General features: G+C 75.3%; 163 protein-coding genes, 1 pseudogene and 1 riboswitch (1 of these 165 only partly in view). Of the genes and pseudogenes, 72 read left to right on the forward strand and 92 right to left on the reverse strand.

From position 1 onward, the window contains the following. Together ACIRS1_RS01655 and ACIRS1_RS01660 are read right to left on the reverse strand one after the other, a co-directional pair. Positions 1–340, reverse strand: partial view of an ADP-ribosylation/crystallin J1 gene (locus ACIRS1_RS01655; protein WP_402835988.1) — the 5' portion only. Its footprint begins 41 nt before the window's first position; only the first 340 of its 381 coding nucleotides appear in the window; it begins with the start codon at positions 338–340; its stop codon lies beyond the left edge, outside the window. A 181-nt stretch (positions 341–521) separates the two neighbouring features. Further along, positions 522–1,700 (reverse strand): acyl-CoA dehydrogenase family protein, encoded by a 1,179-nt coding sequence (locus tag ACIRS1_RS01660; RefSeq protein ID WP_387896882.1) that lies wholly within the window; start codon positions 1,698–1,700, stop codon positions 522–524. 89 nt (positions 1,701–1,789) lie between these two features. On the opposite strand from ACIRS1_RS01660, the gene ACIRS1_RS01665 reads away from it, so the two are divergent. Further along, the gene (locus ACIRS1_RS01665; protein WP_402835990.1) at positions 1,790–2,440 is read left to right on the forward strand and encodes a GNAT family N-acetyltransferase; all 651 of its coding nucleotides are present in this window, start codon (positions 1,790–1,792) and stop codon (positions 2,438–2,440) included. Between the two features lie 170 nt (positions 2,441–2,610). Here the strand turns inward: ACIRS1_RS01665 and ACIRS1_RS01670 are convergent, their stop codons facing one another. Further along, a complete protein-coding gene (locus tag ACIRS1_RS01670; RefSeq protein ID WP_402836301.1) occupies positions 2,611–2,919 on the reverse strand; it encodes an AzlD domain-containing protein in 309 nt (102 codons plus the stop codon). After that, positions 2,919–3,737 carry an AzlC family ABC transporter permease gene (locus tag ACIRS1_RS01675; protein WP_402835992.1) on the reverse strand — a complete coding sequence of 273 codons (819 nt, stop codon included), beginning with the start codon at positions 3,735–3,737 and terminating at the stop codon, positions 2,919–2,921. The genes ACIRS1_RS01670 and ACIRS1_RS01675 overlap by 1 nt, the downstream gene beginning before the upstream one ends. A gap of 160 nt (positions 3,738–3,897) precedes the next feature. On the opposite strand from ACIRS1_RS01675, the gene ACIRS1_RS01680 reads away from it, so the two are divergent. Further along, on the forward strand, positions 3,898–4,479 hold the full coding sequence (locus tag ACIRS1_RS01680) for an XRE family transcriptional regulator (RefSeq protein WP_360205464.1): 582 nt from the start codon (positions 3,898–3,900) through the stop codon (positions 4,477–4,479). A 118-nt stretch (positions 4,480–4,597) separates the two neighbouring features. Here the strand turns inward: ACIRS1_RS01680 and ACIRS1_RS01685 are convergent, their stop codons facing one another. Next, a complete protein-coding gene (locus ACIRS1_RS01685) occupies positions 4,598–6,589 on the reverse strand; it encodes a cholesterol oxidase substrate-binding domain-containing protein (RefSeq protein ID WP_402835994.1) in 1,992 nt (663 codons plus the stop codon). A gap of 395 nt (positions 6,590–6,984) precedes the next feature. On the opposite strand from ACIRS1_RS01685, the gene ACIRS1_RS01690 reads away from it, so the two are divergent. Next, complete coding sequence (locus ACIRS1_RS01690) at positions 6,985–8,415, forward strand: class II fumarate hydratase (protein ID WP_402835996.1); 1,431 nt, start codon at positions 6,985–6,987, stop codon at positions 8,413–8,415. 105 nt (positions 8,416–8,520) lie between these two features. On the opposite strand, the gene ACIRS1_RS01695 is transcribed toward ACIRS1_RS01690, so the two are convergent. Then, positions 8,521–8,991 carry an SPW repeat protein gene (locus ACIRS1_RS01695; RefSeq protein WP_360205264.1) on the reverse strand — a complete coding sequence of 157 codons (471 nt, stop codon included), beginning with the start codon at positions 8,989–8,991 and terminating at the stop codon, positions 8,521–8,523. A 185-nt stretch (positions 8,992–9,176) separates the two neighbouring features. On the opposite strand from ACIRS1_RS01695, the gene ACIRS1_RS01700 reads away from it, so the two are divergent. Beyond that, a complete protein-coding gene (locus ACIRS1_RS01700; protein ID WP_360205261.1) occupies positions 9,177–9,731 on the forward strand; it encodes a PadR family transcriptional regulator in 555 nt (184 codons plus the stop codon). Between the two features lie 305 nt (positions 9,732–10,036). Continuing rightward, positions 10,037–11,737 (forward strand): acyl-CoA dehydrogenase family protein, encoded by a 1,701-nt coding sequence (locus tag ACIRS1_RS01705; RefSeq protein ID WP_402835998.1) that lies wholly within the window; start codon positions 10,037–10,039, stop codon positions 11,735–11,737. Positions 11,738–11,873: 136 nt separating this feature from the next. Here the strand turns inward: ACIRS1_RS01705 and ACIRS1_RS01710 are convergent, their stop codons facing one another. Then, on the reverse strand, positions 11,874–12,569 hold the full coding sequence (locus tag ACIRS1_RS01710) for a response regulator transcription factor (protein ID WP_360205255.1): 696 nt from the start codon (positions 12,567–12,569) through the stop codon (positions 11,874–11,876). Between the two features lie 254 nt (positions 12,570–12,823). Between ACIRS1_RS01710 and ACIRS1_RS01715 the strand changes: the two genes are divergently transcribed. Beyond that, positions 12,824–15,130 carry an ATP-binding protein gene (locus tag ACIRS1_RS01715; RefSeq protein WP_402836001.1) on the forward strand — a complete coding sequence of 769 codons (2,307 nt, stop codon included), beginning with the start codon at positions 12,824–12,826 and terminating at the stop codon, positions 15,128–15,130. A gap of 157 nt (positions 15,131–15,287) precedes the next feature. Here ACIRS1_RS01715 and ACIRS1_RS01720 read toward each other — a convergent pair whose 3' ends face one another. From ACIRS1_RS01720 to ACIRS1_RS01735, 4 genes are all read right to left on the reverse strand, one after another. Continuing rightward, a complete protein-coding gene (locus ACIRS1_RS01720) occupies positions 15,288–15,473 on the reverse strand; it encodes a hypothetical protein (RefSeq protein ID WP_360205249.1) in 186 nt (61 codons plus the stop codon). A 206-nt stretch (positions 15,474–15,679) separates the two neighbouring features. Next, positions 15,680–16,330, reverse strand: a complete 651-nt coding sequence (locus ACIRS1_RS01725; RefSeq protein WP_402836003.1) for a hypothetical protein — start codon at positions 16,328–16,330, stop codon at positions 15,680–15,682. Positions 16,331–16,353: 23 nt separating this feature from the next. Beyond that, positions 16,354–16,764: a hypothetical protein gene (locus ACIRS1_RS01730; RefSeq protein WP_360205245.1), complete on the reverse strand. Its 411-nt coding sequence runs from the start codon at positions 16,762–16,764 to the stop codon at positions 16,354–16,356. Then, complete coding sequence (locus ACIRS1_RS01735) at positions 16,761–17,270, reverse strand: hypothetical protein (protein WP_402836005.1); 510 nt, start codon at positions 17,268–17,270, stop codon at positions 16,761–16,763. The genes ACIRS1_RS01730 and ACIRS1_RS01735 overlap by 4 nt, the downstream gene beginning before the upstream one ends. A gap of 369 nt (positions 17,271–17,639) precedes the next feature. Between ACIRS1_RS01735 and ACIRS1_RS01740 the strand changes: the two genes are divergently transcribed. The 7 genes from ACIRS1_RS01740 to ACIRS1_RS01770 all read left to right on the forward strand — a co-directional run bounded on the left by ACIRS1_RS01740 (position 17,640) and on the right by ACIRS1_RS01770 (position 26,096). After that, complete coding sequence (locus ACIRS1_RS01740) at positions 17,640–18,983, forward strand: phosphoribosyltransferase family protein (RefSeq protein ID WP_402836007.1); 1,344 nt, start codon at positions 17,640–17,642, stop codon at positions 18,981–18,983. Positions 18,984–19,191: 208 nt separating this feature from the next. Beyond that, a complete protein-coding gene (gene hppD / locus ACIRS1_RS01745) occupies positions 19,192–20,406 on the forward strand; it encodes a 4-hydroxyphenylpyruvate dioxygenase (protein WP_360205237.1) in 1,215 nt (404 codons plus the stop codon). Positions 20,407–20,477: 71 nt separating this feature from the next. Further along, on the forward strand, positions 20,478–21,680 hold the full coding sequence (locus ACIRS1_RS01750) for a homogentisate 1,2-dioxygenase (RefSeq protein ID WP_402836010.1): 1,203 nt from the start codon (positions 20,478–20,480) through the stop codon (positions 21,678–21,680). After that, on the forward strand, positions 21,677–22,549 hold the full coding sequence (locus tag ACIRS1_RS01755) for a hypothetical protein (protein WP_402836012.1): 873 nt from the start codon (positions 21,677–21,679) through the stop codon (positions 22,547–22,549). The genes ACIRS1_RS01750 and ACIRS1_RS01755 overlap by 4 nt, the downstream gene beginning before the upstream one ends. Next, the gene (gene fahA / locus ACIRS1_RS01760; protein WP_387896865.1) at positions 22,546–23,766 is read left to right on the forward strand and encodes a fumarylacetoacetase; all 1,221 of its coding nucleotides are present in this window, start codon (positions 22,546–22,548) and stop codon (positions 23,764–23,766) included. Before ACIRS1_RS01755 ends, fahA begins: the two co-directional genes overlap by 4 nt. A gap of 313 nt (positions 23,767–24,079) precedes the next feature. After that, the gene (locus tag ACIRS1_RS01765) at positions 24,080–25,114 is read left to right on the forward strand and encodes an enoyl-CoA hydratase/isomerase family protein (protein WP_402836303.1); all 1,035 of its coding nucleotides are present in this window, start codon (positions 24,080–24,082) and stop codon (positions 25,112–25,114) included. A gap of 202 nt (positions 25,115–25,316) precedes the next feature. Beyond that, on the forward strand, positions 25,317–26,096 hold the full coding sequence (locus ACIRS1_RS01770; RefSeq protein WP_360205227.1) for an enoyl-CoA hydratase: 780 nt from the start codon (positions 25,317–25,319) through the stop codon (positions 26,094–26,096). 180 nt (positions 26,097–26,276) lie between these two features. On the opposite strand, the gene ACIRS1_RS01775 is transcribed toward ACIRS1_RS01770, so the two are convergent. Beyond that, positions 26,277–28,091 carry an NAD-binding protein gene (locus ACIRS1_RS01775; RefSeq protein WP_402836015.1) on the reverse strand — a complete coding sequence of 605 codons (1,815 nt, stop codon included), beginning with the start codon at positions 28,089–28,091 and terminating at the stop codon, positions 26,277–26,279. Between the two features lie 187 nt (positions 28,092–28,278). Here ACIRS1_RS01775 and ACIRS1_RS01780 point away from each other — a divergent pair, with 187 nt between their 5' ends. Next, positions 28,279–28,878, forward strand: a complete 600-nt coding sequence (locus ACIRS1_RS01780; RefSeq protein ID WP_360205222.1) for a DUF308 domain-containing protein — start codon at positions 28,279–28,281, stop codon at positions 28,876–28,878. A gap of 93 nt (positions 28,879–28,971) precedes the next feature. Here ACIRS1_RS01780 and ACIRS1_RS01785 read toward each other — a convergent pair whose 3' ends face one another. Together ACIRS1_RS01785 and ACIRS1_RS01790 are read right to left on the reverse strand one after the other, a co-directional pair. Then, complete coding sequence (locus ACIRS1_RS01785; protein WP_402836016.1) at positions 28,972–29,607, reverse strand: DUF6461 domain-containing protein; 636 nt, start codon at positions 29,605–29,607, stop codon at positions 28,972–28,974. 134 nt (positions 29,608–29,741) lie between these two features. After that, complete coding sequence (locus tag ACIRS1_RS01790; RefSeq protein ID WP_402836017.1) at positions 29,742–31,265, reverse strand: CoA transferase; 1,524 nt, start codon at positions 31,263–31,265, stop codon at positions 29,742–29,744. 313 nt (positions 31,266–31,578) lie between these two features. On the opposite strand from ACIRS1_RS01790, the gene ACIRS1_RS01795 reads away from it, so the two are divergent. Then, positions 31,579–31,920: a DUF5713 family protein gene (locus ACIRS1_RS01795; protein ID WP_360205213.1), complete on the forward strand. Its 342-nt coding sequence runs from the start codon at positions 31,579–31,581 to the stop codon at positions 31,918–31,920. A 22-nt stretch (positions 31,921–31,942) separates the two neighbouring features. On the opposite strand, the gene ACIRS1_RS01800 is transcribed toward ACIRS1_RS01795, so the two are convergent. Further along, positions 31,943–33,202: a cytochrome P450 gene (locus ACIRS1_RS01800; protein ID WP_360205211.1), complete on the reverse strand. Its 1,260-nt coding sequence runs from the start codon at positions 33,200–33,202 to the stop codon at positions 31,943–31,945. 321 nt (positions 33,203–33,523) lie between these two features. Here ACIRS1_RS01800 and ACIRS1_RS01805 point away from each other — a divergent pair, with 321 nt between their 5' ends. Beyond that, positions 33,524–34,396 carry a hypothetical protein gene (locus ACIRS1_RS01805; RefSeq protein ID WP_402836019.1) on the forward strand — a complete coding sequence of 291 codons (873 nt, stop codon included), beginning with the start codon at positions 33,524–33,526 and terminating at the stop codon, positions 34,394–34,396. A 268-nt stretch (positions 34,397–34,664) separates the two neighbouring features. On the opposite strand, the gene ACIRS1_RS01810 is transcribed toward ACIRS1_RS01805, so the two are convergent. After that, entirely contained in the window at positions 34,665–34,934 is a 270-nt protein-coding gene (locus tag ACIRS1_RS01810) for a zf-HC2 domain-containing protein (protein ID WP_402836021.1), read from the reverse strand. 55 nt (positions 34,935–34,989) lie between these two features. On the opposite strand from ACIRS1_RS01810, the gene ACIRS1_RS01815 reads away from it, so the two are divergent. From ACIRS1_RS01815 to ACIRS1_RS01825, 3 genes are all read left to right on the forward strand, one after another. Next, positions 34,990–35,553 (forward strand): sigma-70 family RNA polymerase sigma factor, encoded by a 564-nt coding sequence (locus tag ACIRS1_RS01815; protein ID WP_402836023.1) that lies wholly within the window; start codon positions 34,990–34,992, stop codon positions 35,551–35,553. Positions 35,554–35,703: 150 nt separating this feature from the next. Further along, on the forward strand, positions 35,704–36,513 hold the full coding sequence (locus ACIRS1_RS01820; RefSeq protein ID WP_402836025.1) for a helical backbone metal receptor: 810 nt from the start codon (positions 35,704–35,706) through the stop codon (positions 36,511–36,513). Positions 36,514–36,562: 49 nt separating this feature from the next. After that, positions 36,563–37,615: a transglycosylase SLT domain-containing protein gene (locus tag ACIRS1_RS01825; protein WP_402836027.1), complete on the forward strand. Its 1,053-nt coding sequence runs from the start codon at positions 36,563–36,565 to the stop codon at positions 37,613–37,615. Positions 37,616–37,708: 93 nt separating this feature from the next. Here the strand turns inward: ACIRS1_RS01825 and ACIRS1_RS01830 are convergent, their stop codons facing one another. From ACIRS1_RS01830 to ACIRS1_RS01840, 3 genes are all read right to left on the reverse strand, one after another. Beyond that, positions 37,709–40,024 carry a hypothetical protein gene (locus ACIRS1_RS01830; RefSeq protein WP_402836029.1) on the reverse strand — a complete coding sequence of 772 codons (2,316 nt, stop codon included), beginning with the start codon at positions 40,022–40,024 and terminating at the stop codon, positions 37,709–37,711. 204 nt (positions 40,025–40,228) lie between these two features. Beyond that, positions 40,229–41,818, reverse strand: coding sequence for a lipase maturation factor family protein (locus ACIRS1_RS01835; RefSeq protein WP_402836031.1), 1,590 nt, complete (start codon positions 41,816–41,818; stop codon positions 40,229–40,231). 406 nt (positions 41,819–42,224) lie between these two features. Then, positions 42,225–43,298: a GAF domain-containing protein gene (locus ACIRS1_RS01840; RefSeq protein ID WP_402836033.1), complete on the reverse strand. Its 1,074-nt coding sequence runs from the start codon at positions 43,296–43,298 to the stop codon at positions 42,225–42,227. Positions 43,299–43,722: 424 nt separating this feature from the next. Between ACIRS1_RS01840 and ACIRS1_RS01845 the strand changes: the two genes are divergently transcribed. The 5 genes from ACIRS1_RS01845 (at position 43,723) to ACIRS1_RS01865 (ending at position 49,145) form a co-directional block, all read left to right on the forward strand. Next, a complete protein-coding gene (locus tag ACIRS1_RS01845) occupies positions 43,723–44,991 on the forward strand; it encodes an acyl-CoA dehydrogenase family protein (protein ID WP_360205457.1) in 1,269 nt (422 codons plus the stop codon). A 453-nt stretch (positions 44,992–45,444) separates the two neighbouring features. Then, positions 45,445–47,655, forward strand: coding sequence for an ATP-binding protein (locus ACIRS1_RS01850; RefSeq protein WP_402836035.1), 2,211 nt, complete (start codon positions 45,445–45,447; stop codon positions 47,653–47,655). Continuing rightward, positions 47,655–48,086 carry a roadblock/LC7 domain-containing protein gene (locus ACIRS1_RS01855; RefSeq protein ID WP_360205186.1) on the forward strand — a complete coding sequence of 144 codons (432 nt, stop codon included), beginning with the start codon at positions 47,655–47,657 and terminating at the stop codon, positions 48,084–48,086. Before ACIRS1_RS01850 ends, ACIRS1_RS01855 begins: the two co-directional genes overlap by 1 nt. Continuing rightward, the gene (locus tag ACIRS1_RS01860) at positions 48,083–48,463 is read left to right on the forward strand and encodes a DUF742 domain-containing protein (protein ID WP_360205183.1); all 381 of its coding nucleotides are present in this window, start codon (positions 48,083–48,085) and stop codon (positions 48,461–48,463) included. The genes ACIRS1_RS01855 and ACIRS1_RS01860 overlap by 4 nt, the downstream gene beginning before the upstream one ends. A 106-nt stretch (positions 48,464–48,569) precedes the next feature. Further along, positions 48,570–49,145 (forward strand): ATP/GTP-binding protein, encoded by a 576-nt coding sequence (locus ACIRS1_RS01865; RefSeq protein WP_360205180.1) that lies wholly within the window; start codon positions 48,570–48,572, stop codon positions 49,143–49,145. A gap of 82 nt (positions 49,146–49,227) precedes the next feature. Here ACIRS1_RS01865 and ACIRS1_RS01870 read toward each other — a convergent pair whose 3' ends face one another. The 9 genes from ACIRS1_RS01870 to ACIRS1_RS01910 all read right to left on the reverse strand — a co-directional run bounded on the left by ACIRS1_RS01870 (position 49,228) and on the right by ACIRS1_RS01910 (position 66,251). Beyond that, positions 49,228–49,716, reverse strand: coding sequence for a MarR family winged helix-turn-helix transcriptional regulator (locus tag ACIRS1_RS01870; protein WP_402836038.1), 489 nt, complete (start codon positions 49,714–49,716; stop codon positions 49,228–49,230). A 97-nt stretch (positions 49,717–49,813) separates the two neighbouring features. Beyond that, positions 49,814–51,907 carry a hypothetical protein gene (locus ACIRS1_RS01875; protein ID WP_402836040.1) on the reverse strand — a complete coding sequence of 698 codons (2,094 nt, stop codon included), beginning with the start codon at positions 51,905–51,907 and terminating at the stop codon, positions 49,814–49,816. Beyond that, positions 51,904–55,692 carry a DUF5682 family protein gene (locus ACIRS1_RS01880; protein ID WP_402836042.1) on the reverse strand — a complete coding sequence of 1,263 codons (3,789 nt, stop codon included), beginning with the start codon at positions 55,690–55,692 and terminating at the stop codon, positions 51,904–51,906. The genes ACIRS1_RS01875 and ACIRS1_RS01880 overlap by 4 nt, the downstream gene beginning before the upstream one ends. A 4-nt stretch (positions 55,693–55,696) precedes the next feature. Then, complete coding sequence (locus ACIRS1_RS01885; RefSeq protein WP_402836044.1) at positions 55,697–56,866, reverse strand: AAA family ATPase; 1,170 nt, start codon at positions 56,864–56,866, stop codon at positions 55,697–55,699. Further along, the gene (locus tag ACIRS1_RS01890) at positions 56,863–61,935 is read right to left on the reverse strand and encodes a hypothetical protein (RefSeq protein WP_402836045.1); all 5,073 of its coding nucleotides are present in this window, start codon (positions 61,933–61,935) and stop codon (positions 56,863–56,865) included. The genes ACIRS1_RS01885 and ACIRS1_RS01890 overlap by 4 nt, the downstream gene beginning before the upstream one ends. Next, positions 61,932–62,789, reverse strand: coding sequence for a DUF4132 domain-containing protein (locus tag ACIRS1_RS01895; RefSeq protein WP_402836047.1), 858 nt, complete (start codon positions 62,787–62,789; stop codon positions 61,932–61,934). The genes ACIRS1_RS01890 and ACIRS1_RS01895 overlap by 4 nt, the downstream gene beginning before the upstream one ends. Before the next feature lie 245 nt (positions 62,790–63,034). Next, a complete protein-coding gene (locus tag ACIRS1_RS01900) occupies positions 63,035–64,129 on the reverse strand; it encodes a PQQ-dependent sugar dehydrogenase (protein ID WP_402836049.1) in 1,095 nt (364 codons plus the stop codon). A 154-nt stretch (positions 64,130–64,283) separates the two neighbouring features. Further along, positions 64,284–65,087 (reverse strand): ABC transporter ATP-binding protein, encoded by an 804-nt coding sequence (locus tag ACIRS1_RS01905; protein ID WP_360205162.1) that lies wholly within the window; start codon positions 65,085–65,087, stop codon positions 64,284–64,286. 147 nt (positions 65,088–65,234) lie between these two features. Next, positions 65,235–66,251, reverse strand: a complete 1,017-nt coding sequence (locus ACIRS1_RS01910; protein ID WP_402836051.1) for an ABC transporter substrate-binding protein — start codon at positions 66,249–66,251, stop codon at positions 65,235–65,237. 117 nt (positions 66,252–66,368) lie between these two features. On the opposite strand from ACIRS1_RS01910, the gene fhuB reads away from it, so the two are divergent. The 3 genes from fhuB (at position 66,369) to ACIRS1_RS01925 (ending at position 70,910) form a co-directional block, all read left to right on the forward strand. Continuing rightward, positions 66,369–68,555 (forward strand): Fe(3+)-hydroxamate ABC transporter permease FhuB, encoded by a 2,187-nt coding sequence (gene fhuB / locus ACIRS1_RS01915; protein WP_402836053.1) that lies wholly within the window; start codon positions 66,369–66,371, stop codon positions 68,553–68,555. Between the two features lie 132 nt (positions 68,556–68,687). Then, on the forward strand, positions 68,688–69,806 hold the full coding sequence (gene fes, locus ACIRS1_RS01920; RefSeq protein WP_402836055.1) for an enterochelin esterase: 1,119 nt from the start codon (positions 68,688–68,690) through the stop codon (positions 69,804–69,806). A 172-nt stretch (positions 69,807–69,978) separates the two neighbouring features. Further along, a riboswitch (guanidine-III (ykkC-III) riboswitch) is annotated at positions 69,979–70,046 on the forward strand. A 12-nt stretch (positions 70,047–70,058) separates the two neighbouring features. After that, entirely contained in the window at positions 70,059–70,910 is an 852-nt protein-coding gene (locus ACIRS1_RS01925; RefSeq protein ID WP_402836057.1) for an MBL fold metallo-hydrolase, read from the forward strand. Positions 70,911–70,974: 64 nt separating this feature from the next. Here ACIRS1_RS01925 and ACIRS1_RS01930 read toward each other — a convergent pair whose 3' ends face one another. Genes ACIRS1_RS01930 through ACIRS1_RS01940 form a run of 3 tightly spaced genes read right to left on the reverse strand, consistent with a single transcriptional unit; the run spans position 70,975 to position 79,791 of the window. Then, positions 70,975–72,375, reverse strand: a complete 1,401-nt coding sequence (locus tag ACIRS1_RS01930) for a DHA2 family efflux MFS transporter permease subunit (protein ID WP_402836059.1) — start codon at positions 72,373–72,375, stop codon at positions 70,975–70,977. After that, the gene (locus tag ACIRS1_RS01935; protein WP_360205147.1) at positions 72,372–72,557 is read right to left on the reverse strand and encodes an MbtH family protein; all 186 of its coding nucleotides are present in this window, start codon (positions 72,555–72,557) and stop codon (positions 72,372–72,374) included. The genes ACIRS1_RS01930 and ACIRS1_RS01935 overlap by 4 nt, the downstream gene beginning before the upstream one ends. Further along, positions 72,550–79,791: an amino acid adenylation domain-containing protein gene (locus tag ACIRS1_RS01940; RefSeq protein ID WP_402836061.1), complete on the reverse strand. Its 7,242-nt coding sequence runs from the start codon at positions 79,789–79,791 to the stop codon at positions 72,550–72,552. Before ACIRS1_RS01940 ends, ACIRS1_RS01935 begins: the two co-directional genes overlap by 8 nt. Positions 79,792–79,916: 125 nt before the next feature. Here ACIRS1_RS01940 and ACIRS1_RS01945 point away from each other — a divergent pair, with 125 nt between their 5' ends. Beyond that, entirely contained in the window at positions 79,917–81,068 is a 1,152-nt protein-coding gene (locus tag ACIRS1_RS01945; RefSeq protein ID WP_402836063.1) for an amidohydrolase, read from the forward strand. A gap of 125 nt (positions 81,069–81,193) precedes the next feature. Here the strand turns inward: ACIRS1_RS01945 and ACIRS1_RS01950 are convergent, their stop codons facing one another. The 6 genes from ACIRS1_RS01950 to ACIRS1_RS01975 form a co-directional block, all read right to left on the reverse strand. Beyond that, a complete protein-coding gene (locus ACIRS1_RS01950; protein ID WP_402836065.1) occupies positions 81,194–81,973 on the reverse strand; it encodes an AMP-binding protein in 780 nt (259 codons plus the stop codon). Positions 81,974–82,068: 95 nt separating this feature from the next. After that, positions 82,069–82,293, reverse strand: a complete 225-nt coding sequence (locus tag ACIRS1_RS01955; RefSeq protein ID WP_360205138.1) for a phosphopantetheine-binding protein — start codon at positions 82,291–82,293, stop codon at positions 82,069–82,071. Positions 82,294–82,298: 5 nt separating this feature from the next. Beyond that, complete coding sequence (locus ACIRS1_RS01960; RefSeq protein ID WP_402836067.1) at positions 82,299–82,940, reverse strand: isochorismatase family protein; 642 nt, start codon at positions 82,938–82,940, stop codon at positions 82,299–82,301. Positions 82,941–82,952: 12 nt separating this feature from the next. Next, the gene (locus tag ACIRS1_RS01965) at positions 82,953–84,635 is read right to left on the reverse strand and encodes a (2,3-dihydroxybenzoyl)adenylate synthase (protein ID WP_402836069.1); all 1,683 of its coding nucleotides are present in this window, start codon (positions 84,633–84,635) and stop codon (positions 82,953–82,955) included. Next, entirely contained in the window at positions 84,632–85,786 is a 1,155-nt protein-coding gene (gene dhbC / locus ACIRS1_RS01970; RefSeq protein ID WP_402836310.1) for an isochorismate synthase DhbC, read from the reverse strand. Before dhbC ends, ACIRS1_RS01965 begins: the two co-directional genes overlap by 4 nt. Positions 85,787–86,092: 306 nt before the next feature. After that, positions 86,093–86,839, reverse strand: coding sequence for a 2,3-dihydro-2,3-dihydroxybenzoate dehydrogenase (locus ACIRS1_RS01975; RefSeq protein ID WP_402836312.1), 747 nt, complete (start codon positions 86,837–86,839; stop codon positions 86,093–86,095). A 264-nt stretch (positions 86,840–87,103) separates the two neighbouring features. Between ACIRS1_RS01975 and ACIRS1_RS01980 the strand changes: the two genes are divergently transcribed. Genes ACIRS1_RS01980 through ACIRS1_RS01990 form a run of 3 tightly spaced genes read left to right on the forward strand, consistent with a single transcriptional unit; the run spans position 87,104 to position 89,847 of the window. After that, positions 87,104–88,465, forward strand: a complete 1,362-nt coding sequence (locus ACIRS1_RS01980; protein WP_402836070.1) for an MFS transporter — start codon at positions 87,104–87,106, stop codon at positions 88,463–88,465. Then, positions 88,462–89,085, forward strand: a complete 624-nt coding sequence (locus ACIRS1_RS01985; protein WP_402836072.1) for a TetR/AcrR family transcriptional regulator — start codon at positions 88,462–88,464, stop codon at positions 89,083–89,085. The genes ACIRS1_RS01980 and ACIRS1_RS01985 overlap by 4 nt, the downstream gene beginning before the upstream one ends. 54 nt (positions 89,086–89,139) lie before the next feature. Beyond that, on the forward strand, positions 89,140–89,847 hold the full coding sequence (locus tag ACIRS1_RS01990; RefSeq protein ID WP_360205122.1) for a siderophore-interacting protein: 708 nt from the start codon (positions 89,140–89,142) through the stop codon (positions 89,845–89,847). Positions 89,848–89,951: 104 nt separating this feature from the next. On the opposite strand, the gene ACIRS1_RS01995 is transcribed toward ACIRS1_RS01990, so the two are convergent. Continuing rightward, entirely contained in the window at positions 89,952–91,223 is a 1,272-nt protein-coding gene (locus tag ACIRS1_RS01995) for a CapA family protein (RefSeq protein WP_402836074.1), read from the reverse strand. A 253-nt stretch (positions 91,224–91,476) separates the two neighbouring features. On the opposite strand from ACIRS1_RS01995, the gene ACIRS1_RS02000 reads away from it, so the two are divergent. The 4 genes from ACIRS1_RS02000 (at position 91,477) to ACIRS1_RS02015 (ending at position 95,437) form a co-directional block, all read left to right on the forward strand. Further along, the gene (locus tag ACIRS1_RS02000; protein WP_402836076.1) at positions 91,477–92,289 is read left to right on the forward strand and encodes a universal stress protein; all 813 of its coding nucleotides are present in this window, start codon (positions 91,477–91,479) and stop codon (positions 92,287–92,289) included. Between the two features lie 177 nt (positions 92,290–92,466). Then, positions 92,467–93,729: a M48 family metalloprotease gene (locus ACIRS1_RS02005; protein ID WP_402836078.1), complete on the forward strand. Its 1,263-nt coding sequence runs from the start codon at positions 92,467–92,469 to the stop codon at positions 93,727–93,729. 30 nt (positions 93,730–93,759) lie between these two features. Continuing rightward, complete coding sequence (locus ACIRS1_RS02010) at positions 93,760–94,182, forward strand: MarR family transcriptional regulator (RefSeq protein WP_360205111.1); 423 nt, start codon at positions 93,760–93,762, stop codon at positions 94,180–94,182. Between the two features lie 163 nt (positions 94,183–94,345). Beyond that, on the forward strand, positions 94,346–95,437 hold the full coding sequence (locus ACIRS1_RS02015; RefSeq protein ID WP_402836080.1) for a PP2C family protein-serine/threonine phosphatase: 1,092 nt from the start codon (positions 94,346–94,348) through the stop codon (positions 95,435–95,437). Between the two features lie 83 nt (positions 95,438–95,520). Here ACIRS1_RS02015 and ACIRS1_RS02020 read toward each other — a convergent pair whose 3' ends face one another. Both ACIRS1_RS02020 and ACIRS1_RS02025 read right to left on the reverse strand, forming a co-directional pair. Then, complete coding sequence (locus ACIRS1_RS02020) at positions 95,521–96,954, reverse strand: ABC transporter substrate-binding protein (protein ID WP_402836082.1); 1,434 nt, start codon at positions 96,952–96,954, stop codon at positions 95,521–95,523. Next, on the reverse strand, positions 96,945–97,526 hold the full coding sequence (locus ACIRS1_RS02025) for a hypothetical protein (protein ID WP_402836084.1): 582 nt from the start codon (positions 97,524–97,526) through the stop codon (positions 96,945–96,947). The genes ACIRS1_RS02020 and ACIRS1_RS02025 overlap by 10 nt, the downstream gene beginning before the upstream one ends. Before the next feature lie 104 nt (positions 97,527–97,630). Between ACIRS1_RS02025 and ACIRS1_RS02030 the strand changes: the two genes are divergently transcribed. From ACIRS1_RS02030 to ACIRS1_RS02045, 4 genes are read left to right on the forward strand one after another with little or no spacing between them, the layout of a single operon-like run. Continuing rightward, positions 97,631–98,206, forward strand: coding sequence for a hypothetical protein (locus ACIRS1_RS02030; protein WP_402836086.1), 576 nt, complete (start codon positions 97,631–97,633; stop codon positions 98,204–98,206). 4 nt (positions 98,207–98,210) lie between these two features. Then, on the forward strand, positions 98,211–100,229 hold the full coding sequence (locus tag ACIRS1_RS02035; protein ID WP_402836087.1) for an ABC transporter permease: 2,019 nt from the start codon (positions 98,211–98,213) through the stop codon (positions 100,227–100,229). Continuing rightward, positions 100,226–100,969 (forward strand): ABC transporter ATP-binding protein, encoded by a 744-nt coding sequence (locus tag ACIRS1_RS02040; RefSeq protein WP_402836089.1) that lies wholly within the window; start codon positions 100,226–100,228, stop codon positions 100,967–100,969. Before ACIRS1_RS02035 ends, ACIRS1_RS02040 begins: the two co-directional genes overlap by 4 nt. Before the next feature lie 43 nt (positions 100,970–101,012). Next, entirely contained in the window at positions 101,013–101,681 is a 669-nt protein-coding gene (locus ACIRS1_RS02045) for an ATP-binding cassette domain-containing protein (RefSeq protein WP_402836091.1), read from the forward strand. An 80-nt stretch (positions 101,682–101,761) separates the two neighbouring features. On the opposite strand, the gene ACIRS1_RS02050 is transcribed toward ACIRS1_RS02045, so the two are convergent. Next, on the reverse strand, positions 101,762–102,550 hold the full coding sequence (locus ACIRS1_RS02050) for an SDR family NAD(P)-dependent oxidoreductase (RefSeq protein ID WP_402836092.1): 789 nt from the start codon (positions 102,548–102,550) through the stop codon (positions 101,762–101,764). Positions 102,551–102,654: 104 nt separating this feature from the next. Then, positions 102,655–102,738, reverse strand: a complete 84-nt coding sequence (locus tag ACIRS1_RS02055; protein WP_402836314.1) for a zinc-binding dehydrogenase — start codon at positions 102,736–102,738, stop codon at positions 102,655–102,657. Positions 102,739–102,787: 49 nt separating this feature from the next. Between ACIRS1_RS02055 and ACIRS1_RS02060 the strand changes: the two are divergent. Both ACIRS1_RS02060 and ACIRS1_RS02065 read left to right on the forward strand, forming a co-directional pair. Further along, positions 102,788–102,903, forward strand: a pseudogene (locus ACIRS1_RS02060) (protein phosphatase); the annotation flags it as partial. A gap of 26 nt (positions 102,904–102,929) precedes the next feature. Then, a complete protein-coding gene (locus tag ACIRS1_RS02065) occupies positions 102,930–106,403 on the forward strand; it encodes a HEAT repeat domain-containing protein (protein ID WP_402836094.1) in 3,474 nt (1,157 codons plus the stop codon). Here the strand turns inward: ACIRS1_RS02065 and ACIRS1_RS02070 are convergent. Together ACIRS1_RS02070 and ACIRS1_RS02075 are read right to left on the reverse strand one after the other, a co-directional pair. Beyond that, complete coding sequence (locus tag ACIRS1_RS02070) at positions 106,387–106,749, reverse strand: hypothetical protein (protein WP_402836096.1); 363 nt, start codon at positions 106,747–106,749, stop codon at positions 106,387–106,389. The genes ACIRS1_RS02065 and ACIRS1_RS02070 overlap by 17 nt on opposite strands. A 27-nt stretch (positions 106,750–106,776) precedes the next feature. Continuing rightward, positions 106,777–107,373, reverse strand: coding sequence for a DUF2867 domain-containing protein (locus ACIRS1_RS02075; RefSeq protein WP_387896786.1), 597 nt, complete (start codon positions 107,371–107,373; stop codon positions 106,777–106,779). A gap of 95 nt (positions 107,374–107,468) precedes the next feature. On the opposite strand from ACIRS1_RS02075, the gene ACIRS1_RS02080 reads away from it, so the two are divergent. Further along, the gene (locus ACIRS1_RS02080; protein WP_360205069.1) at positions 107,469–108,053 is read left to right on the forward strand and encodes a TetR/AcrR family transcriptional regulator; all 585 of its coding nucleotides are present in this window, start codon (positions 107,469–107,471) and stop codon (positions 108,051–108,053) included. 4 nt (positions 108,054–108,057) lie between these two features. Here the strand turns inward: ACIRS1_RS02080 and ACIRS1_RS02085 are convergent, their stop codons facing one another. Beyond that, complete coding sequence (locus tag ACIRS1_RS02085) at positions 108,058–108,942, reverse strand: NmrA family NAD(P)-binding protein (protein WP_402836099.1); 885 nt, start codon at positions 108,940–108,942, stop codon at positions 108,058–108,060. Between the two features lie 68 nt (positions 108,943–109,010). On the opposite strand from ACIRS1_RS02085, the gene ACIRS1_RS02090 reads away from it, so the two are divergent. Further along, positions 109,011–109,484, forward strand: coding sequence for a MarR family winged helix-turn-helix transcriptional regulator (locus tag ACIRS1_RS02090; RefSeq protein WP_360205064.1), 474 nt, complete (start codon positions 109,011–109,013; stop codon positions 109,482–109,484). 27 nt (positions 109,485–109,511) lie between these two features. Here the strand turns inward: ACIRS1_RS02090 and ACIRS1_RS02095 are convergent, their stop codons facing one another. The 8 genes from ACIRS1_RS02095 to ACIRS1_RS02130 all read right to left on the reverse strand — a co-directional run bounded on the left by ACIRS1_RS02095 (position 109,512) and on the right by ACIRS1_RS02130 (position 116,579). Continuing rightward, complete coding sequence (locus ACIRS1_RS02095; RefSeq protein WP_402836101.1) at positions 109,512–110,600, reverse strand: urease accessory protein UreD; 1,089 nt, start codon at positions 110,598–110,600, stop codon at positions 109,512–109,514. Further along, positions 110,597–111,217 (reverse strand): urease accessory protein UreG, encoded by a 621-nt coding sequence (ureG, locus tag ACIRS1_RS02100; RefSeq protein ID WP_360205059.1) that lies wholly within the window; start codon positions 111,215–111,217, stop codon positions 110,597–110,599. Before ureG ends, ACIRS1_RS02095 begins: the two co-directional genes overlap by 4 nt. 92 nt (positions 111,218–111,309) lie before the next feature. Continuing rightward, positions 111,310–112,023: an urease accessory protein UreF gene (locus tag ACIRS1_RS02105; RefSeq protein ID WP_402836103.1), complete on the reverse strand. Its 714-nt coding sequence runs from the start codon at positions 112,021–112,023 to the stop codon at positions 111,310–111,312. After that, the gene (gene ureC / locus ACIRS1_RS02110) at positions 112,020–113,744 is read right to left on the reverse strand and encodes an urease subunit alpha (protein WP_360205054.1); all 1,725 of its coding nucleotides are present in this window, start codon (positions 113,742–113,744) and stop codon (positions 112,020–112,022) included. The genes ACIRS1_RS02105 and ureC overlap by 4 nt, the downstream gene beginning before the upstream one ends. Further along, a complete protein-coding gene (locus ACIRS1_RS02115) occupies positions 113,744–114,142 on the reverse strand; it encodes an urease subunit beta (protein ID WP_402836105.1) in 399 nt (132 codons plus the stop codon). Before ACIRS1_RS02115 ends, ureC begins: the two co-directional genes overlap by 1 nt. A gap of 24 nt (positions 114,143–114,166) precedes the next feature. Then, positions 114,167–115,123: a cobalamin biosynthesis protein CbiX gene (locus tag ACIRS1_RS02120; protein WP_402836107.1), complete on the reverse strand. Its 957-nt coding sequence runs from the start codon at positions 115,121–115,123 to the stop codon at positions 114,167–114,169. Between the two features lie 3 nt (positions 115,124–115,126). Next, positions 115,127–115,432, reverse strand: a complete 306-nt coding sequence (locus ACIRS1_RS02125; protein ID WP_360205047.1) for an urease subunit gamma — start codon at positions 115,430–115,432, stop codon at positions 115,127–115,129. A gap of 175 nt (positions 115,433–115,607) precedes the next feature. Continuing rightward, on the reverse strand, positions 115,608–116,579 hold the full coding sequence (locus ACIRS1_RS02130; RefSeq protein ID WP_402836109.1) for an urea transporter: 972 nt from the start codon (positions 116,577–116,579) through the stop codon (positions 115,608–115,610). A 582-nt stretch (positions 116,580–117,161) separates the two neighbouring features. On the opposite strand from ACIRS1_RS02130, the gene ACIRS1_RS02135 reads away from it, so the two are divergent. Together ACIRS1_RS02135 and ACIRS1_RS02140 are read left to right on the forward strand one after the other, a co-directional pair. After that, a complete protein-coding gene (locus ACIRS1_RS02135; protein WP_360205041.1) occupies positions 117,162–117,695 on the forward strand; it encodes a SigE family RNA polymerase sigma factor in 534 nt (177 codons plus the stop codon). Further along, positions 117,692–118,633 carry a hypothetical protein gene (locus ACIRS1_RS02140; protein WP_402836111.1) on the forward strand — a complete coding sequence of 314 codons (942 nt, stop codon included), beginning with the start codon at positions 117,692–117,694 and terminating at the stop codon, positions 118,631–118,633. Before ACIRS1_RS02135 ends, ACIRS1_RS02140 begins: the two co-directional genes overlap by 4 nt. 56 nt (positions 118,634–118,689) lie before the next feature. Here ACIRS1_RS02140 and ACIRS1_RS02145 read toward each other — a convergent pair whose 3' ends face one another. Beyond that, positions 118,690–119,904 carry a glycosyltransferase gene (locus ACIRS1_RS02145; protein ID WP_402836112.1) on the reverse strand — a complete coding sequence of 405 codons (1,215 nt, stop codon included), beginning with the start codon at positions 119,902–119,904 and terminating at the stop codon, positions 118,690–118,692. A 176-nt stretch (positions 119,905–120,080) separates the two neighbouring features. Beyond that, positions 120,081–120,380 (reverse strand): hypothetical protein, encoded by a 300-nt coding sequence (locus ACIRS1_RS02150; protein ID WP_402836114.1) that lies wholly within the window; start codon positions 120,378–120,380, stop codon positions 120,081–120,083. A 422-nt stretch (positions 120,381–120,802) separates the two neighbouring features. On the opposite strand from ACIRS1_RS02150, the gene ACIRS1_RS02155 reads away from it, so the two are divergent. From ACIRS1_RS02155 to ACIRS1_RS02175, 5 genes are all read left to right on the forward strand, one after another. Then, positions 120,803–123,952 (forward strand): nitrate- and nitrite sensing domain-containing protein, encoded by a 3,150-nt coding sequence (locus tag ACIRS1_RS02155; RefSeq protein WP_402836116.1) that lies wholly within the window; start codon positions 120,803–120,805, stop codon positions 123,950–123,952. Then, entirely contained in the window at positions 123,949–124,404 is a 456-nt protein-coding gene (locus ACIRS1_RS02160) for a roadblock/LC7 domain-containing protein (RefSeq protein ID WP_402836118.1), read from the forward strand. The genes ACIRS1_RS02155 and ACIRS1_RS02160 overlap by 4 nt, the downstream gene beginning before the upstream one ends. Positions 124,405–124,502: 98 nt before the next feature. Next, positions 124,503–124,868: a DUF742 domain-containing protein gene (locus tag ACIRS1_RS02165; RefSeq protein ID WP_360205450.1), complete on the forward strand. Its 366-nt coding sequence runs from the start codon at positions 124,503–124,505 to the stop codon at positions 124,866–124,868. Between the two features lie 3 nt (positions 124,869–124,871). Next, positions 124,872–125,459, forward strand: a complete 588-nt coding sequence (locus ACIRS1_RS02170) for an ATP/GTP-binding protein (RefSeq protein ID WP_360205026.1) — start codon at positions 124,872–124,874, stop codon at positions 125,457–125,459. 23 nt (positions 125,460–125,482) lie between these two features. Next, on the forward strand, positions 125,483–126,616 hold the full coding sequence (locus ACIRS1_RS02175; RefSeq protein ID WP_402836120.1) for an FAD-dependent monooxygenase: 1,134 nt from the start codon (positions 125,483–125,485) through the stop codon (positions 126,614–126,616). Positions 126,617–126,668: 52 nt separating this feature from the next. Here the strand turns inward: ACIRS1_RS02175 and ACIRS1_RS02180 are convergent, their stop codons facing one another. From ACIRS1_RS02180 to ACIRS1_RS02195, 4 genes are all read right to left on the reverse strand, one after another. Then, positions 126,669–127,457 (reverse strand): serine hydrolase, encoded by a 789-nt coding sequence (locus ACIRS1_RS02180; protein ID WP_360205022.1) that lies wholly within the window; start codon positions 127,455–127,457, stop codon positions 126,669–126,671. A gap of 181 nt (positions 127,458–127,638) precedes the next feature. Then, positions 127,639–129,180, reverse strand: coding sequence for a hypothetical protein (locus ACIRS1_RS02185; RefSeq protein ID WP_402836122.1), 1,542 nt, complete (start codon positions 129,178–129,180; stop codon positions 127,639–127,641). 140 nt (positions 129,181–129,320) lie between these two features. Further along, positions 129,321–130,100, reverse strand: coding sequence for a leucyl/phenylalanyl-tRNA--protein transferase (locus ACIRS1_RS02190; RefSeq protein WP_402836124.1), 780 nt, complete (start codon positions 130,098–130,100; stop codon positions 129,321–129,323). Beyond that, positions 130,097–133,657, reverse strand: coding sequence for a thioester reductase domain-containing protein (locus ACIRS1_RS02195; protein WP_402836126.1), 3,561 nt, complete (start codon positions 133,655–133,657; stop codon positions 130,097–130,099). The genes ACIRS1_RS02190 and ACIRS1_RS02195 overlap by 4 nt, the downstream gene beginning before the upstream one ends. Before the next feature lie 160 nt (positions 133,658–133,817). Between ACIRS1_RS02195 and ACIRS1_RS02200 the strand changes: the two genes are divergently transcribed. From ACIRS1_RS02200 to ACIRS1_RS02220, 5 genes are all read left to right on the forward strand, one after another. After that, positions 133,818–137,012, forward strand: a complete 3,195-nt coding sequence (locus ACIRS1_RS02200; RefSeq protein ID WP_402836128.1) for a putative bifunctional diguanylate cyclase/phosphodiesterase — start codon at positions 133,818–133,820, stop codon at positions 137,010–137,012. 283 nt (positions 137,013–137,295) lie between these two features. Further along, on the forward strand, positions 137,296–145,890 hold the full coding sequence (locus ACIRS1_RS02205; RefSeq protein ID WP_402836130.1) for a ricin-type beta-trefoil lectin domain protein: 8,595 nt from the start codon (positions 137,296–137,298) through the stop codon (positions 145,888–145,890). A 32-nt stretch (positions 145,891–145,922) separates the two neighbouring features. Further along, positions 145,923–146,252, forward strand: a complete 330-nt coding sequence (locus ACIRS1_RS02210; RefSeq protein ID WP_360204999.1) for a hypothetical protein — start codon at positions 145,923–145,925, stop codon at positions 146,250–146,252. A 64-nt stretch (positions 146,253–146,316) separates the two neighbouring features. Further along, complete coding sequence (locus ACIRS1_RS02215; protein WP_402836132.1) at positions 146,317–146,775, forward strand: hypothetical protein; 459 nt, start codon at positions 146,317–146,319, stop codon at positions 146,773–146,775. Between the two features lie 118 nt (positions 146,776–146,893). Then, a complete protein-coding gene (locus ACIRS1_RS02220) occupies positions 146,894–147,265 on the forward strand; it encodes a hypothetical protein (protein ID WP_402836134.1) in 372 nt (123 codons plus the stop codon). Positions 147,266–147,317: 52 nt separating this feature from the next. On the opposite strand, the gene ACIRS1_RS02225 is transcribed toward ACIRS1_RS02220, so the two are convergent. Both ACIRS1_RS02225 and ACIRS1_RS02230 read right to left on the reverse strand, forming a co-directional pair. Further along, the gene (locus ACIRS1_RS02225) at positions 147,318–147,677 is read right to left on the reverse strand and encodes a DoxX family protein (protein WP_402836136.1); all 360 of its coding nucleotides are present in this window, start codon (positions 147,675–147,677) and stop codon (positions 147,318–147,320) included. A gap of 47 nt (positions 147,678–147,724) precedes the next feature. Further along, positions 147,725–148,219 (reverse strand): cupin domain-containing protein, encoded by a 495-nt coding sequence (locus ACIRS1_RS02230; RefSeq protein WP_402836138.1) that lies wholly within the window; start codon positions 148,217–148,219, stop codon positions 147,725–147,727. Positions 148,220–148,300: 81 nt separating this feature from the next. On the opposite strand from ACIRS1_RS02230, the gene ACIRS1_RS02235 reads away from it, so the two are divergent. The 3 genes from ACIRS1_RS02235 to ACIRS1_RS02245 all read left to right on the forward strand — a co-directional run bounded on the left by ACIRS1_RS02235 (position 148,301) and on the right by ACIRS1_RS02245 (position 150,241). Continuing rightward, entirely contained in the window at positions 148,301–149,152 is an 852-nt protein-coding gene (locus ACIRS1_RS02235; protein WP_402836140.1) for a LysR family transcriptional regulator, read from the forward strand. Positions 149,153–149,215: 63 nt separating this feature from the next. Beyond that, positions 149,216–149,590 (forward strand): hypothetical protein, encoded by a 375-nt coding sequence (locus ACIRS1_RS02240; RefSeq protein WP_402836142.1) that lies wholly within the window; start codon positions 149,216–149,218, stop codon positions 149,588–149,590. A gap of 213 nt (positions 149,591–149,803) precedes the next feature. After that, positions 149,804–150,241: a hypothetical protein gene (locus tag ACIRS1_RS02245; protein WP_402836143.1), complete on the forward strand. Its 438-nt coding sequence runs from the start codon at positions 149,804–149,806 to the stop codon at positions 150,239–150,241. A gap of 78 nt (positions 150,242–150,319) precedes the next feature. On the opposite strand, the gene ACIRS1_RS02250 is transcribed toward ACIRS1_RS02245, so the two are convergent. From ACIRS1_RS02250 to ACIRS1_RS02275, 6 genes are all read right to left on the reverse strand, one after another. Next, a complete protein-coding gene (locus tag ACIRS1_RS02250; RefSeq protein WP_387896756.1) occupies positions 150,320–150,565 on the reverse strand; it encodes a multiprotein-bridging factor 1 family protein in 246 nt (81 codons plus the stop codon). Between the two features lie 218 nt (positions 150,566–150,783). After that, a complete protein-coding gene (locus ACIRS1_RS02255) occupies positions 150,784–151,164 on the reverse strand; it encodes a VOC family protein (RefSeq protein ID WP_402836146.1) in 381 nt (126 codons plus the stop codon). Between the two features lie 116 nt (positions 151,165–151,280). Further along, the gene (locus tag ACIRS1_RS02260; protein WP_402836148.1) at positions 151,281–151,715 is read right to left on the reverse strand and encodes a VOC family protein; all 435 of its coding nucleotides are present in this window, start codon (positions 151,713–151,715) and stop codon (positions 151,281–151,283) included. A 132-nt stretch (positions 151,716–151,847) separates the two neighbouring features. Beyond that, entirely contained in the window at positions 151,848–152,819 is a 972-nt protein-coding gene (locus tag ACIRS1_RS02265) for a DUF4331 family protein (RefSeq protein WP_402836150.1), read from the reverse strand. A gap of 164 nt (positions 152,820–152,983) precedes the next feature. Next, positions 152,984–153,172, reverse strand: a complete 189-nt coding sequence (locus ACIRS1_RS02270) for a DUF397 domain-containing protein (protein ID WP_402836152.1) — start codon at positions 153,170–153,172, stop codon at positions 152,984–152,986. After that, entirely contained in the window at positions 153,169–154,050 is an 882-nt protein-coding gene (locus ACIRS1_RS02275) for a Scr1 family TA system antitoxin-like transcriptional regulator (protein WP_402836154.1), read from the reverse strand. The genes ACIRS1_RS02270 and ACIRS1_RS02275 overlap by 4 nt, the downstream gene beginning before the upstream one ends. A 120-nt stretch (positions 154,051–154,170) precedes the next feature. On the opposite strand from ACIRS1_RS02275, the gene ACIRS1_RS02280 reads away from it, so the two are divergent. Together ACIRS1_RS02280 and ACIRS1_RS02285 are read left to right on the forward strand one after the other, a co-directional pair. Beyond that, positions 154,171–154,683, forward strand: a complete 513-nt coding sequence (locus ACIRS1_RS02280) for an ATP-binding protein (protein ID WP_402836156.1) — start codon at positions 154,171–154,173, stop codon at positions 154,681–154,683. Next, positions 154,673–154,834, forward strand: a complete 162-nt coding sequence (locus ACIRS1_RS02285) for a hypothetical protein (protein WP_402836157.1) — start codon at positions 154,673–154,675, stop codon at positions 154,832–154,834. The genes ACIRS1_RS02280 and ACIRS1_RS02285 overlap by 11 nt, the downstream gene beginning before the upstream one ends. A gap of 50 nt (positions 154,835–154,884) precedes the next feature. Here the strand turns inward: ACIRS1_RS02285 and ACIRS1_RS02290 are convergent, their stop codons facing one another. Then, positions 154,885–155,271, reverse strand: a complete 387-nt coding sequence (locus ACIRS1_RS02290) for a hypothetical protein (protein ID WP_402836159.1) — start codon at positions 155,269–155,271, stop codon at positions 154,885–154,887. A gap of 111 nt (positions 155,272–155,382) precedes the next feature. Then, on the reverse strand, positions 155,383–155,868 hold the full coding sequence (locus ACIRS1_RS02295; RefSeq protein ID WP_402836160.1) for a MarR family transcriptional regulator: 486 nt from the start codon (positions 155,866–155,868) through the stop codon (positions 155,383–155,385). A 94-nt stretch (positions 155,869–155,962) separates the two neighbouring features. Here ACIRS1_RS02295 and ACIRS1_RS02300 point away from each other — a divergent pair, with 94 nt between their 5' ends. Next, positions 155,963–156,367, forward strand: coding sequence for an HGxxPAAW family protein (locus ACIRS1_RS02300; RefSeq protein WP_402836162.1), 405 nt, complete (start codon positions 155,963–155,965; stop codon positions 156,365–156,367). Here the strand turns inward: ACIRS1_RS02300 and ACIRS1_RS02305 are convergent. Together ACIRS1_RS02305 and ACIRS1_RS02310 are read right to left on the reverse strand one after the other, a co-directional pair. Then, on the reverse strand, positions 156,364–156,762 hold the full coding sequence (locus tag ACIRS1_RS02305) for an SgcJ/EcaC family oxidoreductase (RefSeq protein WP_402836164.1): 399 nt from the start codon (positions 156,760–156,762) through the stop codon (positions 156,364–156,366). The genes ACIRS1_RS02300 and ACIRS1_RS02305 overlap by 4 nt on opposite strands. 34 nt (positions 156,763–156,796) lie before the next feature. Beyond that, complete coding sequence (locus tag ACIRS1_RS02310) at positions 156,797–157,201, reverse strand: winged helix-turn-helix transcriptional regulator (RefSeq protein ID WP_402836166.1); 405 nt, start codon at positions 157,199–157,201, stop codon at positions 156,797–156,799. A 24-nt stretch (positions 157,202–157,225) separates the two neighbouring features. Here ACIRS1_RS02310 and ACIRS1_RS02315 point away from each other — a divergent pair, with 24 nt between their 5' ends. Both ACIRS1_RS02315 and ACIRS1_RS02320 read left to right on the forward strand, forming a co-directional pair. Then, complete coding sequence (locus ACIRS1_RS02315) at positions 157,226–157,618, forward strand: YybH family protein (protein ID WP_402836168.1); 393 nt, start codon at positions 157,226–157,228, stop codon at positions 157,616–157,618. Next, positions 157,615–157,812, forward strand: a complete 198-nt coding sequence (locus ACIRS1_RS02320) for a CocE/NonD family hydrolase C-terminal non-catalytic domain-containing protein (protein ID WP_402836170.1) — start codon at positions 157,615–157,617, stop codon at positions 157,810–157,812. The genes ACIRS1_RS02315 and ACIRS1_RS02320 overlap by 4 nt, the downstream gene beginning before the upstream one ends. 82 nt (positions 157,813–157,894) lie before the next feature. Here ACIRS1_RS02320 and ACIRS1_RS02325 read toward each other — a convergent pair whose 3' ends face one another. The 3 genes from ACIRS1_RS02325 to ACIRS1_RS02335 form a co-directional block, all read right to left on the reverse strand. After that, the gene (locus tag ACIRS1_RS02325; RefSeq protein ID WP_402836171.1) at positions 157,895–158,671 is read right to left on the reverse strand and encodes a hypothetical protein; all 777 of its coding nucleotides are present in this window, start codon (positions 158,669–158,671) and stop codon (positions 157,895–157,897) included. Between the two features lie 90 nt (positions 158,672–158,761). Further along, positions 158,762–159,370, reverse strand: coding sequence for a PadR family transcriptional regulator (locus ACIRS1_RS02330; protein ID WP_402836173.1), 609 nt, complete (start codon positions 159,368–159,370; stop codon positions 158,762–158,764). 196 nt (positions 159,371–159,566) lie between these two features. Continuing rightward, positions 159,567–161,633 (reverse strand): FAD-dependent oxidoreductase, encoded by a 2,067-nt coding sequence (locus ACIRS1_RS02335; protein WP_402836175.1) that lies wholly within the window; start codon positions 161,631–161,633, stop codon positions 159,567–159,569. A 201-nt stretch (positions 161,634–161,834) separates the two neighbouring features. Between ACIRS1_RS02335 and ACIRS1_RS02340 the strand changes: the two genes are divergently transcribed. After that, positions 161,835–163,112 carry a monooxygenase gene (locus tag ACIRS1_RS02340; protein ID WP_402836177.1) on the forward strand — a complete coding sequence of 426 codons (1,278 nt, stop codon included), beginning with the start codon at positions 161,835–161,837 and terminating at the stop codon, positions 163,110–163,112. Positions 163,113–163,210: 98 nt separating this feature from the next. On the opposite strand, the gene ACIRS1_RS02345 is transcribed toward ACIRS1_RS02340, so the two are convergent. Then, complete coding sequence (locus ACIRS1_RS02345) at positions 163,211–163,786, reverse strand: TerD family protein (protein WP_360204928.1); 576 nt, start codon at positions 163,784–163,786, stop codon at positions 163,211–163,213. A gap of 237 nt (positions 163,787–164,023) precedes the next feature. Here ACIRS1_RS02345 and ACIRS1_RS02350 point away from each other — a divergent pair, with 237 nt between their 5' ends. Beyond that, a complete protein-coding gene (locus tag ACIRS1_RS02350) occupies positions 164,024–164,317 on the forward strand; it encodes a hypothetical protein (RefSeq protein WP_402836178.1) in 294 nt (97 codons plus the stop codon). 49 nt (positions 164,318–164,366) lie between these two features. Here the strand turns inward: ACIRS1_RS02350 and ACIRS1_RS02355 are convergent, their stop codons facing one another. After that, on the reverse strand, positions 164,367–165,923 hold the full coding sequence (locus ACIRS1_RS02355; protein ID WP_387896740.1) for a glycerol-3-phosphate dehydrogenase/oxidase: 1,557 nt from the start codon (positions 165,921–165,923) through the stop codon (positions 164,367–164,369). Further along, a complete protein-coding gene (locus tag ACIRS1_RS02360) occupies positions 165,920–166,606 on the reverse strand; it encodes a TetR/AcrR family transcriptional regulator (protein ID WP_402836181.1) in 687 nt (228 codons plus the stop codon). Before ACIRS1_RS02360 ends, ACIRS1_RS02355 begins: the two co-directional genes overlap by 4 nt. 74 nt (positions 166,607–166,680) lie before the next feature. Here ACIRS1_RS02360 and ACIRS1_RS02365 point away from each other — a divergent pair, with 74 nt between their 5' ends. Continuing rightward, positions 166,681–168,249: an FAD-binding oxidoreductase gene (locus tag ACIRS1_RS02365; RefSeq protein WP_360204919.1), complete on the forward strand. Its 1,569-nt coding sequence runs from the start codon at positions 166,681–166,683 to the stop codon at positions 168,247–168,249. Continuing rightward, positions 168,246–169,154, forward strand: coding sequence for a diacylglycerol kinase (locus ACIRS1_RS02370; RefSeq protein WP_360204916.1), 909 nt, complete (start codon positions 168,246–168,248; stop codon positions 169,152–169,154). The genes ACIRS1_RS02365 and ACIRS1_RS02370 overlap by 4 nt, the downstream gene beginning before the upstream one ends. An 85-nt stretch (positions 169,155–169,239) precedes the next feature. On the opposite strand, the gene ACIRS1_RS02375 is transcribed toward ACIRS1_RS02370, so the two are convergent. Together ACIRS1_RS02375 and ACIRS1_RS02380 are read right to left on the reverse strand one after the other, a co-directional pair. Next, entirely contained in the window at positions 169,240–170,160 is a 921-nt protein-coding gene (locus ACIRS1_RS02375; RefSeq protein ID WP_360204913.1) for a DUF6891 domain-containing protein, read from the reverse strand. Between the two features lie 112 nt (positions 170,161–170,272). Next, on the reverse strand, positions 170,273–170,827 hold the full coding sequence (locus tag ACIRS1_RS02380; protein WP_402836184.1) for a GNAT family N-acetyltransferase: 555 nt from the start codon (positions 170,825–170,827) through the stop codon (positions 170,273–170,275). A gap of 187 nt (positions 170,828–171,014) precedes the next feature. On the opposite strand from ACIRS1_RS02380, the gene ACIRS1_RS02385 reads away from it, so the two are divergent. After that, the gene (locus ACIRS1_RS02385; protein WP_402836186.1) at positions 171,015–171,434 is read left to right on the forward strand and encodes a hypothetical protein; all 420 of its coding nucleotides are present in this window, start codon (positions 171,015–171,017) and stop codon (positions 171,432–171,434) included. Here the strand turns inward: ACIRS1_RS02385 and ACIRS1_RS02390 are convergent. Beyond that, positions 171,403–172,155 (reverse strand): helix-turn-helix transcriptional regulator, encoded by a 753-nt coding sequence (locus ACIRS1_RS02390; protein ID WP_360204904.1) that lies wholly within the window; start codon positions 172,153–172,155, stop codon positions 171,403–171,405. The genes ACIRS1_RS02385 and ACIRS1_RS02390 overlap by 32 nt on opposite strands. Positions 172,156–172,240: 85 nt before the next feature. Here ACIRS1_RS02390 and ACIRS1_RS02395 point away from each other — a divergent pair, with 85 nt between their 5' ends. Further along, positions 172,241–173,182: an LLM class flavin-dependent oxidoreductase gene (locus tag ACIRS1_RS02395; RefSeq protein ID WP_402836188.1), complete on the forward strand. Its 942-nt coding sequence runs from the start codon at positions 172,241–172,243 to the stop codon at positions 173,180–173,182. A gap of 173 nt (positions 173,183–173,355) precedes the next feature. On the opposite strand, the gene ACIRS1_RS02400 is transcribed toward ACIRS1_RS02395, so the two are convergent. From ACIRS1_RS02400 to ACIRS1_RS02425, 6 genes are all read right to left on the reverse strand, one after another. Further along, positions 173,356–174,714 carry a DUF2252 domain-containing protein gene (locus ACIRS1_RS02400; protein WP_360204899.1) on the reverse strand — a complete coding sequence of 453 codons (1,359 nt, stop codon included), beginning with the start codon at positions 174,712–174,714 and terminating at the stop codon, positions 173,356–173,358. 119 nt (positions 174,715–174,833) lie between these two features. Then, positions 174,834–176,411 carry a multicopper oxidase family protein gene (locus tag ACIRS1_RS02405; protein ID WP_402836190.1) on the reverse strand — a complete coding sequence of 526 codons (1,578 nt, stop codon included), beginning with the start codon at positions 176,409–176,411 and terminating at the stop codon, positions 174,834–174,836. Further along, entirely contained in the window at positions 176,408–176,878 is a 471-nt protein-coding gene (locus ACIRS1_RS02410) for a hypothetical protein (RefSeq protein WP_360204894.1), read from the reverse strand. The genes ACIRS1_RS02405 and ACIRS1_RS02410 overlap by 4 nt, the downstream gene beginning before the upstream one ends. 208 nt (positions 176,879–177,086) lie before the next feature. Continuing rightward, on the reverse strand, positions 177,087–177,878 hold the full coding sequence (locus ACIRS1_RS02415; protein ID WP_387896728.1) for an aminotransferase class IV: 792 nt from the start codon (positions 177,876–177,878) through the stop codon (positions 177,087–177,089). Further along, positions 177,871–178,806: a GNAT family N-acetyltransferase gene (locus ACIRS1_RS02420; RefSeq protein ID WP_402836193.1), complete on the reverse strand. Its 936-nt coding sequence runs from the start codon at positions 178,804–178,806 to the stop codon at positions 177,871–177,873. Before ACIRS1_RS02420 ends, ACIRS1_RS02415 begins: the two co-directional genes overlap by 8 nt. 250 nt (positions 178,807–179,056) lie before the next feature. Continuing rightward, positions 179,057–179,983, reverse strand: coding sequence for a DMT family transporter (locus ACIRS1_RS02425; RefSeq protein ID WP_402836195.1), 927 nt, complete (start codon positions 179,981–179,983; stop codon positions 179,057–179,059). 108 nt (positions 179,984–180,091) lie between these two features. Between ACIRS1_RS02425 and ACIRS1_RS02430 the strand changes: the two genes are divergently transcribed. Both ACIRS1_RS02430 and ACIRS1_RS02435 read left to right on the forward strand, forming a co-directional pair. Further along, the gene (locus ACIRS1_RS02430) at positions 180,092–180,988 is read left to right on the forward strand and encodes a LysR family transcriptional regulator (protein ID WP_402836197.1); all 897 of its coding nucleotides are present in this window, start codon (positions 180,092–180,094) and stop codon (positions 180,986–180,988) included. A gap of 257 nt (positions 180,989–181,245) precedes the next feature. Beyond that, positions 181,246–182,538, forward strand: coding sequence for a carbohydrate-binding protein (locus ACIRS1_RS02435; protein WP_402836199.1), 1,293 nt, complete (start codon positions 181,246–181,248; stop codon positions 182,536–182,538). Positions 182,539–182,701: 163 nt separating this feature from the next. Here the strand turns inward: ACIRS1_RS02435 and ACIRS1_RS02440 are convergent, their stop codons facing one another. The 4 genes from ACIRS1_RS02440 to ACIRS1_RS02455 form a co-directional block, all read right to left on the reverse strand. After that, positions 182,702–185,611, reverse strand: coding sequence for a hypothetical protein (locus tag ACIRS1_RS02440; RefSeq protein ID WP_402836201.1), 2,910 nt, complete (start codon positions 185,609–185,611; stop codon positions 182,702–182,704). Continuing rightward, positions 185,611–187,497, reverse strand: a complete 1,887-nt coding sequence (locus tag ACIRS1_RS02445; RefSeq protein WP_402836203.1) for an HSP90 family protein — start codon at positions 187,495–187,497, stop codon at positions 185,611–185,613. The genes ACIRS1_RS02440 and ACIRS1_RS02445 overlap by 1 nt, the downstream gene beginning before the upstream one ends. A gap of 52 nt (positions 187,498–187,549) precedes the next feature. Beyond that, positions 187,550–188,563, reverse strand: a complete 1,014-nt coding sequence (locus tag ACIRS1_RS02450; RefSeq protein WP_360222040.1) for a hypothetical protein — start codon at positions 188,561–188,563, stop codon at positions 187,550–187,552. 228 nt (positions 188,564–188,791) lie between these two features. Next, positions 188,792–189,640 carry a hypothetical protein gene (locus tag ACIRS1_RS02455; protein ID WP_402836205.1) on the reverse strand — a complete coding sequence of 283 codons (849 nt, stop codon included), beginning with the start codon at positions 189,638–189,640 and terminating at the stop codon, positions 188,792–188,794. 130 nt (positions 189,641–189,770) lie between these two features. Here ACIRS1_RS02455 and ACIRS1_RS02460 point away from each other — a divergent pair, with 130 nt between their 5' ends. Beyond that, entirely contained in the window at positions 189,771–190,349 is a 579-nt protein-coding gene (locus tag ACIRS1_RS02460; RefSeq protein ID WP_360222046.1) for an XRE family transcriptional regulator, read from the forward strand. Positions 190,350–190,386: 37 nt separating this feature from the next. Here the strand turns inward: ACIRS1_RS02460 and ACIRS1_RS02465 are convergent, their stop codons facing one another. Both ACIRS1_RS02465 and ACIRS1_RS02470 read right to left on the reverse strand, forming a co-directional pair. Beyond that, the gene (locus ACIRS1_RS02465; protein WP_402836207.1) at positions 190,387–191,289 is read right to left on the reverse strand and encodes a dihydrodipicolinate synthase family protein; all 903 of its coding nucleotides are present in this window, start codon (positions 191,287–191,289) and stop codon (positions 190,387–190,389) included. A gap of 1 nt (position 191,290) precedes the next feature. After that, the gene (locus tag ACIRS1_RS02470; RefSeq protein WP_402836209.1) at positions 191,291–192,097 is read right to left on the reverse strand and encodes an aldolase; all 807 of its coding nucleotides are present in this window, start codon (positions 192,095–192,097) and stop codon (positions 191,291–191,293) included. Between the last annotated feature and the right edge of the window lie 251 nt (positions 192,098–192,348).

Raw genomic sequence — 192,348 nt, forward strand, 5'->3', positions numbered from 1 at the left:
CGACGATGTTCCGGTTGAACTCGGCCAACTCCTCGGCCGGCACCCAGAGTTCCAGGATCGTCCGGCCGCCCGCCTGCTGCACGGGGTAGCGGGCGAGGAAGGCGGTGTCGACCTCGAAGCGGGTCACGTAGCCGACGCCGGAGGCCGGGACGTTCCAGTCGCGGGCGATGCGGATCGCGTAGTCCTCGTTGAGGACGGGGTAGAAGATCGGCTGCTCGGGCAGCCGGGGCGGCCAGGCACGCCGGCCGGACGCCTCGACCAGGGCCAGTTCCTCGGGGCCGGTCGGGCGCCAGAGGGTGGTGGTCGGGGCGGTGCCGCTCGTGGTGGGCCGGTTCTCCATGGCCGGGACGGTAGCCGGGCCACGGCGGACCCGGCCACCGGATTTCCCGGCGACCGGGTTCCCAGCGGCCGGGTTCCCCAGCGGCCTGGGCGGACCGCGGACGCCGAGGCGCGCCCCGAAGGCGTACCAGAGGCGCACCGGGCGCCGGAGTACCCCGGCACCCGGGACGGCCGGCGCCGGGTCAGCGGTACGCGGACTCGCCGGTGATGGTCTCGCCCAGCACCAGGGTGTGGATCTCGCTGGTGCCCTCGTAGGTGAGCACCGACTCCAGGTTGTTGGCGTGCCGGAGGACCGGGTACTCGGTGGTGATGCCGTTGGCTCCGAGGACCGTCCGGGCGCTGCGGGCGATCTCCAGCGCGGTGCGGACGTTGTTCAGCTTGCCGAAGCTGATGTGCGGCGGGCGGGCGGCGCCCTCCTCCTTGAGCCGGCCGATCCGCAGGGCGACCAGGTAGGCCTTCTCGACCTCCAGCATCATCTCGACGAGCTTCTGCTGGGTGAGCTGGAAGCCGGCGATCGGGCGGTCGAACTGGATCCGGGACTTCGCGTAGTCGAGGGCCGCGGTGTAGCAGTCGCGGGCGGCGCCGACGGTGCCCCAGAGGATGCCGTAGCGGGCCTCGTTGAGGGAGGAGAGCGGCCCGCGCAGACCGGTGACGCCGGGCAGGACGGCGTCGGCCGGCAGGACCACCTCGTCGAAGGCGAGTTCGCTGGTCACCGAGGCGCGCAGGGAGAGCTTGCCGTGCACGTCGGTGGCGGTCAGACCACGGGCTCCGCGCTCGACCAGGAAGCCCCGCACACCCTCCTCGGTCTGCGCCCAGACGACGGCGACGTCGGAGATGCTGCCGTTGGTGATCCACATCTTGCTGCCCGACAGCACCCAGTCGCCGCCCTTGCGCACCGCCCGGGTGCGCATGTTGGCCGGGTCCGACCCGAAGTCGGGCTCGGTGAGGCCGAAGCAGCCGATCAGCTCACCGGCGGCCATCCCGGGCAGCCACCGCTGCTTCTGCTCCTCGGAGCCGAACGCGTGGATCGACCGCATCGCGAGCGAGCCCTGGACGGAGACGAAGCTGCGCAGCCCCGAGTCCGCGGCCTCCAGCTCCATACAGGCGACCCCGTACGCGACCGCCCCGGCGCCGGCGCAGCCGTAACCGTCGAGGTGCATCCCGAGCACGCCGAGGGCGCCGAGCTCGGGGGCCAGCTCGCGGGCCGGGAAGACGCCGCGCTCGAACCAGTCGCCGATGTGCGGGCGGATCCGTTCCTCGGTGAACCGGCGGACGGTGTCGCGGATCAGCCGCTCCTCGTCGGAGAGGAGGTCGCCGACGGCGAGCAGGTCGGACGGGTCGATCCGGGTCGGCTTCGTCATTGAAGCTCCTTGTAGTCTCGGCGGAGTACCGGCGAGTATTCCGCACCCGGGAGGGCGGCGGGCGGGCGCGAACGAGTGAGGAAAGCGACATGGACGGCGGCAGGCCCGCGGGCGCGGAACACGGCCGGCGGGGCGGCCCCGTCGGTGGCACCGCGGGCGGCGACGGCAACGGTTCCGCCGGCGGGGTGGGCGGCGTGCGGTACGCGGTCGGCCGGGTGACGGCGGAGGAACTGCCCGGTGCGGCGGAGGAGCTGGCCGCGCTGCTGGCGGACACCGTCCGCGGCGGCGCCTCGCTCGGGTTCCTCGCACCGCTGGGGCAGGCCGAGGCCGTCGCGTGGTGGCGGGCGCTCGCCCCGGACCTCGAGACCGGACGGCTGCTGCTGTGGACGGTCCGGGCGGTGGACGGCGGGCGGCTCGCCGGGACGGTCCAGCTGCGGCCCGCGGCGACGGCGAACGGCCGGCACCGCGGCGAGGTCGCCAAGCTGATGGTGCATCCGGAGCACCGCGGGCAACGGCTCGCCGGGCGGCTGCTGGCGGCCCTGGAGGAGCAGGCGGGCGAGTTGGGGCTGCGACTGCTGGTGCTGGACACCGAGACGGGCAGCCCGGCGGAGCGGATGTACGAGGCGGGCGGCTGGACCAGGGTCGGCTCGGTACCGGACTACGCGACCGATCCCGCCGGCGTCCCGCATCCGACGACGATCTTCTTCAAAGCCCTGGGCGGTGGTCCCGCGGTCAGCTGACGGATGACGGATGACGGCGAACGGATGACGGCGAACAGATGACAGATTTCAGATTTCGAAATCTGTCATCTGTCATCTGTTCGCTGTTCGCCGTCATCCGTTCGCTGTCGGGCTCGTCGAAGCCCGCCCGGGCGCGTGCGACCGTCACGCCTCCCGGTCCGCGCAGTCCGTCACGCGACCCCGCACAGCCGGAGCAGCGCCGTCGTCGCCGCCCCCGCGACGACCACCAGCGGAAACGGAGCCCGGCGAAGCGCGAGCACTCCGGCGACCAGCACACCGGCCGGACGGGCCACGCCCGCGAAGCCGTGCCCCTGCGTCAGGGCCCCGGTCGCCACCAGAGCGACCAAGAGGACGGCCGCCGCCACGGCGAGCAGGTGCCGCAGACGCTCCGAGAGTGCGAGCCGGTGGCCGAGGAGCGGCCCGGCCAGACGGAAGGCGTACGTCCCGACGGCCAACAGCAGGACGGCGTACAGCGGCATCATCGGACTTCCTCCTTCTCGGCCGCGCCGACGTTCGCCGCCACCGCCGGCACCCCGCCTGACGCCCCACCCGAGGCCCCGCCCGGCGCCGTCGGCACCACCGACTCCGACGCACCGGCCTCCGACCCCCCGACCTCCGACACACCGGGGGCTCCGGGCCCTCCGGCGAACAGCAGCCCCACCAGGGCGAGCAGGACGGGCAGCCCCGCCGGGACGAACGGCGTGGCGGCGACGGCCACGACGGCGCCCACGACGGCCGCGGTGCGGGTGCGGCGGTCGGCGAGCGAGGGCAGGACGAGTGCGAGCAGGACGGCAGGGAAGGCCGCGTCGAGTCCCAGCGCGTCCGTGTCGCCGATCAGCCCGCCGGCGAGGGCCCCGAGCAGCACCGAGACGTTCCACACCAGGTACAGCGCGACGCCACAGAGCCAGAACGCGGCCCGGCGCCGGCGCCCGTCGCCCTGGCGCAGGACGAAGGCGGCACTCTCGTCGGTGATCAGCTGGGCCCCGAACAGCCGCCGCCACAGGGGGCCTTCGAGCGCGTCGGCCACGGTGAAGCCGAAGGGCAGGAGCCGGGCGTTGAGCACCAGCCCGGTGGCGACCGCGGCGAGCGCGCCGCCGCCGGAGAGCACCACACCGACGGCCGCGAACTGGGATCCGCCGGCGAAGACGAGGACGGAGAGGGCGATCGGCACCCACAGGGGCAGGCCGCCGGAGACGCTGATCGCGCCGAAGGAGGCGCCGACGAGGGCGTCGGCCAGGCAGACCAGAGCGATGTCACGGAGGGTGGCATGCTCCAGTGTTCGGAGGAGCGAACGCATGTCCATCAGAGTGAACCCACCCGGCCGGGTTCGTCAAGCCGAACGAATGAACCGACAGAGCGAACGCAGGTGCCGGAGGCAGCCGCCGTCGACAGTGGCAGCATGAACGGCACCAGCCGGAGCGGCAGAAGGAGCCAGGGAGAATGCGCGAGTGGCAAGCATGAGTGACCGGACCGCCCCGCCCGCGGGCTCGGGCGTGGAGCTGATCAGCCTGATCGCCGCGTCGATCCGGCGCGAACGCGAGCGCAGCGGGCTGTCGATGGCCGAGCTGGCGCGGCGTGCGGGCATCGCCAAGTCGACGCTCTCGCAGCTGGAGTCGGGCGCCGGAAATCCGAGCGTGGAGACGCTCTGGGCGCTCGGCGTCGCCCTGAACGTCCCGTTCAGCCGCCTGGTCGATCCGCCCCGGCCGGCGGTCAAGGTGATCCGGGCCGGCGAGGGTCCGGTGACGCACTCCGAGCGCGCCGACTACGCAGCCACCGTGTTGTCCTCGTGCCCGCCGAACGCCCGCCGCGACATCTACCGGATCGAGGCCCAGCCGGGCGAGACCCGGGCCTCCGACCCGCACATGCCCGGCACCGTCGAACACGTGATGATCGGCTCCGGCCGGGCGCTGGTCGGCCCGACCGAGGCACCCGTCGAACTGGGCCCGGGCGACTACGTGAGCTACCCGGGCGACGCCCCGCACGTCTTCCGCGCACTGGCACCGGACACCCTCGCGGTGATCGTGATGGAGCACATCTGACGATTCGCCACCACTGCCCGTCCGGCAGGGATCCTCGGGAGGAGCCCTTGCGAGGCCCGCCCGCACCGGCCGACCAGCCGTCCGACCACCCAGCCGGCCAGCCGGCCGGCCGGCCAGGTCACTTCAACAGGCCGTCCAGGAACGGGTTCCCGAACACCCGGTGCGGGTCGTGGCGGTCCAGGACGGCGACCGCCTCGTCCCAGCCGGGCCCACCGCCGTCGCGCAGGCTGGCGGGGATGACCCGGCCGAGCACGTCCGGATCGGACCAGGCCGCCCCGGCCGTGTAGGCCCAGCCCTTGGACCACTCGACCCGCAGGCCCGCCCGGGTGCCGTCGAAGGTGCGCAGCAGCCACTGCTCCAGGTCCCGGGCGAAGCGCTCCAGGCCGGGAGTGCCGGGGAAGGCGAGGACGTCGAGCCAGACGGCGGTGTCCCACTCCGGCCGGTCCGGCCGCGGGCGCAGCGCGGACAGCAGCGGCGGGCGCGCCCCCGGCACCCCGACCGCGCCTGGGTCGTCCAGGCCGGTGGCCCGGATCTCCACCGCGCCGTTCACCGGGAACTCGCCGCGGGACTGGTACTCGGCGAGCAACTGCCGGTAGTAGGAGGCGAATTCGCTGACAACCCACTGCAGGTCGGCGCGCCGCGCGAGGACGGCGTACCCGTTCGCGGTGACCCGCAGGGTGGTGGGGCGGACGTACTGCAGCAGGGTGCGCGAAGGACCCCAGAGGTCGGACCGCAGGCCGCCGGCGAGCAGGTGGGTGAGCAGGTCGCCGGAGAACAGGTCCCGCAGGACTCCGCCGGAGAGCAGGACGTCGGTGAGGTCGCCGGTGAGCGCCACCTTGGCGATCAGGTACTGGAGTTGGCCGAAGAGCGGGGCCGATCCCCAGGCGCCGGCGACGATCTGGCCGGCCAGCCGCGCCACGGGCTCCGGAACGATGTCCGAGAAGGGGTAGTTGTAGGGCTCGTCGACGGCTCGGGAGGCGAGCGGCTTGGCGGGGGTGACGCTCCAGGTCTTGAGCCACGGGTAGTCGGTGTAGGCGAACCAGATCGCCTCGGCGCGGCCGTCGCGTTCGACGAACTCGGCGAAGGTGCGGGGCCCGCCGCCTTCGCCGAGGAGGCCGCCGAGGACACCGCCGAGCAGTCCGCCGCCACTCCCGGAACCGGAGCCGGACCCGCCACCGGCACCGGCACCGGCACCACCGGCACCACCGGCGGTTCCGGGTCGGGCGAAGAGTTCGCTCGCCGGGATGTCGAGGCGGCTGACGCAGCGCAGCGGGCGGTCGGCGCCGGCCCGCAGCACGACTTCGGTGAGGAAGGCCCGGCCCAGGTGCACCAGGAAGGCGGCCGTGTCGGCCTCGGCACGGTCGAAGGTGCGCAGCGCGTAGCGGCCGGCGGCCGGGTCGAGGACGACGGCGGTGAGCCGGACGACCTGGTTGCTGACCGATCCGTAACCCTGCCCGTCCGGCCGGAGTTCGCCGGTGGCGGGGACGGCGGTGCCGTGGCCGCCGATGGCGAGCACGCCGCCGACGGTGAGTTCGCCGGGGGCCGGGCAGGCGGTCAGGCCGAGTCCACGGCCGGCCAGGTGGGCCAGCAGGTCCTCCATGGTGGCGCCGGTCTGGGCGCGCACGGTGGTCGGCGAGTCGGCGGTGATCGCGGTGAGGTGGCGGCTGGTGTCCAGCAGCAGGACACGGGCGCTTCCGGGCGTGCCGTCGGCGACGGTGAGCGGCGCCCAGGTGTGCCGGTAGCCGGTGGCGCGCAGCCGCCAGCCGTTGGCGTGAGCCCAGTCCGCCAGGGCCGGGACCTCCTCGGGGGTGCGCGGCGCGCAGGTCCACAGCTGGTCGGTGCGGATCTCCCCGGACCAGTTCTGGAACACCCGCTGGTACAGCTCGGTGCCGGCGGGCAGTCCGGGCGGTGCCGGGGTCGAGGCCCCGGCGCTGTCCGGGCCGACGGTGCCGCGCAGCAGCCAGGCCGCGCCGCCGAGGGCGGCGGAGGCGCCGAGCAGCTGCCGCCGGGTGAGGCCGGCTCCCCCACCGGCCGCCCGGGCCGCGCCCCGCGCGTCGGCCCGACCCCGGCGGGCCGCGTCCGCGCTCGGGTCCGCGGTCTCCGCGCTCAAGCCCGGGTTCACGCCCGTGCCCGGGTTCACGCCCGCGTTCACGCCTCCGCACGAATCGGCGTTCGCGCCCCCACCCGCGTTCGCCCCCGCAGCCCCGTCGCGCCCCGTCGTCGTCATCCGTCCGCCCCCCTCGTCATGGCCAACCGTGTCGCGGTGGCCCGGCAGGAGCGTACGAAGCGGCGCACGGCCGTTTGAAGCGCTCCACGCGAGTATTCATCCGTTCGAGTGATCATGACCCTGCCGGACGACGGCGGGGCCCCCGGGGCGCGCCCTGGCGGATTCGGCCGCCCGGACGGTCCCGGGCACCGTCGGAAATACCCGGGGCCCGCGCGCGGCTGTGGTGATCGAAGACAGCCCGGGGGCCGGACCGGCCCGTTCAGGAGGTGCAGCGCGCGATGGGTGACGAGCAGGTGGAGCGGCAGGACGACCGCCGGCAGGGCGGGTCCGCGTTCCGGATCGAGCACGACTCGATGGGCGAGGTGCGGGTGCCGGCCGCCGCGAAGTGGCAGGCGCAGACCCAGCGGGCCGTGGAGAACTTCCCGGTGTCCGGTCAGCGGCTGGAACGTGCGCACATCGCGGCCCTGGCCCGGATCAAGGCGGCGGCGGCCCGGGTGAACGCCCGCCTCGGCGTCCTCGACGAGGAGACCGCGGCGGCGATCGCGGCGGCGGCCGAGGAGGTCGCCGAGGGGCGCTGGGACGGCGAGTTCCCGGTGGACGTGTTCCAGACCGGGTCGGGCACCTCGTCCAACATGAACACCAACGAGGTGATCGCGACCCTGGCGACGGAGCGGCTGGGCCGGCCGGTCCACCCGAACGACCACGTCAACGCCAGTCAGTCGTCCAACGACGTGTTCCCGTCGTCGATCCACATCGCCGCGACCGCCGCCGTCACCCACGACCTGATCCCGGCACTGGAGCACCTGGCGGAGGCCCTGGAGCGCAAGGCCGCCGAGTTCGCTCAGGTGGTCAAGTCCGGCCGGACGCACCTGATGGACGCCACGCCCGTCACCCTCGGCCAGGAGTTCGGCGGCTACGCGGCCCAGGTGCGGCACGGCCGCGAGCGGCTGCTGGCCACGCTCCCCCGGGTGGCCGAACTCCCGCTCGGCGGCACGGCGGTGGGCACGGGCATCAACACCCCGCCCGGTTTCCCGGCCGCGGTCATCGAGGAGGTGGCCCGCGCCACGGAGCTGCCGCTGACCGAGGCCAGGGACCACTTCGAGGCGCAGGGCGCGCGCGACGCCCTGGTCGAGCTGAGCGGCCAACTGCGCACGGTGGCGGTCGGGTTCACGAAGATCGCGAACGACCTGCGGTGGATGGGCTCCGGGCCGCGCACCGGCCTCGGCGAGATCAACCTGCCTGATCTGCAGCCCGGTTCGTCGATCATGCCGGGCAAGGTGAACCCGGTGCTGCCCGAGGTGGTGCTGATGGTCGCCGCGCAGGTGGTCGGCAACGACGCGACGGTGACGTTGGCCGGCGCGAGCGGCAACTTCGAGCTGAACGTGATGCTCCCGGTGATCGCCCGCAACGTACTGGAGTCGGTGCGACTACTGGCCAACAGCGCCCGGCTGCTGGCGGACCGGACGGTGGACGGCATCACCGCCAACGTCGAACGGGCCCGCGAGTACGCGGAGTCCTCGCCCTCGGTGGTGACGCCGCTGAACCGGTACATCGGGTACGAGGAGGCCGCCAAGGTCGCCAAGCAGGCCCTCGCGGAGCGCAAGACGATCCGCCAGGTCGTCCTGGAACGCGGCTACCTGGAGCGGGGCGCGCTCACCGCGGAGCAGCTCGACGAGGCCCTGGACGTGCTGCGGATGACCCGCCCCTGACCCGCCCCCGACGCGGCGCGCCGCCCGCCGGTGCGGCGGGCGGCGCATGCCGGGGCGCGGAGGTCGGTTCCGTCCTCCGCGCCCCGGACCCCGACGAGGGGAGGATCAGTCCTTCGCTCGGCCGGCCCGGCCGAGCCGCATCGCAGCTCCGTTCGACGTGATCGTGGCCATCGAGATCGCCGCGAGTCCGAGCAGGAACATCACGGCGCCGACGATGACGCAGGTGACGATGTTCTTGCCGTGCGCGACCGACCCGGAGACGACCCAGGGGGAGATGATCGTCCACGCGCCGAGCGCGGTGGCCGCCCAGGCCCTCGCGTGCGTGCGCTCGTAGGCCGATCCGTAGCCCGCCATCAGCAGGCAGTAGGCCAGGCCGACGATCAGACAGGTGACGGTCAGGGTGCTGAACGCGGTGAAGCCGACGATCCACGGCGACGCGGCCAGGAAGAGACCGGCCAGTACGGCCAGGGCCTCCACGCCCTGGGCCCGGGGGGTCGAGGTGACCCGCTCGTAGTGTTCCCGGAGTTCCACGATGTCCGGGTGGTGTTCCATGCCCATCGGGATCTGGGTAGACACCGATACCACCTCCTACGGTTCGGAACATGGAAGGCGCTTGCCCCGTACCCATTCTGGCTCTTATCTAACGCTTTGTACCTGATTGTCCGAAATGATCGATAACCATCCGATCACGCCGGTGACCTGCGTCTCACCGGCCCGAGGCCCCATTGCCTATGCAACTCGTTGCATAGCAGGATGCGGGCATGGCACTGGAGCACGCGATCCTCGTATCCCTCCTGGAGCAGCCCGGCTCCGGCTACGAGCTGGCCCGGCGGTTCGACCGCTCCATCGGCCGTTTCTGGACCGCCACCCACCAGCAGATCTACCGGGTGCTGCGACGCATGGAGGCCGACGGCTGGGTCGCCGCCGAGGAGGTCGCCCAGGACGGCAGACCGGACAAGAAGGTCTACTCGGCCGCCGAGCCCGGCCGGGCCGCACTGGCCGGCTGGCTGCGCGAACCGGTCGAACCGGAGACCGTCCGCCACGAGCTCGCGGTCAAGATCCGCGCCGCCGCCTTCGACGACCCGGCCGCCCTGATCTCCGAGGTCGAACGGCACCGCGAGGGACACGCCGCCCTGCTCGCCCGCTACCTGCACGGCGAACAGCGCGACTTCCCCGACCTCACCTCGCTCGACACCCGCCAGGAGCTCCAGCACGTGGTGCTGCGCGGCGGCATCGAGTACGAGCGGATGACCCTCGCCTGGCTCGACGACGTGCTCGAAACGCTCCACCGCCTCGCCGCCGACCGGCAGTCCTGACGACTTCGCCCGGCGCCCCGCCACCGCATCCGACGATCGAACAGCGGACGGCGCACGACGCACGGCGGGGAACCCGGGCCGGAGGACCGATCGACGAAGGGCGCCGGGCGGACGGCCGAAGGCGGCGCCGGACACCGGACGCCCGCCGACGGATGACGAATGACAGATGACAGATGACAGATGACAGATGATGAAATCTGTCACCTGTCATCTGAAACCCGTGATCCGCCATTCGCCCCGCCCGGCCGACAGCAGCCCGACCGACCCACACCCCCCGACACACCCTCGACCCCCGGGAGCCCGTGATGCTCTTCAACCCGCGTACGTACGACCCCGCGCAGTTCGACGAGCCGACCCGCCGGCTGCTGCGCGCGACCGTGGACTGGTTCGAGTCCCGCGGCAAGAAGGCGCTGATCGACACCTACATCGACCGCAGCTGGTACGGCGACTTCCTCGAGTTCGCCGCCAAGGAGGGCCTGTTCGCGGAGTTCCTGACGCCGTCCTCGGCCGACGCCGACAAGCGCTGGGACACCGCCCGGATCGCCGAGCTGAACGAGATCCTCGGCTTCTACGGCCTCGGCTACTGGTACACCTGGCAGGTCACCATCCTCGGCCTCGGCCCGGTCTGGCAGAGCGGCAACGAGGCCGTCCGGGCCCGTGCCGCCGAGCTCCTGACGGAGGGTCACGTGATGGCGTTCGGGCTCTCCGAGCGCACCCACGGCGCCGACATCTACTCCACGGACATGATCCTCACCCCCGACGGCGAGGGCGGCTTCACCGCGACCGGCTCCAAGTACTACATCGGCAACGGCAACGTGGCCGGCCTGGTCTCGGTCTTCGGCCGCCGCTCGGACGTCGAGGGCCCGGAGGGCTACGTCTTCTTCGCCGCCGACAGCCGCCACGAGGCGTACCACCTGGTCAAGAACGTGGTGAACGCCCAGATGTACGTCAGCGAGTTCCGGCTCGAGGACTACCCGGTGCGCGCCGAGGACGTGCTGCACACCGGCCAGGCCGCCTTCGACGCGGCGCTGAACACCGTCAACGTCGGCAAGTTCAACCTCTGCACGGCCTCCGTCGGCATCTGCGAGCACGCGATGTACGAGGCCGTCACGCACGCCCACAACCGCGTGCTCTACGGCCGCAAGGTCACCGACTTCCCGCACGTGCGCCGCGAGTTGACCGACGCGTACGCCCGTCTGGTGGCGATGAAGCTGTTCAGCGCGCGGGCCGTGGACTACTTCCGCACCGCCTCCCCCGAGGACCGCCGCTACCTGCTCTTCAACCCGATGACCAAGATGAAGGTCACCACCGAGGGCGAGAAGGTCATCGATCTGATGTGGGACGTCATCGCGGCCAAGGGCTTCGAGGCGGACACCTACTTCGACAAGGCGGCGAAGGACATCCGCGGCCTGCCGAAGCTGGAGGGCACCGTCCACGTCAACCTGGCGCTGATCCTCAAGTTCATGGGCAACTACCTGTTCGCCCCGACCGAGTACGCGCCGGTGCCGAGCCGCCTGGACGCCGCCGACGACGCCTTCCTGTTCCGCCAGGGCGCGGCCCGCGGCCTGGGCGCGATCCGCTTCCACGACTGGCGCACGGCCTACGACCGCCACGCGCAGGTCCCGAACGTCGCCCGCTTCCGCGAGCAGGCCGACGGCTTCTGCGAGCTGCTGCTCAGCCACGCGCCGAGCAAGGAGCAGCAGGCCGACCTGGACTTCCTGCTGGAGATCGGCCAGCTCTTCGCGCTGATCGTCTACGGCCAGCTGGTGCTGGAGCAGGCCGAGCTGACCGGCCTGGACGAGGACGTGCTGGACCAGATCTTCGACGCGCTGGTCCGCGACTTCTCCGCGCACGCCACCGAGCTGCACGGCAAGTCCTCGACCACCGAGGAGCAGGCCGCCTGGGCGCTGGCGAACGTGCGCCGGCCGGTCGCCAACGCGGTGCGCGCCGACGCGGTGTGGGCGATGGTCGAGGGGCTGTCGGGCGCGTACGAGATGCAGCCGTAGGCACCCGTCGGGGAAAACCACGGAGGGACCCCCGGGGGTGCCGGTCGGCGGACCGGCACCCCCGGTTCCGTCCTGCGGCACCCCCGGCACCCCGGCGCGCCCAGGACCCCGGCACCCCCCGGCACCCCGGCCCCGTTCAGCCGTCGCCGAGGCCCATGTCCCGGGCCCGGGCGACGGCCTCGGCCCGGGTGGCGACGTGCAGCTTCTCGAAGATGTGGGTGACGTGGTTGCGGACGGTCTTCTCCGCGACCACCAGCTCCCGGGCGATCCGCCGGTTGTCCAGGCCGCGCGCGACCAGGTCCAGCACCTCGGCCTCCCGCGCGGTGAGCTCCGGGAAGAGCTGTTCCGCCTCGCGCATCCGGGCGCCGGCGAGCAGGGCGGTGATCCGCCCGGCGACCTCGCCGCCGAAGACGGCGCCGCCCGCCGCGACGGTGCGCACCGCGTGCAGCACCTCCTCCCGCCCGGCGCCCTTGACCAGGTAGCCGCGCGCACCGGCCTGGAGGGCGGCGAGCAGGTTGCCGTCGTCGTCGGACATCGTCAACATCAGCACCGGCGGCGCCTGTTCCTGCGCCGAGAGCCGCCGGACGGCTTCCAGGCCCGAGCCGTCGGGCAGCGAGAGGTCCATGATCACGACGTTGGGACGGTGCCGTTCGACGGCTCCGGACACGTCCGCGACCCGCTCGGCCTCGGCCACCACCACGACGCCCTCGGCGCTCTCCAGCGCCACCTTGAGCCCCTCCCGGAAGAGGGGGTGGTCGTCGACGATCAGTACACGGACGGGCGGGGCGTCGGGCGCCCGCCCCGGGGGTGCCACCGGCGGCTGTTCATCCACCCGGCCGACACTACCAGCGATGATCTCGTGACTTTCCGTGACATGCTCGGAGTCGCCCCTCCCCGGGGTGCTCCCGGGCGCGGCGGCCCGCCGGCCCCGACCCGTCCCGGCCGGAAAGCGGGACCGCTGCCCCACGCGCCCGGGACACCGGGCAGCCGAGACTGGACCGTGTGCCGGCCGACCAGTACCGGCGCACCACATTCCGGCCGGTGGACCACACCCCCAGTCCATTTCGAGGCGGTTCCATGATCACGGTGACCTCTCCCCGGTCCGGCCGCGCGCCCTCCCGGCGCAGTTCCGGACCGTCCCCCGCCCGACGGCAGCTAGCCGCGGCGGCCACCGTCACCTCGGTCTGCCTGGTCGTGTCGATGCTCTGGACCTGCTACGTGCTCGTCCATCTCGGCGACCCCGCCATCACCTACCCGCGCAACGAACTCGGCACCCTGATCTACGCGCTGCCCACCGCCGGTGCCGGGATGCTGCTGCACGCCCACCGCCCGGGCAGCCCGCTGGGCTGGGTGATGCTCTGCTACGCGCTCGCCCTGATCCTGCCCAACGCGGCCTCCGCCCCGGTGTGGGTGGAGGTCTCCGACCCGGGCATCGTCGGCGCGGCGGTGGCGCTGCGCGCGGTGTGCGACGTGGTCAGCGCGACGCTGTTCTACGTGCTGCCGCTCTGGCTCCCCTCCGGACGGCTGACCAGCCGCCACTGGTGGTGGTACATCGGGGCGGTCGCGCTGTGGCAGCTGCCGGCCAACCTCTGGTTCCTGCACCGCACCAACGCCTTCGGCCACCCCAACCCGCTGGCCGACACCGCCCCCGCCACGCTCTTCGGACACCTCTCCAACCGGCTCCTCGACCTCTACCAGCCCGTCAACTACCTGCTCATCGGCTTCGCCGCACTCGTCCTGCTGGTACGCCTGGTCCGGCCCGCGCGGCCGCCGGCGCCGGACCCCCGGAAGGACTGGGCGCTGCGGCACCGGGCGCACGTGGCGGGGCTGCTGGCCGCGTACCTGCTCCTCGCCGGCATGCAGGACTTCTACACGCACAACTACCAGGAGCACTACTGGCTCAGCTACACCGTCTTCGCCGTCGCCGGGGCCGTCTGGGCCGTCGCCATCGGCTACCTGGTGATCCGCGACGGCGGCTGGCGGCTCGACCGGGCGGCCCGCAGCGTGCTGACCGGGCTGCTGCTGGCCACCGGGTTGCTGACGCTGTTCGTGGTGCTGGCGGCCGTGCTGTCGAGCTGGCTGGTGCCCGGGCGGGGCGGGGCCGCGCTGCTGCTGATCGGGCTGGTCTTCGCGCTCGGTGCGGGCCTGCCCCGGGCCACCCGCCGGGCGGTCTCCCTGATCGACCACCTGTACTACGGCGAACGCGCCCACCCCTACCAGGTGTTGCGAACCCTGGCCGGGCGGGTGCGGCAGGTCGGCGAGCCGGAACGGCTGCCGGACGCGCTGTGCGCCGCCGTCGCGGAGCAGCTGCGGCTGCCCGGCGTCGCCCTGACCGTCGCCACCCGTGCCGGGCAGCGCCGGCTGGCCGCCGTCGGCCGCCTGGACGGGCGGAGGCAGGCCTTCCCGCTGGTCCACCGCGGCGCGCCGATCGGCGAGTTGACCGTCGGCCTGCGCGAGGGCGAGCAGGAGCTGGACGCCAGCGACATCGACATCCTGCGCTCGCTGTCCGACCAGGCCTCGCCCGCCGTGGCGTCCCTGCAGCTCCTGGAGGACCTGCAGGCCAGCCGGGAGCAGATCGTCGCCGCGCGCGAGGAGGAGCGGCGCTGGCTGCGCCGGGACATCCACGACGGCCTCGGGCCCGCGCTGGCGGGGCTGCGGCTGAGAGTGGACAACGCCGCCGCCGGTGGTGGCGGGGAGGACCGCCTGGGCGGGACGCTGCACGGCATCTCGGACGGCCTCGCGATGGCGATCAGGGAGGTCCGGCGGATCACCGACCGGCTGGGTCCCGCCCCGCTCGGCGAGTTCGGGCTGGCCCGGGCGATCCGGCAGCTGGCCGCCGGCTTCGACACCGCCGAGCTCACCGTCACGGCCGACCTGCGCCCGGACCCGTTGCCCGAGCTGCCGGCCGCGGTGGAGGTGGCGACCTACCGGATCGTCGCCGAGGCGCTGAACAACGTGCTGCGGCACGCCCGGGCCCGCACCGCCGAGGTGACGGTGCGGGTCGACGACGCGGCGCTCACCCTGACCGTCCGGGACGACGGGGTCGGGGTCGGGACGGGGACCGGGGCCCGGGGCGGGGACGGCGGCGGGGCCGGGACCGGGCTCGGGGGCGGTGCGGCCGACGGAAGCGGGCTGGAGCCGCGGTCGCCGCAGGAGCCGTACGGGGACGGGCCGGGCGGGGTGGGGCTTCGCTCGATGGCGGACCGCGCCGCGGAGATCGGCGGGCACTGCACCGTGGAGTCGCTGCCGGGCACTCCCGGCACCCGGGTGGTGGCGGTGCTGCCGCGCTCGGCGGCGGCCGGTGCACCGGGCGCCGCCGGTGCTGCTGGTACTGCCGGTGCGGCGGGTGCCACCGGCGCGACGGACGCCCCGGGCGGGACGGGGGCGGGTTAGCCCGTTCGGGTGCCGGAGCCGTGCCCGGGACGGCGGGCGCAGGAGCCGGAGGCGACACGGGAAGGGCTCTGGGCACGGGGAGGCCCCCGGCACTGGTGGTGCCGGGGGCCCGGACGGGACGGGTGGCGGGTGCACCGCCACGGTCGTCACACCGGAGTCAGGAGGGGTTGCAGTCGCCCTGCCCGAGGGTGCAGATGTCCGCGGGCGGAGGGGTCGTGTTCGGCTTGCTGGGCTTGGCCGGCGCGGCGACGGCGCAGGCGTTCCTGAACGCGATGGCTGAGGCGATCGCTCCGGCCAGGGCCGAGGCCAGGCAGAGCGCCTTGGTCGCGGTGTTCGTAGCCATGGGGTGGTTCTCCTCAATGTTCCGAGCAACCGTTCGGTCGATCGCTCTTGTCTCCACTGTGCGGAGCGCGACGCCCCGGTCGCATGGGCTCGCCGTCCCATTCCGGTCCCGGAATCCGACGGCGGCCGGAGCCGTCGGGGTACCGGAACGGCCGTCGGCCGCGACCCCGGGCGGGGGCCGCGGCCGACGGGCCGGAGGGTGCGGGGTCAGGGGAGCGACCGGGCCCGCTCCTCCCGGCGCTCGGCCCGGAGACCGGGGGCGAGCTCCCCGGCACGCCCCAGCACGGCCGTGAGGGGCCCGCGCGGGCCGGCCCGGAGGCCGCAGCGCTCCCCCGCCCGCAGGTAGAGCAGGTCGCCGGGGTACAGCGACGCCCCTCCGGCGGTGTCGAGGAAGCCGCCGGTGCCCGAGAGGACCAGCAGGAAGGCGTCCGCCTCCGGGCCGGCCGACACGCCGTGGACCTCGCCCGGGGCGAGTTCCACGGTCTCCACGGTGACCCGCCGGCGGTCGTCGGCGGGGTGTGAGCTCGAGCGCTGGGACGGGATGGCGGCCTCGGACGCGACCGGGCGGACGGTGAGCAGCACGGTCGGCGCGCCGCGGACGGCGGTGAACCGGCAGGCCCGGCCCGACCGGTGGTGCAGGACCTCGCCGGGCGACAGGATCCGGTCCGCCGCGATCAGCCGGCCGGCGAGCACCACGGTGGCCGACTCGGGCCCGGTGCAGGGGAGTTGCTCGACGTGGACACCGGGGGGCAGGGCCTCGACGGTCAGTCCGGCGAGGACCGCCGGGCGCTGTGCGGGATCGATCAGCCGCCGGAGGGCGGGCGCGGTACGGGGGACGGCGGCGGGGACGAGGATCACGACGGCCTCCTCGGGCGGTGCGGTCAGGGGCGGGCGCGGCGGTCGGCGCGGCGCCGGGCCAGGGCGGCCCGGGTGCCGGCGGCGTGCCGGGGGACGGCGAGGGTGAGGCAGAGCAGTTCCACACCGAGCGGTCCGGCTTCGAGGTGGAGCGCGTTGCCGCGCGGGGCCAGCAGCAGGTCGCCGTCCGAGGCCAGGTGGTCGGTCCCGTCGGGGAGCCGGCCGACGACGGCGGCCCCGCGCAGGACGTGCAGCACGGTCTCGGCGTCCGGGCGGCCCGGGAGCACGTGGTGGGCGCCGGGGCTCAGCCGCAGGTGGTCGAAGGACTCGCAGGCGCTGGTGAGCATCGCGCGGCGGGCGAGCGGGCGGACCCGTACGCGTTCGCCGTCCGGGCCGAGGAGGACCATGGCGGTGCCGGTGTCGGTGGTGACGATCACCTGGGTTCACCTTCGTTCGGGGTGTCGGGGCTGTCGGGAGCGTCGACGTCGTCGGCGGCGTCGACGTCGTCGGGGGCGCCGGGAGCGTCGGGGGCGTCAGGGATGTCGTCGGAGGTGTCGTCCGCGCCAGCGGTTCCGTCCGCGGAGAAGGGGTCGGCGGCGGCCGTGCTGCCCGCCGGGACGGCGAGGACGGCGTGGAAGAACTCGAGCCCGGCGGTGCCGGCGGTGAGGACGGTCCGGGAGCCGAGCGGGAGGACGACCGAGGTGCCCTCCACCAGCGGGACGCCCGCACCGGCCTCCTCCTCCCGGAGGGCCCCCGCGGGAACGGAGGCCAGACCGGAGCCGGCGGTGACGTAGCACGCGTGCTCGACTTCGTCGGCGGCCAGTTCGGTGCTGTGGCCCGGGTCGAGCCACTGGAGTCCGACGCCGCACAGGGGACCCGACAGCAGGCGGCCGGGGTCGACCGCGCCGCGGCGGCGCAGATCGGTGATGACGGTGCCCGGCATTTCGGGGCTCCTTCCGATCGCGGGCGGGCCCGGCGGTCCGCCTCTGTGACCAACCGTGCGCCGCCCGTTGTCCCGGCTACACGGGGGTGTCGTCCCGTCCCGTTCCCGTGCACCGCCCGGGCCCGGCCCGGCGCGCACCCGGGCCCGGCCCGGGTGCGCGCCGGGTCCGCCCAACCGCCCGTCCCGGAAGCGCCCGGCTCCGGCCCGGCCCACCCCGGGTCCGTCCAGGTCCGTGCCCGGGGCGCCGCCCGCACGCCCGGGGCGCCGGAACCCTCCCGCACGCCCGCGTGTGCGCCCCTCCCCGCGCGGGTCCGCCCGCCCCCTCCACCGGCCACCGCCCGGCGTACGGTGGAACACGGAGGCCGTGTCATGCACGTCACCGGGACGCACTTCACCGACCGCACGGACGCGGGCCGGCGGCTGGCCGCCCGTCTGGGCCACCTGGGCGGCCCCGGCACCGTGGTGGTCGCGCTGCCCAGGGGCGGGGTGCCGGTGGCCGCCGAGGTGGCCCGGGCGCTCGGCGCACCGCTGGACATCTGCGTGATCCGCAAGCTCGGGGCGCCCCGGCAGCCCGAGCTCGGCATGGGGGCGATCGGCGAGGACGGCGTCCGGGTGCTCAACCAGCAGGTCATCCGCCTCGCCGGGGCCGGTGAGGCGGAGCTCGCCGAGGTGGAGCGGCGCGAGCGCGCCGAGCTGGAGCGCCGGGCGCGCCGCTACCGGGGCGACCGCCCGCCCGCGGACCTGCGCGGACGCACGGTGGTCGTGGTGGACGACGGCGTCGCCACCGGCTCCACCGCCCGGGCCGCCTGCCGGATCGTCCGGGCCCGGGGAGCGGCCCGGGTGGTGCTCGCCGTGCCGGTGGCCCCCGTGGACTGGACGGAGCGCCTGGCGGACGTCGCCGACGAGCTGGTCTGCGTGGGCACGCCGTCCCCGTTCTTCGCGATCGGCGAGTTCTACCGCGACTTCTCGCAGACCGGCGACGAGGAGGTGCTGCGGCTGCTGGCCGAGGCCCGGGCCGCGCCGGCAACGGCCGACGGGCCCTTGGACCGCGAACTCGTGCTGCCGGCCGCCGGGGTCCGGCTGACCGGCCGGCTGACCGTCCCGGCCGGGGCCCGCGGCATCGTGGTGTTCGCGCACGGCAGCGGCAGCGGCCGGCGCAGCCCGCGCAACCGCCACGTCGCCGGGCACCTGAACCGCTCCGGGCTGGCGACCCTGCTCTTCGACCTGCTCACCGAGGACGAGGAGGCGGACCGCCGCAACGTCTTCGACGTGGGGCTGCTGGGAGCCCGGCTGACCGCCGTCGCGGGACGGCTGGCCGCCCGGCCGGAGACCCGCGGTCTGCCGCTCGGCCTGTTCGGCGCCAGCACGGGGGCGGCCGCCGCGCTGCACACCGCCGCCGCGCTCGGGCCGGCCGTGGGCGCGGTCGTCTCGCGCGGCGGGCGCCCGGACCTGGCCGGGCCGCTCGTCCTGGGCCGGGTGAGCGCCCCGACGCTGCTCCTGGTCGGCGCCCTGGACGGGATGGTGATCGACCTGAACCGACGGGCCAGGGCCGGGCTGCACTGCGAGAGTGAACTGACGGTGGTGCCGCGCGCGGGCCACCTGTTCGAGGAGCCGGGCACGCTGGACCTGGTCGCCGAGCTCGCCGGGGACTGGTTCCTGCGCCACCTGACGGCCTCGGACGCCGCTACGGGGCCGGTGCGGCAGACCCCGTGAATCACCCCCGATCGACAGCACATATTGCGCAGCCGGAGACCGGAATTCCTGATCAGCTTGTACACATTGAACAGTGAAATCCCCACCTGTTGCCCAGCCACCCGGACAGGAGCAAGCTCTCCGCCAACCGCACCGCCCACCCGTTCACGGCGCGGCCGCGATCCAAGCGGAAGCCTCAGAGCCGAGGCCCAAAGTGGAGGAACGACCGATGACCCCGCAGTCCCACGCCCTTGAGCTGACCCCCGAGGAGCGCGAGGCCGGCCTCGACGCCGAGCAGCTGCGCCGCCTCGTCGGCCTCGTCGAGCACGACCCGGCCACCGACCCGTTCCCCGTCACGGCCCAGGACGCGGTCGTCTTCGTGGTCGGCAACGCCACCCAGACGGCCCAGTTCTACCAGGCCGTGTTCGGCATGGAGCTGGTCGCCTACTCCGGCCCCGAGACCGGCCGCCGCGACCGCAAGGCCTTCGTGCTCCGCTCCGGCTCCTGCCGCTTCGTGATCAAGGGCGGCGTGCTGCCGGACAGCCCGCTGCTGGACCACCACCGCCGCCACGGCGACGGCGTCGTCGACCTGGCCCTCGAGGTCCCGGACGTCGACAAGTGCATCGAGCACGCCCGCGCGTCCGGCGCCACCGTCCTGGAGGAGCCGAACGACGTCTCGGACGAGAACGGCACCGTGCGCCGCGCGGCCATCGCCACCTACGGCGAGACCCGCCACACCCTGATCGACCGCTCCCGCTACAAGGGCCCCTACCTGCCCGGCTACATCGCCGCCGAGAGCAAGGTCCGCCACCCGGAGGGCTCGCCCAAGCGCCTGTTCCAGGCCCTGGACCACGCCGTCGGCAACGTCGAGCTCGGCAAGATGGACGAGTGGGTCTCGTTCTACAACCGGGTCATGGGCTTCGTGAACATGGCCGAGTTCGTCGGCGACGACATCGCCACCGACTACTCCGCGCTGATGTCCAAGGTCGTCGCCAGCGGCAACCACCGGGTGAAGTTCCCGCTCAACGAGCCGGCCGTCGCCAAGAAGCGCTCGCAGATCGACGAGTACCTCGAGTTCTACACCGGCCCCGGCTGTCAGCACATGGCGCTCGCCACCAACGACATCCTCACCACCGTCGACGTGCTGCGCTCGCGCGGCGTCGAGTTCCTCAACACCCCGGACTCGTACTACGACGACCCGGAGCTGCGCGCCCGGATCGGCAACGTCCGGGTGGACATCGACGAGCTGAAGTCCCGCGGCATCCTCGTCGACCGCGACGAGGACGGCTACCTGCTGCAGATCTTCACCAAGCCGATCGGCGACCGCCCGACCGTCTTCTACGAGTTCATCGAGCGCCACGGTTCGCTGGGCTTCGGCAAGGGCAACTTCAAGGCGCTGTTCGAGGCGATCGAGCGCGAGCAGGACGCGCGCGGCAACCTGTGAGCGGTCGGGGCAACCCGAGCACGGTCGACCGACGCGCGACCGGCTGAGCACGGTCGAGGAGGAGCAGGGAGATGGCGTACTACCGGCAGCTGGGCAGTATCCCGCCCAAGCGGCACACGCAGCACCGCACACCCGAAGGCGGGCTGTACTACGAGGAGTTGATGGGCGAGGAGGGGTTCTCCTCGGACTCCTCGCTGCTCTACCACCGGGGCATCCCCTCCGCCGTGGTGAACGCGGTGCCGTGGGAGCTGCCCGACCAGTCCACGGTGCCCAACCATCCCCTGCTCCCCCGCCACCTCAAGCTGCACGAGCTCTTCGCCGGCCAGGAGTGGAAGTCGGCGGACGTCGTGGGCAGCCGCCGGCTCGTCCTCGGCAACGCCGACGTGCGGATCTCCTACGTCGCCGCCGGGGCCCCGAGCGAGCTCTACCGCAACGGGCTCGGCGACGAGTGCGTGTACGTGGAGTCCGGCTCCGGCACGGTCGAGACGGTCTTCGGCTCGATCGAGGTCGGCCAGGGCGACTACGTGATCATCCCCCGCGCCACCACCCACCGCTGGGTGCCGGCCGGGGACGAACCGCTGCGCGCCTACTGCATCGAGGCGAACAGCCACATCACCCCGGTCAAGCGCTACCTGTCCAAGTACGGGCAGCTGCTGGAGCACGCGCCGTACTGCGAGCGCGACTTCCGCGGACCGGTCGGCCCGCTCGTGGTCGACGCCCCCGGGGACGTCGACGTGCTGGTCAAGCACCGCGGCCCGAACGGGGTCGCGGGCACCCGCTACACCGTGCCGCACCACCCGTTCGACGTGGTCGGCTGGGACGGCTGCCTGTACCCGTACGCCTTCAACATCGCCGACTTCGAGCCGATCACCGGCCGGATCCACCAGCCGCCGCCGGCCCACCAGGTCTTCGAGGGCAACAACTTCGTGATCTGCAACTTCGTGCCGCGCAAGGTGGACTACCACCCGCTGTCGATCCCGGTGCCGTACTACCACGCCAACGTGGACAGCGACGAGGTCATGTTCTACTGCGGCGGCGACTACGCGGCCCGCAAGGGCTCGGGCATCGGCCAGGGCTCGATCTCGCTGCACCCCGGCGGACACACCCACGGGCCGCAGCCGGGCGCCTACGAGCGAAGCATCGGCGCGGAGTTCTTCGACGAGCTCGCCGTCATGGTGGACACCTTCCGCCCGCTCGAACTGGGCGAGGGCGGCCGGGCCAGCGAGGACGGCAACTACGCCTGGACCTGGGCCGGTCGGGGGCCCGGGCGATGAGCAGCACCACCGGCCCGATCCCCGAACTGTTCCACGGGCTCTTCGACGACGCGGCGGTGTTCCCGCCCGGGAACCTGCCGGTCGCCGAGGCGGTGCCCGCCCACCGGGCCCACCGCGCGGCCTGGTACGCCGAGGCCGTCGGTCCGCTGCTGTGCGGGGCCAGCCGGCTGGGCGAGCTGGCCGCCGCGGTGGCGGGCGGCGCTGCGACGGCCGGAGACCCGCCGCTCGGGGTCGGGCTCGTACTGCCGGGGGGCAGTGCCGAACTCGGCCCGGCGCTCGCCGCCGCCGCTCCCTTCCGGGTGGCCGGCGTCGAGCTGGCCACCCGGGACGCCGCCGAGGCCGTCGCCGAACTCGACCGTCTGCTGCCCCCGGACGTCCCGGCCGCCGTCGAGCTGCCGCGCGAACTCCTGCGCGGCGACGGCCTGGACGAGGTCCTGGACGTGCTGGTCGACAGCCCCTACCGGGCGAAGTTCCGCACCGGTGGGGTCGTCCCGGAGGCCTTCCCGGACGAGGCCGAGCTGGCCGCCTTCCTCACCGGCTGTGCCCGGCGCGGGCTGCCGTACAAGTGCACCGCCGGACTCCACCACGCCGTCCGGCACACCGACCCGGCCACCGGGTTCGAGCACCACGGCTTCCTGAACGTGCTGCTGGCCGCCCAGGAGACCGACCCGGCGGCCGCCGCGGCGGTGCTGGCGGAACGCGACGGCGCGGTGCTGGCGAAGACCGTGCGCGAACTGACCGATCGTCAGGTTACGGTGATCCGCAACTCGTTCACCGCGTTCGGCACCTGCAGCATCGCCGAACCCCTGGACGACCTGGCCGCGCTCGGCCTGCTGTCGCCCAGTCCACTGCCCCAGGAGGACCGTTGAGCACCCCCCGCAGCTGGCTCGCCAGCGCCCAGGACTCGCCGTACGGCGTGCACAACCTGCCGTACGGCGTCTTCACCGCCGCCGACCGGCCCGGACGGCGCCGGATCGGTGTGCGGGTCGGGGACTTCGTGCTGGACGCCGGGGCGGCCGCCCGCGCGGTCGGGGCGCCGTCCGCGCTGCTGGACGCCGACTCGCTCAACCCGCTGATGGCGGCCGGCCGGCCGGTGTGGACGCAGGTCCGCGCCGACCTCACCCGGTGGCTGACCGACGAGTCGCACCGCGAGGCGTTGTCGCCGGCGCTGCTGCCGGCCGGCGAGGTCGAACTCCACCTGCCGTTCGAGGTCGCCGACTACGTCGACTTCTACGCCTCCGAGCACCACGCCACCAACCTGGGCCGGATCTTCCGCCCGGGCTCGGAGCCGCTCACCCCCAACTGGAAGCACCTGCCGATCGGTTACCACGGGCGGGCCGGCACGGTCGTCGTCTCCGGCACCCCGGTGGTACGGCCGCACGGGCAGCGCAAGGCGCCCGCCGACCCCGCGCCGACCTTCGGGGCGACCCGCCGGCTGGACATCGAGGCCGAGGTCGGCTTCGTCGTCGGCACCCCCTCGCAGCTCGGCCGGCCGGTGGCCCTGGCGGACTTCCGCGAGCACGTGTTCGGCGTCTGCCTGCTCAACGACTGGTCCGCGCGCGACATCCAGGCCTGGGAGTACGTGCCGCTCGGCCCGTTCCTCGGCAAGTCCTTCGCGACCTCGGTCTCGCCGTGGATCGTGCCGCTGGACGCCCTGCAGGACGCCCGGGTCACGCCGCCGGCGCGCGACGTCGAGCCGCTGGCCTACCTGGACGACCGCGGCGGCGAGCCGTGGGGCCTGGACCTCGCGATGGAGGTCCGGCTGAACGGGCACCTGGTGTCCCGCCCGCCGTTCGCGTCGATGTACTGGACGGCGCAGCAGCAGCTCACCCACATGACGGTCAACGGCGCCTCGCTGCGGACCGGCGACCTGTTCGCCTCGGGCACCGTCAGCGGGCCGGAGCCGGACACCCGCGGCGCGCTGATCGAGCTGACCTGGAACGGCGAGGAGCCGCTGAAGCTCCCGGACGGCACCACCCGGACCTTCCTGGAGGACGGCGACGAGGTGGTCATCACCGCCACCGCCCCGGGGCCGGACGGCACCGTCGTCGGGTTCGGCGAGGTCGCGGGGCGGGTGCAGCCGTAACGGGCCGGACGAAGGACGGCTGACAGGTGACAGCTGACAGATTTCAGATGACAGATTTCGTCGTCTGAAATCTGTCGGCTGTCATCTGTCGTTCCCGCTGGCCGCGGCCCGGCACCGCTGACGTACCGGCAGCAGCGGGGAGCCGGGCCGCCGAACCCGCCCTGCGGGCCCGGCCGCAGCCGGCACCCGGGCGGCGCCCCGGGCGGGCCCCGCCTCGTGATCACCGCGCCGGACCGCCCCGGTACGGTGGACGGCAGGAGTCGTCGACACCGAGGAACGACCGAGGACGGGAGCGGGCCCGATGAGCGCAGAGGTGGCGGAGGTCCAGGTCCTCCTGGACGGCGGGGTCGGACGGATCGTGCTCAACCGGCCGCGCGCCCTCAACTCGCTGACCCACGGCATGATCCGCACCGTCCACGCGACGCTGTCCGACTGGGCCGCCGACGACCGGGTGCGCACCGTCGTGCTGACCGGCGCCGGCGAACGCGGCCTCTGCGCGGGGGCCGACATCCGCGCGCTGCACGACGACGCCAAGGCCGGCGGGGCCGGCGCACGCGCCTTCTTCCGCGACGAGTACCGGCTGAACGCCCTGATCGCCCGCTACCCGAAGCCCTACGTCGCGGTGATGGACGGCATCACCATGGGCGGCGGCGTCGGCCTGTCCGCCCACGGCGCGATCCGGATCGTCACCGAGCGCTCCACCGTCGCGATGCCCGAGACCCGGATCGGACTCGTCCCGGACGTCGGCGGCAGCCGCCTGCTCGCCCTCGCCCCCGGCCAGACCGGTACCCATCTGGGGCTCACGTCGGCCTCGATGGGCCCCGGTGACGCCCTGCTGTGCGGCTTCGCGGACCACTTCGTCCCGTCCGCGGCCGTCCCGGCGCTGCTCGACGCGCTGGCCGGCGGCACCGACCCGGCCGGCGCCGTCGCCGCACACGCCGAGCCCGCGCCGCCCGCCCCGCTCGCCCGGCAGCGCGAGTGGATCGACGCCTGCTACGCGGCCGACACCGTCGAGGAGATCGTCGACCGGCTGGTGAACTCCGGTGTGCCGGAGGCGAAGGAGGCCGCCGGACTGATCCTCGGCAACTCCCCCACGGCCGTCAAGGTGACGCTGGCCGCGCTGCGGCGGGCCCGCACCCTGCCCTCCCTGGAGGCCGTGCTCGACCAGGAGTACCGCGTCTCCTGCGCCGCGCTGGCGGGGCACGACCTGGTCGAGGGCATCCGGGCGCAGGTGATCGACAAGGACCGCACCCCGCGCTGGTCCCCGGCCGCCCTCGCCGGGGTGACGGTCGCGGACGTCGAGCGCTTCCTCGCCGTGCGCGAGGGGGACGAGTTGGGCCTGGCCTGAGCGCACCCGCGCACGCGCACGCCGCACCGGCGCCCGGGCCCGGGTCCACGCCGGTGCCCGCGGCCGGGCCCGGTGCCCGTGCCCGTGCCCGTGACGACCGTCTCGCATGCCAAGACTGGCGCGAGCCCGGGCGCGTCGTAGATCGTTGGGTGGTCAGGGCGCGCCCCAGCGGCGCCGAGCAGCGGAATGGGAGTCAACGGCGATGACCGAGACCTACGAGACGATCCTGGTCGAGCGCAAGGGGCGGGTCGGGCTGATCACGCTCAACCGGCCGAAGGCGCTCAACGCGCTGAACACCCAGCTGATGAACGAGGTGGTCGCGGCCGCCACCGCCTTCGACCGGGACCCGGAGATCGGCTGTCTGGTGATCACCGGCTCGGAGAAGGCCTTCGCGGCCGGCGCCGACATCAAGGAGATGCAGGGAAACCGGTTCCCGGACGTCTACCTGGACGACTGGCTGGGCCCGTGGGACCGCCTCGGTGCGCTGCGCAAGCCGGTCGTGGCGGCGGTGGCCGGGTTCGCGCTGGGCGGCGGCTGCGAGCTGGCGATGCTCTGCGACATCCTGCTGGCGGCCGACACCGCGAAGTTCGGGCAGCCGGAGATCAAGCTCGGGGTGATCCCGGGCATCGGCGGCTCGCAGCGGCTCACCCGGGCCGTCGGCAAGGCCAAGGCGATGGAGCTGTGCCTGACCGGCCGGATGATGGGCGCCGAGGAGGCCGAGCGGGCCGGCCTGGTCTCCCGGATCGTCCCCGCGGACCAGCTGCTGGCCGAGGCCCTCGCCACCGCCGAGACGGTCGCCGCGATGTCCGCCCCCGCGGCGGTCATGATGAAGGAGAGCGTCAACCGCGCCTTCGAGACCACCCTGGCGGAGGGCGTGCGCTTCGAGCGCCGGATGTTCCACGCGGCGTTCGCCACCGCCGACCAGAAGGAGGGCATGGCCGCCTTCGCCGAGAAGCGCCCGCCGTCCTTCACCAACCGCTGACAGCCGACGGCGAACAGATCACAGCTGACAGATTTCGTCATCTGAAATCTGTCAGCTGACATCTGTCACCTGTCATCTGTCGGGTGTCACCCGTCAGGTGCCATCCGCCGGTCGTCTGACGCCGGCCCGCTCGGACCGCCCCGGACGCCGCCCGGGCACCCGCCCGGGCGGCGCTGCCCCTCACCCCTCCTCCACCAGTGCGGTGTTGAGGCGGGCGAGCCCGCTGCGGGTGGCGGCGACGACGATCCGGTCGCCCGGGGCGAGGCGGCGGGTGCGGTCCGGGAAGTTCCACTGGAGCTGCGCGCTGCGGGCGAGCCGGACGGCGATCACCCGGACGCCCCCCGGGTCCTCCAGGTCGTGCCGGTTCATCCCGATCAGCCCGCTGCCGTCCTCGACCGTCAGCTCGGCGATCAGCAGCACGTGCCGGAACACCGACAGCATCCCGCGCACCTCGCGCCCCATCAGGGCCGCCGCGAAGGCGGGCGCGGCCAGGTAGGAGACCGACCGCGAGGCCGCGTTGTCCAGCGTGGCGTAGAAGTGCCCGGCGAAGTCGTCGTCGAACAGCCGCACCACCACCCGGACTTCGGGGTTCCCGTGGCGCGCCTCCAGGGCCGCCTCCAGGTTGGTGGCGTCGTCGCCGCTGACCGCGACCAGCGCCCGGCTGTGCTTCAACCGGGCCCGGCGCAGCTGCTCCTCGAACGGCCCGTCGCCCAGCACCACCGGGATGCCGAGGGCCCGGACGGCGGCGATCCCGCGCGCCTGCGGGTCGCGCTCCATGCAGACCACCGGTACGCCCAGCTCGTGGAGTTGGGCCGCGACGCGGGTGCCGACGTTGCCGAGACCGACGACGATCACGTGGTCCCGGGTGCCTGCGCCGGGGTTGCGGGGCTGCCCGCGGCGCCCGGAGCCGAGCACCTCGACCGCGATGGCGGTGGCGACCGGCGCGAAGGTGATCCCGCAGATGGTGATCACCACCTGGGCGATCCGCTGCCAGAGGCCGCCCGTCCCCGTCCCGGCGGCGAGGTCGGCGGGCTGGTCGGGCTGGGCGGCGCCCGCGAGGTCGAGCAGCGAGACGTAGACCGTCCAGCCGAAGTCCCGGTTGAGGTACCAGAGGACCCCGAAGGCCATCAGCACCGCGGCGAGGGCGGTGAGCAGCACCAGCCGCATCCGGGCGCTGGTGAAGAAGCGCATCGTGTCGAGGAGCCGCCAGCGCAGCCGCCGTGCCCAGCCGATCGGCTCCCGGGGTTCGATGCGCAGCGCCTGGAGGGCGGCCACGCCGCCCGGTTCCTCCTCCGCGCCGGTCCCCGGCTCAGGTTCGCGGCGGACGCCGCCGGGGCGGACGGGTCCGTCGTCGCCGAACTCCGTGGCGAGGCGGACGAAGTCGGCGGAGTCGCCGCGCTGTTCGGGCAGCAGCCGGATCCTGCCGAGGTCCTGGCGGTCGATGTGGTCGGCCACCACGCAGATCCGGTCGGAGGTGACGGCGTCGTCGAAGGCGATGTGCAGGAAGCGTCCGCCGACCTCGACCGAGTGGGGCCGGCCGAGCGCCGCCGCGGCGAAGGCGGGTGCGGCGGTGGCGGAGCCCGAGAGCGCGGCGCCGTTCCTGAGCAGCCGTTCGATGTTCTCGCCGAGGCGCTGGTTGAACATCCGCAGGACGATCCGGATGTCCGGGTTGTGGCCCTGGGCGCTGAGCGCGGCGTGGATGTTGTCCTGGTCGCTGCCCTCGACGAGGGCGAGGCCGCGGGCCGTCTCGACGGACACCGCGCGCAGCGCCTCGTCGGTGATGCCGGCGAACTCGACGACGGCCGCGACGCCGGGCACCTCCTCGATCTGCGGTGCGTGGTCACGGGTCCGGTCGGCGACCAGCACCACGACCGGGACCTCGTAGTGCTCGACGAGCTCCAGGACCAGCCGGTGCGCCAGCGCATTGCCCCCGCAGACGATGTAGTGCTGGTTGATCGGCTCGACCGGAGGGGTCCCCCACCCTTCAGAAGTCATACCGCAGGACGATATCGACGGCGGGTGTCCGGAGGGTTTCGTTCCGGCGACCGGAGGACCATCAGTCGAACATCCGTACCGACCCGGGGTCGTCGCCCGGACGGCCGCACCCGGCGCGCCGTGCTCCGGCGACCGGGCCACGCTGGGCTTCGTCCCCTGCCCGTTCCCGGCCCGAGGAGTCGCCACCGTGGTCCCCCCGATCATCACCCCCGAAGGTTCCCCGGTCCAGGGACCGCTCGGCCTGCTCGCCAAGGCCGCCTGGCAGGTCCTGCTGGTCGCCGGGCTCGTCTCGCTCGGCCTCGGGGTCATCGTCTTCGCCTGGCCGGAACAGACCCTGCGGGTGGTGGGCGTGCTGTTCGGCCTCTACCTGCTGGTCATCGGCATCGTGCAGCTGGTCGCCGCGTTCGGCACCCACGCGACCACCGCGATGCGGGTGCTGGCCTTCATCAGCGGGGCGATCTGCGTCCTGCTGGGGTTGCTCTGCTTCCGCAGCGCGGCGGAGTCGCTGCTGCTGCTGGCGCTCTGGATCGGCATCGGCTGGCTGTTCCGGGGCATCACCCAGCTGTTCGCGGCGATCTCCGACCCGCTGATGCCGGCCCGTGGCTGGCAGGCCTTCGCGGGCGTGGCCAACACCGTGGCCGGCGTGCTGCTGATGGTCTGGCCGGTGGGCTCGATCACCGCGCTGACCGTGCTGGCGGGTTGCTGGCTGCTGATCCTGGGGCTGATCGAGATCGTGACGGCCGTGCGGGTGCGCGGTCAGGCCAAGCAGATCCCCGCCGGGGTCTGACGGGCTCACCGGCCCGGCCGCGGGGCCCCGGGGTGCCCCGCGCACCGTCGGGCGCCCCGGGCCCCGGGTTGGCGGCCGACGCTACCGCTACGGCTAAGGCCGCGGGGCGTAGCCGATCCGGAACGTCGCGGCCTCCAGCCGCTCCGGGCCGAGCCGGACGTCCGTCAGCCGTTCGGCCAGCGCGAAGGCGGCCTCGGTGTGCAGGTCGTACCGCTCCCCGTCGAGCTGGAAGCCGCAGGCGGTCAGCAGGTCGGGGACGCCGGGGGCCTCCGCGTCCGAGCCGTGCCGCTGCGTCGGGAACAGCGGTTCGAACTGGAGGCGGCAGCCACCGCGCTCCCACCAGTTGAAGTGATCCACCGCGTTGACGTTGCGGAAGTGCGAGACCAGCCGGGTGCCGTCGGCGAGCCGGGGGATGACCTCGTGCAGGCTGCCCAGGTACCCGTAGACCTCGACCGCGAGGGCCCAGCCGTCGAGGTCGGTGACGGCGACGAGCAGCCGGTCCTCGTCCTCGTCGAACAGGGCGCCGGCCTCCTCGTCCTCCCCGTCGTCGAAGACCTCCCAGGCGGCGACCACCGCGTCCAGCCCGGTGACCTCCCGGCCGGGCAGGGCGTCGAAGCGGCGCAGCAGTTCGTCGGCGGTGATCCCCTCGACCTGGGTCAGGCAGTAGGCCTCACCGAGGACGGGGTACCGCTGGTCGAACCAGGTGTAGTCGGTGGCGTGTGCGGTCATGCCCGGCATGCTGCCAGACGGCGGTGACAGCCGGGACACCCGGTCGTGGGCCCGGCCGGGGCCACCCCGGCCGGGCAACGGGCGCGCCCGGGTGGCCAGGGAGGGCGCGGCGCACCCGGGGCCACCCGGTGGCGTCAGAGCCAGACCGGCTCGTCCGTCCCCCAGCGCCCCGGCGGGCGGGACCAGTCGGTGGGCGCGCCCTCGTAGGCGACCGGCGGCAGGGCGTGGCGCAGCCGTCCGTAGGCGGAGTCCGTCTCGGCGAGCCAGCGGGCCGGGTCGTACGGCGGCGGGGCGGCACTTCCGGCAGCGGCTCCGACCGCGGTTCCGACCGCCGGAGCGGCCACCGGTCCGGCCGCGGCGCCGTCCGCCTCGGGTGCGATGCCGTGGAGCAGCCAGGAGGCGGTGCCGGCGAGGGAGTAGCGCAGGTGGCGGCCGCCGGGCCGGCCGGTGCGCTGGTCGGTGAGGGCGCGCAGGACCCCGGCGGCGATGAGGTAGCCGGTCCCGTGGTCGAGGGCCTGGGCCGGCAGGACACCGGGGTGCCCACCGGGGCCGGCCTCGTGGGCGGCGATGCCGACACCGGCCTGGACGAGGCTGTCGAAGCCCCGGCGGCCGGACCACGGGCCGGTCCAGCCCCAGGCGCAGAGCTGGGCGAGGACCAGGCCGGGGTGGCGCTGCGCCACGGCTTCGGCGGCGAGGCCGTGTGCGTCCAGGGCGCCCGGCCGGTAGGCGGTGACCAGGACGTCCGCGTCCGCGAGCAGGCCGTCGAAGACCGCGCGGTCGGCACGGTCCGCGAGGTCGAGACGGGTCGAGCGCTTGCCGAAGCCGGTGTCGGCGTGGGCGTCGTCGGCCTCGGGGATCCCGGGCGGGTCGACCCGCAGGACGTCGGCGCCGAGCAGGGCGAGCGTGCGGGTCGCGACCGGTCCGGCGATGACCCGGGTGAGGTCGAGGACGCGGATCCCGGCGGCAGGCCGGGACACGTCGGCGTCTCCCAGCGGTCGGGGCGGTGCGGAGCCGACCACCCGGTGCTCCACGAGGGGAAGCTTGGCGTCCCGGACCGGCGCGACGGCCACGGCGAGCGCCCCCGCCGCATAGGCCCGCTCCTGGATCCGCTCGGCCGGCAGCCCGCCCAGCACGGCGGCGAGCTGCATGGGCCCCGCGTCGGCGGGCAGGTCGAGCGCGGCGAGCAGCCGGGCGCGGTGGTGCGGGTAGTTGGCGTGGGTGCGGACCCAGCCGTCGGCGGTGCGCCAGAAACCGGAGTGCGGGGCGAAGCTGACGGGCGTACGGCCGTCGACCGTCAGGTGGCGCTCGCTGACGAAGGCGGTCGCGACGGCGCCCTCGTCCACCCGGACGGCCGGGACGGGGCCGCCGCCGCGGTGGGCGGCGAGTTCGGCGGCGGCCAGCGAGCAGGCGGCCACGGTGGCCCGGGCGAGCCGGCGCACCGGCAGGCCGGAGGGCAGCAGGTCGTCGGGGCCGTGGAAGGAGACCCGCTCGAGCAGGTCGGCCGCACCGCCGAGGGCGGCCCAGGCCTCGGCGGTGGGCCGGTCCGCGGACCCGGCCGGGGCCGGACGGGGTGCGGCCGCGGCCCGGGCGGGTTCGGCGGGCTGCGCGTCGGGCCGCGCGGCGGCCCCGCTTCCTGGGGAGGTCGGACGCTCTGTCATGTCCCGCATTGTGCTCCCCGACCGCGCCCCGCGCCGTGACGCCCGCCACCGCCGTCGGTACCGTCATCGACACCCACCGGGCCTGCGCCGACCGGCGGGTGGGGCCACCCGGACGTCGACCACTGCGGCGGCAACCCGCTGCCGACCGGGACCCCGGTGCTGGTGCAGGCCGCCGAGCCGGCCACCGCCCGGCGCGGCGGCCACACCACCGACGCCCCGGAGCGACCGTGCCGGACCGGGGCGTCGGTGGCGTGGTGCACGATCGGCCCGACGGCCCGCACCCGACCGGGCCCTTACGGGAAGGGGAGGCGCCGTGGCGATCACGCACCCGCAGGTGGCGGAGCACGGGTTCCTTCGACAGCTGTACGCGGACGACTACTACCCCGACCACGTCCTCGACCGGGGCAGGGCGGTCCTGCTGCGGCTCTGCGAGCGGATCGAGGCCGAACGGCCGTCCGGCCTGGCGGAGCTGTACGTGCTGACGCAGGCCGCGACCGAGGAGTTCAACCGGCTGGAGGCGGAGTTCGAGGCGGCCGGGAGCGAGATCGAGACGGTCGCCCGGGAGGAGATCGCCGAGGACTTCTGGTTCGTCGCCTCGTCCTACGGCTTCGCGGACGCGGACGTGGAGGAGCTGATCGCCACCCGGGAGTGGTGAGCGGCGGCCCGGGCGGCCGACGTCAGTAGGTGAAGCGCAGCGACCGGACGCGGTGGTCGAAGCTGGACGGGACGAGCTCCGGTTCGCCCACCGAGCGCAGCTCGGGCAGGCGGGTGAACAGCTCGCGGAACAGTGCCTTCATCTCCTGCCGGGCCAGGTGCGCGCCGAGGCAGTAGTGCGGCCCGCCGCCGCCGAACCCCAGGTGCGGGTTGGGCGTGCGGGTGATGTCGAAGACCTCCGGGTCGGGGAAGACCGTCTCGTCCCGGTTGGCCGAGCCGAAGAACAGCGCGACCTTCTCCCCCGCCCGCAGCAGCGGCCCGCCGGGGCCGCCGAGCTCGTGGTCGACGGCGAGCGTCCGGCGGAACTGGACGATCGGCGTCGCGTACCGGACCATCTCGTCGACCGCGCCGCCCAGCCGCCCGTCCAGGTCGGCGAGGAGCAGGGCGCGCTGCTCCGGGTGGACGGTCAGCAGGTGCAGGCCGTGTGCGAGGGCGTTGCGGGTGGTCTCCACCCCGGCGACCAGCAGCAGGGAGAAGAAGGCCCCGAGTTCGCGGCCGGAGAGCCGGCGGCCGTCCACGTCCGCGGTGACCAGCGCCGAGATGAGGTCCTCGGTGGGCCGGCGGCGGCGCTCGCGGCCGATGCCGGCGACCATGCCCTGCATCCGGGCCAGCGCCATCAGCCCGCGCCCCGGCACCCGGATCCGGCGGCGCAGCGGGCGGGCCACCCCCGCGTGCTCGGACGCGTGGTTGACCTGGTCGAGGATCGCCCGGCGCGGCCGCTCCGGGATGCCCATCATGGTGCAGATCACCTGGAAGGGGAGTTCGGCCGCCACCGAGGTGACGAAGTCGCCCGGTTCCTCGGGGCGCCGCCGCTCCAGGTCGTCGACCAGTCGGGCGGCGACCCGGCGGATGTCCTCCTCGACCTGGCCGAGCAGCCGGGGGGTGAAGGCCCGCGAGATGATCCGGCGCAGCTGGGCGTGCCGGGGGTCGTCGAGGTTGACCATCGAGTCGCCGAACAGCACCCGTACCCAGCGGACCGGCTCGGGGATGGTGACGCCCGGACCGCTGAGGAAGACGGCGGGGGTGCGGCTGGCCTCGACGACGTCGGCGTGGCGGACCAGCGCGTGGAAGCCCCGACCGGTGGCCGGATCGGCGAAGCGGACGGGGGCCGGGCGTCGGCGCAGTTCGGCGAAGGCGGCCGAGCGGGCGGGGGCCGGCAGCTGCCAGAAGCGGGGGTCGGCGAGGTCGACGGCCGGGGCCGCCGAGCCGGTCGAGGTCGCCATGGCCGGGCCTCCTGCTCGTGTGGTGTCGGGTGTCCTTGCGCCGCCCGGGCGCCCACCGGTGGACACCCTCTGCGCCTGCGTGTGCACATTTAGTGAGCAACCGGGGGGAGATGTCAAACCGCGCTGGTAGTCGTACCGGGGGCCGCCAGTCCGGGGCGGGCCGCGGTGTACCGACAGGGCGGACGGGGCGGGGGGTGGGGCCGACGGGGCGGGGGACGGGGCACATGGCTCCGACTGGGTCGACGGCCGGGCATGCTCTCACGGGGCGGAACCGGCCAATACCGGAGGGTGCGGTACGGACCGGGCCCGGCGAATGCGACGATGAGTGCCATCGTGATGACCGACCGGATCCGCCTGCTGCGCGCCGCGGTCTTCGCCGCGCTCTGCGTGGCGCTGGCCGCCGCGGCACACGTCGCCATGGCCGGGGCCGGAGTCTCGCCCCCGGTGCTGGCCGGCGCGTTCGCGGCCGTCCTCGGTCTGACCTGGCTGCTCGCCGGCGAGCGGCGCGGGCTCGGGGCGATCAGCGCGTGGATGGTCGCGGCACAGAGCGCGCTGCACCTGGTGTTCGAGCAGGCCGGGGCGCTCGGCGGCGGGCACGCCGGTCTCGGCCGGCTCGCCTCGACGGACTGGGCCGCCCTGCTGCTCTGCAACCCGGAACGGATCCCCGCCGGGCTCTCCCCCGCCGAGCTGGCCCGGATGGCGGGCCTCGATCCGGACGCACCGCCCGCCGCCGGGCTGCACCCGATGACCGGCATGCACCACGCGGCCGGTTCGCTCCCGGCCTCGGCCGCGGCTCCCGCCGCGACCGACGGCATGGCGATGGACATGGCCGGGATGGCGGGCATGCCGGGCCCGTCCGGGGTCTCCCCGGCGCACGGGATGGCGCACGGCATGGCCCACGGGATGTCCCTCGGGATGATCGCCGCCCACGCCCTCGCCGCCCTGGCCTGCGCCCTGCTGCTGTGGCGCGGAGACGCCGCGCTGGTGCGGCTCTTCGACCTGCTCGGCGCGCTCGGGTCGGTCGTCGCGGGCGTCCTGCTGTTCGCACTGCCGGCGATCTTCGCGCGGCCCTTCGGCTACCGGCCGCCGGCCGCGCCCCGGCCTTCTCACGACCGGGCCCGCCCGCCGAGGTCGGTGCTCCTCACGCACGCCGTGGTGCGGCGCGGCCCGCCGGCCACCGCCCTCGCCTGCTGACGCGCCCGCCGCACTCCTCTCCGCTACGAGGTCTCCGCGACGGGCAGGTCGCCCTGCCGTCCGGTCGCGCCGTCGGCCGCCGCACCGCCAGGGCCCGGGCCCGCGCCCGTCGTGCCGCCCGCCTCCCCGACCGGGGTACGGCGCGCCGCGCGGTCGCCCACGGACACCGACGGCACCGCCCAGGGGCGGCCGCCGTTCCCAGCCCTCCCCTCAGGACCTCTCCATGCCCGACCACGACGGCGCACCGGCCTGCCCCGGCGCCACCGTCCTAGCGCTCCGCGGCCTCCGGCCCGTCCGGAGCCTGACCGCCCACCGCCTCCACCGGCCCGAGCCCGCCCAGCAGCCGGGCCGTCCACTCCTGCGACGGACCGTCGGCGGCGCCCGTGCGCACCAGCCCGTGCAGCCGCTCGGCCTGCTCCAGCCACTGCCGGCACCCGGCGCAGCGCGCGACGTGCTTGTCCAGCCGGCCGCCCGGCAGGCTGGTCGGCTCGCCGTCGAGCCGGGCCGACAGAGCGGTACGGAACTGCGCGCATCTCATACGACCATCGTCCCGCACGGCGGGGACGGCGCGGCCGACCGGGTCGGAGGACGCCGTGGATGACGACCAGCTCACCGCCCTCGCCCTGACCGCGCGCGCGGGCCGGGCACCCGACGTCGAGGCCTTCGTCCGCGCCACCCAGCGGGACGTCTGGCGGTTCGTCGCCCACCTCACCGACGTGCAGTCCGCCGACGACCTCGCCCAGGAGACCTTCCTGCGCGCGCTGCGCAGCCTGCCCGGGTTCGCCGGCCGCTCCTCGGCCCGCACCTGGTTGCTGTCCATCGCCCGGCGCACGGTCATCGACCGGTACCGGACGGCCGCGGCCCGGCCGCGCTGCGCCGCCCTGCCGGACTGGCAGGAGGCCGCGGAACGACAGGGAGTCGACCGGGCGGGCGGGTTCGAGGACGGCGTGGCGCTCGGCGACCTGCTCGACCGTGTGCCCGCCCAGCGGCGGGAGGCGTTCGTGCTCACCCAGGTGGTCGGCCTGAGCTACGCCGAGGCGGCGGAGGTCGCCGGGTGCCCGATCGGCACCGTCCGCTCCAGGGTCGCCCGCGCCCGGGAGGAGCTGATAGCCCGGCTCCGGGCCGCCGAGAGCGGGGAGCTCGCGGCTGCCTGCTGAGGCAGGGGGCAGGGACGTGTGGGCGGCCGCGCACCGACGCACGGGCGACGGGTAACAGATGACAGCAGACAGATAACAGATTTCGAAAGCTGTCATCTGTTATCTGTCATCTGTCATCCGAGTCGCCGCCCTCGGGCATAGGGTGACGGGATGGCCGACCCCACCGTCCCGCGGGACGACCTCGACCTGCCCGTCCGGCTCGGCCCCCGCCCGCCGCGCCGGGTGGTGTCCCTGGTGCCGTCGCTCACCGAGGCGGTCGCCGCCACCGCCCCCGGGCTGCTGGTCGGCGCCACCGACTGGTGCAGCCACCCGGCCGACCTGGCCGTCACCCGGATCGGCGGCACCAAGAACCCGGACGTCCCGGGCGTCCTCGGCCTCGCCCCGGACCTCGTGCTGGCCAACGACGAGGAGAACCGGCGCACCGACCTGGACGCGCTGCGGGCCGCCGGGGTCCCGGTGTGGGTCACCGACGTCCGTACCCTGGACGACGCCTTCCGCTCGCTCGACCGGATGCTCACCACCGCCTGCGGGCTCCCCCGTCCGGCCTGGCTGGACGAGGCCGAAGCGGCCTGGGCCGCCCCGCTGCGGCGTGCACCCGGCGGCCCGCGGGCGGTCGTACCGATCTGGCGCCGCCCGTGGATGGTGCTCGGCCGCGACACCTTCGCCGGGGACCTGCTGCACCGCCTCGGCGTCCGGCTCGTCCACGCCGAGCACCCCGAGCGCTACCCGGCCGTACCGCTGCCGGAACTCCTCGCCTGCAGGCCCGACTTGGTCGTCCTGCCGGACGAGCCGTACCGCTTCACTGCGGACGACGGCCCGGAGTCGTTCCCCGGCGTCCCGGCGGCACTGGTCAGCGGGCGTCACCTGACCTGGTACGGACCGTCCCTGATGACGGCCCCTGCAGTCCTCGCGCGGGCATTGGACCACCCGTTCGTCCGGGGCACGGACGGCCCATCGTAGGATGACCGCCACTCGCCGGGACCGCCGGTGACAAGTGGGGGAACCTCAGATGACAGTCAGCACGTCCCGGCGCGCGCTGGTGATGGTGTCGGCAGCGGCCGTCTCCACCGCCGTGCTGGCCGGCTGCGGCAGCAAGCACGCCGACGACCACCAGAACGCCGCGGCCGGCACCACGGCCGTGGCGGCGACGACCACGCCGACCGAGACGCCGAGCACCAGTCCGTCCGCGACCGCCACCACGAGCGCGAGCGCGACGCCGACCGCGTCGCCCACGGCGAGCCCCAGCGCCTCGCGCAGCGCGAGCCCGTCCGCGAGCAGGTCGGCCAAGCCCGGCACCACCAGCGCGGCCCCGAGCAGCGCCGCCCCCGGCCAGTCCGCCGCGGCCGCCGCACCCGCCGCGCCCACCACGCAGCCCCCGGTCGCCAAGCCCGTCGTCGCCGCCCCCGTACCGACCGCCAAGCCGGGCCCGGTCGCACCCCCGCCGCCGCCCGCGCCGGCCACGCCGCACGTCCCGCCGCTGCAGAGCGGCTGCCAGCCCTCCAAGCCCCAGCCGGACGAGCCCAAGGACGCCGTGGGCGCCGCCCTGGTCGCCGCGGCCGGGCAGAGCCGCACGCTCAACCTCAGCAGCGGAGGCACCGACAAGCTCCCGCCGCTGCCCGTCGCGCTGGTCAAGGCGATCGCCTGGCAGGAGAGCGGCTGGCAGTCCGGCATCCTCGCCTGCGACGGCGGGATCGGCACCATGCAGATCATGCCGAACACCGTCAGCTGGATGAACAGCAAGTTCGGCACCACGTCCGACCCGAAGACCCTCGCCGGGAACGTCCAGCTCGGCACCCAGCTGCTCGACTGGCTGGTCGCCTACTACGGCGACTCGTCCTTCGGCGGCAAGTACGACCTGTCCCCGGACCCGGCCACCGGCAAGACGCCGCTGCTCGACCTGGTCATCTCCGCGTACAACGCCGGTGCGGGCAACGTGCACTACAACACCGTCACCGACCCGACCACCAACCAGGTGGTCGGCAGTCTGGCCATCCCCAACCCGAGCTACGTGTCCAACGTCAAGGCACTGATGTCCGGGCAGCCGTGGAACAAGGCGGGCTGACCCCCACGGACGACGGAAGGGCCCGGGACGCGACATCCGCGTCCCGGGCCCTTCGTCACGCACCGTCCGAGGCGCGCCGTCCGCTCTCCGGGGTCAGCCCCGAGCGGCGGTGACGGCGGCGCCCAGCGCCTCCTTGATCCGCGGACCGAGGCGGGCGAAGCCCAGCTCCTTCATCGCCGCGCGCAGCAGTTCCTCCTCCGACCGCGTCTCGCCGTCGCCGTCCACCCACCGGACGACGGCGAGCAGCTCGTCGGCCGAGTAGGCGGTCACGGGCCGACCGGGCGTGAAGTCGGGCTTCGCGGGACGGCCGGCGGCGACGGGCGCGGGCTCCAGCTCAGGTTCCGGCTCCTTCACCGGCTCAGCGGCCTGCTCCTGGACCGCCGGCTCCTCCAGGGCGACGGGCTCGGCGGCCTCCTCGACCACGGCAGCGGGGGTCTCGGTCTCGGTCTCGACCTCGACGACCTCGACCTCGGGCTCCTCCACGGCGACCGGCTCGACGGTCTCGTCGACGACCTCGACCTCCGCGACGACCTCGGCCTCGGTGACAACCTCGGCGACGATCTCGGCCTCGACGGTCTCGACGACGACGGGCTCCGCGGCGACCTCGGCCTCCGGCTCCTCCACGGCGACCGGCTCGACGGTCTCGTCGACGACCTCGGTCTCAGTGGCAACCTCGGCAACGACCTCGGCCTCGACGGTCTCGACGACGACGGGCTGCTCGGTCACCTCCGCCTCGGCCGCAGGCTCCTCGACCGCGACCTCGACGGCGGCCTCGGCCTCGGGCGCCTCGGCAACCTCCGCCTCGGCTTCGGCAATCGGGGCGGCTTCCTCGACGGGGTCGACGGTCTCCTCGACCGCCTCCGGCTCGGCAACCGCCTCGGCCTCGACGGCCGGCTCGCTCGCGACGACGGCCGGCTCCTCGACGGCGGGAGCCTCGGCGACGGCCTCGACCTCCGGTGCCTCCTCGACCGCTTCCTCCACGGGCTCGTCCGTCGCCACCGGCTCCGCGGTCTCCGGCTCCTCCAGCGCCTCCGGGACGTCAGGGGCCTCCGCGAGCGAGGCGGTCGCGGCGGCCACCAGGTCGTCGGCAGCCGGGGACGGCGCCGGAAGGGTGACCACGACGGGCTGGGCCTCCACCGTCACCTCCTCCGCGGCGACCGCCTCGTGGACGTCCGTCTCCTCGGAGGGCTCGGCCTCGACGGCCACCGTCTCCGCAGCCACCTCGGCCTCGGTCTCGATCTCGGCGTCGGCTTCGGTCGCGACCTCGGCGACGACGTCGGTCGAGGGCTCCTCGACCGACACCGGAGCCGTGGAGGACTCAGCGGACTCCGGCTCAGCGGACTCGACCGATTCGACGACCTCCGACCCGACGACCTCCGACCCGACGACCTCCGACCCGGCGGTGTCCGACTCGACGGTGTCCGACTCGACGGTCCCCGCGGCGGTGCCCCCCGCGAGGCCGTCGCGCTGGCCGCCGGCCAGGGCCTGACGGGCGGCGTAGGCGGCCTCGGCGGCGTAGCGGTCGGCGCGGGTGGCGGCGAGCTCGGAGAGGAGGTCGGCGAGGCCGGCGTCCTCGAGGGTGGCGCGCAGCCCGCGGATGGTGGGCAGGCGGTAGAGCGTGCCCTCGTCGGCGGCGAGGCGGTCGACGAGGTCGATCAGCTCGGCGAAGGCAAGCCCGTCGAGGTCGTGGCCGGGCAGCAGCCGGGCGAGCTCGCGCAGGCCGGCGTTGATGGACTCGAAGGTCTGGGCGGTCCGGTCGACGAGCGCGCCGTCGGCGGGTGCGGCCGGGAGGGTGCCGGAGGGGGCGAGGGCGGCCCAGGCGCGGCGCTCGATCTCGGCGGAGGTGAGCGCCTCGTGCAGGTCCTCGCGGCGGACGCGGCGGTCGGTGGCGAGGGCAGTGGCCTGCTTGCGCAGGGAGCGGGCGCGCAGCCACGACAGCTTGACGCCGTTCTCGCGGCGCCAGGCACCGTCGGCGGTGGCGGCGGCGAGGGCGCCGAGGTCGGCGTCGTAGGCGGCCCGGTGGAGGGTGGCGGCGGTCCGGTGCACGCGCTGGAGGAGTTCGACGAGCAGCACGGTCTTGGCGACGGTGTCGGGCTCGTCGAGCTTGGCCTCGGAGGCGAGGGCGGTGACGTCGTCCCAGGTCTGCTGGAGGTCGTGGCCGCGCAGCTCGGCGAGGGCCGTGGAGCCGGCGCGGGCGTCCTCGGGCGTGGCGACGGTGTCGACGGCCGCGTACCAGGCGTGGGTGTCGGCGGTGAGGGTGAAGGCTCCGAGTTCGGCGTAGCGGCCGAGGTCCTCGCGGAGGTCGGGCTCCGCCGTGGTGGCCTTGGCGTCCTGGGGGTCCTTGACGTCTGCGGCGGCGACGTCCGCCGGGTCGGCTGCGTCGGCGTTGCGCGAGTGAAGCACTGTCATGTGAGGTCCGGTTCTGGGCGGCGGCGGCGGGGCTGGCGGCGAGGGGGCGGCGGACCGGTTGCGCGGGGTGCCCCGGGGCGGGGGCGGGGGGCGCGCGTGCGGGCCGCCGGTTGTGGACGCCCAGAATACGGGTGCCCGTTCGAGCCTTGCACGCACCCACCGCCCGACGGGTCGGTGTCGTATGCCGCACCGCCCGCCTGGCCGCTACCGGGGAGGGCCGCCCGGGTGGCGGGGCGTGGGGCCGGACGGGTGGTCGGGGCCCGGGTGTGCGGTGCCGCCGGAGGGGTCGGCGGGCCGCCGGGCCGGGCGGCGCAGCCGGTCCAGGGGGACGGTTCGGGTCCGTCGGCCGAGTGGCGGGCGGTGGCCGGCGCGGCTGAGGGCGGCGAGGTCGACCGGCGCGAGGTACTCGTGGAGGGCGGTCCGGTGCCACCAGGCGCCGGTGCGCCGCAGTTCGCGCCAATCGGTGAACCGGTAGAGGTGGAGGGTCGCCCGGACGTGGGTCGGCGGGGCGTCGGGGAAGGGGTTGTGGCGCAGCAGGCGCAGGGTGGCCGGGTCGCCGGCGAGCAGGCGGGCGACGAAGGGCAGGAACCAGGGGCGGGCGTAGGCGGGCGAGATGGCGGCGAACCACATCAGCCAGTCGAGCCGCAGGTGGTAGGGGGCGTACTGGCGCGGAAGGCGGTGCACGTCACCGGGTTTGCCCTTGAAGCCGTACTCGCGCCACACGGTGCGGGGGGTGGGGTGCGGCTCGTCGGTGCCCTCGATGACGATCTCCTGGCGGATCCGGTTGATGCTGCCGAAGGCGCCGTAGGAGTTGACGAGGTGCAGGCGGTTGAAGGAACGGTTCATGACCTGGCGGCGGGAGATCAGGTTGCGGACCGGCCAGTAGCTGAGGACGGCGACGGCGACGGTCAGCGCGACCACCAGGGCCTCGAACCAGAGCGGGGCGGCGGGGCGGGGGTGGGTCCCGGCGGGCAGGCCGAGTCGGGCGGGCTCGACGGCGGCGAGGGCGAGCGCGATGGTCAGCCAGTTGAGCCAGGCGAAGTTGCCGGAGGCGATCAGCCACAGCTGGGTGGCGACGACGGCGCAGGCGGCGTAGGTCGCGACCGGTTGCGGGAGGAGGAGGCAGAGCGGGACGAGGAGTTGGACGACGTGGTTGGCGCCCGCCTCGATCCGGTGCAGCGGGTCGGGCAGGTGGTGGAAGAACCAGCTGAGCGGTCCGGGCATGGGCTGGGTCTCGTGGTGGTAGCGCAGGCAGGTGAGGTCGCGCCAGCAGCTGTCGCCGCGCAGTTTGATCAGTCCGGCACCGAACTCGACGCGGAGGACCAGCCAGCGCATCAGCCAGAGCACCAGGGTGGGCGGGGCGGTGTCGGCGTTGCCGAGGAAGGCGGCGAGGAAGCCGGCCTCGAGCAGCAGCGATTCCCAGCCGAAGGAGTACCAGGTCTGTCCGACGTTGACGATGGAGAGGTAGAGGGACCACAGCACCGCCCACAGCAGGACGGAGGCCCAGAGCGGGACGGCGTCACCGAGTCCGGCGGTGACGGCGGCGGCGAGTGCGGCTCCGCCGAGGGCGACGGCGGCGAAGAAGCGGTCGCTGTAGTGGAGGTGGAAGATCCCGGGCGCGTGGCGGAAGGGGACGCGGGCGGTGAACCGGGGCACCGGCAGCATGCCGTCGGTGCCGATGAGGGGGCGGAACTGGGCGGCGGCGGCGAGGAACCCGGTCAGGTAGAGGGCGGCGATCAGCCGCTGGACGAGCAGTCGGCTGAGCCAGTAGTCGGGGGCCGCGAACCAGTCCATGCGGCCCATGCCTACCACCGGCGGCCGTCGGGCGGGCGTCGGCCGGGGGCGGGCGGTGGGCGGTTCACCCGCTCGGGCCCGGCATCGGGGGCCGCGGCGCGGGCCGGCGCGGGCGCGGGGCCCGGTGGCCCACGGCAGGTGGCCCGAGGCGGGCGGCCCCGGCTCGGCGGCCGGAGCCCGTCCGGCCGTCGGGTGGTGCGCGAACTCCGGAGCGCCGGGGGCGGGGTGTCCGCAACGGCACCGTGGCGGGGAGCCTCTCCTCGGGGGTGAGAGGCGCCCCGCCACGGTGGTGGACGGTGCCCGCCGGCGCGGTGCGCCGTGCGCCGGGCGGTCTGCGGTGGTGACGGTGCGGATGCGGGCGGCTGCGTCGCCGCCGGATTCCGGGTCGACGGGTCGGATCGGCGGCTCAGCCCGGCAGGACGAGGCCGGACTCCCCGGCGATGCCCGGGCGGCCGGCGGGGGCGGCGCCGTTCTGCTGGAGCCGGTCGACGAGCAGGGCGGCCAGCGTGCCGAGCTCCTCCTCGGTGCGGGACTGCGCGGTGACGTCCATGCCGACGGTGAGGACGCCGTTGACCTGGCCGGTGCGCGCGACCCGCAGCGGAGTGCAGGTGAAGCTGAAGATCTGCTGGCCGCGCTGGGCGTCGGGCCGGCTCGACTGGATCCGGACGTCGTTGAGGACGGTGCTGCGCCCGGTGTGGTAGGCCTCGGCGACGGCCTGCTGGAGACCGGCCGCGCCGAGCTGCGGGTAGGCGACGCCGATCGCGCCGTAGGCCACCGGAGCGCCGAAGGTGTCGGCGTGCTGGGCGTTGGCGTAGCGGATCTCCTGGCCGGGGCCGTCGGTGAGCATGATGGGGAACGGGGAGCCGTCGAAGGCGGCGAACATCTCCTGCTGCTGGGCGAGCAGGTTGTCGCGCAGCCGGATCTCGGAGAGCAGGGCCTCGGCGAGGTGCTGGATGTCGCGCAGCCGTTCGCGTCCCCACTGCCGGGGTTCCCGGTCGAGGACGCAGACGGTACCGATGACGGTGTTGGTGTCGTCGACGAGCGGTGCGCCGAGGTAGGCGCGCACGCCCAGTTCGTCGACGACCGGGTTCCCGGAGAACCGGGGGTAGGCGAGGATGTCGTCGAGCGCGAGGGGGGAGCGCTGGGCGACGACGTGCGGGCAGAAGCCGTGACTCAGCGGCATCTGACGGGTGGGAAGGTCGAAGGCGATGCCCCGATCGGCCCACGAGGCGCCTTCTTCGACCGCGGCGTCGTTGGAGTTTGGCGGAATGTAGAGCCCCCGGAACATCTGGCGCTCGTCGTTGATGAAGTTGACCATCGCGATGGGAGCGCGGGTGATGCTGGCGGCCAGGTGGGCGAAGCGGTCGAAGGCCTCGTCCGCGGACGGTTCGTTGAGACCGAGGCTGCGCAGCCTGCGGGTCCGCTCGGACTCCCCGGGGGCACCCGGGAACTGGCCTTGAGTGCTCATCACATCAGTCATGGCGCACATGTAATCAGACATCCGGGCGCTGCGGTGCTCCCGGTCCGGTTCGCCACCCCTGCTGATGAACAGTCAAAGCCGCACGTGAACGGACGCTCAGTAGGCGGCGGCAGCGGGGGAAGATCACTTCCCACTTGGCGTCACGACAAAACACCCCAGAGTAAGGATGAACCGAATCCCGCCAATCCAAGATCGACTCTGGGTCGGCACAGGAGGCCCATATGACAATGAGCCCTGCCGAAGACACGGACGGTATTCCCAACCCTGGGAAGCCCGCCCCGAGTTCCGCACGCACCGATGGCAAGGGGCAGTCGGCCGCCACCACCTCCACACACCCCACCTGTTCCCGGGGGCGGCCGGAGCGGCTTCGACGGCACGGACGGAGGCACGACACACCCGCTGAACGAGAGGACCCAGCATGGCGATGGACTACTTCACCGACGAGCGACACGAGAGTCTCCGGGTCGAGGTCCGGGAGTTCGCGGAGAAGGAGATACGCCCGCACGTGGCCAGAATGGAGGCCGATCGAACGGTCGAGTTCGAGCTCGCACGGGAGATCGCCCGCCGGGGCTGGATCGGTGTGACGATTCCGCGCGAGTACGGCGGACTCGGGCTCGGGCACCTCGCCAAGACCGTGATCGTGGAGGAGCTGGCCCGGGTCAGCGGCGCCATGGGCGCGATGGCCCAGGCCTCCCAGCTCGGCGTCGCCAAGGTCATCCACTTCGGCTCGCCCGCCCAGCGGCGCGCCTGGCTGCCGCGGTTCGCCTCCGGACGGTCCCTGCCGACCATCGCCGTCACCGAACCGGAGTCCGGCGGCCACGTGCTGGGCATGGCCGGCACCGCCCGCCGCGAGGGTGACGAGTACGTGCTCAACGGCCGCAAGTGGTTCGTCGGCAACTCCCACATCGGCGACGTGCACGGCGTGGTCCTGCGCACCGACGAGGGAAGCCGGGGCCTGTCCGCGTTCCTGGTGGAGAGCGACCGCCCCGGCTTCCGCACCGGGGAACTCGGCTCGCAGAGCGGTCTGCACGGCTTCAGCTTCGGCGAGATCGTCTTCGAGGACTGCCGCATCCCGGTCGGCAACCGGCTGGGCCGCGAGGGGCAGGGCCTGGACGTCGCCTACTCCTCCTCGACCCTGTACGGACGGCTCAACCTCGCCGCCGTCGCCCTCGGCATCCACGTCGCGATCGTCGAGGACACCGCACGCTTCGCCGAGGAGCGGGTGCTGTACGGCAAGCCGCTCAACCAGCTGCCCAACATCGCGCTCAAGCTCGGCGAGATGCAGTCCCGGCTGATGACCGCCAAGTTGGCCGCGTACCACGCCTCGCACCTGCTCGACCACGGCAAGGCCTGCGACGCCGAGCTGATGAACGCCAAGCTCATCAACACCGAGTACGCGCTGGACTCCGCGCGCAACGCCATGGAGATCCACGCGGCCCGGGGCCTGCAGACGGAGTTCGGCATCGAGCGCTACCTGCGCGACGCCACCCACGTCTACCCGCCGGCCGGCACCTCGGACGTCCAGCGGCTGCGGCTCGGCCAGGTCGCCTGCGGCACCTACGGCAAGCAGTGGTCGGCGGAGCTGTCCGGCCTGGCGAGCTGGGCGTGGACCGAACTGTCCCAGCACGAGGCCGCGGTGGAGGAGCAGGCCTTCCGCGGCGCGCAGATCGTGCCGATACCGCTGGCGGGCTGACCGGCGGCCGCCGTCCGGCCGGGCCGCGGTGCGCGCCCGCGTGCGGCGGCGGGTGTTCGTGTGCGGCGGCAGCGGAGGAGGGCGAACGTTCAGCATAGCGGCGGATTGACCTGTTCCTGACGGCTCTCCGGGAGGCTCCCCTGGCCCCCCGGAGAGCCGTACTCTCTCCCCCGGAACCGAGTTGAGCTGCGATGATGCGTCGGCGAACGCTTCGACCGGAATTGTGCGGCGACGCCAGAAGCCGTTCACATATCGTCAGTTGATGTTGCGATGAGGGCACCTGGGACTGGTAGCGTTCCTGCCGTCGGCGGCCGTGCTGCACCCCGTCCGGACGATGACACCGCGTCAACCCGTCCGGCCACCCCGGCCGTGGCGCCCTGAAGCCCCGGCCGAACCGCGCACGGGCCGACCCGCCGTTCGGCCCAGCGACCCGGCCCTGCAACAAGGAATCAGATGCCAGGCATATCGGCCCCCCGCACGGGCCACCGCGCCGGCCGGTCCGGCTCGCTCCGCAGCTCCCTCCTCGCCCTCGTGCTGGTCCCCAGCCTGGGCCTCGCCGCCGCCTGGGGCTACGCCGCCTACCTGCTGCGCGACGCCGAGCACCGCACCGCGCTGGTCGTCGGCAGCGCCGTCGTCGCGCTGGTCCTGCTGGTCAGCCTGGTCCGCGGCGTCCGGGCCGCCCGGGCGCTGTCCGCCCGCCTGTCCGGACTGCGCTCCGACACCCTCGCGCTCGCCCAGCAGGAGATCCCCGAGGTCGTCGACCGGCTGCGCGCCGGCGAGCCGGTGCCCACCCCGCCCGCCTGGTCGCCCTCCCGCCGCGCCGGCGACGAGGTCCAGCAGACCACCGACGGCCTCGCCGCCGTGCGCCAGGCCGCCGTCGCCGCCATCGTGCACCAGGCCCAGGGCCGCGAGGGCACCAAGAAGGTCTTCCTCAACATCGCTCGGCGCACCCAGATCCTGATCCACCGCCAGATCAGCATGCTCGACGCCCTGGAGCGCGAGCACGAGGAACCCGAGCTGCTGCGCGAACTGTTCGCCGTCGACCACCTCGCCACCCGGATGCGGCGCAACGCCGAGAACCTCGTCATCCTCGGCGGCGCCCTGCCCGCCCGGCGCTGGCGCAACGCCGTGCCGATGGTCAACGTGCTGCGCAGCGCCGTCTCCGAGACGGAGAACTACGCCCGCGTCGTCGTCCAGGGCGTGCCGCGCGCCTCGCTCAGCGGGCAGGCCGTCGCCGACGTCATCCACCTCATCGCGGAACTGATCGAGAACGGCACCACCTTCTCCCCGCCGTACACCCAGGTGCAGGTCTCCGCGCAGGAGGTCACCAAGGGCCTCGCCGTCGAGGTCGAGGACCGCGGCCTCGGCATGGGCGAGGAGGAGTACGAGCGGCTCAACGACTACCTGGCCAACCCGCCCGAGCTGGACGTCTCCGCCCTCGGCGACGACCTGCGCCTGGGCCTGTTCGTCGTCGCCCGGCTCGCCGCCCGGCACGACATCCAGGTGACCCTGCGGCCCTCGCCGTACGGCGGCACCCGGGCCGTGGTGCTGGTGCCGTCGGTGCTGCTGGAGCAGGCCGAGCAGCCGGCCTCGGTGCCCGGGCTGCCCTCCGGCGCCCGGGTCACCCGGACCCCGGTGCCCGAGGCGCCGGCGTCGGCGGACGACGCCGCGGCCGCGGAGCTGTCGGGCGCGCTGGCCGGGGTGCTCGGCGGGCTGCTGGGCGGGGAGCCCGGCGCGGCTCCCGGGGGCACGGGCGCGCCGGGCCTGGACGGCGGGTCCGACTCTGCCGGTCCGGCTGGCGCGGCCGGTGCGCCCGGGCTCCCCGGGGGGGCCGACGCCGCAGTGGTCACCGGAGCGCCGGATGCGCCGGGGGTTCCCCGTGTGCCGGGTCTGCCGGGTGTGCCGGGCGGTCCCGACGGGCCGGGCCTGCCTGGTCTGCCCGGCCTGCCGGGTGGTCCCGGGATCCTCGGCGAGGGCAGCAGCGGTGTGATCATCGGTGAACTGCTCGCCCAGTACCCCGTGGACCCCGGGCCCGAGGACGGCACCGCCCAGGCCCCGGCCAACGGCGGGCTGCCGGTCGGCGCCGAGATCCCCGGCCTGCCCGGTGCGGTGGTCGTCCCCCGGCCCGCCATGCCGCGGCCGTACGACCTCCCGGGCGGCGAGCCGGCCACCGGACCGGACACCGTGGTCGAACCCGCCGGGCCGCCCTTCGACGGCGTCGGCGCCGGCCGTGGCACGCCCACCCACGAGCGGGCCGAGGAGGCCCCCTTGGAGCACGGGCCCGACGGCGAGCTGCGCACCCCGCGGATCCTGCCGCAGCGGGTCCGCAACGCCAGCCTCGCCGAGCAGCTCCGCGAGGCCAACGCGCCCGGCGCCATGATGCCCCCGGCGGCCGGTCTCCCGGCCCAGGCGGGCCCGGCGAACGCCCCGCGGACCGGCCCCCGGCACCTCGGCGCGGAGATCGACGACCCGTCACCGCAGCGCTCGCGCGCCACCATGGCCGCCATCCAGCGCGGCACCCGGACCGCCCGCGCGGCCGACCACGAACCGGACGGGCCCGCCACGCCCGCCGCCCCCCAGGCGCCGGCCGCGCCGCACGCCCCGGCCGCACCCGCCGCCGCCCAGGAAGCCTCCGCCGTTCAGGAAGCCAAGGATCAGCAGTGATGACGCAGCACACCGACACCCAGCGCGACCTCAACTGGCTGCTGGACCAGCTGGTGGCGCGGGTCCCCGAGACCCGCCACGCCATCGTCCTCTCCGAGGACGGCCTGCTGGTCGGCATGTCGCAGGGCCTCGACCGGGCCGACGCCGAGCACCTGTCGGCCGTCGCCTCCGGCCTGCAGAGCCTCGCCCGCGGCGCCGGGCACCGGTTCAACGGGGGCCGGGTCCGGCAGACCGTGGTCGAGATGGACCAGCTGTTCCTCTTCGTCACCACCGCCGGCCAGGGCGCCCGGCTCGCCGTCCTCACCAGCGAGCAGGTGGACGCCGGACTGATGGCCTACGAGATCAACATGCTGGTCAAGCAGGTCGGCCAGTACCTCACCGCGGCGCCGCGCAGCGACGCCGGCCAGGCCGGCGCGGGTGGCGGTGCGTGACCGCCGACGCCGACGAGGCCTGGTTCTACGACAAGGACGCAGGCCATCTGGTCCGCCCCTACGCCATCACCAACGGGCGTACCGGTCCGGTCCGTGACGGCTTCGCGCTGATCACCCTGGTGGTCACCGCGGACCCGCGCACCGACACCAGCCGGCTCACCCCCGAGCCGGCCGCGATCATCGACCTGTGCCGCGAACGCCCGCTGGCCGTGGCCGAGATCGCGGCCACGCTCGACCTGCCGGTGAGCGTGGTCAAGGTGCTGCTGGACGACCTGGCCGAGGCCCGGCTGATCCTCACCCGTGCCCCGGTGGCGCTCGCCGAGGCACCGGACATCGCGCTGATCCAGGCCGTGATCGAAGGCGTCCGCCGGCTCTGACCGGGCGGCTGCCGACCGTTCCCCGCAGCTCTCCCCAGCTCCGCCCAGTCCTCCCCAGTCCTCCCCAGCTCTCCGCACACTCCAGCAGCACTCCAGGAGACCCGAATTGACGACCCAGAGCCTGGTGCCGGGCGCGGTCAAGATCCTCGTCGCCGGTGGCTTCGGCGTCGGCAAGACCACCATGGTCGGATCGGTCAGCGAGATCGAACCGCTCCAGACCGAGGAGCGGATGACCCGCGCCAGCATCGGGATCGACAACCTCGACGGTGTCCAGGGAAAGTCCACCACCACCGTGGCGATGGACTTCGGGCGGATCACCGTCCGCGAGGACCTGGTGCTCTACCTGTTCGGCACCCCCGGCCAGTTCCGGTTCTGGTTCATGTGGGACGACCTCGCCCTCGGCGCGCTCGGGGCGATCATCCTCGCCGACACCCGGCGGCTCGAGTCCAGCTTCGCCGCCGTGGACTTCTTCGAGCAGCGGGGCATCCCGTTCGCGATCGGCGTCAACTGCTTCCACGGCCGCCGCGACGCCAGCCCCGAGGACGTCCGCCGCGCCCTCGACCTCGGCCCCGAAGTCCCGATCGTGCTCTGCGACGTCCGGGAGCGCTCGTCCAGCAAGGAACTGCTGCTCGCCCTGCTCGACCGGGTCCGCCAGGACGCCTTGGCCGCCGGTCGACGCTGAGCACCCGCCGGCCTTCGGGGCCATCGGGGCCGGCAGACCCGGCAGACCCTCGCGGCCCGGCCGCGGTCGGCCCGGGCGGCGGTCAGGCCCGGGCGGCGGTCAGCCCGGGGCCGGCCTCCGCGGTGGCCTCGTCGTCGAGCTCGGCCAGGCCGCGCACCAGCGGGGCCAGTTCGGGGAGTTCGGCGGCCTGCGCCAGGGTCGCCTCCAGGGCCGCGTCGTGCACCGGACGGGCGGCCTCCAGCAGGGTGCGGCCCTCGGGAGTCAGCTCGGTGTAGATGCCGCGCCGGTCGTCGGCGCAGAGGTAGCGGGCGAGCAGCCCGCGGTCCTCGAGCCGGGTGACCAGCCGGGTGGTCGCGCTGCTGCTCAGCGCCGCAGCGCGGGCCAGCTGCTGCATCCGCATGTGCCACCCGTCCTGGCGCGACAGCGCGTCCAGCACGGTGTACTCGACCACCGAGAGCCGGTGCTCCGACTGGAGCGCCTTCTCCAGGGCGGTCTCGATCAGGCCGTGCAGCGCGGCGAGCGTCCGCCAGCCACGGGCCCGGACCTCGGCCGCGTCGTCACGGATCCCCATCGCCCGCCGTCCCTTCCGTCCTCCGGTGCCGCCGTGCACCCACAACGCTCCGGCTGCGACCAGTATGCCAGCCGACGCCGATTACCTGTCCGTGCAATTAGCTCCCTGCGGGCATCTCCTCCGGCCTCCCCTCCGGTCTCCCCTCCGCGGCCGGAACCCGGTCCGCCTCCCCCGACCAGCCGGCGGCGCAGAGCGCGGTGGCCACCGCCTCGGTGTAGCAGGCCGCCGCCAACCATGCTCCGGCGAAGGCCTCGTGGTCGTCCGCGACCACCCGGCCGAACACGTCGCGCCGCTGGTCGGCCGCCGCCGACCGCAGGACGTCGAGCAGCTCGGCGGCCGTGCCGAGCCCGGCGGCGCGCAGCAGCTCGCGGTCGGCCGCCGCCGTGGCCGCACTCGGGGCCGTCGCGTGCCGCCCGGTGGTGACCGTCTGGTCGACCCGGCGGCCCAGCACGTGCACCGGCGGGCCGTAGAACGCCGCGGCGGGCAGGTCGCGGGGAGCGGCGCCGGTGGGGGCCGGGCCGGTGGGGGCGGGGCCGGTGGGGGCGGCAGCCGTCCGGTCCGCGCCGGCCAGGTCGGCGGTCTGGAGGCGTTCGAGGCCGAGGTTGACCCGGTCGGCCCGGTCCACGGGGAGGGCGAGGGCCGGGGCACCCTGCGGGTCGTGGTCGCCGGGGGCCCGGGGCGGCGCCGGGGGCGTGCCGATCGCCAGCAGGCGCAGGGCCGGGCGCTCCGCGCGCTCCAGACGACCGATCACGCGCAGCCGCAGGCCCGGCGCGGTGGCCAGCAGGGCGAGGTTCGCCCGGAAGGCCAGCCCCGGGTGCTCGTGCCCCGGCCGCAGCGCGAGCAGCAGGCCCGGCCCGTCCGCGCCGGGACCGGCGTCCGCACCGTGCCCGCCCTCCGCGCCGTCCGTGCAACGGGCCAGCAGCCGCGGTGCGCCGCCCGGGCCGTCCGGCACGGCGCCCAGAAGCGTCACGTCCAGGAACAGCAGGTCGCTCCCGGCCCGCCGGGTGTCGTGCGGCTCCTCCTCCGCCTCCAGCGCCCGTGCCACCTGGACGGCGGCCGGCTCGGCCCAGAGCGCCGCCACCGGCTCCGCCGTCCACGCCGTGCCCGACGCCCGCACGGCCCGGACGGCGGCACCCGCGCCCAGGCGCCCGGCGGCGGACCTGGTCGCGCCCTGGACGAGCAGCCCCGCCCGGCTGAACTCCCGGTGGCTGAGCTGTGCCTCGCCCAGCCGGACCGCCCGGTTGCCCGCCCCGACCGCCTGCGCGGCGGCCGCCGCCGCGTCCCCGTGCGGCACCACCTCGGCGATCGTGCTCAGCCGGCCCCCGGCGTCCACCGCCCAGCTCAGCGCGCCCGCGTGGGTGGCCGTCAGCACCGGCTCGGCGAACAGCCCGTGCAGCCGCAGCCCGCCCTCCTCCTCGTACACCTGACGGGCGGTGCCGCGCAGCCCGGCCACCGGGCCGACGCCGCAGGTCAGCGCCGTGGTGAGGGCGAGCAGCTCGCGCAGACCGGCCACCAGGTCCGCCAGGCGGTACTCCGGTGCCCCGGACCGGGCCGCGCGGACCCTGGTCACCACGGTGACCGCGGCCGCGGCCGGGCGGTACAGACCGGCCAGCCGGGCCCGGTGGGCCGCCCGCAACAGCTCGGCCTGGGCGACGGCGCCCGCGCCGCTCACCCCCGCCGCCAGGATCGCGCACCCGGCGCGGTGGAGGTGGCGGGCGGCGGCCGACTCGGTGCCGGTCAGGGCGGTGCCGGCCGGTTCGGGGCCGGTCGGTTCGGGGACGGCCGATTCATTGCCGGTCGGTTCGGGATCGACGGGCTCGGCTCCGGTCCGTTCGGGTCCGGCCGGGGCCGGTGCGGCGGACTCCCCGGCGCGCTCCTCGACGGGTTCCTCGGCCAGCGGACAGAGCATGACGGCCGCCGCCCGGTGCACGCAGGAGGGCGCGAGCAGACAACCGCAGCGGACGTCGGCCTGGTCGGCCACCACCGCACCCGCGGCGTGCAGGACCAGCGCCGCCTCCTCGTCCACCTCCACCCGCCACTCGTCGCCGGTCCGCAGCACCGGGCGCTCCGCCAGCTTCGCCGCCGCGGCGTCCAGCCGCTTCTGCAGCCGGGCGCTCAACCCGGCCACCACCTCGGCGACCACCTCCGGCCGGACCGCCGGCCAGCCGACCGCCTGTTCGGACACGCTCATCGCACCTTCTCCCCCACCCAACGGGCCAGTTCCAGCGGACTCAGCGCCGCCACGGGCATGCCGGCCGCGACCAGCCGGCCCGCGACCGCCTTCGAGTAGCGGGCCGTGCCGGAGTCGTCCAGCGCGGCGCAGCCCAGCAGCTGCACGCCCGAGTCCACCAGCGCCCGGGTCTCGGCCAGCAGCGCGCCCAGCGGGCCGCCCTCCTCGAAGTCGCTGACCACCACGACCAGTGTCCGGGAGGGCACCGACACCAGCTTCCGCGCGTAGCGCAGGCCGGTCGCGATGCTGGTGCCGCCGCCGATCCGCACCTCCAGCAGCAGGCTCAGCGGATCCTCCACCCGCTCGGTCAGGTCGACGACCTCGGTGGAGAAGGCCACGAAGTGGGTGCTCAGTGCCGGTACCCCGGCCAGGATCGAGGCCGTCAGCGCGGCCCAGACCGTGGACGCCTCCATCGACCCGGAGACGTCCACCACCAGGACCAGCCGCCAGTCGGCCGCCTGCCGGGCCCTGGTCCGGAACACCGGGCGCTCGGGCACGATCAGAGTGCCGCCGCCGTCCGACGGGCGGGCGGTGGCGAGATTGGCCCGGATGGTCCGGTCCAGGTCCAGCCGACCGCCCGGGCGGCGGGTCGGACGCGGCACGCTGATGCCGGTCAGGGCCGGGCGCAGCCTGGTCGCCAACGCACGGGTCAGCTCGTCCACCAGACGGCGCACCAGCGGGCGCAGCCGGGCGATCCGCGCCTCCGGCAGCCCGCCCGCGTGCTCCAGCACCGTGCGCAGCAGGTCGACCGAGGGGCGGACGGCACCCGGCTCGATCGCCTCCAGGGCGTCGGTGCGCCCCTGGGCGACCGCGGCCGCCAGCACCTCCTCCCGGATGCCCGGCCCGAAGAGCGCCGAGAGCTCCTCGGCCCACTCCCGCACCCCCGGGTAGGGCGCCTCTCGGCCGCCCCGGCCGGCGCGACTGTCCAGGCCCGGGCCGGACCCCTCGCCGTGGCCGGTGCCGTACAGCTCGTCGAGGGCGGTGGCGAGTCGGGATCCCCGACCGCTCAGGCCTCCACGGCCCGGGCGGCCGAGCAGCAGCCGCCAGCGCTCGGCGGGGGCGAGGGTGTGGGCCGGGCCGGGTGCCGGGGCCGGTGATGGTGCCGGGACCGGGGCCGGTGATGGCGCCGGGGTCGGGGGCTCAGCGGGCGGCGTCGGCAGCAGGCAGCGGCGGGCCAGGGCCGCGCGGGCGGCGAGGTCCGCGCGGACCCAGCCGGCGACCACGGCGGGGTCGACGTCCTCGGGCAGGCCCGTCAGCCGGGTGCCCAGGCGCTCCTCCACCAGCGTCAGCAGGCGCTCCCGGGCGGCCGGGCTGAGGGTGTCGAAGCCGCCGCGCAGGGCCGGCAGCCGGTCCAGGAAAGCTGCGTCCGGCAGCGCGGTGACCCGCTCCAGCAGCGGTTCGAGGGCCTCGGGTGCGGAGTCGAACAGACCCTCGGCCGCCGTCAGCAGGCCGGTCAGTCCGCGCCCGAGCGCGTGGCGGGCCTGCGGACCGGTCGCGCCGTCCACCCAGGAGGCCGCCCGGCCGCCCAGGGCCGCCGCGGGCTCCTGGCCCAGCAGCACCCGGACCGCGCCGGCCGCACCGCGCACCAGCGGGCTGCCGTGGTCGGCGAGGTCGGCCAGCACCTTCCCCAGCCGCAGGCCGCCGTCGCGGTCCGCCCGCCGCGCCAGCTCCACCAGCGCGCGGGCGTCCGCCGGATCGTCGGACCCGCCGAGGCCCTCCAACTGCCGCACGGCCGCGACCGTCAGCAGCTCGCGCACCGCGCCGAGCCGTGCGGCCGTGCCCACGCCGGGCGGGGCCGGGGCCCCGCCCCCGGCGTCGTCCGCGGCCTCGACGCCGTCCGCGCCGACCGGCGCACCCGGGTCGCTCGTCGGCGGCCCGCCGGGCACGGGGTAGCCGGCGACGTGGCCGGCCAGCAGGCGGTCGAGGAGCGCGAGGGCGTCGAGGAGGTCGGGGAGGGTGCCGGAGGCCGGCAGGACGGCGGCGAGTTGGCCGAGGCGGGTGTCGGCGAGCACCGGCAGACCGCAGGCGGCCGCGTCCGCGAGGCCCTGGACGACCTCGCGGGCGGTCGGCTCCTCGCGCAGGCGTTCGCGCAGGGCGCCCTCGGCGGCCTGCGCCGGGGTGACGCCACGGGTGCCGGCGACGGTGAGCACGGCGGCGGTGGCCGGGGTCCAGTGGAGGCGCCAGCGGGTGCCGATGGCCTCCGTGCCGCCCGCGCCGGCGGTCGGGACCGGGTCGGCGTAGCTGACGCCGCAGGCGGCGAGGCGCCGGAGCAGGATCTCGCGGCGGCGGTCCAGCGGGGTGCGCAGCGGGTCGAGGCGGACCTCGCGGGGGCCCGGGTCGGTGGGGCCGGGCAGGCCGAGGTCGTCGAGGAGGCGCTCGACGGCGGGGGCGAGGCCGCTGCGCGGGGCCGCCGGGGTGGCGCGGCCGGTGCGGGTGCCGACCAGGACGCGTTCCAACGCCCGGGCGACGGCACGGCCGCGGCCGAGGGGCTCGCCCTGGGCCAGGACCGTCTGGACGGCTTCGACGAGTTCGCCGCGGCCGGGGGCGGCGTGACCGCGCAGGCGGGCGAGGTCCCCGGCGAGGCGGACGATCTCGCGGGCGTCGGCCGGCCCGGAGGGGTGGTCCTGGTCGCGCAGGGCGGCGCAGATCCGGACCGCGGTGGTGGTGAGGGCCCGGGCGAGGCGCTCCGGGTCCCCCGCGGCGTCCAGCACGGTGTGCTGCCACTCCGGGTCGCGGATGCCGGCCGGGTAGCCGGAGCGGGCGTCCAGCAGCGGGTAGGTGTAGGGGATCAGCGAGAGGACGTGGCCCGGGCCGGCCAGCTCCGCCTCGGCGGTGCGAACGGCCGGCCGGCCGGGAGCGTCGCGGAGGTCGGGAGCGCCCGGGAGCTCGGGATCGTCGAGCAGCGCGGGGGCGTGGAAGGCACCGACCACGGCGGCGACCCGACGGCCACCCGCCGCGACGGCCCGGATCCGGGACCGCATCCAGGCCTCGCGCCGCAGGTCGTACCCGTCGACCCCGGGGCCGGCCGCGGCGTCGCGGCGCAGCGCCCAGCCGACCAGCAGGGCGGCGCGCCGGACCGCCTCGGGGGTGGAGCCGGGGGCGGCCGTCTCGACCAGGCGGTCCCACAGGTCGTCGTCGGTGTCGCGTCCGGAGAGCCGCCGGCGCAGCGCGTCGGCGACGCCGGGCTCCCCGGGGGCGGGTGCGCCGGCTCCCCGCCCTCCGGGGGTGGCCGGAGCGTCGCCGCCGGCGGTGCCGCGGTGTGCCAGCGGGAGGTCGCAGGCGACCGCCTCGACGCCGTTGCGGCGCGCCCAGCGCAGGGCGGCCAGCTCCGGGGAGAAGTCCGCGAACGGGTAGAAGGCGGGGCCGTCGGCGCCCCCGGCCTCCTCGGGACCGGAGGGCGCGGCCGCGAGGGCGACCGGTGCCTCGGTGGCCTCGTCCGCCAGCCAGCCGAGCCAGGGCTGGAACTCGGCGGGGAGTTCGACCAGCAGCACCTCCGGTCGGGCCGCGTCGAGCAGCGCGGGGACGACCGCGCTGAGCGACGGCGCGTGGTGACGCACGCCGATCAGGTAGGGCCCGGGCCGGTCGGTGCCGGAGGCGGCCAGCCGGTCGGCCTCCGCCCGGACGGCCCGGCGCGGGTCGTCCGGGCCGGCACCGCCTGCGGGCGCCGGGCCGTCCGGTCGTGCTGGGCCGTCCGGTCGTGCCGGGCCGAGGGGGACTGCCGGGGCGGGCGTCACCGCGCTGCTCATCGGATCAGGCCTCCAGTGCCGGGCGGAGGTCCCACAGGGTGCGCCAGGTGGCGGCGCCCTGTTCGGCGCGGCGGCGGACCGGGCCGTCCCAGTAGCCGAGCAGCCGGGCGGCGTCGGTCGGGTCGTCCTTGCGGACGACGCCGATGAGCTGGCCGGGGAGGCGGCCGAGCAGGTCGCCGCCGTCGGGGAGGTAGGCGGCGGTGACGCCGAGGGCGGTGGCGACGGAGACCGCCTCGGCGGTGCTCATCACGGTGGAGGGGCGTTCGACGTCCCAGCCCTCGGTGGAGCGCCCGGTGCGCAGGTCGCGGAAGGCGGTGACCAGGGCCTCCAGGACGGCGTCGTCCACCGCGTAGGGTGCTCCGGCGCGGGCGACGGCGGCGGTGGACTGCCGGCGGACGAGCTCGACCTCGGCGGCGAGGCTGCCGATCGGGCCGACCGTCTCGAAGTTGAACCGCCGCTTGAGCGCCGCGGACATCTCGCTGACGCCCTTGTCCCGCAGGTTGGCGGTGGCGATCAGGGTGAAGCCTGCGGCGGCGTGCAGCTGCCCGTCCGGGCTCCCGGCCAGCTCGGGCACGGCGATGCGCCGTTCGGAGAGCAGCGAGACCAGGGCGTCCTGCACCTCGGGCAGGCAGCGGGTCACCTCCTCGACGCGGGCGACCGCCCCGGTGGTCATCGCGGTGAGCACCGGGGAGGGGACGAGGGCCTCCCGGCTGGGCCCCTTGGCGAGCAGCAGGGCGTAGTTCCAGCCGTACTTCAGCTGGTCCTCGGTGGTGCCGGCGGTGCCCTGGACGGTGAGCGCGCTGGTGCCGCAGACGGCGGCGGCGAGCAGTTCGGAGAGCATGGACTTGGCGGTGCCCGGCTCGCCGACGAGCAGCAGGCCGCGCTCCCCGGCGAGGGTGACGACGCAGCGCTCGACGAGGGCCCGCTCGCCGACGAACTTCTGCTCCACGACCAGACCGCGGCGGCCGGCCTTGAGCTTCTCGCCGTCGCTGCCCATCACGAAGGTGACGACGGCGCGCGGGGTGAGCCGCCAGCCGGGCGGGCGCGGGCCGGTGTCGTGCGCGGCCAGGAACTCCAGTTCGGCGGCGTACCGCTCCTCGGGCGGGACGGTCTGGCGGACCGCGACGGTGCCGTCGGCCCCGCCCGGGGCGGTGGTGGCGGTGGTGGTGCTCATCGGCGGGCCTTCCTGCGCTTGCTGGTCCGGAGCTCTTCGTAGCCGGGGGTGTCGCCCTCGACCGTCCGCTGCCAGGCCCGGGCGAACAGCTCCGGGACGGGCTGCAGCGGCAGCGCGGCGTCGTGCGTGGTCGGCCCGTACAGGGCGGCCTTCCAGGTCTCGACGGGCAGGGCGGGCGACCTGGCCTCCTGCCAGCCGCCGGGCAGGAAGAGCGAACGCCCGGCCCGGGCCCGCTTGGCCTCCAGGACCAGCCCGGTGCCGGCGAGTTCGGCGCGGGCCCGCTTGAGCCGGGCGGGCTTCCAGCCCGTCCATCGGGCGACGTTGCGGTCGGTCGGGTCGGGAAGGGCGAGCAGCTGGAGGTAGAGCGCGGCCGCGTCCTCGCCGAGGCCGTGGGTGCGGGCCGCCTCGGTGACCAGCGCGGGCACGGTGGACTGCGGGTTCTGCAGCCACGCGGGGCCCTCGGTGCCGGCCGGGGCGGGGACGGCGCCGGCGGCGGATCCGGCGAGGCGCTCCGCGTCGCCGCGCAGGACGGCCGCGATGGCGACCCGCTCGGTGCCGAAGTAGTAGCCCTGGCCGAGCCCGGCGAGCAGGTCGAGCACCGGGTCGTCGGGCCCGGTGAGCCCGGCTGGGCGCAGCCAGACCCGCTCGTACTCGTTGTGGTAGGGCGTCAGGACGAGGGCCGGACCGCAGCGGACCAGCCCGTCCGGATCGGCTCCGCCCTCGGCCGGGAGGCCGAAGTGGGGGCGCAGCACGGCCGCCAGCGACCCGCCCTTGTCGGTGTGGACGAGGTGGAAGTCGAGCAGCAGCTCCGGGTCGGCGAGGCGGGTGCGCAGGGCCTCGGCGGCGGTGGGCAGCAGCGGACGCAGCGGGCTGTCGGCGGGCAGGTGGTAGGCGAGCCAGCGCAGCGCGGCGAGGGTGTGGCCGATGTCCCCGGCGTCGGGTGCGGCGCTCGGGTCCTCGGCGGCCAGGCCGGAGTCGGTGGGCCGGAAGGCGGTGGTGCGGGTGAGCCACGGGCTCCGTGCGGGGTTGAGCACCGTCTCGACATGCTCGATCCGCGCGCCCTTGACGTTGGCCTGGTCGGCCTCGGGCAGGGTGACGAGGCGTCCGAAGTGCCGCACCCAGGCGGCGGCCCCCGCCTGGAGGTCGGGGCCCTCCGTCCAGAGGGCCTGCGGGTCGGCGGGCAGCAGGGCGCCCCACACGGCGGCGAGGCCGTCCCGGGGGTGCCCGCGCAGCCAGTTGCGGGCGGCCTTGGCCTCGGTGGCCTTGAGGCCGTACTCGGCGAGGCGCTCGGCGGGCAGGACGGAGCTGTTCCAGTGGAAGAGCGCGGGCGGCGGGCTGAGCAGCAGGCCGGCGCGGGCGGCGCCCATCCCGGTGAGCTCGCCGAAGGCGGTGCCGCGGGCGGGCTGCCAGGGGACGCCCCCGTGCTCGGTGACGGCCCGCCGGAAGGCGGTGGCCCAGGCGGCGTCGATCCGCTCCTCGGTGCCGCGTTCCCGGACGGTGGTGAAGTGGGCCACCGGGCCGAACTCGCCGCTCGGGTCGTGGTCGGCGGCGAGCCAGTGCGAGGTGCCGTCGTGGGTGTGCTGCCGGCCGAGGATGACGACGGTGCGTGCGCCGCGGCGCAGCACCTGGCCCTGGCGGTGGTCCCCGGCCCGGCGGGCGGTGCCGGTGTCCTCGGGTTCGGCGAGCACCGTCTCGCGCAGCGTGGCGCCGCGGTCGGCGAGCACGCCGCAGGTCAGCTCGCCGAGCAGCAGGAGCAGGCTGGAGCGGTGCTCCGGCGTGGTGAGCGGGGCGGCCGCCGCGTAGGCGAGGACGTCGAGGCGGCCGAGCAGGTGCAGCCAGGCGTGGCTGTCGTCGCCGCCCTGCAGGGTGACGGTGGCCGGGGTGCTCCAGCCGTCGCCCGCGGCGGCCGGCGGGTCGGCGAGGACGGCGGTGACGGTGCGCAGGTTGTTCACCACCCGCCAGCGCGCGGTGCCCCAGCCGCCGAAGCCGCCGACGTCGGGCAGCAGGGTGGCGACGGCGTCGCGCAGGTCGTGGTCACGCCCGTGGTCGGGCCGGAGTTCGGCCGCCTCCGCCCGGGAGGGCTTCTCCGCCTCGGGCTGCGGGACGAAGCGGGCCGTCCGGTCGAGCAGGTCGGCGGCGGCGCGGGCGAGGCCGGCGACCCCGGCGAGCAGCAGCGGGTGGCCGATGCCGGGCAGGACGTCGCCGACCGCCCGGACCGGCAGGGTGCGACGGGCGTCGCCGCGCTGGGCGACCGGCCGCCGCACGCCCTGGGTGGTGATCCAGCGCTGGTCCTCCTCGGGCACCGGCTCGGTGTCGACGGGCCAGGCGGCGTCGATCAGTCGGGCGGCCCGCTCGGCGTCGACGGTGCGCAGGACGCGCGAGCCGGCCTCGTCGCGGGGCCGCAGGGCGTGCCAGTGCTCGAGCGGCGGGACGAGTGCGGTGCCGGCGGCCGCGAGGTCACCGGCACGGCAGGGGCGCAGGTCCGCGGTGCGGTCGGTGTCGGCGGTCAGGTCGGGCAGGGTCAGGGCGAGGGCGTCGCCGCCGTTCTCGGTGACGACCGGTCGGGCCCGGCCGGGGAGGGTGAGGCGGCCGACCGGGACGGCGTCCGGGTGGCGGCCGGTGAACGGCAGGACGATGGCCTCGCCGGCGGCGGTGCCGGTGGTGACGGCGCGCCCGGGGTCGATCCGGACCCAGCTGCCGAGCACGGTGCCGTCGGTGCCGAGCGGCGTCCCCTCCAGGCCCGGCTGGAGCGGCAGCAGCCGGGTGCGTGCGGTGTCCAGCCGGCCGGCCGCCGAGGTGGCGGCGACGATCGGCGGTTCGGCGGTGCGGCCGAGCGCACCGGTGTGCGGGTCGAGTTCGCGCAGGGCGGGTCCGCCCTGGCCGTGGCGCAGCGTCCAGTGGCCGGTGCCGTCGCCGAGGACGCGGTGTTCGGCGGGCAGCCGGGTGTCGCCGGGGTGCAGCGGGCGCTCGCCGGTGGTGCGGCCGCCGCCGGGCAGGGGCAGGGAGGGCGTCTCCGGGATGCGGTCGCCGTAGTGGTAGCCGGCGATGTGCTCGCCGCCGAGTTCGAGCGTCTCGTCGGGCCGGCTGGACCAGTAGCCCCGCTGCTTGCCGTCCTGCTGCCAGACGACGAGGAGTTCGCCGTCGACGTGGCGCAGCCGGGGCCGGTTCCAGCTCTCCAGCTTGGGCACCCGGAGGGTGTGTTCCAGGACGACGCCCTGCGGACCGACCACGACGGCCTTGTCGTGGCGGGTGAGGATCAGCTGCGGCCAGGAGTCCTCGACGCTCAGGCCGAGGAGGCCGCCGGCGGTGTGGCCGGGGGTGTCGGTGGGCCGGGTGTCCGGGTCGGCACCGTCCACCGGGTCGGCGAGGGCGGCCAGGGCCTCTTCGAGAGCGGGCCAGCCGAGTTCGTCGAGGATGCCGGCGCCGAGGGCCGCGGCGAGCAGGCCGGCGACGTCGAGGGCGGCGATCCGTTCGGCGGCGGCCGGGGCGACGTCCCGGATCGCGGTGCGGTGCGGGGTCAGCGCGCGGACCAGGTCGGTGGCGGCGGCCAGGCCGCGGACGGCGGAGAGCTCCTCGGCGCGCTGCTCGGCCCACTCGGCGAGCAGCTCGCGCAGCAGCGGCAGGGCCGGTACGCGGTGCGTGACGGCGGCGTCCCAGGCGGCCGGGGTGGCGGCGCGCAGGGCGGGCCGGAAGCGCGGGTCTGCGGCGACGGCGGCGAGGGTCGCGCCGGCGGGGCCGCACTGCTCGACCCAGCCCTTGAGCTCGAAGCGGTGCCCGGGGGCCGGGTCGGCGACCGGGACGCCGTCGGCGAGCAGCCGGTCGAGCAGGTCGAGTTGGGTGTGGCTGCGGCGGACGCCGGTGTGGAGGTCCACCGGGACGCCGTCGGCCCGCAGCCGCTCGGCCATCCGGCCGGCCAGTGCGACGGTGGCGGCGCAGCCGGGCCGGCTGCGCCAGCCGCGGCCGAGGTGGTTGGTCCAGCGCTGGAGCCAGGCCGCGGCGGGCTCGGCACCCTCCGGACGCGGACCGGTGAGCAGCTGTTCGGCGCCCGTCCCGGCGAGGACGGCGAGCCAGCCGGCGTCCTGCGCGGCCGGGTCGTTGCCGCCCGGGTCGGGGGTGAGCTCCAGCAGGCGGGCCCGGGTGGCCCGGTCGCGGGTGCCGAGTTCGAGCAGCGCCCCGTGCCAGGACTTCCAGAACGCGGCGGGCGCCCGGTTGGCGCCGGGGGCGGCCAGCAGTTCGGCGAGCAGGGCCTGTTCGTGTTCGGTGCGGTCGAGCCCGGCGGCCCGGAGGAGGGAGCGGGCGTCCTCGGCGATCCCGGCGTAGGGCGCCATGCCGGCCGCGGAGCGCTCGGTGCAGAGCTGGCGGAAACGCTCCCAGGCGGTGACCGGGTCGAGCCGGCCGGCGAGCTCCTTGACGTACTGGCGCAGGGACTTGACGGTGAGGGCGCCGGCGAGGGCGAACTCCAGGAAGACGGCGCGCAGCCGCTCCTCGTCGACGGCCAGGCCGTGGGTGCGCTCGGCCTCGCGGGCCTTGCCGAAGTACCCGGCGGCGTAGGTCTGGTTGCCGTGGGCGAGGAAGATCCGGCCGACCTCCTCGCAGAAGGTGGGCAGGAAGTGCGGGACGGCCCGGCCCAGCCGGGTGGCGAGCTCCTCGAAGCCGTCCTTGGCGGCGCCGGGCTTGGACCTGGCCTGGCGGCCGAGCCGCTCCATCTCCTTGACCAGGGCGAGCGCGTGGTGCCCGTTGGCCGGGTCGTGGACCAGCGCCCAGGCGGGGAAGCCGAGCGCCTCCTGGCGGACCTGGCCGACCTCGGCGGGAGCACCGTCGGGGGCCAGCCCGAGGAAGTCGACGGCGAGGTCCTCGGCCGCTCCGAGGGCGCCGGGGACCAGGCGGACGATCCGCCGGCCGTCGAGCGCGGGGTGGGTGTAGGTGCGGGCGGTGAGGACGTCGACGGCGCTGTCGGGGCGGCCGGCGCCGGGCACGGTGCCGGGCGGCAGCACGGCACCGGCGTCGAGCAGGCGCTCGTGCGCTGCGGTGCCCCGGGCGGCCTGCTGGTGGGACGCGGTGGCGGTCATGCGGCTTCCTCCCCCTCGATCGTGCGGCCGGCGTGCAGCGCGGCGGCCATCCTCATGCCCTCGGACCAGGCGACCGGCCCGACCTCGGCGAGCGGTAGGGCCCGGCCGTCCGGCCCGGCCCAGCTGAGTGGGCCCGTCTCGCAGGCGTCGTACTCGTAGTAGTCGCCGACCCAGACGCGCGCCTCGACGCTGCGGCCCGCCTCCACCACGGTCTGGACGGCGTGGCCGCCGCGCACCCGGTGGCCGAGCCGGGCGCAGCGCCCGACCAGTTCGCGCAGCTCGCGGTAGCGCCCGCCGGCGTAGGTGGTGACCTCGGTGCCGGCCGGCGGCTCGGCCGGGCGGTGCCAGACCTCCCGGTAGAGCTGCTGGACCCGCTGCGAGACGCCGAGCTCGACGGCGAACTCGCGCAGCTCGTCGAGGTCCTGGAGCAGGACCGGGTGGGGTATCAGGACCTCGCCGTCGGTGAGGCGCACGGTGTCGCCGTCGAGGTCGACCAGGCCGAGGCCGCGCTCGGCGTCCGCGCCGCGCAGGAAGCCGGCGACGGCGCCGTCCGGGCCGGTGACCACGAGGTCGCGCAGGACGGCCCGCCAGGCCTCGTCCGCCCAGACTTCGGTGAGCACGGCGGCGGGCACCGGCAGGGAGCGCACCATCCACCGTTCGACGTCGTCCAGGCAGCTCCGCTCGTGCGCGGCCAGCCACTCGGCGAGCTGCTTCAGCTGGGCGACCACCGGGTCGTCACCGAGCTTCGGCGGCAGGGACTTCAGCTCGCGGCCCGCCGCGTTGCGGCAGACCACCCGCCCCTCCCCGTCGAGCGTCACGCGGTAGCCCCCCGCGCCCGTTTCCACCCATGCCACGGCCGTTCTCCTCCCACCTGCTGGTCAGCGATGCGAGGAACGTAGCGAGGCCCACTGACACACCACCGCGGAGGGGGTGCCCGTACGGCGGCCCACGACCCCCAAACCCGTCGAACGAGTGAACGGGCGGCCGGGGATCCGGGGTCACGGGCCCCACGGGAGCGACCGGTTGCCGGCCCCGGCCGCCCGGCGTCCCCCGGCCGCCACGGCGGCGACGGCGACAGCGACAGCGGCGTCAGCACCCGCTACGGCGACGGCGACAGCCGCAGGACCCGGTCGTCGCCCGGGCGGGGCTCGCCGCGGCCGTCGGTGTTGTCGGTGGCCAGCAGGAGGCTGCCGTCCCGGTCGGCGACGACGGTGCGCAGCCGCCCGTAGTCCCCGTCGAGGAAGCCCTGCGGCGGCCCGGCGAGCCGGTCGCCGGTGATCGGGACGCGCCACAGCCGGGTGCCGCGCAGGGCGGCCACCCACAGCGCGCCGTCGGCGTGGGCGAGGCCGCTCGGGGAGGCGTCGGCCGGGTGCCACTCGACGACCGGGTCGAGGTACGCGGGGTCGTGGCCGACGCCCTCGACGGCGGGCCAGCCGTAGTCACCGCCGGGGCGGATCAGGTTGAGCTCGTCCCAGGTGTCCTCGCCGAACTCGGTGGCCCAGAGCCGGCCGCCGTCGTCCCAGGCGATGCCCTCGACGTTGCGGTGGCCGTAGGAGTAGACGGGCGAGTCGGGGAACGGGTTGCCCGGGGCGGGTGCGCCGTCGGGGGTGAGCCGCAGGATCTTGCCGCCGAGCGAGCCCTTGTCCTGGGCCAGCGCGGGAGTGCCGCTGTCGCCGGTGGTGGCGTAGAGCAGCCCGTCCGGGCCGAAGGCGATCCGGCCGCCGTTGTGCCGCGGGCCGCGCGGGATGCCGGCCAGCAGGACGTCGGGCGCGCCGAGCCGGGCGCCGGCGGGCTGCTCCGGGTCGTAGCGCAGCCGGACGATCCGGTTGTCGGTGGCGGTGCTGTGGTAGGCGTAGAGGAGGTGGTCGGCGGCGAAGTCGGGGGACGTCGCGATGCCGAGCAGTCCGCCTTCTCCCCCGGCGGTCACCCCGGGCACGGTGCCGGCCTCGGTCGTGGCGCCGCCGGCCGCGGCGACCAGGACGATCCGCCCGGCGTCCCGTTCGGAGACGAGCAGGTCGCCGTCGGGCAGCAGGGCCAGGCCCCAGGGCACCGGCAGGCCGTCGGCGACGGTGGCCCGCACCACCGGACCGCCCGCGGTGGGCGAGCCGGAGCCGGCGGGGGCCGGCGCGGTGGAGGAGCAGGCGGTCGGCAGCAGCCGGGCCAGCAGGACGGCGGCGAGTCGGCGGGGGTGCACGGGAGGCCTCCGTGGACGTCGGGCGCTTCGGCGCGGGGGTGCCCCAGCACACCACACCGGCCCGGGCCCGCCCCCGCAACCCGCCGCGGGCCGCCGGTGGTGGACGGCGGCCGGCAACGGGCGGGCCGGTGCGGCGCCGACCGCCCGTCAGCCGTCAGTCCGCCGCGACCCGCAGGGCGGTCGCCGGCGCCCGCGGGACGATCACCGGCGCGCCGTCGCCCGGCGCGGCCAGTACGTCGCTGTCGATGTCGTACAGCGCCCGCACCAGCGACGCGTCGACCACCTCGCGAGGCGGGCCGCAGGCCACCACCGAGCCGCCCCGCAGGGCGACCACCAGGTCGGCGTAGCGGGCGGCCGCCGCCAGGTCGTGCAGCACCATGACGACGGTCCGCCCGCCGGCCGCGACCTCGCGCACCAGCTCCAGCACCTCGACGGCGTGGCCGAGGTCGAGCGCGCTGGTGGGCTCGTCGAGCAGCACCACGGGCGCGTCCTGGGCCAGCACCATGGCGAGCCAGCAGCGCTGCCGCTGGCCACCGGAGAGGCGGTCGAGCCGGCGGTCGGCGAGCTCCTCGACGCCGGTGGCGCGCAGCGCCCGCGCGGTGAGCCGCTCGTCCTCGGCCGACCACTGGCGGAACAGCCCCTGGTGCGGGTGCCGGCCGTAGCGGACCAGCCCGGTGACGGTGACCGCCTCGGGGGCCTGCGGGCTCTGCGGGAGCAGCGCGACCCGGTGCGCGGCCTGCCGGGGCCGCAGCCGCCAGAGGTCCTCCCCGCCGACCAGGACCCGCCCGCCGTCGGGCCGGTGCAGCCGGGCGGCGGCCCTCAGCAGGGTGGACTTCCCGCAGCCGTTCGGGCCGACCACGGCGACCACCCGGCCGGCCGGGATCGTGAGGTCGACGCCGTCGAGCACCGGGCGGCCCGGGCCGTAACCGGCGGTGAGGCCCTGGATCGTCAACTCCATCGCGGGTTCCTTCGGTCGGGGAGGGTGCCGGGAGCCGCGGGGCTCCCGGCACGGGCCTCGTGGGGGCGGGCCCGTCGGGACGGAGCCCATCGGGACGGCCGGGCCAGGACGGCCGGGTCGGAACGAGGCGGGTCAGGACGAGGCGGGTCAGGACGAGGCGAGCGCCTTGGAGATGTCGCCGATGACGACGTCGGCCGCGAGCGGGCCGCCGCGGGTGGACCAGACCGAACCGTCCACGGTGACGGCGTGGTTGTTCTTCACGGCGTTCAGCTCCTGGTAGGCGGGCTTGGACTGGACGTCCTTGAGCGCGGCCTTGCCGTCGTCGGTGAGGGTGGAGAGGAACAGCCAGTCGCCGTCGATCTCGGCGAGCTTCTCCAGGCTGAGCGCGGGGCTGTGGGCGTTGCCGTCCTTGTCCTGCGCCTTGGGGCGGGTGAGGCCCATGTCGAGGGCGACGCCGCCGGCGAACTGCTTGCGCTCCATCCAGCTGGGCCCGGTCGGGTTCCAGCGGACGATGGAGACCGCCGCGCCCTTGTTCTTGCCGAGCTCGCCGCCGGCCTTGGCCGCCTTGGCCTCGTAGTCGGCGATCACCTTGTTGGCCTGGTCCAGCTTGTTGACGGCGTTCCCGATCCCGCGGAAGGCGAGCTTCCAGTCGTCGGTGGGCGCCATGGTGACGAGCGTGGCGGGGGTGATCTCGCGCAGCTGCTTGAGCACCTGCTCGTCCTGCATGTCGCCGGCCAGGATGAGGTCGGGCTTGGCCGCGATGACCTTGTCCATGACGGGCTGGAGCAGGTTGCCGACCACCGGCACGCCCTGGACCTTGTCCTTGAGGTACGCCGGCGGCTCGTTGAGCCCCTGGCCGTTGGTGATGCCGGCCGGCTTGACGCCGAGGGCGAGCACCGCGTCGAGGTCCTCCTGGGTGAGGGTGACGATCCGCTGGGGCGAGGCGGGGATCTCGACGGCCTTGCCGGTGGCGTCCTTGACGGTCCGCTTGCCGCCGGCCTGGTCCGGGGCGGCACTGCCGGCGGCGGACGACCCGCCCGCGGCGGGGGCGGAGGAGCCGGAGGAACCGCACCCGGCGAGGAGGAGGGCGGCGGCCCCGGTGACGGCCAGCACCTGGACCGCACGGCGGCGGACGGCGGGGAGCGGGCTCTGGGCAAACGGCATGGGTGCCTCCGGGCAGCGGTGTTGCGGGAGTTGAACGGCGTCCGGACGGATCGGCGCGGTGACGGTGCCCCGGCGGCGCCCCACAGGACGGTACGACCATTAGGTTAGCCTTACCTTATGACATCGTCGCAAGTGGGCGAACCCACGGCGTCCCGCACCGCACCCGACGCCCCGCCGCCACCCCGGCCGCCGGAGCCTGAGCCGGCGCAGGCGGACGACCGCCGCCGGCCCGTCTGGCCGATCGCCCTCGGCACGGTGGCCGCCCTGCTCGCGCTGGCCGCGCTCTCGCTGTCGGTCGGCGCCGGCGAGGTCGGCGCCGGGCGGGTGCTGGACTACCTGCTCGACCGCGGCGGCGCCCGCGGCGACGGCCGGCTCGCCCTCGTCGTCGGCGACCTGCGACTCCCCCGCACCGCCACCGCGCTGCTGGTCGGCGCCGCCCTCGGCGTCGCCGGGGCCCAACTGCAGTCCGTCACCCGCAACCCGCTCGCCGAGACCGGACTGCTCGGCGTCAACGCCGGCGCCTCCCTCGGCGTCGTGCTCGGCATCGCCGCCCTCGGCGTCCAGACCTCCTACGGCTACCTGGCCTGCGCGTTCGGCGGCGCCGTCCTCGCCAGCACGCTGGTGCTGCTCATCGCCGGCGCCCGGGGCGGCGGATCACCGATGCGGCTGGTCCTCGGCGGGTCCGCGGTCGGCGCCACCTTCGGCGGACTCACCGGCGTGCTGATCGTCAACTCCCCCGAGACGTACGACCGGTACCGGGTCTGGGTGCTCGGCTCACTCGCCGGCGTGGAGGGCTGGGCGACCCTGCGCCAGCTCGCGCCCGTCCTCGCCGCCGGCTTCCTCCTCGCCCTGCTCGCCACCCGCCCGCTCACCGCGCTCGCCCTCGGCGACGACCTCGCCCGCGGCCTCGGCCACCGGCCCGGCGCCACCCGTGCCACCGTCGCCCTCGCCGTCACCCTGCTCACCGCCTCGGCCGTCGCGCTGGCCGGGCCGATCTCCTTCCTCGGCCTGCTCGCCGGCTTCCTCGCCCGCGCCGTCGCCGGGCCCCGGGTCGGACGGCTCACCCTGTTCGCCGCACTGTTCGGCGCCGCCGCGCTCACCGGGGCGGACGTGCTGGCCCGCGTGGTGGCCAGGCCATTCGAGGCGCCGGTGTCGGTCATCGTCGCCCTGGTCGGCGCCCCGGCGCTGATCGCCATCGTCCGCTCCCGCCGCACGGCCGCCCTCGACCTCACCGACCCGGCCGAGGCCGCCCGCCCCCGGCAGGCCGAACCGCCCGCGCCCGCACCCGACCTGGTGCTGCGCCGCGGGGCGTGGTCCCTGCTGCTCCCCCGCCGGTCGCTGCTCGCCGCGCTCGGCCTGGCAGCCGCCCTGCTGACCGCCGTCGTCGTCTCCGCCCACGCCGGGCAGGGCGAACTCGGCCTCGGCCGCACCTTCCAGGCCGTCTTCGGCTACGGTGAGCGGCTCGACGTGCTGCTGGTCCAGAGGTTCCGGCTCGGCCGGATCGTCGCCGGACTCGCCGCCGGCGCCGCCCTCGGCCTCGCCGGGTGCCTCACCCAGACCCTCGCGCGCAACCGGCTCGCCACCCCCGAACTGCTCGGCGTCAACGACGGCGCCACCGCAGCCGTGCTCATCTCCGCCACCGCCTCCGGCACCTTCGGCGCCTGGTGGGCCGGGCCGCTGGGCGCCCTCGTCGCCGTCCTCGTCGTCGCCCTGGTCTCCGGCGGCCTCGGCGCCCGCGGCTACCGGGTGCTGGTCGTCGGCCTCGCGATGTCCGCCCTGGCCTCCGCCGTCATCCAGGTCGCCCTCGCCCGGCGCTCGCTCAACTCGGCCGGATCGCTATACGTCTGGACCTCCGGCAGCCTCAACGGCCGGGACTACGCCGTCGCCACGCCCGTCCTGCTCGGGCTGGCCGTCCTGGTGCCGCTCGCCCTCGTGGTGGCCCGGCGGCTCGCCGTGCTGCGGTTCGACGACAGCGTCGCCGCCTCGCTCGGCGTCGACCCGGGGCGGGTCCGGCTCGCCTGCCTGCTGCTGGCCGTCGCCCTGGCCGGGCTGGCCGTCGGCGTCTGCGGACCGGTCGGCTTCGTCGCCCTCGCCGCGCCCGTCCTCGCCGGGCGCCTCGCCGGGCCCGCCCGGGTGCCCGTGCTCGGCTCGGCGCTCACCGGCGCCCTGCTCGTCGTCCTCGCCGACACCCTCGGCCGGGTGCTGATCGGCGGGGTCGAGATCCCGGTCGGCATCGTCACCACCGTCCTGGGCGGGCCCTTCCTCCTGTGGGTGTTGCTCGGCCGCCGCGGCGACCCGGCGTAGCCCCCGTCCCGTCGCCCGTCCCCTGCCCCGTCCCCTGCCCCGTCCCCTGCCCCTGCCCCTGCCCCTGCCCCTGCCCCTGCCCCACCCTTCCCCGCCCCGCCCTTCCCGCCACCGAGTCCCGGAGTGCTGCCCATGGAACCCCACCCCCTGGTCGAACCCGACCCGCACGACCCCGCGTACCGGCTGGTCACCTTCGTCCACGAGCCCGAGCCGGACCAGCCCTGCGACGGCGTGCTCGCCCTCCTGCACACCGTCACCGACAAGGACCGCCACGCCGGCGACCTCGCCCCGCACCTGATGGACCGTACGACCGACGGCCGTTGGACCATCACCTACCGGCTGCGCTCGGACCACCGCGCCTCCTACCAGCTCCACCCGTACCGCGGCGCCGCCCCCGGCACCGCCCGGGCCGACTGGCTGCACGTCCTCGACCACGCCCGGCCGGACCCGCTCGACGAGCAGCCCCGGCTGCCCGCCCGCGACGGGCGCCATCCCTCCTCCGTGCTCAGCCTCCCCGACGCCCCCGCCCAGCCGTACGTCCGGCGCCGCGACGGCGTGCCGCGCGGCCGCACCGTCGCCGCCGAGCACGCCGGCCGGCGGGTCGACGTCCACCTGCCCGCGGGGCACGAGGCCGGCCCGCACCCGGTGGCGGTGCTGCTCGACGGGGAGATGTGGGGCGAGGTGCTGTCCGTCGGCGACACCCTCGACAACCTCACGGCCGACGGGGCGATCCCGCCCACCGTCGCGCTGCTCGTCCACACCATGGGCCCCGGCCGGCCCGGGGACCTCAGCTGCAACCCGGAGTTCGTCGACCTCCTCGCCGACCGGCTGCTGCCCTGGGCCGCCGAGCGGTTCGGCGCCACCACCGACCCGGCCGCCACCGTCATCGCCGGCCAGAGCGCGGGCGGACTCACCGCCGCGTTCGCCGCCCACCGCCGCCCGGACCGGTTCGGCAACGCGCTCTCCCAATCCGGCTCCTTCTGGTGGCCGGACGGCACCGACTTCGACGAGGGGAGCGAGTGGCTCACCCGCCGCTTCGCCGCCGACGAGCGGCGCCCGGCCCGCTTCTACCTGGAGGTCGGCCTCCAGGAGTGGATGCTGCTCACCCAGAACCGGCACCTGCGCGACGTCCTCGTGGCGCGCGGGTACGACCTCGAGTACCGGGAGTTCAACGGCGGCCACGACTACGCCTGCTGGCGCGGCGGCCTGGCCGACGGGCTGGCGCACCTGCTCGGCGGCCCGACCGGCTGAGGGCCCGGCGGGAGGCGCCCCCTCGCGGTACCGGGCCCTCACGACACCGGGCTCACGACACCGTCCTCCCACGACTCCGGCCCCTCGACACCGTCCGCCCACGACACCGGCCCCTCACCGCACCGGCCCCCGCGGGGCCGGACCGCCGCCGCGGGCGCGTGCTAGCGTCCCCATGGCGGCGCGTCGGCGCCGGCCCCGGACGAGATGTGCGCCGTACCCGGCCCGCCAAGACGACGCACGCTGGGAGGCGTCATGGCTGCCGGTACCCCGGTCGCCCGTCCGCTGGACGTGCGGTGGATCCACGGGTCCCCGTCGGCGAAGCACGACACGGACCCGGAGATCCAGGTCTACGAGTACGACGAGCACACCGTCATCCTGCGGCAGAACATGGCGGTCAACTACGAGGCGCCGTTCCTGTTCCTGCTCTTCGGGGACGACCGGGCGGTGCTCATCGACACCGGGGCGACCCCGGAACCCGCGTTCTTCCCGCTGCGTACGGTCGTCGACGGGCTGATCGACGCATGGCTCGCCCGCAACCCCCGCGACGGCTACCGGCTGCTCGTGCTGCACACCCACCCGCACGGCGACCACGTCGCCGGCGACGGACAGTTCACCGGGCGTCCCCTCACCACCGTGGTCGCGGCGGACCCGGCCACCGCCTGGGCCCACTTCGGCTTCGACCGCGACCCGGAGGCGGTGGCCCTCGTCGACCTCGGCGGCCGGGTCCTGGAGTGCCTGGCCACCCCGGGACACCACCCGGCGGCCGTCACCTTCCACGACCCGCACACCGGCTTCCTGCTCACCGGGGACACGGTCTACCCCGGCCGGCTCTACATCGACGACTGGCCGGCCTTCACCAGGACCATCGACCGGCTGATCGCCTTCGCCGAACGGCGACCGGTGACGCACGTGCTCGGCTGCCACATCGAGATGACCCGCACCCCCGGCGTCGACTACCCGATCCGCTACACCCACCAGCCCGACGAGCCGCCGCTCGAACTGACCGTCGACCACCTGCACCGGATCCGCGCCGCCCTCACCGAACTCGGCGGCCGCCCCACCCGCCACGCGCTCGCCGACCTGATCCTCTGGCCCAGCGACTGAACCCGCCCCGCGGGCGGGCGGGCAGACGGGGGCGGCGCCGGTCAGCGCCGCCCCCGGGCCCCGGTCAGTCCTCCGGGGGCGGCGGGGCCGGCGGCTCCACCGGGAGGCGCTGCGCGACGAGGACGCCGACCGCGACCAGGCCGGCGGTGCCCAGCAGGGCGACCCGGTAGGGGCCCGCCGAGCCGGCGTCGTCACCGAGGGCCCCGATCACGGCGGCCGCGGCGGCGATCCCCAGAGCTCCGCCCAGCGTGCGGACGATGGTGAACAGGCCCATCGCCCGGCCCATCGCGGGCGGCGGGACGTCGGCGAAGCCGGCGATCTGGACGGTGAGCACGGCGGTGCCGAGGACCAGCCCGACCGCGAACATCAGCGCCCGCACCGCCCACGGGTTCTCGGCGAAGCCCAGGGCGGCCAGCACCAGCGCGGCCAGCAGCAGGGCGGGCCGGGCGAGGCGGCGCGGACCGAACCGGGGCAGCAGGCGGTCGACGACCTGGGAGGCGGCCATCAGGCCGAGCGCCTCCGGGAAGACGCTCAGGCCGGCGTCCAGCGCCGAGGCCCCGAGCGCCGCCTGGTAGAGCAGTGGGAGCGCGAACAGGGCGCCCATCAGGCCGGCCGAGGTGAGCAGGGCGAGCCGGGTGGCGGCGCCGTAGGCCCGGTCGGCGAGCAGCCGCACGTCCACCAGCGGTTCCTCGGCGCGGAGTTGGTGGCGCACCGCCGCGCCGAGCAGCAGCAGTCCCGCCAGTCCGCCGAACGCCACGCCCGGCGAGGACCAGCCGTGCGCAGGGCCGAAGCCGAGCGCGTAACTGAGCAGCCCGAGGCCGGGGGTGGCGAGCAGGAATCCGGTGGTGTCGAAGCGGCCGGCGGGCGGCTCGGCCTCGGCCCGCAGGCCGGCCAGGCCGGTCACCAGCGCCGCGACCCCGATCGGCACGTTGACCAGGAACAGCCAGTGCCAGGAGAGGTGTTCGGTGAGGAAGCCGCCGAGCGGCGGCCCGAGGGCGGGCATCAGGGCCGTGGGCACGATCAGCACGCGGCCGAGGCCGGCCCGCTCGTGCGGGGCGAACGCCCGGAACAGCAGGGTCATCCCGACCGGTGTGAGCAGCCCGCCGGCCACGCCCTGGACGGCCCGCGCGGCGGCGAGCGCGCCGAGGCCGGGAGCGGCGGCGCAGAGTGCGGAGGCGAGGGTGAAGGCGGCCAGCGAGCCGAGGAAGACCCGCTTGACGCCGTACCGGTCGCCGAGCCAGCCGGCGACCGGCAGGCCGACGGCGAGTCCGACCAGGAAGGCCGTCTCCACGGCGTTGGCCGCCGAGACCGGCCGGCCGAAGTCCTCGGCGATGGTGAACAGCGCGGGGTTGACGATGGTCGAGTCCAGGCCGTTCATGCACATCGCGGCGGTGTAGACGACGACCACCGCGGCGCGCCCCGCGAGGAGGGGGCGCGCCGGGGCCCCGGCGGCGGGAGGGGTCACAGGTCGGTCCAGTGGGCGGTGATCCAGGCGAGCGCGTCGGCGCGCCCGCAGGGCCCGTGGGAGACGTCCCAGCCGGCCGGGACGGCGGCGAAGGCGGGCCACAGCGAGTGCTGGCCCTGGTCGTTGACCAGCGCGAGGAACCGGCCGTCGGCGTCGAAGGGGTTGGTGGGGGCGTCACTCATCGGAGGACTTCTCCAGGTGGTCGGAGATCACGCGGGCGATGTGCGCGATCGGGGCGGGCAGGGTCATGTCCTTGTGCGAGCAGGCGACGTCCGTGTTGTCGATCCGGCCGGACACGTACGGGGTCCACAGCTCGGGGACGAGGGTCTCGTCGATGGTGTCGACGGTGGCCCGGAAGAACAGCGCGTCCCCGTCGAAACGACGGTGGTCGTAGCCGCGGACCAGGTCGTTGGTGTTGAGGTAGATCCGGTTCAGCGCGGCCACGGTGGCGTCGTCGAGCCCGGCCAGCGGGCTGCCCTCGCGGCGCAGCAGTTCGGTGACGGCGCCGAGTTCGAGCGGCCGGCCGTCCAGGTCGGCGGGGCCGTAGCCGCCCATGGTGAGCAGCGCCTCCAGGGCCTCGGCCTGGTCGGGGACGGGCAGGTCGCGGAAGCCCTCGGCGGGGTAGGCGTCCAGGATGGCCAGCAGGTCGACGCGGTGGCCGAGTTCCTGCAGCCGGACGGCGACGGCGTGGGCGATGATCCCGCCGGTGGACCAGCCGAGCAGCCGGTACGGGCCCTCGGGCTGGACCTCGCGCAGCCGGTCGGCGTAGTGCGCGGCCAGCTCCTCCAGGGTGCCCGGCAGCGGCAGGCCGGCGGTGGCGGCGCCGACGCCCTGGGCCTGGAGGCCGTAGATCGGCTGGTCGGCGGGCAGGTGGCGGATCAGGCCGGTGTAGCACCAGCTGAGGCCGCCGGCCGGGTGGACGGCGAACAGCGGGGTCCGGCGGCCGGGCGCGGCGGGGCGCAGCGGCAGCAGCACGTCGAGGGCGTCGGCCTGCCGGGCGCCGCCGGACAGGGCCGCGTCGAGGGCGGCGACGGTGGGTGCCTGGAACAGGGTGCCGATGCCGGCCTCCAGTCCGAGCACCTCGCGGATCCGCCCGGCGAGGCGGACGACCAGCAGCGAGTGGCCGCCGAGGGCGAAGAAGTCGTCGTCGACGCCGACCGAGGGCACCCCGAGCACCTCGGCGAACAGCTCGCACAGCTGCTGTTCGCGCGGGTTGCGCGGGGGGCGTCCGCCGCCGCCGGCCGGCGCCTCGGGGGCGGGCAGGGCCCGGCGGTCGAGCTTGCCGTTGGCGGTGAGCGGCAGCCGGTCGAGCAGGACGACGGCGGAGGGCACCATGTGGACGGGGAGTTCGGCGGCGGCGTGGGCGCGCAGCTGCTCGGGGGTGACGGCCGCCGGGGCGGGGTCGGGCCGGTCGGCCGACCGGGCGGCGACGGCGTAGCCGACCAGTCGGCGGTCCCCCGGCGCGTCCTCGCGGACGACGACGGCGGCGTCGGCGATGCCGGGGTGGGCGGCCAGTACGGCCTCGATCTCGCCGAGTTCGATCCGGAAGCCGCGCAGCTTCACCTGCTGGTCGGCGCGGCCGAAGTACTCCAGCACGCCGTCGGCGCGGCGGCGGGCGAGGTCGCCGGAGCGGTACATCCGGGTGCCGCGCTCCCCGAACAGTTCGGCGTACGGGTCGGCGACGAAGCGCCCGGCGGTGAGCTCGGGGCGGCCGAGGTAGCCGCGGGCCAGACCGGCCCCGGCCACGTACATCTCGCCGGTGACGCCGGGCGGGACGGGCTGCAGGTACTGGTCGAGCACGTAGATCCGCAGGTCGGGGATGTTGACCCCGATGGTGCTGCTGCTGCCGGCGGCGGCGCTCGCCCGGTCGAGGGCGATGTGGGACACGTGCACGGTGGTCTCGGTGATGCCGTACATGTTGACCAGGGTGGGCGCGTGCTCGGGGTGGCGGTCGTACCAGTCGTCCAGCCGGGCGAGTTCGAGCGCCTCTCCGCCGAACACCACGTAGCGCAGGGCGAGTTCGCTGCCGGGGCGGTCCCGGTCGGCGGCGCTGAGCTGGTAGAAGGCGGACGGGGTCTGGTTGAGCACGGTGACGCGTTCGCGGGCGAGCAGGTCGAGGAAGGCCGCCGGGTCCCGGCTGACCAGGTGCGGGACGACGACCAGCCGGCCGCCGTGCAGCAGGGCTCCCCACAGCTCCCAGACGGAGAAGTCGAAGGCGTAGGAGTGGAAGAGGGTCCAGACGTCGTCGGCGCCGAAGCCGAACCAGTGGTCGGTGGAGCGGAAGAGGCGCACCACGTTGTGGTGGGTGACGGGCACGCCCTTGGGCCGGCCGGTGGAGCCGGAGGTGTAGATGACGTAGGCGGTGTCCTCGGGGCGCAGCGGGCGGGTGCGCTCGTGCTGGGCGGGCGGGGTGGCCGGGTGGCCGCCGTGGTCCGGTCCGTCGACGAGCAGCCGGGGCAGGTCGTGGGCGGGCAGCCGGGGCTCGGTGGCGCGGTCGGTGAGCAGGGCGGCGGGGGCGGCGTCGGCCAGCATGTAGGCGAGGCGGTCGGCCGGGTAGTCGGGGTCGAGCGGCAGGTAGGCGGCGCCGGACTTGGCCACCGCGAGGAGGGCGACGACGAGGTCGAGCGAGCGCGGCAGGGCGAGGGCGACGATGGCGCCGGGGCCGATGCCGTCGGCGATCAGCCGCCGGGCCAGCCGGTCGGCGCGGGCGCCGAGTTCGGTGTAGTCGAGCTGCTCGTCGAGGTGGCTGACGGCGACCGCGTGCGGGTGGGCGGCGGCCGCGGCCTCGAACAGCTCGGGCAGGGTGGTGTCCGGGGCGGTCGGGGCGGGAGTGCCGTTCCACTCGACCAGCGCGCGCGTCCGTTCCCGCTCGCCGGTCAGCGGGAGCCGGCCGATCGCCGTGTCCGGATCGCCGGCGGCGGCGGTGAGCAGTCGGGCGAGCCGGGCGGCGAGGGCCTCGGCGGTGGCGGCGTCGAACAGGTCGGTGCGGTACTCCAGGAAGCCGCCGATGCCGCCGCCGGGCAGCTCGCCCGCGTTGAGGGTGAGGTCGAACTTGGCGGTGCCGCTGGGGACGGCGGCGATCCGGGCGGTGAGGCCGCCGCCCATCGGGTGGGTGTCGTCCGGTCGGCTCTGCCAGGCGAGCATCACCTGGAACAGGGGGTGGCGGGCCAGCGAGCGGGGCGGGTTGAGCTCCTCGACGAGCCGGTCGAACGGCAGGTCGGCGTGCTCGTGCGCGGCGAGCACGGTGCCGCGGACCCGGTCGAGCAGTTCGCGGAAGGTCGGGTCGCCGGAGGTGTCGGTGCGCAGGACCAGGGAGTTGACGAAGTAGCCGACCAGGTCGGCGGTGGCCGGATCGTCGCGCCCGGCGACCGGGGTGCCGACGGGGACGTCGGTGCCGCAGCCGTGCCGGGTGAGCAGGGCGGCGAGCCCGGCCTGGACGGCCATGAAGACGGTGCCGCCGCAGGCCCGGGCGAGGGCGGCGAGGGCGGTGTGGGCCCCGGCGTCGAGGGCGAACGGCACGGTGGCGCCCCGGTGGCCGGCGACGGCGGGGCGCGGCCGGTCCGCGGGCAGCTCCAGCTGGTCGGGCAGGCCGGCCAGGGCGGTGCGCCAGTACTGCGCCTGCCGGGCGGCCAGCGGGCTGGGCCGGTCGGCGGTGCCGAGCAGCTGCCGCTGCCAGGCCGCGTGGTCGGCGAACTGCAGGGCCGGCGGCGGGAGGTCCGGGGCGCGGCCGGCCAGCCGGGCGGTGTAGGCGGCGGCCAGGTCGCGGGCCAGCGGGGTGGTGGAGGCGCCGTCGCCGGCGATGTGGTGCAGCAGGAGCAGCAGGGTGTGCTCCTGCGGGCCGTGCGCGAACAGGGTGGCCCGCAGCGGCGGTTCGGCGGCGAGGTCGAAGCAGTGCCCGACGGCCTCGGCGAACGTGCCGCCCGCGCCGCCCGTGCCGCCCTCGTGCAGCTCGACGGGTGCGGCCGGGAGGATCCGCTGGTACGGCGTGCCGTCGGACTGCTCGCCGTAGACGGTGCGGAGCACCTCGTGGCGGGCGCTGACGTCGCCGAGGGCGAGGGTGAGCGCGGCGCGGTCGAGCGGGCCGGTCAGGGTCAGGGCGAGCGGGATGTTGTAGGTGGCGCTCGGGCCCTGGAGCCGGTTCAGGAACCAGAGTCCGCGCTGGGCGGCGGAGAGCGGCATCCGCTCGGTGCGCGGCGCCGGGACGAGGGCGGGGCGGGGCTCCGGGGCGGCGTCGGCGGAGCCGTCCAGCAGGTCGGCGAGCCCGGCCGGGGTCGGGTGGCGGAAGACGTCGGCGAAGCCGACGGGCGTGGCGAAGGTCTCGCGCAGCCGGGCGGCGAGCCGGCCGGCCAGCAGCGAGTGGCCGCCGAGGTCGAAGAAGGAGTCGTCCCGCCCGGGGGCCGCGGGCAGGCCGAGCACGTCGGCGAACAGCCCGCAGACCAGCTCCTCGCGGGGTGTGGCGGCCGGTGCTCCGGCGGCCGGGAGGGCGGCGGCGGGTTCCGGCAGGGCACGGTGGTCGAGCTTGTCGTGGGCGGTGCGCGGCAGTTCGTCGAGGAGCAGGACGGCGGCCGGGACCATGTGCCCGGGCAGCCGCTCGGCGAGCGCGGCGCGCAGCGCGTCCGGGTCCGGGGCGGCGCCGGGCGCGGGGACGGCGTAGCCGAGCAGCCGCTTGCCGTGCGGGCCGGGGCGGGCGATCACCACGGCCTGGGCGACGCCGGGCAGTTCGGCGAGGACGGCGGCGATCTCGCCGGGCTCGATCCGGAAGCCGCGGATCTTGACCTGGTCGTCGGCGCGGCCGAGGAACTCCAGGGTGCCGTCCGGGCTGCGGCGGGCGAGGTCGCCGGTGCGGTACATCCGCGCGCCGGGCGGGCCGAAGGGGTCGGCGAGGAAGCGCTCGGCGGTGAGGTCGGGGCGGCCGAGGTAGCCGCGGGCCAGACAGGCGCCGGCCACGTACAGTTCGCCGGTGGCGCCGTCGGGGGCGGGCCGCAGCGAGCCGTCCAGCACGTAGGCGCGGGAGCCGCGCACCACCCGGCCGACCGGGGCGCCGTCCGGGCCCGGGGTCCAGGCGTAGGCGTCGACGGTGGTCTCGGTCGGGCCGTAGAGGTCGATCGGGTGCAGCCCGGGGACGGCGGTCAGCCGGCGCCAGAGCGCGGGCGGGGTGGCCTCGCCGCCGACCGCGACGACGGCGGGGCGGTGCCACTCGTCGTCCAGGATGCCTTCGGCGAGCAGGACTTCGAGGTAGGAGGGGGTCACGTCGAGGTAGTCGACGCGCTCGCGGTGGAGGTGGCCGGCCAGCACGGCGGGGTCGCGGTAGGTGGCGTCGTCGAGCAGGTGCAGCTCGTGGCCGTGGACCATCCAGAGCACCGGGTCCCAGCTGGCGTCGAAGGCGAACGAGGCGCTGTGGGCGACCTTGAGGCGCTCGCGGCCGGTGCGGCGCACCGCCGGGGCGATGTGGTCCTCGCCGTGGCCCGCGCACAGGTTGGCGAGCGAGGCGTGGGTGACCAGCACGCCCTTGGGGCGGCCGGTGGAGCCGGAGGTGTGCAGCACGTAGGCGGCGTCCTGGAGCCGGGGGGCGGGCGGCGCGGAGGCGGGCTCGCCGTCGGCGTCGCCGGGCAGGACGGCGGGCAGCCCGGCCGGCAGGTCCAGCGCGGCCAGGGCCTCGGGGGTGCCGATCGCGCAGACCGGGCGGGCGTCGGCCAGCACGGCCGCCAGGCGCGGGCGGGGGTGGGCCAGGTCGAGCGACACGCAGGCGCCGCCGGCCTTGAGCACGCCGAGCAGCGCGACCACGGTGTCGGTGCCGCGCGGCAGGGCGATCGCGACGGGCGCGCCGGCCCGTACGCCCAGGGCGGCCAGGCGGTGGGCGAGACGGTTGGCGGCGGCGTCCAGCTCGGCGAAGGTGAGCGCGCTGCGGCCGCTGCGGACGGCGACGGCGTCCGGGGTGCGGGCGGCCTGGGCGGCGAAGAGCTCGGGCACCGTCCGGTCGACCGGCGCCTCGGTGCGGCCGGCGGTGGCCCGGCGCAGCGCGGCCGGGTCGAGCAGGTCGATCCGGGCGATCGGCGTCCGCGGGGCGGTGAGGAGCAGCTCGGCGAGGGCGTCGAGGTAGCGCAGCAGGCCGTCGCGGTGGGCGGCGAGCGAGGCGGCGTCGTAGCGCGCGGGGTCGGCGTCCAGGACGAGGCGCAGGGCGCCGCCGGGGGCCGGTGACACGCCGACCGCGAGGTCGTCGACGGGGCCGGCGGCGAGGTTGCGGACGACGCCGGGCAGTCCGGCGAGGTCGAGGTCGCCCTCGAAGGCCTTGATGTTGATCATCGGTCCGAACACGGCGCGGCGGTCGCCGGTGCGCCCGAGGTCGCGGCGCAGGTCCTCGAGCGGGTAGCGCTGGTGGCGGCGGACGGCGCGCAGCTCGCGGACGACGCGGCGCAGCAGCTCCTCGGCGGGGTCGGCGGCGTGGACGGCCACCCGCAGCGGGAGCACGTTGGCGGTGGCGACGGGGGTGCGCAGGGCGGCCGGGCCGCGGCGGTTGGCCAGCGGCAGGCCGAGCACGACGTCCTCGGTGCCGGCCAGCCGGTGCAGGTAGCCGGCGGTGGCGGCGAGGAGCAGTTCGGCCCAGGTGGCGCGGGCCGGGGCGGCGGCCCGCTCCAGGCGGTCGCGGGTGCCGGCGGGCAGGTCGGCGGTGAGGCGCAGCGGGGGCGCGACGGGTGACGCGGAGGGTGACGCGGTGTCATCGCCTGTGGCTGGGGCCGGGGTCGGGCCCGGGGTCGTGGCCGGCGCACCGGGGAGGGTGGCGGGGGTGCCGGCGTCGGCCAGGCGGGCGGCCCAGTGGGCGCGGTCGGCCGGGTACTCCTCGCCGTCCCGGTAGGCGGCCTCCTCGGCGGCGGCCTCGGCGAGGTCGGCGAAGGGGCGCGCGGCGGGCTCGGTGGCGGTGGCGTGCGCGGTGTAGAGCTCGGCGACCCGCTCGCCCAGGAGCGTCAGCGCGTAGGCGTCGACGGCGAGGTGGTGGATCCGCCGGTACCACCAGGTCCGGTCGTCGGCGAGGCGGATCAGGGCCTGGGTGAACAGCGGGCCGCGGGTGAGGTCGGCCGGGCGGGCGAGGTCCGCGCGCATCCAGGCCTCGGCCTCGGCGTCCGGGTCGTGGGCGGCGCGCAGGTCGAGGCGGTGCAGCGGCCAGCGCGGGCCGGGGCTCAGCCGCTGACGGGGCGTTCCGTCGGGGCCGGTGACGACGACGGCGCTCAGGGCCTCGGCCTCGTCGACCGCCTGCCGCAGGGACTCCTCGAAGAGGTCCTCGTCGAGGAGTCCGGTGATCTCGACGGCGTCGCCGGTGTTGTAGGCCGGGCTGTCGGGGTCGAGCGCCTGGGCGTACCAGATGGCGGCCTGGGCGGCGAGCAGCGGGACGTCGGCGGCCTGGGTGTCGACGGCAGGCATGGTTCGGAGAGCTCCTCGGGGTCCGGCGAACGAAACGCCATACTTAGGTTAGCCTAATCTAACTTCATATGATCTGGTCAACGGCCCCCCGGGGCCACGGCCCTGACACCCCGGAGACGCCGCCCATGTCCCCGAGCGACGCCAAAGAGGCCGTCCGCGCACGCGTCCACGCCCACCGCGACGAGCTGCTCGCGCTCAGCCGCCGCATCCACGCCCACCCCGAGACGGCCTTCGAGGAACACCGCGCCGCCGCCTGGTGCGCCGAGCTGCTGCGCACCCATGGCTACGCCGTCACCGCACCCGCGCACGGCCTGGCGACCGCGTTCACCGCGAGCCTCGGCGACGGGCCCACCACCGTCGCCCTCGTCTGCGAGTACGACGCGCTGCCCGGCCTCGGACACGCCTGCGGGCACAACCTGATCGCCGCCGCCGGCCTCGGTGCGGCCCTCGGACTCGCCCCGTACGCGGACCGGCTCGGGCTCACCGTGCGGGTGATCGGCGCACCCGCCGAGGAACGCGGCGCCGGAAAGGCGCTGCTGCTCGCCGACGGGGCCTTCGACGGGGTGGACGCCGCGATGATGGTGCACCCGTGCCCGGTCGAGGTCGCCGACTTCCGCTCCTTCGCCCTCGGCACGCTCTCCGTCCGCTACACCGGCCGCGCCGCCCACCCGAGCCTCAACCCGCACGAGGGGCGCAACGCCGCCGACGCGCTGACCGTCGCCCAGGTCGCCCTGGGGCTGCTGCGCCAGCAACTCCCGCCGCACTGGCGGGTGCACGGCATCACCACCGCGGCCGGCACGGCGCCCAACCTCATCCCGGACAGCGCCAGCGCCGAGTACGAGATCCGCACCTCGGCGGCCGAGGACCTCGCGGAGCTGCGCGCCCGGGTCGAGGACTGCTTCCGGGCCGGGGCGCTCGCCACCGGCTGCGAGGTGCTGCTCGAACGACCCGAGCCGGACTACCTGGACATGCGCTCCGACCCCGCCCTGCTCGACCTCTGGCGGGCGAACGCGGCGGCCCTCGGCCGGCCGGAGCCGATCGAGAGCGGACCCTTCGCCTGCACCGACATGGGCAACGTGTCGCACGCGGTCCCGGCCATCCACCCCGTCCTCGACATCACCGGCGGCGCCTGCACCCCGCACGAGGCCGCGTTCGCCGAGGCCGCCGTGGGGCCGGAGGCGGACCGGGCGGTCCTGGACGGCGCGGTCGCCCTGGCCTGGACGGCCGCCGACCTCGCGGCGGCGCGGAGGGACGGGGTGAGCGGAGGGGCGGCGTGAACGGAGACGGGCGGGTGACAGCTGACAACTTTCAGATTTCAGACGACAGCTTTCAGATGACAGATTTCATCATCTGTCATCTGAAAGCTGTCATCTGTCCCCCGTCACCTGTCCCCCGCCGCCCGTCACCCGCCGAGCAGTACCGTCGAGGTCGCCCGGACCGCCGTCACGCCCAGGTCGCGGACCAGGGCTCCGACGTCCCCCGGCCGGTGCGGATCGGCCAGCACCACGGCGGCGCCGGTCCGCAGCGGCCACAGGAACTCCCAGATCGGCAGGCCGAGTTGGAGCACCCGGTCGCCCGGTCCGAGCGGGTGGGCGGCCTGCAGCTCGCGCACCCGGCGGTCCGCCTCGCCGTGGGTGAGCCGGACCTCCTCCGGTCGCCCGCCCGGCCCGAACCCGATGCAGAGCGGGTGCTGCGGGGTGAGCGCCCGGGGCGGGTCGGTGGCGAGCTCGCCCGCCGCGTCCAGCCCGGCGAGCGCCCCCGGCACCCCCTCCCCCAGTACGCACACCGGCGCCGTGCGGGCCAGCAGCAGCTCCCGGCGCCCGGGCGCGTCCGCCGGGTCCAGCGGCAGGTAGGCCGCACCGGACTTGGCGACCGCCAGCAGCGAGGTCAGCAGGTCCGCCGGCCGGCCGGCGGCCGCCAGGCCCACCACCGCACCCGGGCGGGCGCCCCGCGCGGTCAGGACCCGCGCCAGCCGGTTGGCCGCGGCGTTCAGCTCCCGGTAGGTGACGACGGCGCCGCCCGCGATCACCAGGGCCGGCAGCTCCGGCGTCCGCGCCGCCTGGGCCTCGACGGGCCCCACCGCGGTGGTCGGCGGGTGCTTCGGCGCCCGGGCCGCCCGGGGGTCCGGCGCACCGGGCCCGGACGGCGGAGCCAGGGTCAGCACACCGGCGGCCGGCCGCACGGGCGCGCTCCCCGGCGTGCTGCCCGCCGCTCCCCCCGACGCCGGGGTCGCCCCCGCCGCTCCCCCCGCGGCTCTCTGGACCGCGAGCGCCTCCATCAGGCCGCGCCCAGCAGCGCGGCCCAGGCCTCGACGGCCGGGCGCTCGGCCAGCTGCACGAACCCGACCTCGGCACCCTCGGCCCGCCAGCGCTCGGCGAGCGCCATCAGCCGCACCGAGTCCAGGCCCCAGTCGGCCAGGTTCTCGTCCAGCGGGATGTCCGCCGGGTCCTCCCCGAGCAGGTCGGCGACCTCGGCCCGGATCCGCTCCACCGTGAATGCCATGCCCGTCACTTCCCTTCCAGCGCCGCGGACACGGCGTCCGCGGTCGTCACCAGTCCGCAGCGGCCGGCCACCCACGCGAGTGCGGCCCGGTGCTCCTGCGGGCCGAAGTCGGCGACCGCGTCGGCCACCACGAAGGCCTGCACGTCGCGCATCCAGGCGTCGCAGGCGGTGGCCTGGACCCCGATGTGCGCGTAGACGCCGGTGATCACCAGCTGGTCGCGGCCCTGCTCGCGCAGCAGCCGCTCCAGGTCGGTGCGCACGAAGGCGCTGTACTTCCACTTGGTGAGCACGGTGTCGCCCGGCGCCGGGGCGACGGCCTCGGCGATCGCGGTCGCCCGCGGGTCGTCCGGGATGCCGGGGCCCCAGAAGTCCTGCTGGAGGCCGCGCTCGGCCGGGCTCTGCCCGCCGGGCTGGGCCGAGTAGACCACCGGCATGCCGTGGACGGCGGCCAGCTTCGCCAACCGGGCGACGTTCCCGAACAGTTCGGGGACGGGCGGGGCGGCGGTGTCGAAGGCGTCCAGGAAGTGGTTCTGCAGGTCGTGCACCAGCAGCACGGCGCGCGCCGGGTCCACCGTCCAGGCGACCCGGTTGGCGGGCAGCTCCCCGGCGGCGGGCATCGGATAGGAGGGAATGCGGGGCAGGCCCACGGCGGTGGTTCCTTAGGGGACGGGGTGGATGGAGGGGGCGGGGGCCGGCAGCGCGGCCGCGATCGCGGCGCGCAGGTCCTTCTTGCTGACCTTGCCGATCCCGGTGGCGGGGAAGGCGTCGACGAACTCGACGCGGTCGGGCACCTTGTACTCGGCGAGCCCGCGTCCGCGCACGAAGCGCTTCAACTCGACGGACTTCGGCGGCCGTTCGGCGTGCTCGGGCCTCAGCAGGACGTACGCGCAGGTGCGTTCGCCGAGGTACGGGTCGGGCATCGAGACGACCGCCGCGTCGTGCACGGCGGGGTGCGCGAGCAGGTGGTTCTCGATCTCCTCGGCGGCGACCTTCTCGCCGCCCCGGTTGATCTGGTCCTTGGCCCGCCCCTCGACCACCAGGTGGCCGGTGGGGGTGCGGCGGACGAGGTCCCCGGTGCGGTAGAAGCCGTCCGCCGTGAAGGAGGCGGCGTTGTGCCCGGGCGCGTTCCAGTAGCCGCGGATGGTGTACGGGCCGCGGGTGAGCAGGTGTCCGGTGGCACCCTCGGGGACGTCGCGGTCCTGGTCGTCGACCACCCGGATCTCGTCGTCCGGGGAGATCGGCCGGCCCTGCGTGGTGGTGATCAGCTCGTCCGGGTCGTCCAGACGGGTGTAGTTGACCAGGCCCTCGGCCATTCCGAACACCTGCTGGAGGGTGCAGCCGAGCACCGGCCGCACGCGGCGGGCGGCCTCCTCGCTGAACTTGGCGCCGCCGACCAGCAGCACCTCCAGGCTGTCCAGGTCGTTCCCGCCGGGCCCGGCCGCGCCGCGCTCGGCGGCGTCCAGCCAGAGCAGGGCGAGCGGCGGCACCAACCCGGTGACGGTCACGCCCTCGCGCTCGATCAGCGGGAAGGCCGTCTCCGGGTTGGGCTGCGGGCACAGCACCACCCGGCCGCCCGCGTACAGCGTGCCGAGCGAACCGGGCGAGCTGAGCGGGAAGTTGTGGGCGGCGGGCAGCACGCACAGGTAGACGCTGTCCGCGTCGAGGGCGCACAGCTCGACCGAGCCTCGCAGCGAGTAGATGTAGTCGTCGTGGGTGCGCGGGATGAGCTTCGGCACGCCGGTGCTGCCGCCGGAGAGCTGCAGGAAGGCGACGTCGGCCGGGCCTGGCGCCTCGGTCGGGCCGGGCCCGTCGCAGGGCACGTCGGCGAGCCGCAGGTGCTCCCCCGGGTCGTCCCCGGCCACCAGGACCAGCCGCAGCGCGGGGTTCTCCGCCTGCACCCGGCTGGCGAGTTCGCGGTAGTCGAAGCCGTTCTCGACGGCCGGGACGACGTAGCCGGCCGCGCCGGTGAAGGAGCAGAAGTGGCCGATCTCGGTGGCCCGGTGCGCGGGCAGCGCGAAGACCGGCAGCGCGCCGATCCGGAAGAGGGCGAAGACCACCTCGAAGAACTCGGCCACGTTGGGCAGTTGGACCACCACCCGGGCGCCCCGGCGGATCCCCCGGGCGAGCAGCCCGGCGGCCATCCGGTCGGCGCGGCGGTCGAGTTCGGCGTACGTCCAGCGGCGCCCGGCGCCGGCCGGGTCCACGACGGCGATGCGCTCGCCGTGCTCGGCGGCCCGCTCGCGCAGCATCCGCCCGAAGGTCTCGCCGCGCCAGTACCCGGCGGCCCGGTAGCGCTCGGCGAACTCGGCGGGGTACGGGGTGAATCCGTCCGGGAGCGTCACTGCGGCACCCCCGCCGCGTCCAGGAAGGTGCGGAACTTTGCGCTGGTCTCGGCCAGTTCGTCCTCCGGGCGGGAGCGGTCCACGACGCCCGCGCCCGCGTAGACCCGCAGGGTCCGCTCGTCGGCCTCGGCGCAGCGGATGGTGACCACCCACTCGCCGTCGCCGTCCGCGTCGCTCCAGCCGACCATGCCGGTGTAGAGGCCGCGGTCGAAGGGCTCGACCTCGCCGATCACCCGCCGGGCCACGTCGGTCGGGGTGCCGCAGACCGCCGGGGTCGGGTGCAGCGCGGTGGCCAGCTCGAGGGCGGAGACCGCCGGGTCGGCCAGCTCGCCGCCGATGGTGGTGGCGAGGTGCCACATCGCGGCGGTCCGCACCAGGGTGGGCCGGTCCGGTACGTCCAGGGTGCGGCAGTACGGCGCCAGCGCGGTGCGGATCGCGTCCACCACCACGGCGTGTTCGTGCAGGTCCTTGGGCGACTCCAGCAGCGCGGCGGCGCGCCGGACGTCCTCGCCGAGGTCGGCGCTGCGCGGCACCGAGCCCGCCAGCGGGTTGGCCAGCACGGTCGTGCCGCGCCGGGAGAGCAGGAGTTCGGGGCTGGCGCCGATCAGGGTGCGGCCGCCGCCGGCCGGGACGGCGAAGGTGTAGCCGCCCGGGTCCCGGCGGCCGAGCCGCTGGAGGATCGCGGGCAGGTCGAGGGCGCCGTCGGCGCTCAGCTCGACGGTGCGGGCCAGCACCACCTTGCTCAGCTCCCCGCCGCGCAGCCGCTCGACGGCCGCCGCGACCCCCGCGCCGTACGCGGCCGGCTCGGGCACCGGGCGGACCCGCCAGGCGACCTGCTCGGCCGGCGGGGCGGGCAGCGCGATCAGCGGGTCGTCGCGCAGCGCCCCGGCTCTACGGACCTTCAGCGGGACGGCGAGCTCGGCCCGGCTGTCGTGGTCGAAGGCCAACGCGCCGACCACCAGCGGCCGTTCAAACCCGGCGCGGCGCGCCTCGGCCAGTGTCGCGGCGACCCGCTCGGGCAGCGGGCGTCCGTCCTGCGGCACCCTGGCGTGCACGCCGGTGGTGAGCAGGGTCCGGGTCGGCGAGGCGAAGAACGCCTCGTCGGTGGCGGCCCGGTACTGGCCGAGCAGACCGCTGGCCGCGCCGATCACGGCGTGGTCGGGGCCCTGGTCGGGGCGCTGCGCGGGGGCGGCGGCGGGGTCCGCGAGCGCGGCGGGCCCGGCGGGGGCGTGGTGCACCGTGGTCACCGTGGTTTCTCCAGTCGTGGGACGGTCGGGACGGTCGGGGTGTGCCGGCGTGTCGGCGCCACCGGGGGCCTCGGCCTGCCGGATGCGCCGGGCCCCGGCCCCTGCCCCCGCACGGCGGCCCGGCCGCTGGGGCACTCCCGGGCGGCCGGCGGGCGAGGAGCGGGGGGAACGGGGAGGAGGGGAACGGGGCAGGACGGGCCCGGCGACGGGTCAGGCCCGCAGGGTGGCGCCGCCGTCGACGTACAGGTCGTGCATGGTGATGTGCCGGGCGCGGTCCGAGGCGAGGAAGACGACGGCCTCGGCGATGTCGGCGGGTGCGGCGATCCGCCCGAGCGGGATGCCGACCCGCCAGGAGCCCGGGTCGCCCTCGACGACGCGCCGCTCGGCGGCCTCGGCGTCCTCGCCCCAGAGCGCCCGCTGCATCGCCGTGTCGGTCGAGCCGGGCGAGACGATGTTGCAGCGCACACCGGAGCGGGCCAGCTCCAGCCCGAGGCAGCGGGTGAACATGGTGGCCGCCGCCTTGGACGCCGCGTACGCGGCCATGCCGGCCCGCGGCACCCCGGCGGCGTTGGAGCCGACGGTGACCACGGCGCCGCGGCCGCGGCCGGCCATCCGGCCGCCGACGGCGCGACAGGTGTGGAAGACCCCGGTGGTGTTGACCGCGAAGGTGTCCGCCCAGTCCTGGTCGGTGAGTTCGACGGCGGGCGCGGTGCGCAGGATGCCGGCGACGTTCACCAGCACGTCCACCGGCCCGAGTCGGCGCTCGATGCCGTCGACGGCGGCCTCCACCGCGCGGGCGTCCGAGACGTCCAGCTCGTAGGGGTGTACGGCGGCCGTGTGCTCCGCGAGCGTCGCGAGCGCGCCGGCGTTGCGGTCCACCGCCGCGACGACGGCTCCCTCGGCGGCGAGCGCCCGGGCGACGGCGGCACCGATGCCCTGCCCGGCTCCGGTGACCATCGCGACGGTACCGGCGAATTCGGACTGTTGCACGGGACATCCCCTCCGACCAGCAAGATTAGGCAAGCCTAACCTAACACATTTGTTCGCCTGCGCCGAGAGTCTGCGCGACCGTCAACTCCCCGCCTCGCCGACCGACTCCGCCCCATCCCCACCCGTTGCGGCATCGAATCTGGACGCAACGTTGCGTCTAGTGCTAGCTTCCGACCTATCGAAGCGCAACGCAACGTTGCGTCCACTTTCCGCTTCGAAGGGAGCACCCCCATGCCCTCAGGGCCACCCACCCCCGCCACCGGAACCGGCGGCGCCACCGGCGCGCGCACACCCGGCCCCGCCCCCCACAGCGCCGGCCCCGACCCCCGCACACCCGGCCCCGACGCCCACAGCGCCGGCCCCGCCACCCCGGGCCGCCGCCTCGCCCGGGCCGCCCTGGCCTTCGCCTTCTGGACCACCATGGCCGGCACCACCGTGCCGACCCCGCTCTACCCGCTCTACCAACACGCCCTGGGCTTCACCCCGTTGACGGTCACGGTGATCTTCGCGGTGTACGCGGCGGGAGTGGTCGCCGGGCTGGTCGCCCTGGGCCGGCTCTCCGACGAGATCGGCCGCCGCCCCGTCCTCGCCCTCGGCCTGCTGCTCGCCGCGAGTGCCGCAGGCCTGTTCGAGGCCGCCGACTCGCTGCCCTGGCTGCTCGCCGCCCGGGTGCTGTCCGGCCTCGCCGCCGCCCTGGTCACCGGCGCCGCCACCGCCGCCCTGCTCGACCTCGCCCCGCCGGAGCGCCGGCTGCGCGCCCAGACCGTCGCCCTCGCGGCGAACATGGGCGGCCTGGCCGGCGGCACCCTGCTGGCCGGACTGCTCGCCGAGTGGGCCGGCTCCCCGCTGCGGCTGCCGTGGACGGTGATGCTGGTCCTCACGGGCGTGGCCCTGACGGGCCTGCTCGCGGTGCCGGAGACCGTCACCGCGCCGGTCGGCTTCCGCCCGCGGCTCCAGCCGCTGCGCGTGCCCGCCGCCGTCCGCCCTGCGTTCCGGCGCGCGGCGGTCGCCGGCGGCTCCGGCTTCGCCGTGCTCGGCGTGCTGACCGCGGTCAGCGGGCTCTTCCTGGCGACCGTCCTCGGACTGCACGACCACGCGCTGGCCGGGCTGGTGGTCTGCCTCGCCTTCGCCGCCACGGCCGTCGGGCAACTGCTCGCCCGGAGCCTGCCGAAGGCCCGCGCCCTGCCCGCCGCCTGCGCCGGACTGGTGCTGGCCGCCGCGCTCGTCGCGACGGCCCTGCTCACCTCCTCGCTCACGCCGCTGCTGCTCGGTGCGGGGGTGAACGGCCTGGCCACCGGGACGGCCGTGGCGACCGGACTCGGCACCGTCAACGGCGGGGTCCCGCCGGAGCGGCGCGGCGAGGCGGTCTCCGCGTTCTTCGCGGTGCTCTACACCATGCTGTCGGTGCCGGTGGTCGGCGTCGGCCTGCTGATCCGGGCCACCGACCTGCGCACGGCCGGGGTCGTCTTCAGCGCCGTCGTCGCCCTCCTGGCGCTCGCGGTCGCCGCCGGGCTGCTCCGCAGCGGTGGCACCGCTGCACCCGGGCACCGGGAGGACGCGGCCCGGGCACCGCAGGGACGCGTGAGAGGATGACCCCGGCCGAGCCGTACCCCCGCCCGTGTGAGGACCCCAGCACCATCGCCAGCCAGCCCAGCCCCGCCACCGCCGGCACCCGCGCCACCAGCGGCCGCCGCAGCGAGGCCGCGCGCCTGGCCGTCCTGAACGCCGCCGACGACCTCCTGGTCGAGCACGGCTTCGAGGCGCTCACCATCGAGGGCATCGCGGCGGCCGCGGGGGTCGCCAAGCAGACCATCTACCGCTGGTGGAAGTCGAAGGTCGACATCCTCTTCGACAACCTGGTGCTGGACGCCGAAGGCGCCCTCGCCTGGCCCGAGCCCGCCGACCTGCGCGGCTACGTCCACCTGCACGCCCGGTTCCTCGCCGAGGAACCTGCCGGCAAGGTCCTGCTCGCCCTCCTCGGGCACGCCCAACTCGACGCCCGAACGGCCGAGTTGCTGCACACCGGATTCCTCGACGGGCTGCGCGCCCGGGACGTCTCCCTGGTCCGCGAGCAGCTCGGCCTGACCGAGGACGACGCCGCCGCGCTGCTCGACGCGCTGCTGGCCCCGCTCTACCACCGCGCCCTGGTGCTGCGCCGCCCGCTGGACACCGCCTTCGTGTCCGCGCTGGTCGACCGCCACCTCCCGCGCTGATCCCACCTTCCTCCAGCCCGGCGCGCTACCGCCCCGGCCGATCCAGGAGTCGCCGTGTTCCGACGCCTGCGCCCCACGCACGACGTGGTGCTGACCGCCGTCACCCCGCTCACCCCCACCCTCACCCGGCTCACCTTCGCCGGGCCCACCCTGGCCGCCCTCGGCGTCGAGTTCCCCACCCAGTGGGTGAAGTTGGCGATTCCCGACGGCCAGTCCCGGGCCTACACCATCCGCCACCACCGCCCCGCGCAGCAGGAGGTCGACCTGGACGTCGTGCTGCACGGCGGCGGGCCGCTCTCCCGGTGGGCCTCCGTCGCCAGGCCCGGCGCACGCGCCCGGCTGGTCGGGCCGCGCGGTGGACGCCCCGCCCTCGACGGCGCGGCGCACCTGCTGCTGGCCGCCGACGAGAGCGCCCTGCCCGCGGCGCTCAGCCTGCTCGAACAGCTCCCGGCGGGCACCCGGGTGTCCGCCCACTTCGAGATCGCCACCGCCGCGGACGCCCTCCCCCTCGCCACCCGCGCCGACCTGACGGTGCGCTGGCTGCCGCGCGACGCGGGCGGCGGCCACGGCGTTCCCGGCGACAAGGGCCGTCTGTTCGCCCGCTCCGCCACCGCCGCCGAGCCACCGCCCGGCTCCGCGGCCTGGGTCGCCGGCGAGGCCTCGGCCGTCGACGACGTCCGTCGCCACCTGCTCGCCGGGCGGGCCGTCCCCCGCGAGCTGCTCCACGCCAAGGGCTACTGGCGGCACGGCCGCCCGCTCTGACACCGCTGTCCGGGGCCGGGTTCCCGCCTGCGCCGTTCCCGGTCCGGCGGCGACGGGCCGCCGCAGGACCGGCGCGGACGGAGAACGCGCGCCCTCGGCCGCGGTCAGCGCGCCGGTGTCGCCGGCGCCCCGGCGGCCGGAGCCCCGGTCGCCCGGCCCGCCCCCGTCGGGCGGGGCGTCGCCGGACCCGACCCGGTCGGCGCCGCGCCGGCCCCGGGTGCCGCGCCGGCCCCGGGTGCCGCCGGGGCCGGGGCGAGGCCGGCGCAGCCGCGCAGGGAGTCCCGGCGCTTGAGGGCGGCCTCGGCGGCGGCACCCGTGACGGGCTGAGGAACGCCCTTGTCGTCGATGGTCGCCGGGGCGAAGGCCTCCCCGTCCACCTTGCCGTCCTTGCCGATGGTGAGGGTGGTGACGCCGGTCTCGTTGGAGAAGGCGTAGTTGGAGGTGCCGTACCAGAGGAAGTTGCCGAAGCCGTAGCCGACGTAGGTGCTGCCGAGCATGCCGGAGCCGACCATGGTGTGGGCGTGGGTGCCGACCACCGCGGTGGCGCCGGCGGCGGCGAGCTTCTTGGCGATGGTGGTCTGCGGGCCGGTCGGGCAGGCCTTGCCCTCGTCACCCCAGTGCAGGTAGACGAGGACGACGGGCGCCTGCCGCTTCGCCGCCTCGACCGCCTTGACCACGGCGGGGACGTCCAGGGCCGAGGCGATGCCCGGCTTGTCGGCGCCGGCCCGCCACTTCTGGTTGGTGAGGTCCTCCACCTGGCTGGCGGCGACCACCGCGACCTTCACGCCGCGCACGGTGGTGACGTAGGGGGCGTACGCCTCCTTGGCGTCGTGGCCGACGCCGACGACCGGGATCGGCGAGGAGTCCTTGGCGGCGAGGGTGTCGGCGAGGCCGTCGGCGCCGAAGTCGACGGCGTGGTTGTTGGCCATCGAGACGACGTCGACGCCGGAGTCCTTGAGCGCCGAGAGCGCCTTGGGCGAGGTGCGGAAGGTGTAGGTCTTCGGCTCGGGGGCGCCGCGATCGGTGATCGCGGTCTCCAGGTTGAGCACGGAGAGGTCGGCGTCGGCGAGCGTCCGGGAGAGCGGGCCGAGGGCCGGCTCGGGCGGCTGGACGGCGAGCCGGGCCTCGGTGCGGCCCTCGAAGTGAACGTCCCCGGCGAAGGCGACGGTGATGCTGCCGTCGGGCCGGGGCGTGGTGGTGTCCTTCCCGCCGGTGCTCCCGGTGGGGGCGGCGCCGGGGGTGGCGGCCGGGCCGCTCGCCGCGGCGGAGGCGGCGGGGCTCGCGGCGGCGGGTGCCGGGTCGGGGTCGTCCGGGCCGCAGGCGGTGACGGCGGTCAGCCCGACGAGCAGCGCGACGGCGGCCGCGGCACGGCGCATGAGTGGTTCCCCCCGAGGTCGATCCGAGCGCGGTCAGCCTACGCCACGGCTCCGCCACCCCTCCGCCCCGGATCCGCAACATTTCGGACACAGGCCGACACGGCGACCCGCTCCGGCCCCAGTGGGCCCGTCCGTCCCGACCGGCACGCGGACCGGGCCGTCCCGTCCCTGGCGCTCCGCCCGCCCGGGCGGGCAGCGTGGAGGAGGGGACCGCTCGACACGGGCGTGGGGCCCGTTCCGGAGGTGGTTCGTCATGGGCAGCATCGAGGCCGTCGCCGGCCGCTCGCGCCGGATCGTGGTCGGCATCGACGGTTCGGCGCCGTCGAGGGCCGCACTGCGCTGGGCGGTCGACCAGGCCGCGCTGACCGGGGCGGTGGTGGACGCCGTCGCGGCCTGGGAGTACCCGTCGCTGTACGGCTGGTACATGCCGGTGGTGGACGACGGCTTCGAGCAGACGGCCCGGCGCACCCTGACCACCGAGGTGGACGAGGTGCTGGGGCGCGACCGCCCGGTGGAGGTCCGGGAGAGCCTGCTGCCCGGGCACGCCGCCGAGGTGCTGCTGGAGGCGGCCGAGGAGGCGGACCTGCTGGTGCTGGGCAGCCGGGGGCGCGGCACCTTCGCCCGGACACTGCTCGGGTCGGTCAGCGTCCGCTGCGCCGTGCACGGGACCTGCCCGGTGGTGATCGTGCGCGCCGACGGGACGGCCTCGGCCGCACCGCGCGTCCCGGCGGAGGCGGCAGGGGCGGCGGTCCCGCCGGAGGCGACCGTCGCGGCGCGGTCGGCGGTCGGCGAGGAGCCCGGCGGACCGGGCCCCGATCCCGTCCGCACCAAGGACTGGCAGCTCAGCCTGCACGTGGTCGAGGACGGCGGCACCACCCGGGTGCACGCCGTGCTGGACGCCGACGGCACCGTGCTGCACAGCGACGCCCTCGCCCGCCGCGGCCCGTTCGACGCCCCGGCGCCCGCCGTCGGGGACGAGTTCGCAGCCGGCCGCGCCCTGGTCGACCTCGGCCACCAGCTGCTGCGGGCCGGCGTCCACGGCGCCACCGGCCCGGCCGGGGACTGAGGGAGGCCCGGCCGGGGAGCGCCGGACGTGGCCCGCGGAGCACCGCACCGGCCGCCCCCGAGACCGGGGGCCGGGCGCCGACCGCCCGTGGTGCGGGATCCTGGAGCCCCGACCACCCCGACCACCCCGACCACCCCGACCACCCCGTCCGCCCGAACCCGGAGCCGCGAGCCGCCCATGGACGAGACCGTGACCACCCCGCCGGCCGACCCCGATCCCGACCCCGGAGCCGGATCCGGAGCCGGATCCGGAGCCGGCCCCGGCGACTTCACCCCCGCCGAGCTCGCCCGCGGCCGCGCGCTGCGCCGCGCCCAGCTGCCGTGGGCGCTGGGCGGGCGGCTCGCCGGGCTGGCGCTGACCCTGCTGCTCGGTCTCACCCCGGCCGGGGCCGGCCTGGTCGTGGCCGCCGGGGGCTGGTTCGGCGGCTCCCGGACGGCCCAGGTACTGGCGGGCGCGGCGGCGCTGCTGGTGCTGGGCCAGGCGCTGCAGCTGCCGTTCGGCGCCCGGGTCCGGGTGGTCCGGGCCCGGTACGGGCTGGTGACGCAGGGCTGGGCCGGGTGGCTGCTGGACGCGCTGCGCGGTCTGGCGCTGGGCCTCGCGCTGGTGCTGCCGCTCGCGCTCGGGCTGTTCGCGCTGACCGCGTGGTCGCCGCGGCACTGGTGGGTGCCGGGGGCCGCGGCCGCGGCCGGGCTCACCGTGGCGCTCTCCTTCCTCCACCCGCTGCTGATCGAGCCGGTCTTCAACCGCTTCGCCCCGATGGCGCCGGGCGGGCTGCGCACCGCCCTGCTGGCGCTGGCGGAGCGGGACGGCGTGCGGGTGCGGGACGTGCTGGTGGCGGACGCCTCGCGGCGGACCACCGCGCTCAACGCCTACGTCTCGGGGCTGGGCGCGACCCGGCGGATCGTCGCCTACGACACCCTGGTGGCGACCGCGCAGCCCCGCGAGGTGGAGCTGGTGGTGGCGCACGAGCTGGGCCACGTGAAGCACCGGGACGTGCTGACGGGCACCGTGCTGGGCGCGCTGGGCGCCGCGGTGGCGGTGGCGGTGCTGGGCGTGCTGAGCGGCTGGGCGCCGCTGCTGTCGGCGGCCGGGGCGACGGACGCCGCGGATCCGCGCGCACTGCCGCTGCTGGCGGCGTGCGCGGCGCTGCTGGGCGCGTTGTCGGGCCCGGCGCAGTGTGCGGTGAGCCGCCGGATCGAGGCCAGGGCGGACCGGCACGCGCTCGAACTGACGGCGGACCCCGAGCAGTTCGTCGCGATGCAGCGCAGACTGGCTCTGGCGAACGTCTCCGATGTCGACCCGCCGAGGGTGCTTGAGCTACTGTTCGCCACTCACCCGAGTACGACCCGCCGGATCGCCGCAGCCCGCGCCTGGGAAGCGGCCCGGGCCGGTCGGCCGTCGGGGGTGCGGCGCACGGGCCCGAGTGATTCCGTTGTATAGTGCAACAAATATCGAGGAGGTAGGAACCCCGTGCCCGGCCGCCAGTCGTCCATCGACACCATCCAGCGCGAGCTGACCGCCTTCGCCCGCCGTGCCCGGCACAAGGCCTCCCAGCTGCACCCCGACCTCTCCCTGGTCACCTACAGCATCCTCGACCTGATCACCGAGCGCGGCGGCTGCCGGGCCGCCGACGTGGCCGCCCACTTCATGCTCGACAAGTCCACCGTCAGCCGCCAGGTCACCGCCCTGGAGAAGCTCGGCCTGCTGCGCCGCGAGGCCGACCCGGACGACCAGCGCGGCCAGATCCTGCGGGCCACCGAGGCCGGACTGACCCTGCTGCGGGACGCCAACGAGCAGCGCCGGCTGGCCTTCACGGCCCGCTTCACCGACTGGTCCGACGCGGACGTCGCCCGTTTCGCCGACTACCTGGCCCGCTACGGCGAAGAGGGCTGACGGCGGGGCGGCGCCGGCCGGGCCCGCCCGCCGGCTCCGGGTGCGCCGCACCGCCCGCACGGTGTACAGAGGAGGGGTGCCACTCCGGCAGCGTCCCCGTGACCCGCGCCCGCGCGACCGCCCCCGCGACCGCCGCCGTTCCTGGCGGCCCGACAGCCGGGTGATGACGGCCCTGTCGCTCGCGCTGATCGTCGTGATCACCGTCGTCGACATCGTCTCCCCGCCGGACATCCACCTCGGCCCGCTGCTGATCGTCGCCCCCGCGCTCACCGCCTCCGTCGCCGGGCCCCGGGCCACCGCCGGCGTCGCCCTGCTGGCCCTGGCCGGGCTCACCGTGATCGGCCTCGCCCGGGACGGCGTGACCACCGCCAACCACGAGACCCAGCTGGGTGCCCAGCTGGCCGTCTCCGTGCTGATCGTCGGCCTGCGGGTGCTGCGCGCCCGGCACGAGCGCGAGCTGGCCCAGGTCCGCTCGGTGTCCGAGGCCGCCCAGCGGGTGCTGCTGCGCCCGCTGCCGGAGCGGATCGGCCCGCTGCACCTGGCCTCCGTCTACCTGGCCGCCGAGGCCGAGGCGCAGGTCGGCGGCGACCTCTACGCGGCCGCCCGCACGACCACCGGCACCCGGCTGCTGGTCGGCGACGTCCGCGGCAAGGGCCTGCCCTCGCTGGGCGACGCGGCCCTGCTGCTCGGCGCCTTCCGCGCCGCCGCCCACCTGTACCCCGATCTGCCCGGCCTCGCCGCCTACCTGGACGGCACGGTCTCCTGGGGCCTCGCCCAGCCGGCCGAGCAGTCCCGCCCGCAGCGGGCACCGGGAGAGGAGGCGGACGCGGCGGCGGAGGACGGCGGGGAGTCCTTCATCACCGCCGTGCTGCTCGACATCCCCGACGACGGCTCGGCCGTCCGCCTGATCGACTGCGGCCACCCGCCGCCGCTGCTGCTGCGCCCCGACGGCATCACCACGCTGGCGGCCCGCCACCCGGCGCCGCCGCTCGGCCTGGGCGACCTCGCCCCGGTCCGGTACGAGACGGAGACCTTCCCCTTCCACCCTGGTGACCGGCTGCTGATCTACACCGACGGCGTGATCGAGGCCAGGGACGCGCACGGGAACTTCTACCCGCTCGCCGAACGCCTCGCGGCCCGGCAGGGCGAGAGCCCGGCCGTGCTGCTGAACCACCTGCACCGGGACCTGCTCGCCCACGCGGGCGGCCGGCTGGGCGACGACGCGGCGATGGTCGTGGTCGAGCGGCTGCCCTGACCGGCCCCGGAGCCCCGGAGCCCCGCGGCCCGGGCCCCGGTACGGCCCCCGTGGCCCCTGCACCGCCCCCGACGCCGCCCCGGTCACGGCCGGTACGGCAGCTGCGGGACCTCGAAGCAGGTGGTCGTCATCGACGGCACCTGGGTGGCCCAGCCGCCCCGGCCCGACTGCGCCGCGTCCTGCCAGCGGGCGGCGTTCAGACAGGCCCTGGTCGGCCCGCTGGGCGGCGGCTGCGGGACGAAGGAGGCGGGCAGGATCAGGCCGTGCGCGTCGTAGGGCTCGACGCGGTTCATGAAGGCCTCCGTGCAGGAGCGGGTCAGCGCGGCCCCGCAGGACGCCATCGCGTCGGCGAGCCACTGCGCGCCCGCCCAGCCCTCCAGTTCCCAGGCGGACAGCTGCGGCCCGCGGTCCGGGTAGTACCGGGCCATCGCGGTGCGGAACTCGTGCACCGCCGGGTACTGCTCGTCCGCGTAGTTGAGGCTGGAGGAGGTCGCCCAGAGGACGTCGCGGCAGTTCGGCACGGCCTGGTAGTCGGTGCGCACCGACTCCGACCAGTTCTGCACGTTGGTGACCTTGGCCGTCAGCCCGACCCCGGCGTCGTCCAGGGCCCGGCACAGCGCCACGTTGCCCCGGGTGTCCATGGCGTCGAACAGCAGCTGTGAGCCGTCCGCCCGCACGGCCGCGGCGACCGCCTGGAAGTTCGGCAGCGCGAAGTCCACCGTCTGGAGCAGCACCCGGTAGCCCTCGGCCTCCAGCCCGGCCTTCAGCTGACCGGCGTAGCGGGCCGAGTCGGCCTGGTTGTAGGCGACCACGGCGGCGCTGCCCGCGCCCAGCCGCTCCCGGAAGAACCGGAACACCTCGGTGCTCTGGTAGAGCGTGCCGTTCCAGCCGACGGCCCGTCCGTCGCGCGGGGCGCTGCTGCCGTAGATCCCGTACAGGTGCGGCCAGCGGTCGTAGGCGGTGCCGATCGGCTGGCCGCCGACGTCCGGCACCGCCTGGGCGCTCACGTAGGGGGCGCCCGCGTAGTCCAGGACGCTGCCGCTGACGAAGGCGAAGACGTGCTCCCGGTCGATCAGCCGGTGCACGCAGTCCTGGTTGCCGATGCCGCTGCCGCCGTCGTCGCAGGTGATGATCCGGACGGTGCGTCCGTGCAGGCCGCCGCGGTCGTCGAGGGCCTGGAAGAAGGCCTGGGCGCCGTAGCGCGGTCCGCTGAACACGTCGCCGCCGACGGGGCTGGTCGTCGAGGTGACGATGCCGACCCGGATCTCGGTGGCGCTGACCCCGGTGTCCGAGGCCGGGTTCCCGCCGGTGCTGCCGGGGCTGCCGGTGCCGCCGGCCGGGGTCGGCCGGGCGGAGAAGGCGTCGGCCGGCAGCCGGGTCCCGCAGCCCGCGAGCGGCAGCAGCAGCGCCAGGACCGTCAGGACGGCCGCGAGCCCCGGCACCCCCGGGGCGCCGCCGGGCCGCCGGCGCGGCGTCGCGTCGGCGGCCCGGCGGCGCGTCGGGGCCGTCAGCTGCATCCGGGGATCGGGGTGCCGCTGGCGCCGCCGGCCTGGGTGATCAGGCCGCACAGGGTCGAGCGGGACACCTTCCAGGTGCCGTTCTCCAGGACGGCCTGGCCGGTCGCGGCGGGCTCGACGACGGTGCCCTGCAGGGAGAGCGAGTAGGTGACGGTGGCGTCGTTCGCGTCGGTGAACGCGACGTCGGTGACCTTCGCCTGCACCTGGCCGACCCGCGGGTCCTGCGCGAAGCCCTGCAGCGCCGGGAGCAGCGCGTCACCGCCCTGGAGCAGTTCGGCCTTGTCCGGGATCGGGGTGGCGGGGTCGAAGAACTTCTCCCAGTTGGCGGTGACCTCCGTCTTCGCGGCAGCCGGATCGGCGGGCGCCGTGCCGCCGGACGCGGTCGGCGAACCGCCGGAGGTGGCGCTCGCGGAGGCGCTCGCGCTCGCGGCGGCCGAGGTGGTCGCCGAGGACCCGGACGTGCTGCTGCTGCACGCGGCCGCCGTGGCCACCAGCAGCAGGGCGAGCAGCGCGCCCGCCGTCCGCCGGGCCGGGCCGCCGCCCGTGGGGGTGCCGCTTCGCGTCACGCGCATGGTGTTCCCTCTCGACTGCGCCGCCCGGTCCCGCTCGCGGTGTCCCGGATGCTGTTCCAGGCCGATCCTGGAAACGTCGCAAGTGACACCATCAAGGCGGATCCATGGACGAATCGCAATCCGGCGGAGAGACCACGTGCCCCGCGGCGGGGGCTTCCCCCGTCCGGCGCGGTGCCCGCCGGCTGCGGGCCGTCCGGGGCGGGCGGGAGTGGGCCGGCTGGATCCTCCTGGCGGTCGGGGCGGTGCTGTGCGTGCTCGGCTGGTACGGGGTCTCCGGCGAGCGCTTCGCCGAACAGCAGATCCCCTACCTGGCCTCCTCGACCGTTCCCGGCGCGGCCCTCATCGTCTCCGGCGCGGTGCTCGTGGCCGTGCGCCCGCCACCGCCGGACGGGCCCGGGGACCTCACCGGCCGACGGGTGGCCCGGCTGTACGAGCTGCTGGTCGAGCCGGACGAGCCGCAGGGCGGCGGCGGGGCCGCCACCGGGTGGTGCGCCCTCCCCGGGGGCACCCACTACCACCGGCCGGACTGCCCGCTGGTCTCCGGCAAGGAGCGGGCCGGGGCGGTGGACGCGGCGGCCGTGCGGGACCGCTCGCTGACGCCCTGCCCGGTCTGCGAGCCGGGCGGCGACCCGGACGGGCCCGCCACCCGTCCGGGCGAATCCGCCCCGCCCGGCGGGTGAACCGGTGGACGTCCTGCTCGCCGCGCCCGCCGACTCGCTCGGGCTCACCGTCGACCTGGCCCTCGCCGGGCTCACCGTCGGCTGCGCCGCCGCGCTCAGCGGCATCGGCCTGGTCGTCTGCCACCGCGCCACCGGCGTGCTCAACATCGCCCAGGGCGCCCAGGCGATGGCCGTCGCCTACCTGCTGCGGGACCTCGTCGTGGTCCGGCACTGGCCGGTGTGGCCCGCCGTCGCCTGCTGCCTGCTGCTGGTCGCCCCGGCGCTCGGCGTCCTGCTCGACGTCCTCGTCCACCGCCCCCTGCAGCGGCGCGGCGCCGGACCGGCCGAGACCATGGTCGCCGGGCTGGGCGTCTTCGTGCTGCTCATCGGCCTGGTCGTGCTGCTCTGGGGCCCGGCCCCGCTGGCCGGTGCCCCCTCCCCGCTCGGCGGCACCCCGATCCGGCTGCCCGGCGGGCACACCCTGCGGCCGGACACCGTCGCCCAGCTGGCCGCCATCCTCGTCCTCGGTCTCGGCGTCACCGCCGTCACCCGCTGGACCGGCTTCGGCCTGCGGCTGCGGGCCGTCGTGGACGACCGCCGCCTCGCCGCCCTCGCCGGGGTCGACGCCGACCGGCTCTCCGCCGCCGGATGGGCCTTCGGCACCTTCACCGCCGGGCTGGTCGGCGTCGCCCTCGCCCCCTACCTGCTGCTCGACCCGTACGGGCTGCCGCTGCTGGTGATGGAGACCATGGCGGTGGCCGTCGCCGCCCGGCTGCGCAGCATCCCGGTGGCCGTCGCGACCGGGCTCGGCCTCGGCGTCGCCCAGGCGGAACTCACCCGGCTCCGGCCGTCCGGCCAACTGCTGCCGCTGGTCCAGGCCGTGCAGTCCAACCTGTTCGTCATCGCGCTGCTCGTCACCGCCCTGCTGGCCGGCCCGCACATCACCGGCGGCAGCCACGACCTCGCGCCGCTGGCCGCCCGCCGGGCCCGGCCGGGTGGCGGCGGGCCCGGTGGCGGCGGGCGCGGCGGCCAGGTCGCCGGGGCGGTCTGCCTGGTCCTGCTCCTGCTGCCGCTGGGCTTCCGCGGCAACGACCTGCGCAGCGCCCTGCTGGTGCCCGCGCTCGCCCTGGTCCTGCTCTCCGTCGTCGTCGTGACCGGCTACGGCGGGCAGATCTCGCTCGGCCAGGCCGGGTACGCGGGCCTGGGCGCGCTCGGCACCGGGCTGCTGATGTCCGGCCGGATCCCCGGCGTCCCGCCGCTGCCCGCCCTGCCCGCGCTGCTGCTCGCCGTCCTGGCCACCGCGCCGCTCGGCCTGCTGACCGGCTGGCCCGCGATCCGGCGCCGCGGCCTGGCCCTCGCCCTCGTCACCTTCGCCGTCGGCACCGCGATGAGCCGCTTCGTCTTCCAGCAGCCCTACGCCACCACCGGGCTCACCCTGGACCGCCCCGCCCTGCTCAGCGGCGACCGGGCCTTCTACCTCGCCGAACTCCTCCTGCTCGGCCTCGGCCTGCTCACCGTCCGCGCCCTGCACCGGGGCCGCACCGGCCGCGCCCTCACCGCCGTGCGCGACCACGAGGCGGGCGCCACCGCGGCCGGGGTGGACGTCCCCGGTCTCAAGCTGCTCGCCTTCGTCGCCGGCGCCGCGCTCGCCGCGCTCGGCGGCGGCCTGATGGGCCTCGCCGGCCGGGCCTTCGACCCCGCCGCCTTCGACCCCGTCCGCGGTCTGCTCTGGTTCGCCGCCGTCGTCGTCGCCGGCGCCGACAGCGCGCTCGGCGCCGTCCTCGTCGCCGCCCTGCTCACCGGCCTCGACGCCGGCACCACCGCGGGCGTCTCCGCCGTCGCCGTCGGCGCCCTCGCCGTCGCGATCGGCCGTCTGCCCGGCGGCCTCGCCGCCCTTCCCGCCCGCCGGCCGCGGGCCACGGCGCCCCCGTTGCCCGCGTCCCGCCTCAGCCCGGCCGGCCGGCGCGTCCGGGCCCTGGTCGCCGCTCGGCCGGCCGACGAGCGGCGGCGCCGGCCCTCCCGGACGGACGCAGGTCCGCCGTGACCACCGCCGCCACCACGGCCACCGCCCGTCTCACCGCGCGCGGCATCGTGTACCGCTACGGCGGGATCGAGGCCGTCGCCGGGGTGGACCTGCTGGCACCGCCAGGCCGGATCACCGCACTGATCGGCCCCAACGGCGCCGGCAAGAGCACCCTCTTCGACTGCCTCGCCGGCACCGTCCGCCCCGACGCGGGCCGGGTGCTGCTGGGCGGGCGGGACGTCACCCGGCTCGCCGCCCACCGGCGGGTGCGGCTCGGGCTGGCCCGGACCTTCCAGCAGATCGCCGTCTTCCCCACGCTCTCCGTCGCCGACAACGTCCGGGTCGGCGCCGAGCAGCACCGCGGCCGGCCCGACCCCCGGGCAGCCGCGGAGCGCACGGCCCGGGCGCTCGGACTGTTCGGGCTGCAGGACGTCGCCGCCGAGCCGGCCGCGGAGCAGCCGACCGGCGTGCTCCGGCTGGTGGAGCTGGCCCGGGCCCTGGCCGGCGGACCCAGGGTGCTCCTCCTGGACGAACCGGCCGCCGGACTGGACACCGCGCAGACGGCCCGTCTGGTGACCGTCCTGCGCGGCCTCGCCGACCGCGGCATGGCCCTGTTGCTGGTCGAGCACGACGCCGAACTGGTCGCCGAACTCGCCGACTCCGTCTACGCCCTGGCGGACGGCCGGCTCGTCGCCGGCGGGCCCACCCGCACCGTGCTGGCCGACCCCCGGGTCACCCGCGTCTGGCGGGGGGCCGGCTGATGTCCGCGGCACGCCCCCGGGCCGCCCGGGCAGGCGGCGCCCGGTGAGCGTCGAGCTCGCCCTGCAGGGCGCCCGGGTACGGTACGGGCCGCTGGAGGCCCTGCACGGCGTCGGGCTCGCCGTGCCGGGCGGCGGCGTGACGGTGCTGCTCGGGCGCAACGGGGCCGGGCGGACGAGCGTGCTGCACGCGGTGGCCGGGCTGGTGCCGCTGTCGGGCGGGCGGGTGCTGTGGCGGGGGCGGGACGTCACGGGGTGGTCGGTGCACCGGCGGGTGCGGGCGGGGCTGGCGCTGGTGCCGGCGGAGCGGGGGGTGTTCGGGTCGCTGACGGTGGCCGAACACCTGCGTCTGGGCGGCCCCGCCCGGTCGCGGGCGACGGCGCTGTTCCCGGAGCTGACCGCGCTGCTGGACCGGCGGGCGGGCACCCTCTCCGGCGGCCAGCAGCAACTGGTCGCGATCGGGCGGGCGTTGGCGGCCGACCCGGCGCTGCTGCTGCTCGACGAGCCGGAGCGCGGGCTGGCGCCCGCCGTGGCGGCCCGGCTGCACGCCCACCTGCTGGCGGGCGCGGCCGCCGGCCGGACGGTGGTGCTGACCGCGCGGGCGCTGCCGCGCACCCTCGCCACGGCGTCGGTGGTGCACGTCCTGCACCGGGGCGAGGTGGTGTTCTCCGGCGAGCCCGCGGAGCTGGCGGGTTCCTGGACCACCGCGCGGTGACGGCGCCGATGCGCGGTGGCCGCGCCGCTCCCCGACGGCCGCGCCGCTCACCGGGGACCCGCCGCTGCGCGGTGACCGCGCTACTGCGCCAGGTACCCGCCGTCGACGGGCAGCACGGCGCCGGTGACGAAGGAGGCGTCGTCGGAGGCGAGGAAGAGCACGGCCGCCGCGACCTCGGCCGGGGTCCCGAGGCGCCCCATGGGGTGCAGCCGCTCGATCCCGGCGAGGTACTCGGCGCCGCCCGGTTCGCCCCGGAGCCGGGCGACGCGCTCGGTGGTGATGGTGCCGGGCGCGACGGCGTTGACCCGGATGCCGCGGTCCGCCCACTCGACGGCCAGGTGCTTGGTGATGCCCGAGGCCACGAACTTGGCCGGGCCGTAGACGGCCTGGCCCCGTTGGCCGGCCTCGCCGGAGATGGAGGAGACGCAGACGACCGCACCACCGGGCCGCTCCTGCGCGGCCATCGTCTGGATCGCGTACTTGCAGGTGAGGAACATGCCGCGGCCGTCGACGGCCATCACGCGGTCCCAGTCCTCGGCGGTGGCCTCGGTGACCTCCATCAGCGGGAGGACACCGGCGTTGGCCACCAGGACGTCGAGGCGGCCGTGCCGTTCGACGGCGGCCTCGACCATCCGGCGGGCGTCCCGGTCGACCGAGACGTCGCCGACCACGGTGCTGACGGCGTGCGGCAGCCGGTCCGCGAGCCGGCGCAGACCGGCGGCGTCGACGTCGGTGGCGACCACCGACGCGCCCTCGCGGGCGAAGCGTTCGGCGACGGCCTTGCCGATGCCGCTGGCCGCGCCGGTCACCACGCAGGCCCGGCCGGCCAGCCGGCCCGCCGCGCCTCCGGTCTCGTTCACAGTCACCATGACGCCGGACTCTACCGATCGTCCGTCAGATTTCCCGGCAAGGCGCACAGTTGGGCGACACGCCGGGCAGCCCCGCCGGGACGGCCCCGGGCGGTGACGACGCGTCAGACCGTGAGCACGATCTTGCCGCGCAGGTGGCCCTGCTCGCTGATCCGGTGGGCCTCGGCGGCCTCCGCCAGCGGGAGCACCCGGTGCAGCGGCAGCCGCAGCGTGCCGGCCTCGTGCAGTGCGAGCGCGGCGGCGGCCTCGACGGCGTGCCGCCCGCCGAGGCCGTCCGGTACGTGCGCGACCACTACGACCGCCACGCCGTGGAGACCCCGTGGCAGCGGCGGTTCGTGCGACGCCTGCCCTGACCGGCACCGGCGGCTACCCTGACCGGATGGGCGGGGAACCTGATCGGACGACGAACAACCGGGCGGACGCCGTGGTCGTGCACGGCGACCTCATCCAGGCCGGGACGGTCCACCAGGGCGGTGGCACCGGCGAACGCCCGGTCACCGCCGAGTCGTTGGCCGCCGCCTGCGCCGGGTACGCACGCCGGGTGCGGGAGACGTTCGGGCGGCTGGACCTGGAGGTGCTCACCCCGCTCTCCGAGCAGGGCGAGCACCCGGCGGTGGAGCTGCGCGAGGTGTTCGTCACCCCGCAGGTGCGGGAGGACCCGCCCCCGGTCGAGCTCCCGCGCGAGCTGGTGCAGCGCCTGCTCGCGAACGGCGAGCAGACCACCGCGGAGGACGAACTCCCGCCGGGCCTGCGGCAGTCCACCGTCGAACGGCTGCGCACCGGGTACCTGAGCCGCCCGAGCGAGGACGTGCTCGACGTCCTCGCCGGGCCGCGCGGCGAACGGGTCGTACTGCTCGGCGACCCCGGCTCCGGCAAGTCGACGGTGGCCCGCTACCTCGCGCTCGTCCTCACCCGGGGCGACGACTCCGGACCGCTCGCCCGGCTCGCCGGCCGGCTGCCCCTGGTGGTCGAACTGCGCCAGTACGCCGAGGAGCAGTGGCGCGAGCGCACCTTCGAGGACTTCCTGGACCACCGCCACCGCACCACCGGGATGTCCGTCCCCGGCCCCGAACTGCGCCGGCTGCTCACCGAGGGGCGGGCCGTGGTCGTCTTCGACGGCCTGGACGAGCTGTTCGACCCGGGGACGCGCGCCGCCACCGCGGAGCGGATCGCCGCCTTCGCCGCCCGCTACGACCGGGTCCGCGTCGTGGTCACCTCCCGGGTCATCGGCTACCAGCGCGCCACCCTCGGCGGCGCCGGCTTCACCCACCTGATGCTGCAGGACCTCGACCCCGGCCGGATCACCGCCTTCGCCCGCCGCTGGTACGCCATCGCCTGCCCGAGCGACCCGCAGCTCGCCGCCCGGCTGGTCGAGCGGATCGGCGGCGCGGTCGAGGCGTCCCGGCCGATCCGCGAACTCGCCGGCAACCCGCTGCTGTTGACCATCCTCGCGATCATCGGCCGGCGCCAGACCCTGCCCCGGGACCGCCGGGGCGTCTACGAGCACGCCGTCCGGGTGCTCGTCGCCCACCTGGACCGCGACACCAAGCACCTGCGCGCCCCGCTGACCCCCGCCGCCGCCGAGGCCCTCGACCTGCTCGACGACCGCGAACTCCTGGAACTGCTGCGCCTGCTGGCCCGGCGGATGCAGGAGGGCATCGGCGGCATCGCGGGCAACCACATCCACGCCGACGACCTGGAGAGGGTCTTCCGCGACTACTTCGCCCAGTTCGGCCTGCCCGCCCACCAGTGCCTGGCGGCCGCCCGGGCACTGCGCGACCAGCTGCGGGAGCGCAACTTCATCCTGGCGCGGTACGGCGGCGAGGTGTACGGATTCGTGCACCGGGCGTTCCTGGAGTACCTGGCGGCCGCCGACGTCGTCCGCCGCTACACGGTCGACCGGGAGTGGACCCCGCAGGAGCTGATCGAGGAGGTGTTCGCCCGCCGGGTCGACGACCCGACCTGGCACGAGGTGCTGCTGCTGGTCGTCAACGAGCTGAGCGAGGCGGACGCCGGCCGGGTGGTCGACCACCTGCTCGACCGGGGGGACGCCGCCTCGCTGGTCCTGGCGATCCGTGCGCTGGCCGAGGTCCGGAAGATCGGCCTGCTGACCGCGCAGAGCGACCGGGCGATCGACGGCATGACCGCCGCCCTGACCGGCGCGGCCGGGCACCCCGGGAGCAATCCGCTGCTCGCCGCGCTGACGGCGCTGGCCGGCTTCGGCGCCGGGTGGTCCGGTCGGGAGCGCTACCTGCGCTGGTTCCGCCTGCGCGGCCAGTTCCTGCCGCTGGCCGAGGACGCCACCACCGTCGCCTGCACGCTGCACGACGACGTGCGGCCGGCGCTGGCGCTCGCCCTCCACGGGCTCAAGTCCGGCAGCCGGGCCTCCGCGGTGTCCGCCCTGGCCCAGCGCTGGCACGGACGGCCCGAGGTGCTGCCGCTGTTGCTGCGGCTCGTCGACGACGGCGTCTCGCTGGACCGCTACACCGTGGTCAACGAGGTGGCGAAGCGCTGGCCCGAGCACCCGGCGGTGCTGCCGCTGCTGCTCGGCCACGCCGAGACCAGCTCGGACGGCTACCTGCGCACCGTGGCCCTGACCGCGCTGGCCCAGCACTGGAACACCCGCGACGAGGTCCTCGCCGTCCTGCGCGAGCGGGCCGTCCGCGACCGCGACAGCCTCACCCGGGAGGCCGCACTGGTCCGGCTGGCCACGCACTGGCCCGGGCACCCGGAGGTGCTGCCGCTGCTGCTGTCGGCCGCCGTCCTCGACGCCTCGTCGACAGTGCGCTCCGCCGCGCTCACCGAACTCGCCCGCCGCTGGCCCAAGCACCCGGACGTGCTGCCGCTGCTGTTCGAGCGGGCCGCCGGGGATCCGGACCGCTTCCCGCGCGAGGTCGCGCTGAACCTGCTCGTCCAGCACCGGCCCGAGCACCCCGACGTCCTGCCGCTGGCCCTCGACCAGGCCGTGCACGCGCCGGCCTCGGTCCGGGCCACCGCACTGCGCAACCTGGCCGGCCGCTGGCTGCACCACCCGGGCGTGCTCCCGCTGCTGCTCGACCGGATCGCCCGCGACCCGGCCGACTACCCCCGCCAACTGGCCCTGCGCCAGCTGACCCTGGACGGCTGCGAGGACCCGGACGTGCTGCGGGTGCTGCGCGAGCGGATGACCGACGACCCCAGCCCGAACGTGCGCTCCAGCGCGATCGAGGGCGTGGCCCGCTCCCGGGCGCTGCGCGCCGAGGCCCCGGCGCTGCTGCTGGCGCGGGCCGCCGGCGACCCGGACGACTCGGTGCGCGCCACCGCGATCCGTGAACTGGCCGCCGGGTGGCCCGAACACCCGTCCGTGGTGGAGGTGTTGATCGACCGGGCGGAGCACGACCCGGGGGAGGCGGCGCGGCGCCACGCGCTGCAGGCGCTCGCCGCCCGACGGCCCGGGGCGCCGGAGACCGTCGACCTGCTCCACCGGGCCGCGGTGGACCCGTACTCCACCCGGCTGCGTACCACCGCCCTGGGCCTGCTGGCCGAACTCGGCGGGCGGCGCCCGGAGGCGGTCCCCTTCCTGCGCACCCGCACCCGCGCGGACCCGGACCAGGAGGTCCGCTGCGAGGCGCTCAGCAGTCTCGCGGTGCTGGCCGGAGAGGAGGGCGAGGCGGTGGTCCGCGGCTGCGCCGCCGAGGACCCGAGCCCCGAGGTGCGCGGCCAGGCGCTGACCATGCTCGCCTGGCAGTGGCCGGGCCGCCGGGAGACCGTCGCGGCCCTGCGGCGGGCGGCGGGCGAGGACCCCAGCCCCTACGTGCGGGGCGCCGCCGAGGCGGGGCTCCAGGTGGCGGCCCTGCTCACGCGGGAGGGGTGAGCGTGAAGTCCGCCCGGTCGCCGTGCATGACGAGGCGCAGCGCCGGGCCGGGCTCGTCGGGGCGCCAGTCGGCGGCCAGGGCCGCGCGGACCAGGTCGGCGGCGAGGGCGGGGGTGACCGGGTCGAGCTGGAAGACCTCGGCGATCCGCTCGGCGGGGGCGGTGAGCAGCACCCCGAAGTTGAGCCAGGGGTCGTCGAAGCGGCGGACGACCTCGAGCGGGCGGGGCGCGCGCCCGGGCCTGTCGGGCCAGACCCGGACGGCCACGTGGTCGGCGTCCAGGTGCCGCACCACCCAGCGGTAGTCGCGGCCGTCGACGTGGAGGGCGCGCGGTGTCCTGAGGGCCATCCGGCGACGATACGCCCCGGGCCTGCCTCAGCCGCGGGCGGGTGGCCGGGGGCGGTCGCGCCAGGCGCGCTCCCACTGGCGGGTCAGGGCGGGGTAGACGACGAGGTGGCGGAACGGTGCGATGAGGGCCATGTAGCGGCGGCCGAGGCGGCCGCGGGGCTTGACCAGGACGGCCATCCGCAGCTCGTGGCCGCCGTCGCCGGTCGGCACCCAGCCGAGGTGCATGAGGGCGTGGACCGTCCGGTTGGCCACCTCGCGGACGGCCTCGTCGGGGAGTTCGTAGACCGGGGTGAGCGGCAGGCCGTCGTCGCGGGCGGGGTCGGCGGTGGCGCGCAGGCCGTCCGGCAGCCGGTCGCGCAGGGTGGGGAGCGCTCGGCCGGGGCCGGCGTCGGGCCGGTCCCAGCCGAGCAGCGCACCGAGGCCGCGGCGGGCCGCGAAGAGGGCCCGGACGGGCAGCGGCCGGCGGCCGCCGGTGCCGGCCCGCAGGGCGGCGAGCATGACCGGGAAGTCGTCCGGCCCGGCGCCGGGTGTGCGGTAGGACCAGACGTCCTCGACCCGGAAGTCGGCCGCGAAGCCGTGGATGCGCCACGGCCGTCCGGTGTGTGCCGTCGTCGGAAGCCTCATGGCTTCGCCCCCTTTGTATACGCTGGCGTACACATCGAGGCTAGGACGAATATACGGTGCCGTATATTCACCGGACGAGTGAGGCGGGTCACACCGTGGGCACTGCTCGCACACCGCGCGGGGCATGGGTGGAGGAAGGGCTGCGGGCCCTCGCCGCGGGCGGCCCGGACGCCGTCCGGGTCGAACCCCTGGCCAAGCGGCTCGGCGTCACCAAGGGCGGCTTCTACGGGCACTTCGCCGACCGCGAGGCCCTGCTCGCCGAGATGCTGGACACCTGGGAGCGGGAGAGCACCGACGAGGTCGTCGACCGGGTCGAGCGCGAGGGCGGCGACCCGCGGACCAGGGCCCGGCGCGCCGGCGCGCTCACCTTCTCCGGCGAGCGCCTGCTGCCGCTCGACCTCGCCGTCCGGGACTGGGCCCGGCGGGACGAGGCCGTCGCCGAGCGCCTGCGCCGGGTCGACAACCGGCGGATGGACCTGCTGCGCGAGGTGATCGGCTCCCTCTGCACCGACCCGGACGAGGTCGAGGCCCGCAGCCTGATCGCCATGTGCGTGGCCGTCGCCCGGCACTCCCTCGCCGCCGACCACGGGGGCCGCACCCGGGCCGAGGTCCTCGACCGCGCGGCGGAGCTGCTCTTCCCGGGCCAGGGTGCGCCCCAGGGCCCCCGGGGGACCGGGTGACGGCTCACAGCTCCCAGGTGCGAGCGGCGGCCCACTCCTCGACGCCCTGCCAGTGGATGCCGGGGTGCTCGCGGTGCAGCGCCCCGGTGTCGATGTCGAGGCCGGTCTCCCGGAAGTAGCGGAACATCGCCGCCAGGTCGCCGGAGTAGCCCTCGACGACGGACAGCGGGACCTCCCGGTACCGCACCGTCCGCCCGCTCGCCGCGCTGATCGCGGCGGCGATCCGCTCGCCGGTGCACCACTGCGAGGCGATGTCCACCCGCCGGCCGGCGTACGCGTCCGGGTGGGCGAGGACGTGGGCGGCGAAGGCACCGATGGTGTCGGAGGCGATCACCGGGAGGGCGGCGCCGGGCGGCATGGGCAGCGGGAACCAGCCCTCGCGCAGGGACGGGAGCGTCCAGCCGTTGGCGTAGTTGTCCAGGAACACGGCCGGGCCGAGGACGGTCCACGGCAGGCCGAGACCGGCGAGGTGGCGCTCGATCAGGTGCTTGCTCTCGAAGTGCGGGATGCCGGTGGCGCGGTCGGCGTTGCTCGCCGAGGTCAGGACGAGGTGCCGGACGCCGGCGGCGGCGGCCGCGTCGAGCAGTCCGACGCCCTGGCGGACCTCGGTGTCGACGTCGGTGCCGAAGGGGGTGGACATCGCGAACAGCGCCCCCGCGCCGTCGAGGGCGGCGGCGAGCGAGTCCGGGTCGTCGAAGTCGGCGCGCACGGGTTCGGCCCCGAGGGCGGCGAGCCGGAGCGCGGCGGGCGAGGTGACGTCGCGGGTGAGGGCGCGGACCGGCCGGCCGGCCCGCAGGAGGGCCCGGGCGGTGGCACCTCCCTGGGCGCCGGTGGCGCCGGTGACGGCGACGGGGAGCCGGGGCGGCTGCGCAGTGTTTACCTGTGTCATGCAGACAATCTAGAAGGAAGTCTCTGCGCCACACAACTTATTTCGGCGCTGCCGGATACCCTGGCCGCATGACGACCCGCGACGACCTGATGGCCGAGCTCTGGCCGGCCTCCCGCCGCTACCTGGCCTCGTACGTGCTGTTCAACCAGGCCGTCGCCGACCACCTCGGCATGCACCCGACCGACGTCCAGTGCCTCAGCCTGCTCACCCTGGAGGACGGCCCGGTCACCACCGGCCGGATCGCCGAGCTCACCGGCCTCACCAGCGGCTCCGCCACCCGGCTCGTCGACCGCCTGGAGAAGGCCGGCCTGGTCGCCCGCCGCCGCGACGAGGCCGACCGCCGCCGCGTCCTGGTCGCCGTCCTCCCCGACGCCCTGGAGCACTTCGGCCGGGTGTGGCGCACCCTGGGCACCGACTGGGCGGCCGTCTACGCCGACGACAGCGAGGCCGAACTGGCCTTCCTACTGCACCACATGCGCCGCGTCGTGGACCTCAGCCACCGCCAGATCGCGCGGCTGGCGAACGGCCTGGAGCCCGCCTGACGGCGGCGGGCCCCCGGGCCCGTCCGGTCAGGTCCTGCGCAGCGCCGGCGCCGGAGCCCCGATCAGCAGCCGCCGCACGGCGTCCCAGGCCGCGCGCAGCGCCGCCGCGCACGCCCGGGTGTCCGAGCCGAGCAGGCGCACCCAGGCGCCGGCGTCGTGCGGCAGCACGCTCACCCCGTACAGCAGACCGCAGTCCGCCAGCGCCCCGTGCAGGGTGTCGGCGACCAGCGCCGCCGGCGCGAGCGGGCTGACCGCGTACAGCGTGGACATCACGTCGTGCCCGCCCAGCACCGCCGGGCCGGTCACCCCGGCCGCCGCGGGCTCCAGCCGGACGGTGTCGACGGCGACCGGCCGGTCGTCCGGGCGCCGCACCTCGAGGTCGGAGGCGAACACCCGGTAGGCGTTGCGCTCGCCCCGGGCCAGGCGCCCGGCGAGGACGGTCTCGCCGGCCAGCACGGTGGCGGTCGGGTCGACGGTGAGCACGGTCCGCTGGTAGAGCCGGGAGTCGACGAAGGGGATGACCGGCTCGGGCAGGTACTCGACGTAGGCGCGCGGGCCGGCCTCCAGGTTCACCAGCTGCGTCGCGTAGTCGAACTCCATCCGGTAGACCTTGGTCGCCGCCTGGGTGGTGAGGTGGGTCGCGGTGTCGGCGCCGCACCGCAGGTCGGTGCGGAGCCGGTCGGCCTGGAGGATCCCGCCGCCGGTGGACATCAGGAGCGTGATGGCGAGGTCCGGGCGGGCCGGGTCGTAGTAGAGCGGGCGCATGATCTGCAGCGGCGACTTCTGGTAGTGGCCGGTGAGTTCGGTGCGGGCGCCGATCCGTTCGAAGGCCAGCTCCAGCAGGCCGACCTTGCCGGGGCGTCCGACCGCCAGCGTGTCGGGGGTGCCGGCGTGCCGGCGGACGGCCTCCGGGACGCGGGCCGGCTCGTAGTGCGCGGGATCCAGCCGGTCCCGCCGCGCCGGGCGGACCGGGCGGGCCGGGCGGCCTCGTCCGGCCGACGGCTCCGGCCCGGCCGACGGCTCCGGCCCCGCCGGGCGGGCCGACGGCCGCGGCGCGGGCGGGGCGGACCGGCCGCCGGCGGGGGCCGGGACTCCCCCGCCGGTGGTCACGGTCATGCCGGGACCTTGCGGAAGGTCTCCAGGAAGGTCGCGATCTCCTCCAGCCCGTGCCCGGTCAGGCAGTTGGTGAGCACGACCGGTCCGCCCTCGCGGACCCGGTGGGCGTCGGCCTCCATGACGCCGAGGTCCGCCCGGACGTACCGGGCGATGTCGATCTTGTTGATGACCAGCAGGTCGGACTCGGTGATGCCCGGGCCGCGCTTGCGGGGCATCTTCTCGCCCTCGGCGGTGTCCAGCACGAACAGGAAGAGGTCGACCAGGACCGGACTGAAGGTCAGGGTCAGGTTGTCGCCGCCGGACTCGTACAGCAGGGTGTCGACGTCCGGGAAGCGCTCCAGGATCTCGGCGCCGGCCGCGAGGTTCATCGTCGGGTCGTCCCGCACGGCGGTGTGCGGACAGGCCCCGGTCTCGACGCCGACGACCCGCTCGGGGTCGAGCACGCCGGCCAGGGTCCGGCGCACGTGCTCCGCGTCCTCCTGGGTGTAGATGTCGTTGGTGATGACGGCCGGGCGGTGGCCGCGCTCGATCAGCACCGGCACCAGCGCCTCGATCAGCGCCGTCTTGCCGGACCCGACGGGCCCGCCGACGCCCACCCGGAGCACGTTGTCGGTCATGCCTTCCTCCTCTGCTGCAGGGTCATGTGGTCGGACCGGTCCGGGTGCGCGGCGCCGCGCACCGCGGCCCCCGGACGGGCCCGGGTAGGGTCCTAGGTGGCGAACAGCCTGGCCTCGGCCCGTTCGTGCCGGCCGGACATCGCGTCCGCGACCGGCACGCACCCCCCGAGGTCCGCGAGTTCCCGGGTGAGCGCGCCCGCGACGGTCTCCTCGATCACCGGCGCCGTCGCCCGCAGCACCACCTGCGCCCGGCGGTGGTCGGTCAGCCGCAGCCGCAGGGCTGCGCCGACGAAGCTGGCGCAGAAGGCGAACAGGTCACTGGCGACGGCCTGGTCGACCGGTACGTCGGCCGCCGCGTAGACGACCCCGGCGGCCACCGCCTGCGAGCCGGGGGCCCGCTTGTCGGCGACCAGCGCGGCGTACCGCTCCAGCGCCTCGCCGCCCACCGACTCGCGTGCGATGTCGAGGAGTTGGCGGCCCGTCCGGGTGGCGGCCAGCCGCAGCTCGCGGTTGAGCCGGGTGGCGTGCAGCCGCTGGTCCACCTCGGCCAGGTGCTCCCAGTCCCCCGCCCGGGCGGCGCGGTGCGCCAGGGCGAGCGCGGTGGCGTCGGACGGGCCGACGCCGTGCCGCAGCAGGTCGGCGAGCAGCTCGGGCAGGGTGTCCGGGGTGACGGCCCTGGCCTGGGCGTAGCCCTCCAGGCCGTGCGAGAGGGTGTAGAAGCCGCTGGGGAAGGCGGAGTCGGTCAGCTGGAGGCTGACCAGCAGCGCCCCGAGGCCTCCGGCGGCCGGGGGCCGGTCGCCGCTCACGTGAGGTAGAACAGGTGGTTGAGCGGGAGTTCGCGGGCCGGCTCGATGGTGGCGGGCTCGCCGTCCAGGGTGACCTTGTAGGTCTCCGGGTCGACCGCGATCTTCGGCAGCGCGTCGTTGCGGACCATGTGCTGCTTGCCGACCGAGCGGCAGCGCCGCACCGGCAGGACCCGGCTCTCCAGGCCGAGCCGGTCCGGGACGCCCAGGTCGACCGCCGCCTGGGACATGAAGGAGACCCGGGTGGCCTGCCGGGCCCGGCCGAGCGCGCCGTACATCGGCCGGTAGTAGACCGGCTGCGGGGTGGGCAGCGAGGCGTTCGGGTCCCCCATCAGAGCCCAGTTGATGACGCCGCCCTTGATCACCGTCTTGGGCTTGGCGCCGAAGGAGTTGATCGGCCACAGCACGATGTCGGCGAGCTTGCCGGGCTCCAGCGAACCGATGTGGTCGGCGGTGCCGGAGGCGACGGCCGGGTTGATGGTGAGCTTGGCGAGGTAGCGCAGCACCCGGAAGTTGTCGTTGCGCGCGGTGTCGCCGGCGAGCTTTCCGCGCTGGTCCTTGCAGTGGTGGGCGGTCTGGAAGGCCCGGGTGAAGGACTCCCCGATCCGGCCCATCGCCTGCGAGTCGGAGGAGAAGATCGAGATGACGCCCTCGTCGTGCAGGACGGTCTCGGCGGCGATCGTCTCGGCGCGCACCCGGGAGTCGGCGAAGGAGACGTCCTCGGGGATGTCGTGGCTGAGGTGGTGGCAGACCATCACCATGTCCAGCAGCTCGTCCACCGAGTTGACGGTGTAGGGGAGCGTCGGGTTGGTGGAGGACGGCAGGACGTTGGGCTCGCCGGCGATCCGCATGATGTCGGGGGCGTGGCCGCCGCCCGCGCCCTCGGTGTGGAAGGTGTGGATGGTGCGTCCGTCGATCGCCGAGAGGGTGTCCTCGAAGAAGCCGGACTCGTTCAGGGTGTCGGTGTGGATCGCCACCTGGACGTCGTACTCGTCGGCGACGCCGAGCGCGCTGTCGATCGCGGCCGGGGTGCTCCCCCAGTCCTCGTGCACCTTGAGGCCGCAGACGCCCGCCTCGACCTGCTCGCGCAACGCGCCCGGCAGCGAGCCGTTGCCCTTGCCGAGCAGGCCCACGTTGACCGGCAGGTCCTCGACCGCCTGGTACATCCGCCCGATGTTCCACGGGCCGGGCGTGCAGGTGGTGCCGTTGGTGCCGTCGGACGGGCCGGTGCCGCCGCCGATCAGGGTGGTGATGCCGTTGCTCAGCGCCTCCTGCACCTGCTGCGGGGCGATGAAGTGGATGTGGGTGTCGATGCCTCCGGCGGTGGCGATCAGGTGCTCGCCGGAGATCACCTCGGTGCCGGGGCCGATCACCAGCTTGGGGTGCACCCCGCTCTGGGTGTGCGGGTTGCCTGCCTTGCCGACGGCGGCGATGAAGCCGTCCTTGACGCCGATGTCGCCCTTGACGACGCCGAGCACCGCGTCCAGCACCACGACGTTGGTGATCACCAGGTCCAGGGCACCCTGGACGGAGGTCGCGGCCGGGTCCTGGGCCATGCCGTCGCGGATGCCCTTGCCGCCGCCGTAGACGGCCTCGTCGCCGTAGTGGCCCTCGTTGAAGTCCTTCTCGATCTCGACGACCAGGTTGGTGTCGGCGAGGTGGAAGCGGTCGCCGACGGTCGGCCCGAAGAGGTCGGTGTACTGCTTGCGGGACAGGACGGCCATCAGCGGCTGGTCTCCTTGAGGTCGAGGTTGGTGCCCTTGAAGCCGCGTGCCAGGGCCTGGTCGATCGCCCGGGCGCGGGTGTCGGGGGAGGTGATGCCGCCGTTGACGAGGTTGCTGAAGCCGACCAGCCGGCCGTGCCCGCCGAACTCGGCGAGCGTGACGTCCTTGCTGTCGCCGGGCTCGAAGCGCGCGGCGGTGCCGGCCGGGATGTCCAGGTGCTTGCCGAAGGCGGCGTTGCGGTCGAAGTCGAGGGCCCGGTTGGCCTCGAAGAAGTGGTAGTGCGAACCGACCTGGATCGCGCGGTCGCCCGTGTTGCTGACCGTGATGGTGACCTTGGCGCGGTCGGCGTTGATCTCCACCGGGTCCTCGCCGTACAGGTACGCGGCTCCACCGGACATGGCAGGCCCTTCCTCTCTGTCGGTTCAGTGCTGTGGGGGCTGGGTGTGGGCGTGGCGGTGCCCGTGCGGGAGCGGGGCCGGGAGGCGGCCGCCGGAGGGGACGGGAACGGCGGCGGGAACGGGGACGGGCGCTTGGGGCCGGTGGCCGTGGGTGTGGGTGTGGCCGTGGGTCCCTCCGGGGCCGTGGCCGTGGGTGTGCGTGCCGCCCGGCCCGTGGCTGTGCGCGTAGCCGTGCCCGTGCTCGGCGTGGAGGCCGGCCAGGATGCCGTCCTCGCCGTGGCCGAGCAGGTGCAGCGCCGCCGCCGTGCGGGCCGCGACCACGCCCGCGATCGCGGCCGGGCCCAGCAGCGGCCCGCCGTCCCGCACCCCGGGCAGTCCGGCACGCAGGGCCGGCCCGAAGGAGGCCGGGACGGCCGTGACGGTGCGGGCGCCGAGCAGGCGGCAGCGTTCCGCGCCCTCGGCCGGGTCCGGGTCGCCGCCCGCGAAGGCCACCTCCACCCAGCGGTGGCGCCCGTACTGGCGGACCAGCCGGGCGGTCCGGAACAGGTCGGCGTCCTCGAACGGCCCGGCCGCCGGAGCGGTGACCAGCAGGGCGCCCCCGGGGCCCGGTCCGTCGGCGCCGTCGGCGCCGTGCGCACCGGCCGCGGCCCGCAGCCAGCCGACCAGGTGGTCCCGGCCGCCGAACGGTTCGGTGAGGGCCAGCCGGCCCCGGACCTCGCCGTCGGCGAGCCAGCGCAGGGCCCGGGCGGCGTCGGCGACCAGCCCCGGGTCACGCCCGAGGGTCATCGGGACGACGCAGACCGGGCCGTCGGCGGCGGCCAGCGCCGAGCGGACGGCCTCGGCGAGCGGGCGGCCCGCGGCGGCCGCGGCGTGCACGGTGGGCTCGCGCTCCACCAGGGCGGCCAGGTCCCGGCCGCCGTCGCTCTCGTGCCCGCCGGCCAGCACCACGATGGCGGCCGGCGCGGCGTGGCGTCGGGTCATGGCTCAGGCACCCACCGGGTCGTGGCAGGACACCAGCTTCGTGCCGTCCAGGAACGCCGCCTCCACCTGGAGCAGCGGCAGCATCTCGCGGACGCCGGGCATGACGTCCGCGCCGCCGACGACCTGCTTGCCGATCTCCATGCACTCGGCGACGGTGCGGCCGTCCCGGGCGCCCTCCATGATCGCCTCGCTGATCAGCGCACAGGCCTCGCTGTAGTTCAGTTTCACGCCGCGCTCACGGCGCTTCCGGGCCAGATCGGCCACGACGTAGATGTAGAGCTTGTCCATCTCCCGCGGGGCGAGATTCACGGGGAACCACTCTTCCTTTCCGCTTCCCGGATGCGGCCCGGACGGACGGGCCCATGGCGAACGGGCCTTCGGCGAACGGGCGCTTGGCCGAAGGTCTTCGGCTGAACGATGTGTGGCTGAGATGTGTGGCTGGCGGTGCGTGGCGAACGAGCGGTCGGTCCCCGCCGGTCGCCGGTCAGGCCCTGCGCAGGCGGGGGACGGCCGGGACGGCCGCCAGGAACAGCATGGTCGTCAGGACGAACGGCCAGGTGAAGGCGTGGCCACCGAGGGGCGCGGAAGCCGCGGCGAGCGCCGGGGTCAGGACGGTGGCGCCGGCCGCGCCGAGCACGGCGTAGGCCGCGCTCCAACGGCTCCGGACCACGAACACCCCGCACAGCGCCATCGCGGTCAGCACCCCGCTGTAGCCGTACAGCCCCTGACCGACGGCCTCCGCGGGCGCGCCGAGCGCCCAGGCGGTGAGCAGGCCCGTCGCGCTGCCCGCGCAGGCCAGCAGCCCCGCGAGCCGGTCGGCCGCGACGATGCCGGCCAGGAACAGCAGGCCGACGTACCACTGCGGCATGAAGAAGACCTGACCGATGTTCGCGAAGAACCCCTGCCACAGCTCCTCCCAGCCCAGTTCGGTCGTGCCGGTCGCCGGGCCGGGCAGCGCCGCCGGGCCGGCGGCGCCGTGCCAGAGCCGCCGGAAGCCGGGCGCCGCGACCGTGATCGCACCGGCGACCAGGCAGAACGGCGCGGTCAGCGCGGGCAGGCCGCGGCCGGAGAGCAGCGCGCCGAGGCCCGCGGTGACGACGACCGCGACGGCGGCCCCGACCACCGCCACCAGCACGGTCGCCGGGTGGTCGGGTCCGAGGAACACCGCGCACGCCAGGGCCACCAGGCACCCGTTGTACCCCTGCAGACCGGCCGCCACGGTGCTCCGCGCCAGCCCGAGGCCGTACGCGGCGCCGGTGGCGACCGCACTGCCCAGCAGGCCGTAGAGGCCGTACCGCCAGCCGGCCGCGAACAGCGCCGCCACGAAGAACAGTCCGCACACGGCGGACGGCATGAAATCGACCTGGGCGACGCCGCGCAGTACCTCGACGACCAATCCGACCAACCGGGGGCGGGCGACCTCCGGATCCCCCGACCCACCCTTTTCCTGACCCATACGTCGCATCTATTCCCGCTACGAAAGTCCACGGCATGGCGAATATCCCTCCGAGCCGCTCGACTTACCCACGAGCCCCGCCCGGTGATTCCTCCGGAACCGTACTCCTGCGGATTGCCGACATGCTTGCACACGACCGGTTACAGCCGTATGGCGAAGCGTGATCAACCCATCCCTGATCTGCAACATTCTGTTGAAGAGGCAGTTCGGAGCCGGTCCGGGCCGAGTACATTCTTTGCGAAGTTTTACTCGCGACCGTCGAGAACGAGAAGGTGGCCATGCCCGGGAATTCGCCACGAAGCCCCACCCCCCGGGCAATTCGGGCGTCCGTCCCGCACCTCCGGAGGCGACGCCGGCCGCCCGTGTGACGGGAATGTGTCCACCGTGCGTCGAAGGCCGTTCGCGTTCCCGGATACGCTCCTCCCGCGTCCGGTGGGCGGACGGGAAAGGCCCCGCCCCGCCTTGCCCCGGCCCCGACGCCGGTTCGGCCCCGGACCGCCGCCGGCGCCGCGCCGGCCCGCCCCGGCGCCGGAGTAAGCGGTTTCCCCCGCCCCCGGGCTCTAGGGGGGTGAGGAGGTGCTCATGGGAGAAACGAAGACCGACCGGGACGAGGAGTTCCAGGCCTTCATCGTCGGGGCCTGGCCACGCCTGATCCGCACGGCCTACCTGCTGGCCGGCGAGCAGTACGCGGCGGAGGACCTGGTGCAGTCCGCGGCGGAGAAGGCCTGCGCGTCCTGGGCGAAGGTCCGCCGGGCCGGGGACCCGTACGCCTACGTGCGGCGGATCCTGGTGAACCAGCACGCCCGCCGCTGGCGGCGCCGACCGCCCGAACTGCTCGTCGACGTCCTGCCGGACGCGCCCGGCGTCGAGGACGGCTTCGCGCGGTCCGAACAGCGCGGGGAACTGCTGGCCGCGCTCGCCACCCTGCCGGCCCGCCAGCGCGAGGCCGTGGTGCTGCGGCACTGGGAGGACCTGAGCGACAGCCAGGCCGCCGTCGCGATGGGCTGCTCGGTGGGAGCCGTGCGCAGCCACGCGGCGAAGGGGATAGCCAAGCTGCGCGAGGTCGCGGCACTGAAGGAACTCAAGGGCATGGCACGCATCGGAGGTGCGGTATGAGCACGGGCGGGGACAACGCGGCGTTCGGCGCGGGCACGGCGGCGGACGGCACCGACGCGTGGGTCGGCCGCGGACTGGCCGACGCGGCGACGGGCGCCAGGATCGGCTCCGTCCCGCTGCCGGACATCATGGCCGGCGGCCGGCGGATCCGGCGCCGCCGGCGCACCATGGTCGGCGCGCTCGCCCTGGCCGCCACCGTGGCGCTGGCGGGCGGCGTGACGGCCACGCTGCACCCGGGCCCCGGCGGGGCGCCGCAGCCGCTCGTCGCGGCGAACTCCGGCCCCGCCACCGGCACCGGGGCCGCCCCGGACACCGATCGGGCCCCGACGACCGCGCCCGCCGCGAAGGACCCGTTCACCCCCGTCCGGGTGGTCATCGGCCAGGGCACCGTCGACGGCAAGGAGTGGAAGCTGTGGCAGGCGGTCTGGCCGGCCGCCCCGAAGGAGCGGGCGTACGAGCAGGCCCTGGCCGTCTGGCAGGAGCGCAACGCCGTCGACCCGACCGTCGAGAAGCCGACCACCGACTTCGTCCAGCACTACTGGTCGACCACGGAGGACGTGGTCAACACGTACGCCACGCTGGACGGGGTGCGCCAGAAGTACGACTCCCAGGGCAGCTTCCCCGACGCGGCCCACTTCGACCCGCGGGACGGCGACTACATCGGGGGCGGCGTCATCGGCCCCCGGAGCAAGGACGGCACCCCCGGCCCGCTCCCGATCCGGCTGGCCAGCGTCACCGCCGGCCCGGACGTCGGCCGGATCGTGGTGACCTGGACGGACGGCACCGTCCTCGAACCGCAGCTGGTCCCGGTCGGCGACACCCCGTACCGCCACGTGGTGGTGCCCGAGCAGCCGGGCCGGAAGGTGCAGTCCTGGCAGTTCTTCGCCAAGGACGGCACCAGGATCCCGGATTCCGGCCTGAAGCTGCTCACCGAGTAGCCCCGCCCCACGCCGCGGTGCCCACCCCGCGCCGACTTCCCACTCCGCCGCGGCGCTCAGGCCCCGGGGCGGAGCAGGAGGTCCGCGGCGACCGCCGTTCCGTCGGTGCGGACGGTGCCGGCCACGGCGGCGGCCCGGGCCCGCACCTGCGGGGTCAGCGCCTCCCCGAGCGCGGCGGACAGGGACTCCACCGTCGGCGTCGCCCCGTCGTGAGCCACGCCGACGCCCAACGCGGCCACCCGGCCCGCCCAGTAGGGCTGGTCGACGATCTGCGGCACCACCACCTGGGGCGCACCCGCCCGGGTGGCCGTCGTCGTCGTGCCCGCGCCGCCGTGGTGCACCGCGGCCGCCACCCGCTCGAACAGGGCCTGCTGGTTGACCTCGCCGACCACGAAGCAGTCGTCCCGCCCGTCGCCGTGGCCCAGTTCGGCCCAGCCGCGGGCGATCACCACGCGGCGGCCCTGCGCGCGCACCGCCGCCACGGCCACCTCGGCGACGTCCTGTGCGCCGCGCATCGGCATGCTGCCGAAGCCCGCGTACACCGGGGGCTCGCCGGCGTCGAGGAAGGCCACCAGGTCGGCCGGGAGCGGGCGTTCGTCCGGCCGGATCCACGCTCCGGTCTGCACGACGTCGAGGCCCGGCGCCTGCCGCCACGGGTCCAGCACCGGGTCCGTCGCCAGCCACGGCCGCGCGGTGAGGACGTGGTCACGGACGTTGTCCACCGGCGGCAGGCCCACCGACACCCGGTGGCCGTTGACGGCCTCGCCGAACAGCGCGTTCATCGTCCCGACGTTCAGCGCCCACAGCTCCGCGTTGTCGGTCGCCTCCGGCGGGTACGGCCGGCCGGGGTACTGGAACGGCGGGTGGTGCGGGGAGGGCAGGACGGTCGGCTGGAGCGCCAGGTAGGCGTAGCGCAGGCCCAGCTTCTCGGCCGCCGACCGTGCCCCGGCCGCGGCGGGGAACAGGCCGGTCGCCACCACCGCGTCCCCCGGCCCGGCCGCGGCGGAGACCGCGTCGTAGAACTGCGCGACCAGGTCGGCCGCGCGCCGGGGCAGTTCCGAGGACGCGGGCGGCGGCCCCGTCACCAGCGAGCGCACCGAGAGGCCGGTCGGCACCATCTCCACGCCGACGGCGTCCAGTTGCGCCGCGAACTCCTCGTCCGGCGGCGCGCACACCCGCACCTGCGCACCGAGCTCCCGCAGCCGCACCGCCAGTGCGGCCAACGGCTGGACGTCCCCCCGCGACCCGTACGTCGCCAGCACCACGCGCATCCGTGAATCTCCCGTTCCCCCAGGCAGCGATCTTGACCCGGCGATTCTGCGGCACCGCCGGGGCCTTGCCGCAAGACCCCCCGTGCGCTATACGTTGAGAGTGGAGAGGGGTGATCACCCCTCCGCCGCGAGCGCCCGGACGGATCCCGCGGGGGCGCCGGGGAGCCCACGGGCCGTCAGGGGGTGGCGCGGCCGATCGCGCGCAGGACGTCGGCGAGCCAGACCAGGTGGTGGCCCACGGCGCGGTCCGGGTCGGTGAGCAGGGCCTCCAGGTGCTGCCACGACTCCGAGAGCTGTCCGATCGTCAGGGCCGGGGGCCCGGCGTACACCTCGTGGAGCTCGCCGCCGGGGACGGACCAGAAGTAGTCCTCGTCGAGCGCCACCCGGTCGCCGGTCGAGGCCTCCACGTGCCGCAGGGCCAGGTCGAGGACTCGGCGGAGGCCGTCGGTCGGGATGTGCAGGGGTTCGCCGGTCATGGACGCCATCGTGCCGCAGCCGCGCGGGCGGCCCCCTCCGGGGCGACCCCGCGGGTGATGACGGGGCGGGCACGGAAAGTGACGACACAGAGTTTTCACACGGAGTCCACCCGCAGGGCGGTGACCAGCGCTGACACTCTGTCAACAGGTCGCGAACTGGGATGCTTCGAGTGCGCACGGTCAACGACCAGGTGACATTGTGTCGGGAGCGTGTGCGTGGACCGTCCGGACGGCGAACACACTTTCACTCCAATCACACGGTATGACTAGTATCGCCTCGTCAAAAGCCCGTGCCCGACGGCCCGGCCCCGACCCGGCCGGCCGCCAGCCCCAAGGAGTCTGCTCTGCGCGCGCGTGCGAATCGGCGGCCCCCGACGCCGAAGGCCCCCCGCAGGCGTCCACGCCTGTCACTGCGGACGGCGTTGCTCGTCCTCGCCGTCGTCCCCAGCGTCGCCCTCGCCGTCCTGTGGGCGGTCACCAGCGGCCAGACGGTCTTCGACTTCCAGCGCCAGGCCGGCCAGGGACTGCTCGCGCAGAAGGCCGGCCAGCCGTCCAACATCGTCTACTACAACCTCCAGGAGGAGCGCCGGCTCAGCGCCGAGGCGCTCGCCCGGCCCGGCGCCAACGCCGACCAGCTGCGCCGCCAGCGCCAGCAGACCGACGACGCGGTCCGCCAGTTCCAGACCCTCTCCGGCGAGACCGCCGACAACGCCCCCGAAGAGGTCCGCACCGCCGTCGCCGAGGCCCGCCAGGCCCTCGGCCGGCTCGCCGAGCAGCGCGCCGCCGTCGACCGGGGCTCGATCGACCAGCAGTCCCTGTTCGCGTACTACACCGACCTGATCGCCGTCGACCTGCGGCTGTTCACCGCGCTCAGCCACGTCGACACCGGCGAGGTCACCTGGATCTCCAAGACCCTGGTCAACGCCTTCTGGGCCAAGGAGATGCTCGCCCGCGAGGACGCCCTGCTGGCCCGCGGCTGGCCCACCGGCCGGCTCGCGACCGCCGACTACCAGCAGGTCGAGCAGGCCATCGGCGCGCAGGAACACCTCTTCACCGTCCAGGTCGTCCCGTACGTCCCGGACGCCGAGGCGCCCGCCTGGCACGGCCTGATGAACAGCCCGGCCTGGCAGGCCAAGACGGCCGTCGAACAGTCGCTCACCCGGCCCGCCGGCGCCGAGACCAACGGCACCGTCAGGCTCCCCGCCGCGCAGGACCAGTGGCGCCAGGCCGTGGACCAGCTCAACCCGCAGCTGATCAAGGCCATCGAGACCCGCACCAGCGGAATCGTCGACGTCGGCAAGGGCACCATCCTCTCCCTGCTCACCCGGGTCGTGCTGACCACGGTGGTCGGCCTGATCACCGTCGTCGCGGTGATCACCGCCTCCTGGCGCCTCAGCCGCTCGCTGCGCCGCCGCATCAAGGAACTGCACACGCAGGCCGAGGAGATGGAGCGCACCCTGCCCGAGGTGGTGGAGCGCCTCGGCCGCGGCGAGCCGGTCGACGCCGAGGCCGAGAGCCGCACCATCACCGCCGGCCCGCACGGCAACGGCACGGACGAGCTGGCCCGGCTCGGCCAGGCGCTCAACCTGGCCCGGTCCGCCGCCGTCGAGGCCGCCGTCCGGCAGGCCGAGCAGCACCGCGGCTTCGAACGGCTGCTGCAGCGCATCGCCCGCCGCACCCAGCTGCTGATCGGCCGCCAACTGCGCAAGCTCGACGAGCTGGAGCGGCGGCACGAGGACCCGGAGGTCCTGGAGGGCCTGTTCGACCTCGACCACCTCACCGCCCGGCTGCGCCGCTACGAGGAGAACCTCGTCATCATGGCCGGCGGCCAGCCGCAGCGGCGCTGGCGCAAGCCCGTCCCGCTGCTGGACGTGCTGCGCGCCGCCCAGGGCGAGGTGCAGGACTACCGCCGGATCCTGCTCGACGTCGAGGGGCACCCGTGGCTGCACGAGCGGGCCGTCGGCCCGGTCGCGCACGTCCTCGCCGAGCTGATGGAGAACGCCACCACGTTCTCCAAGCCCCCCACCCCCGTGGAGGTCAGGGCCGCGATGGTCGGGCGCGGGCTCGCCGTCGAGATCGAGGACCGCGGGCTCGGCATGGACCCGGAGCAGTACGACGCGGCCAACGAGCTGATGAGCCGCCCGCCGCGCACCGACGTGCTGGCCCGGGCGGACGACATCCGGCTCGGTTTCCACGTCGTCGCCCGGCTCGCCGCCAACACCGGGCTGCGGATCGAGTTCCGGCCGTCGGCCTTCGGCGGCACCCGGGTGGTCGTGCTCGTCCCGGACGAGCTCGTCATCGACGGCGACGCCGGCCTGCCGGACGAGGGCTCCCCGGTCGAGCCGATCCCGCTGGTGCGGCGCTCGCGCAAGGCCCTGCTGACGGCCTCCGACGAGGCGCCGGAGCCGGCCCCGACCGGGCCGCCGGTCGCCCCCGTCGACGCCTTCGGGGGCACCGACGCCCCCGGGCCGGTGGACGCCTTCGGGCAGGTGGACCCCTTCGGTCTGGCCCAGGACGGCCCGCAGCCGCGGCCGTTCGGCCAGGCACAGCCGTTCGGCGAGGCGCAGGCCCAGTCACAGGCTCAGGCACAGCCGCAAGCCCAGCCGCTCGGCCGGGCCGCGGACGGCGAGCACGCCCAGGCGTTCGGCCGGGCCCAGTACGGCGAGCGGACCCGGGCGCGGTTCGGCGACCGGCCCGGGTACCCGCCGGAGGCCGCGGACGCCCCCGCCGTCCTGGACGCCGCCGCCGGGCCCGCCCGCGACGCCGCGGACCTCGAGGAGGACCCGTCGGCCGCCCGGGTCTCCGGGGTCTCGCACCACGCCCCCGCCGACCCGCTCGGGCACGTCGAGTACCTGCGGCCCGAGGACCTCCCCGCCGCCGAGCCGCTGCCGTTCCCCGCCGCGTCCGCCGGGCAGCCGGACGAGGCCGCGGACGCACCGCTGTTCGGGCCGTCCGGGCAGCCGGCGGAACGGCCCGTCCAGCACGGCTCCCCCGCCGCCGAGGCCCCCACCGGGCGGGCCCCCTCGCACGACGCCCCCGCCTACCCGGACATCGCCTACGCCCGGGTCACCGCCGCCGAGGCCCCCTACGCCGACGAGCAGTACCGCCCGGCCGACCACTACCGGCTGGCCGAGCGCCGGCGCCGCGAGTACCCCTCCGCGGTACCGCTCTCGCCCGCCGAGGGCGGGCAGGCCCCGCTGCCGCAGCGGGTGCGGCAGGCCAGTCTGGCCGCCGAGCTGCGCGTCCCGCCGCCGCCCCGGCAGGAGTGGGTCGACCCGGCCGGCGGACCCCGCCCCGAGGCCCCCGGACCGGACACCGGAGCGGCCGGCGGCCCCGCCGGAGGCCCGTTCCAGCGCCCCGTCCGGCGCTCCGGTGCGACGATCGGCGCCTTCCAGCGCCAGTCCCGCGCCGCCCGCGCCCAGGACGGCGGCGAGCACCCGCTGCCCCGGGCCGCGACCCCGCCGGCTCCCCCCACCGACCCCGCCGGCCCCCCGACGCCCGCGCCCGGCCCCTCCCCCTGGGCCCTGCCGGCCGCGGACCCCCGAACGACACGAACGGATGACCAGTCATGAACCGCACGATCGCCACCCACCAGGACCTGGACTGGCTGCTGGACGGACTCGTCGACTCGGTGCCCGGGACCAGGAACGCCGTCCTGCTCTCCGACGACGGCCTCGTCGTCAGCCACTCCCGCAGCATCGAACGGGCCGACGCCGAGCGCCTGGCCGCCGTCGCCACCGGGCAGCAGAGCCTCGCCCGCGGCGTCGGCCAGCTCTTCGACGGCGGGCCCGTCCACCAGGTGATCGTCGAGCTCGCCGAGTGCTGGCTGTTCATCATCGCCGCCGCCCAGGGCACCCACCTGGCCGTGGTCGCCTCGCAGGAGGTGGACGCCGAGGTGATGTCCGTGGCCATGCACACCCTGGTGCAGCAGGTCGGAAAGAAGCTCAGCACCCCGGTGCGTCAGGACGCCGCCCCCGGCGCCCCGGCCGCCTTCGACGCCTTCGCGGCCCGGAACCGGGGCTGACGCCGGTGGGACCGTACGGGGCCGGCGAGCCGGCGCACGGCCGGGCACCGCACTGGAGCGAGCTGCCCGGCGAGGACGCGGAGGACGAGTCGGGCGTCATGGTGCGCCCGTACACCATCACCCGCGGCCGCACCGCCCCCGAACGCGACGACCTCACCCTGATCACCGTGCTCACCACCGTCGAGGAGGAGGCCGCCCGGGCCCTGGCGCGGGGCAGCCGCGCCGGTGCCCGCGGCCTCCAGCCCGAGCACCGGACGATCCTCGACCGCTGCCGGCGCCCGGCGGCGGTCGCCGAGGTGGCGGCCGGCCTGGACCTCCCGGTCTCGGTCACCAAGATCCTGCTGGGCGACCTGGTCGCCCAGGGCCTGCTGCGGGCCCGGGCGCCGCTCTCGGTGGCCCGCGCCGCCGGGGGCGTGGACCTCGGCCTGCTCACGGCCGTTCGCGAAGGACTCCGGAGACTCTGAACCATGGCGACACCCCACTCCAGCAGTGCCGTCGACGCGCCGGCCGCCGTCAAGATCCTCATCGCCGGCGGATTCGGCGTCGGCAAGACCACCCTGGTCGGCTCGGTCAGCGAGGTCACCCCGCTGCGCACCGAGGAGTACCTGACCCGGGCCAGCGTCGGCGTCGACGACCTGTCCGGCGTCGACCAGAAGGACACCACCACCGTCGCCCTGGACTTCGGCCGGATCACCGTCAACCCCGACCTCGTCGTCTACCTGTTCGGCACCCCCGGGCAGGAGCGGTTCTGGTTCATGTGGAACGACCTGGTCAACGGCGCCCTCGGCGGCATCGTCATCGCCGACACCAGGCGGCTCGACACCAGCTTCGCCTCCATCGACTTCTTCGAGAGCCGCGGCATCCCCTTCGTCGTCGCCATCAACTGCTTCCACAGTCACAACACCCGGACCCCGGACGAGATCCGGGCCGCCCTCGACCTCGACCCGCAGGTCCCGATGCTGCTAGGCGACGTCCGGGAACGCGCCTTCGGACGTGACCTGCTGCTCGCCCTGGTCGACCACCTGATGGACCTCGCCGCCGCCCCCGTCGGCTGACCCGCCACCCCTGGAGCCACCTCATGACCCCACCCCTGCGCGTCCTCGTCCACGGCGGCGGCATCGGCGGACTCACGCTCGCCACCGCCCTCGCCCGGCGCGGCCACCGGGTCGACGTCGCCGAACTGCGCGACCGCCCGGAGGCGCTCGGCGTCGGCATCATCCAGCCCTCCAACGCGCTGCACGTGATGCGCGCGATCGGCGTCCTCGACGACTGCCTCGCCGCCGGTTTCGAGTGGGAGGTGCTGACCATCTGCGACCCGGCCGGCGCCACCCTCGCCAGGATCCCGCAGCCGCGGATGGACGGCGCCCCCGCCAACAACGGCATCCCCCGCCCCGCGCTCGCCCGGGTGCTCGCCACCGCCGCCGCCGCGGCGGGCGCCACCGTCCGCTTCGGGACGACGATCGCGGAGCTCACCGACGACGGCAACGGGGTCGACGCCACCCTCACCGACGGCCACCACGACCGCTACGACCTCGTCGTCGGCTTCGACGGCATCGGCTCCCCGCTGCGCAGGCACCTGTACGGCGACGCCTACGCCCCCGAGTACACCGGCTTCGCCAACTGGCGCGTCACCCTGCCGCGTTCGCCCGAGGTGCAGGGCGTGGTGATGTCCGCCGGGAACCTCAGGGCCAAGGCGCTGCTCACCCCGATCAGCACGGAACTGATGTACCTGGGCTCGGTGTTCGCCGAGGCCGAGGACTTCCGCCCCGACCGGGAGCGCGCCCACGAGCAGCTCCACGAGCGGCTGGACGGCTTCGGCGGCCCCGTCGCCGAGGCCCTCGCCCAGGTCACCGACCCGGCCGCCGTGGTCTACACCCGGATCTCCCAGGTCACCGTCGAGGAGCCCTGGCACGTCGGCCGCATCGCCCTGGCCGGCGACGCCGCCCACGCCTCCACCCCGCACCTCGCCCAGGGCGCCGCGATGGCCGTCGAGGACGCCCTCGTCCTCGCCGAGAGCCTCGACGCGGCCGACGACGTCCCGGCCGCCCTCGCCGCCTGGGAGGAGCGCCGCCGCCCGCGCGCCCTGTGGGTCCAGTCGCTCTCCCGCGCCGTCCTCAAGCAGGAGACCGGCACGCCGACCACCGCGGAGGAGGACGAGCTCCTGAAGATCGGCATCCCGGGCGCCGCCCACGTGCTCGTCAAGCCGTACTGACGGCGGCCGCCGCACACCCGCACGCCGCCGGCCCGCCCGGGCCGGCGGCGCGTCACCGGCCTCGTGCCACCGGCCCCGCGGGCGGCGCGCCGCCGATCCCGTGCCGGCGCGCCCACACCGCCGCCGAGACCCGGGCCAGCAGCCGGGCCGCCGGATCGGCGCGGTCGCTGCCGTCGGCCAGCGGGCCGGAGTAGCAGACCGCGATCAGGTACGGCGGGCAGTCCGGCGGGTGCACCAGGCCCACGCAGTGCCGGGCACCCGGGATCCACCCGTTCTTGAACGCGATCCGGGTCCCGGGCGGCAGCCCCGCCGCCAAGTCCACCCGGAAGGAGTTGCGCTCCAGCAGCTCCAGCAGTGCGGGCTCGCCGGCGAGCGAGTGGAGGAGCCGCACGAGGTCACGGGCGCTGACCAGGTTGTGCACCCCGGCGTCGCGCGCCGCGTAGTCCTCGATGCCGCGCGGGCTCGCACTGCGGCTCGCCCCGGCCCTGCGCCACACCTGTGCGACCGCCGCCCGGTCGACCCGCGCCAGGCACAGGTTGGTGGCCAGGTTGGAGGAGTGCGTGATCATCCGTTCGGCGAGCAGCCGCAGCGGCACGTGGGTGCCCAGCAGCTCCCAGGGCAGCGGATCGCTGTCCCAGTCCGGATCGTTGCCGAACTCCCCGCCGACGACGGACCGGAAGCGGTTCACCACCGACACCTCGGCGTCGAGGTCCACCCCACTCCGGGCGAGCGCCGCCAGCACCGCCACCTTCATCGTGCTGGCGGCGTCGTGCAGTTCGTCCGGCGCACGCACGAACACCGGCTCCGCCCCCGCCCAGGGGGCCACCACCACGGACAGCATGCCGCTCTGCCTTCCCGCCCCCCGCCCCGCACAAACGCGGCTCGCGAACGACCCCTACCGCCGGTAGGGGTCCGTCCCCACCCCGTCCGGCGTCGCTCGGCCCACCACCCTGCCCGCCCGGGCACGGGTGTGGGAAGACCCCCGGCCGATCGGGTCGGCCGGGGGTCGGGGTGCGGGTCCGTCAGCTGCTGGTGGGCTTCGTGGACGGCAGGGCCGCGGAGCCGGCGAGCAGGGGCCATTCGCGGTGGAACGGGGGCAGCGGGAGCTTGCCCTCGATGACCGGGGTGCCGAAGACCTTGAGGTGGGCGGTCAGCGAGCCGTTCAGGTCGACGCCGCCGACCAGGGACCAACTGCCCTGGGCCTGGGGCGGGTTGCCGGAGGAGTCGGCGCTCAGGGAGCCTTCGGCCTGGGCCCGCAGGTAGGGGGCGACGGTCGTCTCGACGCCGACGGTGTCGTAGAGGCCGATGCTGACCTCGGCGCCGAGGGCGGCGCGGACGCCGGCCTTGCCGGTGAGGCGCACCCGGACCGGGGACACCTTGGTGTCGGCGCTGGTGGTCGGGGCCCAGCCCTTGCCGCCGGTGTAGTCGGCGCGCACGGCCCAGGTGCCGGTGGCCTCCTGCTCGGCCTCCAGGTGGACCTGGCCGTCGGCGCTGATCTCCAGGTAGCAGGTGAGGCCGAGGTTGACCACGACGGGCAGCCCGGCGACGGTCAGCACGGGGCTGGCCTGGAGCTTGGCGAAGGGCAGCCGGACGGGCGCCGCGCCGGTGTCGCGGGCGAGGTCGCCGGTGACCTTCCAGTGGGCCTGGGCCCCGAGGTCGAAGCCGATGGAGGCGGTGCGGGGGCTGCCGGCGGCCGCGCCGTGGTAGGCGAAGTGGACGGCGGGGTGGAGCTGGAGGGAGCCGCTGGCGTCGACGCTGGCGCCGCCGGGCAGCGGCATGGGCGCCTTGACGTCGACCTCCAGGGTGCCGGAGGCGTCGGCCTTGACGCCGGACGGGTCGGCGCCGACGGTGGCCTTGAGGTCCTTGACCAGCGGGGTGACGGTGATGCCGTGCGGGTCGACCGGCACCTTGCCGTCGGCCTCGGTGCCGCCGAGGAGTTCGGCGAGGGTGGCGGGGCGGGTGGCGAGGTTGAGGGTGGTGCCGGCGCCGGGGTGGACGGCGGTGACGGCGACCAGCGCGCCCTGGGGGGCGGCGGCGGTGGGCGGGCTGGCGATCAGCTGCCCGGGCTGGACGGCGGGGGCCGCGGTGGGGGTGCCCGACGGGGTGGCCGGGGTGGAGGGCGCGGTCGTCGGCGCGGTCGGCGCGACCGGCGCGGAGAGGACGGCGGTGCCGCTCGCCGGGTCGTACGCGGTGAGCTGGAGGTTGCGGTCGGCCGGGGTGGCCGCGCCGCCGTCCTTGGCCGGGGCCGCGATGGCGGCCTGCTTGTCGCCGGCCGGCGCGGCGGCGACGGGTGCCGCGGCGGCGGCCGCGGTGGGCTTGGAGCTGGTGGGTGTGGCGGTCGGGGTGCCGGCCTTGGCCCGGGGGGCGCCGGCGGCCTGGGCGGCGGCCGGGGTGCCCGCGGCGGCGGCCGGTGCGGCGGCTGCGGTGCCGGTGGCGGCCGGCGCGGCGGCGCCGGCGGCGGCTGGTTGGGTGCCCGGGGCGGTGGGTCCGCAGGCGGCGACCCCGGCGAGGATGAGGGTGAGGACGGCGGGGCCGGTGGCCCTGCCTATGGAGCGCTTGAACACGCGGCGCTATGTTACTGACGAGGAATAAGTTTGTCGAAGACAGGCCAAACGGCAGGCGTCGCCGAGGTGAACGCACCGGGGTGAACGCGCCGAGGTCGCCGGAGCAGGGCCCGCGCAGGCAGGCCGGGCAGGCGGGCGGGTCAGGCCAGCCGGGCCGCCGGCTTCGGCCCGCAGGCCAGCGGCCCCGGCTCGACGCCGGCGGCCAGCTCGGCCAGGTACCGCTCGCGCGGCATCAGGACGGCCCCGAGGCTGCGGATGTGCGGGCCGTCCCACTGGGCGTCCAGCAGCCGCCCGCCGGCCGCGCCGAACCGCACGCCCAGGTCGGCGACGGCCACCCGGGCGGCGTCGGGGCGGAGGTGGAACATCGAGTCGAGGCTGAGGACGGGCCCGGCGGCGACGCCGAAGACCCCGCCGATCAGCTCGTCGCCCTCCCACACCTCTCCGCTGTGCGCCGCCCCGAGCGCGTGCAGCTCCTCCAGCCCCTTCTTCAACTCGTCGGTGAGCCAGACGGGTTGCCGCCGCTCGGCGCAGCGCTCCAGCACCTCGCCGAAGGACCGGTCGGCGCTGGTCCACCACGGCAGCCCGTTCCGGAGCCGCCGGGCGAGCCGGCGGCCGATCCGCACGCCGTCGGGGGGCAGCACGGGGCGCGGGTCGGGTGACCACCAGGCGAGCGCGTACGGGTCCGCGTCCGGGCCTCCGGCGGGACCGCCGGGGGCGGCCAGCAGCGCCAACTCGCCCTTCTCCACGGCATCCTGGAAGCGCGCCTCGTTGTACGCGGCGGCGAACTCGTCGGCCGCGGGCATCGGGAACAGCCCGCACCGGTAGGCCGCCAGCAGCTCCGCCGCGCCGAGGCCCGCACCGAAGGCCACCGGCCCGTCCGCGGGCGCGGTGCGCACGTCCAGTCCGGCGAAGGCGTTCATCCGCGCAGCGCTCCGGCCGGTGCGGCGAGGAAGCCCTCCGCCGCCAGTTGCCGCAGGTAGAGGTCGAGCAGGTCGGCGTCCACCGCGGGCAGCTCGATGCCGCTGCCGGTGAGCGCCTCGTCGGTGTTGGCCCGGTCGAACAGCGGGAAGGTCGGGCGGAAGTACATCTCGCTGATCGACAGGTCCGTCCCCGGGCTGCGGTCGACGAAGAGCGGGACGAACGGGGTGATGGGGTGGGTCGGGTGGCCGGCGGCGAACCGCACCAGGCCCTGCACCCATTCGCCGTACGGGAGTTCGGCGATCGGGTGGCCGCGGGCCCGGAGCCGGTCGGCGAGGTCGGCGAGGACGGCCGGGCGCGGCGAGGTGAGGTGGTAGACCTCGCCGTTGGCGGGGGCGTGGGCGGCGATGTGGGCGACGGCCTGGCCGAACCGGTCGGCCGGGACGAAGTCGAGCAGCAGCCGCACGTCGGGGCAGGTACCGCTGTCGGCGAGGTACTTGATGAGCGCGCAGATCTCGGTGCCGGTGTTCATGACGCCGCTGACGAGGTCCCCGGTGACGTCGTTGGTGCGCAGCACGGTGACGGGTAGCCCCGCGGCGGCCGCGTTGTGCAGCAGCTGCTCGGCGACCCACTTGCTCTCGACGTAGCCGACGCCGAGTTTGTCGGCGTGGGCGAGCGGGGTCCGCTCGGTGACCTCGTCGACGCCGGCCGCGCCGAAGCCGGCCAGGACGGCGAGGGTGGACAGGTAGTGCACGGGGATGCCCCGGCTGAGCCCGGCGAGGCGGACGATCTCGCGGGTGCCGCCCACGTTGGACGCGTGCAGCTGGTGGTACGGGTAGATGAAGTTGACCTGTCCGCCGAGGTGGTGGATGGCGTCCACGTTGCCGGCCAGCCAGGCGAACTGGCGTTCCGTGAGGCCGAGCCGGGGTTCGGCGAGGTCGCCGACCAGCGGCAGCACGCGGGTGTCGGCGAGGTCGTGCCGCAGGAAGCGCTGCTGGGCGGCGCGCAGGCGTTCCAGCCCGTGCTCCTCGTCGGGGGCGCGGACCAGGCAGTGGATCCGGGCCCGGGTGGTGGCGAGCAGGGCGTGCAGCAGGTGGGCGCCGCAGAACCCGGTGGCGCCGGTGAGCAGGATCTCGGCCGGATCGGCCCGGCAGGGCGCGGGGCTCCAGGACTGCTGCACCGGGTAAGGGAGTTGGGCTTCGGCGGCCCAGTCCAGGGCGGCCTCCCGGGTGCCGGAGCCGTCGGCGCGGGCGGCCTGCACGGCGGTGGCGAAGGCGCGCAGGGTGGCGTCACGCAGCAGGGCGCGGGTGAGTGCGCGGATCCGGGTGACGTCGATGCCGAGCATGATCCGGGCGCGGGCGAGCATCTCCATGGCGAGCAGCGAGTTGCCGCCGAGGGCGAAGAAGTCGTCGGCGGGGCCGACGTCCTCGACGCCGAGCAGCTCGGTCCACAGGTGCCCGATGGCGGCCTCGACCGCTCCGGCGCCGGGGGCCGACCCGACGCGGTCCTGGGTGCGCGCGGGGGTGCGCCGCCCGCCGTCGCGCCGGTGCACCTTGGGTTCGGAGCGCGGCAGCAGGCGGCGGTCGATCTTGCCGGCGGCGGTGAGCGGCATGCTGTCCAGCAGGACGAACTCGGCCGGGACCATGTACTCGGGCAGCCGCTCGGCCAGGTAGGCCCGGATCCGGTCGCGCCGGGCGCGGGCGCCGGTGGAGGCGCGGTCGGCGAGCGTGTAGTACGCGGTGAGCGCGCGGCTGCCGTCGGGGGCGCCGCTGTCGGCGGCGACCCGGGCCTGCCGGACGTCGGGGTGGGCGGCGAGGGCGGCCTCGATCTCGGCGGGGTCGACCCGGTTGCCGCGCACCTTGACCTGGTCGTCGAGGCGACCGAGGATCTCCAGCTGCCCGTCGGACCGCCAGCGGCCGGCGTCGCCGGTGCGGTACATCCGCTCGCCGGGGACGGGCGCGTACGGGTCGGGCAGGAAGGACTCGGCGGTGAGCACGGGCGCGCGCCAGTAGCCGCGGGCCAGACCGGGGCCGCCGAGGTGGATCTCGCCCTTCTCGCCGGGCCGGACGGGCCGCAGCCGGGCGTCCAGGACGTGCACCCGCACGCCGGGCAGCGGGCGGCCGATCGGCATGGGCGCGGCCGCTCCGGCCGCACCGGCGGTCGCCAGGAGGTCCGGGGTGATCTCGCACAGGGCGGAGGTGATGGCGGCCTCGGTGACCCCGTAGGCGTTCACCAGGCGCACGCCGGGCAGCCGCTCCAGGCAGGCCCGGCAGTCGTCGGCGTGCACGACGTCGCCGCCGACGACGACGAGCCGCAGTCCGTCACGGCCGGGTCCCGGGGGCGTGGTGCCGCCGGCCGGTCCGCCGGCCGGGCGCGCGGTGTCGGAACCGGCGATGTCGGAGCGGGCGGTGCCGGGGGTGGCGCCCGTGGGGGCGCGGCGCGTCGCGCCGGGCGGCGTTCCGCCGGCCCCGTCCAGCGGGTCCGGGGCCGGTGCGGGTGGCACGGCGGGCGGGAGCAGTGCGAGCACGTGGTGCCAGTACGCGGGGGTGAGGTCGGCGACGGTCAGGCCGACGCCGTCCATCCGGTGGACGAGCTCGGTGGGCGCCCAGGTCCGGCCGCCGCCGAGGACCAGGGTGGCCCCGGCCAGCAGGGTGGCGAAGACCTGCTCGAGGGAGGTGTCGAAGCCGAGCGCGGCGAGCTGCAGGACGCGGTCGCCGGGGGCCAGGCCGTAGGCGCGCAGCACCCGGTCAAGGGTGAAGACCAGGGAGCGGTGGGTGACCGGGACGCCCTTGGGGACGCCGGTGGTGCCGGAGGTGTAGATCAGGTAGGCGAGGTCGTCGGGCCTGGAGTCCGGTGTCTCGGCGGGTGCCACGGGATCCGGCGGGCCGGCGTCGGGGCGCAGGTTCCGTACGCCCGGGAGCGCCCTGCCGTCGGTGACGGCGACCTGGGCCCCGCAGTCTTCGACGAGCTGGTCGATGCGCCGCACCGGGTAGGCCGGGTCGAGCGGCAGGAAGGCCCCGCCGGCCTTGAGCACCCCGAGCCAGGCGACGACGAGGGCCGCGCCGCGTTCGAGGCAGACCGGCACGACGTGGTCCGGGCCGGCGCCGGCGGCCCGAAGGGCGTCGGCCAGGCGGTCGCTGCGCCGGTCGAGCTCCCGGTAGCTCAGCGTGACGCCGTCGTCGATCACGGCGGCGGCTTCGGGGTCGTGGGCGGCGCGGGTGCGGAACAGGCCGTGCACGGTGTCGGCGAAGCCCGCGGGTGACCGGCCGTGCCGGGGGTCGCCCGGGAAGCCCAGGGAGGGCGGGCGCCACTCGCGCTCCACGTAGGCCCGGCAGTCCTCGCGGGTGGACGGCCCGTGGATCAGGTGCCAGCCGCCCGGGACGGTTAAGTCGCCGGGCCAGATCGCGTACTGACCGTTGTCGTTGCGAACCACGGCGTGACGTCCGGCGTTCACATCGGTTACTGCGCCCTGTGCGCTGTCGACTGCTTCGTCCACCGGCTTGACCTCGTGGTGTGGCGGCAGAATGCTGGGAGGTGCGACATTTCCGACTATACGCACTCACGGCACAGGAGGAACGTCCGGTCGGGGTCCGGCCGGGCGGATCGGCCCCTGCGCCGGACCGGCCAGGGGCGAGCCGACCCGACCGTCGAAACACCCCGCCCTCGCCCGAACTAGCCCGCCGGAAAGGCCGGGTGATGTCGCGGAGGAGGTAGCCCCGTTGACTCGTCGGCGCCAACGCCTGATGGCCGTCTACCTGGTGTGGATGGTGCTGTTCACCGGCATCTACTACGCCAACCCCTCACAGCGGATCATCTGGTGGACGGGCATCGGCCTCGGCGGCGTCGCCGCCATGGTCGTCGGCGTCCGCCTCAACCGCCCCGCGCACGCGATGCCCTGGTACCTGCTCGCACTCGCCAACCTGAGCTTCACGGCGGGCGAGGTGGTGCAGGCGATCCAGCTGAACATCCTGCACCTGGACAACCCGTTCCCGTCCGTGGCGGACGTCTTCTACCTGGCCGAGTTCGTGCTGTACGCGTTCGGCGTGCTCGGCTTCATCCGGTGGCGGACGGCCCATCAGGACCGCGCCGGGCTGCTCGACGCACTGATCCTCACCATGGGCCTGGCCCTGCTCTCCTGGATCTACCTGATCCTCCCGTACGCCCGGAACCAGGACCTCACCTGGATCCAGAAGGCCGTCTCGATCGCCTACCCGCTCGGTGACGTGGTCGTCCTGGCCCTGCTGCTGCGCCTGCTCACCCCTCGCGGCGGCAAGAGCCGCTCGCTGCAGCTGCTCACCGTGGGCACCCTCGGCATCCTGGCCTCCGACGTGCTGTACGGGCTGATCCAGCTGCACGGCACCTGGCACATCGGCACCCCCGTGGAGCTCGGCTGGGCCGCCTTCTACACCGCCTGGGGCGCGGCGGCCCTGCACCCCTCGATGGTCGAGCTCACCAAACCGGTGCCCACCCAGCAACCCGACCTCAGCCCGGGGCGGCTGCTGCTGCTCACCCTGGCCTCGCTGGTCGCCCCCGCGATCCTGATCATCGAGTCGCTGGCCGGCAACACCAGCAACGCGGGCGTGATCGGGGCCTTCTCCGCGCTGATCTACCTGCTCGTGCTGGCCCGGCTGGCCGTCGTCGTGGTCGCCCGCAGACAGGCCATCTCACGCGAACGGGCGCTGCGCGAGGCGGGCGCCCGGCTCACCGCCGCCGTCACCGTGGAGGAGGTCGCGGACGCCGTCCAGGCCGCCGCGTCCACCCTGATGCCCGCCGAGGCCGGGCACGTAGCCCTGCTCGCCGTGACCGAGGCCGGGGTGCTGCACGTCCGGCACGCCGAGCGCGGCCCGGCGCAGCACCACCTCGGCCCCGCCTCCGACTCCGACGAGGTGCTGGCGCTCGCCGCCTACCGGGAGACCCGCTTACTGCCCGTGGAGGACATCGGCAGCGAACTCGCCACCCGGCTCGACGGGATGCCCTCCGCCCTGCTGTGCCCGCTCACGCTCGCCGAACGCCCCTCCGGCGACCCGCTGATCGGCGCCCTCATCGTCACCGGCACCGAGCAGGAGCTGACCAGCCTGTGGAGCTCGCTGGAGATCCTGGCCGCCCAGGCCGCCCTGGCCGTGGAGCGCGTCATGCTCAGCCAGGAGGTCAACCGCCGCAACAGCGAGCTCTACTTCCGCACCCTGGTGCAGAGCGCCAGCGACGTCATCCTGATCCTCGACGCGGACGACGGCGTGCGCTACGCCTCCTCCTCCGCCGAACGGGTGCTCGGCTACCCCGGGCTGCACGGCAGGCTGTTCACCGACCTCGTCCCGCCCGAGGACAGCCGGTCCGTCGGCAAGGCGCTGGCCCGGATGCGGGGGCCCGCCGACCCGCCGTCCGGCGGCGTCGCGGGCCGCGAGTCGCGCGAGCAGCCGCGCGAGCACTGGCGGCTGCTGCGGCAGGACGGCACCCCGATCGAGGTCGAGGTCCGCTTCAACGACCTGCGCGCCGACCCGACCGTCCTCGGACTGGTGCTCACCCTGCGCGACGTGACCCAGCAGCGCCAGATGGAGCGCGAGCTCACCCACCGGGCCTTCCACGACTCGCTGACCGGCCTCGCCAACCGGGTGCTGTTCCAGGACCGGGTCGGCCACGCGCTCTCCCGCGGCGAGCGCAGCGGCGCCGTCACCGGCGTCCTCTTCATCGACCTGGACGACTTCAAGGTGGTCAACGACACCCAGGGGCACGCGGTCGGCGACGAGCTGCTGGTCGCCGTCTCGCTGCGGATCTCCACCGCGCTGCGCACCTCGGACACCGCGGCGCGGCTCGGCGGCGACGAGTTCGCCGTACTGGTGGAGGACGCGCTGCGCCCGGGCGACGTCGACGCGATCGCGGACGGCGTGCTGGCGGTGTTCGGCGAACCGTTCAAGCTCAGCGCGGGCGCCGTCCGGGTGACGGCGAGCATCGGGGTGGCGACCACCGAGGACAGCGTGGACGCCGCCGAGCTGCTCACCCACGCCGACCTGGCGCTCTACTCGGCGAAGGCGGCCGGTCGCCGCCAGTGGTGCCACTACCAGGCGGCCCTGCAGGCCGGGCTGGTCGAGCGGCACGAGCTGAACGAGAACCTGGACACGGCGATCGCCGAGGCGGCCTTCCAGCTGTACTACCAGCCGATCGTCGACCTCGCCACGGGCGACCTGGTCGCCTTCGAGGCCCTGGTCCGTTGGCCGCACGACCGGCGCGGCATGGTGCTGCCCGACGAGTTCATCTCCCTCGCCGAGGAGAGCGGCCAGATCGTCCCGCTCGGCGCCTGGGTCCTGGAACGCGCCGCCCTGGAGGCCGCCGCCTGGCACGCCGCCAGCTCCGCCGCCCGGGCCAGCAGCGGCCGGCCCCCGCTGCGGGTCAACGTCAACGTGTCGGCCCGCCAGTTCCGGGACGCCGGTTTCGTCGACGTCGTCCGCGACGTCCTGCGGACCTCCGGAATCGACCCGCACACCCTCGTCCTCGAACTCACCGAATCCGTCCTGATGCGCCGCGACGACCGCGTCCACGCCGACATGGCCACCCTCGGACAACTCGGCGTCGGCATCGCCATCGACGACTTCGGCACCGGATACTCGTCGCTCTCCTACCTGCGCGAGTTCCCGATCTCCATTCTCAAGATCGACAAGTCCTTCATCGACGGACTCGGACTCTCCCAGCAGCAGTACGCCCTCGTCGAGGGCATCGCCCGCATCGCCGACACCCTCGGCGTCAAGGTCATCGCCGAGGGCATCGAGCACCCCGACCAGCGCGACCTCCTCGCCGCCATGGGCTGCCCCTTCGGCCAGGGCTACCTCTTCGCCCGCCCCATGACGGCCGACCAGGCCCGCACCCTCGTCCTGGACACCGTCCCGACCCGCGGGCTGAGCCGGCGGCACGGCCGGGGCTGAGCGGGACTTTCCCATTCGCCGTTCTTCTTTCGCCGTTCTTCATGCGGCCGGGCATTTCTGACGGACAGTCGATTCATGCCGCCCGGAATCGATTCCAGAGCGTGAGTGATCCGTTACTGAATCGTCATCCTGATTGGTAACTGAGTGTCCGCTGAGCGTGAAAGATTGACCTCGGCTTTAACCAGGCCATTCTAAAGACCGAAATTCTCTTGAGAGAGACTTGATGGCACGACGTTCTCAGGCCTCGTCCGCATTCGCGGCCGGGGCCTTCTCCACGCGTCGAATGCGCCCGATATCGGCGCTCCTGACGCTCGGCCTGCTGGTGCAGGCCGGCGTGGTGGTGGACGCGGTGACAGCCGCCCCCGCCTCCGCCGCCCCCACTCCCCCCGCCCCGCCCGCCGTCCCGGGCACCGAGGCACCCGACGAGGCGTCGGCCCTGCTGGCGGCCCGGCTGCAGAAGCGCCGCATCGAGGTCACCGGCGCCCGGACCGAGTTCTCCACGGTGTGGGCGAACCCGGACGGCACGCTGACCTCCGACCGCTCCACCGGGCCGATCCGGATGAAGGTCGGCGACGCCTGGGTGCCCGTCGACACCACCCTGGTGCAGACGCCCGACGGCAAGGTCGCACCGAAGGCGCACCCCGGCGGGGTCGTCTTCGAGGGCGGCGACGCCGGCGTGACGGTGGGCGACAGCCTGCCGGGCGCCGCGGCGACCCCGGGCGCACCGAACGCACCGACGGGAGCGCCCTCGGCGGCCCCGAGCGCGACGCCCGGCGCAGCCCCGACCTCGGCCGCGCCGACCACCACTGCGCACACGGCCACCGCCACCACCGGCACGCCCGACGCGACCGCCGCCCCGAGCGGGACGCCCTCGGCCACGCCGTCCGCGTCGCCGACACCGTCCGCCTCCGCGTCGGCATCGGCATCGGCATCGGCTGAGGCGACCCGCGCCTCGCGCGGCGCCGCCCGCGCGGCCGCACCGGCGGCCGACCCGCAGCCGGCGCCCGCTCCCGCCGAGCGCGAGCTGGTGAAGTTCGGCACGGGTGACCAGCAGGTCCGCTTCGGCTGGCTGGGCAAGCTGCCCAAGCCGAAGCTGGACGGCAACAAGGCCACCTACGTCGACGCCCGCCCCGGCGTCGACCTGGTGCTGGAGGCCACCCGGACCGGCTTCGAGCAGTTCCTGATCGTCAAGGACCGCTCCGCCGTGTCCCAGGCGGGCACGCTGACGCTCCCCCTGGACACCACCGGCCTGGACGTCGCCCCGCAGCAGGACGGTTCGATCCAGCTGCTCGACAAGGCGACCGGCAAGGCCGCGGTCAGGATCCCGGCCCCCGTGATGTGGGACGCCGCGGTCGACCCGGCCTCGCAGGAGCACCTGAACCGCGGCCCCGTCACCATGCAGGTTCGCGGTCAGGGCGCCGACACCGAGCTGGTGTTCACCCCCGACGCCGCGTTCCTGGCGAGCCCGAGGACGCAGTTCCCGGTCACCGTCGACCCGGTGGTCGACGTCGGCACGATCTTCGACACCTACGTCCAGACCAACGAGAACATCGACGCCTCGTCGTCGACCGACCTCAAGCTGGGCAGCTACGACGGCAAGGTCGTGGCCCGGTCGTTCCTGACCATCCCGGGCGCCTCGTTCAACGGCAAGCAGATCCTGGGCGCCACGCTCAACGTCTACAACTACCACTCGTCCTCCTGCACCGCGAAGCAGTGGGAGGTGTGGAACGCGTACGGCGCCAACTCCGGCACCCGCTGGGGCAACCAGCCCGGCATCGACCGCAAGTGGGCGACGTCCAACGACACCTGGGACGTCGACGGCGGTGACACCCACCAGTGCACCGCCCCCGACGGGTCCGCGTGGGCGAAGGCCGACGTCACCGAGATGGTGCGGTACTTCGCGCAGCACGACTCCAGCTACGGCTTCATGCTGAAGGCCGCCGACGAGTCCAGCAGCCTGTCCTGGAAGCGGTTCAGCTCCGCGGAGGGCGGCGCCCCGCCGTTCGTCTCGGTCACCTACAACACCGTCCCGGCCACGCCCGCGACCGTCGAGGTGCAGCCGTCCCAGCAGGGCAACCCGCGCTACACCTCGGACGCCAACCCGCGCTTCCAGGTGCAGGCGGCCGACCCGGACGGCGACCCGCTGAAGATCTACCTCGACCTGTGGCGCGGCGGCACGTTCATCGGCAGCATCGCCAAGGACACCCCGAACGGCGCCATCGCGACCGTCCGCCCCTCCGACTACGGCATCGCCAAGCTGGACGAGGGCGTGCAGTACTCGATCTGGGCCATGCTCGACGACGGCAAGTCCCGCTCCGGCTGGGTCGGCACCAACGTCGTGGCGGACACCGTCAAGCCCGGCACCCCGTTCGTCAGCTCGGCGGACTACCCGGCCGACGGGCTGTGGCACGGCACCGCCAACCAGGCCGGCTCGTTCACCTTCTCGCCCGCTCCGGGCACCGACGACACCGCGGCCTACGTCTACACCCTGGACGGCGGCACGCCGGTGACGGTCACCGCCACCGGCGCGCTGACCACGTCGATCACGCCGACCACCGAGGGCCGGCGCGTGCTCAGCGTGCAGTCCAAGGACCGTGCGGGCAACCTCTCCCCGCCCGCGACGTACACCTTCCAGGTCGGCCAGGCGGGCATGAGCTCGCCGGTCAACGGCACCCAGTCCGCGAAGCGCGTCAAGCTCGCGGTGGACGCGCAGGCCCAGTTCAAGCGCGTCGTCTACCAGTACCGCCGCGGCCCCGGCGCCACGGAGTACACCGTCCCCCGCACCAACCTGACCAAGGCGGACAACACCGCGGTCACTGAGGACAAGCCGCGGCTCGCGGACCTCGGCCCGCACGCCAACTGGAGCGTCCTCGACACGCTCGGCCAGGTCGGCGGCGTCGTCCAGGTCCGCGCCCTCCTCTTCCCCGAGGACGGCTCCGGCAGCGGCTACGCCACCGTGTGGAACACCATCACCGTCGACCGCAACGCCGACGGCGCGGCGGGCGCGGGCATCGGCCCCGGCTCCGTCAACCTGCTGACCGGTGACTACTCGACCGACGTGACCGACGTCAACGAGTTCGGCATGTCGGTCAAGCGCGCGGCCTCCTCGCGTGACGCCGGCCGCGGCTGGCAGCCGCAGGGCGAGCGCCTGACGCTCAACCAGCGCCAGGTCGGCACCGACCTGACCGGCTTCACCCCCGGCCAGGCGACCCTCGCCCGTTCCACGGCCCGCGGTCACGACAACTCGACCGACTCGCTGCTGGTCGTCCCGGCCAGCTCCGGCTGGGACTCCTTCGCCGCGCTCGGCCCCGAGTACACGCTCGGCCAGGGCATGCAGCCCGGCAAGACCTACCGTCTCACCGGCTGGATCTACGTCCCCGGCGCAACCGGCCTGGACAACCCGCTGGCCAACCGCGGCCTGCGCATGGTCGGCGTCTACCGCACCCCGGCCGGCTACGGCGAGACCGCCTCCCCGAAGGCCTCGTTCACCGACGGCTGGCAGCAGCTGACGCTGGACATGACGGTCCCGAAGGACGCCACCGAGGCCTGGTTCCGCCTCTACAACGGCAACGTCGGCGGCAGCGGCAAGGAGGTCTTCTTCGACGACCTGTCGCTGAAGGAGATCGTCGCCCCGTTCGGCCCGCAGTGGGCAGGAGGCCCCGACGCGGGCACGGACGCGGACTTCCGCGCGCTGTCCTTCCCGCAGTCCGACCTGGTCGAGATCAAGGGGAACGACGAGTCCTCGCTGACCTTCGCCAAGGGCAGTGACGGCAGCTTCTTCCCCGAACCCGGCGCCGAGGCGCTGTCCCTCAAGGCCGTACCGGCGAAGTCCGGTGCCGTGGTCCTGTCGACCACGGGGCAGTGCCTGGAGGTCCCGAACGGCGCGGCCGGGAACGGTGCGCGGCTGCAGCCGGCCGCCTGCACCGGCGCGGCGAACCAGCAGTGGACCCGCGGGGACGACCTGACCCTGCGCCTGCTCGGCTACTGCCTGGACAACCCCTGGGGCCAGACCGCCAACGCCACCCCGCTCACCCTGTGGGGCTGCAACGGCGGCGACAACCAGCAGTGGGAGGTGCGCACCGACGGCACGGTCATGAACCGTCACTCGGGCCAGTGCCTCGACGCCGACAAGGGCGCCTCGATCTGGGTCTGCTGGGCAGGCCCCAACCAGATCTGGGACATCCAGACCGCCGGCACCACGTACGAGCTGACCGCTCTGGACGGTGCGAAGTCCGTCTTCGCCCGCCAGGCAGGCTCCACCATCTACCAGCTGGTCAGCGAGACCGGGTCGGACCCGTCGTCGACCACCCGCTACCAGTACGACACCTCCGCGGGTCGGTCGCTGGTCAAGCGCGTGATCCCGTCGGTCGAACCGGGCGTCGACGACGTCAACGGCTGCACCGTCGACCCGCTGCCGCGTGGCTGCGAGGTGATGGAGTACGACTACGCCAAGGCGACCACCGCCACGTCCACGAACCCGGGTGACTACCTGGACCGGGTCCGCGGCGTGAAGATCTGGTCGTGGAACCCGGCCACCTCCAGGCAGGAGCCGGTCGAGGTCGCGCACTACGCGTACGACGACAAGGGCCGCCTGGCGCAGGTCTGGGACCCGCGACTGGCCACCCCGCTGAAGACCGCCTACGGTTACGACGACGCCGGCCGGGTCACCCGGGTCGGTGCGGCCGGCGAGCTTCCGTGGAGCTTCGACTACGGCAAGGCCGCGGCCGACCAGGACCCGGGCCGGCTGCTCAAGGTCCGGCGCGGCACCCTCGCGCCGGGCAGCAAGGACCAGGTCAACGGCGAGAACGCGACCAGCGTCGTCTACGACGTGCCGCTGACCCGCGGCGCCGGCGGACCGTACGACCTGTCCGGTGCGGACGTGGCCAGGTGGGCGCAGACCGACGCGCCGACCGACGCCACCGCCGTCTTCGGCCCGGAGGACGACCCGGCCACCAACACCGCCTCGGCCGCCAAACCGGGTGCGGACGGCTACAGGCCGGCCACCGTGCACTACCTCAACGCCTCCGGCAACGAGGTCAACACCGCCACCCCGTCCGTCACCCCCGGCGGTGACATCGACACCAAGGAGTACGACCGGTACGGCAACGTCGTACGCGCTCTGGAGGCCACCAACCGCTCGCTCGCGCTCGGCACCCACCCGGACGCGGACAAGCTCGCCGCCGAGCTGAACCTGCCCCAGATCCCGGCCGACCTCACGGCGGCCGACCTGAACGACGAGCAGAAGGCACGCAAGGCCGAGATCACCAAGTCCCGGGCACGCCTGCTCGACTCCCGCACCGCCTACTCGGCGGACGGCCAGGACGTGGTCGACACGCTCGGCCCGGTCTACCGCGCCTCACTGGCCGAGCAGGTCAACGGCCAGACCAACCCGGCCGTCGTGACGGGCGAGGCGGAGAAGCTCCCCCAGCTCGGCACCAACACCAAGGTGCAGACCGACAACGACTGCTGCGGCGTCACCTGGTCCGGCGGAGCCCAGCTGGGCGTCCGCGGTACGGCCGCGGGTGCCTTCGACGCCGTACGCGTCACCGTCCCGGAGGAGGGCGACTACGTCCTCTCCGGCCAGCTGACCAAGAACAGCGACCACGGTGTCGTCCAGTTCGCGATCGACGGCAAGGACATCGGCCAGCGGATCGACACGTACAGCGCCAATGCCGTGGTGGCCCCGTACACCACCGGTGCAGCGGTGAAGCTGACGCGCGGGGACCACGAGCTCAAGGTCACCGTCGTCGACACCAACGCCGCCAGCAGCGGCGAGCGGTTCCACACCGGGCTCGACACCGTCACCCTCACCAAGGCGACGGTCAACCCGACCATGGCGGCCGGCACCTCGGTCGTGGCACGCGACCACAACACCGTCACCTATGACGAGGGGAAGCCCGACGGCCAGGCCTACCACCTGGCCACCACCTCCACCGACGGCGCCCGCATCGACGGCTATGCCGACGACGTCGAACTGCGCGTCACCAAGCACGGCTTCGACCCGGTCATCGGCGGCACCTCCGGGTGGACGCTGCGGGCGGCCACCTCGGTGACCACCGACGCCCTGGGGGCCAAGCTCACCTCGACGGTGCGCTACGACGCCCTCGGGCACGCGCTGGAGTCGCGCAAGCCGGGCTCGACCGGCAGCGACGCCGGCACGGTCAAGTCGGTGTTCTACACCGCCGGGGCCAATCCGGACGACGCGGCGTGCGCCAACCGCCCCGAGTGGGCCGGCCTGCCCTGCGTCACCATGCCGGGCGGCGCCGTCACCGGGGCCGATGCCTCGCGGATGACGACCACCCTGCCGGTGAAGCGGGTCACCCGGTACTCGGCCTTCAACGAGCCCGAGGAGATCACCGAGAGCAACGCGAGCAAGTCGCGGAAGACCGTCACCGGCTACGACAACGCCGACCGGATCACCTCGGCCGAGATCACCTCCGACGAGGGGCTCGCTCTGCCGAAGGTCACCACGGAGTACGACCCGGCGACGGGCGACATCGTCAAGACCACCGCGGGCGGCAAGTCCCTGACCAGGGTCATGGACCAGCTCGGCCGCCTGATCTCCTACACGGACGCCGACGGTGACACCACCACCACGGAGTTCGACAGGTTCGGCAAGCCGGTGAAGGTGAGCGACCCGACCGGGTCGACCGCCTACGCCTACGACCGTGTGAAGGAGCCCCGCGGGCTGGTCACCTCGGTGACGGACAGCGTCGCAGGTGAGTTCACCGCCAAGTACGGACCGGACGGCCAGCTCGTCGAGCAGACCTACCCGGGCGGGATCGTCCGCAAGGACACGTTCAACGCCGTGGGCGAAGCCACCGGCCGGAGCTACGTCCGCACCTCCGACAACGCCGTGGTCTGGACCCAGACCAGCGACGTCTCCACCCAGGGTCAGGTGGCCAAGGACACCAGCTCCACCGCCACCCGCTCCTACCAGTACGACCGGCTCGGCCGGCTGGTGAAGGCCGAGCAGACCACGGTCGCCACCGGCTGCGTCACCCGCCAGTACGCCTTCGACGCCCACTCCAACCGTCTGTCCAAGCAGACCTCCCCGCGCGGGGCGGTCGGCGAGTGCAGCACGGCCGGGGCCACGGCGGAGAACCACACCTACGACAGCGCCGACCGGCTCACCGACTCCGGGTTCGTCTACGACGCCTTCGGGCGGACGGTGAAGACGGCCACCGGCGCGACCAACACCTACTGGGCGAACGACCGCGTCGCCGCCCAGGAGAAGGGGGACACCAAGCAGGAGTGGGCCGTCGACGCCGCCCACCGCCTGACCGCTTTCACCACCAGCAAGAAGCAGGCGGACGGCTCCTGGGCCAACGCCACGTCGAAGCTGAACCACTACGGCGACGACTCCGACGAGGTCCGATGGACCGTCGAGGACACCACTCAGGGGAACCTGACCCGTAACGTCTCGGGTCCGGACGGCGACCTGGTCGCCACCACCAGCAGAACCGGTGACGTCCAGCTGCAGCTGACCAACCTGTTCGGCTCGGTCGTCATCACCACGGACACGGCACTGGCCAAGCCGGTGGTGCTGGACTTCGACGAGTTCGGCATCCCGCAGGACGGCCAGGCGGGCGTCCGCTACGGCTGGCTCGGCGGGAAGCAGCGCTCGGCCGAGGCCCAGGACGGCGACATCCTCATGGGTGCCCGCCTCTACAGCCCGGCACTCGGCCGCTTCCTGCAGGTCGACCCGGTTCCGGGCGGCAACGCCAGCGCCTACGACTACTGCACCGGCGACCCGATCAACTGCACCGACCTCGACGGCAACTGGGGCATGCCCAAGTGGCTGAAGAAGACGGTGGAGGTCGTCGCCAAGGTGGCGGAGGTGGCGTCGTACATCCCCGGCCCCATCGGCGCCGTCGCGGCCGCCGTCTCCTCGGTGTCCTACGCAGCCACCGGGAACTGGGCGAAGGCCGCCGAGATGGCGGTCACCGCCGTGGCCGCGACCGTCGGCGCCGGCCCCGTGGTCAAGGCCGCGGCGACAGCGGTGAGGTCCACCCGGGCGGCGTCGCGGGTGGAGAGGGCCGCCAACACCGCGCGGAAGATCTTCCGCCGAACGGGCTGCAACTCGTTCGAACCGGAAACGCCGGTCCTGATGGCCGACGGAACGTATCTGCCGATCAGCGAGATCCAGGTCGGCGACTACGTCGCGGCAGCCGACCCGGAAACCGGCGAGACCAAGGCCCAGCCCGTCCTCGCGGTCTACACGAGCTTCGCCCCGAAGCACATCGTCGAGATCGGTACGGACACCGACCCGGCCTCGCCGGGTATCCGGGCGACCTCCTACCACCCGGTCTTCGTCGAGGGCCGTGGATGGGTCAATGCGGCGGACGTCCGGATCGGCGACCAGCTGCAGGGGCCCAACGGCACGCTCAGCACGGTCACCTGGGTGCACGACGAGGGCGACCTCGACGAGCAGCTCGTCTACAACCTGAACGTCGGCAACGCCCACACGTACTTCGTGGCCACCGGGTCCGACGACGTCCTGGTCCACAACAGCAGTGACACCTGCCCGATCGTCCGGGTCCACCCGACGTCCCGGTCCGGTATGGCAGGGCCGGGGCCGTACGCACGCTTCGGAGTGGTCTGGCCCAAGGGAATGTCCCGCTCGTTCGGCCCGATCAAGGCCAAGATCGACATGATCGGCCGGAAATACGGCTGCCACGCATGCGGCAGCAAGACCGATCTCACCTCGAAGGGTCACCACATTCCCGACCACATTCCCGCGGTTTCCGTCAACCGGCGCGCAGGGGGAAATCTCCCCACGATCCTGCTCCCGCACTGCACGGTATGCTCGGCAAAACAAGCGAGGTTCATGTCGAGAGTCTCGAACGCAATCAAGAAGCGGCGAGCCGGCCGCTGATGAGATCGCACGGATCAAGGGAAGGGACGTAAATGAAGCTCTTCATTCGGGCTCTCATCGTCGGCGAGATCGACGAGGAGCAGGTGCCCCAGATCACCGCTGACGCCCTGGACACCTTCAACCACAACCCGTTCATCGTGTTCGCCGACGGCTGGGAGATCGAGATCGGCACGACGTCCGACCTCGAGGGTGATGCCACCTGGCAGCCCGGCATCGAGAAGTCGACGTACTACCTGGACTGCTCCCCCGTGGGCGAGCAGTCGTGGCCGGAGATCCATGCCGCGCTGGACAAGCTCCGCCAGGGCTTCGAGGCGGCCGGCACCCGGCTCACCTGGCAACTCGTCGACCAGCTCGCCGAGTAGCAGTTCCTGAACAGGTGAGGGCGGCACCACCGTTTCGGTGGTGCCGCCCTTCGCGTGCCCACACGTGCGCGGCCGCACCGGCGGTGGATGCAAGGACTGGCAGAATCAGGAACATCGCGTTGGGGACGGAATGGAGCTCGAGGAGCTGGCCGAGCGGATATCGGCCGCCGGATCGTCCGGTGGCGTGATTCCCGGCTTCCTGCCGATTGCGGTCGAGATCGATCAGGAGGGTCCGCTGGCGACCGTTCACCTCGGCGGCCTGCTGGACATCGACCTCCGGCCAGCAGGGGACTGGTCCGACTACTGGTTCTTCTGCGGAGGGTTCGTCCTCGAGGAGATGCCCGGCGAAGCGGCGATCGCCGCGGTGCTGGCGATCGCCCGGGGTGAAGCCCGGGTCCGGACCACCGGGAGGTGGATCTTCCGGGACCGGGTGCTGGAGCTCGACCTCGCCGGGGAGACCTGGCGGGCCTTCCGCCCGCCGTCCGACCGGACGCCGCGGTGGGAGCAGCTCCTCGGAGGATGACGAAGGGGAGGATGACGAAGGATGGAAGAGGAATCGCCCGGGCGGCTTGCGAGTGGCCCGTCGTGATTCCGCGACGGGCCACTCCGCGAAGGAGGCCGGACCACAAGGAGGCAGGAACATGGGGCTGTCGATCCAGCTGGTGGACACCCGGCTGACCGGCGGTACGGGACGCCGGGCGAAGGCGAAGGGCGGGCGGAAGGCGGGGCGGGCCGTCGTTTCCGACATCGTCGACCACCTTCCGGAGGACGGCGAACTCCGGGCGGTGCTGGCGGCGGCGGGCCGGGACACGGTGCCGACGATGGCGCGGGTCGACCCCTACGACGACACGGAATTCGACCACTACTTCTGCGAGCTGGCCCTCGCCGAACTCGACCGTGTCTCCGGGCTCCCGCTCCCCGCACCGGAGAGGGAATTCGTCAACGAACTCGGCGCCCTGTTCCGGCGGGCTCTCGCGGAGCCCGCGTACGCCGTCCGGTTCGTCGGCGACTGAGCGGCCGTACGGGTGCCCCGGGTGCCCGGCGGTACGGCTTCCGGTCCGGCCGTCAGAGGCCGGTGGCGAGCCCGGCGGTCACGGCCGCGGTGGTGACGAGCACGAGGTTGAGGGCGATCCGGCGGTCTCCGCCGGTCAGGTGGACGGCGATCGCACCGGCCTGGAGGAGCACCAGGCCGGCGGCCGCGGCCACGGCCAGCGGGGGTGCGACACCGGTGAGCGGCGGTAGGACGAGGCCGGCCGCGGCGAGCACCTCGACCGTCCCCAGGGCCCTGAGGGCGGGCAGCGGTACGCGGTCGACCCAGGCCATCATCGGGCGGAGCCGGTCGGGGCTGCGGGTGCCCTTGAGCGCCCCCGCGTAGAGGTAGAAGAGGGCGAGCGGTCCCGCGAGGACCCAGTAGGCGGTGGTCATGGTTTCCGTTCTCGGGCCGCGCCTGCCAGCGGGGCCCGTCGGCTGGTTCAGGCACGTTCGGTCGCGGGCTCGGTCGCGTAGCGGCTCATGGCGTCGAGGTTGGCCCGGGGCGTCAGCGGCCGGCCGCCGTCGAGCGCCTCCTGGAGGTCGCGGAAGTACTGCACGTACAGGTCGGGGGTGAACGTGCTGAGCATGACGGCGGGTCGGTCGGTCGGGTTGGCGAAGGTGTGCGGGGTGCCGGGCGGGACCATCACGAGCGTGCCCGCGCTGACGTCGTGGTCCTCGGCCCCGACGGTGAACCGCACGGTGCCGGAGAGGACGTAGAAGCCCTCGTCGTGCCGGGCGTGGCGGTGCTGGGGCGGCCCCTGGGTGTGCGGGGCGAGGACGGACTCGGCGATCGCGAGGCGGTGCCCGGTGTGGCTGCCGTCCTCCAGGACGCGCATGCGCGTGGTGCCCAGGACGATCGCCTCGCCCTCGCCGGGGCGCACCACCGAGAGGGCGGGGGCGGGCTGCGGGGCGTCGGTCGCTGCTTCTTCGGTCATGTCGACCAGTGCACCGCCGGGGGTCCTCCGGTGTCCAAGACCCGTCCCGCGGAGCCGATACCGGGTGGGTATCGTGGCAGCGTGGAGCTGCGAACCCTGCGCTATTTCGTGGCCGTCGCCGAGGAACTCCACTTCGGCCGGGCGGCCACCCGACTGCACATGAGTCAGCCGCCGCTGAGCCGGGCGGTCAGGCAGCTGGAGGCGGAGGTCGGGGCGCTGCTGTTCGACCGCTCGCCGACCGGTGTCACCCTCACCGCCGTGGGCGCGGTGCTGCTCGACGAGGCGCGGGCCCTGCTCGACCACGCCGACCGTGTCCGGGTGCGCGTGAGCGCGGCCGCCGGCTCCGCGACCGTCACCGTCGGCATCCTGGGCGACGGCACCGACCCGGGGGTGTCCAGGCTGGCCGCAGCCTTCCGCCGGGTCCATCCCGGCGTCGACGTCCGCGTCCGGGACACCGACCTGACCGACCCGACGTGCGGGCTGCGCGCCGGGCTGGTGGACGTCGCCCTGACCCGGGCCCCGTTCGACGAGACCGCCCTGACGGTGCGTGCGCTGCGCAGCGATCCGGTGGGCGTGGTCCTGCGCGCCGACGATGCGCTGGCCCACCGTGACCGGCTGCGGCTGGCCGAGCTGGACGACCGCCGCTGGTTCCGGTTCCCACCGGACACGGATCCCGTCTGGCAGGCGTACTGGCACGGCGGCGCGCCGCGCGAGGGCCCGGTGGTGCGCGGTGTCCAGGAGTGCCTCCAGGCCGTGCTGTGGAACGGCACGGTCGGCCTGGCCCCGCTCGGGCACGACCTGCCCGCGGAGCTGGCCGTGGTGCCGCTGGCCGACATGGCGCCGAGCCGCGTGGTGGCGGTGTGGAACGAGGGGGACGCCAACCCGCTGGTCAGGTCCTTCGTCGAGATCGCGACGGCCGCCTTCCGCCGCTGAGCGACGACGCCGGCCGAGCCCTCGGGGCAGCCGGACGCCGTGGCAGCCGGATAGCGTGGCGGTATGACGGAGTCCCTGCGGCACCCCCGGCCCGGTATCACGTGGGACTGGTGGGCGGTCGACGCCGACGGTTTCCTCGTGCGGTTCGGCGACGGCCCGGCCCCCGAGGCGCTGCTGGCGCACGTGGACCGCGTCGACGCCGCGGCCACCTGGGCGGAGGAGCACCGCCCCACATGGTTCGGCCGGGCCCCGCTGCCGCCGCTGCACGCCTTCGACGCCGACGGCGTGTTGCCGACCTACACCCGGCACGGTGTCCCGGACTCCCCGTTGCGACTGTCCGACGTCCCCGCGGTGATCGCGGACGTCGCGTCCCTGGTCCGCCTGAAGCGCGCGGTGGGGGACGCCTGGACGATCCACCTCGACGAGGGCTGGGTCTAGGACCGCCCGCCGGGCGCCCGCCTCGGGCCGGCGGAAAACCGCTGGTGGGCGCGGTCCCGATCGGAGGAGGATCCTTCCCGTACGTACACGGGTGAGGGGAAGACCATGGGCCGCCGACCACCGGCGGCGCCTGCACGAGGTGGTGGCGCACTGGGCGCCGTTGCGGCCCGGACGCTCACGGTGGTCGCGGAATCCGGAAGGTGGGGAGCAGGGTTGAGCGGTTCGGAGCTGGTGGAGGCCGTGCGGCGGGCGGCGGACGTCGGGGTCTGGCGCGGCGACGGCGGCGTCGTCGAGGAGGCGATCGAGAACATCGAGTACTTCTGCGCCCCGCGCGGCGGGTCCGGTGCGGTGGGTGCCGGGGGCGCGGCCGAGCTGGCCGCGGTGCTGACCGGCACGATGGAGGCCTGGCTGCGGGACGCCGGGTCGGACGGCACGGGCAGGCCCGGTGTCGTCTACGCGTGGCACGACGACCAGGCCGGGCAGCTGCGGATGTCGTTCGTCTCCGGCACGCGCGCGGACCTTCCGTTCGGGGCCCGGCTGCTGTTCGTCGAGCGCGCGCTGGACGTCGTGGCCGACTTCCTGGCCGACGGGTTCCGCGACATACGCACCCCGTTGAAGGTGTTCGCCCTCGAACTGGACGGGCAGGCCTGACGCCCGCTCCCCCTCGTCGACGACCACGGGGCCGACCGCCGCCCGGAGTGGAAAGTCGGGCGGGCCGACTTCCTGTGCTCAGGCGCCAGGCGTGGACTCCAGGGCCCGGGAGAGGGTGGTGAGGAGCGGCAGGGTGGGGATGGCGTGGCCGGCCTCGATGGCGCGGATCTGCGGCTCGGAGAGGCCCGAGCGGGCGGCGAGGTCGGCGGTGGTGAGGCCCAGCGCCGTGCGGCGGTCGCGGACGGCGTCCGCGAGGGCCGCGGCCGGGTCACCGCCGGGGTGGGCGGGGAAGTCCTCGATCAGGGGGCGGCTCGGTCTGTCCACGATCTCTCCTCGATGGCCCACGGGGGCGCACAGCCTGACACATGGTCAGGTCGAGGAGGGCGAAGCGGTGGTCAAGGATTCTTGACCACCGCTTTGTCGTCCGGCCACTTGACGGGAAGGCCGGCCGCCGCGGCCGGAACGGCGGACGATCAGACCCTGCGGAGACTTCTTTCGACGATCCGGGTCGGCAACGCCCTGGCATGCCACCCGGCCGACCGTCAGGGCGTGGCGGCGCGGTCGGAGGTGCTGCGCAGGACGCAGAACTCGTTGCCCTCCGGGTCGGCGAGGACGGCCCAGCCGGTGCCGTCGGGGTTGCGGTGGTCGCCGACGAAGGTGGCGCCGAGGCCCAGCAGGCGTTCGACCTCCTGGTCGCGCGAGGTCTCCGGGCGCAGACACAGGTGGAGGCGGTTCTTGACCGTCTTCGGCTCGGGCACCTGGTTGAAGTACAGGACCGGCTCGTCGGCCAGCACCACCTGGACCTCCGGGTCACCGGGCCTGTCGTCCGGGTGGAGCGGGCGGCCGGTCACCGCGCTCCAGAACCGGGCCAGCCCGTAGGCGTCCGCACAGTCGATCACCAGGTTCTGCAGTACCGAGACCATGCGCCCGAGCCTTCCCGATTTCCGCTCCGGGCGCCACCGCTTCGCGCACGTTCCTCCCCGTCCGGCCCCGACGGCCGCCGAACGTCGGGCCCGGACGGGGAGGCGTGCGCGGCCGGTCAGTCGAGGCAGAACTCGTTGCCCTCGACGTCCTGCATCGCGATGCAGGACTCGTTCACGCCGTCGGCGACCAGCACCTGCACGCAGACCGCACCGAGGGCGACGAGCCTGTCCCGCTCGGCCTTGAGCACGGAGAGGCGCTCCTCCCCCACGAGCCCGGTGCCGGCCCGCACGTCGAGGTGGACCCGGTTCTTGACGACCTTGCCCTCGGGCACGCGCTGGAAGTACAGCCGCGGCCCCTCGCCCGTGGGGTCCGTGCAGGCGAACGCCGCCCCCTGACGCTCGGGCGGCAGCGAGCGGTCGAAGTCGTCCCAGCTGTCGAACCCGGCCGGCGGCGGCGGTACGACGTACCCCAGCACCTCGCACCAGAAGCGGGCGACGCGCTCGGGATTCGCGCAGTCGAAGGTGACTTGGAACTTCTTGATCGACGACATCGCTCCACCGTAGTGGCGTGCGCCGGTCAACGGGAACCGGTTTTTCCGGTACGCGCGGGGCCCGCCGGACCGTCCGGCGGAACGGCGGCCGCGGGTGTCCCCCGGCCGCCGCCTCGCCGTGGCCGGGTGCGGCTACCCGACCGGGTGCGGGTGGCCGAGGTGGGGGAAGGTGGGGAGGAGGTCGGTGTGCGGGGGGATGTGGTCGCTGGTGACCTTGCCTCCCGACACCATGGTGAGGCGGGCCGAGGTCACGTCGTCGACGAGGGTCCGCCCGTTGGGGTAGCCGGCCGGGCGGGAACGGTCGTAGCGCAGGACGTCGGGGAGGACGAGCTTGAGCGTCTCGGTGGCGGCCTCGGTGGTGTAGTCCCCCATCTGCTGGAGGACCGCCGTCCACGGCTCCCGGTAGAGCTCCCAGTCGTCGGCGGGCTCGCCGGCGTTGTAGGCGTCCTTGACCTCCTCCTTGTTGAAGTAGGCCGTGAGGGAGGGGTGGGCACCCCGGTCGACCGAGACCAGCTGACCGTCCTGACGCAGGCTCACCCGTGCCCACACGCCGATGGTCGGGTCCGGGCCGAGCTCCTCGTCGGGGACCTCGATGGCGATGCCGAAGACGTTGGCCTCGGCCATCGCGTCCTTGCCGGTCCAGGTGAACTCGTTGACGATCCCTTCGAGGTCGGCGAAGAAGGGGTCGCTGCGCAGGCCGACGGAGAGCTTGTAACCGTTCGCCTCGATGACGTCGGGTGCGTCCCCGAAGGCCACCGGGACGGAGTTGAACAGGACGTCCCCGGCGGGCTCGTGCTGCTGCGCGGCGGAGCCCGTGGAGCGGTGGACGGTCACGGTCTGGCCGCCCGCGCCGGAGGCCGGGTCGGAGAAGGTGAAGGAGTAGGCGACGTCGGCGAGGTTGTCGCCGTCGTTGTCGATGTTGATGCGGTAGACGGCGTCGGGGTGGAACTCGGCCGCCCGGGTCGGGGCGTACGGGTTCACGTTCATGATGAGGACGGTCCGGCCCGACGCGTCGCTGCCCGGGAACGCGAACACGTCGGTCAGGTCGAGCCGCGCGTCGCCCCGGGGGGAGCGCAGGTGGGGGCCGCTGAGGTGGTGGGACATGGGGATGTCGTAGCAGGACGCACCCGACACGGGACCGACGACACCCGTACAGAAGGGGCTTGTCCGCCGATCGGATCAGGGGCGGACGGTGGGATGGAACTGCCGACCTGACGGTACGCCAACGACCCGCCGCCCGGAAGCGGTGGGTCGTTGAAAGGGTCGTTTCAGACCTCGACGGTCGCCGCGAACTGCACGAACGCCTGCCACGCGGCTGGCTCGAACGCCAGCTGCGGGCCACTCTTGTCCTTGGAGTCACGCACGTGGACGGCAACAGGCGTCGTAGCGACCTCGACGCACTCTCCGCCTTCGTTCCCGCTGTAGCTGCTCTTGCGCCATGCCAGCTCAGTGCTCATAGTTCTCCCAGGATCTTCTCGATCAAGGCCAGGGACTCCTCCGGGCTGTAGGCCTGCGCCCTGAGGATGCTGTACCGCGCATTCATGATCTGAACCTCATTCAGGTCCGTGATCAGCCTACTGCTCGTCTGAACCTCGATGTAGCCGTGCTGAGGTCGACCCTTGGGCGTAATCAGAATGAACGGCCCTCCCATTCCCGCATGCTCGGCCCTGTTCAAGGGCAGCACCTGAACGACCATTCCCCGGCTACGTCCGACTTCTAGGAGTCTGCGAAGCTGCGTGGCGTGGACTTCCCACCCTCCCAAAGGCCTTCGCAGAACGCTCTCGTCAATCACCCAGCTGAACAATCCTCGAGGCCAGCGAGTCAGCACCTCCTGCCGCGCCATTCGTGCTGCTACCCGCAGCTCAATCACCTCCTCCGATAGCGGTGGCTGCCGCATCGCATAGACCGCACGCGCGTGCTCCTCGGTCTGGAGCAGCCCGGGAATGTCCAGGGTGGCGAAGTTGTGCGTTTCGATGGACACGACCTCCAGGGCCGCGTAGTCCCGGAACCAAGCGGGGTGCCTCAACCGAGCCTTGGCCCGTGCGTTCATCACGTCATCCGTGGTGACAGCCAACAGGCCCCCGGCGTCGAGCAGTTTGTCGGTCGCGACCAAGAGCTCAGGCTGCGGCGTGCGCGTTCCGCGCTCGACCGCGCCGATCAGGTGCTCCCCGTAGCCGACACGCTCGGCGAGTTCCTTCTGCGTCATCCCGGCACGCTCCCGCAGGAGCTTGATCTGCTTGCCGATCGCGCGGAAGAAGTCCGAGACCTCCCCCAGGTCCTCGGGCAGTTCCGTCCGCACCTCGTCGGCCGACTCGTTGTTTCGCGCTGCACCCATGGCGACCGCCCCACCTGCGTCTTTGCCCCATGACAAAAAGCTGTCCGCACCTGCACAAGCACTCTCTGTGCTCGCCGGAACCATGGTCAGCGTACGTCCGTGCCGTCACGCTTTTCTCCCATGACGACCGAAATCCCCCTCGACAGCCCCCGTCGCCACACCACCACGCTCGCCGCCACCCCCAAGGGTGCGGCCGTCTGCCGACGCGTCGCCAGGCGCCAACTCACCTTCTGGGAGCTGAACTCGACGCACACCGAGCCCTACTACTCCGCGCTGCTGATCGTCGCGGAGCTCGCCGCTAACGCGACTACCCATGGACGCGTTCCGGGGCGCGGCTTCGAGCTGCACCTCTGCCTCACCACCACCGCGCGCCGGGGCACCACCCTCCGCATCGAGATCAGCGACCCGCGGGGTGACCGACTCCCGGCCCTGCCGACCTCCCACGCTCCCAACGCCCAGTCCGGGCGCGGTCTCGTCCTCGTCGACGCCCTGGCCGACCGCTGGGGCACCATCCCTCGCCACCCCAACGCCAAGACCGTCTGGGCCGAACTCGACCTTGCCGAGGCCGACTTCACCGACTCCGACCTCACCGCCAGCGACCTCACCGCCACCGACGCCACCGATGCCGCCTGAGCCCCGCGATACGCCGCCCGGCGGCGCCACGCTCTGCACGCTCCTGCCGTTCGCGCTCCTCCTCGCGCTGCTCGCCTGGATCCACCCCCACACGGCGCCGCACCGGCCCGCCCCCACCCCGACCGCGACAGCCACCCCCACCACCCGCTGAACTACAAGGGAGTGGGAAGTCGGCCCCACCGACTTCCCACTCCCCTCGGTTCACCCGGCCTCACCGAAGCGGCGGAGGAGTTCGCGCGCCCGGGCGCTGCCGGGGTCGAAGGTCTGGTAGGCCAGGTCCCCCGTGACCGCAGGCCCGTAGAGCCGGACACCCTGGCACTCGAAGCAGAACGCGATCTCGAACAGCACCTGCTCGGGGAAGACCGGGTGCCGGCCCGTGTGTGCCCGCAGCGCGAAACCGGGGGTGAAACAGCGCATCCGGGTGCCCATCGGAAGGGCGGCGACGTCCGCGAGCACCTCCCGGGCGTCCTCCCACCAGCCGATGGTCTCGCCGGGCACGGCGTCCTTCCACGCGTACCAGCCGAAGGGGTCGTCGATCCGTACGACCTCGAGGCGCTCGATCAGGTCCGCGGTGGTGGGCAGCAGCACCCGGGCAGTCTCCCACCCCGGCTCCGCCGCCACCCCACCGCCCGCCACCGCCCCACGACCGCCACCGCCCCACGACCGCCACCGCCCCACGACCGCCACCGCCCGCCGCTGCTACGGCGTCGCGGCGCGGATCTCGTCCAGCGACTCCCCCAGGACGGACTTGGCCCGGGTGAACCAGTCGGCGATGACGGCGATCTCGTCCGGGGTGTAGTCGGCGAACAGGGCACCGATCCGCTCGTAGAAGGGCCCGTAGACCTGGAGGATGCGCTGCTGCGCGTCCTCGGCCATCACCACGCGCACTCGGCGCCGGTCGCCCGGGTCGGCCTCCCGGCGGGCGTAGCCGGCCTTCTCCAGCCGGTTGAGCACGCCCGTGACGGCTCCGGTGGTCAGCTGCGCGCGCTCGGCGAGGTCGCCGGCGGCCAGGGCGTCGCCGGCCATGGCGGCCTCGATGACGAAGCCGAGGCAGGTCAGGTCGGTGACGTTGAGCCCGAGCCGGGCGGCGATGTCCTGCTGGCCGAACTGCGCCAACGCGATCATGCGGTCCATCGCGTAGAGCGCCTGCTCGGGCGTGGCCCGGGGGCGCGGCTTGCCCTTCACCCGGATTCTCCTTAGCATCTAAGTAACTTAGCTCGTGAGATAAACGTCCAGGCCGTTCACCACCACCCACCCATCTCACACCAACGGAGGAGACATGAGCACACACGGCGACCACGACATGGGGCACACCGTCGCCGGCTGGACCGGCTCCGCCACCGCCACCCTCGGTTTCGCCGTCGCAGGCGCGGCCCTCGTCCTCGGCTCGACCCCGGGGCTCTGGGCCGGCGGGATCCTCACCGCCCTCGGCGGCGTCGCCAGCTGGCTGCTGCACCTCGCCGGGCACGGCAAGCCCACCGGCCCGCGCCCGCCCCGCCTGCGCCACTGGCGCACCCCCGACCCGGCCGGGCGCCGCGGCCACCCCGACTGCCTCGGCTGCCGCCTCGCCGGCCGCAACCCGGCTCCCGCGCCGACCCCCACGTCGACCCCGGCACACGCGCCGACCGCCGCACCCGCAGCGGTCCCGACCCCTGTGCGGGACCGGCCGCGGGTCGACGCCTAGCCGGCGTGCACCCCGGTGTTCTGGCAGGCGTGCAGCAGCCACCGGCCGTCCTCGGCCCGCGTCATCACGTACAGCGGGACGCCCTCCGAGTCCCCCTCGGGCGAGCGGTAGACCTGCCGGACCTTCACCGCCGCCACGTCCGGCCGCAGGAACCGCACGTGCGCCACCTCGTACGAGACGTCGCCGTCCCAACTCGCCCGGGGCAGGACCTCGCGGGTGAAGGCGGCGATCTCCTCGAAACCGATCAGCACCTTCCCGTGGGCGGTGGTCCACAGGGCATCCGGATGGAAGAGCGCGAGGAAACCCTCGGCGTCCTTGGCCCGCTGGGTTCGCTCGACGGTGGCGACGACCTCGGCAAGTGCCTTGAGGTCGGTGTCGGTTGATGCGTTCGTCATGTCGATCACCCTCCCCCCTCAAGCCCACTTGAGGTCAAGCGCCGCCGCCGGCGCCGCCCGCCAGCGCCGCCCCCGCCCGGTACAGCTCCACCAGCAGCGGCCGCAGCGCCTCTCCGGCCTCCGTCAACCGGTACGAGGTCCGCACGGGGAAGCCGGTGATCCGCTCCCTGGTCACCAACTCCCGCTCCCCCAGCGACCGCAGGCGCTCGGCGAGCACCTTCGGGCTGATCTCCGGCAGCCGGCCGCGCAACTCCCCGTAGGACGCCGGCCCGTGCATCAGCTCCCGCAGCACCAGGGTCGTCCAGCGGCCCGACAGTGCCGCCAGCGCCACCTCCACCGGGCAGTCCTCCTGGGGCCGCGCCGTCCGGCCGCGCTCGTCCGGCACGAGTTCGGCGTCCCAGCGCCGCGGCCGCCCGCCGCTTCCCGTTTGGTGACCCACGGCGGGGCCGACTTCACTGCTCGCATGACTCACCCCACCAGCCTCACCCTCACCACCGACCCGGCACAACACCCGGCCGTCTTCGCCGCTGCCTTCAACACCGGGGACCCGGCCGTCCTCGCCCGGGTCTACGCGCCCGGGGCGGTCTTCGCCCCCGCCCCCGGTGCCGCCGTCACCGGCCCCGAACTCCACCGCGCCAGTGCCGAGTTCCTCGCCCTGGGGCTGCCGATCAGCGTCCGGACCCGGCACACCTACGTCGCCGGTGACACCGCCCTGCTCGTGGTCGACTGGACCATCGAGGGCACCGCCGCCGACGGCACCGCCGTCCACCTCACCGGCACCGCGACCGACGTCGCCCGCCGCGGCCCCGACGGCCTCTGGCGCTACCTGATCGACAACCCCTTCGGCACCGCGTGACCCGGGCCCACCGGCGGGCCGTCCAGTGGCGGCTCCAGCCCGCCGCCTACGACCTGCCGGACGGCCACCGCCTCGCCCTGGTCGTCAACAGCCGCGACAAGCTGTACGCCTTCACCGGCACGCCGGACAGCACCACCACCGTCTCCTCCCCGAACGGGGACGAGGCCGCGTTGCTGGAGCTCCCGCTCGGCTGACCGACCCGGCCGACGGACGGCTCCCGCCGAGCCCGGGCGCTCGGCGGGGGCCGTCCGTCGGGGTCGGACCACCCGTCCGGGATCAGACCACGCTGCCCGTCGGGGAGGCGGTGGCCGGGGCGGTGCTGCCGGCGGCGACCCCGAGGGTGCGCTCGACCTTGGCGACCGCCGTGCGGTACTGCAGGGAGGCGAGCTGGGAGTCGGCGCCCTGGCGCTGGAAGAACCCGAAGGCCATCCCGACGTCCCCGAAGCGCTCGATGCCGACGAAGGCGTTCAGCTGGACGCCGGCCAGCGTGCCGTCGAGGCGGACGGCCGGGGCGTCCTGGCGGTCGCCGAGGGCGACGGGGCTGACGGTGAAGGTCACCGTGTCCTCGGTGCCCGCGTTGAAGGTGATGCTGTGACAGGACTTCAGGGCGTCGGAGACGGTGTTGAAGTCGCTGGTGAGCTTGGCCGGGTCCTCCGCGGTGAGGGACTGCGTCACCATCGGGTTGCCGTCCGGCCCGTCCAGCTCGACCTCGGCGTGCGGGGTCCCGGGGCCGTTCTGGCCGGTGCGCATGTTGATCAGCGCGCTGAGCGCGTCGCAGCCGCTGACCGGGGTCGGGTTCTCCTCCGGCCCGGGGCTCTCGGAGGAGGGCGCCTCGGTGTAGTCGGGGCCGAGGTCGGCGGCCGTGAGCAGGGCCGACCTGAGCTGGTCGACGGAGGGCAGGTCCTGCGCGGGCACGGCCCGCGCGGCAGCGGGTACCACCGGCGCGATGGCGGGCACCGCCGGTGCGGCGGCCGCGGCGAGGTGCGCCGGGCCCAGCGTGACCGCCGCGACGACGACGGCGGTCAGGGCGTGGAGAGTCCTCGGATGCGACATGCTGGCCCCCGATCGAGGGTCGGGCAGGGACAGGCGTCCAGTGTCCCACCGGGGGCGGGGGCGGGCGCGGCGGGAGGGCGTCCGCGCAGGTCAGACCTGGTCGGCGGGCGAAGCCTGCAGGGTCCGCAGGGTCTCCGTGAGCCACTCCGTCCAGAAGGTCTCCAGCCCGATCCCGGCCCGCAGCACGGCGTGCTGGAGCCGGTGACCGACGTCCCCGATCCCGTCCGTCGCCCCCTCGGCGTCGCCGGCGCCCGCCACCACCGCGTCCCGGCCGCCCGCCCCGTCCGGGAAGTCGCGCCGCTCGATCGCCAGGTAGTCGTCCAACTGCGTTCGGTGCAAGGCCAGATGGCGCTCCAGCTCGGCCGCCAGGCCGTCCGTGCCGACCACCGCGGCCGCGCGCAGCCGCAGCAGCAGCGGCTCCCGCACGGCCCGTGGCCCGGCGCCCTCGGCCGTCCAGCGGGCCAGTTCGGCCCGACCGCCGGGCAGCACCTCGTACTCCTTGCGCTGGCCGCGCGCCGGGCCCTCCGGCCGCAGCACCCGGATCCACCCGGAGGCCTCCAGCCGGGCCAGCTCCCGGTAGATCTGCTGGTGGGTGGCGGGCCAGAAGAAGCCGATCGACTTGTCGAAGCGCCTGGTCAGCTCCAGCCCCGAGGACGGCTTCTCCAGCAGGGCGGTGAGGATGGCGTGCGGCAGCGACATGCCGCCGATCCTAGGCGGATCCCGGGGGCCGTCCGCCCGCCCCCGGGTCCGGCCCTCCAGCCCGTCCACCTGCGCGGACGGCACGGGCGGCGCAGGCGGCGCAGGCGGCACGGGCAGCGCCGGCCCGGTGAACGGCACGGCGGGGCGGTTGGTCGGCCCGACCCGGCCCGACCGACCGCCCCGCCGCCCGCCCGGCTCAGAGCGCGGCGGCCAGCTCGGTGCCCTGCTTGATGGCCCGCTTGGCGTCCAGTTCGGCGGCGACGTCGGCGCCACCGATCAGGTGCACCTCCAGGCCCCGCTCCCGCAGCGCGTCGTAGAGGTCGCGGCGCGGCTCCTGGCCGGTGCAGAGCACCACGGTGTCCACGGGCAGCAGCTGCCGCTCGCCGTCCACGGTGACGTGCAGACCGGCGTCGTCGATCAGGTCGTACGTCGCGCCGGCGACCATGGTGACGCCGCGGTGCTTGAGCTCGGTGCGGTGGATCCAGCCGGTGGTCTTGCCGAGCCCGGCACCGACCTTGCCGGTCTTGCGCTGCAGCAGGTGGACGCTGCGCGGCGGCACCGGCCGCTCGGGGCGGCGCAGTCCGCCGCGCTCCCGGTACTCCGGGTCGATGCCCCACTTCGCCTGGAACACCGGCGGGTTGAGGCTGGCCTGGTCCCCCTGGTCGGTGAGGAACTCGGCCACGTCGAAGCCGATGCCGCCCGCGCCGAGGATCGCGACCCGCTCGCCGACGGGCGCGCCGTCGCGCAGCACGTCGAGGTAGCCGACCACACTGGGGTGGTCGATGCCGGGGATGTCGGCGGGCGTGCGCGGGGTGACGCCGGTGGCGAGGACGAGCTCGTCGAAGCCCTCGGCGGCGAGCTGTTCGGCGGTGACGGTCGCGCCCAGGCGCAGCGTGACGGCCAGCTCGGCAAGCCGGGTGCGGTAGTAGCGCAGCGTCTCGTCGAACTCCTCCTTGCCGGGGATCCGCCGGGCGACGTCCAGCTGCCCGCCGACGGCCCCGGCGGCGTCGAACAGGGTGACGTCGTGGCCGCGTTCGGCGGCGGCGACGGCGCAGGAGAGCCCGGCCGGGCCGGCCCCGACCACGCCGATCCGCTTGCGCACCTTCGTCGGGCCGAGCACGAGCTCGGTCTCGTGGCAGGCCCGCGGGTTGACCAGGCAGGAGGTGATCAGGCCGCTGAAGGTGTGGTCCAGGCAGGCCTGGTTGCAGCCGATGCAGGTGTTGATGGCCTCGGCGCGGTCGTCCTGCGCCTTGGCGACGAAGTCGGCGTCGGCGAGCAGCGGGCGGGCGAGCGAGACCAGGTCGGCGCTGCCCTCGGCGAGCAGGCGCTCGGCGATCTCCGGGGTGTTGATGCGGTTGGTGGTGACCAGCGGGATGCCGACCTTGCCCATCACCTTCTTCGTCACCCAGGCGAACGCGCCGCGCGGCACCGAGGTGGCGATGGTGGGGATGCGGGCCTCGTGCCAGCCGATGCCGGTGTTGATGATCGTCGCCCCGGCGGCCTCGACGGCCTGGGCGAGCTGGACGACCTCGTCGAAGGTGGAGCCGCCGGGCACCAGGTCGAGCATGGAGAGGCGGTAGACGATGATGAAGTCCTCGCCGACCCGCTCGCGGACCCGGCGGACGATCTCGACCGGGAAGCGCATCCGGCGCTCGTAGGGGCCGCCCCACTCGTCCTCGCGCCGGTTGGTGGCGGCGACGACGAACTCGTTGACCAGGTAGCCCTCGGAGCCCATGATCTCGACGCCGTCGTACCCGGCGCGGCGGGCGAGTCCGGCGCAGCGGACGAAGTCCTCGACGGTCTGCTCGACCTGCTCGGTGGTGAGCTCGTTGGGGACGAAGGGGCTGATCGGGGCCTGGAGCGCGCTGGGGGCGACCAGGTCGGGGTGGTAGGCGTAGCGGCCGAAGTGCAGGATCTGCAGGGCGATCCGGCCGCCGGCGGCGTGCACGGCGTCGGTGACGACGCGGTGGCGGTCGGCCTCCTCCTCGGTGGTGAGCATCGCGCCGCCGCCCCAGGGGCGCCCGGCCTCGTTGGGGGCGATGCCGCCGGTGACGATCAGGCCGACGCCGCCGCGGGCGCGCTCGGCGTAGAACGCGGCCATCCGCTCGTAGCCGCCGGGGGCCTCCTCCAGGCCGACGTGCATGGAGCCCATGATCACGCGGTTGGGCAGGGTGGTGAAGCCGAGGTCGAGCGGGCTGAGCAGGTGCGGGTAGCGGCTGCTGCCGGGGGTGCTGCTCGTCGGCGTGCTCGTGGACGCGCTCATCGACGTCTCCTGGGGGGCGGCGGGGCTCGGTTGTTACCGCAGGGTAGGGGACGCCGGGACCCTTATGCAACTAGTTGCATAAGGGTCCCGGCGGGGGCGCGCGCGCCCGGCCGCAATCCGCCGGTTCGCCCCGACACCCTCCCCGGGCGGGCGTATGGTCTTATCGACTTGCAGGCAGTGCGGCACGCGGGAGGGGCGGCCATGCGAGGTGGCTCGATAGCCGTGGTCGGCGGCAGCATCGCCGGAAGCGCCTTCGCCGGGGCCGCCGCCCGGCTCGGCGCCGAACGGATCGTGGTCCTGGAGCGCAGCCCCGGCCGGCTCGAGGACCGCGGCGTGGGCATCTGCATCCACGACGACCGCCTCGACGAACTCGTCCGCGCCGGACACCTCGGCCGGGACGTCCGGCGCCACCGCCTCACCGTCCGCCGCTGGGTCACCCGCGACCCCTCCCCGGGCGGCGGCGGCCCGGACGGTCGCGGACGCGCGCTCTGGGCCCAGCCCATGCCCTTCCACTCCCACCACTGGGCGGTGCTCTGGCAGGCGTTGCGCGAGCGCACCCCCGCGACCGTCGAGTACCGGCTCGGCACCACCGTCACCGCCGTCGGCGGCGGCCCGGACGGCGCCTGGACCAGCCACTCCGACGGCACCCGCGAGCACTACGACCTGGTGATCGGCGCCGACGGCTACCGCTCCGCCGTGCGCGCCGCGCTCTGCCCCGAGGCCCTTCCCGAGTACGCCGGGTACGTCTGCTGGCGCGGCAGCTACGACGCCGCACGCCTCGCCGAACTGCCCGGCGGCGCCGGGGCCTGGCCGGAGGACGAGTGCGCCACCGTCTGCTACCCCGGCGGCCAGGTCGTGCTCTACCGCATCCCCGGACTCACCCGCGGCACCACCCAGGTCAACTGGGTCTTCTACGCGCCCACCCCGGCCTGGCTGCGGCTCGACGGCCCCACCAGCATCCCGGCCGGCAGCCTCACCGACGGACAGCTCGACGGGCTCCGGGCACTCGCCGAGGAACGGCTGCCGCCCTACTGGTCCGACGTGGTCACCCTCACCCCGCGCGACCGGACCTTCCTGCAGCCCGTCTACGACATGGCGGCCCCGCGCCTGGCCGCCGACCGGCTGCTCCTCGGCGGCGACGCCGCCACCGTGGTGCGCCCGCACAACACCAGCGGCGCCGTGAAGGCCCTGCAGGACGCGCACGCCTTCGAGCAGGCCGGGCGGGCCGTCGGACACCCGGCCGGCGACCGGCCGGCGGGCTCCTGGTCCGGCCTGCTGGCGGCGTACGACCGCGAACGGGCCCCGGCCGGCCGGGAGCTGGTCGACCTCGGGCGGCGACTCGGGCGGGCCCAGGTCGGCGCGGCGCCGGACTGGGCGGCCATGGACGGGCCGGCGATGGACGCCTGGTGGCGGGGGCAGCTCACCGGCGGCTCCGGGTTCGGCGGCCAGGCCCTCGGCCGGGCGGCGCCGCGGGGCTGACGGCGGGGCCCCGCGCCGGACCCGCGCCCGCGCGCAGCACGACGGCCGCGCCCCGGAGGGACGCGGCCGTCGTGACGCCGTCAGAGCGACGGCACCGGTCAGACGTTGACGCCGTAGTCGGTGGCGATCCCGCGCAGGCCCGAGGCGTAGCCCTGGCCGATGGCGCGGAACTTCCACTCGGCGCCGTTGCGGTACAGCTCGCCGAAGACCATCGCGGTCTCGGTGGAGGCGTCCTCGCTCAGGTCGTAGCGGGCGATCTCCTGGCCGTTGGCCTGGTTGACGACCCGGATGAACGCGTTGCGGACCTGCCCGAAGCTCTGCAGCCGGGTGTCGGCGTCGTAGATGGACACCGGGAAGACCACCTTGGCCACGTCGGCCGGCACCTTGTCCAGGTCGACCTTGATCTGCTCGTCGTCGCCGTCGCCGCCACCGGTCAGGTTGTCGCCGCTGTGCTCGACCGAACCGTCCGGGCTGCGCAGGTTGTTGAAGAAGACGAAGTGCTGGTCCGAGATGACCTTGCCGAGGGCGCCGCAGAGCAGCGCGCTGGCGTCCAAGTCGTAGTCGGCCCCGGTGGTGGTGCGCACGTCCCAGCCGAGCCCCACGATCACGGCGCTCAGACCGGGCGCCTCCTTGCTCAGCGAGACGTTGCCGCCCTTGGCCAGCGAAACTCCCACAATGCCCTCCTCGGATCTCTCCCTGCGGACGAATCTACAACACTGTAGAGATCACGGGGATCCACCTGCGGTCGGGCTCCGCCCCCGGCATTCCTCAGGGTCGCCGGGCCGTCCGCCGGCCGCCCGGCGCCGGGGCGCCCGGCACCGACCGCCGACCTACACTGACCGTGGCGGCACACCGGGACCAAGGCTGCTCCCCCGGCGGCCCCCGCCGCAACCCCCTCGCGGGAGGTTCCCATGCGCCAGCGGTACAGCTTCCACCTCGACCGGGCCGGACACTCCGTCACCGTCAACGTCCGCTCCGGCTGGATCACCGAGACCGAACTGCTGGTGGACGGCCGGGAGTACGCCTTCCACCGGGTGCACGGGCACGGCGTCTACCCGCTGACGCTGGCCGTCCGCACCGCCGAGGAGCCGCCGCTGCAGCTCGCCGTCCGCCTGGACCGCACGGGCACCGCCGAGCACCCGCTGGCCTGCGTGCTGGAGCTGGCCGGGGCCGAACACCCGATGGCGGACCGCACGGCGCGCTGACACCCCGCCCCCCGGCCTCCCGGGGGGCCGCGCCTCGGGACGCCCGGGCTCAGGACGGCCGGCGGTCCCCGAGGATCTCCTCGACGGCCGGGCGGGCCCGTTCGGCGTCCGCCGCGACCAGGCCGATCCGGGTGCGGCGGTCCAGCACGTCCGCGGCGTCCAGCGCACCCTCGTGGGTGACCGCGTAAGCGACCTCGGCGCGGGTCACGTCCACGCCCTCGGCGATCGGCCGGACCTCCCCGGCGGCCAGCACCTCCCCGGCCGCGCCGCCGTGCCGGGCCAGCAGGGAGGCGGGCGCGCCCTGCGGGGCCGGCCGGCTGTCCCGGTGCGCCGGGGCGCCGACCAGCGGCAGGCGGGCCGTCCAGCACGCCCGGGCCGGCAGGCCGCGCAGGCGCACGGCGGTGTCCACCGCGTCCTCGGCCATCCGCCGGTAGGTGGTGAGCTTGCCGCCGACCACGGTGACCACCCCGGACGGCGACTCCAGCACCGCGTGCTCGCGGGAGATGTCGGCCGTGCTGCCGCCGCCGGTGTCGATCAGCGGCCGCAGCCCCGCGTAGGCGCCGCGGACGTCCGTGGCGGTCAGCGCGGTGCTGAGGGCCGTGTTGACGGTGTCGAGCAGGAAGGCGATCTCCCCCTCGGTGGGCACCGGCTCGTCCGGGATCGGGCCCGGCGCGTCCTCGTCCGTCAGCCCGATCGCCACCCGGCCGAGCTGCTGCGGCAGGGCGAAGACGAACCGGCTGGTGGAGCCGGGCACCGGCACGGTCAGCGCGGCGGTCGGGTGCCCGAGCGCCGCGGCGTCCACCAGGACGTGGGTGCCCCGGCTGGGCCGCAGCCGGATCGAGGTGTCCACCTCGCCCGCCCAGACGCCGGTGGCGTTGACCACCGCGCCCGCCCGCACCGTCAGCGACTGCCCGCTCAGCGTGTCGACGAGCCGGGCCGAGGTGCCTGTCACCGACTCGGCCCGCACCCTGGTCAGCACGCTCGCGCCGTACTGCGCGGCGGTGCGCGCCAGTGCCACCACCAGCCGCGCGTCGTCGACCAGCTGGCCGTCGTGCGCGACCAGTGCGCCGGCCAGGCCCGCGGAACGCACGCCCGGCACCAGCCGCCGCGTCCGGGCCGCGTCGATCCGCCGCACCCTCGGCAGCAGCGCGCCCGGGGTGCCCGCGCTCAGCCGCAGCGCGTCCCCGGCGTGGAAGCCCAGCCGGATCAGCGAGGCCTGCCCGGGGCGCAGCAGCCCCGGCAGCAGCGGCACCAGCTGGGGCAGCGCGCGGATCAGGTGCGGAGCGGTGCGGGTCATCAGCACGCCCCGCTCCACCGCGCTCTCCCGGGCCACCCCGATCCGGCCGGAGGCCAGGTAGCGCAGGCCGCCGTGCACCAGCTTGGAGCTCCAGCGGCTCGTCCCGAAGGCCAGGTCGCGGGACTCCACCAGCACCGTGCGCAGCCCGCGCGAGGCCGCGTCCAGGGCGACGCCGGCGCCGGTCACGCCGCCGCCGATGACCAGCAGGTCGACGGACGGGCCCTCGGCGAGGGCCTCCAGCTCCACCCGCCGGCGGGCCGCGTTGAGTTGACCGGAACCGGCGAAGGGCCCGGCGGACGTCGAGGTCATGGCGCGAGGTATCCGTTCAGCGCTCTGGCCAGTTCGCGCCGCCAGGCCGCCTCGGGCAGCAGGGAGGCGACCATGCGGTGCGACTGGACGGTGGACTGGGCGATCAGCAGGACCATCGCGGCCAGTTCGACCGGCTCCCCGGCCCGGACCGAACCGTGCCGCTGGCCCTGCTCGATGCCGGAGCGCAGCGCCTCCAGGAGGCCGCGCTGGCTGGTGCCGAGCCGTTCGACGACGTACTCGAGGAGCAGGTCGGAGTCGGCCGAGTGCAGCAGCGCACCGAGCAGCGGGTGGTCCCGCAGCCGGACGGCGACCTCGACCACCCCGTCGACGAAGGCCTCCCGGTCGATCGGGGCGCCGTCACCCCCGGCCGCCAGGGCGACGCCCTCCCGGGTGGCCGCGATCTCCCGGGTGAGCAGGGCTCCGATCACCGCCCGGACGTCGGGCCAGCGGCGGTAGACCGTCGGCCGGCTGACCCCGGCGCGGCGCGCGATCTCCGCGAGCTGCGTGCGGCGCACGCCGAAATGGACGACCAGGTCGGCGGCGGCGTCCAGGATCACGTCGTCGGTGCTGCGGGGTGCCGCGGCGACGGGCGGAGCGGCGACGGGCTCGGCGGCGGCGCGGGGTGCCCGGGCCGCCCCGGGGGGCCGCCCGGTGCTCGGGGAGTCGGCGTTACTACTTGACATGATGTGTGAAACTGTAACGCATGGCACCTGAGACGCAAGCGGGACCGGCCGGCGCCGCACTTCCGCTCCCCCCGATGAAGTGGGACGCCTGGGGCGACCCGGCCCTCGCCAAGGAGCTGTCCGCGGACATCAAGGGGCTGCTCGCCGCCGCCCTCGGCGTCACCGGCGACGCCACCCCCGGACCGGCCGCCGACGAGGTCCTCCTGCGCCCCTCCCGGATCACCCCGGACGACCTCAAGGCCCTCGCCGACGCCGTCGGTGAGGACCACGTCAGCGCCGCCGACGCCGACCGGCTCCCGCGCGCCGGCGGCAAGTCCACCCCCGACCTGCTGCGCCGCCGCAGCCGCGAGCCGCAGGACGCGCCCGACGCCGTCGTGCTGCCCGGCGGCGAGGACGAGATCGCCGCCGTCCTCGCGCTCTGCGCCGAACGCCGCCTCGCCGTCGTCCCCTTCGGCGGCGGCACCAGCGTCGTCGGCGGCCTCGACCCCGAGCGCGGCGGCCACGGCGCCGTCGTCTCCCTCGACCTGCGCCGCCTCGACCGGCTCCTCGACCTCGACGAGACCTCCGGCGAGGCCGTCCTCGGCGCCGGCCTCACCGGCCCCGCCGCCGAGGCCCTGCTCGCCGAACGCGGCTACGAGCTCGGCCACTACCCGCAGAGCTTCCGCTACGCCACCATCGGCGGCTTCGCCGCCACCCGCTCCTCCGGCCAGGACTCCGCCGGGTACGGGCGCTTCGACGAGATGGTCCGCGGCCTGCGCGTCGTCACCCCCGTCGGCGTCCTCGACCTCGGCCGCGCCCCCGCCTCCGCCGCCGGCCCCGACCTGCGCGAGCTCTTCCTCGGCTCCGAGGGCACCCTCGGCGTCATCACCGCCGTCCGCCTGCGCGTCCACCCCCTGCCCGCCGCCAAGGCCTACGAGGCCTGGAGTCTGCCCGACTTCGCCACCGGCACCGCCGCGCTGCGCGCCGTCGAGCAGCAGGGCACCGGCCCGACCGTCATCCGGCTCTCCGACGAGGCCGAGACCATGGTCAACCTCGCCATGACCGAGCAGATCGGCGGCGCCCCCGCCGTCACCGGCTGCCTCGCCGTCACCGTCTTCGAGGGCACCGAGGACCAGGTCGCCACCCGCCACCGGCTCACCCGCGACGCCCTGCTCGCCGCCGGCGCCACCTCCCTCGGCGAGCAGCCCGCCCGCGCCTGGGAGCACGGCCGGTTCAACGCCCCCTACCTGCGGGACTCCCTGCTCGGCGCGGGCGCGCTGTGCGAGACCCTGGAGACCGCCACCGACTGGAGCCGGCTGCCGCAGCTGCGGGCCGCCGTCACCGAGGCGCTCACCGGCGCCCTGCCGGGCGCCCTCGTGCTCTGCCACATCTCGCACGTCTACCCGACCGGCGCCTCGCTCTACTTCACCGTCGTCGCCGCCCTCGGCGAGGACCCGCTCACGCAGTGGGCCGCCGCCAAGCGGGCCGCCGGCGACGCCATCGTCGCCGCCGGGGGCACCATCACCCACCACCACGCCGTCGGCGCCGACCACCGGCCCTGGATGACCGACGAGATCGGCGACCTCGGCGTGCGCATCCTGCGCGCCGTCAAGGCCGAACTCGACCCGGCGGGCATCCTCAACCCCGGCAAGCTGATCCCGTGACCGGCCCGAGAACCGTGCACCGCGTCGCCGTTCTCACCAATCCGGCGGCGGGCGCCGGCCACGCCGCACCCGCCGCCCGGCGGGCCGTCGCCCACCTGAGCGCCCTCGGCCTCCGGGTCGACCGGCACGAGGGCCGCGACCCCGACGACGCCCGCCGCCTGGCCCGCGAGGCCGTCGCCGACGGCGTCGACGCACTGGTCGCCGTCGGCGGCGACGGGATGATCAACCTCGCCCTGCAGGCCGTCGCCGGCACCCCGGTGCCGCTCGGCGTGATACCCGCCGGCACCGGCAACGACCACGCCCGCGCCTACGGCATCCCCCGCGACGACCCCGAGGCCGCCGCGGCCGTCGTCGCCGCGGGCCGGACCAGGACCGTCGACCTCGGCCGGATCACCACCGGCGACGGCACCGCCCGCTGGTTCGGCTCCGTCCTCGCCACCGGCTTCGACTCGCTGGTCAGCGACCGCGCCAACCGGCTCCGGTGGCCGCGCGGGCGGATGCGCTACAACCTGGCCATCCTCGCCGAGTTCGCCAACCTCCGGCCGCTGCCCTTCCGCCTCACCCTCGCCGACGGCACCGTCATCGAACGCGACCTCACCCTCGCCGCCGTCGGCAACACCGGCAGCTACGGCGGCGGCATGCTCATGTGCCCCGCCGCCGTGCCCGACGACGGGCTCCTCGACGTCACCCTGGTCGACGCCATGCCCCGGCTGCGGATCGCCCGCTTCTTCCCCACCCTGTTCAAGGGCACCCACACCACCCGCCCCGAGGTCACCACCCACCGCACCACCGGCCTGCGGATCGACTCCCCCGGCATCACCGCCTACGCCGACGGCGAGTTCATCGCCCCGCTGCCCGTCGACGTGAGCGTCGCCCCGGGCGCCCTGCGGATCCTGGTGCCCTGACGCCCCCGGGCACGCCGGCGGCCCCGGCCGGCGGCGTGCCCCCGGAGCGGCCCCGCGTCGGCCCCGGGCCGGCCCGGGTGGACGCTCAGCCGACCAGACGGCGGCGCCACAGCAGGGGGCGCAGCTCCACCACGCGCGACGCGTCGCCGTTCCAGACCGTCTGCAGGCCGGCGTCGGTGAGGGCGGCGACCACCTCGTGACCGATGGCCGTCGTGGTGAGCGGGGAGGCGTCGAAGCCGCCGTAGTGCAGGGACAGCCCCTCGCCGGCGGCCGCGGCGTCGGTGCCCTGGGCGTCGAAGTAGACGTAGCCGCGGGCGTCCGGCGCGCCGTCCGCGGCGATCTCCTCGTCGGCGCACGTGCGGCAGCAGGTGAAGTCCTCGCGGGCCGTGATGCCGGCCTCCTCCAGGGCCGCGAAGGCCCGGGTGAGGCGCTCCGGGTCGGTCTCGCCGATCCACCCCGTCTGCTCGCCGACGCGCTCCAGCCAGAGCCGGTCGGCCAGCTGCTCGGCCTGGGCCCGGGAGACCGGCCGGCGGTCACCGGAGACCAGGTAGTCCTCGGCGAGTTCGGCGAGGTCGGCACGGGTGGCGTAGCCGCCGGCCAGGGTGAGCCGCAGCCGGTCCAGCAGCAGCCCCAGCTCCCCCGGCGGCAGGTCCAGCGGCGGGACGGGCTCGGGCGCCGGCCCGGTGGCCAGCGGCCGCCAGTCCAGGCCCGCGCCCCAGCCGGGCTCGCCGCGGGACCAGCCCGTCATCGCGGCGACGACCGCCTCCGGCTCGTCCAGCCGGACCCCGAAGTGCCGCTCGGCGGAGCCGTCGCGGTGCTCGAGCTCGTAGTCCCCGCCCTCGGCGTGCCACACCTGGATGTACACGTCGGGCAGGTCCGGTATCCGCTGCACGACGAGGAAGCGGTCCCCGTCCGCGCCGATCCGCCGCACCAGCCGCGCCAGGACCTCCGCGCCCACCCTCCGGTGCCGCGTCCCGTCGTTCTCCTGCACCCCGATCGCCAACATGCAGGTCATGCTGGCACACGCCGACGACGACCGGAGCCCTGCTCAGGCATGGTGACGGTCACGTTCTCGGGCCCGGCACCGGTCACGCTCCCGCCCGGCACCGGTCTCCGGCTCAGGCCCGGTACCCGGCGCGGTCGAGGCGGAAGACCACGTTGGGGCGCAGCGGGCCCTCGGGGGCGTCCGGGTCGTCGAAGTCGACGGCCGGGTCGTGCACCATGCCGAGGCGGCGCATGACGGCCTGGGAGCGGAGGTTGGTGGCGGTGGTGACGGCGAGGACCTCCGGCAGCCCCAGGGTGTCGAAGCCGTGCGCCAGGACGGCGCGGGCCGCCTCCGTCGCGTAGCCGCGGCCCCACGCGGTGCGGGCCAGCCGCCAGCCGATCTCGACGCCGGCGAACGGCAGGCCCTCGTCGACGTCGTCCAGGCCGGCGAAGCCCACGAACTCGCCGCTCTCCCGCACCTCGACGGCGAGCCAGCCGTACCCGCGCCGCTCGATCGCGGCCTCGAACCGGGCCACCGAGGCGTCGGCCTGCTCGCGGGTGAGGACGTCGCCCAGGTGCTCGCGGACCTCGGGGTCGGCGTTCATCGCGGCCCACGGCGCGAGGTCGCTCTCGCGCCAGCGGCGGATCAGCAGGCGTTCGGTGTGCAGTTCGGTGTGCGGTTCGGTCATGCGCCCCAGCCAACGCCACCCGCCCCGACCAGGGCAAGCGCAATTCCCGCGGGCGCACCGGCACACCGGCCCGGGGGCTTCCCCGGCTTTCCCCGGCATTGCGCGGCATTCCCCGGCGGGAATTGTTCCGCGGCAGGGCGGCCCGGAGCATGGGGGTCGTACCGAACGGACGCCAGGAGGCAGGGACATGGGCATCGACGCGCAGGACATCGCCGACCGTTACGCCGCGGTGTGGACGGAGGCGGACCCGCAGCGGCGCCGCGAGGCGATCGCCGCCCTGTGGGCACCGGAGGCCGTGCACCTGCTGCACCCGCCGGTCGAGGTGCGGGAGGCGGCGGCCCGGGTGGGCTTCGACGACCCGGTGCTGGAGGCCCGCGGCCACGCGGAGCTGGAGGTGCGGGTGACACGGGCGTACCAGGAGTTCGTGGCACCCGGGGAGTTCACCTTCCGGGCGCGGAAGGACGCGTTGCGGCTGCGGGACGTGGTCACCTTCGGCTGGGAGATGGCGCCGAGCGCGGGCGGGGAGGCGGTCGGCGGCGGCCTGGAGTTCGTGGTGGTGGGGGCGGACGGCCGGATCACCGCGGACTACCAGTTCCCCGGGCGCTGAGCAGGGCCTCGGTGGTGGCCGGGTCGGTGGGCAGGAAGGCCTCCAGCTTGAGTTCGGCGAGCGTGACGTCCACGGCGGTGGCGAAGGTGGTGACGGTGGTCATCAGGTGGAGCTCGCCGGCGGAGGTGTCCAGCTCCAGGGGGACGGCGAAGCCCAGGTGCTGCTCCCCCGGGTCCGGGTCCGGGACGTAGCCGGACAGTTCGGCGTGCAGCTCACCCAGGTGCCGGGTGCGCTCCAGGATGTGCCGGGCCCAGGTGGGGAAGTTGCGGATCCGCGGGGCGAGGCCGTCGGGGTGGAGGGCGAGCCGGTAGGCGTTGGTGCCCGGGCCGACGAGCCGGGGGTCGGCGTCCTCGGTGAGCAGGTCGAGCGCGGCGTTGGCGGCGACGACGTCGCCGCGCCGGTCCACCACCAGGGCCGGGTACGGGAGGTGGCCGGTCAGGATGTGGTCGATCGCCGCCCGGACCGGGGCCAGCTCCGGCCCGTCCAGGGGCGTCTCCGGGTAGACGGGGGCGAAGCCGGCGGCCAGCAGCAGCTCGTTGCGGTCGCGCAGCGGCAGCTCCAGCGACTCGGCGAGCCGGACGACCATGCCCCGCCCGGGGACGGAACGGCCGGACTCGATGAAGCTGAGGTGGCGCTGGGTGGTGCCGGCGCGGGTGGCGAGGTCCAGCTGGCTGAGGCGGCGGTCGGTGCGGCGCTCGCGCAGGGCCTGGGGGAAGTCCATGCTGCCAGCCAACCCCGGAACGGCCGAAACCGCCATTCCCCGGCGGGAATTGAGCCGATTCTCCGCGGTCGGCAGGATCGGGGCCATGGACATCGGTGTGTTTCTTCCGACCGGCCAGGCCCAGTGGGCGCCCGCCGGAGACCCTCGTGAGCTGACCGGATTCGCCCGCCGGGCCGAGGAGCTCGGCTTCGCCTCGCTCTTCGTCAACGACTCGCTGCTCACCCCTCGGATCGAGCCGCTCACCATGCTGGCGGCCCTCGCCCCGGTGACGGAGCGGATCGGGCTGGGCACCGGGGCACTGCTGCCGGTGCTGCGCCGCCCCGTCCAGGCCGCCCAGACCCTGGCCTCGGTCGACCTGCTGTCCGGCGGCCGGCTGACGGTCGCGGTCGGGGCGGGCTTCCCGGGCCGGTTCGGGCGGCCGTTGCACGAACTGTCGCAGGTGCCGTGGGAGCGGCGGTTCGCCCGGCTGGACGAGACGGTGGCGCTCTGGCGGGCGCTGTGGAGCGGGGCGACGGAGTTCCGCGGCGAGTTCCACGACTTCGCCGAACTCCCGCCCGCGACGGCCCCGTTCCGCCCGGGCGGGCCGCCGCTGTGGCTCGGCGGCGCGACCCCGGCCGCACTGGCCCGCACCGGCCGCGACTACGACGGCTGGCTGCCGTATCCGCCCGACCCCCGGGCCTACGCCACCGGGCTGGGCGCGGTGCGGGAGGCCGCCCGGGAGGCGGGGCGGGACCCGGGGGCGGTGACGCCGGCGCTGTTCGTCAACGTCCGGATCGACCGCGACGCGGCGGCGGCGCGCGAGGTGATGGACGCCTACGCGCTGGCCAACTACGGCCTGCCGCTGGCGGAGGTGGAGCGGATCCAGGCCGTCGCGCTGGGGACGCCCGAGGAGGTGGCCGCCGTCCTCGACCGGTACGCCGCCGCGGGCGCCCGGCACGTGGTGGCCCGGCTGGGCGCCATGGACCTGGCCGGGCAGGCCGAGCAGCTGGAACGCCTGGCCGCGCTCACCCTGCCGGGGGTGCGGTGACCGGGCCGACGCACGCGGCGACCGGGCGAGGTCGCGCGGCGACCGGGCTGGCGTACGCGGTCACCGCGGCCCGGGGCCGCGGTGACCCGCCGGGAGCCCGTACCGGTCCGCCGGGGCCGCCGGGGCCGCACGGAACCGCCCGGGCGGGTGGCGGACCACCCGCCCGGGCGCCCTCACACGCCCCGGGTGGCCTTGACCCGGCCGGCGTCGATCGCGGCGACCAGTTGGGCGTGGTCCAGCGCCGTCTGGTCGGCGTACTGCAGGGAGAAGTCGGCGATCGCCTCGGCGAAGGTGTCGGCGCCGCCGAGGTACCCGGCGATGGCGAGGCGGTCCCCGGTGCGGGCGTGGGCGCGGGCGAGGGTGCGGCCGCAGAGGTCCGCGTAGTCGCGCAGACCGTGCACGGTCATCTCGGCGACCTCGACGGAGCCCTTCATGTCGCGCAGCTGGCGGCCGTAGAAGTGGCGGCCGGCCGGGCCGGTGGTCCAGCCGAGGAAGATGTCGCTGGCGGCCTGCATGAGGTGCTGGCCGGTGACGACGCGGCGGCCGCCGTGGTGGGCGGCGACCTCGGCGTCGACCCTGGTGGTCGGCAGCTGGGACTCCAGCACCGACCGGCCGGCCTCCTTGATCTGCAGGAACAGCGGGTCCCGGGTGTCCCGGCCCTCCAGCAGGACGATGAAGCACCGGGTGCCGACGCTGCCGACGCCGACGACCTTCATCGCCGCGTCGACGAAGCGGTAGCGGTCCAGGAGGACCCTGCGGTCCTCGGCGAGGGTGGCCCGGTAGTCGCTGAACACCCGCCCGACGCCGCGCAGTTCGTCCTTCTTCAGGGGTTCGATCAGGGGCGGCGCGCTGATGATGCGCCGGCGGCCGTCCCGCACCTCGGTGAGCTTCTCGAAGGCCTGCAGGCTGGTTCGCCGGCGGGCGTGGGCGATCCCGGCCTCGAAGCGCTTGCGCTGCTTGGGCGTGCGCAGCAGCGGCAGCAGGTCCTCGGTGTCGATCCGGGCGTACCAGACGTCGAGTTCGCCGAGCCCGGCGAGCCGGCGCATCGCGGTGGCGTAGCCGAGGGCGGCGGCGCGGGCGGCGCGGCGGGCCCGTTCGTCGTCCTGCCCGTTGTCGCGGGCGGCGACGGCGACGCTGGCGGCGAGGCGTTTGACGTCCCACTCGAAGGGGCCGGGGTAGGTCTCGTCGAAGTCGTTGACGTCGAAGAGCAGCGCGCGCTCCGGGGAGGCGTACACGCCGAAGTTCAACAGGTGGGCGTCGCCGCAGAGTTGCACGGTGAGCTCGGTGTTCGGGACGGCGGCGAGGTCGGCCGCCATGACGGCGGCGGCACCGCGCAGGTAGGTGAACGGGGTCTCGACCATCCGCCCGTAGCGGATGGGCAGCAGCCGGGCGACCCGGTCGGCCGCCTGCTCCTGGAGCACGGTGACCGGATCGGGGCGGTCCGCCGCGGGGATCCACCGCCCGTGGGCGGAGCGGGAGACGCGCTGGCGGGCGGTCCGGCCGGCGCGGCGGCGTTCGGCGGGGGTGGTCATGCGCGGCTCCTCGGTCGGCCGGAAGGCGAAGGTGCGCCTTCTCGCGACGCTAGGGCAGGAGTGCCGGGGGCCGCACCGCACGCACCCCCGGCACTGCGCCGTCCGGATGAGAGCCGGGCTCACCCCACCGTGAAGTCCGCCATCATCGCCATGTCCTCGTGCTCCAGGTTGTGGCAGTGCAGCATGTACGTCCCCGCGTAGTCGGTGAATCGCACCAGGACCTCGACCCCCTCGGCCGGACGCAGGTCGACGGTGTCCTTCCAGCCCGCGTCGTACGCGCCCGGCGCCCCGCCGTTGCGGCCGATCACCTGGAAGTGGTTCAGGTGGACGTGGACGGGGTGGTGCAGGTCGCTGGTGAAGCGCCACCGTTCGACGCTGCCGAGCGCGGGCCGGGCGAGGTCGCGGCCCGGCTGGTACGCGTCGCCGTTGATGGTCCAGCCGAGGCCTCGGCTGCGGCGGAAGGCGAAGTCCCGGGTGGTGACGGCGGCGGAGGCGTCCAGCTCCTCGACGGTGGAGAGCCGGTCGGGCACCGTCGAGTCGTCGGCGACCTGCCGGGAGGAGACGTCGAAGCACATCACCTCCGCGGTGCGGCCGCTGCCGAAGCGGTTGAGCAGCCGCACCCGGGTGCCGGGGGCGTAGCGGGAGAAGTCGACGACGAGGTCGAAGCGCTCGGCGGGAGCGATCTCCAGAGCGTCGTGGGCGACCGGGGCGGCCAGCAGGCCGCCGTCGGAGCCGATCTGGACCAGGGCGTCGCCCCCGGAGGGCTGCGGGTCCAGTTCGAGCCGGTACTGGCGCGTGTTGGAGGCGTTGAGCACCCGCAGCCGGTAGCGGGCGCGGTCGACGTCGAGCCGGGGCCAGGGGGCACCGTTGACCAGGATGACGTCCCCGAGGACGCCGTTCATGTAGTCGTCGGTGACGCCGGGCACCGCCAGCGCGGCGTCGGTCGAGGGGTACCGGAAGGAGCCGTCGGCGGCGAAGGAGCGGTCGGCGAGCATCAGCGGGAGGTCGCGGTCGCCGCGCGGCAGCGGCAGGGCGGCCTCCTCGTCGTCGTGGACGAGGTGGAAGCCGGCCAGTCCGCGCCAGACGCCGGGCCCGGTGAAGCCCATCCGGTGGTCGTGGTACCAGAGGGTGGCGGCGCGCTGGAGGCCCGGATAGGTGTGGGTGCGCTCGCCGGTGACGCTGCGTCCGCCGCCGTGCTCCATCCCCGCCATTCCCGGCATCCCCGCCATGCCCTGGGCGGCGGCTCCGGTGGAGCCGACCGGCAGCAGCAGGTCGGTGGGGTAGCCGTCGCTGTCGGCCGGGGTGTGCCCGCCGTGCAGGTGGAGCACGGACGGCACCGGCAGCTCGTTGCGGTGCCGGACCACCGCGGCCCGGCCGGAGCGGGTGACCACCGTCGGCCCGGGGAAGCTGCCGTTGTACGTCCAGGCCTCGGTCCGCACCCCGGGCAGGATCTCCAGCCGGGCGACCTGCTGGGTGACCTCGTAGTAGTCGGAGGTCGCGTCGCTGCGCACCGGCTGGAGCACCGCGGGCACCGGCAGCGGGACGCGGAAGGCCTCCGGCAGGTCGAGTTGGCTGGCGAGCAGCCGGCCGGGGCGGCCCTCGGCGAACAGCCGGGCGGCGGACGGGACGGCCACGGCGGCCAGCGCGCCCGCACCGAGCACGGAGGCGCCGATGCCGAGGAACCGGCGGCGGTTCACTTGGACACCTCCACCGGCCCGCCGGGACGCGGCAGCCGCCCGCTGCCGTCCGGCCCGGGCAGCGCGCCGGCCGGGGCGGGCAGCGGCAGCCGCCAGGCGCCGACCAGGCCGAACAGGACGGCGCTGACCAGCAGGACGCCCAGCGTGACGTGCACGCCGATCGCCCGCGCGTAGCCCGCGGTGATCTGGCCGGTGACGGCGACGACGAGCACGGCGGTGGTCCACAGCGGCCAGAGCGGGCCGCGGCCGGGCCGGCGCACCAGCGCGGCCGCCGCCAGTTGGAGGACGGCCACGGTGGCGAGCGTCATCGCGTTGCCCTCGTGGTCCTTGAGCGACTCGTAGGTGCCGTTGAGGAAACTGCCGGCCAGCATGGCCTGGAGCAGCGCCAGGAGTGCCAGGGTGGTCGCGGTGATGCGCAGCAGGATCAGCGGCCAGCGGGGTGCCGGGGCCGCGGGAGGACTGCTCATGTCGGGCTACTCTCTGCTTCGGCGGGTCGGTCGGGGCGGGCGAGAGCGTAGCTGATCCGACATCACGATTAGCGCCAATAAAGGGCCTTGGGCTCGACAGCCACCCCATTGCGCCTGCCGGGACGCCGTTTGTCACCCGTACGAGCGAGCCCTTCGTGCACCGGTCGATCCGCCCGGGAGCCCGCCGCCCGCCCCGGGGCACCGCCGTTCACACCTCGTCGGCGGGGACGGCCTCGTAGGCGGCGCGCAGCTCGGCCAGGACGGCGTCACCGGGGTCGAGCGCGGTGCCGTCGATCGCCGCGACCGGCCGGACGCCGACGCCCGCGTTCACCGCGAACGCGGCCCGGAACCCGGCCAACCCGGCGGCGTCCACCGGCTCGTGGGACTGCGGCCCGTCGTACGCACCCGCCAGCAGCGCCGCCGTCACGCCGGGCAGGCTGGGGCCCTGCGGCCAGACCAGCCGGCGGCCGTCCAGCAGACCGAGGTTCCAGGTGGCGCCCTCCGTCACCAGGCCGCTGTCCGGATCGACCAGCAACGCGTCGTCGAAGCCGTCGAGTTGGGCGCTGCGCCGCTGGTGGACCAGACCGAACAGGCCGACGTGCTTCACCTGCGGCAGCTCCCGGCGGTAGGCCACCGTCCGGACCCGCAGCGGGGCGGGCACGGCGGCCGCGGCCGGGCGGGTGGTGACCAGCAGCCGGGGCACGGCCGGGCCGGCCGGGCGCTCCAGGCCGAGCTCCGGGTCGTACACCGTCACCCGGACCGTCACCGGTGCGCCGTCGGCGGGCAGCACCGCCCGGATCCGCTCGCGCACCGCCGCCCGGTCCAGGCCTGCGGCGAACAGCGTCCGGCAGTCCCGGACCAGCCGGTCCAGGTGCAGCGCCAGCCCCCTGGCCCTGCCCTCCGCCACGCGCAGGGTGGTGAAGTGCCCGTAGTTGAGCAACCCCAGCGCGGCCAGCCGCGCCGGGTCGGCGGGCCCGCCGTCGATCTCGATCTCAGCCATCCCCCGAGTCTGCCAGCCGGGCGGCCGCCACCGCCGGGCGGTACGGGCTGACCACCCGGCGGCCGGCCGCCCGGGCCGACTGCTCGACGTGCTCGATCCGGTACGCCAGGCCCTCCGGCTCCCCGGCGTCCGACCAGCGCCACGCCTCCGCCCACCACTGCGGCCCGCGCACCAGCGGCCGGCCCGCCAGCGCCAGGTGCAGGGCCAGCGTGGAACGCGCGTAGCCGTGCACCCAGCCGTCGGCGGAGCGGTACTCGGGCGTCTCGTCCAGCCGCAGCCAGTCGCCCTCGTGGCCGGCGGCGAGCATCGGCACCCAGCCGCGCACCCGGTCGGACACCAGCAGGTGCAGCCAGCCGGCCTCCTCCCGCACCTGGTAGCGCGGCAGCCGGGGCACCCGGGCGAGGGTCAGCGAGTGCTTCCAGCCGACCACCCAGAGCCCGCGGCGCAGGTAGTAGCGGACGGCGTGCTGCCAGGTCCAGTGCGCCTCCAGCCGGAAGCCGGGCAGGCCCTCGACGGTGGCCGCCGCGTACACCTCGTCCAGCACCCCGGCGGCCAGCCCCCGGCCGCGCGCGCCGGGGCGCAGGTAGAGGGAGGAGAGGGCGAGCTGGCCCGACCCCCTGGTCCAGTTGTCGACGGCCACCGTGCCGGCCACCGCGCCGCCCCTGTCGAGCACCCAGTAGCGGCGCCGGTACAGCTCACCGCCGGGCCACTCCCGGCCGCTCTCGCCGAGCGCCTCGCGCCACCGCCGCTCGGCGTCGGGCGCCAGGGCGTCCGGATCCACCCGCTCACCCAGCTCGCCCTCCACCACGGACGCCAAGTCCCAGCGCGCGAACCGCCGTTCGTCCCCCTCGGCGGCCGCCCGCAGCAGCGGACCCGCCGCCAGCCGGTCCTGCGCCCGCTCCACCGCCGCATCCCACGACCTCACCACGGCGGCCACCCTAGCGGGGCGATGGGGACTTTCCGTAATCCACCGGACACCGAACGTCAGGCCGGGCGCCCGCCCCGCCCCCGCGGAGCCCGGCTGGATGGCGGGGAAACCCGACCGCGGGACTCGACCCGGCCCTGCCGACCGCGCGGACGTGCGGCGATGCCATGGAACCGGCCAGCCGGGACCGGCCGGGGGAGAGCGCGGCCCGGACGGCCACCGGCCGCTGCGCCCCCGCGCTCATCCAGTCGCTCTAGCCGACCGGGTGACGGCCCTTCGGGGCCGCTTCCGGGAGCGGGCCGGCGACGGGCGGACGCGGGCGGGTGAGGGCGACGGCCGCGACCACCAGGGCGCCGCCGGCGAGCGCGTTCCAGCCGACCGGCTCGGCGAGCAGGACGGCGCCGAGGGCAGTCGACCACAGCGGCATGACGTAGGTGACGGCCGAGGCCACCCCGGTGCCCGCGGTGCGGACCAGGCCGAAGTTGAGCAGGTACGCCAGGCCGGTGCCCACCGCGCCCAGGACCAGCAGGGCGCCGGCCCCGCCCGCACCCGGCCAGTGCGGGGCGCCCGCGGCGAGCGGCGCGATGACCGCCGACTCCGCGGTCGCACAGGTGATCTGGACGGCGGAGAGGGTGACCACGGACTCCGGACGGCCGGACAGGAAGCGGCGCAGGTAGGCGAAGCCGGCGCCGTAGCAGCAGGTCGCGGCCAGACAGGCCAGGCCGCCGACGGCCTCGCCGGAGCCGATGCCGCGCCAGACCCCCAGCACCGTGAGCACGCCGGCGAAGCCCACGGCGAGGCCGCACAGCCGGCGCACGCCGGGGCGGCGCTCCTGCGGGACCACCAGCACCGCGAACAGCAGTGTGAACAGCGGGGTGGTCGCGTTCAGCACTCCGGCGAGCACCGAGCTCACCCTGGTCTCCCCGAACGAGAACAGGGTGAACGGCACGCTGTTGAGCAGCACCGCGACCACCGCCGAGTGCCCCCAGAGCGCGCGGTCGCGCGGGGCGCCCCCGCGGCGCAGCAGGAGGATCGCCCAGAGCGTGGCCGCACCGAGGGCGCAGCGCCAGAACGCCACCCAGACCGGCGGCACCCCCGCCTCCACCGCCACCTTGATCAGCGCGAAGCTCGCGCCCCAGATCGCCGACAGCGCCACGAAGCCCGGCAACCAGCGCCGCACCCCGACCACCTCCCCCTCGTCCCGTCCGGCATCCGCCTGGACACAGGGTGGCCGGGCGGCGGAGCATGAGTCCAACAAGTCGCGGTGCCCCACGGATGAGGAAGTCTCATGGCTCCGGAGGTCAACCTGGCCCAGCTGAGGGCCCTGGTCGCGGTCGCCGACACCGGCGGGTTCGGTGCGGCCGCGGACGAACTGGGCATCAGCCAGTCCGCCGTCTCGCACGCCGTGGCCGCGCTGGAGCGGGTGCTCGGCGCACCCGTCCTGCTGCGCGGCACCCCGGCCCGGCCCACCCCGCTGGGCGAGCAGGTCCTCCCGCACGCCCGGACGGCCGTCGCGTCCGCCGCCGCCGTCCGGGCCGTCGCCACCCGGCACTCCGGCGGCCTCACCGGCACCGTCCGGCTCGCCGCACCGACCACCGTCTGCCAGACGCTGCTGCCCGGGCTGCTCCGCGACTGGAAGGCCGCCCACCCGCAGGTCACCGTCCGGGTCTTCGAGGGCGAGGACGCCGAGCTGGCCACCTGGCTGGCGGCCGGCACCGTCGACGCCGCGGTCCTGGTCGACGCCGGCCCGCCCCCGCCCGGGGCGGTCGCGCTCGGCGCGGACTCGATGCACGCGCTGCTGCGCCGCGACCACCCGCTCGCCGGGCAACGGAGCATCCACGTCGCCGAGTTGGAGGACGACGACTTCCTGCTCTCGGAGGGCGGCTGCGAGCGCCACATCCGCGAGTCGTACCGCCGGGCCGGCACCCGGTTCACGCCCCGGCACCGGATCCGCGACCTCAACACGCTGATCGGCATGGTGCACGCGGGCGTCGGGGTCTCCGTGATGCCCGCGCTGGCGCTCACCATGGTGCCGGCCGACTGCGTGCTGGTACCGATCCGGCCCGCCGTCCACCGCACGCTCACCCTCACCGGCCCGGCCGGCCGGCCGTGGTCCCCGGCCGTCACCGGACTGCTGGCCGCGGTGCGGGCGGGGGCGGGCGCAGGGGTCGGGGCCGGGGCCTAGGCGGGGTCCGAGTGGAGCCGGGGCCGCCCGGCCGGCCCTGACCCGCCCCAGTCCTCACGGCCCGGTCCTCACCGCCGCCCGGGCGGGGCCGACGGCTTGACCTCTTTGGGGTTGACCGGCCTTCCTCGACAGGTCTATACCAGTGACAGCCATCGGCAACCACCCCGCGCCGAAGGACCGTTGGGCCTGCGCGCCACCCCCACTCCGGCGCGAGCAGGCCCTCCCCCCACCGCCGTCCCCGCCTGGAAAGGCCTCCGATGGAACGCGCACTCCCCCCACACCCCGCCACCCGGAACCCGAACCCCCCGGGCCGCCGCCGTCCGCGCCGGGTCGCCGTCGCCGTGGCCGGCGTGCTCGGCCTGGTCGCCGGCGGGGCCGCCGCACTGGCCGGCACCGGCTCGGCCGCCGCCGACACCGTCGCCGGCCTCGGCAGCAACTGGTACGCCTCGGCGCCCTACCTGATGCCCGAGGACAACAGCCCGCCGGACGCCGCGGCGGTGATGGACGCCACCGGGCAGAAGGCCTTCCAGCTGGCGTTCATCCTGGCCCAGGGCAACGGCTGTTCCCCGGCCTGGGGCGGCACCTCCTCGATCGACACCGACACCACCATGCCCGGCGTCATCCAGACCGTCCGGGCCAAGGGCGGCGACGTCTCGGTCTCCGTCGGCGGGTACGGCGGCACCAAGCTCGGCCAGGTCTGCGGCACCCCGGAGGCCACCGCCGCCGGCTACCAGAAGGTGATCACCAAGTACCAGCTGAAGGCGATCGACTTCGACCTGGAGGAGCCGGAGTACGAGAACACCGCGGCGATCCACAACGAGATCGGCGCGGCGCGCATCCTCCAGCAGAACAACCCCGGCCTGTACGTCTCGATCACCACCGCCGGGACGAACGCGGGCACCGGCTGGTTCGGCACCCAGATGCTGAACGAGGCCAAGTCCCAGGGGTTCACACCGGACAACTACTCGATCATGCCGTTCGACGGCGGGTTCAACGGCGCGGCCGCCCAGACCGACGCGCTGGTGAAGTTCAACCAGATCCTGCAGACCACCTTCGGCTGGTCCGAGGCCACCGCGTACGCCCACGAGGGCGTGTCGATGATGAACGGCCGCACCGACGCCGCCGAGTACTTCCGGCAGGCGGACTTCCAGGCCGTGCTGGACTTCGCCACCGCCCACCACCTCGCCCGGTACACCTACTGGTCGGTCAACCGGGACCGCCAGTGCCCGGGCACCGTCGACCCGGGGCTGTCCGGCTCCTGCTCCAGCGTGGTCCAGAACGACTGGGACTTCACCAAGTACACCGTGAAGTTCGCCGGGGCGACCCCGCCGACCACCCCGCCCACCACTCCGCCGACCACTCCGCCCAGCTCGCCGCCGCCCACCTCGGGGACCTGCACCGACCCGGCGTGGAGCGCGAGCACCACGTACACCTCGGGCAACAAGGTCTCGTACAACGGCCACAAGTACCACGCGAAGTGGTGGACCCTCAACGAGGTGCCGAGCGCCAGCGGCCAGTGGGGCGTCTGGGGCGACGACGGACCCTGCTGACGGCACGCCGGCCCCCTCGGCCGGGGCTGAGGCTGAGGCTGAGGCTGAGGCTGAGGCCGGGGTTGCGGCCGAGCCGGGGCCGGGGGCGGCGGGGTTGCGGCCGGGGCCGGGGCACGCACGCCCCGGCCCCGGCCGGTTCACGCACCCGGCCCACGCCTCCGGCTCACTCCCTCGCGGCGAGCCGCTCCCGCAGATCGGCCAGCACCCCCGCCGCCTCCGGCCGCCCGGCGGCCTCGCAGCGGGCGATGCCCGCCGTCAGCCGGGCCACGGCCGCCTTCGTCCGGCCGAGGTCGGTGCCCTCGACCAGCGCGGCGAGCCGCAGGGCCTCCGCCCGCGGCGCCCCGTACTGCTCCCCTCCGTCGTCGTACCGGGCGATCGCCTTCTCGGCCTCGGCCACCGATTCCTCGTAACGCTCGCCGACGGCCAGGCAGCGCGCCCGCTCGTAGTGCGAACCGCCCTGCAGGAACGGGGCGTCGTACTCCAGCCCGGCCCGCTCGGCGGCCGCCCCGACGGCGTCCGCCTCGGCCAGCCTGGCGAGCGCCTCCGGCAGGCCGTCGGGGCCCTCGGCGCGCATCGTCAGCATCGCGAACTCCCTGAGGGTGGCCGCCAGTTGGTCCACCCGCGGAGCCCGTCCGTGGGCCTCCGCCGCGCGGTCCAGGGCGGCCTTCGCGGCCTCCCGGCGACCGGCCCTGGCCAGCGCCAGCGAGGCCTCGCAGGCCACCATCGTGTGGGTGTCCTGGTCCTCCCAGCCGGCCACGGCGTCCGCCAGCCGCAGGTACTCCTCGGCCGCCTCGCGGTCCTCGTCCAGGTCGGCCAGGCCCCGGGCGAGGTCCAGCCGGGCCTGCGCCAGCAGCCGCACGTCCAGCTCGGCGGCGGCCGCGTCCAGGAGCACCGACTCCAGCACCGCGACGGCGTCGGCCGTGCGGTCCGCGGCCCGCAGCACGTCCGCGAGCTGCAGCCGCACCCGGGCGGCCTCCTCCGCGCCCTCCCGGCCCTTGCGGTCGAAGCGCGCCGCGGCCTCGGTGAGCGCCCGGACGGCACCGCCGCGGTCGTCGAGCAGCATGCAGGCGTGACCGAGCATCATGTACGTGGGTGCGAACGGGTAGCCGCCCTCGCCCCAGCGGACCGCCTCGGCGAGCGCCCGGTGGAACACCTCGACGGCCTCCGCCGGCTCCCCGTCCTGGAGCAGCACCTGGCCGAGCAGTCCGAGCACCCGCGGCGTCTGCCAGGGCAGCTCGGCCGCGTCCAACTGCGCCAGCACCTCGCGCAGTTCGGCCGCCGCCTCGGCCATCCGGCCCTGCCGGGCGGCCGCGTCGGCGCGGTACTGGCGGGAGGTGGCCGCCCGGCGGGCGGAGCCCAGGGCGACGGCCGCGCCGTGGTAGCCGTCGGCCGCCGCCTCGAACCGCCCGAGCACCCCGGCCGGCGGCTCGGGCAGCGCCGAGATCAGGTCGTGATGGGCCGCGTACGCGCGGACCTGCAGCACGATCAGGTAGTCGTCGTCGGTCATCGCGCCGCCCGCGGCCCGCAGCTCCTCCGCCGCGCGCAGCACCTCGTCCAGGGCCGGCCAGTCGGCCACCGCACCCTCGACGTCGCCGAGCTCCGCGATCAGCGCACGGCCCCGGACCATCAGCGCCTGGCCGGGCAGCCCGGCCTCCTCGAACAGTGCGGCGGCCGCCACCAGACCGGCCCGGCCCTCGGCGTACTCGTCCCGCTCCAGTGAACGGTGGGCCCGCTGCTCGGCGAGTTCGGCGCGCAGCCGCGCGGCGCCGCCGTCCCCGGAGCCCTCCGGGAGCTCGAAACCGTCGGCGGTGAAGCGCTCCTCGATCCGCAGCCAGAGCCGCTCCGCGTCCGGGTGCCCGACCAGCTCCAGCTCCCGGGCGCGCACCACCAGGGCGGTGAAGTCCTCCGGCTCCGGCTCGACCGGCCGGCGCGGCGCGGGCGCCGGGGCGGCGGCCAGTTCGGGCGCGGCGGCGGCGCGCACGCCGAGGGCGAGCGGCTCGGCCAGCAGCGGCTCGCGGGCCAGCCTGGCCCGCCGGTCGGCGCCGACCGCGCCGGTGCCGTTGCGGGCGTCGAAGCGGTCGGCCAGCGCCCCGGCCTCGGCGCGCAGGTGCGCGAGCAGGGTGTCCACCGTCCAGCCGGTGCCCGGCGGACCGCTGACCGCGAGCGCCCCGTGCCCGGCCCGGGACAGCCCGGCGATCAGCACCTCGGCGCCGGTCAGGAAGGAGAGCCGGGCGGACTGGTCCCCCGTGACCGCGAAGAGGTCGCGGTTCTCGGCCAGGATCTCCAGGCCGCGCGGCTCGTTGCCGGACAGCGCGCAGAACTCCAGGTGCCGGCCGACGGCGTGCAGCATCGCGGCCTTGCCGCGCGCGTAGCGGTAGCCGGTCAGGTGGCAGGAGCGGGCCTCGTCCAGCCGGCCCAGACGCAGCAGCGGCAGCAGGGCGGCGGCCTGGCTCAGGTAGGGCTCCTGCTCGCAGGAGCTGCTGCCGTCGAGGACGGGCCCCAGGGCCTCCAGCGCCCGGGCGTCGTCACCGGCCTCGGCGAAGTGCTCGGCCCTGGCCCTCGTCTCGCAGGCGTGGCAGTCGCTCAGCTCGGTGCGCGGGCGCGCCGTCCACAGCTCGTAGGCGTCCTGACGGCCCTCGCCGGTCTGCGCGGCCAGGTGGTAGCGCTGCGCGTAGTACGGCTGGAGGTCGAAGCCGGCCGCCCGGTAGCGGTCGCGCAGTTCGGCGTGCCAGCGGTGCACCGCCGCCAGCGGCACCTCCGGGGTGTCCAGCAGGGCGCCGGCCACCCACTTGAAGCGCCAGAACACCTGGTGCCGGGCCCATTCACCGAAGCCGTCCGGGTCGGTGTCCCAGAGCTTCAGCACCCGGGCGAAGACCACCGGGGTCTTGCTGCGCTCGCCGTCGTACTCGTAGGCCTCCATCAGCTCCAGCAGGGCCATCGAGTGCACCCCGGTGTCCTCGAACTGCTCCGCCGCGTCGACGAGTTCCTCGGCCACCACGGTCCGCTGCCGGCCGTACGGACGGGCGTCGTTCTCGCGCAGCGCGGCCATCACCGCGTCGGGGGTGTCCAGCATCACGCCTCCTTCGGGTCGGTGACGTCCGGGCCGGCCGACTCGTGGCCGAGCATGGCGTGGTCCAGCAGGCTGATGAACGAGCGGTTGAGCAGGGCGCTCTCGCTCGCCTTCAGCGGGCGGCGGGTCATCAGCACGGCCTGCCCGTACAGCGCCTCGACGGCGGTGACGGCCAGCTCCCGGTCGGTGACCGTCGCGGCGCGGCGCACCAGCGGGTTGAGGTGGTTGAGCACCAGCTGGGCGCGCGGCGCCTCGGCGCGCAGCGAGCCGAGGATGTCCGCCCACAGGCCGTCGGCCTCGTCGGCGAGCTGGGCGCGGGTGCGCTCGTGCCGGGCCTCCCGGTTGTCCAGCAGCAGCGCGGGCGCGCTGGTCGGGTGGAAGCTGCGCAGCGCGACGTCGCAGTCGAAGCGGCCGACCACCTCGCGGGCGATGGTCAGGAAGGCCCCGGCGGCGAGCTCGGCGGCCGGGTCGACGGAGTCCAGGTGCGCGGTGACGGTGCCCGGGTCGAGGTCGGCGACCGAGACGCCGGGGCGGATCTCGGGCAGCCGGTGCACCAAGTCCCGGTCGTAGGTGTAGCCGCCGTTGACCACGCCGAGGCCGGCCGCGCCGGCGATCGGGGCGACCTGGCGGAACTCCTCGACGGTGCGGGTCACCAGCACCACCGGGTGACTGCGGGTGAACTCGTCCAGGGTGACGTTGCCGTCCGTGGTCTCGAACGGCAGCCACGGCAGCATCATCCGCAGCAGCTCGTCGTCGTAGCGGGCGAGCTCCTTGACCGCCAGGTGGTGCACCGAGAGGAAGCGGTGGAGCAGCGCCGGGTCGCTCGCGGACAGGCCGGTCAGCCAGTCGCGGATCCGCACGCCCAGCGCGTCGCGGACGGCGGCCAGCGTCTCGTCCGCGTACAGGCCCTCGCGGGAGGCCGTGGGGCGCAGGCCGTCGGTGTCCACCACGCAGCGGACGAAGAACGCCCAGTCCGGCAGCAGTTCGTCGGCCTGGTCGGAGAGCAGCATGCCCTTGAGGTGCACCCGGTGGCCGGAGCGGCGCGAGGGCGGGGCGGCGTCCGGCAGGACGTACGCGACGCCGCGCAGGCCGACCAGCGGGAGGTCCAGGTCGATGGTGTCGAGCGGGGTGAAGTCGAAGGTGCCGCGGCAGTAGGCGGTCAGGGCGTCGCGCCGGGCGAGCGGCGAGCCGTGCCGCTCGGCCCACGGCGGGGTGCGGTTCACCCGGTGCTCGGTGCCGTTCGCGTCCACCACCGTCACGTCGTGGCGCAGCAGGCTGCCGAAGTCCCGCGCCAGCGCCAGCACCCGGCCCGGACCCGTCCACTCGGCGGCGTCGGCGCGCGGGGAGAGCGTGACGGTGGTGCCGGGCTCCGGGCGGGCCGAGTCGGGCAGGGTGCGGATGGTGTAGCGGCCGTCGGAGCCGCCGCGCCACTCGATCACCGGCGCGTCCGGGCGGGCGGCGGAGCGGGTGACGACGGTGATCTCGTCGGCGACCACGAAGCAGGCGAGCAGACCGATGCCGAACTGGCCGATGAAGTCGCCGCGGGCCCGGGCCAGCCCGGCGCCGTCCAGCCGGCCCTCGGCGTCGCGCTTGGAGCTGCGGCCGATGGTGGCGAGGAAGGTGTGGACGTCGGCCTCGGTCAGGCCGATGCCGGTGTCGGTGATGCTCAGCTCGTCGTCGGCGCGCACGGTGATCCGGGCGGGCGCGTCCCGGTCCAGCGCGCGGCGGGCGGAGATCGCGTCCACCGCGTTCTGCAGCAGCTCGCGCAGGTACACCCGCGGGCTGGAGTAGAGGTGGTGGGAGAGGAGGTCCACCAGGCCGCGCAGGTCCACCTGGAAGGTGTGCGCGCTCGTCGGGTGCTCGGAGGCCGGGTTCTCGGAAGGGGACACCGCAGGCTCTTTCGATCGCGGGGCGGGTGACGGGGTTCGGGCGGGGGCGGCGTCAGGACGCGCAGCGGTCCCGGTGGGAGCGGAAGGCCTTGACCGGATCGCCGGACAGGTAGTGCCAGGGCGCCTCGGTGACCATGCCGTCGAGCGCGTCGAACAGCAGCCGCGCCGTCCTGCGCTGGTCGGCCAGCGAGAAGACCATCGCGAAGGTGTTGAAGGGGCCCTGCCAGCCGCGGACCGGGACGAAGTCCGGGTGCAGCACCGACCGGAAGGCGGCCTCCTGAAGCTCGGCCACCACCTCGGGGCTCGCCAGGTAGGCGCGGTCCTCGCCGTCCGGGAGGTCCAGCCAGCGCTCGAGGTGCGCCAGCGCGACCAGCTCGCCGAGCTGGCTGCCCTCGGGCGCGGCGAGCATCGAGGAGCGGGCGAAGGCGTGCATCTCCTCGTGCGAGCCGCCCCACTTGGCGCACAGCTGCTGCAGGCGCTGGCGGTGCGAGGCCGGGTGCCCGGGGACCCGGCGCACCGCGGCCTCGAACCGGCAGGTGGCGGCCTCCGGCGGCAGCGAAGCGCCGCGCGCGCTGATCTGCAGGTAGAACCAGGGGGCCAGCCAGGACGGCTCGCGCTCGGCGACCTCCAGCAGCTGCTCCTCGGCCACCTCCAGCCGCTCGTGGAAGACCCGCCACTGGTCCTCGGACACCTGCTTGGCCCGGGCCCCGGTGCGGGCCTCCCAGGCCCAGGTCACGTGCCGGGCGCCGGACAGCAGCAGGGCGAGGGTGTCCTCCGGCCGCTCGGCCAGGGCCCGGGCCGTCCACTCCTCGACCCCGGGCACGTCGGCGATCGCGCCGACGACCCCGCTCAGCTCCGCGCCGTCGAGGCCGGCCAGCGCCGGGCCGAGGGCCGCCCAGTCCCCGGCGCGGGCCTGGCCGAGCATCAGGCGGACGGACTCGTCCCCCAGGGCCGGGTCCAGCCGCGGTGCGGCGGCGGAGGGCTCGGCGGCGCGCCGCCCGAACCCGAACCACCCGGCCCGGTCCTGACCGGTCTCCCCGCCGGAGCGGCGTCGGAACAGCGCCATGTACGGCCCCCCTGGAACATCGTCGGCATCTTTCGCATGGCCGCGCGGCGACCACCCCAGAGGAGTAGATATCACGGCCGACCGACATCCGTTTCCCCAGCCCAGGGGCCCGGCGGGGAGGGCGGCGCGGCGGGCGGCGGGCGGCGCGGGGCGGCCGGCGCGGGACAGCCGTGCCGTCAGGCCGTCAAGACCTCCGGGGCCGCCGGGGCCGCCCGGACCGACGTCCCGTCAGCCCACGCCGAGGCCGGCGTCGGGGGTTGCGCCCGCCTGCGCCTGCTCGATCCGCTTGACCAGCATGGCGGCGAAGCGCCGGGTGGCGGCCAGGTCGACCGGCCCGCCCTCGGTGGTCACGCTGGCGACGACGGTGCCCGACCGCACCACGATGCCGATGCCCTCGCCGTCGGCCAGCTGGCCCTGGAAGGCCTGGCTCTCGCTGCCCAGCACCTGGGTGTCGACCTTGCGGAACGGCCCGGCGGTGTACGAGGCGTAGGACTCCTTCAGCCGGTTCCTGGCGGCGTCCCGGCTGGGCAGGGTGTCGACGAAGAAGCGGGCGACGACGTCCCCCGAGGAGAACCGGACCGAGCCGCTGAGCGGCTTGCCGGTGCAGGGCGCCGCGGCGGTGCAGGTGGTGGCGTGGTCGGCGGTGTCGACCTTCCGCTTCTCCTCCTCCCAGCCGGTCATCGCCTTGGCGTCGGGCAGCACCCGGCCGACGATCCGGTCGTCCAGCAGCACCGCGTCCAGGTCCTGACCGGGCGTCGCCGCGGCCGGCGGCGGCACGGGCGCCCCGCCGCTGCCGCCCGGTGCGGGGGCCGAGGCCGCCGAGGACGGCCCGGCGGCCGGCGCCGAGGCCGCGCCGGGAGCCGCGGGCGACGCCGCCCCGGAGGCGTCGGCCGCCGGGGAGGCGGACGCCGCACCCGTGGCCGGGCTCGCCGCCGGAGCCGTCCCCGACGCCTGGGCGGCCGTCCCCGACGCGCCCTTCGCGGTGTCCGATCCGCCCGAGGAGCACCCGGTGAGCGCACCCACCAGCACCCCGGCCGCCACCGCCGCGGCGGCCATCCGCCGACCACCCATCCCCATCGCCCGCTCCCTCCGGCTGTCCGTGACCCCTCAAGATAGCCGCAGGTCCGGCCGCCCCCGCGGCCAGGGCCCGCAAGGCGTCCGGGCCCGATGGGATAATGGGCCGATCTTCCGGACCGAGGGGTAGCGCATGGCCAGCCGACTGAGGGCGCTGAGGACGCAGAACCGGCTCAGCCTGGAGGCCCTGGCGGCGCAGGTGGGGGTGACGAAGAGCTACCTCTCCAAGGTGGAACGCGGGATCAGCGACCCGTCGATCTCCACGGCGCTGAAGCTGGCGAACGCCCTGGGGGTGGACGTCGGCCGACTGTTCTCCGACGAGGTCGAGCCCGAGCTGGTCACCGTGGTGCGGGCCGGCGAGCGCACCCCGCTGACGACCGGCGAGGCCGGCCGCGGGGCCCCCCGGTACGAGGGGATCGCGACCGGCCTGGCCGGCAAGCGGATGGCGCCGTTCGTGATGTACCCGCCGACCGGCCGGGCCGCGGCGCCGTTCAAGTCGCACGCGGGCGAGGAGTTCCTCTTCGTCCACGCGGGCACGGCCGAGCTGGAGTTCCCGGAGCGGACGGTGCCGCTCGGCCCGGGCGACAGCGTCTACTTCAACGCGGCCGTGCCGCACCGCTGCCGCAGCACCGGGGACGAGCCCGCGGTGGTGCTGGTGGTGATCCACGACGAGCCCGCGGAGCCCGGGGACCGCGTCCCACCGCTGCCCTAGGGTCACCCTCGGGGCCGTGTCCGCGGGGACGGCCCGGTCAGACCACCCGGCCGGCGTCCACCGCGGCCAGCAGGCCGGCCAGTTCGGCCGTCCGTTCGGCGTCCAGCGGCAGCAGCGGCGGCCGGGGGCCGCCGGCGTCGAAGCCGCGCAGCGCGAGCCCGGCCTTGACGGTGGTCGGCAGGCCGCCCCGGACGATGAACTGCAGGACGCCGAGCTGCCGCCGGAACACCTCGGCCGCGCCGGCGAGGTCCCCGGCCCGGACCGCCCGGTGCAGGGCCAGCGTCTCCTCCGGGATCAGGCAGGGCGCCGCGGTGCACCAGCCGGCCGCGCCGGCGGTGAGGGCCGCGAAGGCGAGCGGGTTGCTCCCGTTGTAGAAGGGCAGCTCGCCGCCGGTGAGGTGGTGCAGCCGGTGCATCCGGCCCAGGTCTCCGGTGCTCTCCTTGACCATGGTGATGTTCTCCACGCCCTCCACCAGGGAGACCATCAGCTCCGGGCCGAGGTCGACGCCGGCGGTGGCCGGGTTGTTGTAGACCATCACCTCGATCCCGACGGCACCGGCGACCTCCGTGTAGTGCCGGACGATCTCGCGCTCGTCGAGCCGCCAGTACGACAGCGGCAGCACCATCACCGCGCTCGCCCCGGCCCGCTCGGCCAGCCGCGCCCGCCGCACCGCGCCCCGGGTGGTGAGCTCGGCGACGCCGACGACCGTCGGCACCCGCCCGGCCACCGCGGAGACCGCGGTCTCGGCGGCCGTGCGCCACTCGGCCTCCTCCAGGTAGGCGCTCTCGCCGGTCGAGCCGAGCGGGGCGACGGCGTGCACGCCGCTCGCCACCAGGCGCTCGACGAGCGCGGCCAGCCGGTCGGCGTCGACCCGCTCGCCGTCCGGGGTGAAGGGGGTGACCGGGTAGGCGACCACACCGTCCAGGTTCAACGCCGACATCTCAGGAACCGTCCTCTCCGGTGGCGGACAGCGCGTCGCGGTGGCCGGCCCGCAGGGCGCGGCGGGCGTAGTAGGCGAAGGTGGCCTGGCCGCGCTTGGGGGTGGAGATCCAGTCGTGGGCCTCCTGGGCGAGCAGCTCGGGGATCTCCTGGATCCGCCCGGCGGCGGAGGCCAGCAGCTGGAGCCTGGCGGCCCGCTCGAAGAGCAGGGCGAGGGTGCAGGACTCCTCGATGCTCCCGGTGGCGACCAGCTGGCCGTGGTGCGCGAGCAGCAGCGCCCGCTTGTCCCCGAGGGCGGCCGAGATCAGCTCGCCCTCCTCGTTGCCGACCGGGATGCCGGGCCACTTCTCCAGGAACGCGCAGTCGTCGTACAGCGGGCACATGTCCATGTGCGAGACGACGAGCGGGGTCTCCAGCATGGACAGCGCGGAGATGTGCAGCGGGTGGGTGTGGATGATGCAGGTGACGTCCGGGCGGGCCCGGTAGACCCAGCTGTGGAAGCGGTTGGCCGGGTTGGCCATGCCGTCGCCCTCCAGGACGTCGAGGTCCTCGTCGACGAGCAGCAGGTTGGACTCGGTGATCTCGTCGAATCCGAGGCCGAGGCGCTGGGTGTAGTAGGTGCCGGGCCGCTCGGCCCGGCAGGTGATCTGCCCGGCCAGACCGGAGTCGTGGCCGGCGTCGAACAGGATCCGGCAGGTCAGCGCGAGCTTCTGCCGCGCCGTCCAGCCGGTGTCGGGTATCGCCTCCCGCATCCGCCGGTGGGCGAGGTCGACGAGGGCCGTCTTGTCGGTGGTGAACGTGTCCGCCATGTGCGCGGGTCCTCCCTCTCGGTCAGAACACTTCGTTCACCATAGGACACATCGTGTCCTGCTGTCGACGGTGCGGCCCCGACGGGTCCGCGCGGGAGGGCCGGGGAGGCCCCGGAGGGGCCGGGCCGCCCGGGAGGCCGGGGCGCCGGGGAGGCCCCGGGAACGCCGGAAGGCGGCGGGGGGGGGGGCCCGGGGGGGGGCGCCCCCCCCGCCGGAAGGGGGCACACACCAGCCCGGGGCAGCGCACGTCG

This window comes from Kitasatospora sp. NPDC101176 (assembly GCF_044768035.1).
GTDB lineage: Bacteria > Actinomycetota > Actinomycetes > Streptomycetales > Streptomycetaceae > Kitasatospora.

Excerpts from the sequence above, each read along its gene's own strand:
- ACIRS1_RS01660 (WP_387896882.1), bottom strand. The coding sequence starts at position 1,700 with ATGACGAAGCCGACCCGGATCGACCCGTCCGACCTGCTCGCCGTCGGC.
- ACIRS1_RS01665 (WP_402835990.1), top strand. The coding sequence starts at position 1,790 with ATGGACGGCGGCAGGCCCGCGGGCGCGGAACACGGCCGGCGGGGCGGC.
- ACIRS1_RS01670 (WP_402836301.1), bottom strand. The coding sequence starts at position 2,919 with ATGCCGCTGTACGCCGTCCTGCTGTTGGCCGTCGGGACGTACGCCTTC.
- ACIRS1_RS01675 (WP_402835992.1), bottom strand. The coding sequence starts at position 3,737 with ATGCGTTCGCTCCTCCGAACACTGGAGCATGCCACCCTCCGTGACATC.
- ACIRS1_RS01680 (WP_360205464.1), top strand. The coding sequence starts at position 3,898 with ATGAGTGACCGGACCGCCCCGCCCGCGGGCTCGGGCGTGGAGCTGATC.
- ACIRS1_RS01690 (WP_402835996.1), top strand. The coding sequence starts at position 6,985 with ATGGGTGACGAGCAGGTGGAGCGGCAGGACGACCGCCGGCAGGGCGGG.
- ACIRS1_RS01700 (WP_360205261.1), top strand. The coding sequence starts at position 9,177 with ATGGCACTGGAGCACGCGATCCTCGTATCCCTCCTGGAGCAGCCCGGC.
- ACIRS1_RS01705 (WP_402835998.1), top strand. The coding sequence starts at position 10,037 with ATGCTCTTCAACCCGCGTACGTACGACCCCGCGCAGTTCGACGAGCCG.
- ACIRS1_RS01720 (WP_360205249.1), bottom strand. The coding sequence starts at position 15,473 with ATGGCTACGAACACCGCGACCAAGGCGCTCTGCCTGGCCTCGGCCCTG.
- ACIRS1_RS01735 (WP_402836005.1), bottom strand. The coding sequence starts at position 17,270 with ATGCCGGGCACCGTCATCACCGATCTGCGCCGCCGCGGCGCGGTCGAC.
- ACIRS1_RS01740 (WP_402836007.1), top strand. The coding sequence starts at position 17,640 with ATGCACGTCACCGGGACGCACTTCACCGACCGCACGGACGCGGGCCGG.
- hppD (WP_360205237.1), top strand. The coding sequence starts at position 19,192 with ATGACCCCGCAGTCCCACGCCCTTGAGCTGACCCCCGAGGAGCGCGAG.
- ACIRS1_RS01750 (WP_402836010.1), top strand. The coding sequence starts at position 20,478 with ATGGCGTACTACCGGCAGCTGGGCAGTATCCCGCCCAAGCGGCACACG.
- ACIRS1_RS01755 (WP_402836012.1), top strand. The coding sequence starts at position 21,677 with ATGAGCAGCACCACCGGCCCGATCCCCGAACTGTTCCACGGGCTCTTC.
- ACIRS1_RS01770 (WP_360205227.1), top strand. The coding sequence starts at position 25,317 with ATGACCGAGACCTACGAGACGATCCTGGTCGAGCGCAAGGGGCGGGTC.
- ACIRS1_RS01775 (WP_402836015.1), bottom strand. The coding sequence starts at position 28,091 with ATGACTTCTGAAGGGTGGGGGACCCCTCCGGTCGAGCCGATCAACCAG.
- ACIRS1_RS01785 (WP_402836016.1), bottom strand. The coding sequence starts at position 29,607 with ATGACCGCACACGCCACCGACTACACCTGGTTCGACCAGCGGTACCCC.
- ACIRS1_RS01790 (WP_402836017.1), bottom strand. The coding sequence starts at position 31,265 with ATGACAGAGCGTCCGACCTCCCCAGGAAGCGGGGCCGCCGCGCGGCCC.
- ACIRS1_RS01800 (WP_360205211.1), bottom strand. The coding sequence starts at position 33,202 with ATGGCGACCTCGACCGGCTCGGCGGCCCCGGCCGTCGACCTCGCCGAC.
- ACIRS1_RS01805 (WP_402836019.1), top strand. The coding sequence starts at position 33,524 with ATGAGTGCCATCGTGATGACCGACCGGATCCGCCTGCTGCGCGCCGCG.
- ACIRS1_RS01810 (WP_402836021.1), bottom strand. The coding sequence starts at position 34,934 with ATGAGATGCGCGCAGTTCCGTACCGCTCTGTCGGCCCGGCTCGACGGC.
- ACIRS1_RS01820 (WP_402836025.1), top strand. The coding sequence starts at position 35,704 with ATGGCCGACCCCACCGTCCCGCGGGACGACCTCGACCTGCCCGTCCGG.
- ACIRS1_RS01825 (WP_402836027.1), top strand. The coding sequence starts at position 36,563 with ATGACAGTCAGCACGTCCCGGCGCGCGCTGGTGATGGTGTCGGCAGCG.
- ACIRS1_RS01830 (WP_402836029.1), bottom strand. The coding sequence starts at position 40,024 with ATGACAGTGCTTCACTCGCGCAACGCCGACGCAGCCGACCCGGCGGAC.
- ACIRS1_RS01835 (WP_402836031.1), bottom strand. The coding sequence starts at position 41,818 with ATGGACTGGTTCGCGGCCCCCGACTACTGGCTCAGCCGACTGCTCGTC.
- ACIRS1_RS01840 (WP_402836033.1), bottom strand. The coding sequence starts at position 43,298 with ATGACTGATGTGATGAGCACTCAAGGCCAGTTCCCGGGTGCCCCCGGG.
- ACIRS1_RS01845 (WP_360205457.1), top strand. The coding sequence starts at position 43,723 with ATGGACTACTTCACCGACGAGCGACACGAGAGTCTCCGGGTCGAGGTC.
- ACIRS1_RS01850 (WP_402836035.1), top strand. The coding sequence starts at position 45,445 with ATGCCAGGCATATCGGCCCCCCGCACGGGCCACCGCGCCGGCCGGTCC.
- ACIRS1_RS01855 (WP_360205186.1), top strand. The coding sequence starts at position 47,655 with ATGACGCAGCACACCGACACCCAGCGCGACCTCAACTGGCTGCTGGAC.
- ACIRS1_RS01870 (WP_402836038.1), bottom strand. The coding sequence starts at position 49,716 with ATGGGGATCCGTGACGACGCGGCCGAGGTCCGGGCCCGTGGCTGGCGG.
- ACIRS1_RS01875 (WP_402836040.1), bottom strand. The coding sequence starts at position 51,907 with ATGAGCGTGTCCGAACAGGCGGTCGGCTGGCCGGCGGTCCGGCCGGAG.
- ACIRS1_RS01880 (WP_402836042.1), bottom strand. The coding sequence starts at position 55,692 with ATGAGCAGCGCGGTGACGCCCGCCCCGGCAGTCCCCCTCGGCCCGGCA.
- ACIRS1_RS01885 (WP_402836044.1), bottom strand. The coding sequence starts at position 56,866 with ATGAGCACCACCACCGCCACCACCGCCCCGGGCGGGGCCGACGGCACC.
- ACIRS1_RS01890 (WP_402836045.1), bottom strand. The coding sequence starts at position 61,935 with ATGACCGCCACCGCGTCCCACCAGCAGGCCGCCCGGGGCACCGCAGCG.
- ACIRS1_RS01905 (WP_360205162.1), bottom strand. The coding sequence starts at position 65,087 with ATGGAGTTGACGATCCAGGGCCTCACCGCCGGTTACGGCCCGGGCCGC.
- ACIRS1_RS01910 (WP_402836051.1), bottom strand. The coding sequence starts at position 66,251 with ATGCCGTTTGCCCAGAGCCCGCTCCCCGCCGTCCGCCGCCGTGCGGTC.
- fhuB (WP_402836053.1), top strand. The coding sequence starts at position 66,369 with ATGACATCGTCGCAAGTGGGCGAACCCACGGCGTCCCGCACCGCACCC.
- fes (WP_402836055.1), top strand. The coding sequence starts at position 68,688 with ATGGAACCCCACCCCCTGGTCGAACCCGACCCGCACGACCCCGCGTAC.
- ACIRS1_RS01925 (WP_402836057.1), top strand. The coding sequence starts at position 70,059 with ATGGCTGCCGGTACCCCGGTCGCCCGTCCGCTGGACGTGCGGTGGATC.
- ACIRS1_RS01935 (WP_360205147.1), bottom strand. The coding sequence starts at position 72,557 with ATGAGTGACGCCCCCACCAACCCCTTCGACGCCGACGGCCGGTTCCTC.
- ACIRS1_RS01940 (WP_402836061.1), bottom strand. The coding sequence starts at position 79,791 with ATGCCTGCCGTCGACACCCAGGCCGCCGACGTCCCGCTGCTCGCCGCC.
- ACIRS1_RS01945 (WP_402836063.1), top strand. The coding sequence starts at position 79,917 with ATGTCCCCGAGCGACGCCAAAGAGGCCGTCCGCGCACGCGTCCACGCC.
- ACIRS1_RS01955 (WP_360205138.1), bottom strand. The coding sequence starts at position 82,293 with ATGGCATTCACGGTGGAGCGGATCCGGGCCGAGGTCGCCGACCTGCTC.
- ACIRS1_RS01975 (WP_402836312.1), bottom strand. The coding sequence starts at position 86,839 with ATGGTCACCGGAGCCGGGCAGGGCATCGGTGCCGCCGTCGCCCGGGCG.
- ACIRS1_RS01980 (WP_402836070.1), top strand. The coding sequence starts at position 87,104 with ATGCCCTCAGGGCCACCCACCCCCGCCACCGGAACCGGCGGCGCCACC.
- ACIRS1_RS01985 (WP_402836072.1), top strand. The coding sequence starts at position 88,462 with ATGACCCCGGCCGAGCCGTACCCCCGCCCGTGTGAGGACCCCAGCACC.
- ACIRS1_RS01995 (WP_402836074.1), bottom strand. The coding sequence starts at position 91,223 with ATGCGCCGTGCCGCGGCCGCCGTCGCGCTGCTCGTCGGGCTGACCGCC.
- ACIRS1_RS02000 (WP_402836076.1), top strand. The coding sequence starts at position 91,477 with ATGGGCAGCATCGAGGCCGTCGCCGGCCGCTCGCGCCGGATCGTGGTC.
- ACIRS1_RS02005 (WP_402836078.1), top strand. The coding sequence starts at position 92,467 with ATGGACGAGACCGTGACCACCCCGCCGGCCGACCCCGATCCCGACCCC.
- ACIRS1_RS02015 (WP_402836080.1), top strand. The coding sequence starts at position 94,346 with ATGACGGCCCTGTCGCTCGCGCTGATCGTCGTGATCACCGTCGTCGAC.
- ACIRS1_RS02020 (WP_402836082.1), bottom strand. The coding sequence starts at position 96,954 with ATGCAGCTGACGGCCCCGACGCGCCGCCGGGCCGCCGACGCGACGCCG.
- ACIRS1_RS02025 (WP_402836084.1), bottom strand. The coding sequence starts at position 97,526 with ATGCGCGTGACGCGAAGCGGCACCCCCACGGGCGGCGGCCCGGCCCGG.
- ACIRS1_RS02030 (WP_402836086.1), top strand. The coding sequence starts at position 97,631 with ATGGACGAATCGCAATCCGGCGGAGAGACCACGTGCCCCGCGGCGGGG.
- ACIRS1_RS02050 (WP_402836092.1), bottom strand. The coding sequence starts at position 102,550 with ATGGTGACTGTGAACGAGACCGGAGGCGCGGCGGGCCGGCTGGCCGGC.
- ACIRS1_RS02065 (WP_402836094.1), top strand. The coding sequence starts at position 102,930 with ATGGGCGGGGAACCTGATCGGACGACGAACAACCGGGCGGACGCCGTG.
- ACIRS1_RS02070 (WP_402836096.1), bottom strand. The coding sequence starts at position 106,749 with ATGGCCCTCAGGACACCGCGCGCCCTCCACGTCGACGGCCGCGACTAC.
- ACIRS1_RS02075 (WP_387896786.1), bottom strand. The coding sequence starts at position 107,373 with ATGAGGCTTCCGACGACGGCACACACCGGACGGCCGTGGCGCATCCAC.
- ACIRS1_RS02085 (WP_402836099.1), bottom strand. The coding sequence starts at position 108,942 with ATGACACAGGTAAACACTGCGCAGCCGCCCCGGCTCCCCGTCGCCGTC.
- ACIRS1_RS02090 (WP_360205064.1), top strand. The coding sequence starts at position 109,011 with ATGACGACCCGCGACGACCTGATGGCCGAGCTCTGGCCGGCCTCCCGC.
- ACIRS1_RS02095 (WP_402836101.1), bottom strand. The coding sequence starts at position 110,600 with ATGACCGTGACCACCGGCGGGGGAGTCCCGGCCCCCGCCGGCGGCCGG.
- ureG (WP_360205059.1), bottom strand. The coding sequence starts at position 111,217 with ATGACCGACAACGTGCTCCGGGTGGGCGTCGGCGGGCCCGTCGGGTCC.
- ureC (WP_360205054.1), bottom strand. The coding sequence starts at position 113,744 with ATGGCCGTCCTGTCCCGCAAGCAGTACACCGACCTCTTCGGGCCGACC.
- ACIRS1_RS02115 (WP_402836105.1), bottom strand. The coding sequence starts at position 114,142 with ATGTCCGGTGGAGCCGCGTACCTGTACGGCGAGGACCCGGTGGAGATC.
- ACIRS1_RS02120 (WP_402836107.1), bottom strand. The coding sequence starts at position 115,123 with ATGACCCGACGCCACGCCGCGCCGGCCGCCATCGTGGTGCTGGCCGGC.
- ACIRS1_RS02130 (WP_402836109.1), bottom strand. The coding sequence starts at position 116,579 with ATGGGTCAGGAAAAGGGTGGGTCGGGGGATCCGGAGGTCGCCCGCCCC.
- ACIRS1_RS02135 (WP_360205041.1), top strand. The coding sequence starts at position 117,162 with ATGGGAGAAACGAAGACCGACCGGGACGAGGAGTTCCAGGCCTTCATC.
- ACIRS1_RS02140 (WP_402836111.1), top strand. The coding sequence starts at position 117,692 with ATGAGCACGGGCGGGGACAACGCGGCGTTCGGCGCGGGCACGGCGGCG.
- ACIRS1_RS02145 (WP_402836112.1), bottom strand. The coding sequence starts at position 119,904 with ATGCGCGTGGTGCTGGCGACGTACGGGTCGCGGGGGGACGTCCAGCCG.
- ACIRS1_RS02150 (WP_402836114.1), bottom strand. The coding sequence starts at position 120,380 with ATGACCGGCGAACCCCTGCACATCCCGACCGACGGCCTCCGCCGAGTC.
- ACIRS1_RS02160 (WP_402836118.1), top strand. The coding sequence starts at position 123,949 with ATGAACCGCACGATCGCCACCCACCAGGACCTGGACTGGCTGCTGGAC.
- ACIRS1_RS02165 (WP_360205450.1), top strand. The coding sequence starts at position 124,503 with ATGGTGCGCCCGTACACCATCACCCGCGGCCGCACCGCCCCCGAACGC.
- ACIRS1_RS02170 (WP_360205026.1), top strand. The coding sequence starts at position 124,872 with ATGGCGACACCCCACTCCAGCAGTGCCGTCGACGCGCCGGCCGCCGTC.
- ACIRS1_RS02175 (WP_402836120.1), top strand. The coding sequence starts at position 125,483 with ATGACCCCACCCCTGCGCGTCCTCGTCCACGGCGGCGGCATCGGCGGA.
- ACIRS1_RS02180 (WP_360205022.1), bottom strand. The coding sequence starts at position 127,457 with ATGCTGTCCGTGGTGGTGGCCCCCTGGGCGGGGGCGGAGCCGGTGTTC.
- ACIRS1_RS02190 (WP_402836124.1), bottom strand. The coding sequence starts at position 130,100 with ATGAACGCCTTCGCCGGACTGGACGTGCGCACCGCGCCCGCGGACGGG.
- ACIRS1_RS02205 (WP_402836130.1), top strand. The coding sequence starts at position 137,296 with ATGCGCCCGATATCGGCGCTCCTGACGCTCGGCCTGCTGGTGCAGGCC.
- ACIRS1_RS02210 (WP_360204999.1), top strand. The coding sequence starts at position 145,923 with ATGAAGCTCTTCATTCGGGCTCTCATCGTCGGCGAGATCGACGAGGAG.
- ACIRS1_RS02220 (WP_402836134.1), top strand. The coding sequence starts at position 146,894 with ATGGGGCTGTCGATCCAGCTGGTGGACACCCGGCTGACCGGCGGTACG.
- ACIRS1_RS02225 (WP_402836136.1), bottom strand. The coding sequence starts at position 147,677 with ATGACCACCGCCTACTGGGTCCTCGCGGGACCGCTCGCCCTCTTCTAC.
- ACIRS1_RS02230 (WP_402836138.1), bottom strand. The coding sequence starts at position 148,219 with ATGACCGAAGAAGCAGCGACCGACGCCCCGCAGCCCGCCCCCGCCCTC.
- ACIRS1_RS02240 (WP_402836142.1), top strand. The coding sequence starts at position 149,216 with ATGACGGAGTCCCTGCGGCACCCCCGGCCCGGTATCACGTGGGACTGG.
- ACIRS1_RS02255 (WP_402836146.1), bottom strand. The coding sequence starts at position 151,164 with ATGGTCTCGGTACTGCAGAACCTGGTGATCGACTGTGCGGACGCCTAC.
- ACIRS1_RS02260 (WP_402836148.1), bottom strand. The coding sequence starts at position 151,715 with ATGTCGTCGATCAAGAAGTTCCAAGTCACCTTCGACTGCGCGAATCCC.
- ACIRS1_RS02265 (WP_402836150.1), bottom strand. The coding sequence starts at position 152,819 with ATGTCCCACCACCTCAGCGGCCCCCACCTGCGCTCCCCCCGGGGCGAC.
- ACIRS1_RS02270 (WP_402836152.1), bottom strand. The coding sequence starts at position 153,172 with ATGAGCACTGAGCTGGCATGGCGCAAGAGCAGCTACAGCGGGAACGAA.
- ACIRS1_RS02275 (WP_402836154.1), bottom strand. The coding sequence starts at position 154,050 with ATGGGTGCAGCGCGAAACAACGAGTCGGCCGACGAGGTGCGGACGGAA.
- ACIRS1_RS02280 (WP_402836156.1), top strand. The coding sequence starts at position 154,171 with ATGACGACCGAAATCCCCCTCGACAGCCCCCGTCGCCACACCACCACG.
- ACIRS1_RS02285 (WP_402836157.1), top strand. The coding sequence starts at position 154,673 with ATGCCGCCTGAGCCCCGCGATACGCCGCCCGGCGGCGCCACGCTCTGC.
- ACIRS1_RS02300 (WP_402836162.1), top strand. The coding sequence starts at position 155,963 with ATGAGCACACACGGCGACCACGACATGGGGCACACCGTCGCCGGCTGG.
- ACIRS1_RS02305 (WP_402836164.1), bottom strand. The coding sequence starts at position 156,762 with ATGACGAACGCATCAACCGACACCGACCTCAAGGCACTTGCCGAGGTC.
- ACIRS1_RS02315 (WP_402836168.1), top strand. The coding sequence starts at position 157,226 with ATGACTCACCCCACCAGCCTCACCCTCACCACCGACCCGGCACAACAC.
- ACIRS1_RS02325 (WP_402836171.1), bottom strand. The coding sequence starts at position 158,671 with ATGTCGCATCCGAGGACTCTCCACGCCCTGACCGCCGTCGTCGTCGCG.
- ACIRS1_RS02330 (WP_402836173.1), bottom strand. The coding sequence starts at position 159,370 with ATGTCGCTGCCGCACGCCATCCTCACCGCCCTGCTGGAGAAGCCGTCC.
- ACIRS1_RS02335 (WP_402836175.1), bottom strand. The coding sequence starts at position 161,633 with ATGAGCGCGTCCACGAGCACGCCGACGAGCAGCACCCCCGGCAGCAGC.
- ACIRS1_RS02340 (WP_402836177.1), top strand. The coding sequence starts at position 161,835 with ATGCGAGGTGGCTCGATAGCCGTGGTCGGCGGCAGCATCGCCGGAAGC.
- ACIRS1_RS02350 (WP_402836178.1), top strand. The coding sequence starts at position 164,024 with ATGCGCCAGCGGTACAGCTTCCACCTCGACCGGGCCGGACACTCCGTC.
- ACIRS1_RS02355 (WP_387896740.1), bottom strand. The coding sequence starts at position 165,923 with ATGACCTCGACGTCCGCCGGGCCCTTCGCCGGTTCCGGTCAACTCAAC.
- ACIRS1_RS02360 (WP_402836181.1), bottom strand. The coding sequence starts at position 166,606 with ATGTCAAGTAGTAACGCCGACTCCCCGAGCACCGGGCGGCCCCCCGGG.
- ACIRS1_RS02365 (WP_360204919.1), top strand. The coding sequence starts at position 166,681 with ATGAAGTGGGACGCCTGGGGCGACCCGGCCCTCGCCAAGGAGCTGTCC.
- ACIRS1_RS02375 (WP_360204913.1), bottom strand. The coding sequence starts at position 170,160 with ATGTTGGCGATCGGGGTGCAGGAGAACGACGGGACGCGGCACCGGAGG.
- ACIRS1_RS02380 (WP_402836184.1), bottom strand. The coding sequence starts at position 170,827 with ATGACCGAACCGCACACCGAACTGCACACCGAACGCCTGCTGATCCGC.
- ACIRS1_RS02385 (WP_402836186.1), top strand. The coding sequence starts at position 171,015 with ATGGGCATCGACGCGCAGGACATCGCCGACCGTTACGCCGCGGTGTGG.
- ACIRS1_RS02390 (WP_360204904.1), bottom strand. The coding sequence starts at position 172,155 with ATGGACTTCCCCCAGGCCCTGCGCGAGCGCCGCACCGACCGCCGCCTC.
- ACIRS1_RS02395 (WP_402836188.1), top strand. The coding sequence starts at position 172,241 with ATGGACATCGGTGTGTTTCTTCCGACCGGCCAGGCCCAGTGGGCGCCC.
- ACIRS1_RS02400 (WP_360204899.1), bottom strand. The coding sequence starts at position 174,714 with ATGACCACCCCCGCCGAACGCCGCCGCGCCGGCCGGACCGCCCGCCAG.
- ACIRS1_RS02410 (WP_360204894.1), bottom strand. The coding sequence starts at position 176,878 with ATGAGCAGTCCTCCCGCGGCCCCGGCACCCCGCTGGCCGCTGATCCTG.
- ACIRS1_RS02415 (WP_387896728.1), bottom strand. The coding sequence starts at position 177,878 with ATGGCTGAGATCGAGATCGACGGCGGGCCCGCCGACCCGGCGCGGCTG.
- ACIRS1_RS02430 (WP_402836197.1), top strand. The coding sequence starts at position 180,092 with ATGGCTCCGGAGGTCAACCTGGCCCAGCTGAGGGCCCTGGTCGCGGTC.
- ACIRS1_RS02435 (WP_402836199.1), top strand. The coding sequence starts at position 181,246 with ATGGAACGCGCACTCCCCCCACACCCCGCCACCCGGAACCCGAACCCC.
- ACIRS1_RS02440 (WP_402836201.1), bottom strand. The coding sequence starts at position 185,611 with ATGCTGGACACCCCCGACGCGGTGATGGCCGCGCTGCGCGAGAACGAC.
- ACIRS1_RS02450 (WP_360222040.1), bottom strand. The coding sequence starts at position 188,563 with ATGGCGCTGTTCCGACGCCGCTCCGGCGGGGAGACCGGTCAGGACCGG.
- ACIRS1_RS02455 (WP_402836205.1), bottom strand. The coding sequence starts at position 189,640 with ATGGGGATGGGTGGTCGGCGGATGGCCGCCGCGGCGGTGGCGGCCGGG.
- ACIRS1_RS02460 (WP_360222046.1), top strand. The coding sequence starts at position 189,771 with ATGGCCAGCCGACTGAGGGCGCTGAGGACGCAGAACCGGCTCAGCCTG.
- ACIRS1_RS02465 (WP_402836207.1), bottom strand. The coding sequence starts at position 191,289 with ATGTCGGCGTTGAACCTGGACGGTGTGGTCGCCTACCCGGTCACCCCC.
- ACIRS1_RS02470 (WP_402836209.1), bottom strand. The coding sequence starts at position 192,097 with ATGGCGGACACGTTCACCACCGACAAGACGGCCCTCGTCGACCTCGCC.